A 205,562-nucleotide genomic window follows, 5' to 3' on the forward strand; every position below is an offset into this window, starting at 1 on the left:
GCAGCATTATTTTGGATTAATCCAGATTTTGTGTCAATGCGGCTAACAACACCATTGGTGAAGGTATTCTGTAATTCTACACTTAGGGGAGTCCCAATCGCATAAACTGATTGACCGACTTGCACTGAACTTGGTGCAGCTAAGCGAAGGGTAGGCAGATTTTTGGCAGAGCGGATTTTAAGTGCAGCTAAATCTAAGCCTTGAGGAGCAAAACTTACCACATCAGCTAAGACTTGTCTTCCATCTGCAAGAACTATTGTCACAGTAGGAGTATCTTGGACAACATGAGCATTGGTTAAAACTAGACCATTTGGACTAACGATAAAGCCACTACCATGTCCTGTTACAGTGGCGATCGCTACTACAGCCGGACTAGCTTGTTTATACACCTGAATCCGCGTTTGTTCTTCAGAGTTTTTTGCTAATATGATATTTGATTTTCCCTTAGTCTTCTCACTAACTAATAAATGCTCAGATTCTTGAGTGTTTTGAGCGATCGCACTTAATTGGTATCCAAACAGCGTCCCAACATCAGCAACACTAATTACACTTGCCAAAACTGCTGATGTTCCTATTTTTAATAGTCTACTGTTCATCTTAAGACATTCCTGAATAGCTGAGTAGTCAATTCTGTTTACTAATCAGTATCTTAGTTGTCTTCACCAAACTGACTCATAATTTGAGAATTTATTCTCCAATCTAAGGTGATAACCTATTTAGGTGAAGTTTTTTTCAACAACCACCTACTAGGTGGGCATTGCCCAGCCTATTTTGAACCTGACACTTTTGCTTGTAAGTAGTAAGTCCCGGATTGTTGCGCTTGAGAAGAAATAGCAAGCACTATATAGTTACCATCCTTGGGTAGTGTCGCTACAATTCTGGAGTTGAAATCACCCGGCGATACATCTTCATTACGGGCAAGTTCGCTGCCATCAGCATTTAATAAAATTAAAGCAGGGTCAATTTCTTGGCTTGTCATTTCAATTGACACTTGTTGATTTGCCCGACCCTCAAACATATAAAGTTTGTAATAAGTATTATTTGGTAAAACAGCGTCACTCCCGTCAAGTTTATCATTTACCAGTTGACCATTGAGCGATAAACTTTTAGCTTGCTGGTTGCTAGCACTGGGAGATTGTCGCTGGGGCAACAAGCTGGGGATATTTCCTTGATAGTCTCCTCTATTAGCTTTTTCTCGTACTGTTTTCACTGCTTGTTCGCCAGATGTGTTGGGCTTGTTATAGAAAGCAAAGATCACACCAACTACAATCAAGGCAGCCGCCCCAGCAAGAATTAGCCAAAGTGTTTTTCGTGGCGAACTTGGGGGCGGCTGCGGCTTGTCGATTTTCGTCAAATCTTTGAGGACTTCACTTACGGATTGGTAGCGCTGACGACAGTCAAACAGTACCATTTTATTGATAACGTTTACTAAGTTTGGGCTAACCTGCTGCGCTCTGTGACTCCAGACAACTTCACCTGTGCTGGGATTATTTGGATCTCTTAGTTTTGAGATGTCAATGACAAGTAACCCTGTAAGTGCTTGGATAGCAACCATTCCCAAAGCATAAATATCACTGTTAAATTGGGGGTTGCCATGAAATTGTTCTACACATTGGGGGTTCCCTGGACGCTTGATATCTTCTGCAATATAAGTTTGCCCAAATCCACCAGGGGGTAAGGTTTTAGTTATTCGGTATCGTCCATCCAAAAGTTGACCGATGTTCAAAAGCTGACCTGGCATAACATAGCACCAAACCTTATATTAGTATCAAGCAAGAAGCGGATAGCAGTCAAAAAGTCACCTTCTTACTGAAGTAAAGTGACTGGAATATACGCCTGAAAACTCTCAAAATCCTTATCAGTTGTGAAGATGGTATAGTCACGACGATGAGCAACTGCACAAAGTAAAAAATCAGTGTTTGCTCCTTGGATACCATGTATGCGGCAAGTATTGTAAAATTCTGCTGCTAACTCGTAGTCTTCAGTTGTTAACTCCAGGTCAGGAAATGCACGCAGGTAGTCCCTCAACCGAGTAAACTGTTCAAAATGACGAATCCCTGAAAGCACCTCTTGGCGCACAGCCCCTAGCAAAACAACTCGACTATCCATAATCAGATCGCGCAACTGATTAACAACAGGCATTACTTGCGATCGAGTATTTCGCCGCAGTGCCAATGACCATACAGACGTGTCTACAACAATCATGACTGCCGTCGTTGCTGTTTATAATTGTAATCTTCGTCGTAATCAACTGTCCCAAACAATTCCAGTACTTTAAGCTGCTTGCGACGTTGCACATACTCGCGCAAGGCAACTTCGACTACATCACGTTCAGTTTGTTGATTGCCAAAAGCTAAGGCTTCTTGGATTAAGGCTTCGTCAATTTGAATATTGATAGGCATACAATTCTCTACTACATAACCTGCTGTTACAACATAGTAATTTTGTTTAAGTATTATGATAATTATACTTTACTAAAGGTAGGTAAGTTATACAAATAATTAAGTTACGTCAACTGTGACAGCAAGTCCTTACCAGACTTGAATCAAGCCCAGCAGCTAGGTTAAGCCACGAGGCTAATCGGGCCTTTGTAGCAAAGAATTTTGCTCAAGGAAAGGTATGATAATTATGATGATATAAAAAATAATAATGTGACAAGTCACAATTACCTTGCAAGGTGAGGAAAAAACCTTTAGGTAATAATTGCTACCGTAGTAGTAAAACTTGATATGATTAGCAGGATGTTACCTGAATAAGCAAGTGCCTCGCAGTGATATTAATCGTATCAGAGAGAAGATCAAACTCCGACAATAGGATATGTGAGCTCATGCAATGGAAGAGATGGCTGAAGATATGCTGACAATTCTAGATGTAGAAGAGGCAATTAACATTAATCTTGACGAATTGCTGCCACTGTGCGATCGCCTCAATACAGTTGTTGAATCTCTAAAAGCAAATATACTTACTGCTTTGTTGAATGAATTTATACCATTTATCTGTAAATTTGGTATGATAATTATGATATAGTAAAAAGTAATAATAATGCAATTATCTTGAAAGGCGAAAAAAAATACGTTATGTAAAGCGGCTTGCATTGGGTTGAGGCTGTTGATATTTTTAATGAAAACACAGAATATAGTTAAGTTATGCAAACAATTAAGTTATGTCTTCAGGTAGGCGAAGATGGAATTTTACATCTAGATATTCCTGTAGATGTGAAAAGTTCTGAGTTAGAAGTAACTGTGACGATTGAACCTATAAAAAAACAAATTGACTCTTTTAAAGAGTCAGAATTAAAGCAATTAGAGTGGCATGAATTTATTGATAAAACTTTTGGCTGTTTAGCAGATGACCCAATCGTTAGATATCCTCAAGGTAAATATGAAGAACGAGAGCCTATAGAATAATTTATCTATTAGATACTAATGCTTGTATAGTTTATCTCAATGGGAGAAATCTAAATTGACGCCGCAGGGTAGAATGTCAAATAGATTCAGATATTGTTGTTTGTTCTATTGTTAAGGCTGAATTATTTTATGGGGTAAAGAGAAGTCATCAACCAACCAAAAGTTTAGCTTTGCAAAAAGCGTTTTTAAGCCGTTTTATTTCTTTACCATTTGATGATACAGCGGCAGAAATATTTGGGGATATTCGTGCTAAACTTGCTAATTTGGGAACTCCCATCGGTTCATATGATTTGCAAATTGCGGCGATAGTTCTAGCGAACAATCTTATTTTAGTGAGTCATAATACTGCTGAGTTTAGCCGTGTGGAAGGTTTACAGCTTGAGGATTGGGAATCTCAAGGGTAATTGTATTTTTGGGTGTTTGCCATTAAGCGTAGATTCTTCTCAAGAATGTGAAAGCAGTTTTTGTGCGTCGGCGATTAAGCGTAGACGCGGAGCGGCGCATGTCTTTGACATCGTCCGAAGATTGAAGCGGTTCATTTTTTTAGGTAGATATGGTCTACAATTGTATAAATTGAAATGTACCAGCGTGGATTAAGGTTTCCACGCTTGAAGAAAGTAATTTAATCAACCGCGCTAACTTTTATGGTTGATGAGAACCAGAATTTTCAAATGCTTTCACCTTCTCGTACAAACTGGCAACGGTTTCATTCGCAAAGAGTTGTTCTTTAAGTTTGAGGTAATCGGACTCAGTTTTACTACAAGCTGCCCAAAAACGCAATACTTTTGATGGTTCGCGGAGGTGTCATTAAAACTTGCATGGCTTCAGTTAAAATCTGCTGTTCGTTAAGGACTTTAATTGTCATCTTCTATCTCCAAAATAAAATCGGTTGGGTTCATGACTTTCAATTTTAACCCTTGAGCGCGATTTATTAGTCGCTGAGCACAGGTTATAAAATAATCGCTCTTAGATGCTTCCGCACAAGCAACATGAAGTGCGTCCATTGCTTTAAGACCAAGCTGTTCTAATTGATCGTTGGCGGACATCACCCCGCAAACTATAGCCTAATGCATTGTTAGGCTGGAGTTTAATCCATTGACTATAATCCGTGATCGCTCCCTGATAATCTTTCAACTGATTGCGAACCAAACCCCGCGATAAGTAGGCTACTGCATTGTCAGGCTCGATTATAATCGCTTGATTATAATCGGAGAGTGCTAAGCGATAATCTTCCAACTTATTGCGGATCAAACCTCGCCATAAGTAAGTCATAGCATTCCCAGGAACAAGTTCAATCTCCTTAGAGTAAAGTTCAATTGCTTTTAAGTAATCCGACGAAGCTCCCTCTTGGTCTTTTAACTTAGTACGGATATCACCCCGGAGACTGTAAGCAAATGCCTCGTCAGGTTCGAGTTGAATCATTTTCGTATAATCAGCCAACGCTGCCTGATAATCTTTCAACTTTTCGTGGACTGAACCCCTATACTGGTAGACTGCGGATGAAAATGATCCGGGTGAAATATAGTCGGAGGGAAATTTAATCGCTCGATCTAAATCCGCTATTGCCCCTTTGGGGTCATTGAGAAAAAAGCGGACTAAACCCCTACTGGCGTAAGCTACAGCCCAGTTAGGCTGAAGTTGAATTGCTTGATTATAATCGGAAAGTGCTTCTTTGTAATCTTTCAACTTCTTGTGGAAATCTCCTCGGATTTTGTATGATAATGCTGTGTTAGGTTCGAGTTGAATTGCTTGATTGAAATCAGCTAGTGCCCCCTTCAAATCTCTCAAATCAGAACGAACCAGACCCCTACCGATGTAGCTGGAAACATCGTCAGGGGCGATTTGAATTGCTGGATTGTAATCAGCCAGTGCCCCCTTAAAGTCTCTCAAAAAAATATAACGAACCCGACCTCTATTGTAGTAACCATCAGCATCGTCAGGGGCGAGTTGAATTGCTTGATCGTAGTCGGAGATCGCTCCTTTTAAGTCTTTTAACATAGAGCGGGCGCGACCCCGGTTGCTATATAATCTTGCATAATCAGGCTGGAGTCGAATTGCTTCATTTAAATCTGCAATTCCCCCCTGATAATCTTTCAAGTTAGTGCGTAAAACACCTCGGCTTAAGTAACCTAGAGAATTAGGCTTAAAGTCAATCGCCTTTTTAAATGCTTGCATAGCCGCAGAGTAGCGTTTTAACCAGTAGAGTGTCCAACCTCGCTGTAAATAAAGGTTAACATCGTTGTTGTTGTACTCAATTGCCTTATCAATTGCTGCTAGCGCCTCTGGGTATTTCTCTAACTTTTGAAGCACTTCTCTTTTGAAAATCCCAGCTTCAAAGTAGTCAGGGTTACTTTTTATAGCTTGCTCAACAGCAGCTAACGCTTCTGGATATTTTTTCTGGGAATATAATGCCAAGCCTTGGACATAATAAGCTTGAGGGAAGTCTGGCTTAAGCTTGATAGCTTGAAGCAAAGCTGCAATGGCTTCTGAATTTTTGCCTAATCGCCATAGTTGATTGCCATAATTGAGCCAATCAAACTCGTTGGCATTTTGTTGCAGCTTTTCAACAGCAAATAATCGATGATTCTGGAGCGAATTAATTTCTACTTCTGTAAGTTTTTCTGGTGCAGTATTAACACGTTTCAACAATCCTGGTTTCAATCCCGCTCTTGTGGCTAGACCTAAAAGCGTACTGCTTGGTACTCCAAGACCAAAACCTAGATTTACCTGACTATTTACGCTTTCATCCTCTGAACCTGCGTTAATCCCAATCACTTGCCCCTTTGAATCTAACACTGGTCCTCCACTCATTCCTGCTAGTGTCAGATTAGAGTAAATCAGTTCGTAGCCATAATTAATCAAACGATCAAAATTATCATCGTCTTTCGCACGGGTAAATACTTTCTCTTTACCCTGAAGATAACCTGCGGTAAACTTCCGCTTTCCATTAGCGTTACCAGGAAAACCAGATAGAAATACCCAATTATTTGTGCTCAATTTGAATAGGTTATATTTAGCAATCGTGGCAACTGAGTAGGTTTGATTACTGGTAAACTTTAACAGCGCTACGTCCAATCCTTCCGGTTTGATGATGTTCTGCTGTTGCAGTGCATATCGCTGTCCATCAAGGGTAACAATCTCATAAGAGTCTGGATTCTTTACGACATGAAGAGCAGTGACAACATAGTAAGTTTGTCCAGTATGAGCAATGATGACTCCAGAACCATTACCATTATTTTTCGAGTCAATCCGCACGGTAATTTGTTCGGCAATGCTATTAACTTTATCAAGTATATTATTAGCAACTGGTTGCTGAGAAGCCTGTTGCTGATTTTGTTCTTTTGTTCGACCATTTGCTTGATTGGGAGCAATTTTTGCTAAGGTTTGAATTGGGACAGCAAAGCTGAGTTGTCGCAAATGTTGGAGTTGTTCAGTGCTGGGACGAGAACCATTCTGATAAACATAAGCATCGTTTAAAATAGCCCTGTTGAGTAAACCATTCACCCCGATTAATTTACCTTCAAGATTTAACAGTGGTCCCCCACTCATTCCTTGTTGAATTTCATTGGTGTAACCAATCTGATAACCGCCAACTAAAGGTTGAGAAGACAACAAAGAGATTTTGCCACTGCTGATGACTAATTCTTTACGATCATAAGGGAACCCAGCAGCGAAAACTTCTTGATTTTCTGATAAGTTTGAGTTGGTGGCTAAAGGTACAACGCGATAGTTTTCTTTGGCGTTAAACTGTGATAATGCTAAATCATTACCTTTGAGAGAATCACCACGACTGATAACTACGGCAGGATGGTTTTTGCCATCAGGAGTTTGGATGCGATAGGCTGCTTTAGAGTTAACCACATGGGCATTGGTTAAAATGGTGTATGTTTGCCCCTGTTTTTTAATTAAAATTCCACTTCCGCCCTGGTGAGCACTCAAGACTCTTACAGTAATAGCTTGGGCTAGTTGGCGAATCTCTGCTTCTGACAGCCTACTACTGACAAGTACGGAAGTAGGATGATTTGATTGAATAAATGTTCCAGCTAGGGCGCTAGGGAAGAAGAGGAGACTACTGAGGCTGGCTAGCGCCATTTGATTGAAGCGGTAACGATTCATATAGCAATCCTATTTGATTTACAAACTTTTCATTTGGGCTGTTAACTGTTAACAGTTGACAGTCAACAGTTATCAGTCATCAGTCAAAACAGGACTGTTTGGGAATCATTTAGGAACGCTATATATATTTGTTGTTGATGGAAGTTATGGTTGATTTTTAACTTAAAATATTATGCCTATAATTATTCATAACTTGAGAAAAAATTCTTGAATATACGTAAAAAAGCTATTGATGTGAAGTTTTTTTCAACATCTATACAGTCATTCAGTAAATCATATATGATGTGTATCTTAACAGTAGATAAAATTAAACCCTAGTGATTAAAAATAAATTAAATCCAAATAGAGTTTAAAAAACTATAAGGTAGGACGCACGACGCGAATTAGTTTGCCTTTCAAACCTTCTTCTGCTGTAATTGCATTGTGAATTCGGTTAGCCAAAGCTTCCCAATCACGGTCGTTTGTACATGCGATAATTCCAGCATGATCTGGCTGTATGCGGTGCAACCGAAAAAAATCTTTACGGTTCTCGGTAATGACGGCACGTTCTTCACTAGTTGCGTAAGTTAAAACATCCGCGCTACTGAATTCGTTGATTTGCAATGCGAGCTTCTTGAACGGTTAAAACATCATGCCCCAAAGCTCGCAGAAATTTTACAACAGGTCATTTCTCAAATCAGCGTTGCAGAACGTATCCAACTAGCTGAAGATTTATGGGACAGCATCCTAGAACAGCAAGAAGAACTTCCCTTGAGTGAAGCGCAACAACAAGAACTAGTAAGACGCTTAGAAAGTTACCAGAAAAACCCAGCTGATGGTTCTAGTTGGGAGGAAGTTAAAAAACGGTTAGGCAAAATTGAGAATTAACTTCTCAACTTGTGAATATTCTGTTCCCAATTTGCTCCGTCAAAAGGTACAATCTCAAATCGTGCGATCGCATCCCCATCAAGACAGCGCACATTCACATCAACACAGTCGGGGTGACTGCGCGGAATATAAAAAGAGTGAATTCCACAATGGCGGCAAAATTTGTGCTGGGCAACTCCTGTATTAAATCTGTAGGTTGTCAGCGCATCTTCGCCTTGCTGTAAAGTAAATTTATCTTGGGTGACAATTAGGTGTAAAAAACCCTTCTTTCTACAGATTGAACAGTTACAATCATCAGCTTTGTGCTTGTCAACCACCACCTGAAATCGCACTGCGCCACAGTGACATCCGCCATCGTAAGTTACTGGTTCACTCATAGGAATCTGGATTAGCGTGATTCTAATTTCGATAGCCGTGTTTCTAATTTGTTAACTTGCTGCTTCAGTTCTACCACTAAAGTAGCCAGTCGATCAAACATACGATCGCGTTCCTGGGTTGATAAGTTTCTTCTCGAACGCGGTTCCCCTGTTGGAGTAATATTTGTTCTTGGTGACGGTGAAGTGCGCCCTTGATTCCCCAACTGAGCCTGTAGCTGGTTTACTTGCGACTCCAAACGATTGATATCTGCTTCCAAAGTGCTGATACGAGATTCGATTTGCTGAGATGAGGCGGTGTTTGATAATAAGCCGCCCCAAAGAATAATTACTAAAAATAGGGCTAATCCTACCAGCCCGATACGTTTCATTGTATTGCTCCAGCCATATATATTAATTGTATGTTGCGTTCGTAGAGACGTTACATGTAACGTCTCTACAATATAGGTGGGTTTTAACAGCGAATTTAATCTAACGCACCCTATTTGTTTGGTTCTAAAAGAGAAAATAACCTCTCCCAATCGATAGAATTAGTACTATTTTCTCCCTCTTTCACCTCAAATGTAACGTTACACGCCTTCGATTGTTCTAGCGCTTCTACACATATTTTTGCTACATCCTCACGACTGATTTTTCCCCGGATATTATCGCCTTGCTCAAAGATTAACTCTTTGCTTCCTGGTTCTTCAGTCAAAGCACATGGTCTAATAATTGTGTATGGAATTCCACTTTCTCTTAAACTATCTTCTCCCTTCAACTTCCACGTTAAAATTCCTCCCAATTGGTCATTTAATCTTACCGCTGGCGGTTCTTCATCTAAATTAATTCCGGGGCGTCCGGGACGAGTTACACCTGCTGAACTAACAAGGACAAACTGTGGTAAACTTATCCCACCATAAGCTTTTATTAATTCCACTTGTAAAGTAAAACCACCAGGTGAAAAATTGGGATTTAATCCGCCGTCATATTCAAATTTGCTCAACATCAGTTGAAATGAGCAAACTTTACTGGCGTCTATTTGCTGGTAATCCTTCACAGTTTTTGCCCGAAACACCGCAGTCAAATCTGTAAAGGGAATGCGCACATCTATCCAGGTATTTGCTACAGTGTCGAAAGAATAGCTGTAGGCAACACCATCCCATTGTGCTTCTGTCCGTAGAAGGAATTTATAACGTTTACCGTCGCCTCTTAAGCGCAATTGTACGCCTGCATAACCTGATAAATCGAAAGGAGGAGTGAAATTTTTTGTTCTTACAGAAGCAAATCCTCCAGAGTTAGCTGTTGAAACATTGCCAGCAAATAAAGCTGTGTCATCTACTAATTGGATACTACTTTCACTTACGCCTCCCATCACCACATCATCAACAGCACCCCAGGTATCCTTTAATTCGGTGGTGGGATTTTTGAAATCAAATAATACTTTTTCCCCTTGCTTGGGCAAATATCTACCTGCGGCTGCTACCAAGTTTTTCACACCTTGGTATTCCACGTTTTCGGGAGTGTCACCGACAATCTCTGGTTGGTAAAATTTGATGCCTTGATAGTACTTTTCGCGCTCTGGCGTATCTCCCTCTACTGGTTGCACACGTACAGCAGTGCAACATACCACAGCTTGGATATTTCCCAGAGCTAAGGAAGTCAGAGTTTCTGGTTTGGTGATGTCTCCAACAACTAAGTCAATATTATTACCAAGTATTGACCGTGCTTTGTCAATATCTCGTACAAGACATCTTACTCGATAACCTTGTTCCACCAGTCGCTTCACGACTCGCTTACCAAGACCACCTGTTGCACCTGCTACCAGTATTACACCCACTTGTTTTGCTCCATCAGGTCTATTATTATTATGGGGACGACCCTGAAATAAATCCTGTATCCAATTGAGGAAAGGAATGACTTCAAAATAGGTTAGGGTTTGGAAGAATCTGCCTAAGTCCCATTGAGAGCGATTTTTGTCTGTCATCATCGCAACCTTACTCGGTTTTTTTTATATTGCCACACAATTACAACAAGGTTTTTTCATCAAAGTGGTGGTACAGAATCTTACAAAGCAAGCGAGAATTTGATCAAGAAGAGTTAGAGCTTCATTTATCATGCTCCAGTTTCAACCTCCTGGTTTTGGGCAAAAAGTCGTCAACACCTCCCTTGGGTTAATGGTTTACTATACCCAAACTACTGTACCTTGGTTGATTCCTGAGACGGAAGATTTACCCCCGCTACTATTTCTACATAATTTTGGTGGCGGGGCTTCTGCTTATGAATGGTCTAAAGTTTATCCGGCTTTTGCTACTACTCATCGTGTGTTAGCACCGGATTTAATTGGATGGGGTGAATCGGCTCATCCAGTACGTGATTATCAAGTTAATGATTATTTGCTCACCATCACAGAGTTTATCAGACATACTTGTCGCCCCCCTGTGACAGTAGTTGCATCTTCTTTGACGGCGGCGTTGGTTATTCGCCTTGCCATTCAACAGCCTTTTTTATTCCAAGCTTTATTTTTAGTTTGTCCATCTGGTTTTGATGACTTTGGGCAAGGTGTAGGACGTAGGCTTCCGCTCCAAGTTATTAATATACCCTTGTTGGATAGTTTAATTTATGCTTTTGGTGCAGAAAATGAATTGGCAGTAGGCAACTTTTTGCGCAGTTTTTTGTTTGCTCAACCAGAACGAGTTTCACAAGAAATGGTGCAAGCTTATTTAGCTTCTGCACAGCAACCAAATGCTAGGTTTGCCGCATTAGCATTTTTACGCGGCGATCTTTACTTTGATTTGAGTTTGTACATTCAGCAACTAACTGTACCTACGGTGATATTTTGGGGTGAGAAGGCGCAATTTACTGATGTTAAGTTAGGGCGACGCTTGTCCAAGTTCAATGAAAGTGCTATTCGGGGTTTTGTGGCGATCGCAGATACTGGTGTGCTACCTCATTTAGAAATGCCAGAAGTGGCGATCGGTTTGTTGCAACGTTATTTATCTACTCATAGGTAATCACTTGATAACTCAGATAAGATTGTCATAGTAATTACACTTGAAACCATGCTGTTAATGCCACGGCTAAAGCATCTGCAGCATCGTCCGGTTTTGGAATTGCATCTAATTCTAATTCCCGTGCCACTGCCTGTTGCACTTCATACTTTTCTGCATTACCGTATCCGGTTAAAGCTTGTTTAATTTGGGCAGGAGTAAACTCTACATACGGAAGATTATGTTGTGCTAAAGCTAACATAACCACCCCCCTTGCCTGAGCAACTAGAATAGTACTTGACATGCGGTAAAAGAATAGCTTCTCTACCGCTACTAACTCGGGTTTAAACTCCCCAATCAGGGTGTGCAAATCGTCGTATAAAGTACACAACCTTTTTCCTGTTTCTGTATTGGCTGGTGTACTGACGACACCAAAGTCCAACAAGCTTACCTTATGATCTCGTACCTGGGGTTGATTTTCCGGGCAGACGATCGCCCCAAACCCCAAGATTGCTAGCCCTGGATCTAATCCTAAAATTCGCTTGGACATTAAAGTCTCTTTAAATAAAATAGGCGATGGTTTTACTATCAATATTGATAACTTGAATTATGCTGTTGGAGTAAGAGCGGAATGGAAAAATGTCATTATCCGAAACTTAGCATTAAGCTACGTAGGATACATTTTTTTCACACTTGTAAGTTTGTAGCACTGCTTTAAATCAGGTATGTCAATTGGTTTTCTCAAACAAGCCCTCAACGCCCTGCAACTGCAGTCACGCAGTCGCACCCCTCACAGAGTCAACCAGTGGTTCAAATGGTTATCTCCTGGATTATTTGTCAAACGCTGGCTACTAATTAGTGTCAGTGGTGTTCTGTTAGCAAGTCTGGGGTTTGCGATTTGGATTAGACTGACACCAATTTTTTGGGCAATTGAGTTGCTCAAAGAGCTTCTGACATTAATCACCAAAATTGTACCGTACTACATTAGTGGACCAGTTGTGTTGGTGTGCGGCTTATTGTTGCTTGTTTGGGGGCAAAGCCGTACAGTAAGTTCAATTACTCAGGTGTTTAGATCGGAAGGCGATGAAGAACTCATTGATGTTCTACTAGCCCATCGTCGCTTGTACAGAGGACCAAAAATTGTTGTAATTGGAGGTGGGACAGGACTTTCTACCTTACTGAGAGGTTTAAAAACATACAGCGCTAATATTACCGCTATCGTTACTGTAGCAGATGATGGCGGTTCTTCTGGGCGATTGCGCCGAGAATTTGGCGTATTACCACCAGGAGATATTCGCAATTGTTTGGCGGCACTGGCTGATGAAGAAAAGTTGTTAACAGAACTTTTTCAATACCGTTTTCGTGTTGGGGATGGTTTGACAGGTCACAGCTTTGGTAACTTGTTTTTAACAGCACTGAGTGAAATTACTGGGGATTTAGAACGCGCTGTGGCAGCTAGTTCAAAGGTACTAGCCATTCGCGGACAAGTTTTGCCAGCTACTCTTAGTGATGTTCGGCTGTGGGCAGAGTTAGCAGATGGTAGTCATATTGAAGGTGAGTCGAATATTACCGCCGCCGGAGGTACGATTGTCAAAATTGGTTGTACTCCTGCCCATCCCTCAGCTTTGCCAGCAGCAATCAAGGCAATTAAAGAGGCAGACTACATTATTATGGGTCCAGGTAGTCTCTACACAAGTGTAATTCCTAATTTGTTAGTACCAGAAATTGCTGAGGCGATCGCTGCTACTAGTGCGCCGAAAATTTATGTTTGTAACATCATGACTCAGCCAGGGGAAACTCAAGGATATACTGTTGCCGATCACATTAGAGCGATTGATGCTGCTTGCGGTAAACCCTTATTTAATGCTGTACTTGTACACAAAAAATCCCCCAGCGCTCATGCACTAATCCGCTACGCTCAACAAAAATCTCATCCTGTGTTCATTGATCGTGAAGCCATTACTCAGTTAGGACGACGTATAGTTGTCGCTAACGTTATGCACGAAGATGAGACAGGTTATGTGCGTCACAATCCTCAACAACTAGCACGAGTCTTATTACGTTGGTACAGTGGAGTGAAACATGGAAAAAGTTAGAAGAAATTTTTGAGATCGATAAATTATGAAAATTTCCCTCAGTAATGCAGCTGCAACGCGCGCGCTAGGGATTTCTCTTGCTCAATCTTTAAGTGCTAACAGTGTAATTTTACTAGAGGGTGATTTGGGGGCGGGCAAAACTACCTTAGTGCAAGGTATCGGTGAAGGTTTGGGAATTACAGAATCTATTGTTAGTCCAACTTTCACCTTGATTAATGAGTATACACAAGGACGCCTACCCCTTTACCACCTTGATTTATACCGTTTAGAACCAGAAGAAGTCGCCGCCTTAAACTTAGAAACCTACTGGGAGGGTATCGAAGTTATTCCGGGAATTGTGGCGATCGAGTGGGCCCAAAGAATGCCTTATAAGCCAAATAGTTATCTTAGCTTACGTTTGGTTGCAGTTGATGGAAGTCGTTATGCCGAAATTACACCACACAACTGTGCTATAAAAGTATGACTAGTTTTGACACTAGAATATAATTTTACAGCGCATTAAATCTACCACTACCACGTTCATCAGAACCATTCAATTGAATCGTCATATTAGTTACCAAGTTTCATTTCAAAATTTCACAAATAGCAGGTACTTTCATGATTTGTATCCGCACACATTTATGCAATACCTGCATTTCAATGCAGATAGAACTCACAGGAGAACAACAACAAAGTTGTTTGAGGAGAATTTACGCACTATATCCATGATGATGTTTTTTTATCAACGGAGCAGCCTATTCTAAAACTTAACAAGCTGATAATTTACGCTTGCTCGTCTTTTTTGCTCGACCACCAAGCATCAGCATAGTTTTGACTACAACCGCTTACAAATCATAGAATAGATGTATTTCCAGTTAGTAAATGTTCATCCATGATGATTTTTGAAATTGCTTTAACCAATTATCACTTTTAATTAACAATTTTATTCCCGGACATGATAATAGTACAAGCAAATTAAATTTGGAGTAGAAGCAATATGACTTGAAAAAACTAGATTTTGTGATTGTGTTTGATAGATGCATACCAGCTATTTTTTAGTTAAAAACAAGGTTGATACATAAGTTAGACATGTTGATTTGTCCGGATTTATTTTCTACTCTTCTTTTCTTGAATGAGTAAACAAATCCGGATGGTTGATGACGATTAAGCAAATCGATAAAAGTTATACAACCATCAAGTGATAAGTAACTTGTCTAACTTATGTTCATGAATAGTATTCCCCAAATAAATGCAAGATTTATACATGATGAATAAAAAATTGGTTATTAATGAGTTATGTTAATTAAAAATTAAAAGAAAAAAAGATTTGCTAATAAGCTGATTGCCTCACTCTTGAAACAAGCCTGCTGCTCAACCAGATAGCAGTTAGCAATTATACCTTTTGCTTCTCAGCAGAGGTTTGCCGACTGAAATAAAGCGTGTTTTTTCTTTTCATCAATCAATTGACACGCCATTGGAGGTACAAATATACCAAAGGGGGAATTTGTCCGAAACTCGGAAAAGTACAAAGGCAGTAAAGCAATCAGGCAAGTTATAATTTTTTTGCGGATGAGCGTAACAAAAATTTATGACTAACCCCCTTTTGCAATCATTTTTCGTAGGCAGAGCAGTCGCAGAAGTCCTCACAGAGAAGCTAGAATTCGCTGTAACAGACGCTTTTAGCGAAATTGGCAAACTTGATGCTGAACTAACAGAGCAATTGCGTTCTTTTACAGAAGAAGTCTTAGAACGGGCAGAGCGAGCCAGTGCCGCAGCCAGTGGAGGAACAAGTACCACAGGGTACTCTCAATCTGGTTCAAACGCAGTTGATTTACAAGCAATGATCGATGAACTGCGTGCAGAAATTGCCTTATTGCGAACCGAGTTGCAACCTTATCGTAGTAATTCTCTCTAACTATTTCCCACACTAAGCTCAATTACAGTTTAGGAATCAGAGTGTCTCTTCCTCTTACTGACTCAATGAATAACCAGCGGTACGCAAAACATATGGAAAAGGATTATACAAAGGCATACCGTTGGAGTCGCGAAAAATACTCTCGCAGACGGCGCTTTCTCGACATTTGGTCTTTTGTATTGACCTTAATGTTCAAGCTTTGGTTGTATAACAAATCATGGAGCTACCCGGGTGGTGTTACTGAAGCCAAACAGTCCCTAAGACGTAAGGCACAGGCGATTTGGATTCGCAATACTCTGCTGGATTTAGGACCAACTTTTATTAAAGTTGGACAGCTGTTCTCTACTCGTGCTGATTTATTTCCGAGCGAATATGTAGAAGAACTGGCAAAGCTACAAGATAAAGTACCAGCATTTAGCTATGAACGAGTAGAAGCAATTATTGAGCAAGAACTAGGCAAGAAAATTCCTGAACTTTTCCAAAGTTTTGAACCTATTCCCCTGGCAGCAGCTAGTTTAGGACAAGTACACAAAGCTATGCTGCATTCAGGAGAGGCAGTGGTTGTTAAAGTGCAACGCCCTGGGCTGAAAAAGCTTTTTGAAATAGATTTACAAATTCTTAAGGGTATTACACGCTACTTTCAAAACCATCCTAAGTGGGGACGTGGGCGAGATTGGATTGGGATCTATGAAGAGTGTTGCCGCATTCTTTGGGAAGAAGTTGATTATCTCAATGAAGGACGCAATGCCGATACTTTCCGACGCAATTTCCGCAGCTATGAATGGGTAAAAGTACCCCGGATCTACTGGCGCTATACTTCACAGCGAGTACTGACACTAGAATATCTGCCGGGTATAAAAATTAGCCAGTATGAAGCGATAGAAGCAGCAGGATTGGATCGCAAAACAATTGCTCGTCAAGGCGCACAAGCCTACTTGCATCAACTTCTCAATAATGGCTTTTTTCATGCTGATCCCCATCCAGGAAATATTGCTGTTAGTCCAGAAGGCGCGTTAATTTTTTACGATTTTGGTATGATGGGGCGGATTAAGTCCAATATTCGTGATGGATTGATGGAAACGCTATTTGGCATTGCTTCCAAAGATGGCGATCGCGTTGTCCAATCCCTGATCGATTTGGGAGCAATAGCGCCAGTGGATGACATGGGACCAGTGCGGCGATCGGTTCAGTACATGCTGGATCATTTCATGGATCAGCCCTTTGAAAACCAATCGGTAGCGGCAATTAGTGATGACCTTTACGAAATAGCTTATAATCAACCATTTAGATTCCCAGCAACTTTCACTTTCGTGATGCGAGCCTTCTCAACTCTCGAAGGAGTAGGTAAGGGATTAGACCCAGAGTTTAACTTTATGGAAGTTGCTCAACCATACGCAATGCAGCTTATGACCAATATGAACGGTTCTGAGGGCAATAGCTTTCTCAATGAACTAAGTCGTCAAGCAGTTCAAGTTAGTAGTACAGCACTTGGACTACCCCGTAGACTTGAAGATACACTAGAAAAACTAGAGCGGGGAGACGTGCGCGTGCGGGTAAGATCTCTGGAAACAGAGCGCCTGCTGCGACGGCAAAGCAATATTCAGCTCACTTTGACCTATGCTGTCCTCATCAGTGGTTTTACGCTTTCGGCTACGGTTTTATTGATTAAAGATTATGTATGGTTGGCGATACTTGCCTTTTTAATTGCAGTTGCAGTGTCAGGGTTACTGATTCGGCTGCTCCTACGCCTTGACCGCTCCGAGCGCACGTATTAATAGTTAATGAAAGTCTATGAAACTTAAATTTACCGGAGTTAGCGATCCGGGACTTATTCGTTCTAATAACCAAGATGCTTATTATGTTGACCAAGAAGGGCGATTTTTCATCGTCGCTGATGGTATGGGTGGTCATGCAGGCGGTGAGCAAGCAAGTCGCATTGCGACTGTTGCAATTCAGGAGCATTTAGTCGCTAATTGGAATACTTCGTCGTCAGATGAGCAGTTATTAGAGTCGGCTTTGCAAAAAGCAAATGAAGCAATTTTGCTCGATCAGCAAAATCATCCTGAACGGGCTGACATGGGGACAACTGTTGTAGTAGTGGTGTTCCGCTCACCACAGTCGCCTTGGTGTGCTCACGTTGGTGACTCCAGACTGTACCGCTTCCGTAATTCCTCACTTGAGCAAATCAGTGAAGATCATACTTGGGTAGCACGCGCTCTGAAGATGGGCGAAATTAAACCAGATGAAGCACGGATTCATCCATTTCGTCATGTTTTATCCCGGTGTTTAGGACGTGAGGATCTCAATCAAATTGACGCTCAGCCATTGAATGTCACACCAGGCGATCGCTTACTGTTATGTAGTGATGGTCTTACAGAAGAACTCGACGATTTTCATATTGCTAACTACCTCAAAGACATCCCCTTGGTTGAAAAAGCCGCTCTCACTCTAGTTGAAGCCGCTAAAGAGCAAGGTGGACACGATAACATTACCGTTGTCTTAGTCGCACTCGACTAACTAGGAATGGCTAATTGCTAATTGTTAATTGTTAATTGCCAGTCTTCTATCAGCCATTAGCAATTAGCCATTAGCTATTCTTCCCGGTACATATACTCAAAATTTGTTCAATTTGAGCTTTTTTCTGTGCTGCAACTTGATACAAATAATCTTAAGCCTCTCAATTTATGAGCGGGAGGCTTAATTTAGCATATTTTCAAACCGAAGTTTGCCGGAATTTCTCTGTGTGGACTTGAGGTTTATATCACAAGGCTGACCCGTAAGCAATCAGCTCATCAGAAAAATCTCCATAAAGATATGGGCAATTAGTCAAACAATTGTTATCTTTCTTATTACAGGGGTACAAATGTATGACCGTATATGCCCAGGATCTTCTACCCATTTGGAACTTCTGTGAGCTATAACACTTTTACTAGTTATTTTTCGGAGTAATTATGAATCAACCAATTCAACTCACCCTGGAACAGCAATTTAGCATCCGCTCATTTGCTACTCAAGTGGAAAACATGAGTCACGAGCAAGCTCAGGACTTTTTGGTCAAACTCTACGAGCAAATGGTTGTGCGCGAAGCTACTTACAAAGAACTGCTTAAGCACCAATGGGGCTTAGATTCTGGTTCTTCTTGGGCATAGGCTGCTTGCGTAAAAGTAGGCGACCTCCTTCTCTTGCTCTGTTCCAAGGAGGAAAAGAACTGGGGATGCCGGGGCGTCAACTCGAAGAGATGACTACAAGGAAGAAGTTAAAGACGCAACTACTAAATTGCGCAACACTACTACGTACACTTAAATGTAGTTTTAGCTTGCCATAAGTTATAAGGCTGAAATTATGTGAAAATTTAGCCTAACTTATACTGTTGCTGCTTGCTCAAGTAGTTAATTTATTGTGTTTTTTATCTTTTGGACTAAACCAAATGATAGATTTAGCCCACCCCAAACGTTTTTTTGATTTGAGTTTTTCTATTTATCTTTCTTATAACTTGAATTGAGGGATCATGTAATATTATCTTTACATAATTTAATATTTACAAATTTTTGAGCGCGAGAGTTCTCAGCCAGAGAGATCGAATGGAGAATCTGTGTTGAGAGCATGAAGCTTTGCTAAGATTTGTGGTTTAATCTTTTCATACTCTGTTTTCAGTAAATTTTTACTGAATTGAGGGTCGCCAGAAGAAGCTAGAGTGTTACTCATCTTTATCCACTCTTGCAGTCGTTGGCGTTGAGCAGGGGCGATACTGGAAAGCATGACGTGAATACAGTGACTTGGTGCTTCTCGTGCAAAGAATAACAGGCGATAAAAACCTGATTGTGCCAGTAAACAAGCAATTTCTTGACCCATACTGGTTTTAAGATCGAGATAGTAAGGCAGCCATTTAGCACCACTTTTGCGGTTGTAGATTAGAGTAATCCACAGCAGCATCGGGTGAGGGGCAGTGATGAAGAGAAATTGATTGTATCTAGTGCAAACAGAGCGCTTCTGAATTTCCTGTAGTGGTAGCATGATCCATAAAGCTACTAAAACTTCTCCGTTAGCACGGATTGGCCCTGGAAACACAATATCAGCAATCGGTTTATTTTGCGGCCAACAACAAAGTCGTGCAATTTCATCGTTGGAAACAGATTTGAATGAATCTATGGTTTTTTTCTCCTCAACAGAGCTGCTAGCCGTAACTACATCAGTAGAATGATTACTCTGAAGCTGAATGTTACCTGTACTGTATTGTTGTTCTATAGATGCCAAAACTCGATGAATTTCAGCAATATTTTGAGGACGAGAGCTTGGTGTCTTTGCTAGACAACTCATCACCAAATCTTTCACTTCCTGAGGTATTTTTAATGTAGAGTCAACTTCCGTAAAGGAACGCGGTTGTTGATGATGATGTACTTTATACCATGCTCCAAAAGAGTGAGTGGGTGCGACTAAAGGCATTTTACCTGTGAGCATCTCAAACATCATCACACCCAAACTATAAATATCTGAGCGGTTATCTAGTTCTTTCCCCTCCATCTGTTCAGGAGAAGAATAAGCCATAGTACCTAAATAGTAGTTAGTATAATTGTTGTCAGATAGTAACAACTTAGCGATGCCAAAGTCGAGAATTTTGACTAACTCTCCAAAACTAGGGTCAGCAATCACTAATATATTGCTAGGCTTAATATCGCGATGGATAATCGGACAAATTTTACCCTCAACAGGGATACCATCATGAGCGCATTGTAATCCTAAGCTAATTTGACGTACCATACTGAGGAATCTGGGCAAAGGTAAATGCTGCTTGCGGATGATATTAGTTAAGCTGGTTCCCTGTAAATACTCCATCACGTAGAAAGGAGTGTTGTTCTCATCTACGCCATAGTCCATCACTCTAACTATATGAATACTTCTTTGCCCCAGAACAGCACAAGTTTTTGCTTCTCGCTCAAAACGATCTTGCAACCGCATTTTTTGGTTTTGAATTGATAAAGCTAGAAATTTAACAGCAACGGGGACACCTCCTAATAAAACATCCTTAGCACGGTAAACCCTACCCATCGCTCCAGTACCGATTAACTCCTGAAGTTGGTAACGTTTGCTAAGTAGGCGACCAATATTGTGGTCTGACATAGAAAATTTGCTACTCCCCTTATGTTTGCTGACGTTCTAGACTTGCTTCCATTGTGCTGGTTAAAGAATGACCAGCCATAATACTACTGGTAATGTAGTATGAGTCATTGTCCATGCGATGCAGGGTTTCAAAGCCACTGCGCCGTTGATTATCACCTAAAGCCCAAAAACGCTGTACGATAGTTTCTGGTCCAATCCAACCTTCTCCTTCGACCTGTCCTAAAAGATTGTGTTGGAGTAAAAAAGCATACAGGCGTTCTCCCCGATCCAGACGCCCTTTGTACTGCAAAGCAATCTCTGGGCGATCGCTCTTTGGAAATATCAGTTTTGTCGCCATTGTGAACCACTCTCGGTTCCAAGCGACCAAGGTGATACCTTTAACACTGATTGGCATAGAATTACGTTCCAGCCAACTTCCTTGTAAAATCCAGCGTCCTGGTTCCAGTAGAAAAGTGTGCGCCACCTTATATCATCCATTGTTCGGCGGTAAATAAATCCAGTTTGGCTCACCCTTGGAACCAACGGCAAGCGTAATTTCCGCTACAGTTATGCTGTTGTTGCATCTTAAGAGGCGCTCTTGTCAGCATTCCACCCGATATAACGGTAACTTTTACGAAACCGGGCTGATTGGGATACGGGCGATCGCCGCATTTGATCATGATCCGCGCATCCGGTGTTAAAACCCACAATTCCTGTAGAGACAGTACTGTACGGTCTATACATTGGATGTCGTTTTTAAAGAAGGTTGTAAATACCGGATTTTTTATGACTTTTAGAAAAAATTTGAGACTTGCGTAAAAAAGTCCTCCCCAGTCAGTAATCGTACTAGAAGCTAAGGATTGAGGAGGTTTACGATGAACTTGCTACAGGCATTAATTATAAAGTGGTCAATACAGCATAAAATAATTTCAGAATTTTTACGCAGTAATAATTCAAAAAATGTGATTCAAAACACATTTTTTGGGCAGTTCACTATTTGGAATTGCTCATATGCAAGATTGTATATTTACTTTCAACAAAGAATTTACTAACTAAATGTAAAGTTATGATGAACAAGCGATGCTCACGATTTGGAGCTTTAACACTGTGTAGTATATTTACCTTGATAGGGATGACTACCTTTGAGCAGCTGCTGTCAGATAGCGCACAGAAGGGAGGACACTCTAACCGTGTTTTAGCACAAATGGCTGCGGAAAAAGAAGCTAATCGAGTTTGTCAAAAAGCGAGTCCTGCTGTTGTAACGATTAAAGACGGCAATGGACATGGTAGTGGTTTTCTCGTAAATCAAGATGGATTAATTATCACAAATGCCCATGTTGTCGATGGAAGTCCTAGTGTAGTGACAGTGGTTTTTCAGGATGGGAAGCAAGTTCCTGCAGATGTGATTGGTTTTGCAATGGGAGGCGTAGACTTAGCTGCTTTAAAGATACAAAACCGCAAAAATTTGCCAGCCCTTTCTTTAGCTCCTTCAGGTTCAGCCAAAGTTGGTTATCGCACTTTTGCTATTGGTTCTCCTCTAGATGCAGACAATCGTGATACCTGTACGCAAGGTAATATCAGCCGTATTCGACAAGATGGAACAATTCAACATACTGCGAGTACTAATCAGGGGAATTCTGGAGGACCTTTATTAAATGCTCAAGGAGAAGTTATTGGTGTCAATACTGCGGTTGCGACAGCACGAGTTTTTGACTTCAAAGGCGATGTCGTGGGTGTTACACCCAGTGGAACAGGGATTAACTTTGCTATCCCAGTTGCACGGGTACAGTCTTTCCTTTCAGATGTACGACAAAAGCGAGTCTCTGCCGACTCTACCCTAGCTAAGCAAACAGAACCATCGATTCTTACTATCTCGCTTAATGGTCAAGTGGTGAACGGCAGTTTAGGTGAAGGCGATCGCACTTTAGAAAATGGTAGCTTTACAGATTTATATCAATTTCAGGGTCGAGCAGGTCAACAAGTAGTTATTGAGATGACAAGTCAGAAAATTAACTCGTTCTTAACTTTATATCAGATTATTGAATCGGATGTAGGTCAACAAGTCAAGGCAATAGCTCAAAACGACGATAGAGGAGCGGGTGATTTTAATGCTCAAATTATAACCACATTGCCAAAAGATGGAATCTATCTAATAGTAGCGAGTTCTTCAGAAAGAGGAGAGTCTGGAAATTATAGCTTAAAAGCAACTGCTAAACCTTAAATGACCAATTAAGGTCATATTTTATCGCTCAGTTTTTAATTTCATCATCAATTTCTACTTCAAGAGTCAAACCTATGAAACGTCAATTATTAGCCATTGCTTTAGGAGTAACTACTTTAACATCTGTAGTGACATTGGCTGTTAGTGTGTCTCCGGCTTCCAGTCAAGCCAATTCTTCTAATTCTCAGTCAGATAAAGTTACTTTCTTGTGTAAAGAGATATTTGACCCGGCAAGTGGTGAAAAGATTCCGGCTACAATTGCTTGGATTCCTGAGCGTCGAGGTCATGTGCGTTTGATTGCCTGGAAATCTGAAATTATTCCTAATTTCTCTCCTCAAAAACGCTGTCAGATAGTAACACCAAAGTTTCAAGAATTTTATGCTCAGGGGCTTTTAAATTACCTCACTAACGGAATAAATAAGGGTTATCCCGTGATTTGTAGTATTCCCAATCAAGGAGAAACTTGCAATGACAAAAATCAATTATTTACGATTAAACCTGGTAGCGAACCAAAGATAGTGTTTAAGTAACTTATGGGTATACTTACAGGGCAAAGCGGAGGTCCTGTGTATCAAAGTTCTGGTAAGCAAGTGTATGTCAATGTCAAAGAGTTTTTGAATAAGGCTCCTCTGGAAAAGATTCAATAATATAAGATACCCGACTTATTAAAGAAGTCGGGTATCTTGGGAGCCGCGATTTTAATCTCTTATTCGGAAAAAATGTAGCATTTTTTATAAGTAATATGAACAGAAGTATTGTCATTATTTCCTCATTAATCCTCTTACATTTTCCTACTTTCGCTTTGGGAAATTCCTCTAATTCCTCTCGCCAAGTAGCATCTGATAATTCCTATTGTGTTGACAAAATGGAACCAGAAAAGGGCTTAGATTTATCAGAAAAGCAATTACAAACTATTGCCAGCCAAGTAACAGTCAAAGTTACAGGAGATAACAACGGGGGTTCGGGAACGCTACTTGCCAAACGAGGGAATAGCTACCTAGTTCTCACGAATTCTCATGTAATTAGAGCAGTCAAAACCGTTCGCTTGCAAACGTCTGACGGTAAAACTTACCCTACGAAAATTGTGACAAACACGAAACTTGAAAAACTTGATTTAGCCTTATTAGAATTTCAGACTAATCAAAATTATTGTCTTGCCAAAGTTGCCGAGTTTCTACCCTCTAACGATGTGTCGGTGATTGCTGCGGGATTTTCAGCCGAAAAAGGAGCAATTGTATTTCGCCAAGGTACAGTCCAACAGATTTCCAAGCAACCCTTCAAAGAGGGATATGAAATTGGCTACAACAGCGACATCGAACAGGGAATGAGCGGTGGTGCAATTATTGACAAGGAAGGAATCCTCATCGGCATCAATGGACGGGGCGCTTATCCCATCTTAAATACAGGTTACATTTATGAAGATGGTTCGCGTCCAAGTGTTGAAGAAATCAAGCAAATGCGAAAATTAAGCTGGGGGGTTCCTGTCTCAAAAGCATTGGCACAGGTTAATGAAGACATACTGACAGCTTATTCTCTGCCTTTACCAAAAAATTCCCCTACTGTACCTCAAGCACAATTGACAGGATGGTTAGGGGAATTGGAACAAAAAGCCAAACAAATTACAGTGCGAATTGATAGCACCAGTCGTGCCAACGGTTCCGGGATTATTATTGCAAAAGACGGGAACACTTACACTGTTTTAACAGCAGATCATGTTGTATGTGAGAGAGAAGATGCCACAAAGCCATGTGGTAACAATAGTTATCAAATTCTTGCCCCAGATGGAAAACAATATCCTGTAGACCAAAGCACAATTAAAACAGAATCAGGGGTAGATTTAGCAGTAGTTAAGTTTACTAGCAATGCCACCTATCAAGTAGCGACCCTGGCAGATTATAATCCCAACACTGGTGACTATATCTACACTGCTGGGTATCCCAAATTAGGGAATAACTCACCTTGGCGGTTTACGATAGGGGGAATTTTTGATAAAGAAACAGGATTATTAACAGTTAAAGAATCAGACTTTCAAAGCGGTAGTTCTAGCGGGTCACAAAATGTCAGTTTTTTAACAGGGGGGTATGAGTTAGTTTATACTAGTATCACCTTTGGTGGGATGAGTGGGGGTCCGGTGTTAGACAGTAAGGGGCGAGTTATCGGTATTCATGGACAAGCAGAGGGGGAAGAAGCTTTAGATGAAAAGACTGAGGATTCTGGCAGCAGTGGAGGTAAAGTTCAGATAGGTTTCAGTTTAGGCATTCCTGTAAGTACTTTTTTAGGGCTAGCGACGCGATTAGGTGTAAAACCCCAACACGTAGAAAACAATCCAAGAAGACCTCAACTAAATAAACAACAACTTAATTCTATTAAAGAAGCGGTATTATCTGCCGATGTTTCAAAAGGAAATGCAACCGCAGCGCAATGGCTAGAAAGAGGGAATCAACTGTGGCGGTTGCGTCAGTATACATCAGCAATCACAGCCTTTGATCAAGCGATTAAGCTCAAACCATCTTTTATTTACTTAGCTTACTATGGCAAAGGTGTGGCTTTAAATTTCCAGGGGAAATATCTTGAGGCTGTTGCTGCATTCGAGCAAGCGGTTCGCTATAAACGTGACTTTGCTGCTGCTTGGCAAGAACAAAGTAGAGTCCATCAAGTGTTAAACCAATTAGATAAAGCATTAGTAGCAATAGACCAAGCAATTCAAATTCAGTTACAAAACCGAAAGCACCCAGAAAACCCAAACTTATATAACAAGAAGTACACTATATTAAACGATTTGAAACGATATCCAGAAGCCGAAGCAGCAATAACAAAGGCGATCGCACTTAGTTCCCGTGCAGCGTATTACAACAATCGGGGGTTTTTTTACAAAGAGCAGAAAAAATGGGAATTAGCGTTGGATGATTACAACCAAGCCCTTCGACTTAATCCGAAGTATATATTAGCTTACAATAATCGGGGGAATCTTTACGTTGACCAGAAAAAATGGGATTTAGCACTGGCTGATTTCAACCAGGCCATTCAATTCAATCCTCAAGATCCTTTAGCTTACGCTTACTACAATCGGGGGCGTCTTTACCATAACCTGGAAAAATGGGAATTAGCGCTGGCTGATTACAACCAAGCCATTCAAATCAATCCGAAGTATGCTGATACTTACAACAATCGGGGTAATCTTTACCATAACCATAAAAAATGGGAATTAGCTTTATCTGATTACAACAAAGCTATTCAATTTAATCCGAAGCTTGCTTTAGCTTACAACAATCGGGGGGTTCTTTACAGATCTCAGAAAAAATGGGAATTAGCTTTATCTGATTACAACAAAGCTATTCAATTTAATCCGAAGCTTGCTTTAGCTTACAACAATCGGGGAATGCTTTACAAAGATAAACAAAAATGGGAATTAGCTTTATCTGATTACAACAAAGCTATTCAATTCAATCCTCAGTATGCTGATGCTTACTACAATCGGGGGATTCTTTACGCAGAGCAGCAAAAATCGGACTTAGCGCTGGCTGATTTCAACCAAGCTATTGATATTAATCCTCAGTATGCTGATGCTTACTACAATCGGGGGATTTTTTACTATAAGCAGCAAAAATGGGAATTAGCTTTATCTGATTTCAACAAAGCCATTCAACTCAATCCTGAGGATGCTGATGCTTACACCAAGCGGGGAAATCTTTACACTAACCAGCAAAAATGGGATTTAGCCCTGGCTGATTTCAACAAAGCCATTCAACTCCATCCTGAGTCTGCTAATGCTTACTACAATCGGGGGGTTTTTTACAGATCTCAGCAAAAATGGGAATTAGCCCTGGCTGATTATAACAAAGCTATTCAACTTAATCCTAACCTTACTGAGGCTTACCTAAATCGAGGGGTTCTTTATTCAAAGCAGACAAAATGGGAATTAGCCCTGGCTGATTACAACAAAGCTATTCAACTTAATCCTACCCTTACTGAGGCTTACGCAAATCGAGGGGTTCTTTATGCTAATATGGGGGATAAACAGAGAGCCATTCAAGATTTACAGCAAGCAGCTAAACTCTTTCAAGCTCAAAATAATTCTGCTGGTTATGAAAAAGTGATGAGTATCTTAAAACAGTTACAACATTAGGGTAAGCTCTCAAGTGGATGTAAAAGCAAGTGATTTTCTCTTTATCAAGGAGCGATCGCTGCTTTTGCCGTGCTTCTGTAAGCGATCAGTAACAATGATCTAAATATACACAAGCTTTTCAAGAGTGTGGAACGCGATATCCTCGCCAATGAAGTAATGCAACAGCCTGAGCTTTACACAGCATAAACTGTTCAGATTCCTTTCTCAAAGCAGTTAACTCTAATTTCTCCTTTTCTGTCAACTTTCCATTTTGATTTTGATCGAGCAACTCGTCATAGCGTACCATTTCTTCTGCGGTTTTATGACTACCAGCAATCCGCCACAGTGTATCGTCATCTAACCGATCCAAAGATGCCAGTTCAGCCTGGAACTCTTCTGGAACATCATCCCATTCGGGAGGACTACCAACCTTTAGCGCATGAAGGATGACTTCTTCTAGCGGACGCTTTGTGGCATCAGCCGTATTAAGCAACCGTTGATAAATTCGGTCTGGGATTTGTAAGGTAACTGTTGCAACCATAGTAGTGAAGCTGCGGTAAGATATGATCGATGTGAGTAATCCTGAAACTGTTTAATACACTTCATCGTGATTTCCAATATCAATAAACTCTATCATTAATCTTCTATTAACTGTTTCAGTTCGTGAATATTGGATGAAAACTTCAGTTTACAATTTTGCTCTTCTACTTTACTTATCATGAAGTTATTGTATATCTCCTCCCGACGCTCTTCCCTCAAATACTGTCTTAGCAGGAATTGAATTTCTTGTTTTTCTTCAATTGATAGACTTTTTATCGTCTCAACCAGTTCGCTAAAACTCATGACATGAAACACCATTAAGTCTTTACCGAATCAATTTAGCACGGTGATTCGCTTATTTGCTCCGTATTATAAGTCTTGACCGAATCAATTTAGTGGGCGCGATCGCTTATCCGCTCGGTATTTATCTTTGAAAACCCATTCGAGATACCATAAAGGTATCCTAGAACGCAGTCCAAATACCCATGTCTCGTTGGTTTAATACCGCAGGTCCTTGTAAAGCAGACATTCATTATATGCTGTCGCCGACCAGTCGGTTGCCAGACTTAGAGCGCTTGATTGCCCAAGAAAGCTATTTTGTGATTCATGCGCCTCGTCAAACAGGTAAAACCACTGCGATGCTAGCGTTAGCATCCGAACTAACTCGGAGTGGACGCTACACAGCAGTTATGGTGTCGGCAGAAGTGGGAGCACCGTTTAGTCACGATCCAGGAGCGGCTGAGAATGCTATTCTAGGGTCTTGGCGATCGCGTGCCCAGTTGCATTTGCCCGAAGACTTGCACCCCCCCGTTTGGGATGAAGCGCAGCCAGGACGAAGAATTCAAGCAGCTTTGCAGGCATGGGCACAAGCTTCGCCGCGACCATTGGTGCTGTTTATTGACGAGATTGATGCTCTACAGGATGAAGCCCTAATATCCATTTTACGACAGCTACGCGATGGCTATCCCACCCGCCCCAAAGGCTTTCCGTTGTCTGTAGGATTAGTTGGTTTACGAGATGTGCGTGATTATAAAGTGGCGAGTGGCGGAAGTGAGCGCTTAAATACGTCAAGTCCGTTTAATATTAAAGTGCGCTCAATAACTTTGAGAAATTTTAATGCCATTGAGGTGCAAGAACTATATCAGCAACATACCGACGATACGGGGCAAGTATTTACAAACTCGGCAATCGAAACGGCATTTGATTTGACTCAGGGACAGCCTTGGTTAGTAAATGCGCTTGCCAAAGAAGTTGTCGAAGAGATAGTAACGGATATAAATGTAGCAATTACACCGGAACATATTTTTACAGCAAAAGAAGTATTAATAGCACGTCAAGACACTCATCTTGATAGTCTAGCGGAACGTCTGCGAGAACCCAGGGTAAAGGCAATTATTGAACCAATGTTAGCAGGACAAACTTTGGGGGACACTCCATCCGATGATCGACAATATTTGATTGATTTGGGGTTGTTACGACGTGATCAAGCCGGAGGACTGATAATTGCCAATCCCATCTACCGCGAGGTGATTGCCCGTGTTTTGGTGCAGGGTACTCAGGATAGTTTACCCCACATTAGTCCTACTTGGTTAACTAAAAGTGGTGAGTTAGATACTGATGCTTTGTTGCAGGCGTTTTTAAAATTCTGGCGTCAGCATGGCGAACCGTTGCTTAGTAGCGCAGCATACCATGAGATTGCACCTCATTTAGTGCTGATGGCGTTTTTACATCGCGTGGTGAATGGTGGTGGCACTTTGGAGCGCGAATATGCGATTGGACGCGATCGCATGGATTTGTGTTTAAGATACGGAAAGATCACATTAGGGATTGAGTTAAAAGCTTGGCGCGATAAAAAGGGAGATCCATTAGAAGCGGGTTTAGAACAGTTAGACTCCTATTTAGCGCGGTTGGGAGAAGATTTTGGTTGGTTAGTTATTTTTGATCGACGTAGCAATGCACTACCCTTAGAGGAACGGTTGGCAACTCAAGTTACAACTACAAAAAATGGACGTTCTGTTACCGTTGTGCGTGCATAGGGGTATTAAGGATATATTAAAAAAAGTGAATAAATCAACAGGCATTTTGACATAAGAAGCGGTGGAAGTAAATTAACGTCTACTATACCCATTACTTTGTCGCTCAAGTCCTGTAATAATTTGTTGTACTTCTTGATATCTTTTATTTTCTTTTCTTTCTTGAAAAATTCGGGCTGCGTGCCTATATTTCTCTTGAGCCGTTTGTAAATCTGCTTTTCTGAGTGCCTGACGAGCTTCATCCATTAATTCTTCTGGTGATTTGCGGTTAGGGGAATCAGTCGAAGAACCTATTGGATTATCAGATTTTTTCTTTTCTGCTAATGATACTCTAGTCAATGATTCTCGTTCAGCGTGTAGTTTATCAACATTTTCCAAAAGTTTTGCAGCTTCTTGATAGTTATTTTGATTCAAATCAACTAAACTTTTCTGTAAATAAAGGTCTATTGCTACCTGAAAATCTTGTAATTTTTTCTGCTGGTTTTCTTGAATTAATCCCCTTTGATGATAAGCTGCTGCATATTTTGGGTTAATTTGAATTGCCTGAGTAAAATCTGCAATTGCTTTTTCTCTTGTTTCTTGTTTTTTATTGGATGTCATTTCCACTGAACAAACAATAAAAATGTCATTATTTCTCTGGCATCCGGGTAATGTTCCATCAGGATTTAATGGTTTTCCTGTAACGTATTTTTTATAAATTAAACCCCGTTGATAATAAGCTTCAGCATATTGGGGATTAAGTTGAATTGCTTGTGTAAAGTCTGATATAGCCCCTTGATAATCTTGTTGGTTAACTTTTATTAACCCTTGAAAAAACCAGTCGCTTGCTTTTGTGGATATTTGTTGGGTTTGAGTTGGAGATGCTTCAACCCTTGGAACTATTACACCAAAGGGAGTTAGGGTTGTAATTGCAAGGCTTAGACAGGTGATAGATAGTTTTTGGTGGAACATAATTAATTAGTATAAAAATAGTTATACGAAATCCAGTTTGTATAGCCTGCGTAGGCGGGCTTTGTTCTTGTAGCTTTATCAAATGGCTCGTGGTATGGGTTCTCTCGTTTGTATAGCCCGCGTAGGCGGGCTTTGTTCTTGTAGCCCTACCCTTCTAGGGTGAGGGAAAAAAATTATCACAGAAATGGCGCTCCCTCGCATTTAGATTTGGATTAGTTGTCAAATAGTCATGCAACCAATCACAACCACGCTGTTGTAAATCATTGATATCCATATTCCACAAAATCACATTATTTTTAATATCTACAGAGGCAAGTATTCTTCCATCTTGACTAAAATTAACTTCTTTAATATCACTTTGATGCCCTGGAAGTGTATAGATGAGCTTGCCATCCAAAGTCCAAAAATTTAGTGTCTTATCCTTACTAGCTGAAACTAAGTATTGACCATCTGGGCTAAAGCTGATACTATATACATTATCTTTATGGGTTAAATGCAACAATTTTCCAGTATCGCGCTGCCAAAGTTTGACTGTTTTATCCGCACTTGCTGTAGCGATATATTTTCCATCTTGACTGAAACTAACGGCGGCAATATTATCTTGATGACCTTGGATTTGTAATAATTTACCTTCAAGATTCCACAGCTTTACTGTTTTGTCGCCAGCCGTAGCCAGGGTTTTTCCATCTGGACTAAAGTTAATACTTGTAATCCAGTAATCATTAGTCTGCCAGCTTTTTAATAAATTACCCTCAATACTCCAAAGTTTAACTTGTTTATCAATTCCTCCAATAGTTGCTAGGGTTTTGCCATCTGGACTAAAGCTAATATCTTTAATCGGATCAAGGGGAATTACACTATTATTGACACTCTCGTGAGCCTGCCAACTTTTTAGGAGTTTACCCTCAAGATTCCAAAGTTTAATTTGATTATCTATGCCAATAGTCACAAAATTTGTACCAGTGGGATTAAAAAGAACCTTGACAATTTCCTTTTCATGTGCATTAAAACTTCGCAGCAACGCCCCATCCCATTGTCGCAAGGTGACGGTTCCTTGTTGATTTCCTACTGCAATGGTTTTGCCGTCAGGACTGATACTAACACTATTACCAGGAAAAGTAGGTAAAATACCCTTCTTACGCCAAAGCTTGATTGTTTTATCAGCACTTGCACTTGCTAGAATTTTACCATCGGGGCTAAAACTAACTTCGGATGCTTTACCCCCATGTCCTTTAAAAGTATAAAGTTCTTTCTGTTGCTGAATACTCCAGACTTTTACTGTATCATCAGCACTTGCAGAAGCAAGCATTCCGTCAGCGCTAAAATGCACGTCTAAAACTTCGTCTGTATGACCTGCAAATGTATGCAATAATTGACCTGTAAAATCCCAAAACCTAACAGTTTTATCTTTACTTCCAGAAGCAAGAGCTTTACCATCTGGGCTAAAATTCACACTTAACACTTCATCACTATGCCCTGATAAGGTTTTTATAGCTTTTCCTTCAAGATTCCAGAGTTTGACTGTTTTATCAGCACTGGCGGTGGTAATCAACCCCCCAGGGGGGTTTGGGCTAAAACTCAAACTCCAGATTTTTTGGCTATGTGCCGGAATGGTTTTCATCAATTTACCATCCAGCGTCCAGAGTTTAACTTTACCATTGTTGGTTGCGATCGCCGCCATTGTCCCATCTGAACTGAGAGCAGTTGCCGATAATCCATCCGGTTCTGATATCTTTAAAAAAGGACGACTTTCAAATAAACCAGTTGTTGAATTATATTGCCATAAACTGACAGTATTATCAAAACTGCCAGCTATGAGAAGTTGACTGTCAGGACTAAAACTAACGCTAAAAACACCATTTTTATGTCCAGTTAGCGTTTGCAGCAACTTTCCATTGCGCTGCCAAATTTTAATTGTTGTATCTTGACTTGCTGAAGCTAAAAGTTGACCATTAGGACTGAATCTCACACTGGTAATGGCAGCTTCATGCCCCGCTAAACGATTATACTCGCGAATGCGATTAAAATTATCTAGCACAGATCCTAACAATCCCATCTTAGTCTCTGCATCTAAGTCTTTTAGTTGCCCTAGTTTTTTAACTGTCTGTATACTGGGGATAAGTGCTTCAATTTCCTTACCTGAATTCAAATATGATTTTGCAGAACGTGTGGTAGATTTCAGTTCATCAATTTGGATTTTTTGCCCTTGAGATATAATCAAGCTAACTAATACGCTCGCTCCAAGCAGAGCTACACTTAACCCTATAAAAACCCGTTTTATTGCAGCTTTTTTTGCTTTTTGCTCCCTATACCGTAATTCTAAACTTAAATTAATAAAGTTTTGTTCAGTGGAACTAATTTGATGTGAACGTTGCAGCAACCATTCCTCTGCGTCTACTAAAGGCTTTCCTCGCAACAAAGCCCCAGCATCATTATCGCTATTTTCCCATTGTCGCATTACTGCCCTGAGTTGCTCTTGCCAACGGCGAAATTCTCCATCGACTCGCATCCATTGTCCCATCCGTCGCCAGTTTTTAATTAATGTCTCGTGGATAATTTCAACTGTTTCGACTTGAGTGATTTGATTGCAGTTTGTCACCACCAACCGCACCGAAGCTAACCTGGTGACTAACTCCCAGTTTTCTCCCACTTCCTCACGAGTTGCTAGACGGCGAATATCTACGCTTCTTTCTCCGGGTTGCACTAACTGAATAAATATCTGTTGCACCTTGTGTTGATCTGCTAAACTCAGTTGAGCATAAGTTGCTTCTGCATTCCAAGCTAATGCGGTTTCAACACCGCCAATTTCTTCATAAGCTTGATGGGTTAACCATCCCTGCTGTTGTTTTTGCCACAACTGAGTTAAAGTAAATTCGAGTAAGGGTAAGTGACTGGGAGAGTCTAACACTGCATCAATCAGGCGTTGGGTTAACCCTGACTCTAACTGCACGTTGAGGGTGGCGGCTGGTTTTTCAATGGCTGATTGTAATTCTTGGGCATCCATCGCACCCAAGTTTAACTGCGCATCTTGCAACGCATCGGCAAAGGGACGGTAGGATAACGCATCCCCGTAAAAGTCTGCCCGGAGGGTTAAAACAAGAGTAAAGCCAGGTACAGTTTGAACTGCGTTAAGTAGATTATTTAAAAAGAGTTTGCGTTCTTCTACATCATGACAAAGGGTGTAGAGTTCTTCAAATTGGTCGGCTATGATAATTAAGTGAGACTTGGGAGATGCAAGAGTAATCGGTTCAATGAAGTTTTGTAAAGCGCGATCGCTCGTTTTTAACTCAACTTCTAGTTCTAATTCTGCCAAACGTTGCTGGTTGGAATTACCCCTCCCCAACCCTCCCCTTGGTAAGGGGAGGGTGCCGTTAGGCGGGTGGGGTAATACCGGAGTGAGTGCGATCGCTAAAGATTCAAAGGGGTTATTTTCCGGACGAAACGAAACAATGTGCCAATCTCTCTGTTTATCTTGCTTTAATTGCGGAATCAAACCTGCAAAAACAACCGAAGATTTACCGCTTCCAGAAGCCCCAACAACTGCAACAAGCGGCTTTTTCTTCACTGCAGCAACTAATTGATGTGTAACTATTTCTCTCCCATGAAAATAAGGTGCATCTTCTTCGCGGAAAGCAGCTAACCCTCGATAGGGACAGTGAGAAATTGCTCCCAAACTCTGCCAGGTGGGAGGCTTTTCTAACAAACTCTGAACAATAACAGGCAACCAACTCGCGCAGGGATAATCTTTCTCCCAACCCTGTAATTTTTTGCGAGCAATATTAACTGATTGATAGAGAGATTTTCCCCCAGTAAACTCTTGAAAGAAGTATTTCAAAAACTGATGTGCTACCCTATCCGGTACAGGTTCGCGCATGACAATAATTTGGGGAATATGTAGAGCTTCCAACTCTGCGGCAATTCCTAAGCCATCACAGGAGTTGAAAAAAGCTAACTGTAACCCACGCCTGACTGCTGTTTTCAATCCTTCCCTCAAGTTCTGCATTGTTAAACTATCGGTGCGGTTGAGAAAAATTCTTCCTTGCGCTGATTCTGTTCGACTATGCCCAGAAAAAAAGAGGATATCCCACCCTTTCTCATCCCAAAGATGTTCGTTAAATTCTGCTTGTGAAGGTTCAAGTAAAACTACTATTTCTGCTACTTTGCAATATTGTTTCAAAAGTTTCTCATCTTCTGCAACATTAATTCCTTCACTGTTACCTAAAATAATCAAAATTCTAGCAATAGGGCGATATTCTCTTTGAAAACGTTGAGATGAATGAGAACTTAATGCCACTTCTGCATTCGGATAATACTCAAATAAATCCCACAGATGCCAAGGAAGTTTCCGCAGTTGGGGTTCAGTAGTGCGAATAATAAAGCGCACTTCATCTGTTGGAGATAAGTGGATTAAACATTGCTCTTTGATGATCCGAAACGAGTCAGCTTGCAACCAAGTAATAAAATTATGCTTGATGTTGTCTGCTAATTCGTGACATTCGTCTTTGAGAGATTTTAATCTGACATTAGAAATCTGCTCTTTTTTCGGTTTAATGCGGTGTCCATCTAAACTGCGATAGCTTTTGTACCACTGTTGATAAAGATCGGGTAGGATGGAGATAGGAGGTAATCTTAATTGGTTGTCACTAATTTCAATGGAAGGGCGATCGCCATCCTCCCCAATTTCTAAACTAACGCGAAACCCCTGACAGAAGTCACCATCCAGCGTGAGGACAACTAACTTTTTCATCGTTACCACTCCTACCCCGGAAAATTTAATATACTACTCCTTTCCCACCCAAATAGTATCTAATTAATGAACCGCAAAGACGCCCAGAACGCAGAGGAGACAGACACAGAAGATATAGGTAATCTTATAGTGGCAAGGGAGTAGCCGTTTTCATGAGAGAAATTTCTCATAAACCGCGATCGTTCCATTTGTCTCTATTTGTCTTACTGTCTTGGTGATGTGATTTTACGCAGTCGGGGAAGATTATTATAAAAGTTTACTGTTTCTCTGGACTAATATCAAGTGCGCCAAATGGGCGCATCTCAGACCAATAGGTTGAGGCAATCCAGATTTTGTTAAAGACCTCTCCTTGTGCGGCAGCAAGACTGGGAGGCATTAAAAATTCTCCCACAACAGCAATAACTTCAGGCAATGAAACGTGTGCTGTCTTCAGTTGTCCCTTATCTACAAAGGATTTCCATTGTTTCTGTTTATCTTTGTCAAAAGCGAATTCTGCTGTTAGGGCAAAGGGCAGCGCTATGGGCAAGGGTGTCCTGCGTCGATGGAAGGTATTTTTCAAGGCTTCACTAAGAATAGTTCCCTGAAATTCAAATTTTTGGCACAGAAACCAGATGTCGTAAAAATCTTTGAGGCGGCTGTTCATAATGCCAAGAGCAACCATCGCCTGAAACTTTTCCGCAATGACTGTTTCACGCGGGTAGATCAGTAAACAAGGGGCGGGCAGATTCAGAATAGGAGGAAATTCAACTTCCTGGGCTTTGGGCGTAACGGCATCGCCAAACCCAATATCTATCTGAACCTGGATAGTCGTAGTCTCCAGTTGACTTCTTAGTTTAATTCTTACCCCCTCATATTCCTGGTCTTCCTTTATCTTTTCTCCCTTAACTGTCTCTGACCCAAAGGTGATGCCATCATCCTCACATGAAATCTCGCAGATTTCCTGAAAGATTTTTGTCAAAGAGGAGATTTCGCTATTGCCATGCCCCAGCAGATCCACATCTTTGGTTGCCCGATGAGGTTCACCACTCCACACCCTAAAAAGTGTTGCTCCTTTGAGAATAAACTGATGCTTGTGAACAGATTGACTAAGCCTGTACAAAAGACGATCTGCAGCATACCGTGTTAACAGGTAATTAAAGTCTTCTCCTTGTTCTTTTGAAAGGTGAAGCAATCGCCTTCTAACAGAGGCTGGGATGTTACGAGGCTGCTGTTGGCTCATCCGAGGGATTCAAGATAGGGACGCATGACATTCTGCATTCGGCAAATCTTAGCATAATGCCAAATCTCATCCACCGTGCAGCGTCTTTCCCGTAAACACTCGCGCAGGGCTTCCAGCGCAACATCAAGACCGATTTTGTTGCGAAACTTGAAGCAATCGACCACCGTTTTGGCAGGTGAATAAACGGGTAGGCGCACCCCTTCGATCTCATGCTCTTCGATTCCGGACAAGAGTGCTTCGCCAGAGACATGCACAATCCGCAGCGGCAGCAGATCCTCTTTCGGCGTCCGCGTTTTTGGCGGGATGGCTAGCCAAACCTCGAAGGGTACTTGTGTTGTCAGTTCATGGAAGCTGAGGGCAGAAAGCAGGCAAACTATCCCATGAGGCACTCGTTTAATCGCTTCAACCAGCGTATGGCTCTCTGTAATGTCAGCATCTGCGAAAGTGTAAATACCACGCGCAGAACGGACGAGCAGTCCCTGTTGCTCCAGCCGTTTGAGGTACTCTCGGTGAATCCCTTTTGCTTCTACGTCCTTAGCCCGGATGACACCCATTTCATGAGCGAGATCCAGTACCTGCTGTATCTTGGTCATACTTCCCTCGGTCGCTTAGAGGTAGCTTCGATCTTTTCTGCTATGTGATAAAACGTTTACAGTTACATATATTTATCAACACTTTATCAATAGTAGCGGATTAAGTTTGGTATTGTATGACGAAATGTTTATTATTATTGGAAATATATAACGTTTCGTCACAAGCTTTCAATTTCTTCCGTAGCGCAGTGACAACATCTTCCAATAGGGAAGGGGACAAATTTGCCGTCCTTGTTCAGAGCGCGTCACTATCTGCGTCAAACAATCCCTTGAACCACTTGGCTGCTTTGCCATTGGAAGTCTAGCCTCGTCTTTTTCCAATTGTTACAAAACTTTACAGGGAAAAATATTATTCGGTGTAGACAGCGATCGCATTGCCATTATCCAATTCACCTACACATCCGATTCCTTCTGTACGACTGAAACCACATCGCATAGTTGTATCCCATTGCCGAACAATGGAATTACCTCTTTGCCAAGCCAGTCTGTTGACTCGGAAATTTTGTTGATTAGCAACGCGATCAACTTGGCTAGCGTCAACTACGAGGATTAAGCAATACTGCTTGGAGCAGAATTTCATATTCATACTAGCATTATTGAAAGCTCCGAAAACTAGATAATCACAGCTATATTTTTCTCCCTCAATAGCAATTGAACAAGTTGATGGATAATAGGTTTTGTGATAGTTAAAATCAACGGCTGGTTTTGCTAATGTAGTATTAGCATTCAGGCTCAATAGACCAACGGATGCTAGCACAGTTGCTACCATTCTTTTCAACATAACTATTCCCCTTGTAAAATCTTTTTTGTAGGTACAACCGTTTTGATTGCTCTTACTTCTATATCTGTACCCCTGATGTGATTTTATGCAGGAGGAGAAAATGTTTACAAAACTTTATTTTTTAAGGGACTGGGGAATGAGAAGGAATTTTCGTTCTTTGCCCGCTCCCTAATCCCCAGTCTGCGGTTCCCAATCCCTAATCCCTTAAAATCCTTATAACTCTTTTAACATATTCATAACTACTTCATAAAGAGTAGTATTCTTTTGAACTTTCAACAGTTGTGCTGCTTGCTGTAAATTTTGAATGGCTCTCTGTTTGTCTCCAATCAGAGTGTAAACTGTTCCTCGACCTATATAAGCATCAGCAGATTGAGGATTGATATCAATGGCTTTGTTAAAATCAGCCAAAGCTAGATCCCATTTTTGCTGGAGCCAGTAATGACTGCCCCGTTGGAAGTAAGCATCAGTAAACTGAGAATTAAGTTCAATGGCTTTGTTGAAATCAGCCAAAGCTAAGTCCAATTTTTGTTGGTTTTGGTAAAGAATACCCCGATGGTGATAAGCTTTAGCAAACTCAGGATTGATATCAATGGCTTTATTGAAATCAGCCAAAGCTAGATCCCATTTTTGCAGGACAAAGTAAAGTCCTCCCCGACTATTGTAAGCATCAGTAAACTGAGAATTGAGTGTAATGGCTTTGTTGTAATCAGCAAGAGCTAAGTCCAATTTTTGTTGATTTTTGTAAAGCTCCCCTCGATTGAAGTAAGCAACAGCATACTGAGGATAGAGTGTAATGGCTTTGTTGTAATCAGCAAGAGCTAAGTCCCATCTTTGCTGCTTATGGTAAACAATTCCCCGATTGTTGTAAGTACTAGCAAACTGAGGATTGAGTATAATGACTTTGTTGAAATCAGCAAGAGCTAAGTCCCATTTTTGCCGATCAATGTAAAGCATCCCCCGATTGTGGTAGGCTTTAGTAAGCTGAGGATTAAGTGTAATGGCTTTGTTATAATCAACAAGAGCTTGGTCTAATTTTTGCTGCTTATGGTAAGTAACCCCCCGATTATAGTAAAATGCAGCACGGGGACTGAATTCAATCGCTTTGCTTATTGCTGATAAAGCAAGTGCATACTGTTTTGAACCCTCTAATATCGCCCACTTATTGTTATACAGGTTTGGGTTATCTTGCTGAAGTTTAATTGCTTTGTCTATTGCTACTAATGCTTTATTTAGTTGGTTTAACTCTCGATAGACTATACTTTGGTAGTACCAAGCAGCAGCGTACTCAAGTTTAAGCTTCCCTGCTTGCTCGAATGCAGCAACAGCCTCTTGATATTTACCGCTATATCCTAACGCCAAACCTTTACCATAGTAAGCTAAGTACATGAAAGATGGTTTGAGCTTAATCGCTTCATCAAAGGCTTGGACTGCTTCTTCCAAACGATTCAACCGCCACAGTTGATTTCCTCTTTCTAACCATTGGGTAGCCGTTGCATTTCCTTTGGAAATATCTGCTGATAATACCGCTTGTTGAATAGAGTTGACTTGTTGTTTATCCAGTTGAGGAGGTGGAGTGTTTTCTAGCCTTTGCGGCTTCACACCCAGCCGTGTCGCCAATCCTAAAAAGGTACTCACAGGAATGCCTAAACTATACCCTATTTGTACTTGACCTTCACTACTGCCAGAATCCCCTGTCTTGTTATCTAGCGCGTCTTCCCCCTCAGCTCGTCCATGAATGCCGATGACTCGCCCTACAGAGTCTAACACTGGTCCGCCACTCATCCCACCATAGGTAATACTGGTATAAACTAGCTCATATCCTCCCGTTAAGGAACTGGCACTTTGTAATCTATCAGAACTATTGCTTTGAAAGTCAGAATCTTTAACTTGTAATAATCCTGTTTCCTTATCAAAAATCCGCCCGATTGTAAACCGCCAAGGTGACTGCTCTCCTAACTTGGGATACCCGGCAGTGAACATATAGTTATAGCCTCCACCAGAGTCACTACTGTTAGGGTTATAATCTACTAGAGTCGCCACTTGATAGGTGGCGTTGCTAGTAAACTTGACAACTGCTAAATCTACCCCTTCTTCTCTTTTGATGGTGCTTTTGTCTACGGGATATTGTTTTCCATCTGGGGCGAGAATTTGATAGTTATCGTCTTCACACGGCTTAGTGGCATCTTCTCCTCTTTTTTTTCGTTCACACACAACGTGAGATGCTGTTAAGACAGTGTAGGTGTCCCCATCTTTGGCAATAATAATTCCGGAACCATTGCTATGACTTTTACTATCAATTTTAACCGTAATTTGTTTGGCTTTTTGTTCTAATTCCCCTAACCATCCTATCAATGGCGTTTCTGGTACGATGGAGGAAGTAGCAGGTATTGGCAGAGAATAGGCGGTGAGAATCTCTGGGTTTACCTGTGCTAAAAAAGTAGATGTAGGAATTCCCCAACTCAAACTCCTCATTTCTTTGATTTCTTCAGAGGTTGGGCGAGAACCGTTGGGATAGACATAACCCGTGTTTAAAATGGGATAAGCACTCCTACCATTGATGCCGAGCAGGGTTCCCTGAGTATTTAGAATTGGTCCACCACTCATTCCCTGTTCTATATTGCTGGTATAACCGATTTCATATCCTTCTTTTGTGCGTGTAGTTTTTTTAATTTTTCCTGACCAAAATACTACATGTCCCTTCTCCGCCGAAAAGCCCGCCGCGACGACGGGCATATCTATATTGGGTGTAAAATTTGCGATTTCTCTTGGCAGACAATAATTTTGATTTGTCTGAAATTTTAATAAGGCTAAATCGAATTTTTCAAAGTTAGTTTGGGGGACGATTTGTGCTGGATAAGTTTTACCGTCAGCAGTTTGTAGGCTCACAGAATTAACCCCTCGAATAACATGGGAATTAGTGACAACTAGATAAGTATTTCCTTGTTTTGCCAGTATTGTTCCTGAACCGCCGTTGTGATCACCGATAACTCTGACAGTAATTCGGCTGGCGAGGGTTTGCAGTTGCTTTTCTGAATATTCTGCGCTTTCCCCATTTTCTGGTTCTATTTCACAATTGGAATTTCCCCTTGCTACTTGGGAAAAAGAATGAGAGCCAATTTCCCAAGCTAAAACAGGAAATGGTAAGAGTAACAAGGAGGAAATAAGGGCGATGATTTTGTTCATTCAAATGTTATGGTAAGGAATCTCCACTCTGGTATCCTCCCATACCTTGAATTTTTACGCGAAAAGTGGTTTTTGTTACAATAGTTTACATTAGAGACGCAAAATTTCGCGTCTCTACTTTTGATGGGCTGCTGAAGAATTAGAAGAAATGTTGAGAGAGTGGGGAGTTTTTATCAAAATCGCCGTTGATATAGAACGTGAAATATTAGCAGGTGGAAGCGAAAGACATTACGAGTGTGAACAAGAATTACTCAAAGATGGGAGCAAACAGCGTGATATCTGGGGAGCAGATTGGAACCCATATACGCAGAAAATCTTTTTTGAGTCTATAATAAATATTCGCCCAAGTCAGAATAACCGCAACATGGAGATACAGTCTCCGGAGATAAGAGAACGAGTTACCCAAATTACCATACGATTATTGGGAGGACTATAATGCCTAACTGGAGTTCTATCGAAGCAGGATTTTTGAAGCAAACTCGCTCAATGCAGTTAGGGGAACTTGCATCGTGCCTAGCACGTATCAAAGCCTGGTGTTTTGATACTGAGTCAGCTCGCCAAGGTGTTCCAGTCATACTTAGTGAAAGTTTATTTTATTTGTCACTATTGATAGAACATGAAGAATTTAATACTCCAGAATTTATTCAGTTACGTCAATTATTACTTTCTTGGCAACAACGTTGGTCAATAATTGTCTCTCAGCCTGCCGAAATTGCATTTGTTAGCGCCACCTCAGCTTCTTGGAGCGATCGCATCTTAAATATGTCTGGTTTACTTACAGAGGAGACTGAGAGTGTTTAGATGCCAAAAACGTACAACTTACACCTCAAATTCTTTTGTCACCTTCGACTCGCCAAAAGCAACCGTTATCCTAAACTTTTCTCCTAACTCAGCACTAAACTCTTGTTGAATCCAATTATCTTCCTCCCTCGATACCGCTTCTAAAACCGTTGCTCCCGATTCATCACTAATAATTAATTTGACTCCTTCAGGTAAAGCGATTTCCCCGAACGGATGCACTTGTGTTAAAATATCAACTTCCGTCTCACTTTCTGATGTAATTTTCACCACTAACGCCAAGGTTATTTTGTCGAGTTGCATCCCCAAATCAATTTTTTGACCCCGTGTCATACTAACTTCATTCTTAAAAGCTAGTCCCAACTGCTGAGGTTTTAAAAGCTCATCAATTGTCTGCCAACCTGCATCAATAACTCCCTCTAACCAATGCCCAATTTTCACAATGGTTAATGACTCTTCTTTTTGGTGATTAGCTTCTTCAAGCTCTGTTAGATAGAGCAAAAAGTCTTCTAAAGATTGCAACCTATCTAAAGAAACTTCCACCGCTGCTTGATGGGTAAATCCTAAAATATTTGCTGATTGCACAGAAGAATTTAATTGCACTGCTACATAACCAATTCTATCCTCCCAAACTTCTAACGGAACCTCAAATGCCTGTGCTTCTGGTAAAACAGGACGGCATTCTAATTTACCAATATTTTTGACTTCTAAATCAGCGACATCCATCAACTTAATCGCTAAAGGATTGCGGCTGTCACTTTTATCCCAATCCGTTTGAAATCCCATACAACGTAAATAATTATCCACTGCATACACAGCCAAAGTATTCAGATAAACTTGTTTAGCCTTGTCGGGATTAGAGATTCCTTGGCGACATTGTTGAGCGATGGAATGAGCTTCAAAAGATAAAGAAATGGTAAAACTGACTTTATTAGTGATACTATTCATAACCAAGCTTTCCCGAATTGTATTGTAGATTAATCTATATATATTTCTTGACGTAAGCAATAATTTTACGCACTCTTCGCTGGTAAAAACTTGCAGCGGTTGACATTGGCACGTCTAATTCTTGAGAAATTTCCTTCCATCTTTTTCTTTCTAAGATGCAAAGAAGAATTACTTGTAAATTTGCTTGAGGATATCCCTGAATTTTCTCATTCTTAAAAAAACCTTCTGGATCGTTCTCAATGATTTCCTTAATCTGTTCTAACTCAGATATCTCATCTTCTATGAGCGGTTCTTTATTGAGTTCCTCCAGAGATAGTACTTGAGGAGTTTCTTGATTTTTCGGAAGCTGAGTCAAACCTCTTTTTTGGTCTTTTTTTACTAGATCATTAAATCGCCAAGTGAAAATTTTATTTACCCATGCCATAACTGGATATTGTGGGTTATATTCATCTATTTTTTGACATATTTCTATACAGGTTTGCTGTAAAGCCTCACGATAGTATTCTAGATAATTAGGCAATCCCAACCACTTTGTTTGCTTGCTCAGGCTCTCGGAAACTTGAATAGTACTGATAAGATTATTTAACGCTATCCGTCGCCTCACTCGCTCAGTTGAACTGCCGTTGGCTGGATATTTTCTCACCTCCTCGACTAGCTGCTGTAGTCGCTGGTTGAGAGCGTTATCTCTCTGGTGGAAATCGTTGCTCATCAATGCTTCTGGTTGCTCCAGTAGGGAAGGACTATTCTGGTATCTTCCCCTACCTTAGGATTTTACGCAAAAGCCGTTAATCTTTACAAAGTTTTACATAATTAATAAGCTGTAGCGGCTCCAGCGGGCACTGCGCTCCCAAGCATTCGCCTAATTGCCTGCTCCCAAAACTTGTGCTTAAAGTTACTAGATTTATAATACTGCGTCCAGATCATCAAAAGCCTATGTTTATGAGAAGAATTTCTCATAATTGTCATGCCTACCAATCCAAAATCATGTAACTGTATCACCCTCAAAAATGCCAACGGCTCGGTAACCACGGGTTATCCTCACAGACCAAATATTTTCCTCATCATTAACACATTTGAAATGCAAAGATGGGTGAAAAGGTTTTTCTTTCCATAGTTGATAGGCTTTTCTCGCATTCCGTTTGATCTGTGAGTTCAGGGGCTGGTATGCTTCCCAAAAAGAGGGAAGGGTTGCGGACTTCATAACTTGTCGTAGTCCATTGGTTGAGCAAGTCCCTCCCTCATCTCTTGCTTAGCACGTTGGGCTGCTGCTTTGAGTTGTTGTTGAGTTTTCTTAAATGACTCGTCCCATTGAAGTTCGGAGAGCTTATCGTCAAGATACTCTCTGAGATGCTCTACAACTTTGTCTTGTACGACTTCAGGCAAAGACTCCATCATCTTGATTACAGTAGTAATTGCCTCAGATGACATAACACTATTTCCCTTCACAACTTTACTAGTCTTCAACTTTTCACACTCTAGCATTGATTTTTTCACCTCGTCTTTTTGCGATGATTAGCAACTGCACCGAATCGGGTAGACATATCAGTGGAACAACTTGAATCAGAACTAACTAAAAGATTTCAACAAAGCGAAAAACTGGCTAGTCTTGAAAACCACCAGTTTTTAAATCTACTTATGAAATGTCTATACTATTCGGTGTAGACGGTGATCGCATTACCATTATCCAATTCACCTACACATCCGATGCCATCTGTACGACTGAATCCACATTGCATAGATGTATCCCATCGACGAACAATAGAACTGCCTCTCTGCCAAGCTAGGTTGTAGACAGAGAAATTTTGTCCATTAGAAATACGAGACAGTTGGCTAGGAGTAAGCATGAGGACAAAACAATCAGATGAGGAGCAGAGTTTAATATTGGCAGTTGCATCATTGAAAGCTCCAAACACAACATAATCACAGGTAGATCTTTTCCCCTCAATCGCAATGGAACAAGTTGATGGATAAACTTTTCGGTAAGTACTATAATTTACGGCTCTTTCTGCTAATGTAGGATTAGCATTTAAGCTCAATAGACCAACTGATGCTAGCACGGTTGCTACCATTTTCTTTAACATAACTATTCCCCTGGTAAATTTTTTTAAGGTAAAGCAACCATTGCGATCGCTCTTACTTCTATATCTCTACCCCTGATGTGATTTTATGCAAAAGGAAAAGTCGTTTACAAAACTTTACTTTTTTCAAGTACTGGGGAATGAATAGTTATAAAACTAGCCAAACTTGCTAAATTATCGAAAAAAGGTTAAATAACTATGCAATGGTACAACGAACCAGCACAATGGTCAGTTTCGCCAAACCAGATTATTGAGACAACTGAGCCAAAAACAGATTTCTGATTTCTGACTTGTCACACATTATGTTCGCGAGAGCGAACAAATTTTTCATTCTTAAGACCGTTGTTCCTGCCCAGCGCAACTTCTATTTTACCAGCATCTGGTGTAGTGAGAGTACACAAAGTACGCAGAGTTGTTGTTTTGCCTGCTCCGTTAGAACCGAGTAAACCAAAGATTGTTCCTGGTTCTACTTAAAAGGAAACATCCTTAACGGCTTCAACCGTGCCGTAACGCTTCTTTAGATTTTCTCTTAAAATGGCGGGAGCCGTGAGAGGTTATCCCTTACTATACAAATCTCAACAAAGTTTATCTCTATTTTAGGGACTACTTAAATACGCTTACCGTTCAAAATTCCTGGGCAAAAGATGCACCTTAGCACTACCAAATAAACGGCTATGGTAAGGATTGCCATCAGGCTATGCTGTTTGGTTCTTTTCACTCTAGGTTTTTAATGTCAAGTATAGTTTATACAAAATTAGATGTTTTTACCCTAAATTCAATTCAGCTTTAAGTAAAAAATAATTTTTATTTAAATTTAGTTTACACTTAATTATGTAAGATTACTTAAGTAATGTTCTGCTAATAGCATGAATCAAATATGACAAGAAAAATTCTTCCTTCTAATCACAACTTTGCCTTTGTGTTATTGATAGCCTTGCTCATAGTAGTAGGTTGTGTGAGAGTCTGTTCAACTTATAGTGTCTTTTGGCAAACTTGGGATGAGCCATTTCATATTGCAGCAGGTATGGAATGGCTTGATAAGGGACGGTACACTTATGAACGTTTTCATCCTCCCCTAGCGCGGGTAATGAGTGCTCTAGGTCCTTATCTACATGGCATTAAGGGCTGGGACAATCTGAATCAATCTTGGTATAAGGTTTGGGATGAGGGAAATGCCATTCTCCAGTTTGGGGGAACATATGAATATAATTTAACCTTAGCCAGAATAGGAATATTGCCGTTTTTTATTATTGCATCTTTAGTTGTAGCTTTATGGGCAAAAAACTGTGGTGGAATAATTACATCTTTGTCAGCAACATTACTATTTACAACTTTGCCTCCTATCCTTGCCCACACGGGTTTTGCTACGCTAGATATGGCTTGTGCTGCCTTGGTTACTGCTGCACTATTTGCTTTGACTTTATGGTTAAATAGACCAACTTTATTACGTAGTTGTATTTTGGGAATTAGTATAGGTTTAGCTATCCTATCAAAATTACCTGCCATAGGTTTTTTGGTTATAGCTGGAAGTTTGATTATAGCAGTATATAGTATTCCCTTCTTCAGAAAAAGTTTTACTGAAAAGCCAGTGTTGCCAAAATTTAAGCAGTGGATGACTGCATCAGTAGTTGCCCTGCTACTATGTTCGCTAACAATTTGGGCTGGATATCGCTTTTCCCTCAGCCCACTATTAAGACCAGAAACTAGCAATTATAAGGTAGTTAACCGAGTTTTTGGTGTTGATGGACCAATCCACAATATTGCATATTTTGTTCTTGAAAATACTCCTGTACCTGCTATAGAGCTTTTAGGTGGAATAAGTGATTTTTTGAGAAATAGGAACAAACCAAAGGTTGTCTATTTGCTTGGAGATATCCGAACAGAGGGTCAGTGGTACTATTATCCTATTCTTCTCTTAGTCAAAACTCCCTTACCTTTTATCGTGCTAGGTGCGCTCGGCTTCTTCTTCGTCTTCAAATATGCACTAATCCAACGGCGAGAAGAAGTTCGCTTCCTAACACCTGTAGTTTCAGTTATAGGAGTTCTAGTAGTAGGTATGCTTGGCACCATAAATAATGGAGTTCGTCAAATACTTGCTGTATACCCTTTACTTGCAATTGTGGCAGGTTATGGCGTATCAAAACTACTGTCTTTTCATAAAAAGTTTCAATTTGTTGCACTAGGACTTGTAACAATACTTTTCTCATGGCAACTAATATCATCATTTGCTGCTCATCCAGATTATTTACCCTATTTCAATGAATTAGCAAAAAATCATCCTGAAGAAATCGTAGTGGATAGTGATTTGGATTGGGGTCAGGATCTCAAGCGGCTTGCACTAACACTTAAAAACCGTGGAATTAACCAATTAGCAATTAAGTACAATGGTAGTACAGGAATTGATTTAAATCGATTCCATCTTCCTGCAATACAAGAATTAAAACCTTATCAGAGAGAAACTGGTTGGATTGCCATCAGCATTTATTGCCTAAAATTAGGGACAGATAAACCACCCTACGATCAATTTTCTTGGCTCCGAGACTATCAACCTGTAGAGAAAGTTGGAAAGTCGATATGGCTCTATTATATACCTAAGAATTAGTAAAATTTTTTTGAGACCTTAATTTGGTGATACTCTTATGATGTATGAAGATAATATAAAAAAATATAATTTAATTATGAAGTTGACAAAAAGTGTTCAAAATTATATCAAAACAGAGTAAGTTGTTATACGGTAATTAAGTATAAATTATACTTTTAAGTATTAACTCTAGCTTATACTAGCTGTTAAAAAAGCAAGGTCTGTTCAGCTCATAAATTTTCAAGGGTAATTTGACGCCAGCAAGAGCGAGGACTTTCTAGTGCTGTGATTCGCGGTTGGCAGGCAGCTAGAGGAAGTGTTTTAGGAGTGATTGATGTGGATTTGCCGCATCCACCTCATGTACTGTTGCAACTATTACAGGTGATTCAACAAGGATCAGATGTAGCAGTTGCTAGTCGTCATAAGGAAGGCGGTGGGGTGAGTAGTTGGAGTTTCGTCCAGCGTTTTTTGTCCCAGAGAGATTAGATAGGGGTGAGAGCGAAGCAATTGTTCTGGCAATTGAGTTAGAAGCTGACTTACTATTAATGCGTATTTTCCAGTTATTATGGGAGAAGTTCAGGTGGGAATCAAGTGTGCATCGCCAGAAGGGGATGGATATGATGTTATTTTTGAGGATTATAGACTAGTACAAGTCGGCGGAAGTAAAGCAACCATTTTAAACAGCAAAAGCTTTGATATATAATAATTTTGACTTTTGAATGCGTGACTTTCGCGCAGCGGTGCTAGGCAACATGGGCTAGCGTAATTTTTAGAGCGGCAAAATTTTCAGTCTTATGATAGATTTACATATATAAATTTGTCGTTATGAGAGAAATTCGTTATAGTTTACACATGATCGGCTGCTAGAGAAGAATAGAGTTGGCGATCGCTCATCTACGAATATACACGAAGGCGAGAAAAGCGCGAGCGCAAAGTTAAGCAAGCGGTAGCACCAGACATAAAGTATAAATTTAAACTCCACCAATCATGCCCACCGAACAGTTAACCAGAGAAAGCGACAACTTAGATTTAACACAACTACTAAAAACGCTCTTCGCAGTCAAGAAAGGAGACTTTTCTGCCCGAATGCCAATAGATCGTACAGGCATGGCGGGAAAAATTGCTGACACGCTTAATGATATCATTGAACAAAACGAGCGGCTGACAGCAGAATTACAGCGAATTAGTAACGTAGTTGGCAAAGAAGGTAACATAACCGAACGGGCAACTTTGGGAAATGTTCGCGGCTCCTGGGCAGATTGTGTAAAATCTGTCAATACTCTAATTACAGATTTAGTCCAACCTACAGCAGAAACAGCGCGTGTGATTAGAGCTGTAGCAAATGGTGACTTATCTCAAACCATAGCACCAGAAATCGAAGGCAGACCCCTCAAAGGAGAGTTTCTCCAAACTGCCGAAATGGTGAATACTATGGTAGGTCAACTTAACTCCTTTGCTGGTGAAGTCACAAGAGTGGCGCGGGAAGTGGGAACAGAAGGTAAGCTCGGTGTACAAGCAGAAGTGCCTGGAGTTGCAGGTACTTGGAAGGATTTGACTGACAGTTTTAACTTAATGGCGGGTTCTTTGACGGCTCAGGTACGTAACATTGCTGAAGTTACCACAGCAGTAGCAAATGGAGACTTGTCGAAGAAAATTACCGTTGATGTGAAAGGGGAAATTTTGGAGTTGAAGAACACTATTAATACAATGGTGGATCAACTTAACTCCTTTGCCTCGGAAGTAACACGGGTAGCCCGTGAAGTGGGAACAGAAGGTAAGTTGGGTGTACAAGCAGAAGTGCGGGGTGTTGCTGGTACTTGGCGAGACTTAACAGAATCTGTCAATATGATGGCAGGAAATTTGACGGCACAACTGCGTAATATCGCTGAAGTAACCACAGCAGTAGCAACAGGTGATTTGTCGAAGAAAATTACTGTTGATGTCAATGGCGAAATTCAAGAGTTGAAAAACACCGTGAATATCATGGTAGATCAACTCAACTCCTTTGCCTCGGAAGTAACGCGGGTAGCTCGTGAAGTGGGCGCAGAAGGAAAACTGGGTGGGCAAGCAGAAGTGCAAGGCGTTGCAGGTACTTGGAAGGATTTGACTGACAGTGTGAATTTCATGGCAGGTTCGTTAACTGCTCAGGTACGCAACATTGCTGAAGTGACAACGGCAGTAGCAACAGGTGATTTGTCGAAGAAAATCACTGTGGATGTGAAAGGGGAAATTTTAGAGTTGAAGAACACTATTAATACAATGGTGGATCAACTTAACTCCTTTGCATCGGAAGTAACACGGGTAGCCCGTGAAGTAGGAACAGAAGGTAAGCTCGGTGTACAAGCAGAAGTGCGGGGTGTTGCTGGTACTTGGAAAGATTTAACTGACAACGTTAATTTGATGGCAGGAAATTTGACTGCCCAACTGCGTAATATTGCTGAAGTAACCACAGCGGTGGCGAATGGTGATTTGTCGAAGAAAATCACTGTGGATGTGAAGGGGGAAATTTTAGAGTTGAAAAACACTGTGAATATTATGGTGGATCAACTCAACTCCTTTGCATCGGAAGTAACGCGGGTAGCTCGTGAAGTGGGCGCAGAAGGAAAACTGGGTGGGCAAGCAGAAGTACAAGGTGTTGCAGGTACTTGGAAGGATTTGACTGACAGTGTGAACTTCATGGCGGGTTCTTTGACTGCCCAGGTACGTAACATTGCCGAAGTAACCACGGCGGTGGCAACAGGTGATTTGTCGAAGAAAATCACTGTGAATGTGAAAGGTGAAATTCTAGAGTTGAAGAACACTATTAATACAATGGTAGATCAACTCAACTCTTTTGCATCGGAAGTAACAAGGGTAGCCCGTGAGGTGGGGGCAGAAGGTAAGCTTGGTGTACAAGCAGAAGTTCCTGGTGTTGCCGGTACTTGGAAGGATTTGACAGATAATGTGAATTTCATGGCGGGTTCGTTAACTGCCCAAGTTCGTAATATTGCGGCAGTGACGACGGCGGTGGCAAATGGTGATTTGTCGAAGAAAATTACTGTTGATGTCAAAGGTGAAATTTTGGAGTTGAAAAACACTATTAATACAATGGTGGTTCAACTTAATTCCTTTGCGAATGAAGTCACAAGGGTAGCGCGTGAAGTGGGTTCTGAAGGTAAGCTGGGTGTACAAGCAGATGTGAAAGGAGTTGCGGGTACTTGGAAAGATTTGACGGATAATGTGAATTTCATGGCGGGTTCTTTAACTACCCAAGTACGTAATATTGCTACAGTTACCACAGCGGTGGCAAATGGTGATTTGTCGAAGAAGATTACTGTGGATGTGAAAGGCGAAATTTTAGAGTTGAAGAACACTGTTAATACAATGGTAGATCAACTCAACTCCTTTGCATCGGAAGTAACACGAGTAGCCCGTGAGGTGGGAACTGAAGGTAAACTGGGTGTACAAGCAGAAGTTCCTGGAGTTGCGGGTACTTGGAAGGATTTGACTGATAGTGTGAATTTCATGGCGGGTTCTTTAACTGCCCAAGTACGCAACATTGCTGAAGTTACCACGGCGGTGGCAACGGGTGATTTGTCAAAGAAGATTACTGTGGATGTGAAGGGCGAAATTTTGGAGTTGAAGAATACTATTAATACAATGGTAGATCAACTCAATTCCTTTGCTTCTGAAGTAACTAGGGTAGCCCGTGAGGTGGGAACTGAAGGTAAACTGGGTGTACAAGCTTATGTTCGAGGTGTGGGTGGTACTTGGAAGGATTTAACTGATAATGTGAATTTGATGGCAGGTAACCTAACGGCACAGGTACGCAATATTGCGGAAGTGACAAAGGCTGTGGCGAATGGTGATTTGTCGAAGAAGATTACTGTGGATGTGAAGGGCGAAATTCTTGATGTGAAGAATACCATTAATACAATGGTGGATCAGTTAAGTTCTTTTGCATCGGAAGTAACTAGGGTAGCGCGGGAGGTGGGAACTGAGGGTAAACTAGGTGGACAAGCACAAGTTCAGGGTGTGGCTGGTACTTGGAAAGATTTGACTGATAATGTGAATTCGATGGCAGGTAACTTGACGGCACAAGTGCGCGGGATTGCGAAGGTAGTGACGGCAGTTGCGAATGGTGATTTGAAGCGGAAGTTGATGTTGGATGCCAAGGGGGAAATTGAAACTTTGGCAGAAACGATTAATGAAATGATTGATACGTTAGCCACCTTCGCTAATCAGGTAACGACGGTGGCGCGTGAGGTGGGGATTGAAGGGAAGTTGGGCGGGCAAGCGAAAGTTCCTGGGGCGGCTGGTACTTGGAAGGATTTGACTGATAATGTGAATGAACTTGCTGCTACACTTACTACTCAGTTACGTGCGATCGCAGAAGTAGCAACTGCTGTTACTAAGGGTGACTTAACACGCTCAATTGCGGTTGAAGCTTTGGGTGAGGTGGCTATCCTGAAGGATAACATCAACCAAATGATTGCCAATCTGCGGGAAACAACCCAGAAAAATAATGAGCAAGACTGGTTAAAAACTAACTTGGCTAAATTTACCCGGATGCTTCAAGGTCAACGTGACTTAGAAACTGTGTCTAAACTAATTCTCTCAGAGTTAGCACCGTTGGTGGGAGCTTCACAAGGTGTTTTCTACATTATGGAAAGTGCGGAGGCACAGTATCTCAAGTTAATTAGTAGCTATGCTTACCGTGAGCGCAAACATTTAGCCAACCGCTTCTACTTGGGTGAAGGTTTAGTAGGGCAATGCGCTTTGGAAAAAGAACGGATTTTGCTGTCGGAAGTACCGTCAGATTATATTAAAATTAATTCTGGCTTGGGTGAAGCTAGCCCACTCAACGCTGTGGTTTTACCTGTTCTGTTTGAAGGACAAGTAACGGCAGTGATTGAACTAGCTTCATTTAGACGTTTTAACGATATTCATTTGACATTCTTCGATCAACTTACTGAAAGTATCGCGATTGTCTTGAATACCATCGCTGCTAGTATGCGTACAGAAGAGTTACTCAAGCAGTCGCAGTCTTTGGCGGAAGAGTTACAAAGTCAGCAAAATGAACTCAGGGAAAGTAATAAGCGTCTGGAGCAACAAGCGCAAACTCTCAAATCATCAGAAGATTTATTGAAGAAGCAGCAAGAAGAGTTACAACAAACCAACGTTGAATTAGAAGAAAAAGCTGAGTTGTTGGCGGTACAAAACCAAGAAGTCGAACGCAAAAATCAGGAAATAGAACAAGCAAGGCGATCGCTAGAAGAAAAAGCCGCCCAATTAGCTTTATCATCTAAGTATAAGTCTGAGTTTCTTGCCAACATGTCTCATGAGTTGCGCACTCCACTCAACAGCTTATTGATTTTGGCAAAGTTACTTACAGATAATGTAGATGGAAATCTGACACTAAAACAAGTTGAATACAGCAGAACAATTTACTCGGCTGGCAATGACTTATTGGCATTAATTAATGACATTTTGGATTTGGCAAAAATTGAATCTGGTACCATGACAATTGACATGGAGCAGATGCTGTTTTCTGAATTGAGCGAACACCTTGAGTCTACTTTTAGACAAATTGCCTATGAAAAAGGGCTTTCTTTCACAATTGAATTAACTTCTCAGTTACCAAGATCAATTTACACTGATAGCAAACGCTTAAAGCAAGTCTTGAAAAACTTGCTCTCTAATGCATTTAAATTTACAGAGCGTGGAGAGATACGCCTGCGCATTGAGTTAGTAACTTCTGGATGGAGTCTTGACAATGAAACTTTAAATAGTGCCTCTACTGTAATCGCTTTCACAGTCATTGATACAGGTATTGGCATTGCCCCCGATAAGCAAAAGATTATTTTTGAGGCTTTTCAACAGGCAGATGGTACTACCAGCCGCAGATATGGTGGTACAGGTTTAGGTTTGTCAATTAGTCGTGAAATTAGCCGTTTGCTGGGTGGCGAAATTCAACTGATGAGCAAAATTGGTGAAGGTAGTACGTTTACTTTATATTTACCTACAGTGATAGGGGTAACAAATTTACATCCTAATTCTGTATCTCAATCATCTCCATCGTTGACAATACCTAACGGGGAGTACAGACGCTCCAGCGGAGCGTCTCTACCGGAAATTGATGACAGGGGTGATATTCAACCGTCCGATCGTGTACTTTTAATTGTGGAAGATGACACTAAGTTTGCGCGTATTCTTTTAGATATGGCGCGGCAGCATGGATTTAAGGGGATTATTGCTCAAAGTGGTAGTGTAGGTTTGGCAATGGCACGGGAATTTCAGCCTTCTGCTATTATATTGGATATCGGCTTACCTGGATTGGATGGTTGGACAGTACTCGATCGCCTCAAGCATCACCCCAATACCCGTCATATTCCAGTGCATATCATGACTGTTGAAGAAGGAAAACAACGGGGATTACGCCAAGGAGCAATCGCTTATTTACAAAAACCTGTGAGCAGTGAAGCTTTGCATCAAGCATTGACGAAAATTAAAGGTTTTGTTGAGCGCAGGGTGAAAAGTTTGTTGATAGTGGAAGACGATACTACTCAACGACAAAGCATTGTGGAATTGATTGGTAATAGTGATGTTGCCACTACTGCTGTGGGTACTGGTACTCAGGCGCTAGAAGCCATTCGTCAGCAGTCGTATGATTGTATGGTAATCGATTTAGGTCTACCCGATATGAACGGGTTGGAACTAATCGAACAAATTAAGCAGTTACCTAATGGTGAAGCACTACCCATTATTGTCTACACAGGTAGGGAAATTAGCAAGGGACAAGAAGTTGAATTGCGACGCATGGCAGAGACAGTTATAGTTAAAGATGTGCGATCGCCTGAACGTCTCCTGGATGAAACAGCTTTATTCTTGCATCGTGTTCAAGATAATTTACCTACACCCCAACGTGAAATACTTGAACAAATACAATCAAATGATCCTATACTAGTGGGCAAAAAAGTGCTGATTGTAGATGACGATGTGCGCAACATCTTTGCTCTTACTAGTATGCTTGAGCGCTATCAGATGCAAGTTGTTTATGCCGAAAATGGTAGAGATGGCATTGAAGTTTTGCATTCCACACCAGATATTAACGTAGTGCTGATGGATGTAATGATGCCAGAAATGGATGGCTACGAAACCACACGCCGCATCCGCCAACACCCTGAATATAAATCTCTGCCCGTAATTGCACTCACCGCTAAGGCAATGCAAGGCGACAGAGAAAAGTGCATTGATGCTGGTGCTTCTGACTACATTACTAAACCCGTGGATACTGAACAGTTACTTTCACTGTTGCGTGTCTGGCTCTACCGATAAGGTTGATATTAATGTTCAACAATTTAAAATTAAGCACTAAAATAGGCACAAGCTTTATACTGGGGTTATCGATTATTACTGCTCTGGGAATAATTTCATACCGCACCACAAACAACTTAATCGCCAATTCTCGTTGGCAAGCTCATACCTATGAAGTGCTTAATGAGTTGGATAATTTAACATCTGATTTACAAGAAATAGAAATCGGACAACGTGGATATATAGTTACAGGAGAACAATTTTCTTTAGAACCTTACAACCAAGCACTTCCTAATATTAAAAACCGCCTAGAAAACCTGCGAAAATTAACCTTAGATAACCCTAATCAACAGCAGAGAATCTCTAATTTAGAACCAATAATTTATCAAAGATTAGATTTAATTAAACAAAGAATTTCCGTGCGGCAGAGTCAAGGATTTGCAGCGGCAAGGCAACTTGTGCTGACGGATGAAGGTAGAAAATTGATGAATGAAATTCGTCGCATAACTACCGAAATGGAAACCAATGAAGTAAACCTATTAACATTACGTTCCCAGCAAAGTCAAGTAGCAACTGAACAAGCTATTAATACTATTATTTATGGTGTTAGCATAGCTTTTTTATTCTTAACTTTGATTGGGATTTATCTAAGTAAAAATATCTCTCAACCTCTCCGAGAAATTTCTGAAGCAACTGAAAAGCTGGCAAAAGGTAATTTATCTGTAAATGTGTCGGAGCGCAACCGCCGCGACGAAATTGGGATGTTAGCGCGAACTTTTAATGAATTGATTGCTAATTTGCGTGAGACAACTGTGAGAAATGATGAACAAAGTTGGCTAAAATCAAACTTAGCTCATTTTAGCCAACTCTTGCAAAATCAGAGAAGTCTAGAAACTGTTGCTAGCCTAATTCTCAGTGAAATTGCTCCTTTAGTTGGCGCACAACAAGGCACTTTCTACATAATGGATGTTGATGAGCAGCCAATTTTAAAACTTTTAGGTAGCTACGCTTATCAAGAACGCAAGCACTTGTCTAATAGATTCCGTTTAGGTGAAGGATTGGTAGGGCAATGTGCTTTAGAAAAACAAAAAATTTTATTGACAGATGTACCAAGTGATTATATCAAGATTAGTTCTGGTTTAGGCGAAGCCACGCCTCTGAATATTATCGTGTTACCTGTAATGTTTGAAAATCAGGTAATCGCAGTAATTGAGTTAGCTTCTTTTCAACGCTTTAAAGAGATTCATCTGACTTTTCTAGAGCAAGTAACTGACACTTTTGGCGCAATTTTAAGTGCGATAGCTTCTGATATTCGCACTCAAAAATTACTTGAACAGTCTCAAGAATTAACGCAACAGCTACAAGTTCAACAAGAAGAACTCAAGCAAAGTAATGAATTATTAGCACAACAAGCGCAAGAATTACAAGCATCTGAAGAAGTTTTGAAACAGCAGCAGCAGGAATTGCAACAGTCGAACGAAGAATTACAGCAATTAAACGCCGAATTAGAAGAAAAGGCAGAGTTATTATCTTTACAAAATAAAGAAGTTGAGCTAAAAAATCAGCAAGTGGAACAAGCAAGAAAATCTTTGCAAGAGAAAGCAGAGCAACTAGAATTGTCGTCAAAATACAAGTCTGAGTTTCTTGCTAACATGTCTCATGAGTTACGAACTCCACTCAACAGCTTGTTGATTTTAGCTAGGTTACTATCAGATAATCACGATAAAAATCTGACAGATAAACAAGTCGAGTATAGCCGCACTATTTTCGCAGCAGGTAACGATTTGTTGACATTAATTAATGACATTTTGGATTTGGCAAAAATTGAATCTGGAACCATGTCTGTAGACATAAATAAAATAATTTTGCAAGAATTTTGTGAAAATTTAGAGCGGATATTTCAACAAGTTGCCTACGAGAAAGGGCTGGCTTTCAAAATTGAATTGGCTCCAAATTTACCTACTTATATTTACACCGATACTAAACGTCTACAACAAGTGTTAAAAAATCTCCTCTCCAATGCGTTTAAGTTTACAGAGCGCGGAGAGGTAAGACTACGTGTCGAGGTGGCAACCTCTGGATGGAGTGCTAATAACGAAACTTTGCATCGCGCTCCAACTGTAATCAGCTTCACTGTCAGCGATACAGGTATTGGCATTGCCGTTGAAAAACAAAAGATTATTTTTGAGGCGTTTCAACAAGCAGATGGCAGCACTAGTCGCAAGTACGGTGGCACAGGGCTAGGTTTATCAATTAGCCGTGAAATTACTCGTTTATTAGGTGGTGAAATTCAACTAGTTAGTCAAGTAGGCTCTGGTAGTACGTTTACTCTATATTTACCGCTACAAACAGTCGGGGAGCAGGGGGGTAGAGAAGTCGGGGAGCAGGGGGGTAGAGAAGTCGGGGAGATGATATCAAATTCTCAGACACTCCCTTTCTCCCCCACTCAGACACTCCCTTTCTCCCCCACTCAGATACTTGACGATAGGGGTAATCTTCAACAAGGCGATCGCCTACTTTTAATTGTGGAAGATGACACTAAGTTTGCTAATATCCTTTTGGATATGGTGCGGCAGCAGGGATTTAAAGGTATAGTGGCTCACGATGGCAGTACGGGTTTAGCGCTGGCACAGGAATTTCAGCCTTCAGCCATTTTACTAGACATTCACCTACCAGGAATGAATGGTTGGATGGTTTTGGATCGTCTCAAACATGATTTGAGTACCCGTCATATCCCAGTACATATTATGTCAGTTGAAGAGGGACGACAACGTGGATTGCAGCAAGGAGCAATCGCTTATTTGCAAAAACCTGTGAGTAGTGAAGCGTTGCACCAAGCATTAACTAAAATTAAAGGTTTTGTTGAGCGTAGAGTGAAAAACTTGTTGGTGGTAGAAGACGATGCTACTCAACGCCTCAGTATTATAGAATTAATTGGCAACAATGATGTGGCGACAACTGCTGTTGGTACTGGCAAACAGGCGCTAGAAGCTATTAATCACCAACAGTTTGATTGCATGGTACTCGATTTAGGTCTACCTGATATGAACGGGTTTGAACTAATCGAACAAATCAAGCAACTACCACATGGTGAAACACTACCAATTATAGTTTACACTGCGCGAGAACTTACGAGAGTAGAAGACACTCGATTACAGCGCATAGCAGAAACAGTTATAGTTAAGGATGTGCGATCGCCTGAGCGTCTCCTCAACGAAACTGCCCTATTCTTGCACCGCGTGCAAGCTAATTTACCTGCGCCTAAACGACAAATGCTCGAACAATTACATTCCTGTGATCCTACACTAGCAGGCAAAAAGGTGTTAATTGTCGATGATGATGTACGCAATATATTTGCTCTTACCAGTATACTTGAGCGTTATCAAATCCAGGTGATGTATGCTGAAAACGGTAAAGACGGAATTGACGTTTTACATTCCACACCAGATATTAATCTAATTTTAATGGATGTGATGATGCCCGAAATGGACGGCTATGAAACAACACGCCGCATCCGCCAAACTCCACAGTTTAAATCTCTACCCATTATTGCACTTACAGCTAAGGCAATGCAAGGTGACAGAGAAAAGTGTATTGAAGCAGGCGCTTCTGACTATATTACCAAACCTGTAGATAACGATCAGTTACTTTCTTTGTTACGTGTTTGGCTCTACCGTTAGTTTTCTGTCTTAAGATAGGGGTAATCAACGTTTTTTATAGTATTCGGATGGATGCGAGTTTTGACACCTATACCTTATAAAAAATAGTAGGGTGAATTACTAACGCACCATCATCTCTATAGAAACGTTACATGTAACGTTTCTAAATTAACGATATTTTGTCAACAACACTATTGTGGGCTGCTGCCTCAACTATATTATGATACAATCAACAGCAACTTACAAACTTATGGATAGAGAGCAACTTGAAGATATTGAAATTCAATTGCTCCTCGAAGGCATATATCGTTACTATGGTTTTGACTTCAGAAATTATGCCTTGGCTTCACTCAAACGCCGAATTTGGAATATAGTTCGCTTAGAAGGTTTAACTAGTGTATCAGGATTGCAAGAAAAAATTCTCCACGACTCCGAATGTATGGAGAGGTTCTTATATAATCTCTCTGTTAATGTTACTACTATGTTTCGCGATCCTCACTTTTTTTTAACATTTAGAAATAAAGTTATACCTATATTACGCACTTATCCTTTCATTCGGATTTGGCACGCTGGATGTTCTACAGGGGAAGAAGTTTATTCAATGGCTATTATCCTTCAAGAAGAAGGACTTTATCACCGTACCCGTTTATATGCTACTGATATTAACGATCTGGTATTAAGAAAAGCTAAAGCAGGTATTTTTTCCCTAAAACTAATGCAAGAATATACGCACAATTATATCTTAGCAGGTGGGAAAAAATCTTTTTCAGAATACTATACAGCAGCATACGAACACGCAATATTTTCTTCTTCCCTAAAGGAAAATATTATATTTTCGCAGCATAATCTAGCCACAGATAGCTCTTTTAATGAATTTAATATTATTTTATGTCGCAATGTTTTAATTTACTTTAACAAAACTTTACAAAAGCAAGTACATAATTTATTTTATGAAAGTCTGGTGAGGTTTGGCGTTTTAGGTTTGGGGCGTCAAGAAACACTTAGGTTTACGCCTCACGAAAAAGACTTTGAGGAATTAGACAGTAGTCAAAAACTTTATCGCCGAATTCATTAACAGTACAGACGCTCCGGCGGAGCGTCTGTACAGGAGACAGGAGTAAATGACATTCAAACTAATTGTGATCGGTACATCTTTAGGAGGTTTAAACGCTGTTCAAGTCTTGCTTAAGAGTTTACCAGCGTCTTTCCTAACTCCTGTAGCTGTTGTTCTCCACCGTCATAAAAGTTCTGATGAGTCCTTAATAGTCTTGTTACAACTATATAGTAAGTTACACATTAAAGAGGCGCAAGACAAAGAAGATATTTTGCCTGGATACGTGTACATAGCTCCTGCTGATTATCATTTATTGATAGAAAGTGACAATAAAACACAAAACCCTCACTTTGCTTTATCCATAGATGATCCAGTTACTTATGCACGTCCGTCAATTGATGTACTATTTGAAACAGCGGCAGACGCTTATGGCAAAAAAGTGATTGGTGTACTATTGACAGGCGCTAATCATGATGGTGTTCAAGGACTGGCGAAAATCAAAGCCAAAGGTGGTAAAACAGTGGTGGAGGAGCCTTCAACAGCAGCATGTTCAATTATGCCCCAAGCAGCTATCGTAGCTGGTGTCGCTGAGAAAATTCTCCCATTGACGGAAATTGCCCGGTTCTTGGTAAAAATTTGTGATTTTCAGAGTGAATAATTCTTAGCTAAGTCTTCATATAGATAAAGCTAAGAACTATGAAATCTTCGCAGTACGGAAATTTATAACTTAAGATAGTGGGAATATGTCAACTTTAAGCGTCAAAGTCAATCATATAGACGTTAAAACGCCTTAATGTATTCCTGATAGCATAGAGAACAAATGTCATTTCAACCTAAAGTTAATGTTCTACTGGTAGATGACCATTCAGAAAACTTGCTGGCTCTAGAGGCGATTTTAGATAGCCTGGGGCAAAATTTAGTCAGAGCTACATCAGGTGCAGAGGCGCTGCGACGTTTGCTATCTCTTGACTTTGCAGTGATTCTGCTCGATGTGCAGATGCCAGATATGGATGGGTTTGAAACAGCGACGCTAATTCGACAAAGAGAGCGATCGCGTCATACGCCAATTATATTCCTTACGGCCTTTAACACGAGCGATAATATGGTGTATAAAGGTTACTCAATTGGTGCGGTAGATTATTTATTCAAACCACTTGAACCAGAAATATTGAAATCCAAGGTAGCAGCATTTGTTGATTTGTTCCAAAAAACAGCTGAGGTGAAGCGACAAGCAGCACAACTAGCAGCGATGAATACGGAACTCAGAAAACGAGAAGAGATGTTTCGCTCTTTGAGTGCTTGTTCGCCTGTGGGTATTTTTCTGACAGATACAGAAGGTAAATGTACTTATGTTAACCCCCGCCTACTTGCCATCACGGGAATGACGCAAGAGGAAACTTTAGGCGATGGTTGGGTAAGCAGAATTCATCCAGAAGACTCAGAACAAGCGATCGCTCAATGGAAGGTAGCATTAACACAAGCACAGGAGTACAGAAGTGAGTTTCGCATCTTCACCACCGCCGGAATCGAGCGTTGGGTGTACTTTTCTTCATCACCCATGCGCGTAGAAGACAATCAAGTCATCGGCTATGTTGCTACGCTTGAAGATATCACAGAGCGTAAAAAAGCAGAAGAAGAACACATTAAGTTAATTCGTGAGCAAACAGCAAGACAAGAGGCAGAGACAGCCAACCGCCTGAAAGACGAGTTCTTAGCAACCCTTTCTCACGAACTCCGCACACCTTTAACATCAATACTAGGTTGGGCTAGACTATTACGCCAGCGTAAATTAGATGAAGTAGCGATTGCTCGCGCTCTAGAAACCATCGAACGTAACGCCACTTTGCAAGCGCAACTAATCGAAGATATTTTAGATGTCTCGCGGATTATGCGGGGCAAATTACAAATAAATCTCTGCCCAATTAGCTTAGAATCAACAATTTCCACAGTTATCAATTCTATACGTTTAGAAGCAGAAGCGAAAAATCTTCAACTTGAGTATACAGTTACTCCCCCACTCACAAACTCACAAACTCACAAACTCACAAACTCACAAACTCCCTTTCACGTTCTAGCAGATCCCAACCGTCTACAGCAAATTATTTGGAATCTACTTAGTAACGCTGTCAAGTTTACACCAAGTGGGGGCAGAATAGAAGTGCGATTAGAAGCAATAACTGAAGATGAAAAATCAAACAAAGGCAATCAGGAAAAACCACAATTTCCGATTCCCTATGCTCAATTTAAAGTAATTGATACAGGTACTGGCATTAGCCCTGATTTTCTTCCCCATGTATTTGACCGCTTTCGTCAAGCAGATGGTAGTATTACGAGAAACCAAGGTGGGTTAGGTATAGGACTAGCCATTGTACGTTATTTGGTAGAAATGCATCACGGTAGCGTTTATGCCGAAAGTCCGGGTGTTGGAAAAGGAGCAACTTTTACCGTCAATCTACCACTTACACAAGCAGGGGGAAAAGGGTTTTTCAAGAATGGGAGTAAGGGAGTGGGGGAATCTATGAATGTTTCTTATTTATCCTCCCCAGCCTCCGCTTCTTCGTCATTACCTAGTCATTTGATTGATAGTTTGCGTGTGCGAGTGATGGATGACGATACTGATACAGCCAAATAACTTACTACTACGCTAAGTCAGGAAAACACGAAAGCACAGCCGGATGAACTAAGCGATGATTTTGTACATTCACTCCCTTAGCTAATGCTTGGTTCTCTTGAAGTGCTTGAATACCTAAGTTGGATAATTGTAGCACATAGGGTAGTGTACTGTTGTTCAGTGCTTGGGTTGAAGTCCAAGGTACTGCCCCAGGCATATTCGGAACTCCATAATGCAGTACACCTTCTTCAACGTATACTGGATTAGTGTGGGATGTAGTGTGTAAGGTTTCTACACAACCACCTTGGTCAACAGCAACATCGACAATTACAGAACCACGACGCATTTGTTTAACTAAATCCCGTGAGACAAGAATCGGTGCTCTACGCCCCGGTACTAAAACAGCGCCAATGACTAAATCAGCTTCTTTCACAGCGGTTTCAATCTGGGTAGAGTTACTATATAGTAGTTCTACTCTAGAGCCAAATAGGGTTTCTAGATATGATAAACGCTCAACGTTAACATCTAATATTTGTACTGTAGCACCCATTCCTACGGCTATTTTTGCGGCTTCTGTGCCAACCACACCACCACCGACAATCGCTACTCTACCAGGTTTAACCCCAGGAACACCACCTAAGAGTACTCCTCTACCACCTTGTTGACTTTCCAGAAATCTTGCGCCAAATTGAACTGCTAAGCGACCAGCAATTATACTCATGGGGGTGAGTAGGGGTAATTTATTACTGCCCGGTTGCTCTACAGTTTCGTAGGCGATCGCTGTTACACCACAATCTATCAAATTCTCCGTCAATTTTCTATCTGCAGCTAGATGCAGATAAGTAAACAATAACTGACCCTTTTGTAAAAACTTATACTCCTGCTCTAAAGGTTCTTTGACTTTAACAACTAAATCCCTACTCCAAGCCTCCGAAGGTGTAGCGACGATAGAAGCACCAGCATTTACATAGTCATCATCTGTAAATCCCGCACCATTACCTGCAGCATTTTGTACAAATATGGCATGACCATTTTCACTTAGCACCCTGACACTAGAAGGACTTAACCCGACTCGAAACTCCTGATCCTTCGTTTCCTTAGGAACACCTATTTCCATTTACTTCCTCTAATTAATTTTTGTTTAGCTTTAGTTTGTCAGTCTATTCCCGGTTTTTTTGAATCAGAAACTACGAATTTACCCGAATTTTCTCTGATCCGTGTTTCTCTAATTTAACTTTGAGGCTTGACGATTGCCACAGTACTCATACAATATATTAAGAATTATAAAAATCTGTAAAAGGGATTGGGGATTGGGGATGAAAAGAATATTCGCGCCTCAGTACCCAGTACCCAGTTCTAAAAAGAGGTTTTCCTAATGATGACACAACCACAGCCAACTGTTAGCCCTAAACTAGAGGAACCAAAGTTTGGATTTAATGAATATGCTGAGCGTTTAAATGGTCGAGCCGCTATGATAGGCTTTGTCCTGATGGTGATAATTGAATACGTCACCGACAAAGGAGTATTATCCTGGCTCGGTTTAAGATAATTGCCTATTGGTGTGGAAAACCGAAACGCTCTCTATCCAGGATTGGATAGAGTAGGGGGGGTTTTCACTAGTATCCTCCTCTACCCAAGAAAAATTATAATTAAGATAAAATCTCTCACAAAAATAGTCTGCTGGTGAGGTTTGATCTTTAAATTTTATAAACAAGGTGAACTGAAAAACCCTGTGATGAACGTTATACTACCTCGTTTTTTAAAGTCAGCGTACAGGAGAGAACCAATCATCAGTGTACTAATCACGATGGGCATCGTGGACGCATTGATTGGTGGTGTGGGCGATAGCTGGTCGTTGTTTGCTGTAGGCTTAGGGACAGTAGGCATAACACTCGTTTGGCGTTTTTGGCGTAGTAGTCAACAGCGTCGTTCGTTTCCAGAAGAAGCAGTAGTACAACATTACCTACCAGCCCGCTCTTCCAGCACTAGTTTACCAATGCTCAGCGTTGCTAAGAAAAAACCACCCCAGTAGTGTTAAATGAAATTTGTTAAAAGTATTTTTATGCTAGTAAGCTTGGCAGGAGCAATGGCGATCGCTCCTGTCAACCAAGTATCTAATGCTGCACCAAGAATTATAGAAATTACACCTAGTGTTCAAGCTAACAGAAATTTTACTAATCCACAGTTAGCTTACACACTTTTAGAACATACTGGAACAATCAAGTCTCTAGCCATCAGCCCAAATGGCAGAGTCCTTTTTAGTGGCGGAGCAGAAAATGAAGGTATAATTCGCTTGTGGGATTTGCAAACTGGTAAAAAGGTAGGAACCATCAACAGAGCGCAGAAAACAGCGGTGGAATCAATGGTGATTTCGCCTAATGGTTTAAACCTAGCTAGTTGTAGTAACGATAACACAATTAATCTTTGGAATCTAACAAATAATAAATTTACTCGTTCTTTTGTTGACCATACAAGTAATGTTTTGTCTTTAGCTGTAACCCCTGATAGTAAAGTACTTGTCAGCGGTGCTCTAGATGGGATAAAATTATGGGATTTACTCCAGCAACGTCCACTGGGGACTTTAGTTAGGTTTGATAATCCAGTGAATACTCTGGCAATTAGTCCTGATGGTCAGACTTTGGTAAGTGGTGATAATCAAGGTGTAATTAAGCTATGGAGTTTGAATACCGGCAGATTAATTCGTACTATTAAGGCACATTCTAATCGAGTTAGTCAAATAGCCTTTACACCCAATGGACAAGTCTTTGTTAGTGCCAGTCGCGATCGCACAATTAAACTTTGGAATCTCAACTCTGGAACACTAGTCCGCACTCTCACAGGACATAATAATTGGGTAAATACTATTACCATTAACCCCAATGGACAAACTTTGGCTAGTGGAGGTAGAGATGGGATTAAGTTATGGAATTTAACTACAGGTGAATTAACCAGAACACTTTACGGACACTCCGATTGGGTAAGTGTGCTGGCTTTTAGCCCAACTGGACAAACTCTTGTTAGTGGTGGATTTGATAAAAGAATTAATATTTGGCAAAGCCTTTAACAAGTAAAAAGGCAAAAGCAAAAAGAAAGATGGAGACACAGAAACCCGGTTTCTTAAAGAAACCGGGTTTCTAGAAGAGATTAAAGTATGTACAGCAAGCCGAAAAGGATAATCCAAATTACATCAACAAAGTGCCAATAAATCTCGGCAGCTTCTATACCAAAGTGATGTTCGTTGCTGTAGTGTCCTTTAATGCGCGATCGCCACAACACTGCTAAAATTGCCACTACACCAATAGTAACGTGTAAACCGTGAAAGCCAGTTAAGACGTAAAATGCACTGGCAAATAAGTTGGTAGTCAGTCCAAATTCTAGATGAGTATATTCATAAACTTGACCTATTAAGAAAATTATACCCATTGCGGCGGTGATGGCGAACCACAATTGCATTCCCTTGACATCATTCTTTTTGATTGCAGTATCAGCATTGTGGATGACAAAACTGCTAGCAATCAGATTGATGGTGTTGACTCCGGGTAGCAATAGTTCTAATTCTGGCGTGCCTTCAGGAGGCCAAGATGGCACAATAGAACGAATAGCTAAATATGCTCCGAACAAACCGATGAAAATCATCCCTTCAGCAACTAAGAACATAATTAGCCCAAACAAACGATGGTCTGGATGTTCTTCGTGATGTGCTTCTGCTACAGTGGCAGCATGATGATGATTTAGAGCAGTTTTACCTGGGTCAATTGTTTGACTTTGCATGAATCTTTAATGTCTAAAGGACTTAGGAGTCAGGAGTTAAGAGTCAGGAGGAATTTTATTTTTCACTCCTCACTCCTAACTTTTATTAACGTTCGTCAGTTTTGGATGCGAGCGCAGGTTCATCAGGCTCGGCTCGTAAAACTGAGTTTGGACCAGCAGACAAAGTAGGATCGGGATCGGACAATGGTACACCTTTGCTAACATTCTCCAAACCATAATCATATGGTCCAGTGGCTAGTACAGGTGGTTTGTCAAAATTCTCAATCGCTGGGGGTGAAGTTGTCATCCACTCTAAGGTAAGTGCCTGCCAAGGATTATTACCTGCCTTCGGTCCATACATCCAACTCCAAATGGCATTAATAATGAAGGGCAATGTTGAAACTGCCAGGATATAAGAACCATAAGTGCAGATTTCGTTGAGGGTAGTAAATTTGGGATCGTACTGAGCGATTCGACGGTTCATGCCCAACAAACCCAGCTTGTGCATGGGTAAGAAGGTCATGTTTAGACCGACAATTGTTAAGGCAAAGTGAACCCTACCCCAAAATTCATTGAGCATCCGCCCCGTCATTTTCGGGAACCAGTGGTAAATTGCCGCATAAATACCCAGTACACTACCGCCAAATAGTACGTAGTGGAGGTGCGCTACGACAAAATAGGTATCGTGTACGTGAATATCGAAGGGAACTGCCGCCAACATGACACCACTGATCCCACCAATTACAAATGTGCCAACAAAGCCCATTGCAAATAACATGGCGCTGTTGAGACGGATTTTGCCACCCCACATGGTTGCTAGCCAACTGAAAATTTTGATCCCCGTGGGTACAGCGATGATCATTGTGGTGATCATGAAGAACATCCGCAACCAACCAGGGATACCACTAGTGAACATGTGGTGCGCCCAAACGATTAAGCCAAGAAAGCTGATTGCCAAACTAGAGTAGGCGATCGCTTTATATCCAAAAATTGGTTTGCGTGAATGAGTCGGGATAATCTCTGAAATTGCGCCAAAGAAGGGCAAAATCATGATGTAAACCGCTGGGTGGGAGTAGAACCAGAACATGTGCTGGTATAAAACAGGATCGCCACCACCAGTCGGGTTAAAAAATGCCGTTCCAGCAATTAAGTCAAAAGCAAGCAGAAGCAAACCTGCTGCTAGCACTGGTGTTGATACCAGAGTTAGTGCCGAAGTAGCAAACATTGCCCAGCAGAACAAAGGCAATTGATTGAAGCCTAAACCTGGTGTGCGCATCTTCAGCATGGTGACGAGGAAATTAATCGCCCCCAAAATCGAAGACGTACCTAACAGGAGGACGCTCATAATCCAGATGCCTTCACCTACTTGCCCTGTTACCAAGCTTAGGGGAGGGTAGGAAGTCCAACCTGCATCTGGTGCATCGCCGACAACTAGGCTGCTGATTAGTAACAACCCACCAGGCGGAATCATCCAAAAGGCAACAGCATTCAAGCGTGGGAATGCCATATCTTTTGCCCCAATCATCAAGGGGATCAAGAAGTTAGCAAATCCCGCCCCAGCCGGCACAATCCATAAAAAGATCATGATTGTGGCGTGCAGTGTAAACAAACTGTTATACACTTCTGGGGTAACAAAATCTACTTCTGGTGTACGCAGTTCTGTGCGCACTAAATCAGCAAGAACGCCACCTATACAGTAGAAAATGAACGTAGTGACCAAGTATTGAATGCCAATTACTTTGTGGTCGGTGTTGAAGGTAAAATAGTCTCGCCAATTTCTGATCCCCGGCTCTTCATCTAGAGCCGGGATATTGGCTGTTTCTTGCACTTGTGCTTGTGTCATAAGAATTTGTTGTCAGTTAACAGTTAACAGTTAACAGTTAACTAGTGGTGGATTTGATGTAGCATTTCTGGCTTAATTCCCATCTCGCTGGTGTAAGGAGCGAGAAATTCTGCAGTTGATTTTTGAGCCGGATTAACAGCTATTGCTTGTTTGAGAGTTTCAGCATTAGCAACTAGCTGTTCTTGCATCCACTGGTCAAAATCTTCTTGTGTATCTACGTAAACTTGCGTATTCATTGCGCCGTGGTAAGGACCACATAGTTCTGCACAAATGAGGGGATAATTACCCTCTTTGTTAGCTGTAAAGCGAATTTCGCTTTGTCTACCTGGCATGATATCTTGTTTCAAGCGAAACGCTGGCACCCAAAAGGCGTGAATGACATCGTTTGCTGTCATGCTTAGTTGTACTTCACGTCCTTTGGGAACGTGTAGTTCACCAGAAGTTACGCCTGTTTCCGGGTAGGTAAAAATAAAGGCGTACTGCAATGCTGTAACATTTACGACAAAGGCAGGTGGTGTACCTTCTTTGTCTGGAGTAGGTCCTATAGTGGGAGCAACAATTCCTACGCCTGGAGCATTTTGCTTTTGCGGAATTTGGTCAGCATTACGGACTGCTGCTGTAGCGGGATCTTGCATAGCCTCATCAGATTTTTCCTGATTGAGGTTAGGTTCAGTCGTGGGTGGAGTATCGTTGAGCGTAGCCGCGATCGCAGCCCCAGGCATCACGCTTGCTTGGGGTGTTACTGGCGCTTCATGAAGAGCATGGGGATTGAAACCTCCCATGTCATTATACACCTCAAAGCTGTATACAGAAATACCGAGAACGATGATAGCTGGAATTGCTGTCCAAAGAATTTCTAGTGGGACGTTACCATGAACTGGCGGACCATCCGCATTGTCACCTGCTCGCCTACGGTATCTAAACGCTGAGTAAATTAACACACCTTCCACAATCAGAAATATACCTGTGGAGACGATCATCATTGTGTTAAACAAATCGTCCACCAAGAAGGCTTCATCAGAGGCTGGTGTTGGTAATAAACCATGATTCTGACCGTACCAGAGGCTGACTAGGGTCAGCAGGATGCCAATGAGTAATGTCCAGATAGAATTTGGAATTTTCACGGTGTTAAGAAGTTAATGACTTTACTACGTTGGACAATAGAGCTGCCTACTCACTTACTACAGTAGTTCACCATAGAATACATGGGGGAGTTCAGCAGAAAATTTTTATTAATTTTTTGGCTAAATAAGTCAGAAGTAGATAAGGCACACCCGACTTGTGCCGACAACTTAAGAATCCCTAAAGCTTCAGGGCTATATTAGCAAAGATACCTCACAGTATAAGAGAGTCAATCTCTATCTTTGTTTTATACGCTAGGGTGGAAGTGATCAGTCCAAAAAAATCTTAGAACATTTATAGCTCACCATAAGCTGGCAAAAGGTATCATTCATGAGCGAATTTGTCCTAGAACAACAAAATGTAGAAGCGGCTGGTGAACAGCAACCACATGTTCGAATTCGTCGCTTGGTGTGGAAAATCTGTTTCGCCACATTAATACTGATGGCGATTGGTAGTGCCACCCGCGTGATGAATGCTGGACTTGCTTGCCCAGACTGGCCTTTGTGCTATGGGGAACTAGTGCCTGCCAAGCAAATGAATTTTCAAGTGTTCCTGGAGTGGTTTCACAGATTAGATGCAGCGTTGATAGGTATAAGCACCATAGTACTTGTGGGAATGTCTTGGTGGTATCGTCGCGTTTTACCGAAATGGCTTCCTTGGGCATCGGCATTTGCCTTATTTCTAATTGTCTTCCAAGGTGTTTTGGGTGGGTTGACTGTTACGGAACTTTTGCGGTTTGATATTGTTACTGCCCATTTAGGAACGGCATTACTATTTTTTGTTACCCTATTAGCGATCGGCACAGCACTCACTACATATCAAGGAACCGGAACGGTTGGTAATTTGCCTTGGTTAGGTGTAACAGCCTCTATTTTGGTTTATCTACAAAGTTTACTTGGCGCTTTGGTAGGATCGCGTTGGGCATTGCATCAATGTTTCGGTATATCTCAGCTTTGTACTGTGATGTATAGCCATATTGGTGGCGTAGTACCACCAACGGTAGCCACCTTGGCATTAGTTTTTGTATCTTGGCGCACGCCAGCACTCCATCCAGCTTTGCGACGATTAGCTAATATGGCAGGAGGATTGTTGGTTTTACAAATTCTATTGGGAGTTGCCACTTTCCGCTTACATCTCCAAGTTGAGCCACTCACCGTTTCTCATCAAGCTATAGGAGCTGCTTTGCTTGGTACTTTAGTAGTGTTTACAGTGCTAGCACTACGCGATTGGGCTTCTAGCCGCGAAATTAATGCTGCCTACTATGAACAAGCAGCCCGATGAATTGTTGTTGAAAAATAAGGAACTAGTGCCACAATGATTGAGACTAACGTCTCGAAGCACCACGAATCAATTCTTGAAGTTATTCAGAGTTACTACCAGCTAACTAAACCTCGGATTATTCCGTTGCTCTTGATTACTACTGCTGGCAGTATGTGGATTGCTGCAAAAGGACAAGTAGATCCAATACTGTTGCTAGTAACTCTTACTGGTGGTACTTTGGCTGCTGCTAGCGCTCAGACAATTAATTGTGTCTACGATCGCGACATTGATTATGACATGGAGCGCACCCGCCATCGTCCTTTGCCTTCGGGCAAGGTACAGCCTCGTGACGCGCTAGTTTTTGCTCTAGCTCTCGCTGTCGCTTCTTTTTCTCTACTCACTGTATTTGCTAACCTGCTTGCCGCCGGACTAGCAATGTCAGGTATTGTTTTTTATGTGTTAGTTTACACTCACTTGCTTAAACGCCATAGCACCCAAAATATCGTTATTGGTGGAGCTGCTGGAGCAATTCCCGCATTGGTAGGTTGGGCGGCTGTTACTGGTACTTTAAGTTGGGCAGCATGGATCATCTTTGCGATCGTCTTTTTGTGGACACCACCCCATTTCTGGGCTTTAGCTTTAATGATTCGGGATGATTACGCAAAAGTAGGGATACCAATGCTACCAGTGATAGTAGGTGAAAAGCCAACAGTGCAGCAAATTTGGATCTACACTTTGGTAACAGTAGTAACAACACAGTTACTAGTGTACCCCCTACATGTAAGTGGAATATTCTATGCGGCGATCGCACTAATGCTAGGTGGATTATTCATTTACAAAGCTTGGCAATTATTGCAAAATCCAGAAGACCGCTCTTTAGCAAAAGGGTTGTTTCTCTATTCCATTTCCTACATGATGCTGTTGTGTTTAGCGATGGTGGTTGATAGTCTCCCTCTTACCCACTACGCAATTAATGCTGTAGCAAATCAGTTGCACTCACTTGTTAGCTAAAAATACCCCTCCCAACCCTCCCCTTGCTAAGGGGAGGGCTAGGGTGGGGTTTACTACATTTAAATGTAAAGCGTTGTATATTAAATACTAAAACTTAGAAATGCTGATAAATTACATCCATTTAGCAATGCAAAAAGCAACTTACGAGTTGCTAGAAGATGGAACTTTCTATGGTGAAATTACTGAGTGTCAGGGCGTGTGGGCAAATGCACAAACATTAGAAGCTTGCCGAGAAGACTTGCAAGACGCTTTAGAAGGATGGATTATTTTAGGGTTGCGCTTGAGTCATACTTTACCGATACTTGATGGTGTTGACCTGAATTTCACCGCATTGGTTGCCTAATACCACCGTTTGGATCAAATTGATGCAAATGAATAATTTTAGGACGGGTTTGATTTTCAGGAAAATGACAATGAACCGCATCACGAACCATTTCCCGCAGACTTTTTAAATCATCAGCTTGAGTAAAAATCGATTCGCCTCCTAGCGCTCTAGCAGTATAACCACCGTCTGGATCATCTTCAACCAAAAATACAATTTCAGTCATCACTAATCTTTTTTGAGTTTAACTATAATTTCACTAAATTTAGGACAGTTTCAACTTCTCTTGCCGTCATACGAAGGATGCGATCGCTCATAAGAGAATTATCTCCCTTGTAATCGCGCTTGGAGCAAGCTGAATTGAATCTGGCTGTAAATATAGTTGAATTGCTTCTTTAATATTTTCCAAAGCTTCTTCTTCGGTTTCTCCGGATGTAGTGCAGCCAGGTAGCTCTGGACACCATGCAGCCCAATCACCTGTTTCTATATCTGGTTCAAGAATCACACGCCATTTCATAGCTAATCTTTTTTACTTATAATTTAAACTATATCAATTTATCCCTTGCAATAGCACCAATAGTTAACTTAATTGCTGCTCACTCATCTTCTTCTTTGACTCATCCCAAACTTGATGGCTAAAAGTTGATAAATCAATATCTTGCCTCAGTACGTAAATTTTGTAAAATTTCTACACTGCTCGTTTTAGCTAGTGGTTGAGAAGCCCGCAACTGAGCGTGATTCGAGAGGCAACGTTTTGTTTGTTCCATTGGAGATAAACGAGCGATCATTCGCCCCTCACGAGTAATGATAATTTCTTCCCCTTGCTCAACCTGATTCAGCAGTTGACTCAATCTCATTTGTACTTCACTAACACTGACGAACATTGCTCTATGTCCTCTTGAATCTTTTTGTGAAAATTTTTCGTGTTTTCAATCCCATTACTTGAGCAAAAACGTAGGTAGTAGTTTCTGGCAGGGTAAGAGAGCGTGGATTGACGTATCCTTCTTCACCAACTAATATTATTGAAACAGCAGACACCTCTGCCCTTCCCAAAAATTAATACCCAGGGGGTGAGACTTAATGATAACTCTAAACAAACAAATCACTGCCAACAAATTGCTAAAACAGGAGTTTCATTATGTTGATTCGCCCCATTCAAAGGGAAGAACTTAAAGTATTTGCCGCCTTTAGTAACCAACCTGAGAGAAACGAGAGATTTTTAACTTATCTAACCTCGATGTGGGACGAAGGATACATCCGTCCTGAGTGGTGCTTTGTTGCTGAACAAGCGGGAGCATTTATTGGTCGTATTGTATACTGGACGCTGCCATCTCTAGACAATTTTTTTGAAGTTGATGTTTTAGAAGTACCTTGGAATGCTAATTACTTAGAAGTTGGTACAAAGCTTTTGCTTGACAGCTTGGCGCAGATGCCGCTTCCGCCGGAAGCCATCATACAGTATACACTTGATACGCCTTACCCAATGTCTACATCAGGGATTTCTACATATACGGAGCAACGAATTGAAGTTATGGAAAAGTTTGGGTTTTCGCTCTTAAGAGAAACGCACCGATTTGAATGGCAAGAGACTCAAACTCAGATAGCGTTATCACAGAGGCTTGTTTTCCGTACTCTGGAGGATGTAGGTGAGGATGTGTTCATCAACACTCTTATGCGAGTGTCGGAGAACAGCTTAGATCGGATATTACAGCAAGAAACGGAGAAGCTTGGCTTAGAGCGGTATGCCGTTGAAAAATTTAAGACGTTGAAAGCTTTCAAATACAAACCAACTTGGTGGCAACTAGCTTACACTCAAGATGGTTCTGTTGTTGGTCTAATTATGACCGCAGAGAATGATGGTGGACCAATCATTGGATACATCGGCGTGATACCAGAGTATCGGGGACAAGGCTACGTTAACGATTTGCTAGCGCAAGGAACTCTCTCTCTCAAAGCTGATGGCGCTTTGCGGGTTCGCGCTGATACTGATATTAATAATACACCAATGATATTGGCTTTTCAACGTGCTGGATACAAGCAATTTGCCCTAAGACGTGAGTATCGTTTAGTACAGATTTGTGTAAATTCGTAGCGTTTTTTGTGTAATTAACCATAAAATCGGTAAAATACCCCTCTGCCTTGGGTAACTAAGCAATTTATGTCTATCTCGCTGGCAAATTTAGACCTTTCTGGACTTGATCTCGACTTGGCAACACTTAAGGTGATTGAGCGAGTACTCGATCAAATTGAGTTGCTCATCAACGACAAACCTGAAAGTGCGATCGCTTTCCTATACAAGCTCAAAAATGAGATTGTGCAACTCAAAGGTCAAAAAAGCAAGCCGGATACTAACATGATTCATGTTGGAATTAGTGAATTAAGGCAGTCTTTTCATGCTCATATTCGTGTTATTGTGGCTCAAATTAATAAAAGCCCTTCATCGTTAGAAAATCTCTGCAATTGGATTAAGGAGAATATCAACCGATGATTCCTTCAGATATCCGCCTTTACACTTGGGTTGACGTTGAAGAAGTTTTACTTCGCATATCTGAACAAGGTAGTTTGCCAGAATGGATAATTTGGGTGCGAGCCTACTGGGATGGTTTAATTGATGATATTTATGTTTTACCTTCATTTCGTTCAACAGCTAGATTCTCCTCTTTAGAAATCAGACCAGAACATCTCATACTAGGTGCTAAAAACCCGTTTATACTAACACAAATACTAGCTGCTCTTGGAAAAACTTTAGGTGTAGATGTTGTATTAGTAGATCTGCGTGCTGGACTTTCCGAACTTTCTACAGGTCTTCTTTTAGATCCACGGGTTTACCGCATTTTTGTTACAACTTTAAGTGGACAATCTATTTCAGGAACAGCCAGACTTTTAGAGCTTTTAGGAGAGCGAGCACCTTCCATACGAGATACAGATCCATTACCTGCAATCATTATTAGTCAGGTTCCTGAGGAATTCCAAAAAACAGATTTATTATCGAATCCAGAAGAAAAGCTTCTTGAATCTGCTAAATCATTTTTAGGAGAAGACCTACAACTTTTAAGGGTGATTACAGGATTTGTAGATAATTTGCTGGTTTTACCATCAATGTGGGAAGATGTAATCAATCGGCTTAATCGCTCAGGTATTGTAGATGCTGTACGTCCATTGCTGGATTTATTACCCACAAAGCCGAGTCAAACTGTTAAGGAAAGCCTTCCCACTTTAAAATCTCAAAGAGAAACTCTCAGAGATGTTACTAAAAAACTGGTGTTTGCAGAAACGGCAGAAGCAGAAGATTTTTTAGCTACTATTCCTTTACGTCACTTGGCTTCAGATCACAGACGTCAAGTCCCAATTACAGTTGTGGTTGGAGCTAAAGGTTCAGGAAAAACTTACACTTTTTTACAAATAATTCGTAGAGAAAACTGGCAAACTTTTGCTGAAGATGCTTGTGCAACTCAAGTCCAAGTTAACGCTCTAATTTGCCCTGTTTTGGCATCGAAAAATCTTAACCTTCCTGCCTTGCAATTGGTAGGAGAAGTACAGAAAAAGACAGCACAAGCATTGGGTTTTGCTCATCCCCACAACATCCAAAGTATTCGTGATCATATTGGAGATTTTTGTCAGTTGAATCTTCACGAAGGTCAGTGGCGAGAACGTTGGTTAGATATGATTGCCTGGGGTGTTGGATTTCAACCTCAAAAGGAGGGTGCTGGTCGAGCATTGACTGAATATCTAGTTGAGAAGCAAAAGCGATTGCTTGTCATTATTGATGGTTTGGAAGACCTTTTCCAAAACTTTGCTAGTGACGAAACTCAACAGACATCTTTACGGGCTTTACTTCAAGAAGTTCCTGAATGGCTTGGGCAGCAGCCTGGTCGTCCTCTAGGTATTCTCATTTTTGTTAGACGTGATATGGTGCTGGCGGCTATACGTCAAAATGCTGCGCAAATGATCGCACGCTACGAGCCTTATGCTCTAAAGTGGAATAGAGAAGAGGCTTTAAGACTTGTCGCATCGGTAACTAATCTGTCAAAAATTCAGATCAGTACTAGTATCGAAAAACTTCAGGATCTGAGGGAAGAGGAACTGACTCAGGTTTTAGTAACTTTATGGGGTAAAAAATTAGGTTCTGATAGCTCAAAAGAAGCTGCTTCTGCCAGATTTGTAATTGCAGCGCTTTCCGACTTCAGGGGACAAATTCAATCACGCGATTTAGTACGTCTTCTCCATTTAGCGGCTAAAGAATCAGTTAATGACGATCGCTGGCTTGATCGCATTCTTGTTCCCAAAGCCATTAAGGCTGCTTTACCTGAATGCAGTACTGAAAAAATTGCGGAAATAGAACTAGAAAACACTGCTTTAAAAGATATTTTCACAAAATTACGTGGACTTGGTGAAGAAGAACGAAAAATCCCTTTCACACGCGAGCAACTACAATTATCTGTAGGAGAAATGAAGATATTGGAAGATAACGGTGTCGTCATTCGCGAAAAAGATGATTATTATATGCCAGAAATCTTCCGTTTGGGATTAGGCTTTTCACTTAAGGCTACAGGACACCCTGCCGTTATGTCTCTGGCACGCCGCGCTGCTAAGCAGGGAACTTAAAAACGCTTGTTTTCAATCCCATTACTTAAGCAAAAACATGGTGACTGCTTTTCAACACGCAGGATACAGGCAATTTGCCACAAGATATGAGTACCGTTTAGCACGGCTTCGGCTTAATTTGTAGCTTTCCGGCTGATAAAACTTTAAAAATATTTACTTTTCGTAAAGGACTAGTGTATACTCTATTACGGAAATATACCAAACTAGGTGAAACTCGTGGCTGATATTGTTGATACTGCTGTTAATGCTGGTTCTTTTAGCACCCTAGTTGCTGCAGTTAAGGCGGCAAATCTCGTAGATACACTTAAAGGTGCTGGTCCGTTCACCGTGTTTGCGCCTACTGATGAAGCTTTTGCTAAGCTTCCTGCAGGCACCGTAGACTCACTCCTGAATGATATTCCACAACTCACGAAAATCCTGACATATCACGTTGTTTCCGGTAAGGTAACGGCGGCAGATGTAGTTAAGCTGAACTCAGCTAAAACAGTTGAAGGATCAGAAGTGAAAATTGACGCTTCCAATGGCGTTAAAGTAAATGATGCTACAGTGGTAACACCAGATGTTGCTGCTGATAACGGTGTCATCCACGTCATTGACACAGTATTGATACCTGCATAAGCATTCATCGTAGATGGATGATTAATAGTGGGGCAACGACTACTGATAGTCGTTGCCCCACACTTGTCATTAGTATAAAAGATTCATTCGAGAGTGCTTAGTCACCTATTTTAAGATATCAACATTCGATGCCAATAATTGCTAACGTAGTCATAGAGGGTTCAGCACTCACCTAATCGCTTGCTGGGTGAAAAATGTTAATATGGCTCATTTAAATCTGCGTCGCCCCGAAAATGTTAGCGGCGATTTTTATGTCGATACTTCCTGCATTGATTGTGACACCTGTCGCTGGATGGCTCCACAGGTATTTGTTGAAGCTGGTGAACAATCGGCAGTTTATCACCAACCAACTAACGAAGCGGAAAGATTACTAGCACTTCAAGCTTTGTTAGCTTGCCCGACTAGTTCGATTGGTACAGTTGAAAAACCCCAAGATATCAAAGTCGCTCAGTCGAGTTTTCCGATCGCTGTAGAAGATAATGTTTACTATTGTGGCTACCACTCAGAAAACTCCTACGGTTCTGCTAGCTACTTTATTGCCCTACCATCCGGTAACATTTTGGTTGATTCTCCCCGGTTTACGCCGCCCTTAGTAAAGCAGTTGGAAAACCTGGGGGGAATCCGTTATATGTACCTGACTCACAGAGATGATGTCGCAGACCATCAAAAATTTGCCACCCATTTTGGTTGTCAGCGCATCCTCCATAAGGACGATATTACCGCAGATACTCGCAATGTAGAAATGCAGCTGACTGGTACAGAACCATTTTCGCTAGGTTCCGACTTATTAATTATCCCAGTTCCCGGTCACAGCAAAGGACACACTGTTCTGTTATACAAAAAGTTTCTCTTTACAGGCGACCATCTGGCATGGTCTGATCAACTCAAGCATCTCTATGCCTTTCGTGATTACTGTTGGTATTCCTACTCACAACAGATACAATCAATGCGAAAGCTGGCTAATTACTCGTTTGAGTGGGTATTACCAGGTCATGGAAGAAGGTATCATGCTGATACTGAGATTATGCGTCAGCAGATGCACAAGTGTATCGAGTGGATGGAACATGAGTTAAACTAACTCTACTGGCGTGTCGAGTCTGCTCCACTCTTCCCAAGAACCATCGTAATTGCGTACATTATGGTAGCCTAACAAGTACTTTAAGACAAACCAAGTATGGGATGAGCGTGCCCCAATTGCACAGTAGGTTATGACTTCTTTGTTAGGGGTAATACCCTTGCTGCTATATAAGGTGTAAAGTTCTTCGGCTGATTTGAAAGTTTCATCTTCATTTTGGGCTAATTCATAAAAAATGTGAACTGCACCAGGAATATGCCCTGCACGCTCATCCTTGAGTGGTGGTTTCATGGCGAACCATTCACCAGTGTACTCTTGGGGTGTACGTACATCTACCAAAACAGTTTCTGGCTTAGCGATCGCCGCTTGTACCTGTTCTTGTAGCGCACGTATGCTGGAATCAGGTTCGGGTACTATGTATGTAGTTGGCGTGATAGTGGGAATTTCGCTTGTCATGGGGCGTGATAAAGTGATCCATTTTTTACGCCCACCATTCATTACTCGCACATCGTTATGTCCGAAGACTTTGAGGAACCAAAAGACGCAAGCGGCGATCGCACTATGACTGCCATAAACAATAATAGTCGTGTCGTTAGTAATACCTGATTGCGTAAGCAATTCTTCTAAAGCCTTGGCATCAAAGTTGAAACGGTAATTGGGCTGTAAAATTGTCGTGAATGCATTCCAGAAGACTGCGCCTTGAATATGTCCAGATTCATAAGCTGTTGCATTCATGTCCACTTCGATAAGTCGCACTTTGGGATCGCGTAAATGCTCGGCAACCCATTGGGTGTCTACAATAACTTCAGGATGAGCGTAGTTTAAAATCATCGTCTATACTCCTTGCTCTAAAACTGTGATGAAGCTAGAGTAAAACTCATGGACAAACTACGCCTAGTCCTCGAAAGAGTACACTTAACTTTTGTGTTTCTAGTTAAATTCCCGCACCATCTAGAAAATCTTCAATTACTCCGTCATTCTTGCATTTACCATTGCTATTATGCGCAAAAGACAAAGGTTTAGCTTGTAACTGTTCAATTTGTGTCTGTAGCGCCTTGATTCGTTCAAATAAGGCGCGAATTACTTCTGCTTCCACATCGCGCAAGTTGTTATGAGCAAGAATATCAGCTAAGTCGTCTTCTTTACGAGTCAAACGCCCTGGTATACCTACTACAGTGGTGTTACTTGGCACGTCTCGCAGCACTACTGAACCCGCGCCAATGCGCACATTGTCGCCAATTTGAATATTTCCCAATACCTTTGCACCAGCGCCCACAACTACGCAAGAGCCTACAGTCGGATGGCGTTTACCTGTTTGTTTTCCTGTACCACCCAACGTCACTCCTTGATAAATCAGGGTATAGTCGCCTACTACTGCTGTCTCACCAATGACAACTCCCATGCCATGATCGATAAACACTCCCTTACCAATTTTTGCTCCTGGATGAATTTCAATCCCAGTTAAAAATCTACTTATCTGAGAAATAAATCGAGGGATAAAGGGAATTCCAGTTTTGTAAAGCCGATGTGCTAGTCGATGCAAAACTAGAGCATGGAGTCCTGGATAGCATAGTATCACTTCCAACCAATTACGGGCTGCAGGATCGCTCTCATAAATTGTGCGCAAATCAGTTAATAGCATAATTTGCTCAAAAAAGCTTGTTTTGTATGGGTTTGAACAATTCCCACTCTTCAGGTATGAAGGCATTTTACAAATTTCTGTTCAATAAACCACTGTTATTTGGTAATAATATAGTATTTTTATAAGTTGTAAGCAGTATTTGATGACACAAATATCAGTTTAGCAGCTTATTCTATATAAAATACGTCTAATTAATCAATAAATAGTAGTATTTATGCATACGGATTTGATTAGTAAAAATTATGCTCTCCTTGACTTGTCATCTAAAGTTGAATATGCATTGCTAGCACTCTTAGAACTAGCAAGTCATAAGCAGAAGAAAATCGCCATCCCTTTAACCATGAGCGAGATTACGGCTCAGCAAGCTATCCCAGAACGTTATTTAGAACAAATTCTCGCTAGTTTGCGACGTGCTGGGTTAGTGCAGAGTCAACGTGGCTCGAAAGGAGGCTTTGTTTTGGCGCGTGAACCACATCAAATTACTCTACTGGAAATTGTGATGTTGGTAGAAGGAGAGAAGAAAGAGAGAAATTCTGAGCCTTGTACGTTGGAACGAAGTTTGGTTAATGAAATATGGGAACAAGCTAATGCGGTTTCTGTACAGGTTTTGCAAAAGTTAACACTCCAAGATTTGTATCAGCAACGAGAAGCTCGAATGCAGCATAGTCCAATGTATTATATTTAGCTATCATACCCCGTAAATTCTGGGGTATGGATTGAGGAGTGTCTTGGCTTGATAGACATAAATGACGTTGACTTCCACCCCACCGCGTCGAATTGGTATTGTTTCAATCTCAGTGAGGCTACTAAAGTGAGTTCGATAGTTATCCATCAAGTCTTTTCTCAGGTTAAAGGGGGCAGTAGTGATGTAAAGCGCGTCTTTTCCCAGCCATTGAGTAGCTGTTGACCAAAAAGCAAAGCCACGCAAATCCTTACCAATATCAAAGCAAGTAATTGGGATGTGGGCTAGGGGTTCAAGGGACATGGCGATCGGTCCACCAAGATAATAGCGATTGGTAAAGATAAAGTCAGATTTTTGTAGTGCCGCACTCAGCACAGGAGAATCAGCAAAGCCACGCCGCAGTTGGTAAATATCAATTAACTCTGTAGAAGGATCATCTTTGGGAGGTAAGAATCCTCCCATGAAGGCATATTGGCTTGGTTTTTGCAGTATTCCTGTTGTCGTTTGCAGTAAGGCAATTAGTAAGATGGTAGCAACCACAATTCCCGAACCTAAGAGCCAACGTCGTAGCCAAAGTCGCGATCGCGAATCCCAAATCGTTGCCTGTTGTCCTAACAGCAATGTTATGCCCCAAAATCCTGGCATCGACCAAGCTGGCAAAATTTGTCGATATCCGCCTAAAAGAGTAAAGCCGAAAATTACAGGTAGGGAAACCCATAAAATCAAGAGCGTGAAAGCGGAAAAATTTTCCGGACTCTTTAGTGATTTGCGCGAAAGAATTGGTTTCAATGATAAAGAGCGCAAACTTACCCACCAAAGAGGTAATCCGATTGTTGGGAACAGGTAAGCTACAGAAGCTAAACCAGTGACTCCTACCGAGATCAGGCTGTAGCCGCTTTTTGGCACTGCTCGCTCTGATTGAAAGCGAAAGGATACCCAATCATGTTGGATATTCCAAAATATAATTGGCGAGATGGTGATAAAAAATAAGCCTAACCCCAGCCATGCCCAAGGAGAACGAATAACACAGCGATAACGTGGACTAGTCAAGCAAAAACCAATTAGCCCCAGTCCCAAAATAAAACCGTGATATTTACTATCGCATGCTAATCCAACTAAGATACCAAGGTAACACAAGCGGTAACTGGGGACGTAGGAATGAAATGAGTCGGCTCGTTGTTGATCCCCGCTTTGCCGAAAAAATTCGTTAACTGCAACATATAAACTGGCAGACCAAAAAAACATGAGTGGGCTGTCAGGTAAACTTAAAATGCCAAAACCAATGAGAAAAATGGGACTGATGGTGGCGATCGCCAAAGTCAGACTAGCAGCTTTGGGTGAGAATAATTTTAAGCCAACCAGATACAGTAGCAGCAAACTGCCTGTATGCCCAATCAACGCTCCCATGCGAATCGTAAATTGAGACACAACTCCAGTCAACCAAGGACCAAAACCAGTTGTCAGCGCCACCATAACTGGATGGTCGAAATAACTCCAGTCTAAATGTAAGCTGTAAAGATAGTAGTAAGCTTCATCAAAGGTAGGATAAAGCCAGCAAGCAAGGAAAGCTCGAAACAGCAGTCCCCCAACCAGCAAAAAAAGCACCAACTGATTAGTTTTTTGAGCCAACCATTTCAGAGCTATTTGCATTTACTCAACTATAACTGAATTCAACAAATCTAAGGGTACTGTAAAAACATAATAAATAACCCCTATACCTAAAAGTATTACGGCAAGAGCAGAGAGAATTACCCAACGATCCGCTGGTTCATAGTTATCGTTGTCAATATCACGCCGCACAACAAGGTAGTGCTGAGTTGAAAATATTACTGTCAACAAACCAACTAATGCAAAGGCTAAACCCAACTTCCAACCGGTTCCTGGGGGTTGCGGTGCTAAAGGAGGGCGGAGAATACGCAGGCGAACAATTAGAACACCAAATCCCATCAAAGCGATCCCACTACGCATCCAAGCTAGATAAGTACGTTCATTGGCTAGGTGTTCTCGTACTCGATCTGCACTACGTTTCTTGATATTTTCTAAATTATGTGTATTTTCTGTTTCTATTTTCATAAATTGTCTCACGCTAAGACGCTAAGACGCGCTTGAAGAACGCGAAAAAATGTGGTTGAAATTAGATAAGATAAAGTAGGGTGCGCCATTCGCAGTGTAACGCACCTTAATCAAAGGTATTAATAACTGATTCTAGAGATATTTAATCATTTTACTGTTTGCCAGATGTGACTGTTCTGAGCTAGTAGACAAAAACAGCTTAACACGATAGAAAGTACAGCTAAAACAGGATTTTCTAAAGTATGACTTTTGAGCATAATCACAACGCCCAACCCAATCAGAACAAAGGGAACAAGTTGATTACCATAGGTAGTGAGGATGTTGGCGATCGCACTAGTACGAGTTAACTGATAGGCAGCATAACACCAAACACCTACTAAACTGAAGAATACAGCAAGAATCACAACAAGGCTGAACCAAGTACTGGTAGCAAATAATGGTGCATAAATAGCAACATTATCACCTCCATTAGCAATTGTGATTGCTGCTACACTGTAACTTTGAGGAGAGAGAAAGCTAGTAAACCAATTAATCGAATGTTCTTCTGTATTCACTTGAGCTTCTTCAGCATCTTGATTCAACCAGCGATTAATTCCAATCACAATTGGCAAAATTCCTAACAATCCAATCCAAGCAGGAGGTATCAAAAGGCTCCCAAAGAAACTAGGTAAGCTGAGAACAATTAGGGAAGCAAAACCAAGATATTGCCCCATAACAATGTGATGGCGACGAAACAATGCATTCACCTGAGAGAACAAAAGCGACAAAATCACAATATCGTCAAGGTTAGTAACAGCAAAAGCAGTTATCCCTGTGGGAATGGCGGTATATAATTCACTCATTTTCATATCTGTTAGAGGCGTAGTTTCAATTTATTGCCCTCCTTCAAATGATGCAAATACTATTTCTTTTCAAATCCATAGACTAAATTTATTAATTTTTTCATTAGTATGAAATATAACAGTTTAAAAAACACTCCTTAGCGATATATACTGAGTTTTGAGGAAAAATAAACTAAATCAATATCTACTAAAATTAGGTCAATTTACCGTATAATACCAACAGATCGTAAGCACCAGAGTGATCATACCAACTGCACGGGAAGGTTCAAAAGCCAAAATGACGTTTGAGCAATTACGAATTTTTCTAGCTGTTGCAGAATTTCTGCACTTTACCCGTGCTGCAGAAGCACTTTATATTACCCAGCCAGCAGTGAGTGCAGCCATTCAAAGCTTAGAAGTAGAATACGGCATAAAACTATTTCATCGGATTGGGCGTCACATTGAAATTACCGATGCTGGTAAGTTACTACAGGCGGAAGCGCAGAAAATTGTTGAGCAAGTTACTTTAACAGAGCAGGGTTTGCGAGAATTGAACGATTTGCAACGAGGCGAGTTAAAGTTGGGATCTAGTTTAACGATTGGTAACTACTGGTTACCAGAAAAAATTAGCAAGTTCAAGCGTCAGTATCCTGGGATTATTTTTAACTGTACACTAGGTAATGCAGAAGAAATCTGCCAAGGCACAGCAGCAGGATTGTTTGATTTTGGTTTCGTGACAGGAGAAGTAAAACTTTCACTTAAAAGCCAAATAGAACAAGAAGTTTTAGGAAGTGAACGTTTACAAATTGTCGTTGGGAAATCTCACCCTTGGTATGAGCGTACAGAGATTTGCCCAGAGGAAATTCTTACCACTTCTTGGGTAATGCGAGAAGCGGGTTCTGGAGTACAGCAAATGTTTGAGCATGCTTTGCAAAATTGGGAAATTGATTTAACAAAATTAGATGTCGTTCTCGTTTTTAACAGTAGCGAGATGGTGAAAGCAGTGGTAGAAGGCGGTATTGGTGCTGCGGCAATTCCTGAATTGATGGTAAAAAAAGAATTACAGTTATCTACACTTCATGCTGTCAGGATAATAGATCAAGAAACTGGCAGCAAGCTGGAAATTGTTCAACCTATTTGGAAGCTGAAGAATAAACAGCGTTTTCAAACTCGACTTGCTAGCGCGTTTGAGCAGATATTAACGTAGAGACGCTCCGCCTGAGCGTCTTTACAAGATGTCCGATGAACTGGTATTGTCTTTGACTAAAATAGTCAAACATGCACAACTAGCAATTAGTTTTACCAAACTCAAAGCGTTGCTTTTAAGTACAATGAAAGCACCCAACGCAATCAAAACAAAAGGTACGAGAGAATTACCGTACTCAGTTAAGATATTGGCGATCGCTCTTTGATGGCTGAATTTATATGCTGCATAGCACCAGACAGCTATGAGCAGCAAGAATACTACTATAATTGTGAAAAAACTACCTACGTCACTGCTGGCAAACAACGGCACATATACACTAATGTTATCACTACCATTAGCTACAGTAACAACTGCTACACTGTAGGCTTGAGGAGACAAGATTGCTAGAGTGGATTCTGATTGCTCTATTTCAACGTCAGTAGATGAATCTTCTTCTGGATTAACTAAACTGTTAATACCTATAGTAATAGGTATCAAACCCAGCAGTCCAATCAAGTTTGGTGGTAAGATTAAACCGCCTAATAAACCAGGAAGACTAGCAAACACTAATATTGTGAAACCTAAATACTGACCGACAACGATATGTCTAGGAGTGAATGTAGAATTCACTTGAGAGAAAAACAGCAATAAGATCACAATATCATCAATGTTGGTGGCACTAAAAGCTACTGCCCCGGTGCTAATTGCCGTAAATAATTGGTACATTATGGTAGTTAAGTCTGTCAAGTATTTAAATTACAGAATTTAAAATTGTCCCATTTTATGAGTAGCCTCCAAACAGCCATTATTGAAAGTATAATCAGCTTCATTGCTACCAATATTGATGATATTCTGATTTTGCTACTATTTTTTTCACAAGTAGATGTGTTTCGTTGGCGATATATAGTTATTGGGCAGTACCTTGGTTTTTTAGCAATCGTGCTTGCTAGCTTACCAGGGTTTTTTGGTGGCTTAGTAGTACGACAAGAACTAATTGGATTACTGGGAATATTACCTATAGTAATTGGAATTAAACAACTAGTGGATAAGGAAGACGAAGCTACAGAAGTTCAGATAGTAACTAGTAATTTTACACAATCCTCACCTAGTAACCCCATAGTTTCTTTTCTCTTGAGTATTTTGCATCCTCAAGTTTACAAAGTAGCAGCGGTAACTTTAGCTAATGGCGGTGACAATATTGGTATCTACATCCCACTATTTGCTGGTAATAATCTTGCTCGTTTAACCGTAATTATTGGTGTATTTTTTTTGATGGTAGGGATTTGGTGTTTGATTGCTTACTTTTTAGCCCGTCAAGCTTCTATTGCTTCAGTGTTAACCCGTTACGGTTCGTCTGCTGTACCTTTTGTACTGATTGCTTTGGGTGTGTTTATTCTCTACGAAAGAGGAACATTTAACTTACTACCCTGGGGAAAGTCTTAATACACTAATTTGCAACTTGTCATCAGCATGATTGTGTAAATCACAAACCTGAGTGGGCGTTGGGGAGCAATTTGACAAAGTTTAGCACCTACTATCACTCCAGGAACAGAGCCTAACCAAATTGGTAATACCAAACTCCAATCTACTGTTCCCAAGCTCAGATGTCCAAGGGAGGTAAACAATAATAAGATTGCTGCTTGGGAAATATCTGTACCAACTAACTTAGAAGTATCCAGGCAAAAGAAGGTAATTAGCACTAGTGCAAACATTGAGCCAGAAGCTATGCTAGTTAGTCCTACCAAACAACCTAAAACTGCTCCCATACTCATAGCCAAAATTTTCCCCACAACTGTAGACAGGTTTAACTTGGGCATTTCGGGTAACTTTAACTTTGGGAAAAAAGTCAACAGTAGCATTTGTGTGAGTGCTAGCAACGTGACTAATAGAATCATTACCCCGATGAGGTGAAGCATTATATAGTCTACGTTCTGTCCGGTATGCTTGAGATAGTGCAACATCCCTATACCGAATAGCGATCCGGGTACACTCCCCATTGCTAACCACTGAACTGCTTGTATGTCAAGAGTCTTTTGTTGCCAATGTTTGTAGCCGCCAACAAACTTCATTAACGTGGCTGATACCACATCAGAACTGACGGCGATAGCTGGGGGAACTTGGAATACAAAAATTAACATGGGCGTAATCAAAGATGCGCCACCAATTCCCGTTAAACCAACGATGACGCCAACAAAGAAGCTGAGTAATGGTAGTAATGAATGGTCCATGTTGCTGTCCTATCACAAGCTTTGAGCGTAGGTTTAATATCTATTGTAAATACATAATGTCGATTAGGTTACCGTATTTATACAATTAAGTTTGTAAAGCATCTGCTTTTTATCCCCCGAGAAATAAATTTATAGGCTCACAGCTCAAGTAAGCTAAAGCTTACTAGATATATTCAGTCCGTTTTAACGGACTTCGGCTATAAGCCTTGAACTTCAGTTCAAGGCATACTGAGTTATAGAGGCTTTTGGCAATGCTTCAGACTAATCTCCATAAACAGATCGAATCCTTTGTCAACTTCTTTAGGCAGTTGCTTGTTGCTCGTTGGCGCTCTCTGTTATTACTGTTGATCGGAATTTATTTACCTTTGCAAATCTTTGGGCTGCTGGCAGTGCATGTTTGGCAGAATCAAGGCGGATTTCCGTGGGATGATCCCATCTTGCTAGCAGTTCACAAAACTTCACAAGCACAATTAGATTTTTTTGCCACAAGACTAACTCAACTGGGAAGTCCACGAGCTACACTACCTTTTGTTGGTGTGGTTGGACTAGTGTTATTATCCCTAAGAAGGTGGCGATCGCTTACCTATCTACTCACCACCACAGTAGGAAGTGCGATTATTAACCGTACAGCAAAAGTATTTATGCATCGAGTGCGCCCCCATCTGTGGGATTCAATTACCCCTGAGTCAAGTTTTGCATTTCCTAGTGGTCATTCAATGGCTAGTATGACATTAGTAGCAGCTTTAGTAATTTTGACTTGGGGTAGCGCTTGGTGCTGGTTGATTCTCATTGTTGGCAGCACCTTTGTCGTGGCGATAGCTTGGACAAGAATATACCTGGGGGTTCACTTTCCCAGTGACATTTTAGCAGGCTGGATGGTTTCTATCGCTTGGGCAATTGGCGTGAGTCTAATTATCAAACCCCATTTAACTACTTCATCTGGTGCTATTCCCAAAGCTCCACCTCTAGATGAAACCACATTAACACCTGAAGAAAAACGGGTTTAAACAGCAAACATTGTTAGAGACTGGAAACGAGGGGAATATGCTGGTTTTTAGTAGTCACAATGCAGTAATTCTTGATAGTATTCCTCAGTATCGTCGGGTAAATATGTAGTCATTTCCAAGGTGTGTTGACGCGGATTGAGCTTAAAAGCTTGAGTGATGTTAATCCGACTCAAGAAATCCAAATCGTGGGAAATAATCCACAGCGCACCTTGGTACTCATTGATACCTTCTACCATTTGAGCGACGGTTTCAATATCTAAGTTATTGGTAGGTTCATCGAGAATTAGCAAATCAATGGATGATATGCTAATGATGGCGATCGCTAATCTTGCCAACTCACCTCCACTCAAAACAGATGCAGGTTTGTTCACCTCATCATTTTTAAACAAGAAGTGTCCTAACTGCTGCCGCAATAGTTGATAGCTAAGATTGGGATTGGCAGCTTGCATATTTTCCAGAATCGTTTGTTCTCGATTTACAAGTTCGTAAGTTTGATCCAGGTACAAAGCTTTCAATCCAGCCGTCAGTAAAACTTCTCCCGACTCTAAAAATGCTGAATTCTCAATGCCCAAGATTGCTTTTACCAAACTAGATTTGCCAGAACCATTAGCACCTGCGATCGCAACTCTATCACCAACAGACACATGAAGATTAATGTTCTTAATCAGCAAGCGATTTGACACTCTAAGATTTGCACCCTGAATATCAATTAAATTTCTGCGTTTTTGATTTCGTTCCTCCAAATGAATATTCGTCGCCTTCGTCGTTTTCACCTTTGTTTGGGCGACTTTTTCAGTAGCCTTTGCTACCATTTCCTCATGTTTCTTTTTCGCAGTACCTGCTGTCACCTCAGCTTTTCTTTTCATTACTCCTGCGGCTGCTCTATCTACACTACCATTGAGAAACTTTTCACGACCGTTTCGACGAGATTGGGCTGCCCGTTGTTGCTCTTGCAATGCCGATGCTTTGGTACGTTTTAGTTCTTTTCTCGCAACTTCGTGAGTTCTTAAAGCCACAGCCATTTCTATTTCTTTTTGCTCTCGATACAGAGAAAAATTACCTCCATACACATTAACTCGATCTGGCGTGAGTTCCCAGGTAATATCTACTACTCGATCCAGGAAAAAAGGTTTGTGAGAGACAATGACAAATGCCCCCTCGAAATCATTGAGAAAATGCCTCAAGTTTTCTAGCGCCACCAAATCCATGTGGTTCGTTGGCTCATCGAGTAATAGTAAGTTAGGGTTTTTAGTTGCGCCAATCGCCAGAAATAGCTTTGTCAGTTCCCCACCGCTTAAAGTTGTAGGCGGTAAAGATAAGTCAAGCTTAGTGTTGAATTTCGCCGCTAAAATTTCCTCAATCTTCCACCATTCTTCAGTCAGAGAACTTAAAAAAGTCAGTATCGTGTCTGCTTTGATTTCCTGCCTGATGTTGCTAATCTGGGGCAAGTAGTAGACAAAGCCATTTCGGGAAATAGAACCTGTAGTGGGGCTAAGTTGACCTGCTATAATTTTTAGCAAAGTTGATTTACCAACGCCATTGCGCCCGACTAAGGCAATGCGCGAGTTCTCCCCAATGTTTACCTGAACACCTTCAAACAAAGTCCTAGTTTTGCTGAGTTTATAAGTTAAATTTGTAAGCTTTAGTATTGATTTCTGCATTATCAAACCTTCCGCTCAAGCGGTTATCTTTATATCCAGCACATCTCGTGTGGCTGCGGGTGCAGGGAGCATCTTTGTTTTTAGCTAACACCCACCAAGGGTGCAGCTACACTTACAAAGCCTGCGCAGGCAGGCTTGGCTCTACTAGCCCCACCCTTCTAGGGTGTGGGCGGGCGTATTGCTTTGGCAAAGGTTTTCTGCTACTACTTCATGTCCGCTATTTGAGTTGAGGCGTGTTTAGGTTTGATATTGACTACAGCATAGCACTATCAGATTCCGGATGGGTAGGATAACTTGACATTTTGCTGTCATAGTTATCGACCAAGCTAGAAGTAAGGTTAAAACCATTCTCAAGAGTACATTTTGCTTACAATGTCTCACATTTCTCTTCACAAGTCAGCAACTGCTTGTTCTTTACTTTTAGCTGGTATTTTAGGTGGTGCATTAGCGATTCCGGCTACTATGCAGCTAGTTGAGCAACCAACAGTTATACTTGCAGATTCTACTACCAATATTCCACAGTCTACAGAAGAAGTCAACAAAACCGCGCTGACACTGGCTGTAGTTACAGCAGGTGGGGTTGCTGTTGGCTTGACTTTAAGGGCAAGAAATGGAAGTAATAAATTCCCCACTGGCGTTTCCTCTATCATTACCATTGACTCGGCTAGCTATAAGCTCCAAAAGCAACTTCTTTTGCTATTACACGAGGATAAAAAGACAGCCAATCGGCTCATAACTCAAGCCAAGCAGAAATATCCAAACAAAACCGCGAACTGGTATGTAGAAAAAGTGATCTATGATTTGAAGCGCGATCGCGGTGCGTAAGCTATTGAGTTTTATTCAACACCTGATATCAAATTCTTGTAAGTGGGAATACTAAGATTAAGTCATTGGATGATTTAATATATGAAACTTATAAGCATTTGGGCAACAGTGTTTTTTTTTACCAGCTTAACACCCGCTTTTGCTGGTTTCAGCCAGTGTCAGCGATGGAAGTGGGATACTAGGAATATCAAAATATCTGACGTTAGATTTGAACCTGAATTTCTGATTGCGTCGGTTCCGACAGAAGATAAAAAAGGTAAAAAATTTAACATGAACATACAATGCGGCAATAATCCCAATTTTTACTACAAGCGCTTAGCGGCACAAACCACAACTGAAATGATGGAAACAGACGAAGAGTTTGTAACTAAGGTATGTAGTCAAGCTTTTGAGATGAGAGATGTCTATATCCGTCAGTTACTTTCTACAGAAACCTGTAAACGGATCAATTGGCAATACGGTATCAGCAGTATCCCGGTTAGCTTGTATGGGGAGCTTGCTAAGAAAAAGGACAAGGGTGGTAATGGATTTGCTTGCGATTTGTACTATACTGAGTCACCAATGATTCCTGATAAGTGATCCCCCCAACCCCCCTTAAAAAAGGGGGTATTAAACCCCCCTTTTGCGGTAGCGATACTGCCAGATTTTCTTGAGGCGGAGCCGCAAGAAATGCATTCCCAGTCTCTGATTGGGAACGAGGTATCGAGACTAGATGTTGGCTGCTTGATCGATATTGTTGAGGGCGGAACGTGCGTTCAAAGAGAACATTACGCGAGAAACGCCAGTGGTGAGAATGCTAGCGCCGACTAGTGTACCAATTAGCCAAGGTGCATTGAAGGGCCATTGGAACCAAATTAACGCACCTAGTAGTAGGGTAATGATACCGTCGCCTAGTACCCATGTCCAATTTTGTTGTGGACGCAACCGGAACGCGAGGATTAAATTGAATACGCCTTCAGCCAGTAAAAAGCCACCCAGTAAAAGAGTCAGGGTGAGAATACCTCTGAAAGGATTAGCAATCAGCATCAAAGCTGTGCCAATGTAGAGAATACCCAGCACAAGTTGCCAAATAAAGCCTTGGTTATTTCCGTTCTTGCGGAGTTGAAATGCGTAGCTAATCTTAGCACCGCCTGCAGTGCCGAGAATCACAGCAAACCATGTTTCAGCGAAAATAGTCGATACAGCAGGTTGTGCGATCGCCACAATTCCCAAGATAATCAAAAGTACACCTACTATAATCGACCCATTAATACTATTTTTAACGTCAGTCGAAATATTGGATGTGTTTTTATTTTCGTTAGAAATGTTGGATGTCATAAAAATCTTTTCCCTATGTTTTCCGTCAACTCTACGATCAAGGCTAGGGAATTTTTTCCAACCTTACTATCACCCTAAGATAGACCCTACTTTAACACGCTCTAAGTATCTGTTTTACTGAATCTAAGCCTACTTCACTTATCAATTCTGGCTTTTCATCTAAATTGCTTAGGTAAAAAGTAGTACGTCCAAAGATTGATAAGCGTGAAATTTATTTTATATACAGTCTTATGTAACAAATTTTGTAGAGACGCGCCATGGCGCGTCTCTACATTGTGAAAATATTGGGATAAATAGATTGATAGAATCGTCTGTTTTTAACTTTCTAAATTTTGCGGTTTCTGGCGACGATATGTAAAAATACCGTGATGAGGACTAAATAGCAAGGCAAGTATAAATAATCCTGAGACTACTAAAACAATAGCAGGACCGGAGGGAAAATTGTAGAAGTAGCTGAGATACATACCGCTAATACTAGAAATTACGCCGATAAGCGCACCTAAAATCATGACTTGATGTAGGCGTTTAACTAATAAGTAGGCGGTTGCTCCTGGTGTAATTAGTAGTGATAAAACTAAGACTACGCCAACAGCTTTCATACTAGCAACAATTGTTAAAGCTATTAGCAACATCAGTCCGAAATTCAGACGATTAACTGGTAGTCCGGCAGCTTGAGCGCCTAGTGGATCAAAAGTATAAAAGAGTAGTTCTTTGTAGACAAAAAATACGGTGAGCAAAACTATGGCTGCGATGATGGCAGTGTCTCGTACTTCGCTTTGTGTAACGCCGAGAATGTTACCAAAGAGAAAGTGATTCAGGTCGATTTTGTTGTCTTTTTGGATGACGGTAATTAAAGTTATACCAAGGGCAAAGAATGCTGAAAATACTATACCCATAGCGGCGTCTTCTTTAATAGGCGATCGCGTTCTAATCCAGGCGATCGCCATTGTACTGAGAACACCAGCAATAAATGCGCCAATATAAATATTTCCCCCTAGTATAAAAGCGATCGCCAGTCCTGGTAAAACTGAGTGACTAATAGCATCGCCAAGCAAAGCCAACCGCTGTACCATTAAGTAGCTACCGACAACCGCGCACAACAAACCTACTAAAATGGCAATCACGAGCGATCGCTGCATAAATCCATAATGCAAAGGCTCAATCAAAGCTTGCAACATAACAGTATATTTACTTTTTACTTTTTACTTTTTACTTTTTACTTGTCAAGCTGCTTGTTGCCAAAACATGACTTTACCGCCGTAAGCGCGAGATAAATTTTCTTCAGTAAGTACCTCGTGGCGAGAACCTGTAGCAATTAACTCGCGATTTAATAAAATTAAGTCATCAAAGTGGCTGATAGATTCGCCTAAGTCGTGGTTGACAACTAGAACAATTTTTCCGGCGGCGGCAAGTTCATGGAAGACTTGAAAAATTACTACTTGGGTTTTTTGATCGATCCCGACAAACGGTTCATCAAAACAGAAAATTTCTGCTTCTTGCGCCAAAGCACGCGCTAAGAATACCCGCTGCTGTTGTCCCCCAGAAAGTTGTCCGATGGGACGATTGCTCAATTCTAGCATACCTACGCGCTCTATAGCACTTTTTGCTACCTGGCGACTAACAGTAGAAAACTGACGTAACCATCCTGTTTTCTTCACTCTCCCCATCATCACTACATCCCAGACGGTAGCAGGGTAAGTCCAGTCTATTTGGCTTCTTTGTGGTACATATGCAACTTTTTCTAGTTGAGAAACTAAAGGTTTGCCTTTGTACTGTACTATTCCATGACTCGGAACTAATCCCAGCATCGCTTTCAATAAGGTACTTTTACCAGCACCATTGGGACCAAAAATTCCTGTGAGTCTTCCTGGTTTGACAATACAGTTAACATCTCTAAGGGCTTCGTGTGTCCGGTAGTTTACCCACAAATTGGCGATGCTAATTGCTTGGGTAGCAGTGCTGTCGCTTTCATAGACTATTGAATAGGGCATCTCTTGTGTCTTAAGACTGAAATGGGCAAATTTTGGGTGTAATGAGGGGGTTTTCATATTTTTGGCTTGAATACTCCTTTGCTTGAGCTTACTATAAAAATGAAAAGAATATGAAAACATCTATAACTAGAAGTAATAAATAACATAAATGAAAGTAATACTTCAGAAGGAAGTCAGCCGTTATTACAGTCAAAGGCTCAAAGCACAAGATAGAAGGCGCTTCTGCCTTCTGCCAGCCCTCTGCCTTCTATTTACTTTATTTAGTTGTACCCAAAATAATCCTACGACTGGTAATAATAAGCCGAAAGTAGTATCAACTAGCACTATTATTACTGATTTAACTCAAAAGGTAGGGGGAGACGAAATTCAGTTAACGGGAATTCTCAAACCGGGTGTAGATCCTCATGTTTACGAACCAGCACCCGCAGATACTAGGGCGATGGAGGAAGCGAATTTAATTTTGTATAACGGCTACAACTTGGAACCAGGGCTAATTAAGTTGATGAATGCTGCGGGTGAAAAGGCGCAGAAGATAGCAGTGGGGGAAGTTGTTAAGCCTTTGCAATTAGATGAAGGTAACAAGGGCAGAGTTCCCGATCCCCATGTTTGGGGTGATGTCAAGAATGCGATCGCAATGGTAAACGCGATTCGGGATGCTTTGATTAAGTTATCACCAGAAGATCGAGCGGAATTTACCAGCCAAGCCCAGCAACTAACTGAAGAGTTAAAGCAGTTGGATAGTTGGATAAGTGCGCAAATTCAAACGATTCCACCGGATAAACGCAAACTTGTCACCACCCATGATGCATTTCAATATTATGGACGTGCTTACAAAATACCTATTGCAGGTACTTTAATTGGTATTAGCACAGAAGAACAACCCAGCGCTCAAACACTAAAGCGACTGGTAGAGTCGATTAAAAAGACAGGCGTTGCGGCAATTTTTGCAGAAACTACGATTAACCCAGCTTTAATTAATACAGTTGCGCAAGAATCCGGGGTGAAATTAGCATCACGTCAACTGTATTCTGATTCTATTGGTGCTGCTGGCAGTGAAGGAGAAAGTTATATCAAAATGATGGAGGCTAATACACGGACAATTGTTGAAGCTTTAGGAGGAAAGTATACACCCTTTAAACGAGGTTCGGTTTCCAAAAAATAATGTAGAGACGTTCCATGGAACGTCTCTACAATTGGATTAACTGATACCATTTGCTCATGGTGATAGTGATTATAAATAACTTTTAAATTAGGAATTTAGCTATTTAGTTATTAGCTGATGCTTGTTTTTATTAATGTTTTAATCCTCAAGACAATTAATTACGTGGTCGAATAATAAAAATTTGTTATATGATCCCCAAGATAGAAGTAATTGCAAAAAGTGTGCTAAGATAATAATCAATAGCTGCACTATAGCTGGTAGGGTGCATGTAAATTTGGAGGGGTGAAGATAAAGAAACAAATTAACCGAAAAAGCTTGCTATAGAGCAATTTTGGTTAGTTTAAGCTTCAAAAACGGAGGTAAGAATATTCGCGAAGTAAAGTATGAAAACCCTAGTCCAACAACTAATTTACCTGCTGAACCAAAACAATTTATGAAGATCGCTCAAATAGCCCCCTTATGGGAACGAGTTCCACCGCCAACATACGGAGGAATCGAACTGGTAGTGAGTCGTTTGACTGATGAACTGGTGCGTCGAGGACATGATGTTACCTTGTTTGCTTCAGGCGATTCGCAAACATTGGCAAGGTTAGAAGCGGTTTATCCTCGCGCATTGCGTTTAGATCCAGACATCAAAGAATTTTTGATGTACGAAATTCTAGAATCTAGCCTAGTTTACCAAAAAGCAGCGGAATTTGACATAATTCATTCTCATGTAGGAGTTTGGGCATTACCTTTTGCCAGTTTGGTATCAACACCTACAGTACATACTCTACACGGCAGATTTACGAGAGATAACAGCGCAGTATTTAGTCACCATCGAACGCAACCATATATCAGCATCAGCAATGCGCAACGTCAACTAGACTTGAACTACATCAGCACTGTTTACAACGGTATTTGCATCGAAGAATATACGTTTGTACCTCAACCGCAAGAACCACCGTATCTAGCATTTTTGGGACGCTTTTCACCAGAAAAAGGACCACAATTAGCGATTGCCATCGCACTCGCTACGGGTTGGCGTTTGAAGATGGCAGGAAAAGTAGATGTCGTAGACAAAAAGTTTTTTGAACAAGAAATCGCTCCTCACATAGATGGAAATCAGATCGAATTCCTGGGTGAAGTGAACCACGCTCAAAAAGCCGAACTTCTAGGCAACGCAGCTATCACCCTTTTTCCCATTACCTGGCAAGAGCCATTTGGCTTGGTAATGATCGAATCAATGGCGGCTGGTACACCAGTAATTGGCATAAATTTAGGTTCCGTACCAGAAGTAATTGCTCACGGTGTGACGGGTTTCGTCTGCAAGAGCGCTGAAGAGATAGCAGCAATGATTCCTGCTACTTTGGAGCTAGATCGTCGAAAAGTCCGCGAGTACGTGGAAAACAATTTTACCGTTACCCAAATGGTGAATGGGTACGAGGCAGTCTATGAAAAAATTATCATGGGCAGCAGTCAGAATAACGGGCGCATTCATACCAAGAAAACTGCATTAACAAACGCTTTTGCAAAGCTGTAGTCACAAGCTTTGCGTGCAAAGGAGATTAAGTATGAGTGCGAAAACCAATTGTCTGTGTTGTAGTGGTTCCCTATTACGTCATGTGCGGCGCAATCAAGTTCACTGGTTTTGTAAATCCTGCTGGCAAGAAGTACCACGTTTATCTATTAGCCAGTCGCAAGGCTTAGTAGTAAGCAACCATCAAACCAAGTTCAGTTCTTTGATGTACTGATTGGTTTAAAGTAGTTCACCCCCCCCAGTTTTGAACCCCCCAACCCCCCTTATAAAGGGGGGCAGTAAATTCTAAGTATGGGCGATCGCTAAGCTTGAATACCCTAGAGTAAGGACACAATAGTATTGTCTGCCTACTGTTCACTCTGTTAGACTAGAACAGCTATACTAAGGCAACTACGGCATAGTCGAATGAGTAGCAAGCAAAGACCGATTGGTGTAGATTTATTTGCAGGTGCTGGTGGCATGAGCCTTGGCTTTGAACAAGCTGGATTTGATGTGCTTGCTGCTGTGGAGATAGATCCCATTCATTGTGCCACCCATAAGTTCAACTTTCCGTTTTCGTCTGTCTTGTGCCAAAGTGTTGTGGAGACAACAGGAGAAGAAATTAGAAAACGTTCTGCTATTGGCAATCAAGAAATTGACGTTGTATTTGGCGGCTCTCCTTGCCAAGGTTTTTCAATGATGGGCAAACGCATTTTAGAAGATCCGCGCAATAGGCTTGTGTTTCACTATTTACGAATAGTTTTAGAGCTTCAACCGAAATATTTTGTGTTTGAGAATGTAGCAGGACTGACTGTTGGTAAACATCGGCAGTTTCTCTTAGAAATTATAGAAGAGTTTAATGCTAACGGCTATGAAGTAGAAGCAGATTATCGCGTACTAAATGCTGCTAATTATGGAGTACCTCAAGATAGAGCCAGATTATTTCTTTTGGGATGTCGTCAAGGTTTGTCTCTACCTAAATATCCCCAACCTCTGACTAAACCAAACTCTGTGAAAAAATCAAAATATTTTGTAGTACGTACCGATTTACCAGCAAGTCCGACAGTTTGGGATGCCATTGGCGACTTACCACCAATAGAATTAATCCCAGAATTGTTACACAGAGATTGGGCTTACGCACAGTACGGCAAACCCAGTTACTATAGCAGCCTTCTTCGAGGGCTGGCTACAACAGAGGATAATTATGCATGCGATCGCTTATTTGATTCCAGAATTATCACCTCTAGCATCCGCACAAATCACAGTTTAGAATCCATTGCTAGATTTAAAGAAACAAAACCTGGTGAAACCGAGCCGATTAGCCGCTTTTATAAACTTGCGTCTAGTGATATATGTAACACCTTAAGAGCGGGAACTGCTAGTAACAGAGGTGCTTTCACCTCTCCTCGACCAATACATCCTATCATGCCGCGATGTATTACCGTGCGAGAGGCGGCACGACTGCACTCTTACCCCGACTGGTTTCGGTTTCATGCCACAAAGTGGCACGGTTTTCGGCAAATCGGTAATTCAGTACCACCCCTGTTGGCAAAGGCAGTTGCCGCAGAAATTATCCGCGCTCTTGGAGTGGTTCCAGTTAAGCCTCAAGATAAGATTGAGTTAGGTTTAGAGAGTTTGCTTCAACTAAACATGTCCCAAGCCGCTCAACTTTACGGTGTATCTGCTCACGTGATTGAGCCAAGAATAAGACAAACCACAAAACTGGGTAATCATGGCTAAGGCTAAAAAACAGCCGGGAAGATACGACGTCATTATTGTTGAGATTTTTCATCGGCACTATCAGCAAGGAATTGAAAGTTTTGAGTTTAGCCGTTCAGAAATTGCCTCCGTGGCAAGTCATCTTAGTATTGCTGTGCCCAAAAACTTTGGTGACGTTTTTTATAAATACCGCTTTCGCACAGAATTGCCCAAGGAAATATTAGACACTGCACCTGATGGTTTAGAATGGCTGATCGAACTTGCCGGACATGCCAATTATCGGTTTCGACTTAGCCGAAAAAATCGTATAATTCCAAATTATAATCTAATACAAATTAAAATCCCTGACTCTACACCAGAAATTATTGCTAAATACGCATTGAGTGATGAACAAGCTCTTTTGGCAAAGGTACGCTACAATCGGCTAATAGATATATTTTTGGCGATCGCAACATATTCATTGCAAAACCATCTTCGGACTACTGTCAAAGGTATTGGGCAAATTGAAATTGACGAAATTTATGTTGGTGTCAATCGTAATGGAACACAATTCGTTATCCCAGTTCAAGCAAAGTCCGGAGATGATCAATTAGGAATTGTTCAAACCAAGCAAGATATTGCCTGTTGTCAGGCAAAATTTCCTGAGTTGATTTGCCGCCCAGTAGCTGCCCAATTTATAGCTAACAATATCATTGCCATGTTTGAATTGGCTTTGGAAGAAGATGAGATCAAAATAGTTGATGAAAAGCACTACAAGTTAGTTCCAGCAAATGAAATTTCTAGGCAAGAGTTACATAATTATAGAATACGTGAGCAATAAACATCTCCAATTAAATTCAAGAAGTAAACCACATGCGCAGTTTATAAGCGGCAGGAGAAAGAGGTAAACCTAAATAGATAGGCATCCAAAAAACGAAGGAAACTAAAATCACAAAGGTAACAGTAACACCGATCGCACGCAACTCCAGACGATAACTGCGCACACACCTCTCCACCAGCCAAGCGATCGCCAGAAATGCAAACACCACACCCGTCATATAGTGGTAGATAAAAATGCATCGCAATACCTTCACACAAGGTAATAAATTTATGGTATAATTAATCACTATATACAATTCAATTCAAGTATTACTTCCAGATCTACTATTGAGATGACGGCTGCTGCCAAATTCATTAATGCTACTGATAAAGGGAGCAGTGCTGCTTTTGGTGTCAATCAATTAAAAACTGGAAAAATTATCAAAATCATGAGTCGTTCATCTATTGGACGAGAAGTCTTAGCAAGGGTTCAAGCAGATGATATTAACCTTGTATTAAGTATTCGTAACGATGTTCCAAAAAATTTAATGGGCGGATCAAGTAGTAGTTTGGCAACTGCATATGTAAAAAATACTCAAGGCTATGAAGAAACAGTATTAACTCTTATTCATGAAGGGGTTCATGCTTTAGGTATCGGAGGTTCCCGTCGGGCAGAAGCCCTTGCAAGGCTTGCAGAAGTATCACACAAAGGGGGAGCAATTAACAGAGCCGCTATGAGACAAGTACTGCAAGATATACGTTCTACAGGAGCCTACGATCACTTACAGTGGAAAATGTATGCTCAATCTATTTACTTCAAAGATAGTGTTACATTTTAACTAATTACTTCAAGGATAATGTTACATTCTAACTCAAGTATCATATGCAAAAATCAATTCAAGACAAAGCACGTGAGCAAGCTTATACGGATTGGAAGAATAAGAGTTCTGTGTTTTGGGTAAGTGGACGTTTAGACCCCAATAAGCCTGTTCTCTCCGAAACTCAGATCTTCTATCCACGCTTTTGCTTCATTAATACGAGTGAAGATGAAGAATTTTATCAGACTTACAACCAAATGATTAATAAGTTGATTGACGAAAAAGGAATACCGGATTGGGCACCAATTAAACGTATTCCAGAAAGAGCAATTGTTCTGGAATACCTGACTAAAAATGGTCATAATCTATCGACTTTTGTTCATTCTTCTATAGCTGAGAGAAATTTGGTAAGAAGTGTATTAAATAAATGGACATTTGGTAAACCTATGATTTGGAGTCGCATTCCACAGCAATTTATTCTATTATTTGGGGGCAATACTACTGAAAAAGCAGGACGAGTTGATGTCTTAGATACTGAACAGATGAAGTGGTTAGCTACATTTGAATTTCTTCGTAAACACTACCCTAATCTGCCTTGGGATCATCAAACTAACATGGACGAATCATGCATTAAATCCAAGAAGTAAACCACATGCGCAGTTTATAAGCTGCAGGAGAAAGGGGTAAACCTAAATAGATGGGCAGCCAAAAAACGAAGGAAACTAAAATCACAAAGGTAACAGTAACACCGATCGCACGCAACTCCAGACGATAACTGCGCACACACCTCTCCACCAGCCAAGCGATCGCAACAAAAGCAAATACAACACCCGTCATATAGTGGTAGATAAAAACGCAACGAGTTACCTTCACCCAGGGTAATAAATTTATTATATAATTAATTACTATATATAATCCAATCCATGTATCCATAGAAAGCGTTACATTAGAAAAACGCTTTTGCCTTAACCAAGGAACAAGCATTTGCCTTACCAACATTCCTACCAAAAAAAGCAGCGCTGCAACACCAAACCACCACAAGAACGGATTACCCATTGCATGAACATCATAAATTACTTTGCCAGTACTACCAGGTAAAGGAGGTCCTAATACGGGTAGCCCATCGTTCACACTTTGAGTTGTTCCGTAAAAATACGCCATTGGGCGTGTCATCAATGGCCATTTATACCATGCAGCACAGTAAGGATGTACCGTGCGAGTGTTTCCACCAAGCCGTTCATGAAACCCCAAAATTTGCTTGTGTACTTCGACAAAATTATACCTTGTATCTAGTTGTAGGTGGGGAATCCAAATGATACTGTAGACTACAACTGGAATAATTCCTAAATAAAATAAGATTTGCTTAATATTAATTTGAGTTAAGTTTTGTAAAGGAGATTTCGTCTCCTCATTTCTTACTCCAATCCATGAAAATATCCAAGCAACGCTCCAAATTATATAAACACCGAGAAGATACCACAAACCATTCCACTTGCTAGCAGCAGATGCACCAAAAGCAATGCCAGAAAGAATTAACCAAATACGTCGTTGCCTTTGTGCCAATGCTAATAAGAAAAACCACTGTCCCAACAAACCAAAAAAGACAATATATTGGTTAATTAAAGCATAGCGAGACTCGACGAGAAATATGCCATCAACAGCTGTGAACAAACCAGCAAATATTGCCAAGCTACGGCGATAGCTTATTTGATAAGCAATTCCAGCAACAATTAAAGGAATAAATGAGCCAAACAAAGCGTTGATCCATCTATAACTCCAAGGTGAGAGTACCTTACCTGTCAGCCCATTTACCTGATCTTGCCAAAAGGGAATATGGCTACCAATCCATATTCCCATCGCAATAATTAATTTACCTAGTGGTGGATGACCATCAAAAAACGGGACATTGTTGAGATAGTTATTACCAAATTTAGCATAATAAACTTCATCAAATACCAATGTGTTAAACCGTCCTAGTTCCCAAAATCTCAGGGTAAATGACAGTAAAAATACTCCCGTGATGGCAATCCAAAACCACTTTTTAGTCATTGTTAATTGTTAATTGCTAATTGTTAATTGCTAATTGCCAGTCTTCCATTAGCTATTAGCAATTAGCCATTAGCTAGGGACTTGTGGGATTAGCACTTTCTACTTTAGCGACTTCTAACATAGTCTTCAAAACAGAATCTGGATTGAGACTAATGGAGTCAATGCCCTGTTCAACCAAAAACTGGGCGAACTCTGGGTAATCGCTGGGAGCTTGTCCACAAATACCGATTTTGCGGTTATGCTTTTTAGCAGCAGCGATCGCCATTTTCACCATCTGCTTCACTCCTTCATTACGTTCATCAAACAAACGCGCCACCAAAGCTGAATCTCGATCCAGCCCTAATGTTAGCTGAGTTAGGTCATTAGAACCAATCGAAAACCCATCAAACACTTGTGCAAATTCAGAAGCCAAAATCACATTACTTGGTAACTCGCACATCACATAGACTTGCAAACCGTTAGTCCCCTGCTGCAAACCATTTTTTGCCATTTCTGCCAACACCAAACGCCCTTCATCAGGAGTGCGACAGAAAGGAATCATGGGGATCACATTCGTCAAACCCATGGAATCTCTAACTCGCTTGAGGGCATGGCACTCTAAAGCAAAAGCATCCCTATAACGCTCATCATAATAACGTGCTGCTCCCCGCCAGCCTAGCATTGGGTTTTCTTCTTCGGGTTCAAACTGTCTGCCCCCCAACAAGTTAGCATATTCATTGCTCTTAAAATCCGACATCCGCACCACTACAGGCTTGGGATAAAACGCAGCTGCAATCCTACCGACGCCTTGGGCTAACTTATCGACAAAATACTGAGGTTTATCATCATAGAGTGCGGTTATTTCGGCAATTTTCGCTTTGACAAATTCATCTTCTAACTTGTCAAAGTGAATCAATGCCATGGGATGAGTTTGGATGTGGTTGGCAATGATAAATTCCGTCCGCGCTAAACCTACTCCATCGTTAGGAATCGCAGACAAACTTAATGCTTCTTGGGGATTGCCTACATTCATTAAAATTTGTGTACGGGTACGAGGCAAGTTTTCTAAGGGAACTTCTTGAACTTCAAAAGGTAATAATCCCTCGTAAACACGTCCTTCTTCTCCCTCAGCACAGGAAACTGTGACTTCTTGACCATTTTTCAAAACTTGTGTAGCATTGCCGCATCCGACGATCGCCGGTACACCTAATTCCCGTGCAATAATTGCGGCATGGCATGTTCGGCCCCCAGTGTTGGTAATAATTGCACTGGCTTTTTTCATAATTGGTTCCCAATCGGGATCGGTTCTATCTGTAACTAGTACTTCCCCTGCTTTAAACCGATCTAGTTTTTGCACATCCATAATTAGGTGTGCTTTACCTTGACTAATGGCTTCCCCTACAGCACGCCCTGTTACCAAGGGGAGAGGACATTGGGGAGTTGTCATAGTTTTTTCTCCATTCCCGATTCCCCATGCCCCATTCCCCAAGACAAGATGATAACTGCGCAATACATTACCCACTTTCTGAGATTGTACTGTCTCGGGGCGGGCTTGGACGACAAACAATTCGTTGGTAATACCGTCTTTTGCCCATTCGATGTCCATCGGGGTGTAGACGCCGTGGACTTGAGAATAATGCTCTTCAATTAGACACGCCCACCGTGCTAGTTGTAAAATTTCGTCATCGCTGAGGGCAAATTTACTTTTTTCACTGACAGAGACTGGCACGTTTTTGGTAAATTTAGAGCCGTCGTCATACACCATTTTAAATTCTTTGCTACCCAATTTTTTATCGATAATTGGGCGGAAGCCTTCGAGTAGAGTAGGTTTAAATACATAGTACTCGTCTGGGTTGACTGTGCCTTGAACAACGTTTTCTCCTAAACCGTAGGCAGCTGTAATTAGGGCAGCGTTTTCAAAGCCTGTTTCTGTTTCGATGGAGAACATTACCCCTGAGGTGGCTAAGTCGGAGCGTACCATTTTTTGTACCCCGACGGCTAGGGCAACGCTAAAGTGGTCAAATCCTTTTGTGTGACGGTAGGAAATGGCACGATCTGTAAATATAGAGGCAAAGCAGCGGTGACAGGCTGCTAATACTCCTTGGATACCAGTGACGTTGAGGTAAGTTTCTTGTTGTCCGGCAAAACTGGCGTCTGGGAGATCTTCGGCGGTAGCACTGGAGCGCACTGCTACATCTGTGTCAGTGTTATATTTATCACATAATATTTTGTATGCGGCGGCGATCGCATCTCGTAAATCTACTGGGAATGGTGTATGCAACAGTAGCGCTCGTGCCTTTTTCCCACGTTCTCGTAAATTTTTGACATCATCAACATCTAAGTCTGAAAAGAGTTCGCGTAGCTGGTCTTCTAGTCCAGCAGATTTGATAAAATACCGATAAGCATAAGCCGTAGTGGCAAATCCATTAGGAACATTGACCCCTTTGGAGGTGAGTTGTTGAATCATTTCCCCCAAGGAGGCGTTTTTACCACCTACTATGGGTACGTCGGCAATCCCCACTTGGTCGTACCAAAGGACGAGCGATCGCTCTAGTGTTTCTTGTGCTAAAGTATTTTCTGATACTGAAACCATCAGGATTTTCCTCCAGGGTAGATGTGATTGTCAAATGATTGAGCGGCGATCGCGCTGTCTCTAAGTAGGATATATCACAAATACTAGTGAATCATTTTATAGTTTCTTTAGATTTAGGATAATAAATTTTAGATCTTTAAGCCTCTTACATCAATTCATAACATATTTAAAATTTCCGGAATGATCTATATCCTTGTTGAATCAAAATTTATAATATTCCCGTCCTAGCAGTGGACACAATTTTAATCGTATTCAACAGATAAATATATGCAGAACAATATCAATCATAGCTTTCCTAAAGGTCGTACAGCATTTTTAGTCATCCACGGGATTGGGGAACAAAACCCTTTTGAAACAATGGACTATTTTGCGCGAAATTTGACTAAATACTTTGAGAACCAGAATTTAGATCTCAAGCTAGAACACTTAATAGCTAAGCGTAGATTATCAACAGGTAGTATTTGGACAGAAAGCTTTGTCAGACTGAATTCAAATGATGAAAACTCGCTAATTGACATTCATGAGTATTACTGGGCATATCAGACAGAAAATCAGATTAGTGTTCCTGAGATATTGCGATGGGCGGAACAAACACTAGATGGCACAATTAAATTTTATAACCGTACAGAGAACAAACCTTTATTAGCAGAATTACTGAAAACAAAGAAAGGAAAAAGCTTCTTTGTCTTTCGCTTACGCTGGGTGACTATATTACTGCGTCTATTTAACTTGATTTACCCAGTGTTACGACTGTTGTTATGGGTTGTGTTGTCTTTGGCAAGTCCATTTCTTAGGGGTAGTTTTCTACAACCAACTTGGCAACTGAGTAAAAAACTAGTGACTCCGCTATTGGTTGACTACATCGGTGATATTGCCATATACACCACAACTGATGTAAAATCGCCAAGACAAAAAATCCGAGAACTGATATTAGCCGAATCTTCAACGTTACTTAAAGCAATTCTGAGGGATCAGCAAGCAAATTATGACCAAGTAATATTGGTAGGACATTCTCTTGGTAGCTGTATTACTTATGACACATTAAATCATTTGTGTATAGAAGCAAGCTTGCGTGGAGACAAGGGAAAAAATTTGCATCTTGATAAGATTACAGGGCTAGTAACCTTCGGTTCACCTTTAGACAAAATCGCCTTTTTCTTTCGTGAAGTAGCGCAGCAGGGACAGTACATTAGACAGCGGATATTGGAACACCTCAACTCATTTCGTGTGAAACCTGTAGCAAATGAGAGTTCATTTTTTACCACTCATCCAGTAAATTGTCACCTAGATCAAGTAAAGTGGGTGAATTACTACCATCTCCAAGATCCAATCAGTGGTCATCTGGATTACTACGAGAACCTAGAAAATGTACGGTTGGAATTTCCAGCTACTTGGGGAGAACAAGGACACTTGGGTTACTGGACAGATCCTAATTTTTACGAAGAGATTGCTAAACGCTTCCTGCATACCGTAAAACAAAATGGGGAGATTGAAAAGAGCGCAAGTGCAAGAAATTAGTCATGAATTACTTCAGACTCAGGACTAATGACGGCAACGCACGCTACACTACCCAATGGCAGAAGTCTCTCGTTTCACACAAAGCCATTCCCGGAGACAAAAATCATGGCAAAGTACGACAAGGTTTTTAATTCAGATAAGAAATTAGAAGAACCACTCTCAACTGAAGAAGCGTTAGCGGCGGTTGCCGTTGTCACAGCAGTTGCTGATTCTTCCTTAGAAGATGTGGACGTAGATCTTTTAGTTGATGTACTTTGGGGATTCGAGGTTTTTGAAGACTACTCAGATGACGATTTGTTTGAAATAGTCGATAGACTAGTCGCGATCGCCGAAGATAACTCAGTGGGTGCGCTGTTTAACACTGCGAAACAATCTCTCAGTAACGATTTATTGGAGGACGCTTTTGCAGGCGGAGTCAGCGTACTCATAGACGAAGATGAACTACGTATTCCCAAAGGGAAAACGACTTTGCTTAAAAAGCTACAGGAAGCTTTGAATTTAAACGATGAACAAGCGAAAGAAATTATCGAAGAGGTAATTGCTGCGTTTGAAGAAGCAGAAGAAGAGTTCCTTGAAGACGACGACGAGGAAGAAACACTACCACAGGAAGAAGATCATCAGTTCTATGAATCGCCTAATGGTAATTTTACAGTACCGATTCCTGTAGACGTTCAGCAAGGTGGCAGAGTACAAACTAAAGAAGGGCTTGTCAGCTTTTCCGATGACTTTGGCACAATGCTCCAAATAGATTACCATGCTATTCCTGAACAAGAAGCAAAGCAAAGGTCGGCGGCGGCACAGGAAAAATATCTCAAGTCAATTCTACTAGATAAGTATGTGCCTGAGGCGATCGCTGCCAATTTACCTGGTGCAACAGTAGAGCATACCGAATATCTGAACGATATATTTACCGGAGCTTACTTTGCCTTAGTTAATATGCCGGAAGGTTCAACAATTTCTAAGACAGGAAACAATGGCACTGCTACCAGGTTGAATGCTAAACGTGGGCTACTCACTTTTTCCGAAGGCGATTTCATCTACATAGTCAGCAGTCAGCGCAGCTTTTCTCAAGGCGAAACTCCTGGTTCTGTTGAAGAAGAAGCGGAGGAAATTAAGCAGAGTGTTTTAAATTTTGTTGACACCATCGAGTTCACATAGTCAATATAGGGTTAATACGGTGGTACGTGTGTAGAGGCGAACAACTGTTCGCCTTTACTATCAACCATCACTAATAACTCAATATTCCAGTTTATGACCACGAACATTAGTACCAGCATAAATCCTAGCGTCGAACAAGTTAGGAAAACTCAAGAAGCTATTGATGCGTATATTCGCAGCATAGATGCTAACCCAAATCATCGAGCTGGTGCTTACCCCTACTACCGTTTCCACGAACCAGGACAACCGATTCGTGGAACTGTGGTCATTTTTCACGGCTTTAGTGCTACTCCTCACCAAATGTGGCGATTAGCAGATTACCTATTTTCTGGTGGATTTAATTTCTATCAGCCCTCCATTGCCGGTCATACCTTTATTCCACCAGATAAATGTTGGCCTCAAGTCGATCTCAAACCAGAAATTGCCATCCCTTTGCGCCAAAAGATACAGCAAGATCCAGTTTTACAAAACTTTCTTGCTAATTTGGCTTCTTCAAACTTAGAGCAAATTCGTCGTCCTAGCTCTCAAGAACAGGCGGCGTTGGTTGCCCGTTTGTTAGCGATCGAGCCAAGGTTACTCGATATTATTCAAGCGATTCAGCAAGAGAACGATCCCGACTTTGACAAGTACTTTATCTCGTCCCACATGAATTATGTTACCGAGGTGCGTGCGCAAATTGCACAACTAGATGCAATGCCAGGACCAATTTATACAGTGGGGTTATCAGTTGGCGGAACAGTAGCGTTGTGTGCTGCAGCACAACGACCAGATCGGGTGAAGAAAGTTGTCGCTTATGCACCACTTTTGAAAGTTTATGACGATCAGCGACGCCAATACATTATTTTAACAGGACCACTTGATATCCAAGAGATGGGCTGGAACCCACAATTGCGATTTCCAGTTGGGGCGTTGACTGCTTGCGATCGTTTTGGGAGCTTTGTCCGCAATAGCAAGAATGTGGCTACCTTAAAGAATATTCCTACATTTATGGTGCTGACGGAAAATGAGGATGCCGCTGACATCAATACTAACAAAGATTTCTTTACGAAAATCGGCGGTAAGCAAAAAGGGCATCATTTTTACATGTATCCTGCCTCTGACTTAGTACCGCACCCAATGGTAGATCCCACAGAAGTTAGTCAAAACATGAGTAATCGCTTTTGGCAAAGCCTTTATCAAGAAACTTTTCGCTTCTTGACAAAAGGTGAGGTTAATGCTATCAACATGAGTAGCATTGAGCAAGACTCTGATTTACCTGCTGTTCCACCAGTTGTGTGATCCCCACCCCCCCAACCCCCCTTATGAAGGGGGGGCATACAACTGTTATAAGGCGCTACTACAACGCACTTTCTCAACCACTTGACGAATTGCATCAATGACTAATTCTGGATCGTCGAGTTGGATTACATGTCCACTTCTATGAGCAATAATGTGAACGCCTTGAGGTGACTCATTAGCTAAATCGGCATGTAATTCTTGCAGTCTCTGAAGCACCTCTTGTGTTATGTCGAAGTCTGGCTTTCCAGACGACAAGACAATGAGGGGAATCTCAGGAAATGGCTTTGTCTTGCGTGCCTGTTCAACCTGGTTCATGCTCACTGATACCGCAGCCGATTCTTGAGCAAAGGCTTTCCCAAACTGAGTTTGGGAATAGAGTGCTTTAGCAACAGGCTGCATTGAAGGTGGAAATTTTTGGAATAAACCAGCCGCAAAAGGCAAAGAATCAAACGTGACAAGCAAACGAAGTAGACCGATGCGCCCTATAATTGGCACTACATGAACTAACAACCCTTCAAGTCGTTTGTTCAATTCAACCCATTCGGCTGGTGACTCCTCGTACATCTTCTCATGAGCTACATCTACTAGAACCATCCCAGCCACTTCTTCTGGATAGTGATAGGCAAATAGGCGACTGAATAAGCCACCTAAAGACATTCCCACTAAAACATAAGGTGGCTCAATTTCAGCCTTTCTCAAAAGTTGACGCAACTCACTGACAACTTGTTCAGCCGTGCGTGGTTCTGAGCTTAAATCACTCCAGCCATATCCTGCGCGATCGTAGGTCAAGATTCTCGTAAATTTGGCGACTTCGGGCTGCACGCACTGCCAATCTAGGTGAGTACCTCCGCTTCCACTATCTACAATAACTGTCGGATGACCTTTACCCATAATTTGATAGTGCCAATTATTACCATCAATCTCAATTAATTTTCCAGGTGGCAGAAACCTACGCCGATCGCGACTTGTGGCAAATGCTTGATAAATTGCTCCAAACCCGACTACTCCAATCACTACCCCAAGGAGCGCAACAAGCCATAGCATTTCAGTTAATTCCTATTTGAATACGTTTGCAATTGTCTCACAGAAGGCTAAACTCCAAAGTGGACGAACAATAGTTTGCATTAAAATATGATTGATGGGAGAGTAGAGTATGTGGGAAGACGAGATTTTGGAAGAACTGCACCGAATCCGTGAGGAACACGCAAAGTCTTTTAACTATGACTTCAAAGCAATATTTGCTGATTGGCAGAACAGACAAGCTGCAAGCGGAAGAGAGTTAGTCTCATTGCAACCCAAGCAGCATTCTAACAACGTAGTGCAGCGGACTGAATAGTTTAAGATTTGGCTTTGATGGACATAAGTTTTGATAGTGGTTGTTGATGCGTGGTAATTTCCAATTGTTCTTTTGCCCACTCATGAGCCACTTTCATAACTGAAGTTTGGCTTAGTTTGGATCGTGCCTCTTTCCAGTTATTTACATAAAGTAAATCTTGAGCAAAATCGGTTTCTTTTATCTCCAGCCTTGTGGAATATAAATTATCTTCTTCCGACTGTAAATAAGCAGATTGAAATTTCACCAATGCATCTTCAAATGCTGGTAATGATTTCAATTCTGGCGTTAACATACTAATTACCAAAGAAGGATCGTAATAACTTTCATCATCGACCTTTGCTTTTGGCGGTGCGACGCGACCAATTTGCGATAACACCAGATTTATACCTCTAAGAGATTGATCGTTGATTGTTGTCACAATAATTCGCTGAATTCTTGGGTCAAAAATGATGGGACTGGATATTTTACTTAAACCAGAACTCAAATCAATTAATACATAGTCAGCACCAACTGCTTTACCTAAACTATGAATAGCATTGCCGCATTCCCAAACTCCCTCTGGACTTGTGACCAACTGCTCAGGTAGAATGGGAGTATCTAATAGCTGATTATCATCAAGACACGCAGGTAAAAAATATACAGTTGACTTTCCTTCATATTTAGGGGATTTGTTAACTTCCCTGGCAAATAATGAAAGTGTTTGTTCTCTTTCAATCGGAGAGTAGTGGTAAGCTTCAAGAAAATCAATAAAAGAAACTACTGGTTGTGGCTTTTCACTCATGTTCCAGTAAGTAAGACCAGGAGCTTCTAAATCAGCATCAATAACTAATACAGTTATAGACCTATCTATTTCTTTAGCTCTATCTAACAAAGCAAAAAGATGTGCGGCTAAATTTAATGTTCTGCCCACACCACCTTTGAAAGAATAGAAAGCTATTAAACTTGGCTTCTCAATATATGGTTCTGGAAGCTTAACTATTGCTTGTACTTTTGACCTTTCCTCTTCATTAATATAAGCAATTTCTTCCCAAAACGGACGCACAGAAATATCAGTTGTACTTTTTTCCTCTCCTGGAATAAATTATACTGGCAATGTAGCATCACCAAGGTCAAGTTGGATGACAGACTGATCTTCCTGATACCAGTCTTTGAACCAATTTTTTAAAGCCTGCGCGGCATTCTCTCTGTTTTCTTTGCTAATAAGACCTATTTCCAAAGCATCGGAGAAACAACGAATCCTGACTACTCCTTCTGGTAGCTTGCTGCCATAGCTAGTTTCGCGGCAAATAGTTCTTCTCACATCAAGCCATGTTAGTAATCTGAGAAATTTCATGGTCTTTAACGATTTTTCACTGAGTTATACCTCGCTAAGATTATGCTCACTCATGTGCGTGCTTCTGTTTGATCAAGTTCTAAAAAAAGTTCTTCTGCACTCAGAGTAAGTTCTTCATCAGTTAATGCTGGAAAATTGTTAAAGTGTATAGTGCGTTTGAGTAACTCTAATGCCGTTTCCCACTTTTCAGATTCGCTTAAATTCTCAAAAGAATTAAGAAGATTTTGCACAGCTATGTTCATATCATACACAGTGGTAGAATAGAGGAGAGGCTTTTAATTAGATACTAGCAGGTCTAATGGCATCTTAGCGTGGAATTCAGTTGTGCCAAAATAAACACTTTCTCAAGAAACACCGCTCATGAAGTGACTAGCGTAGCAACCCCACGGTTGGCGACAGCAAGTGAAAGCCAAGCTTGGACTGCTCAAGGGCGAAAGTAAGTTAATTTCAACTCAAGTAGGTAAAAAGTCTGTAGCTCATTATTGTTTCTAAACTCCAATTAAAAGGGTGGGTAATCACTACTTGCTGTTGATTTATAATTTATACGAAAACAGAATAAATAATATTACTGATGTTTTTGAAAACATAAATGAATATAGATTTACTGAGTTATCGTCAGAAAGTAGGCATGGGTCAAGTACAGGTTGCTAATATACTGGGTATCTCCCATGAGAAGTTTGTCTTTATGAGCAGGCTCCTGAAACAGTTCCAATGGGGCTTTTAGTGAAATGGCTGCAAATATTTGGGCAGGACATTGCTCGTGCCATATCTGAGTCAGCACCAACACCACCATTAAAAGCAATTGATCCAGGGATTCCATACGCTGAACTATATCGCCGACTGAATTTGCTCAATCAGTACGTTGATGCGGTTCCTCCTATAGACACATTGGATCTACCAACACTACCAGCCACCCCAAATGATTTTAAAAAGCAACTCAAGCTTTACAAGCAAAAGCCTAATTTAGTACTAACTGGAGGCTTTGACGCTGGCAAATCACATATGGCGAATGCTCTGTTGGGCAGCAAAAACTTGCCTGTCGGCTATCAGCCAGCAACACGAGTCATTACATTTATTCGTCACGTCGAAGATCGTCCAGAATGGTTCAAAGACGATGTATTGATTTTTGATGAGGACTTTTGGCTAAAAGATGAGAAAGGTAAGCAAATAATTGACTTGCTACTCCTAGATGACAAGGAACGTTGTCAGCAGTATTGTTTACAAGCAGGAAGCTTCAATATTTTGCAAAAATATGGGGTACATGGTAGTAATGAGGATATAGCAGCCCATGCTGCCGTAGTCTATATGGACTCCCCTGTACTCAAAGCTTGCAATCTGATCGACCTCCCAGGTTACTCAGATCAACCTGATGAAGTATCAAAAGATGTGGAGAAGGCGAATAGCGCCGCACAGGTAGCCGATGTATTATTGTATGCTTCGCCTGCCAAGGGTCACATTAATGGTCAAGATATGATCCGCCTCGGTAGCTTACTGCGTTTACTTCCTGCTCCTGAGAATGAATACAGTAATTTCCCAACACTGGGCAATCTTTTCATTGTGGCGACCCATGCTGATCCTAGTATTTCTGACCATCAACTGACAGAAATCTCAGATAAAGCCACAAAAAGACTCTATAAAAATATAAGCGAAACCGTTTTAGAGCGTCGTAGAGAACAGACAAATCGTACTATTACTGAAGCAGATTTACGAAAAAGATTCTTTACGTTTTGGTCAGAAAGACCCGATAGATGTCAAAGTTTATTTAATGAGTTGACACAAATACTAAGTGAATTTCTGCCTCAAGCACGTATGTGTCGTGTTGAGCGGGAAATTAAAGCAATAAAGGAGGACAACATAAAAAAGTACGTAAGCCTGATTGAGGCATACCAAACAACTATTGCTGAAATAGATTTACAGCGAGATCAACTACAAGCACTCTCAGAAAATGAACCTACTCGCCAACAACAAACTCAGCATAAACGTAACAAGGTACGCCAACGTATCAATGACTTAAAAAAAGACACTAAAGCAACATTTCAGAGGTATGTAGAAAAACTGTTAAATGTCGATGCTGTAGAACAGATAATCCGAAATAAGTACAGCGATAAAAAAGAGGCGAAGGAATATGTTGCTGGCTATCTTGTAGAAAAACTTCAAAACGAGGCAGAAAACCTGATTAAAGTTAATTCTGAGAAATTAAACGTAGAGATTGACGCTTTGCTTGAAGGGTACACAGAAGCACGAGCTAAAATTCCAAATCCCGACAAAATACCTGTAGATATTCCCTTCGATGCTAAAGGTGCTTTTCTCGGTGGGCTTGTAGGTTTAACTAGCATCGGAGCCTTGTCTGCTTGGGCGGCAGCACTTGGAAATCTTGGCGGTTACATCTTAGTTGCTAAATTGGTTAGTCTTTTGTCAGCACTCGGCATTGGTTTTGGTTTCAGCGGCGGCACGGCTGGAGTAATTGCTTTCGTAGCGGCTATTGGTGGTCCTATCGTGCTTGGCATAGGTTTAGCTGCTGCATTCGCTTTCGCAGTCTGGGGTTTATTTGGAGAGTCTTGGCAAAAGCGTTTAGCAAAGCAAATTGTTAATTATTTTACCGAACAGCGAGTGCGTGAGAAGTTCACAGAAGGAATCGATCAATACTGGCAAGACACAACTAACGGTTTTGAGAAAGGCGCTGATGCAGTAGAAGCTGACTGGAACAAATATCTTAAACACTTGCGTGAGATAACTTCTCCTAAAACAGAATCAAAGGAACACATTGAAAAGATTATCAACAAACTTGAGGTACTCAGGGATTTTTTCGCCGAAATCCCTTGGTTGAATATTAACCTTGCTAAGCAAAGCTGATTCCAAGGGATAGTCTCGCACTAAGAAACCCCCCAAACTGGAAGATGTGCATACTGCTACATGCCATCCGCCAGTTTCAGGGTTTCAGGCTTAGGCAATGGCGCTCATCATCTCAAAAATCTACTACTAAATATCTTGCTCTGGAAAATTACCCCACATCTCTTTTCGGGCTTGGGCAATATCTTCTTCTGTAATATCAATGTCTAAGCCAGCCCACAATCCCTTGACACTACGAAGGGGAGGTTTAGAAGCCATTTTTTGGTGGAGAAATTCAGCAAAATCTAATACTTCTTGCTGTTTGTCAACAGGTAACTGGCGAAGTTTTTCTAATACAGCTTGCTCGATTTTCATATATTTTTCTCCTTATTTAGCAATTCTATGTACTAAATCCCAGCGCGAAAAATTTGTTGAGCAGTTAAGTTTAACTCTGGAAAGGTTGGGGATACAATACGTTCATCACCCCGAAACTGCATAACCTGGTACTCACCCTCAACCAATGAGTAAATCGAGATAGTTGGTTGTTTGGGATTGCCAAGAAAAGAGCGCCCGCCAAGAGCTAAGTAGTCTACAATCCAGTATTCAGCAATACCAATCTCTTCATAGACACCACGTTTGGTGTAATAGTCAATCACGTCAAAATTGCTCCGCCCATTAACTTCTCGTACCTAGACTTCAACTCTTCTTTCATCAGATACCAGCGTTCCAAAGTAGCATCTATCTCTATTACTTTCTCGGCTGCTTGCCTTGCCAAAAGTAAAACTTCCTCATCTTCTACTAAAGAAGCTAAGGTAAAATCTGCTACTCCTGATTGACGAGTTCCCAGCACTTCCCCAGGACCACGAAAACGCATATCCATTTCTGAGATAAAAAAGCCGTCCTGGGATTGTTCCAACACCTTCAAACGTTGCTGAGCATCGGGACTTCTGGTACTACTCATTAATAAACAGTAGGACTGAGCCGCACCACGACCAACACGTCCCCGTAATTGGTGCAACTGAGATAAGCCAAAACGCTCCGCATTTTCTATGAGCATAACTGTTGCATTGGGCACGTCTACGCCTACTTCTACCACAGTAGTAGAAACCAAGATTTGAGTTTGGCGATCGCGAAACTTCCCAATCGCCTCATCCTTTTCCGCCGAAGTCATCCGCCCATGCAGTAGCCCCACCTGAAACTCAGGAAAAACACTTTCCTGTAACTTTTGATGCTCCTCCACCGCCGATCGCAAATCCAACTTTTCCGACTCTTCCACTAAAGGTAAAACCACATAAACTTGTCGTCCTTGGGCAACTTCCCGACGAATCAAATCATAAGCATGGTTGCGTTGCTGACTAGTTAACGCCGTTGTTTGAATCTTTTGCCTTCCTGGAGGTAACTCATCAATCTGACTCACATCCAAATCCCCGTGTACAGTCAGCGCCAAGGTGCGGGGAATCGGAGTCGCAGTCATAGTTAACACATGGGGCTGCTCACCTTTTTGCTGCAACCGCGCTCGTTGTTCCACCCCAAAACGGTGCTGCTCATCAATCACCACCAAACCCAAGCGATGAAAAATTACCGGATCTTGAATTAAAGCATGAGTCCCCACCAAAAGCGGCAACTCACCAGTTTCTAACTGAGCATGTATCTGTCTTCTTTTTACAACTTTTGTCGAACCAGTCAGTAATTCCACTGGTAAATGCAAAAGATTAAACCAATTAACTAACTTGCGGTAATGCTGTTCTGCCAAAACTTCTGTCGGAGCCATCAACGCCGCTTGATAGCCAGATTGAATCGCTGCCAGAATAGCAACCACCGCTACAACAGTTTTACCAGAACCAACATCTCCTTGGACAAGACGATTCATTGGTACTGATTTTTGCAAATCATTAAGAATATCGTTGATGACTCTTTGTTGTGCGCCAGTCAACTTAAACGGCAATATTTCGTAGAAAGTTTCCACTAACTTACCTCTAGGGGCAAGAACAGCACTTGTTTGAATTTGCCGTGCTTTATGTTGCCGCTGAAGTAACCCAAGTTGAAGGTAGAAAAATTCATCAAAAACGAGGCGACGACGAGCAACTTGAAGAGTAGCAGTATCATCCGGGAAGTGAATGTTACTAAGTGCATCCTTCAACTCCATCAACCCATACTTATCTCGCAAACCACTGGGCAGAGGATCTTTAAGATGCACAGTGGAAGGCAAAACAGTAGTTACCGCTTGGCGCATCAAATCCGCGCCTATGCCTTCAGTCAGCGCATAAATTGGTACAATCCTGCCAATAGTCAGTGACTCAATCTTATCTCCTGGAGTTGCCAAAACTTCTAGTTCCGGATCTTCCAAAGTCAACCCATATTTACTTTCTTTCACTAAACCACAAGCAGCGACAACACTACCCTCTGGGTAGCGACGCTTTAAACTCTCCTGCCAAGCGCGACTAGTATAACGTGTACCAGCAAAAAAGCGATTAACTTTAATGCGACCAGTATTATCCCGCAACTCCATCTGCAAAACCATTAATTTTTGATTGCGAGGGCTAACATAGCAGTTACAGTTTTTCACCTTTGCCACTATCGTCACCGTCTCACCTGCATCTAACTCGCCGATATTTACTTGACGAGCATAATCAATGTGATCGCGGGGATAATAAAATAGCAAGTCACGTACAGTGTGTAAACCTAACCGCGCTAACTTATCTGCTTTTCTAGCTCCTATTTCTGGTAACTCAAAGAGTTTTTGGTCAATATTAGCAGCCAGCCTACGACTTACCTCCGCAACAATTGGCGACTGACGTAATTTAGGAATTGAGGAGTTAGAATAATTTCCCCCCTGCTCCCCGACTCCCCGACTTCCCTGCTCTCCTACTTCTTCACTCCCCTGCTCCATTGCTAATTGCAATTTACTTAAATAAGAGCGAGTTTGAGCTACTAAATTTTGTCTTTCTTCCAGTTCTAAATTGGGATAGGCAGCAAATTTACCCGCCAGTTCTTGCCAACGGCGGCGCTCCGAGCTTGGCAGTGTCCAAGGGAATTTGCCAAAAGTTAGACAAAGAAACTCACTGAAGCGGTATTGGTTACCAACTAAATCAGTGAAACCCTTGGATGCCTCTATTGCCAAGGCTTTTTGCAATCTTAACCAATCAGGTTTGTCGTTCGTCATTCTTCAAACCAACTTGCACGCCACGCTGCTTCTGCTTCAGCAATTGACAGTTCTCTGTGTTTTTTTAGATACTCTTGTCCTATTTTATTTAACTGAGCTAAGATTTGACGAATTTGTTTGCGCTCAGACGAGAGTTTTGCATTGGCAAATTCAATTTCTCCCAAACGCAAATTAATAGCCATAATCTGTGTCAAGCCAGTATTAGACGCAGGCTGCTCTCGATCCACTTCAATTACCAAGCTTAATATATTAGGTGGTCCAGATACCACATCTGCCGATGCTTCTGATGCTGCTATCGCCGCTTCTAAAATTTGCTCTGGTAGTTTTTTGGGTAAAATTCCTGCTTTTTGTAACGTCTGGTTAGCTTCGTGAGATAACTTTTTTAACGTTTGTTGCGTTACTCTCTCTATACTTTGTTGCCATTTTGCTACTTCTTTAGGGTTAGAGGAGACACCCAAAGTAGGCACCGAAGTAGATTCTTCGGCTTCTCCAAGTTGTAGAAACCCAATAGGTAGCTTCCCGTTTGCCGTAAATGTTACTGTTGGCGCTGCGTCTTGAGCAGAAGACAAAGTAGGTGTCACTAACTCCGCAATTTGATCTGCAATGTCGTTGACGCTAATGGGTGATGGTAGGGTTGTAGATACGCCCAGGTGGGGCGTCTCCACAGAGGGGATGCTAGATGGGGTAGGAATAGTAGAAGGAGTAGAAGAGGTTTCTTCCTCTTGTTCTTCCACTTCGTTTTCTTCTCCCTCGGAAGTAGGAGCAAGTAACTGAAACGCAGCATTTTGAGCTAATTGACGGATGGCTTGCTGCAATTGTTGTCTTTGATTTAAGGACAACTTCAAAAATTTATCAGGGTATCCTTGAGTACACAGGTGATAAGTTGCTAAAATTAACTGCTGACGCACAGCTTGCCCTAAGATAGTGAGATAACTAGTGTAAGCGCTCTGCAGTTCTAAGGCGATCGCCTCTGTTTTCTCGCTAATTACCACTATATCTTGCTCTATTCGCTCAATTGGTCTGGTCATATCTTCTTTTTATTGCCCATTTTAACAAGAAAGACCCAGATCCCCTCAGATCCCCGACTTCTTTAAGAAGTCGGGGATCTAGTCTATTCCAAAAAAGCGTTGAACTTGAACGCGAAAACCTGGCAATAGGGGTGAGGTGATTTCGTCATTTGATAGCAAGGTTGCTACTAGTTTCAATTGGGTAGCTTCTCTACGGTAAACTTCTACTTGCTGTGAGCGCCAATCAGCAATCCAATACTCTTGTACTCCTTTTAAAGAGTAAAGCTTTAATTTAGCTTCTCTGTCTCGACGTTCATTATTTACCCCTGGGGAAAGCACTTCCACAATCAGCTCTGGCGCTCCTCTCAAATGTCCCTCTTCATCTAGTAACTGAGGTAACCTCTCATAAGTAATCCACACAACATCGGGAATGACATTATCTGCATCTGTAAAAATTATTCCGGGAGTTGGAATTGCTTCGCCTAAACCACTGCTTCGTGACCAGTATTGTAACTCTAAGTGAATATTACCAATAGCCCGTTGATGACCCCAATGAGGTGCTCTAGTCACAAATAGTTCTCCGTCAATGATTTCATAGCGCTTCCACTCATCAGTTGCGAGTAACTCTAGATCAGAGGTAGTCCAGCGTACTCTTTCAGATATTATTTGACTCATAGCACCTGCTCCTTACCTAAGATTCTTCATCCTTATACAAATCTTGCAATTCCTGCAACTGTGTTTTCCGAGATTGACGGCGATATTTTTTACTTTCTAGCTTTGGTTCGTACTGAGTTTGTCCTTTACCTTTGGTTTTTACCTTGAGTGTAGATTCGGCGTCAGCTTGTTGGTTAAGTTGAGTTTGACGTGCTGTCACCTCTGGCAAAAAGTCTAAGTAATGTTGATAACGTTCCCAATCTCCTCGTACTGCACAGTCTGGCTCATCGCGATGCAGACAATCACTAAATCTACACCTTGCCACCTCTAATCTTTCTCGCGCTTCTGGGAAATAATGTACTAATTCTTCTGGTGTACAATCTAGGTCTGGCTGATTAAAGCCGGGAGTATCTGCTAGTAATCCACCACTAGGTAACTCAAATAATTCTACGTGCCTGGTAGTATGACGACCTTTTAAAAGTTTGCCAGAAACTTCTCCTACTCTTAAATTAGCATTAGGAATTAACCTATTAATTAAACTAGATTTGCCAACTCCGGAAGCTCCTGCTACCACTGTAATTTTATCTTGAAGGTGACTTGTTAATTGCTCAATATTTATACCTTTGTTGACACTAATAAATATTGGTTGATAGCCCCATTTGTTTAAGCGATCGCCAACTTCTTCTTGCTGTTTTTGAGAAATTAAATCACTTTTATTTAAACATAAAACTACATCTAAACCTGTAGACTCAGCTTTAACTAAAAAGCGACTAAGTTGATAAGGTTCTAGGGGTGGATCGGCAACAGCAAATACCAGTAGAATTTGGTTAACATTGGCAATTGCTGGACGATCTAACTGACTTTGACGGGCTAGGACGTTGGCGATCGCACCTCCACCGGAACCATCTGGTTGTACAACTACGCGATCACCCACCATTACTTGTTGGCCAATTTTTTTCAACCGTGTTCTGCGGGTACAGAGGAGAGACGTTGCCTGCAACGTCTCTACAACATCCATTTGCACCCGATAATAATTAGCTTGCACGGCTGATACCGTACCTAATAACTGCCCAGTAGTGATAACTTCCCCTTCCATTAAGCAGTTACAGGACGACGAACCAAAAGAGAAAAATAACCAGAGCGATCGCTAATTTGTTCGACCCGAAATCCTGCCATTGTCAAGCTATCGGGTACTTGCTCAATCGGTTCTCCCGGATCTAGCCAGACTTCGAGCAAACTACCGGGGTTCATTTGTTCCAAGCGTAATTTTGTCCGCACAAAATTAATCGGGCAAGGGGTGCCGCGCAAGTCAAGTTGAGCATTAGGAGTTTCCATCAAGGATTCACTCATCGTGGGTGAAACAAATTACCGATAAATCCTTCTATCCCGCCTTTACCAATACGTTCTCCTTTAATTTTAGCTAGCTTTTCTAAAAGTTCTCGTTCCTCCGTCGTCAACTTTGCCGGAATATCAATTTGTACCGTAATCATGTGATCTCCTCGACTAACGGGATTCCCCAAGCGTGGTACGCCATGATTTTCCAACTTCATCACCGTATTCGGTTGAGTTCCTGGTGGAATTACCATCTCCACTGGTCCATCTACCGTATTTACCTCAAACCGGGAACCTAAAATTGCTTGAAGGTAGCTAATTTTGACTTCTGAGAGAATGTTAATGCCATCGCGATGGAATTCTTCGTCCTCATTCACAAACAAGTACACGTATAAATCACCAGATGGACCACCGCGTTGACCAGCATCTCCTTCCGAAGAAATCCTTAAGCGTGTACCGTTGTCAACTCCCGCAGGGATGGTAATTTTTAATTTCTTGGTAACTTGATTTGCACCCTTGCCATCACAGGAATCGCATTTATCTTCGATCACCATTCCTGAACCGTTACAGGTGGGACAAGTCGAAACTTGAGTAAAACTACCGAAGGGGGTTCTCGTAACTCGGCGTACTTGACCTGTTCCAGTACAAGTTGAGCAAGTGCGGGGGCGAGTTCCTGGTTTAGCACCAGAGCCAGTACAAACTTCGCATGTTTCTAGATGGGAAATACGAATTTCTTTTTCCCCGCCAAATACAGCTTCGCGAAAGTCTAACTTTAGGTCTAATCTGAGGTCATCACCTCGCACCGGGCCATTGCGCCGTCTTTGTGTTTGACCACCCATCCCGCCAGCAAAACCGCTGAAGATGCTTTCAAAGATATCGGCAAAGCCGCCCATATCACCCATGTCTTGAAAGCCAGATCCAGGACCCACAGCAGCTTCACCAAAGCGGTCGTAGCGAGCGCGAGTTTCTGGTTCACTTAGCACTTCATAAGCGCGGTTGATTTCCTTAAAGCGTTCCTCCGCTCCCGGTTCTTTATTCACGTCTGGGTGATACTTCCGGGCTAAGCGGCGGTAGGCATGTTTGATTTCTTCTTTGTCGGCGTCACGAGCGACACCCAGAGTTTCGTAATAATCGCGGGCCATATAGCAAAGGTAAAAGTTAAAGGTTTATTGCGCGTAAGACGGAAAGCAGTTCTGTAGGCAACAGTTAAGTTTTATTAATATTTGATTTTACCTTAGTAACAAGTACTTTCCTGTTGGCAGAAGACAAAACTAGTGCCAACTAGGCTGTCTCTATTACAATTGTGCTACGGACTACGGGAAAACTTCGCCAATAAACCTTATAGTGCTAGCCGCACCATTAGGTGTGGAAAACCCACCAATTGTTTTTAGGGGCAATGGGCATGGTCAAAGGGATAGTACCCAGTCCCCAGTCCCCAGTACCCAATACCCAGTACCCCTAACCTAATCTATCGCTTCGTAATCAGCTTGTACTGTATTTTCTTCCTCAAAATCAAAATTAAATTGTGATGTCAGCACTCCCGTGACTGAATCTGTCGCGGCGGCAACGTCGGCAAACTCATCATTCGGGCTGTTTGCTCGGTTATAAACGTCAGCGCCAATAGCAAACAGTGTTTGCTGGAAATCATCTAAGCTTTGTTGAAATTCTGTGATGGGAATCTGCTCATCTACCATAGCGGCTTTAAGTTTTGTGGCTTTTTCCACAGCCAAGATTTTCCATTGCTCTCCAATCAGAGTACCATTATCCCTGAGAGTCGATTCGTAATTGAACAGTAGATTGTCTGCTTGGTTTTTCAGTTCAACTAGTTGTTTACGTCTCGTGTCCTCTTCGGCATACACTTCCGCTTCTTGCCGCATTCTTTCTACTTCATTGCTACTCAAACCACCTGTATTCGTAATGCGAATACTCTGCTCTCTACCAGTACCTTTATCTTGTGCCAAAACATTCAAAATACCGTTAACATCAATTTCAAATGACACTTCAATTTGTGGTACGCCCCGGGCGGCTGGAGGAATTCCTGTGAGCAAAAATTTGCCAAGACTCTTGTTGTCTCTTGCCATTGCTCTTTCACCTTGAAGGACGTGAATTTCTACTGAGGTTTGTCCATCAACTGCGGTGGAAAATATTTGAGACTTACTGGTAGGAATTGTGGTATTGCGTTCGATGATTTTAGTAAAAACTTCTCCTAAAGTTTCGATCCCTAGCGACAAGGGTGTGACATCTAGTAATAAGAGATTATCGACTTCGCCGCCCAGTACTCCAGCTTGGATGGCAGCTCCGAGTGCTACTGCTTCATCAGGGTTAACCGAGCGATCTGGTGCTTTACCATGAAAAAATTTGCTGAGTGCGTTTTGAACTGCTCTAATCCGAGTAGAACCACCAACTAAAATAATTCTATCTATGTCTTTTGGTTTGAGTTCTGCATCTTTAAGTGCCTGCACCATTGGTTCAATAGTAGCTTCAATTAGATGACTAGTTAGCTCGTCAAATTTTGCACGGCTAAGTTCCATTTCTAAATGAACAGGTCCTTTTTCATCAGCGGTGATAAACGGTAAATTAATCGAGGTACTTACCATGCTCGAAAGTTCAATCTTGGCTTTTTCTGCAGCTTCCCGCAAGCGTTGCAGAGCCATTTTGTCTTGGTAGAGGTCGATTTTCTCTTCTTGTTGAAAACGTTCTACCATCCAACGGACAATACAAATGTCGAAGTCGTCTCCACCTAATTGATTATTGCCACAAGTGGCTTTAACTTCAAATACTCCATCTCCTAGTTGAAGGATGGAGACGTCAAAGGTTCCACCGCCCAAGTCAAAGACTAGAATAATTTGCTCTTGATCTTGTTTATCTAAGCCAAAGGCTAGGGCGGCAGCGGTAGGTTCGTTGATGATCCGCAGTACTTCTAGTCCGGCTATAGTGCCAGCGTCTTTTGTGGCTTGTCTTTGGGCATCGGTAAAATAGGCGGGTACGGTAATGACTGCTTGTTGAACGGATTCACCAAGAAAGTTTTCCGCATCCTGTTTGAGTTTTTGCAGGATCATGGCGGAAATTTCTTGTGGGGTATAATTACGTCCGCGAATTTGGACATCAACAGTATCGTCTCTACCTTTGACACAGCTATAGGGTACGCGATCGCGTTCTTGAGTCGTATCATCCCAACGACGACCGATGAATCGTTTAATACTGTAAATTGTGTTTTCGGCATTGGTGACAGCTTGCCGCTTTGCTAGTTGCCCAATCAAGCGATCGCCACCTTTGCCAAATCCGACAATACTGGGCGTGGTTCTGCCTCCTTCTGTATTAGCAATTACAATTGGTTGACCACCCTCTAATACCGCGACACAACTATTGGTAGTGCCTAAGTCGATCCCAATAACTTTGACCATAAAAATTCAGTATTTTTACACAGATTGCTGCGAGTTAATTATGACTCAAAACTACAAACTAGATGTTTCGCGGATGATTGGGAAGGTGCGATGCTCGCCCTAGTAACCCAGGGTTTGGTCAATGAGGCGAGCGATTACAGTTTAAATACTGGCTGGACTCGACTGATTTTCCTCCTCTGGTGGGGTATCTTCCTTGGCGGCAGCTACCTTCACCATTGCATGACGTAGCACGCGATCGCCCAAGTAATATCCGCGTACTAACTCTTCTAACACTGTTCCTTCCGGAACTTCATCCGTAGGTTCCCGCATTACTGCTTCATGAAGATTAGGATCAAATTCTTGACCTTCAGGACGCATTGGTGATACACCCAAACGCTTCAAGCTATCTACCAATTGCTTGTAAACGCTCTGGTAACTCTTATGAATTGTCAACTCACCCTCAGTTTGAGTTTTAATGTGCGCTCTTGCCCGCTCAAAATTATCAACTATTGGCAATAATTCATTAATTGTATTACGCTTCACTTGCTGTTCTAAATCTTCTTTCTCTTTGATTGTCCGTTTACGGTAATTTTCAAAATCTGCCGCAATCCTGATCGATTGATTATTGCGATCTTCTAACTGGGCTTTGAGGGACTCGATTTGTTGAGCCATTTGTGCTTGTGTTTGGTTGTCCAATACAGGATTTTCAGTTGCAGTCACATTATTTTCTGGATTGGGCGAAGCTGCATCCTGTAAGTTTGTTTGTGCCACTTGTTCTGTCACGGAGTTGCCATCATTAGAGTTGATTTGAACTGGATCGCTGTTCATTGCTTAAATTACCTCGCCTTGGTTCACCTGAAAGTGCTTGTATTGTTAATCTGTCGTCCTCTATTTTGACAAATGCTGAGCATGATAGCGCAGAGGCTTTAAGGTCGGCTTTCCGTAAGATTAAGGTAGGACATCACGATATGGAATTGCTTTTTTGTCAGAACAAACACTGAATTTTAAAATCACTACGTGTATTTAAGTATATTTATTTAGATGAGAAGTAAATTCCTTGATATGGTAATTTTCTCACTGAGTTTGGGAACACTCTAATCAGAGGTTTCTGCTACTCACTGCTAATTTATGAACTCGTCACAACAAAGGCGCAGTACTGCTCTCACTACCAGAACGGAGTTTTCCCCTTTTGGCAATAAGCTAATTCAATCTGGCTATGTCAACAACGAACAAATGAAGCAGGCGCTGATTGAAAGCCGCAAGTCTGGCAGACCCCTGACTGAAGTGCTTCAATCAATTACCGGGCAACAACTAACACCAGAGTTACTCAGGCAATACAAAAAGCAGCAGCTATTTGAACTCAAAATACTTTATGGTGTTGAATCTTTAGATCCAGAAGTTAGCCAAGTTGGCACGACAACGGTAGGGCAGTTAATTGATAGCCTTATTCCTGTGGATATCTGTCGTCGCCATCGCTTGGTTCCACTGGCTAAACATGAAGACCAAAACCCGCCTTCAGTTTTAGTGGCGATGGTCGATCCCGATAATCTCGAGGCTTGCGATGATCTTAACCGCATCTTGCGTCCTCAGAACATAGCATTGCTGCGCATGGTAATTACCCAAGAGGACTACCAACAGATCATCAACCAATACTTGGATGAATTGGCTGTTCGGCAAAAGCATCTGGAAAAAGAAAAGTTTACAGATATTAATCAGGATTTAGAAAATCTCGAAAATCTCAACCTCAATATAGAGGATGCTCCTGATGATGCTGAAGCTGACTTGGGTGCGGCAATGAAAGGTGCTGAGGATGCGCCAGTAATTAGTTTAGTCAATCGAATCCTCGCAAAGGCACTACATGAGAAAGTTTCTGATATTCACATAGAACCCCAAGAAGAAAACTTACGCATTCGCTTCCGTAAAGATGGTGTGCTACGTGAGGCATTTGACCCCTTACCCAAAAAAATTATCCCTGCTGTTACAGCTCGATTCAAAATTATCGCCAACCTAGATATTGCTGAACGACGCCTACCTCAAGACGGACGTATTCGACGGATGTTTGAAGGACGCAAAGTTGACTTCCGTGTGAATACTTTGCCCAGTCGTTATGGGGAAAAGGTAGTACTGCGAATTTTGGATAACTCCGCCACACAACTAGGATTAAATAAATTAATTACCGATCCTGAGACTTTACAAATTGTCCAAGACATGGTAGCACGTCCCTTCGGTCTAATCCTAGTTACAGGTCCAACTGGTTCTGGTAAAACAACTTCTTTGTACTCAGCGTTGGCAGAGCGAAATTCTCCAGGAATTAATATCAGTACTGTAGAAGACCCTATTGAGTATAGTTTACCAGGAATTACTCAAGTACAGGTGATTCGGGAAAAAGGGCTAGATTTTGCTACTGCTTTGCGGGCTTTTCTACGACAAGATCCTGATGTGCTGTTAGTAGGTGAGACACGAGACAAGGAAACAGCAAAAACAGCAATTGAAGCTGCTTTGACCGGTCACTTGGTATTAACTACTTTACATACTAATGATGCACCAGGTGCGATCGCACGTTTAGGAGAAATGGGCATAGAGTCTTTCATGATTTCCAGTTCCCTCATTGGTGTTTTGGCTCAACGTCTTGTTAGACGTGTTTGTTCCACATGTCGCATTCCCTACACTCCAACTCCAGAAGAACTAGCTCGTTTTGGTTTATCAGCTTCATCTGATGCCGGAATCACCTTATACAAAGCCAACACCCTCACATCAGAACAAATTCAAGAAGCCAAAGCCAAAAATCAGCTTTGCCCAGATTGCAATGGTGTTGGTTACAAAGGACGTTGTGGTGTCTATGAAGTGATGCGAATTACCGAAAACCTGCAAACTCTCATCACCGAAGAAGCACCCACAGAACGAATTAAGGAAGTAGCAGTAGAAGAGGGTATGAAAACTCTGCTGGCTTACAGTTTGGACTTAGTACGTCAAGGCGCTACCACTTTAGAAGAAGTAGAAAGGGTAACTTTCACAGATACAGGTTTAGAAGCAGAGTTAAAAGCAAAACGTAAAAGTGGTCTTACCTGCCGATCTTGTAATGCTCAATTACAACCAGAATGGCTTGATTGTCCCTACTGTATGACACCAAGATTTCAAGATTGAAGGAGACAGGAGTCAGGAGTCAGGAGTCAGGAGACAGTTAACAGTTAACAGTTAACAGTCAACAGTTAACAATCAACAAAGGACAAATAACTATGGAAATGATGATTGAAGACTTAATGGAAAAAATGATAGAAATGGGCGGTTCAGATTTACATTTATCTGCCGGACTGCCTCCTTATTTCCGTATTAGTGGTAAACTTACACCCATTGGAGAAGAGCTTTTAACAGCAGATCAATGTCAAAGATTGATCTTTAGTATGCTCAACAACTCTCAACGTAAAGCGTTGGAGCAGAATTGGGAGTTAGATTGTTCCTATGGTGTCAAAGGATTAGCTCGGTTTCGGGTGAATGTTTATAAAGAACGTGGTTCCTACGCCGCTTGCTTACGAGCATTAAGTTCTAAAATTCCTAATTTTGAAAAATTAGGTCTGCCTGATGTTGTAAGAGAAATGGCAGATAAACCGAGAGGACTAATTTTAGTCACAGGACCAACAGGTTCTGGTAAAACAACTACTTTAGCAGCAATTATTGACTTAATCAACCGCACCAAAGCCGAACATATTTTAACTGTAGAAGATCCGATAGAATTTGTTTACGAACCAATTAAAAGCCTTGTTCACCAACGGCAGCTAGGAGAGGATACCAAGAGTTTTGCTAATGCTTTGAAAGCAGCTTTGCGGGAAGATCCAGACATAATTTTAGTAGGAGAAATGCGCGATTTAGAAACAATTTCTCTAGCTATTTCTGCGGCAGAAACAGGACACTTAGTATTTGGTACTCTCCATACTAGTTCAGCATCCCAAACTGTTGATAGGATTATCGACGTTTTCCCATCGGAAAGACAAACTCAGGTGCGCGTACAGTTATCTAACTCCCTCGTAGCCGTGTTTAGCCAAACTTTAGTTCCTAAGAAAAATCCCAAACCAGGTGAATATGGTCGAGTAATGGCTCAAGAGATTATGATTATTACTCCTGCTATTTCTAACTTAATTAGAGAAGGTAAAACAGCTCAAATTTACTCAGCTATTCAAACTGGTGGCAAATTGGGTATGCAAACTTTGGAGAAAGTATTAGCCGATTTATACAAAGCAGGCACAATTTCTTTTGAAGCGGCAATTTCCAAAACTTCCAAACCCGACGAAATACAACGTCTCATTGGTGGTGTACCCCCTGCTGCTACCACTGCTGCTGTTAAAAAATAACAGTTTGCTGATGGCTAATTGTTAATTGTTCATTGCAATTAGCCATTAACAATTAATAATTAACAATTTTAATATCTATGCCAACATTTGTTGCCCGCATTAGGGACTCACAAGGAAAATCTCGAAAAGAAAAAGTTAACGCAGAATCTTTAGCGCAAGCCCGTACAACTCTCAGAAAACAGGGTTTTGTCATTCAAGATATCAAACAACATCAAAGTTTTGATTTGAAAAAACTTGAGAATTATTTGACTTCTGTTTCTATTAAGGATAAAGCCGTCTTTTCCCGTCAATTTGCTGCGTTGGTAAATGCAGGAGTAGCGATTGTGAGAAGTTTGGGGGTACTATCTGAACAGTGTTCCAATCCTAAACTGAAACAAGCGCTTTTAGCTATTAGTGCTGATGTGCAAAGCGGAGTTAATCTTTCTGAGGCGATGCGCAAACATCCTGATTGCTTTGATGGTTTATATGTTAGCATGGTTCAAGCTGGTGAAGTTGGTGGTGTCTTAGATGAAGTACTTAATCGCTTAGCCAAATTGTTAGAAGATGTTGCCCGATTACAAAACCAAATTAAATCAGCGCTGTCTTATCCAGTTGTAGTATGTTTTTTGGCACTTGCTATTTTTGTCGGTATGACTGTCTTTCTGATTCCAATCTTTGCTACTATTTTCAAAGAATTGGGAACAGAATTACCTCCTCTTACACAGTTTTTGATGACTTGTAGTGAAATTTTACGAAGTTTTTGGATTTTTGTGATAGTTGCTATTGTAATAGGATTGGGATTTGCTTATAAACAATACTACAAAACTCGTGTAGGACGTGAGACAATCGACCGTTTTTCCTTAAAAATGCCTTTGTTCGGTGATTTGATTCAAAAATCAGCAGTTGCCCGCTTTAGCCGTACTTTTGGCTCTTTGACTCGTTCAGGAGTACCAATATTAACTTCTTTAGAAATTGTTCGAGATACATCAGGTAACCAGGTAATTGCTAACGCGATAGATGCGGCACGTGCAGAAATTCAACAAGGAGGCATGATTAGTATTGCTTTGCAAAAAGAGAAAGTTTTTCCTCCTATGGCAATTCAAATGATTAGTATTGGGGAGGAAACTGGGGAATTAGATGGTATGTTGATGAAGGTAGCTGATTTCTATGAAGATGAGGTTGAGCAGGCAGTAAAAGCACTAACTAGCGTAATAGAACCGTTGATGATTGTGGTTCTAGGGGGAATGGTTGGCACGATTTTGATGGCTATGTATCTGCCTCTGTTTAAGGTATTTGAAAAGCTAGGCTAGGTGAAGTATTAAGTATGCCTGTACAACAATCTCATTATGAAGCAAGTTTAGCATCGTGTTGTAATCATCTATCAGCGATCGCCTTGCTCAAGCAGTACCGCCCCTACCTGGAAATGATGCCCAGTCTACGCCGCCCAGATGAAAGCATCATCATCATTCCACTACCCATTGTCTATCTTCGCGATGGCGTAACATCAAAAGCCCAAGCAACTAGCTTACCATGTGATGTAACGATTTTGATGTGCGATCCAGAATGGAAAATTAAAACCGAGTCGGAAATTATGATCTTCATTCATCGTCCTCATGAAGATTTTTCTGACTTATTAGGGCGTTGGCGACAAACACAAGTTTGGCTGGATAAAGACTATGAATGGCTCATGCCCCCCCGCTATAAACATATTTTAAGTGAGGGAACAAAAACTACTTATCCTTTATTTGTGGTTTTTCCAGAAACAGCAGAACGGATTAAATCTGGACTCAATTGCGCTGAACTACCATTCATAATTCACACCCCAGAATTAATGCTTGAGGACAACTTTAAAGAAAGTTCCTCAGAAAGTTCTTCCATATAAGAACAAACAAATCAACAAATCAACAATAGTCGGCTCAGATCCCCGACTTCTTAAAGAAGTCGGGGATCTTGTTGTTTACTATAGGACAAACAAATCAACAATTATCCAATTACTTCTTGTGGAGACAGGCATCCCTGCCTGCCCTAGTCTAAGGCGGGCAAGGATGCCCACCCCACAAGAGGGATGCCCATCCCACAAGATAGATAATTTATTTTTTGGTAATCACACAAAAACCTTGGTAAATAGCCAAAAGCTCCCGTTAAACATGATTTAAAGGGAGCTTTTTTTGGCATAAAACTGCATAAGTCAATTTTGGCGTTATCTATTAACTAAATAAGTGACATCAAAGCTCATGGCTTGGATGTACTCATTGATTGTAGCCAATTTTTTGAATACTAATTTTGGTTAAGGAGAATTTTCATGACTCTAAATCGGCTGGTTGATTCTGGACAGCCACTCCCACCACCCTCTGACATACAGAGAACTACCTTTTCTTTGGATGGGGTAGCACGTTTTGTTTGCAACACATGGGATGAGGTGTTGGCAGCACAAGCAGGTGGTCAGTTTGATGCGATCGTCATTGGTTCGGGTATGTATGGCGCGTATTGTGCGTCTAAGCTGTTTGAATTTGGCGAACAATTACCGAATTCACAAGATCGTCCACGCATTCTGGTATTGGAATCAGGACCTTTCTTAATCAGCGAACATTTCCAAAATCTCACTCGTGTTGGTCCTTTGTTCGACGTCGTTAACGAAACACTGGTTGAAGATGGGCAGAAAAACATCGTTGAACCAGATAGTTATTCCAATCACCATAACTTTAATATGCATCACCGTTGTGTGGGTGGTAAGTCCTTGTTTTGGGGCGGTTGGACGCCACGTTTGACTCAAGAAGATTTGCAGCAGTGGCCGAACGAAGTGGTGGAGTATCTGCAACTCAAGGATCAAACTGACGGCTATGAATTTGTAGAGCGTGAAATTGGTACTTGGCCTCCGGCAGACTTTATTAACGGCGAACTGTTTAATATCCTCAAGGGTCGTGCTAAAGATACACTCCAACAGCAGCGCGATCGCCTAGCTTCCCTCCAAGAAGTGCAAGATCCGCCCATTGCTGTTATGGGCAGTGCGCCTGGTTCTGGCTTGTTCAGTATGGATAAGTTCAGCAGTCTGCCTCTACTGCTTGATGCTATTCGTCGAGACAATGATAACAACGGTGCTAACAATGATCGGCGACGACTGTTCTTAGTCCCCAATGTTGAGGTTCTCAAGTTAGAAACTATCAACGGTGTTGTTCGCCAAATAGTAGTAGCCCTTAAAGACCCGTTTGATCGCGACAATAAAAGTAAAGCCCGTGTAGTGCGTCTGAATGTTAGTCCTAGTGCTGCAGTAGTAATTGCAGGCAATACTATCAACTCTACACGACTAGCATTAAACTCATTCCCACGTCCTCAACAGCTAGCACCAAATGGTGAGTTAATGGGACGCAATCTCATGGTTCACGTCCGAGGCAACTTCATTTGGAAAGTTTCTCGCTCTGCCTTGGGTGTTCCCAACCAACTGTCCAATGAGTTACAAACTGCTGCCCTCCACGTGAGAGGCGCAATACAAACTCAGAAGGGTCCAGGACAGTTCCACTTCCAGTTTTATGCGGCACCAAGCTTGAATGATCCAGCTTTTCCTGGCGCTCAAGGAAATCCAGAAGAGTTTCTCTACCGCATGATCCCTAACTACGATGAATACTATCGAATTCTGTCTGCCCAAACTAAAGGCACAATGGAGGGCAAAGTTGTCCTTAGCATTCGTACCTGCGGCGAAGCTTTTGGTGACAGAACTACCCCGATTGGAACTAACAAAAACGTTAGTTGGATGAGTGTTAATCCTTTCGGTGGCGAGGGTGATGATGTTTACACTAACGGTGAAAACCTGCGTGTTCCCAAAGCTTATGTGAATTTAGTGGAAATACCAGCAGATAAAGAGGTGCGTGTTGCTCAAGCTCAGGCTGCTTTTAGCTTCATTGAGGCATTAACTAATCAGCCACCAGGATCTGCCACGCAGCAAACTAATCCTAATGCGCCGATTCAGTTTATGAGCGGCGGTGAAGACGGTGTAGGTACGACATATCACGAATCAGGCACTCTATGGATGGGTACTGATTATACCCAGTCGGTTACTGATGTGAATGGTCGTTTTCACCACGTATCTAATGCTTACTGCATTGATCAGTCTATTTTCCCCACCGTTGGTTCAGCCAATCCAGTCCCCACTGGACTAGCTTTATCTCGCAAGGTTGCTCGTGCGATTATTGATCGCTACCGCGACTCTGAGGTTAAGGATGAATCAGGCTTTGAAACTCTTTATCGCGGTAACTTCAAGGCAGATGGCTGGGAAATTGTTGCTAATGGTAGCCAGAACTTCTTTGATGTCCTAAATCAAAGTACTCCAGTGTTGGGTGCTGGTGTTGGTGATAAGAATGTCGGATTGGGTGTTCTTTGGTTTACGCGCAAAAAATTCAAGAATTTCATTCTGAAGTTGGATTGGAAAGCTTTTGATGTCGAAGCTAACGCTGGAATTTTCTTGAGAATGCCAGAACCTAAGGAGCTTAACGATTCTTTCTATCACTCCACCACCGAAATCCAAATCGACGAACGTGGTTATGACTTTGCTAACAATATCTACGGTAGTCCTTTACATAAGACTGGTGCAGTATACGAGGTTTTCCCTGCACAAAAATGGGCAGCAAAGGCGATAGGCGATCGCAACTCAGGTAATCCTAGCTACTGGAACAGCTATGAAATCAGGGTGCAAGGCAATGAGATAGAAGTCAAACTCAATGGTCAATTAGTCAGTGCTGGAACCTTCCCACAACTGTTAGACTTTGCCGCCCCTAGTGATGGTAAGAAGAAGCGTTCTGAAGGTTTTATTGGCTTGCAATGCCATACCGAAGTTGTGCAGTTCCGCAACATTCGGATTCGCGAATTGTAATTGCGATTTGTAGAGACGTTACATGTAACGTCTCTACGTTATGAACACATTTACCAATTATCAAGGAATAGAAAATGCCACTAGATCTCAATTCAAACAGAGAACCAATCGACCATACTCAACAACAATATCAAGATGTGCTTCAAGACTTACAAGGCAACATTCTTAAAGGACATGGAAGAAAACACTCTGTACACATTTTCTTCACTTTTCCCCAAAATAATCCAAGCGCAATTAAAGCACTCAAACAATCAATTTCTCAAGTTGCCAATGATATTACATCAGCTAAAAAGCAATTGGATGATGCTGATGCATGGAGAAATCAAAAACGTGATGGTGGTGTATTAGTACACTTTTCTTTATCTTCTTCAGGTTACAGAAAACTAGGTTTACCTAATTCTAGACAACCAAAAGGTGTCAATCTTCAAGGAAGAAAAGAAGCTAACGAAAAACAACTTCAAGATGACTACGCTAATGTCTTTCAAACAGGAATGAAGGCACGACAATATGCACTTCTAGATCCTGCAGTTAGCAAATGGGAGCCAGGATTTCAGCGAGAAATTGATGCATTGGTCATCATTGCAGCAAATAATTTAGAAGATGTCAAGAAAAAACAAGCAGAAATTACTGACAAGCTCAAGAACAATGCTACGGTATCTGCTGTTGAACCAGGAATCGTACAACGTCGCAAATTTAATAATACTGGTGTTGAGCAAGTTGTTGAACATTTTGGCTTTACAGATGGTATTGGTCAACCACTTTTTCTCAAAAAAGATGTAGAAACAGAACAAGGTGATATCGCCAAAAATCTTTTCCGTGCGCCACTTAATCTTGTTCTTGTTCAAGATCCCTTTGGCACACCCAATGTTAGCTTTGGTAGTTTTCTCGTCTTTCGTAAACTTGAGCAAAATGTTCAAGGATTCAAAAAAGCTGAACTTGCCCTGGCTAACGCATTAGGTATCTCTCCTCAACTAGCAGGTGCAATGGCAGTGGGACGTTTTGAAGATGGCACCCCACTGGTTGTTTCTGGCAAAGACGGAAGTAATAACCTAAATAACTTTGACTATTCTCAGGATGCTTTTGGACTAAAATGCCCATTCCAAGCGCATCTTCGCACGACCAATCCCCGACTGGAATCGGTTAGAAAAGGTGGACCTTTTGCGCAAAGCAATGAACAGGAGCTTGGACATCGGATTGCACGACGTGGAGTCGGCTATGGTGGAGAAGTTAGTGACTTTTCCAACCTCGATAAATTGCCAACAGGTGGTGTTGGGTTGTTATTCATGTGCTTCCAGTCTGATATTTGGGAACAGTTTGAGTTTATTCAACGGTTTTGGAGCAACCATCCCAGATTCTTGGAACAAGCTATGTCCGAGTCGCGCAATGTAAAAAATAAGAATTACGACAGGACTGGGCTGGATGCTGTCAGTGGTCAAAGCCAACCAGATCAGAGCGACCCGGCGATTCAAGAAGTGCCACTGCCACCCCAAAACTGGTTAAAACAACGCGATCAACCAACCACGAAACCCGGTGTGACTTTTGCACAGTTTGTCACACTCAAGGGAGGTGAGTACTTCTTCTCACCAAGTATCAGTTTCTTGAAGAACTTGCCTAACATACCGGAAGATTTCACCCCGTCGCCAATTCAAGCACCCACACCTGCCAAAACATACGTTATACAACAAGGTGACGATCTAGCAAGGATATCTCAGAGAGCTTACGGAACTGACAGTTACTTTAATCTAATTTACAACGCTAACAAAAATGTAATTGGATCTGACCCTGGCTTGATCTTTCCTGGACAGATAGTTTACATTCCCATCCTGCCACAAAATACTACCCCCACACCAGGGCAAACGTATACTGTGCAACAAGGTGACTACCTATTCTTGATTGCTCAAAGAGCTTACGGAGATGGCAATTTGTCCAACCTAATCTACGAGGCTAATCGAAATGTGATTGGACCTGACCCCACTATACTCTTACCCGGTCAGCAACTTTTCATTCCTTTACGACCATAAAACAGTTCTTCGGGTGGGCAATGCCCACCCTGCAACTAAAGTAGAGAGGGCAAGATGCCTATCCCACTCTCAAAGATTATTGATAGATTCACATTTTTACAATTGAACAGTGAGCTTCATTGCTCTAGAATTTCTTTGAATTGCGCTGGGGTAATAATTGAAATACCCCTAAGGAGAACTAAGTAAGCTACTAATAAACACGTTAGTGTTAAAGACGACTTTCAACGGAAGAATCCTTGTCAGTAAATTCATCATTCAAGGCCAATATCTGAAGACAGAATTTCATCAGTTAAGCCATTGTCTCTGGCTTCTTTATTAATGTCTTTCACAAGTGTCTTTAGTTTTTGCGCACGCCACTGCCTATACTCGTTGAATTCGTTGTCTGTAAATTACAATACATTTATATTTAGTGAAAACACTAATAATTTTCTTTTCGGAACGTCAACTAAAATGTTACCTAAATATCAAAATTAATAACATCTTAATAATTAATTAATAGCAGGTTGATAGGTTAGTCTTGTTACATTTAGCTGGGTTTCATACCAAATTAGTTGACTATGATCCGGCTTTAATCGGTGAATATTTCCAAAATTTTTCAAAAATGATATATATGGAGCCTTTTCATTTCGACCGCTTGCTATCCACCAAAGCCAAACGTAGGCGATTTCTCATTGGTGCTGGAACAGTAACCGCCGCTACGATCGCCAGTCAATGGACAACAAGAGTTGTTGCACAGCCTAGTTTTTCTGCTTATCCCTTTAGTCTAGGGATCGCTTCCGGCGACCCCTTACAAGATGCTGTGGTGCTGTGGACACGGTTGGCTCCAGACCCGTTAAATGGGGGTGGGATGCCACCTGTTAATGTACCAGTGCAGTGGCAAATTGCCCTTGATGAAAACATGAGACAAGTCGTACTCAAGGGTACGGCGATGGCAACCCCTGAATTTGCACACTCTGTCCATGTGGATGTAAGTGGGTTGCAGCCTGGGCGTTGGTATTGGTATCAGTTCAAGGCAGGTAATGAAGTTAGCCCCATTGGACGCACCCGCACGGCTCCGGCTTACGGTACTCGCCTCGATCAACTGAAATTTGCTTTTGCTTCGTGTCAACATTGGGAACAAGGTTATTTCAGTGCCTACCAACACATGGCAAAAGAAGACTTAGATGTTGTCTTCCACCTTGGGGACTATATATATGAAGGCTCTCCAAGCAACAACAGACCACGACGGCACGCCAACCCAGAGCCTGTGGATCTCCAAGGCTACCGAATTCGCCATGCTCAGTACAAGACAGATCCTGACTTGCAAGCAGCTCACGCAGCTTTCCCATTTATCTGTACTTGGGACGACCACGAGGTAGACAACGACTACGCTAACGAAAATTCTCAGGACTTTGACGACCCGCAGGCTTTCCTGGTTCGTCGGGCTGCCGCTTACCAAGCTTACTACGAACACATACCGCTGCGCCCCACTTCAATACCTAGAGGAGCTAATATGCGGTTGTATCGACGCTTCACCTTTGGTAACCTAGCCGAGTTCAGCGTACTCGATACTAGACAATACCGTGATGATCAAGCGTGCGACGATAATGGTCGTGGTGGTGGACAAGCGGTTGGCAGTGACTGTAGTGAACTATTCGACCCTGCTCGCACTATGCTTGGAGTACAGCAGCGGCGGTGGCTACTTGACGGTTTGGCTCGTTCCCGCGCTCAATGGAATGTCATTGCTCAGCAGTACCTAATGGCTTATCTTGATGAGCAACCAGGTTCTGGTGAGGCATTCTGGACTGATGGCTGGGATGGATACTTTCCTGAACGAGAACGCATTCTTAAGTTCTTACAGAATGCTCGAACATCAAATCCGGTTGTCATTGGCGGCGACATTCACTCATTCTGGGTAACCGATCTCAAGGTGGACGGACGCAATCCAGCATCGCCTGTTGTGGCATCGGAGTTTGTTGGCACTTCAATTAGCTCCACTGGAGTACCTTATGATACTTTCGCTTCTTATTTACCGGAAAATCCACACATTAAGTTCTTCGAGAGTCGATTGCGCGGTTATGTCAGCTGCACAGTTAATCGGCAACTTTGGACAAGCAACCTGCGTGTAGTAGATACAGTGGAGAAGCCTGATGCTCCAGTTCGTACCTTAGCAACCTACGTAGTTGAAGACGGAAAGCCTGGTCCTCAGCCTGCTTAAAATTTCATAAATTCTTCACTGAACTTTAGACCGAAGTTTCCCTTAACGTTCGGAAACTTCGGTAAACTCAAATCCACACTCATGCTCAATCAGCGTCGTTCCTTCTTCTCAAAGTATTGACCCATGTCATCACTGAACTGCGTTCAGACTCGTACTTGTCAATGTTTTGACAAACATACAGTAAAAGTTCGTGGAGTGGTTCATCACAAATATCTTGATAAATATCTGCTGGAAATTGGCTCCCTTGTGGATAGCAAAGCTCCCTATTATGTACAATGCTGTTCATTAGCTTTGTTAGAGCAATCTGCCGTTTCAGAGAACGCGGTGGGTGATGTTGGGCTTCTTTGGCTAGCTGTTTAAGTTGTTCATCTAATTCTTCTTTTTCTAAGGACAGTTGAATGTTACTCTTAGAAGATGCGATCGCTTTGGATAAAACGTATCTTTGTGAAGAGTGTTCTTGCTTTGCAACTTGGAGCAAGTGCGCTTCTAATTCGCAAACCAATGCCTCTTGATGTTTGTTGTAAGCTTGATAGTTTTGGTTCATAGTTCTAATTCTCCTTCTCATCATTTAGATGCGAGCCAGATAGTTCAGATCCTGTTATATTGTTGAGAATAGCTAAGTCAATTAGTAGGTCACCAGAGCGAATTAATGCAGTTAAATGCTACTGTTAAAAACAGTTATATACACCATTACCACAGTTAAAAACAGTTATATGCACCATTAATAGTTTCCTAGCTTTTCGGCTACCCTAATTTGGCTCTTGACAAACTGAAAAAACCCTTAACTTGTCACACATCGTTATTTACGCTAAGAAATAATTCGGGGATTTATTATGATAGAGATAGTTTTCGGTAACTTTACTTACTACCAATGGATGCATCGCGAAGACCAAGGGATAAACAGCCAAGGCGACGTGGCTATCTAGCAAGCTGGGACGGAGTTAGAAAACTTGAAGAAAAAAAATTTTCTAAGAACTACTCTTATGAGACTATAGCAAAAGAAGCAGGTTTAGCTTCTGACGATCAGGTGAAGCGGCTGTTTCACCCGCAGTGGGGGCGTAGAGTGCAATTAGAGACGATTGAAAAGATTGCTAGAGTCTTAGATTTAACCCCAACTGATATCATTAATCGAAACGAGTGGAGTCCACTAGATAAGGAACCGAATGTAGATAAAGCTAAGATTTTACTTAGCGATCACAGCCAAGACACGTCTTTTGCTCAACAGTTACGACGAGCTTTGGAAGCGGCTGAACTGGCAGTGTTCATAACTGAGGCACAATTCAGTGACGAAGAACTAGATGGGTATGATTGCTTCCTGCTGCTGGTGTCTAGTCACTCGGCAGACATCAGTAACATCGTTATGGAAGAAATAGGACGGGTTCGGCAGTTGCGTGATGCTCCACCTGACGGGAAGCCAGTGATTATGCTAATCCACGTCGGTTCTCTAATGTCCTTACCACTCAACCATGCTTTACACAAGGAGCTTCAAGGCATTCCGCAGCGGGAGTGGCCGCAGACCGATATCTCAACTCTTGTACAAGAAGTACTAGAATTGCTGGAAGCGGGACCACCAGTGCTAATAATAAATTCAGATGACTGGGGACAATTTTTACAGAATGTATCCAGCCTTAATCTTTCCAGAAACTGGTTGCTTACCTATATAGGTGAAGACCAACTGCTAAAACTGGGCGCTTTAGTGAATGATTTGATCAACAAAGGGGATCGTCGAATTCAATCTGGATACTCCTACTGGGGTGTAGGCCCAGTTCAAATGTGGGATAGGGCTTGTAATGACCCAACTTACCATATGCGTAAAAATATTTCCGAGTTTCCTCACTATGCTAAACAGCTCGCTCACCTTGTTGATAAGGAGCGTTACAACTTCGTTAGTCTCGGTGTAGGTGAGGGTAGGAAAGACAGGAGTATCATTTCAGATTTCTTTAATAGAAATCACAGTGCCAAGCCCCGAGAAGATTTTCTATATATACCTGTTGACATGAGTCTTGACATGTTGAGAATAGCTGTTGAAAAAATTCAAGAAACAAACCCATTACCCCTGCACCGTTGTGTTGCAATTCAAAAAGATATTGAATCCCTTAAGGGTATGCAAGAAATTGCTTACATTGCCCAAAGTCTTGGAGCACAAAAGCCAATACTTTATGGGTTTATTGGCAATACAATTGCCAACGTTGAGAGTCCGAAGCAAGTTCTTAACAACATTGTTAACGCAATGAGATCTGACGATCTGCTGCTTTTCGAGGCTCAAATAATTAACACTTCTGCACTAGAGTCCCAAGAACTGCTTCAGGAAACTATGGAAAGTGTTAGAAGAGAGTACCTAAGTGATTCCTTTCGTCGTTTTGCAGTAAGTGCGCTTCTACAAAACACAGATCTGACTATAGATCCTACTGAGAAGGATAATTCCTACATAGTTGATGTATATTTGCAGCAGTGGAAGTATGGGCAGGTGCTACATATTGATTGTTTTTTTGAAAATAACACTGACAGGTCGCTCTACATGACGCTAGTGAATGAGCAAACCGTAAAATTAAATGAAAAAGAACGAATCCGTCTTTATCGTTCAAGAAAGTTTACTCAACCCTCCTTGCAAAAATTCGTCCAAGCCAACGACCTTAGTATACTTGGGGAAAAGCACTATTTGAGTGAAAAAGCCACTGGGTTCATGGTAATGATGCTTAAACGGCAAAATGGAGGCGAAACCAGCGGAAGTTTTTAGATAAGATTGATCTCACATTGAGTAGAACATATTTAAAAAAACTCAACTACGAAGCTCTAAAATTTCTTTGAATTGCACTGGGGTAATAATTGGGATACCCCTAAACGGACTGAGAACGAGCAAATCGTTGTCGCCTGTCACTAGATAATCAGCACTACCACCTAAAGCGACTTCTAAAAACTTATTATCTTTAGGATCTCTACAAATTGAGATATCTTCTATTACCTCAACCCAATTAGCCAAAAGAGCAAGTTCTTGAGGGAAAGTAGTTAATTTTCTAGAGCGTCGGTCAAGTAATCAAGATTGACAAAAAAGATGTAATATGTACATGTATTCACCCAAATCAGTTGGGCATCCTAATCTTGGTATAATTTATGCGTCCGAACGTATGGCATCCTCTGATCGAATTATCCCAGGCAGAACAAGCAATCATCTCTCGGATCAAGAGAGCCAAACTATTTATATTTCTACGCCAAAATCGTCACCACCTATTTGATCAGGAATTTCAAGCAGAACTTGCCACTATGTTCAAAGACAGTACGGTAGGTCATTGCCCAGTTCCCCCAGCACAGCTGGCACTGGCATTAATTTTACAGGCATACACTGGGGTTAGTGATGATGAAGTGATCGAGGCATTGGTGATGGATAGACGTTGGCAGTTGGTATTGGACTGCCACGATTGCCAGAAACCACCATTCAGTAAAGGTACTTTGGTAAATTTTCGACAAGGGATGATCGATTTTGGCGTTGACAATCATGTTAATTGAAAGGACTGTAGAAATAGCCAAAAACAAGGGTGGGTTTGCTTCTAGTAATTTGAGAGCCGCCTTGGACTCTTCTCCATTGTGGGGGGCGGCGAAAGTAGAAGATACTTATAATTTACTGGGTCATGCTCTGCGTAAAGCCGTGAATTTAATCGCAACCGAAAAGGGACAATCCGCTCTTGAGGTAGCGAAACAGACACAAGTAGATGATGTAGTGACCGAAACTTCACTTCTTCGCAGCTTTAGACTTAAACTGGGATGATCCAACTGAGCGCTCATATGCCTTAGAACTAATTCTCAATGCCCTAGATAAAATAGAATTTCTTGTGGAAAAAAATATTGAGGATGACCACCACCAGCCAACACCTGCGTGGCGAAGCGCTGCTAGTGGCACGGCAGATTCAAAACCAAGATGTAACTATTGATTCTCAAGGTCAACCACAACTGAGGAAAGGTGTAGCTAAAGATCGTCGCATTTCGATTGAAGATCCAGATATGCGTCATGGACGTAGCGCGGTACTAACGTTTTGATGGCGAAAAACGTCATGTACTGCGGGATTTGGATCTTGGAGTAGTGCGCTGCGTTGGTTTGACGAATGAAGACCGTTCCAGAAGCTCAAGTTACCTTGGCAATGGATGCAGATTTGAAAAATCAGCTCGTGAACATGGTAGAGTTGCATATTGATCGAGCCTACCTGACGAGTGATTGGGTGAAACAACGTTCCCAAGATTTAGCTATTTTCTGTAAAGCTTGGCCTGTTCGTAATGGCGCTCGTTACACTAAACAGGACTTTGTACTCGACTGGGAACAAGGTCTGATTCACTGTCCCAATCATGTGAGTATTCATGCGTGAGTCGGGGAAAACTGTTCACTTTCCCACCTCTGAGTGTCGTGTTTGTCCTGTACGTGAACGTTGTACTACAAGTGATCGAGGGCGCAGTGTCTCAATTCATCCGGATGAAGCTTTTATGCAGGTTGTACGTAGTCGTCAGGAGACTGAATCACCGAAGAGCTAAACTCCGAGAACGTTCCCAAGTAGAGCATACCTTGGCTCATATCGGTCAATGGCAAGGCGACCGTGCCCGTACTTGCGGTAGCGCAAGAACTTATTTGACCTACGTCGTGTAGCAGTTGTTCATAATCTTCATGTAATTGCACGGATGCCAGATGTTGCTGACCATCTCCAAACCGCTTAAATCAATCTGATTAACAATCACCTCCTATAGACCCTAATTTTTCATAATACATTTAAGGTCTTTTTTGTCAATTACGATTACTTGACCGACGCTCTAGGTGCTATATATCTTTTAAGTCTGTCCCTAGTTAAAACCTCACACAATTCTTGAAATGTCTCTTCTGATAAAAGTGGTGTGACTAAACCATCAAGCATCAATAGCAAAATACAATGCGGTGGAGACTGCGGAGAACCAAGTAAGCCACTAACAAAAACGTTAGTGTCAAAGACGACTTTCAACTGAAGACTCCTTGTCAGTAAATTCATCGTCCGATGCCAATATCTGCTCTAGAATTTCATCAGTTAAGCCATTGTCTCTGGCTTCTTTATTAATTTCTTTCACAAGTGTCTTAAGTTTTTGCGCACGCCATTGCCTATACTCGTTGAATTCGTTTACCGAAATCACAACTGCCGAATCTCTCCCGTATCTGCGAATGACAACAGGAGAGCGCTGCGCTTTATCAAGTAATTCACCAAAATTATTTTGGGCTTCCCTGGAAGAAAGATATTCCATCGAACACTCCTAAGATTGTAGCTATGCTAGCTACAATTGTATTCGTTTTGAGTTCTTTTGCCAAATCCAGAGTTTGTTGATACTTGGTGTTCAGTAAGCACAATTACCCAAAAGTTCGTCTGGTAGTCTTGATCTTGAATGTTATCAGCCAGTCGAAGGACGACTTACAGACAAAATGGTGGCTTAAGCAGTCTTTATTTACTCCTTGATCACACAAACGTAATTTATGCCTCCAACTAAGGGCTATTTTTTGGCAGACTCTAGAACTTTTGCGATCGCGCCAAAGGTCAATTGGTTCGGTTGATTAATGTTGACCTATCTTGAGGCGTACTTTACATGCTGTTTGTAGTGAAGGCTACAGTCCATTAATACGATAATTGAGGACTAAAGTCCTCACTACGAGCAATGTGCTTATTTTCTGGGGTAAAAATGATGGTGTTGATAAAATTTATCATTTATTTACAGCTATTTATCTCTTTTACTGCGCTCTTTCCCGTTACTGCTACTTATTTCTATGCCTTTTGTTACGATGCTTGTTTGTTCACTATTGACCTTGACTTATTGAAATAGTTAAGGGAAACTAACACTAGACGAAGGTAAACACTTATAAAATCAATAATTTTTGTAAATTTTATGAGATATATATTTTGAGAGATGGAACAGTAGTTAACAAATGGAAAACTTGTAGCTAAGAGAAAATTCTGTTCACTATGGCTACATCCGTAGCTTCTGCATTGGAAGTAATTATCCAAGCATACTGTTGTGGTTGGCTAAAAGCATGGAAACATTAGAGTTCATAATCTATCCAGATGGTCGGGTACAAGAAAAAGTCACTGGCATTGTTGGTGCTTCCTGCGCTGAAGTGACAGCTGCTATTGAGGCACAGCTAGGACACGTACTTAGTCAAGAGCCAACCTCAGAATTCTTCACTACCAAGGTGCAGCTTAGTGCGGCAAATACTCAATCCGCTTTCAGCGACTGGTAAACTTTCAAACCGTTTAGTTTCATCGAATTACAACCACCATGTCACACTTCAGCCAAATTAAGACCCAAATTCGTAACCTCGAATCTTTACAAGATGCTCTTTCTGACTTGGGTATAGACTGGAAACAAGGTCCACGACAAGTACGTGGTTACCGTGGTCAAACTCATGATGCCGAAATCACTGTAGAGCAAAACAATGGCTATGATATCGGCTTTAAATGGAATGGAGCCGAGTACGAATTGGTTGCTGACTTGCAATATTGGCAACAAAATTCTTCAGTGGAAGGGTTTTTACGTCAAGTAACACAGCGCTATGCATACCGCACAGTATTGAAAGAAACTACTCGTGCAGGTTTTCAAGTCTCAGAACAAAAACAAAATCAAGATGGTTCCATTAGCTTAGTTGTACAACGCTGGAGTGCGTAATGTCTGATTTTTTGCCGTCGCCGGAAGAAGCGGAACGTTCCGGCTTAGAGCCAGAATTGGGCGGCTTTTTACGAGATGCGCCCATGCGATCTGGTTTAGAGCCGGAATTGGGCGGAGTGCTGCGACAAAAGGGTGTTTATGTAGATGAAATTACCTGTATCGGCTGCAAACACTGCGCTCATGTTGCTCGTAATACATTTTATATTGAACCAGATTACGGGCGATCGCGTGTAATGAGTCAAGAGGGAGACGCAGAGGAAGTAATTCAAGAAGCGATCGACACTTGCCCCGTCGATTGCATTCACTGGGTAGATTACACTGAACTGAAAAAGTTAGAAGAAGAGCGTAAATACCAGGTAATTCCTGTAGTTGGATACCCTTTAGATCAAGCAGTTGTCTCTACCCAAAAGCGACGCAAAAAACAAAAACTCAAAAAGTCGCGCTATTAAAATATAGCAATCAGGAATTAGAAGCTCGGTTTATTCAAGAAACCGGGCTTCTTGTTCTAGTGTTAAGAGAAATTTGTTATAATTGCGAAAAAAATAGTGAATCAGTTATCAGATGAGGAGATTTACCGGGAAAGTTTAAAACTGCTTTGAGAGAATTAGGGGTTGAAGCAACTAAGGAAGAAATGGATTTTTATCGGGAGTTTCAGCCTTGGATACAAAAGAAATATCATGTGTCAACTTCTAATTCTTGGGCGAAGATAATTATGCTTCATTGTGGAAGCGAACAAGAGGGTTTTAATACTTTCTACAGGTTATTAGATGAATTTCAAAATAGAAATAAAAGTTTAAACGTAAATGAGTTGAGTAAAATAGCTTCTTCGGAGAACACACAAATTCCAGCTTAATTGTTTTTAACGGGAAATCAGTTACCTAAACTTTGCTCTGTTAAGAATGCTCTAGTTCTCAGCATCTGAGGTATTCTGTAGGTTTTTCTCAATTTCAAGAATCACTGTTTTTAAAGGTGGCAACCCTTCCTGAACTGTTGCCCAAAGCACCTTTACATCAATTCCCCAATATTCATGTAATAACACATCTCGCATTCCAGCCACGGCTTTCCAAGGAATTTGAGTGTGTTGGCGGCGAATGTCGTCAGGAATCCGCTTAACTGCTTCTCCTATAATCTCGATTGACTTTACAACAGCCAAAATCTTCTCTCGGTTGACTCGAAAAGTTTCAAAATCAATCCCGTCTGTAAATGCTTCAATATCAGCAATAGTTTCTAATATATCTTGGAGAAATTCCGATAGTTGTCGTTTAGTCATACATAAACGATTTCCGATAACACTCGGTTCAGGATTCTTGGCTTCAAACCGTTTTGCGTTACTACATCAACCTTCATACCAATTGCACTGCTGAGATAGTCACGTAGCTCTATTAACTTAAACAAAGTCGGTGCTTGGTCATAGTCAATGAGTAGATCAACATCACTCTCCTCAGTTTGTTCACCACGAGCGTAAGAACCAAAGATGCCCAATTGAGTGATCCGATAGTGTTCCTCCAACAACGGTTTACTTTGTCTGAGAATTTGCTTAATTTCTTCTAACGTTTTCATTTTGAAAAGTTTTACTTCTAACTTGTCAAATATTATATCATCAATAGTTGTTTTCTTCGGCTGGTTTTTGAGAGGCATGCATGGAAGATTGATGACTTGGTAGCCGGAAAAATGAAATTGTGAAGGCTGGGGAGAGTGAGCTTCATCCGGATTTCCCTCCGGTGGCGACTGGCACAGAAAAGATATGGATAGCACACACGGGCCAAATTTTGGCAGTTGACGATGGATACCTTGCTCATTTTTAATTCTAAAATTAAGATGGTAGGGATAGTTGTGCATGAAATTTGAGTGGAACCCAGACAAAGCGGTGCTAAATTTTGACAAACATGGTGTTTCTTTTCGGGAAGCCTCAACCGTGTTTAATGACCCACTATCTGTGACCTTTCCTGATCCTGACCATTCCATCGGATGAAGGTGCTATATTATTGGCATATCTAGGTTTGGAAAACTCTTAGTTGTCGCACACACTAATCGAGGAGAAAAGATACGAATTATTAGTGCCCGAAAAGCTACCCGTCAGGAAAAGAGGTTTTATGAAGAAGGAAGTTGAGAACGAAATGGAAGACGAGTTACGTTCTGAGTATGACTTTGCTCAGATGGAAGGGGGTTTGAGAGGAAAGTATGTTGAGCAATATCGTGCAGGGACAAACTTAGTGCTTTTAGATCCAGATGTTGCCCAAGCTTTTCCGAATGATACAGCAGTGAATGAGGCACTGAGAATGTTAATTCAGGTTGCACAGCGCCAGCAGCTTAACTTAGAGTGATCCAGAATGGACATTTCGCGATCGCCCTTCTGAAACTCCAGTAGTGCAAAACTAAACAACAAGATCCCCGACTTCTTAAAGAAGTCGGGGATCTGAGTTTCCTAGTGTTTGTAAATCAAATAGGATTGCTTTAGAGAGAATATACAACTCTTTTTTCAGTATTGAATTACTGCTAGCATTTGTATATTCTGCTCCACATCTTTTGATGAAATGATTTGATTGAAAGCTTGATAATTGATGCTACCAAGACGCAGTGAAAACTTATTTGTTATAGCTATATTCAAAGAATGTTTAGACAAGTAAAAGTGGATACTAATTGGCTTGTGCAAATTGCATAACAGGAGTTTCCTTGCCCATGCCCGTATTAATTAATTTGTGGAAATCGAGGGAAGAGCCGTATCCCGAATAAGAGAGAGTAATTACCGAACCTATTTTGGGTACGATCGGATTTGCGTACCAATCATACCAAACGAAATATTGTTCGCCATTTCTGAATTGAATCAAAATTTTATCAGCTGCATAGGTAGGGTCCCAATCAAATTGTTGAACGACTGTTACTAGAGTTGTTTCAGACATTTTAAATGCTCCTTTTGTCTCAGAGTAAGCTAAACTTTATTGCTTTGATATTTGTATCTGGATGAGATTTGGCAAATATGCTAATGATGTTGAAAAAAAATGGAAACTACTGGCAAATTCTCAGAGCCTAATATTTAACTAATCCTATTGCTCGGAATCTATACCCAGAAAAGCGAAAACTGTAGCAGCAACAGCAGTACTCAATCCTTTTAAAAAGCCTTTCCAAATTTCGCGTAAAATATCTGGTCTATTTTCACTAAGTTCTATCCAGAGTGTCATACTTTTGGATATTACGAGTTGCACGGCTTGCTGTATTCTTTCTCCAAACAAGTCTTCTAGAGTCTCGAAAGAGATATTGCCAGCAATTGAAGCAACAAACCATTTATTTTCACAATAGTCGCTATCTTCTAGGACTAATAAAGCCCCTTCTTGATAACGATCCTTTATGCCATTGTAGAGAAGGCTTGCCAGTGTAGGCCAAGTATCTGCGATCGTTTCTGATGTCTGCTCATCGATATTGCTGACTAACTCGTCGAAAACATGCTCGAAACTAGTGACTAACCAAGCAGAATTTTCGTTACGAGGAATGATATATACGACAAAAACAGTGTCTTCATCTATAGGATATTCGCATTCAATATAGGACTTGCTGGTTTCAACACCAACTTCTTCTCCAATAGCAGTTTTCCGTCGATCAATAAAGGGTCTCATATTAGGATAATGAAATAGCCCTAATAAAATTTAAGGTCAGTAGAATGTCTTTAAATTTTGTTTATGTCACTATAGTGACACTAATTTGGACAATTGTCAACTAAGTTTATGAGTAAATTTGGTAGATGATCAAATAATCCTAAATCATTTGTAAACAAAAAGATCCCCGACTTCTTCAAGAAGTCGGGGATCTGAACCTAAGAGCGTGTTTGTAAATCAAACAGGATTGCTATGAGTCACACATGTGGCTTGAAAAACATTCGATTTTTATGCTGGTTTTTGAGAGGCGATCGCCGACTCCGGATCAATACCGCGATGCCGCAGATTAAGAAAGCAGAACTAATCGAAGGAATTGTGTATGTTGCATACCAGGTGCGATCGCGCAGTCATGGCAAACCGCATGGAAGATTGATGACTTGGTTAGGAGTTTACGAAGCGGCTACTAGTGGTGTCGGTCTTAACGACAATACAACGGTTCGGTTAGATGGAAAAAACGAACTGCAGCCAGATGCTTTACTACGCTATGAGTATGGCGGAAGTTCGTCTATAAGTGAAGATGATTATATTGAAGGCGCACCAGAATTAGTCGTAGAAGTTGCAGCTAGCAGTGCAGAGAATGATTTACATGATAAAAATGAAACATACTGTCGCAATGGTGTTCAAGAATATATTGTCTGGCAGGTGTTAGATGAGAAACTTGACTGGTTCACCTTGGAAAACGGTGAGTATGTATCAATGGAAGCTGATGCAGATGGTGTGATCAAAAGTCGTGTTTTTCCAGGTTTATGGTTAGATATTTGTGCATTATTAGCAGGTGACATAGTAACAGTTTTAGCTGTACTGGAAAAAGGTTTGAATTCACAAGAACACGCAGATTTTTTGCAACGGTTGTCACAGCTTAAGCCGGAAAATGAAATTCTGTAGGTTGAGGAGCAGATGCCAACCAACTTTTACATATGATGAAATAGAAACAGTTTATATCCTAGCTGTCCGTCACACAGCACAAAAACCTCTGGAAGGTGATAATTTAGAAGAAACCCTACAAAATTTTTCCCTAAGAGCTTAAAGAACCCACATTTCTGGAACCCATAGTTTTTGCTTGCTCTATTTAAGCTTTATCTTTCTCTAATCCAAACATTTGCTTTTTACGACGGATTCTCTTTTTTTCATCTTCTATTCGTTCCCGTTCATATTGTTTTCTTTCTTCTTCTTCACGTTCAATTTCACGTCTTCGTTCTTCTTTACTTGCAGCTTTGGCAGCTCTGATTAAGAGGAATAAAACAATGGGAAAAATGACATACGCAAGAAACTCAGTCATACATCAATCAATCCTTTTGCCATCAATTATTTATTATTCGTAATCCTAAAAAACTTTACTATAGGATTTTTTGCTCTTTCTTCTTCTGCTTTATTTTTCTTCTCCATTTCTTCATTTTCAATTTCAAGTTCTGCAATTTTTTTAATCATCTCTTCTTCATAATCTTCTATCGCGTCTTCCATTTCCCTTCGTTCTTTTTCTTTCTCTTGGGATCTGGCTTCTTCTCTTTCCAAAAAGAGTACGAACCAAGCAAAAGCAACAGATGGCAGACAAAAATACGCAAGAATTTCCTTCATATTTAATTCTCAAGATAAGAGATGTATTATGTTCGATATTACGTTTCTGCTTAGATTAAAAATATACCCACCCATATTGCGGGTCAAACCCATATCCGTGTGCAACAGGTTGTGTAGAAAAATTTCCTATGTTGTTTATGTAAATATTGTGGGTACGTACAACAGTCCTTGATGGATATGTAATTTCTTCCCATTCTCCCTGTTGCGAATTAAAAATTCGCCAGCCTGTAGCTTCACTCCAATAATATTTACACCCACGCGAACATTGGAAGAAGCTGCCAACGTAGGATAACTGATGTGGGCGTCTTGTGAGTAGGTTTGTTGGCTTAGTCGCTGCACTTTTTGGAGAAAGAACACTTTCTACACCAACCTTTAAAGTTTCCTGGACAATCTGCACACCCAGAAATTTCAAAGCGTTCTTTGTTATTTGCCCCCATTGTGGACGCGCATACGCTGATTCCTCTGCTTTAAACTTCACACTTAATTCTTGAGTAGAAAATTTTAAAGTATATCCGACAGAAAAACTACTAAGGAATAATAGGGGTAGGAATAGATTTGGTAGATTAGCTTTAGGAAATGTCTTCATAGGAGTAACAGGTACGTAGAAACTACATGACTGAAATTAGTTTTTAGATCCAATTTTACTGAACAAATATTTTTTGATTTCTTCAGCAGACAGCGTAGATAGACTCAACCGTGATGAATTTGAACGTCGATATACCATAATGCCGCATATTAATAAAGCAAAACTTATAGAAGGAATTGTATATTTGGCATCTCCAATGAGATCGGGTTCGTCATGGCAAACCATGTGGAAGATTAATGACTTGGTTAGGAACTTAAAACGCCTTCCTTATCTATGAGTTAAGTACAATTTAGTCCTTGATGGCGCCAAGCAAAACTTCAGTAAGCGTTTGGTTCTCCATTTGCTCAAAGGTAATCGTGTCGCAGATATCAAACTTTGCCCCAGCAAGATCTGTGTTACCTACTGGCTCGTTTTCTTCAAATATTTGGGCTACTTTCCCTGATGTCACATTGTCATACCGTCTAAATCGACCTGCAAATACATAGACAGTAATGCCATCTGAGTCAAGCTGTTCACACTTTCTTGCCAATCCTAAAGTAGACTCTTGCACTTCCTCCCATCTAGTCCTACCATTCCGTTGATCTGGAGTGGACATACTGGAACTTTTATCAATTATTAAAGTGTAATCACGGTTTTTCAATGTTTCTGGCACAGTCAGAGTTTTCATTTAGGGTTCCTATCCTCATTAAACGTTTAATCTTTTTATAACCAGTAAGCGCTAGTTCCGAGAATGAAATAGCCCTCCTAAAATTAAAAATCACTAGAATGTCTTGAAATTTTCTTTTGTCACCAGTGTGACAAAAGAAAGGACATTTGTCAACTCATTTGTTAACTTATGTAAAGTAATACATGTGGTTTAGCAAAAGTAATGATCTAGGAGCGTTACTTAACCAGTTAGGCAATGGTCAACCAAAGTGATGAGTGATAGATCATCAAATTTTGTTAACTTAGTCTTTAAGTACTAAATGTGGCTTTGGATGGTCGCGAATTGAAATCAAGGATGAACCAGCAAGAGTTTGAAAAAATATTTGAACACCTCTCACCTCGACGTAAAGAAGTGTTAAGAGGGGTTTTGGCAGGTGAGACGGATGCTGTAATTGCCGAAAAAATGGGAATTTTAGAACCTAGCGTGAGAAAATTCATTGAAAGAATTTGTCAGGAATTTGGGTTAGAAAATGAACATTCTGATGGGCGTCGCTACAAACGCTCTGATTTAGTTGCTTTATTGGCTAGATACAAACCAGAGCTACTATCCCCAGAAAAAACCGAAAAAGTTGCGAATTTACCAGAAAATTTATTGTTACAGTCGCTACCAGAAATTATACTTATTCAACACCTGGAAAACCAGTTACAACTATCGGATGATGAAGAAAAGATTCAAATCGCTAAATCTTTGAATAAAATTGGTGACAAGGAGTACCGAAATGGGGATTTTCAAAGAGCAGTATTTTTTTTGAAATGGGCAATCACTTTTAATCCTGATTTTGCAGAGGCTCACTACAATCTGGGATCGGCTTATGAAAAACTGCAGGATTTATCTAGTGCTTGCCATCACTACGAAATTGCTATGAAATATACCAATCGGGCTGCTGATGCTGCAATTAATAACCTAGCTCGTTTATCTATTCTTGAAGGAGATATTGCTACAGCCGTCGAGATGATAAAGCCAATTTTGTCACGGGTTCAGGACAGCATGGTGAAAGCTTCATTATATAAGAACCTTGGTTGGGCGTATTTTGAGCAAAAGTTATACAAACAGGCTCAAGAACATCTGCTCATGTCACTTAAATTGGATCGCGATCGCGCTCTTACTCACTGTTTATTAGCAAAAGTCCAAGAAGCTCAAGGAGAAAAGCATCTGGCTTTAAAATCATGGAAAAACTGTTTGAAACATGACCCAGATCAGCAACAACCAAAAGGACAAGACCAGAAACTACCAGAATTATATATCTGGAAGCTAGAAGCGCGTCGAGCGTTGGATGATAAAAGTGAATAAATTGTAGCAGAGCCTAAAATAGATAAACTCACAATTAAACTGAGGATCAATTTATGCAAGAAGTATCTGAATACACTCAAGAATTTGCAAGCCGCATCTCTCCAATTTTGGAGAATTTATTTAAAGGTAGTAGCTTTTACATGGTGAGATTAAAAAAACAAGAAAGGATTGAACATTTAGTCAATCTTTTTAGTAAATTTTCACCTGAAGAATTTAGAGCTATCCCTGATGATGAATTAACACGTAGAATTGACAAGCTTTTAGTTTTAGAAGCAGTTTCTGGAACGCTCAACGATTTGACTCCAGAGCAAATCAAAATTTTTGATGAGGCTTTGGTTGGAAGATAAATAGAGTGGCACATTTACTGGATACAAATATTGTTAGTTATATTTTGAAAAAAAATGCTACAGCAATTACACTGGGTATAATTTTAGTTTCTAATGATTCTGATTTGCAGAGAGTAGAAGGATTAAGTTTAGAGAATTAGTTACAAACTGATGCCTAAATAACCCAGACGTAAAGAAGTGTTAAGAAGGATTTTGGCAGGTGAGACGGAGTTTATGATCCAAAATTAATTGGGTGGAACAATTGGGTCATCATCATCCCCAAGCTTAGAGATTTTTGTAAATTCATCTGCGCCACTACTTCTAAAGAAAATTAAGTTTCTCAACATGATCATTCAAAAAGTAAAAGAATATGGAGGGTGTTTTCTAAACCTTAAAAATCGAGGTTTTAAATTCCCACAGACTACTGTTTGCCATAAAAAGTCTCATTAGACCAACCTGTACTGGTAGTAAAATAAGTGCTGCATATGATTTGTTGTGATTTATTCAAAAAGGCTGTTAAGCCCCAATGACACAGAGCGCCCGCTGTTGGCGATCACCTTTGAATGTGAAACTTATAGTACAAATCTCTCTACTAATTAATTGGTTTGCGCTTGTCTTTTTATTCACCCGAAGAATGAATCGGAGAAAATATCGGTGTGTCAAAACAAAAACCCCAGTTTCCTTAATAAACCGGGGTTTTACATAATGCTAATCGAAAGTGAATAAATTAATTTTGCTGATCCAATAAATAGAAGAAGATTGAGTCAAACTGAGCTTTTATTCAATCAGTTGATGTGAATAAACAGAACATGTAAAGAAATGTAAAGTTCATGAGTTCGTTTGTAGTCAGTGCTTCAGCGCTGAAGCGCTGACTACGAACCTAATTGAGTGTTATCTTAAAGAATCGTGTTGTGAGAGTAACTTTTCAACTTTTGCCTCGTCGATTCTGGCGTTAAGCCTTCTCGCTTCGTGTAAGTCTCTGGTAGTTTTTGCTAAAGAAAAAGTTGAACCTACGGAGAAGGCTAGCCCCATACCCATGAAGCCTTTTACCCAGTTATCTAAGGGTAAGTTAATAATTCCTACCGTCGTCATAGAAATAGATAGGATAAAAGCAGCCCATGTTTGAAAAATCCAAGCGGCGCTGTCTTTTTGAGAACCGAATTGTTGCATATGTTTGGTGAGGAGAGCGATTTATATATCATTGTATGAATTAGTACGCTCTCTCTCTTAGTGCGATCGTACCAGTTTTACAACTGGACTTAATCTTTTTCTGGAAAGGTTTGTACCGCACCATCAGGGCTAAACACAGCTCGTATTTTTACCGCTTGTCCATTACGATTGGGTGAAACAAAGCGTTCACCAATCAATGGCATTCCGGTACGATCAATGTAATCTCTTGCTGATTTTCCGATGGGGAAAATTCGTTCAATTGAGCCGTCAACACCTACCACTAAACTGTATTCTATTGCTTGTTTTAATTGATTCGGTGGTTGCCAGCGTTTTTTTAAGAAATCTCTGGCTTCCGCAACTTGGGCTGTATCAAACAATGTGCCTGTGGCAACTTCTGTGGGGGTTTTGCGTGTCTCACGCAATTTGGCGATTAATTCTGTTCCGGTGACAGAACTACTACTGTCTTTATTTGGCTCTGGTAGAGTGTTAAGAGACGGAGTGGTGGGTAGAGTAGAGGTGACACTACTTGTGGTGCTTAGGGAGTTTGGTGATTTTATACTAGTAGTCTCTGGCACAGAACCAGAACTATTTTTAGCGATGAATCCAGTAGTGTTTTGTCTGAGATTCGGTTGAAGGTTAATTTGTGGACTTGGTATTTTTAGTGCTGTACTTGGTGTAGTTGGAATACCTGTAGGTATTTTTGTGGACAACTCCGGTACAGTTAGTGTGGTTTGTGAAGATGGCAGGGGAGTTGTGTTCTTTAAGCTAGGAGATTTTGAATCAAGGGAAGGAATCTGGGTAGATTGAGGAGTTTTTTGCAGTGTTGGTAATGAGATGGCTGATTGAGGGGAAGAACGAATTATCGGGGAAACTGAGGATTTAGGTAAAGTAGCCAACGTTGGGGGTGGAGAGGAAATATTGGCAGTAGGAGTCGGAGTCGGGGTGGGAAGGTTTGTAGTGCTTAGGGGTAGTTGTGGAATTGATGGTAATGTATCTGGAGGAGTGAGAGCGGGGATTGGTGTTGATTGGAGGTTTGGTGAGGGGGATGGTTTTAAGGCTATTTGTTCTGAACGAGTGGTTGATTTCTTGGCTACTTGTTGCCTGGTGCGGTTGGCATATTGCCAAGTAACTGGTGCTAAAGCTACACCTAAGACTAATACTGCGGCAACTGATGTCCAAGTCGATAATTTTGGTGCTGTGGAAGTTTCTAAGTTTGGTAGCGCCAAGACATCGGCTGAGTACTCATCTAGGGCAGTGGCAAGATCAAATAATTGTAGTAGAGTTAGCTGAATGACAGGTCCGGATACGTGATTTGCCAAGTTACCCAGAAATAGTTTATGTTTTAAGCTGTCGCTTGGTTGTAGACTAATATCTGAGCCTAATTTTTGGTTGTTATAGGGTTTTAATGGGTTTGACACTGTTGTTGTGTCAGCATCTCTGGTTGCTTCATCTATGGTAATGGTTTGCTGTTGGGTTTCAGCAAACATCGCCCCGAAGTTGTCTGGAGGTTTTTGGAGCAATTCTTGGACGTAGTTTGTGACTACTGTACACAAGGCTTCAAGTTGATCGCGATCGCCTCGAATTGCTACTCTTTGTTCTGGTTGTGTTTGTGGAGCGTCAAAGCGTAGCTCAAAGCGTAGCTGCTTCAGGACAGATTTCCCCATCCAACGAGACAAAGCTGAGCTTTGCGCCAAGATTTCTAGTGTGCAAGTAGGCGGTGTATACCGACGGATTACATAATTTGATACAGGCATGGCAAGAACTGCAAGCTGGATATTTTGGATGTTGGCTCGTTTCCTGGCTCCTACGGCTGGAAATTTGGAGTGGAATCTCAAATTGAAAATTTGGTTGATTTGTCTATGAGTGCTAGCCAAAGACGGCGGTGTCCACCTGATCCACCATAAAAAAGTAAATCAATTAGCAGTTTTAGTGCTAGGTGGGTAAGTTCCGCAGTGGAAATAGTCGCGTCTTCCTCCATTCGCTCCTGATATGTGTTGCAGAAAGCATCAATGTAATCTCCGAGTAACGCAGCCTGATGAGGTTCGCGATTGTTTTGAGCCATTTGTTCTAACAAACCAACAGCACGACGAATAATTTCTTGATGTTGTTTAGCAAGATAACAAATGATCAATACAAGCGCTCGCGCTTCTTCCACATCTAGTTTTTTTCGCCCTCCTTGACCTTTTCTCATCGGGTTTGACTGACGCAAACGCCACAGTGCAACCCTATCTGGTACCCTTGACTCTAAATTCAGGTTAGTCGCCGCTTGAAGCATTGCCTCAGATCCAATCCCCGTCAAAGTTTCTAGCGCCAAAAGCACCAAGTCCAATTGGGCTTTGATGTTGTCCCATTGAACTGCGTTTGGGGCATTAATTTTGATTAAATCCTCCCACTGGGAAGTTGGAGTGGGTGAATCGGCGGCAGAGTACATAACTTTTAGCATAGGTGATCGGGCTGGTAGGGGCTGTTGCTGTTACCCATTTTGAAACCAGACTCTTGCAGGTTCAGAATGGTTTCCTTCATGCTATTGACTAAAAGCTTGCTGTGCAGCTAGCTCAGATTGCGTCTATAGCTTACATCAGTTTGGTTAACAGCTGCCATTGTTTGTCTTACTTTATGATGAAAATCTCTAGGAAAAAAGTAGGAAATGGAAAATTACTATTTGTTAATTGTTGTTTAATTTTTCCTTGATTTTCCGGTTCCCTAATTATTCCCTCAACCTTAATCTATGTAAGCAATGGTAACTCCCGTACCACCGTCAGATGGTTCTGCTGCTTCGTAGCGCTGTACTCTGGGATGCTGCTTTAAGAAAGCATGAACACCTTGCCGCAGTTTACCAGTACCATGTCCGTGAATAATCCAGATTGGTCCTGTGGCTTCTGAGACTGCCTTATCGATAATTAGTTCCGAATCAGCTACTTTACGTCCACGTAAATCAATCGTATTCTTTGATGTCCTAATTGCTGGGGCATTTTGGTTCGCAGTAACGGTGATTTTCTCCACTTCTGTTCTTCTGGCCTTCTCCCCAACATTTTTCGGTTCTGGTTTTTGACCATCAAGTGATTCGATGTCAGATAGCTTCACCGTCATTTTCATGATGCCAAAGCGAACGCTTAACTCTCCATCTTCTGTTGGGGCGGATAACACGAATGCTGTCTGCCCTAACTTTGGAATACGGATACGATCGCCCACTTTGGGGACAAATCCTACTTTCGGCTTTTGTGGGGTCTTTGGTAGAAATTTTTCGGTGATTTCATTCAAAGCATTAGTTGCTTGCTGGGCATCTTGCGCAGTGGGCGTACCTTGCTGCAAGCGGCGAATTACTGCGGCAATTTCACCTTTTGCCTCGGTAATTGCCTTTTGCACTGCTACTTCTTGTGAGGCACGCAAAGTACTTTCTCTTTGCTCTAATGCTGTCGCTTTTTCGGATACTTCTTTGTATAATTTCTCCGCCTGCTGTAATAAATTTTGTGCTTGAGCTGCTTTACTTTCCTGACGACGACGCTGTGCTTCTAATCCTGCAATCACTTGGTTTACATCATCTGTTGCTCCACCCAATTTAGATTTCGCCTGTTCGACAACTTCAAGTTTTAATCCCAAACGACTAGCAATAGATAAAGCGTTAGAACGTCCGGGAATGCCCCACAGCAAACGATAAGTTGGTGAAAGAGTACTTTCATCAAATTCTACCGAAGCATTTTCAAACCGTTCATCTTGGTATTTGAGGGCTTTTAATTCGCCAAAGTGAGTTGTGGCGATCGTCAAATTAGCATGATCTGCTAAATATTGTAATAATGCAATTGCTAACGCACTTCCTTCCACCGGATCTGTTCCTGCTCCTACTTCGTCGAGAAGTACCAAGGAATCATTTTCGTCTATTGCTTCTAAAATTCGACTAATTCGGCGGATATGTCCGGAGAAGGTAGATAAACTTTGTTGTAGGGACTGTTCATCCCCAATATCTGCCAATACTTGGGCAAACCATGGTATTTCTACTGGTTCACGGGCAGGAACAAACAAGCCTACCTTCGCCATTAATGCTGCTAATGCCAAGGTTTTGAGTGTAACTGTTTTACCTCCAGTGTTTGGTCCAGTAATAGTTACTACCTTAAGACTTGGTTGAATCAGCAAATCCACTGGTACAACTGGTTGTCCTTGTTCGTGCTGATGCTGCCATTCCAAAAGTGGATGTCGCAATTGACGCAGGGTAATGCTTTCCACTTCCCGATTTATAAATCTGGGAGGATTCGCTTTTAACCATAAGCTATATCGTGCTTTTGCTGTTGCCAAATCTAGAGTTGTCGCCACGTAGAGCAAATTTTCTAAATCGGCTTTTACGGATGCTATTGCTTGTGTTAACTTGCGGCGAACAGCTTCTTCTTCTATTTGCTCTTGCCTAACTAGCTGCCGTAGTTGGTTTCCTAGTGGAACTATGGAATTAGGTTCTACATACAATGTTGCACCACTAGTAGAGGTATCGTGAACGATACCGGGAATCGCATCTTTTTGTGGCGCTTTCACAGGAATTACATAGCGATCGCCTCTTTGTGTAATAATTTGTTCTTGAACTGCGTTTGATTTTACTTGTATAATATTTTGTAGTTTTTGGGTAATTTGATTACGTAATTGCCGCAAGGAATTGCGAATCTCACCCAACTTGGCACTGGCGCGATCTGCTACTTGTCCTCGTTCATCTATACAACGATGGATTTCTTGCTCTAGTTCTGGATAAGTACGTAAATCGGCAACCAACGCATTCAATACATTTAAATCTTCTTGGTCATCAATTATACGTCGTATATTTCTGACTCCAGCAAGAGTAGTGGCGATCGCCAACAGTTCGTCTCCTGCCAAAATACTACCTTTTTCTGCTCTTTCTATATAATCGCCAATATCTTGGATACCCTCAAAAGATAATCCTGTAGTCAGGCGACTTTCCAGTTCGTAAACTTCCTTCGTTTGCGCTAATAGCTGTTCACTTTGAGCAATGGAGTCAGGAACTTGCAGCCTGCGTGCGGCAATTACACCCAACTTTGTTGCGGCAAAGGTAGATAAATGTTGGCATAGACGATGCCATTCTAATAGTTCTAAGGTTTCGGATTGAAGCAAAGCTGAATTCGTGTCTGAATTTAACAAAGTTCTGACGTAGTTGATTAAAGCTCTCAAATTCAAGATTTATCAAGAGGCTTGATCTTTATTGTATGAAAATTACAAGAGAACTACAACGAACTTGAGGAAGACTTTAAACATCCCCCCACTCCCCCACTTCCAATCTAAATGCTCCAAGTCACCTCACAATTTGATACCCTATCTTAAACAGATTAGGGGACATCAACAGCGTGGACATTCAAATTGGGCGGGGAAAAACAGCCAGGAGAGCCTACGGCATCGATGAAATTGCTTTAGTTCCTGGTAATCGGACATTAGATCCAACATTGGCGGAGACGAAGTGGCGGATTGGCAATATTGAGCGCGAAATTCCGATTATTGCCAGTGCAATGGATGGCGTAGTGGATGTCCGTATGGCTGTGCAATTGTCACAGTTAGGGGCATTGGGTGTTTTGAACTTAGAGGGCATACAAACTCGCTACGCCGATCCAGAGCCTATTTTAGACCGGATTGCGTCAGTTGGGAAGGACGAATTTGTTCCCCTGATGCAACAACTGTATTCTGAACCAATCAAACCGGAGTTAATTGAACAGCGAATTCAGGAAATTAAACAGCTTGGAGGCATTGCAGCGGTAAGTGCTACCCCAGTGGCGGCAAGTAAATATGGAGAAGTTGTAGTTTCAGCTGGGGCAGATATATTGTTTGTGCAAGGGACGGTAGTTTCTACTGCTCATCTTTCGCCTGCATCTGTAGTGCCACTGGATTTAGCACAATTTTGCCGCTCCATGCCTATACCCGTGGTTTTGGGCAACTGCGTAACTTACGAAGTCGCTTTAAATTTAATGACATCAGGAGCAGCAGCGGTATTGGTAGGAATTGGGCCCGGAGCCGCTTGTACCTCTCGTGGTGTATTGGGTGTGGGTGTACCTCAAGCAACAGCGATCGCTGATTGTGCTGCTGCACGCGACGATTATTACCAAGATACTGGTAACTATGTACCAGTAATTGCCGATGGTGGTTTAATTACTGGTGGGGACATTTGTAAATGTATTGCTTGCGGCGCTGATGGTGTGATGATTGGTTCTCCCTTTGCTAAAGCACAAGAAGCTCCAGGACGGGGTTATCATTGGGGTATGGCGACGCCTAGCCCAGTTTTACCTAGAGGTACACGCATTCGTGTGGCGACTACAGGTAGTTTAGAGCAAATTTTGATTGGACCAGCACAACTTGATGATGGTACTCACAATCTTTTGGGTGCGCTCAAAACGAGTATGGGTACAATAGGAGCCAAAAATCTTAAAGAAATGCAACAGGTAGAAGTTGTCATTGCCCCTTCTTTATTAACTGAAGGCAAAGTCTATCAAAAAGCTCAACAAATCGGAATGGGTAAATGAGGAAATAGCTAATGGCTAATGGCTAAGAACAATCAGCAATCAGCAATTCTTCTATTCTTCTATTCTTCTATTCCCAGTCCTTCCTTGTTAAAGAAATTTTCCCAACTATTGCACAATTACTGGAAAAATCTCATCTGTCGCCTACAATAGAAATAGCGGAGACGCATGTTTCCGTTCACTCCTCACACCACACTCCGCCCGGACTGCTGTTCGGGCGGTTCCTTAATATATATATAAATAAATACTAAAGCTATATATAAATGTATATGTCCGGCTCCAAAGCTGTGGTTTTTGCTATGGTAGAATTTTGAGCAAACTCGAAAACATTCTAGGCAAAGGTTTGTAGGCATGTCAGCAGCGGCACAAGTTACGGACTCTACCTTTAAGCAGGAAGTACTGGATAGCGCGGTTCCTGTTTTAGTTGATTTTTGGGCGCCTTGGTGCGGTCCTTGCCGGATGGTTGCACCTGTTGTAGATGAAATTTCTGCTCAATATGAAGGTCAACTAAAGGTAGTTAAAGTTAATACAGATGAAAATCCCAATGTTGCGAGTCAGTATGGCATCCGTAGCATTCCTACCTTAATGATTTTTAAAGGTGGGCAAAAAGTTGATATGGTAGTCGGTGCTGTGCCGAAAACCACATTAGCCAACACTTTAGAAAAGTATCTTTAAAGGTTAACAAGAACTCAGAACGCCTTGAACTGAAGTTCAAGAACGCCAGTCGCCTACGGATGGAAACCCGGATGCAGCGCTGGCTCGCTAATAGCTCAAGTCAGAAGACAGCTGACTAAGAGAGTTAGTCAGTCAGAAGCTCAAATTTATAAACTTCTACAGTCATTGGCGACGGTAGGCGTCACCAGCGCCTTGGTTGACTTTTAACCACAGGTGCTTTTTATTTTCCGCGAACTACTGCGTCTCCACATAGAAATGCGCTAGATATATTAAACATCAAATTAATTAGATAATGCCATACAGGCGGCAGTTCTCATGACATCTAAAGCTTTATTTGATACATCTGACTCTTTTCAAGCGGATCTTGCTGAGTTAATTGAGCATTTACCAAACTTAAAGCATCAAAAGTACGTCCTACAAGCACTAAAGACTATCATACGTCTGGCTGATACAGAAATTGACCGTCTGGACTGGAAGATCTTGTCGGCGGCTTTGACTGATATGGAAAAAGGTTTCCAATTATTTTATACTTACAGACATGTTCGTAAAGTCACCATCTTCGGTTCGGCGCGTTTATCGTCGGAAACTCCTGATTATCTTATGGCAGTAGAGTTTGCCCGCCGTGTCACTCAATTGGGTTTTATGGTGATGACTGGCGGAGGTGGTGGTATTATGCAAGCAGGTCATGAAGGTGCAGGACGAGAAAATTCCTTTGGCTTAAACATTCAGTTGCCTTTTGAGCAGGAGGCTAACCCTTTTATTGTTGGTGATCCCAAGTTAATTCACTTTAAGTATTTCTTTACCCGCAAGCTATTTCTGCTCAAAGAAAGTGATGCTATTGCTCTGTTTCCTGGTGGTTTTGGTACTCAAGACGAAGCTTTTGAATGTATGACTTTAAGCCAGACAGGTAAGTTTGGTCCTGTACCTCTAATTTTAATCGATCATCCTGGTGGGGATTATTGGCGCTCATGGAGTGAATATATCGATCGCCAACTAGTGCAAAAAGGTTTGGTAAGTCCCGAAGATCCCAGTTTGTATACGGTTACAGACAATCTTGATGTGGCTTGCAATGCTATTACCTATTTTTACCAAGTTTATCACTCCTGTCGCTATGTGGGCGATCGCCTAGTGATTCGGCTCAAAACTGACATTTCAGATGCCGAGTTAGATCAACTCAATACCTCTTTCAGTGATATTCTCGTTAAGGGATCGATAGAAAAGAGTTTGGCTTTAACACAAGAGGCGCAAGATGAGACAGTTGAACTACCACGTCTGGTTTTGTACTTTAATCAAAGGGATTTAGGGCGTTTGTATCAGTTGATTGCCACAATTAATCAAATGGGTACTCCAACATTGGAGGAAAAAGCACACCCTGAGCGTAAGTAGTACTCCATCAACTTTGTTGTTCGTAGTACCGTGACGCTCTCCTCTCGTTCCCAGTCTGAGACTGGGAATGCATTTTCCGAGGCTAGTGGCTACTCTCTTATATATTTAAAATTTTTAAGCTTTATTTAGATTTGTATCTAATTGATGATTATTTGTAAAATTTAAGATTTTCTTTAGTTTTATAATTTAAGATTTTCTTTAGATTTAAAAAAATGCTAATATGCTTTTAGCAGCAAGATTGAGCAGTCTCATGAGGGATATTTTATGAACTCTTTGACCTTACGTCATTTTTGGTCTGTAGTAGAGGAAACTCAAACAAGCACCTTGTTGAAGGTAAACGATGCAGATCTAGTTCAGCAGTTACTGAAGCAACTGCAGAACCGGAGTGTATATACTAGAGAAGAAATGAGTACTATTAGTGATTATATCAGTGCTAGAATACCGCTAATTCGCGATTTGGCTCAGGCTCGGATGGCATAGAAATGTTCAGAGCAGACGATGGAGTGGCGTGATTACTAGCGTGAATTTGCAAACTTTCACAAAAAATCCGCTCACTGAGCAGAGCAGTTGCCATCATACCTGTATAAATTTCCATTTCCCCTTGACATGGGGCTTCAAATAGAAGCCGTTGCCCAGGAAAAATAACACGCTCAAAAAACCAACCGGTAATATTTGAGATGCGAGCGACTTGGATTTGGTTGGTAAAATTAACGTAGTGACAAAGAATTAATTCGGAACTAGCAACAGGTAGATTTAACATTTTGATTAAATTAATGTTTCCTTGGGGGCATTCTAGCTCAAGGTTGATGAAGAATTGAAGGAAGAGAATATAAAGATATCATAACATCAAGCTAGGGATCGCGGCGATCGCATCTCTTGGCTAAGTATTGTCTCCACAAGATGCGCTGATGTTAGCGATAGAAAGACTTGATTTGTAAAACTATACTCTTTTTTAAGAATTTCTTTATAATAGAATTGAATTAGATGGGTATCTAATTCATGTCGCCTCTTTTGAATCTCAACCAAAGGTGGAGGCAATTATCCGCCCATAGGCTAGAAACCTCACAAAAACCATATTTGTAAAGTTTTACTTTACAACTTGCTATGATGCGTTTATCTTCAGTCAATTACCGAAGGAAGCAAAGCGCCATCAGGCGTGGCATTCCCACTACCGAAGCGGCTAGAGTATTAAATATTAGTCAAAGTAAATTATGCCAGATACTGCAAGAAGGACAAATTCCCTCACGCAGTATCAATGGGCAGAGGGTGATTAGTCGAGGAGCGTTGATGGAGTATCAAGTCAGAAAAAGATTATCTTCTTTTGACGATTATTAAACTGGGGATTGGGGATTGGGTACTGGGGATTGGGTACAAGGCGCGAAAATTCTTTTAATCCCCAATCGCCAATCCCTTTTTACGCTTCATTCAAAACCCAATGGACGAGGGTACGAACACCAAAGCCGGTAGCGCCAGCATTATTGTAGCCGTTCTCCTTATCCGCCCAAACTGGACCGGCTACATCAAGGTGCGCCCAAGTAGTTTCTTTGAGAAACTGCTTGAGGAATAAAGCAGCAGTAATTGAGCCACCAGGACGAGGACCGGTATTCTTCATATCAGCAATACCTGATTTTAGCCCTTCAAAGTATCTTTCTTCCATTGGTAAGCGCCAGATTTTTTCCCCAGCGATTTGGGCGGCTTTCTCTAACTCAGTAGCCAAAGTATCAGAGGGAGTGAATAAACCAGCAATGTCATCTCCTAGAGCAATCACACAAGCACCAGTAAGGGTAGCTAAATCAACGATCGCATCTACGCCTAGTTTTTCAGTAAACACCAAAGCATCTGCCAGAGTCAAACGTCCTTCAGCGTCAGTATTATTAACTTCAATAGTCTTACCATTAGAAGCTTTAATCACATCTCCGGGGTGCATAGCCCGCCCACTGATCATATTCTCGGTAACTGCGGAGATAAAATGAACTTCAACATCTGGTTTAATCTGACCAATAACTTTAGCAGCTCCTAAGGTAGCAGCAGCTCCACCCATATCCATTTTCATGCTTTCAATGCCACTACCAGCGCCTTTGATATTAAGTCCGCCAGAATCAAAAGTCAAACCTTTACCGATAATTGCTAACTTCCGCTTAGGCGTACCTTCTGGCTTGTAAGTGAGGTGAATGAATTTAGGCGGCAAATCAGAAGCTTGTGCTACTGCCAAAAAAGCCCCCATACCTAACTTCTCACAATCTTCTCGCTCTAATATTTCTATCTGCAAACCATGTTCAGAGGCAATTTGTGTTGCAGTTTCTGCCATCGTAACTGGTGTCACCGAGTTAGCGGGAGCTGCTACCAACTGCCGTGCTAAAATTACGCCAGAGCAGATTTGATTGGCAAGGCTAACTGCTGCTTCTTGTCCACCTAATCCCAGTAAATCTACTTGTTCTACTTGTATTGAATTTTCTTCAGGTTCTGACTTAAAGCGATTATCTTGATACAGTGCCAATTGTACACCTTCAGCTAAAGCTTGCGCTGTTTGTGCTGGGTCGTTATTCCAAATTGGCAAACTTAATGCCAAAGTTTTGCTCTTTTGCTTTTTGGCAGTTCTTGCAGCATTAGCTGCGGCTCTGCGTAGAGTATCTAGTTTTAAAGCTTCTTTTTTGCCCAAACCCACCAGAATTACTTTGCGAACCGTAGCAGTACCACCTACTCGCGTACCAACGCTGCTAGCTAGTTTACCTTTAAATTCCTCTTCGGCAATCAATTCTGTTAACAAACCGGCAAACTTTTGATCTAAAGTTGCCAAATCGCCGGTTAACTCGACTGCATCTTCAAATAATCCAATCGCTAGGCTATCCCCCGCCCAATCTAAAAGTTGGGTATCAGTAACACGAATTTCCATTGCTGTCATCTGTGTATAAGTTATTGTATCAGTATTACACCAGATCCCCGACGAATTAAATAAGTCGGGGATCTGGATTTAATAAATTAGCGATCGCTTGAACAAGTTCATCAGGAATTACTGGCTTAGAAAGGTGAAGCGTGAAGCCTGCAGCGAGTGCCTCAAAGCTGTTTTTATCTCCAGCGTAAGCTGTTAGTGCCACTGCTGGAATTCCTCCGAATGTAGGTGATAGCGCTCTAACTTGGCGGATGAGAGCATAACCGTCTGCCTCAGGCATACCAATATCACTAATTAACACATCTGGTTGAAAAGATGCTAAAGCGGATAATGCTTCGCGGGCGGAAGAAACCGCAGTAGTAAGTGCGCCATAATTTTCTAAAGCAAACACTAAAAATTCCAGTGAATCAGCATCGTCATCGACTACTAAAATCCGCACTCCCTGAAGAGGAGTTAAGGGAGTAGGAGGAGCAACGGGTGCAGAAGTAACTTCTGCTTTTGTTGTCAGTGCTGCTTTCAGAGGTATTGTTACAGTAAAAGTTGCTCCCAATCCAATTCCAGGACTTTGAGCTGTGACGTTTCCACCATGTAGTTCGACTAGATGACGCACAATTGCTAATCCTAGCCCTAAGCCGCCATGTTTACGAGTAGTAGTACCATCTGCTTGACGAAACGAGTCAAATACATATGGGAGAAAGTCTGGGTTGATACCAATGCCTGTGTCTTTAACTGTGAGTTGGGCAGAGGAAGGGGAGTGGGGGAGAGACGGAGTGGGGGAGAGTAGTACTTCTACTTTTCCTCCTTGGGGTGTGAACTTGATGGCGTTGGAAAGTAGGTTCCAGATGACTTGCTGTAATCGATTGGCGTCGCCTAAAACTTGGAATTGGGAATTTTCGATTGTCGATTGGGAATTGGTATCCCCATTGCCCAATGCCTCATGCCCCAAAATCCTAAATTCTAAATCGACAGATTTGGCTATTGCTGCTAGACGCATTGTCTCAATTGCCGCTTCAATCACTGGGATGAGATTTGTTGGTTGAGGAGTTAAGGACAATTTTCCGCGAATAATTCGGGATATATCGAGTAAATCTTCGATTAATTGAGTTTGTTGCTTGGCGTTGCGCTCAATAGTTTCGAGGGCGCGGTTGAGGGTAACACTATCTAGTTGACGGGTACGAATTAATTTTGACCAACCCAAGATAGCATTGAGAGGCGATCGCAATTCATGGGAAAGTACTGCAAGAAATTCATCTTTTACTCTGTTTGCCTGTTCTAATTCTTGTTTTTGTCGCCGTATCTCTGCCTCTGCAAGCTTTCGAGCGCGTCTTTCTTCTGCTTCTCTTAGCGCTCTGTGCACCGAAGATGGCAGACGCTCCATCCTTTGTTTCAATACGTAATCTGTGGCTCCACTTTTCAATGTTTCAATTGCCACCTCTTCCCCCATTGTTGCTGTCACAAAAATGAAGGGTATTTCTGGACACATTTGCCGCGCCATTGCTAGGGCAGTGATGCCATTAAAACTTGGTAGGGAGTAATCGGAAAGAATCAGGTCAAAGTTACATTGCTCTAATTCCGCTTGAAACTCTTGCTCAGTTTTCACATGCACTATTATACACGAAATACCCCCTTCTGTCAACTGGGCGTGAATCAATTCAGCATCTAGCGGACTATCTTCAAGCAAGAGGAACCTTAGACCTGACATTACTATACTCCTGCAATTCCTTGACTACTGCGTGCCGGAGGGATAGAACCTGGGGGCGGTTCATTAATTATTGCCCAAAATAACCCCAGCCCCTTGATTACATCGACAAATTCATGAAAATCGATGGGTTTAACTACGTATGCATTTGTGCCAAGTTCATAACAGCGAGCTAAATCCTTCTCTTCACGGGAAGATGTTAACACCACTACTGGCACTATGCGTAAATCTGGATCTGCCTTCAGTTGTGTGAGAACTTCTATTCCGTCCACTTTAGGTAGTTTAAGATCCAGTAATACCACCACAGGATTTCCTTCTCGGCGTAATCGATACACTCCTCGACGATACAGATAATCTAAAGCTTCTTCGCCATCACGGACGACGACGACTTCATTACCTAAATGATTTTCTGCCAGAGAAGTCAGGATTAACTCCACATCGTTAATGCTGTCTTCTACTAGGAGAATGCGTTTGAGTTCCATTCCTTGCACTCTACTCTCCACTCTCCAATCCTGTCCCCCTTGGTAGCGCAAAATAAAATGTCGCCCCTATTTCTATCTGTGCCTCTGCCCAGACGCGCCCACCATGACGGTGTATGATGCGTTGGACGTTAGCTAATCCAACGCCTGTGCCTTCAAATTGGGAATCGGTATGCAAACGTTGAAAAACTCCAAAAAGTTTATGAACGTAGCGCATATCAAAACCAATTCCATTATCCCGCACGAAGAACACAACTTCTTCATTACTACTGGTACTACCTACGGTAATTTCTGCTGTAGGACAATTCCTAGTGTATTTGATGGCATTGTCCAGCAGATTGCGCAAAGCTAGCCTTAACATAGCCACATCACCCTGCACAGTAGGTAACTGAGTAATGTGCCAATTCACCAGACGTTTTTTGGTTTCTGGCTCTAAATCGTGTTTTATCTCCTGCACCAATTGATTCATATTAATAGTGGTGTAGCGCATGGAGGTGCGCCCCATCCGGGAGAAGGCTAATAGATCATCAATCAATTTACCTGCTTGTTTGCTGGTGTCAGTGATAATGTTGAGGTAACGCCTACTAGTTTCATCTAGTACTTTTGAACTAAGGCGTTTTTGTAACAAATCGACAAATCCGGCAATGTGACGCAGGGGTGCGCGCAAGTCATGAGAAACTGAATAAGAAAACGATTCCAGTTCTTTGTTCGCTGCTTCTAGTTCAGCAGTGCGTTGTTTTACTCGTTCCTCTAGGGTTTCATTAAGTTGGCGAATTTGCTCTTCAGCGCGTTTGCGCTCGGTAATATCAATTGTGATCCCATCAAAACGGGTTGGTTTGCCTGATGCATCATAAAATGCTTTGCCAATAGCTCGAATCCAACGCCCCATCTGACCATCAGAGCCAATCACTCGGTAGTCAACGTCATAGCTTACACCATTGGCTATAGAGTATTCAACAGCTCGCAAAGTCGGTTCTCGGTCATCGGGATGTAGCATTTGATAAAATAGATTAATATCGACTTCAGCATCAGGTGGTAAACCAAAATGCGCTTTACATTGGTCGTTCCACATTAACTTGTCAAATGGTAAATTGACAAACCAGACACCGAGTTCGGCGCCCTGAATCACAAAATCCATCCTTTCTTGACTAATTCGCAAAGCTTCTGTCTGTTGTCGCAGAGTCTGCTCTACTTGTTGAAGCTTTTGTTCGGCGCATTGGCGATCTCTGTCTACTTTATTGGCATATCTTGCACTCTGCCAAATCAATATCATAAAAATGACACATAAGCAAACCACTAGCAGCGATATCCCAAATGCTGCTTCGTAGTAATTCGCCTGGAGTCCCTTCAGAATTAACCAACCCAAAATCAAAGGTAGCACGATCGCACTTGGCATTAAACGACGGGCGATCGTACTCCCTCTCAAATCACTCGTAATTGTTTGCATCCACCTACCTTCTGGGCTGCTAATCAAAACCCCCAAACAAATTCCTATGTACTGCTATTGACGTAGTATAGTGGCTCAGATGTCCAAAAATTTTCACCCCATAGGCATAGCTGCTCAGCAAATTGGTACTCGCAACAGTAGTTGATCAATTCCTAAATTCCATCCCCAGAGGTATTGACATAACACTATTAGCTTAATAGTTATGCGGCTAACGAAGTTATTCAAGTTGATGAGTGGTATTTGGGTAATACAGTTAGCTATTAACAGTTGATTTGATATAATTTAAGTCAATATTAAATTTAGATGCGATCGCCTCCAGAATTTGTTGTTCAGTAGAGCTAACTTCATGATTTAATTGAGCAATGCGATAACACTGAGCTAACAAGGGTACAGCAAAATCACGGTTAAGTTGGTTTATCAGTGTATCTAAAGGCTGGGGTGAATGGATATTTGCTGCGATCGCATCCATTGAAGAAGAACTAAGATTGAGTGGTTGTATATCTGGTAAAATCTCTGCCCAAGTCTTGTTTGGGTTGCTAGCCACAATCAGATGAACTAAAATTTGATCCATCACCGCTGCTTGAGCGATCGCACTTTCAAGATAATTCTCACTTTGTGCCTTTAACTGAGAAATTGTTTCTTGAGAAGTCAACGACTTTGATGCATCTAGCTTGGTTTCATAAAATCGACAAGCTGCATAACCTAAAGAATAAATCATTGTCGCATTAGAGCTAGCACCAATTACCGCACCAGCAAAAGGAATATTGCGCAACAAACCCAAACCTGCGGCTTTTAATAGACGCCCACCACCCAACGCCAAACCAAAAATTGCCAAAACCTCACCTTTACGAGCAGGATCGTTTAAATCTAAACCATAGAGAGCGGCAATTTGATAAACCATTTGTGATTGTAATTCTGTCGTCGCTGCTAAATCAACTGCCAATAGAGCAACTGCTGCTCCTGGGAGAATACTTGTTGCCAACCCAATCCCACCAGCTTTGACAGCTTTTTCCATCATGATGCGGTGAGCCATCTGGTTGGGTGATTCATTGGGATGCTCTTGCTTGAGCTTGGTTACTGCTGCTTGAGCTTGTTCTAAATTTACATTACTAGCAGCACCAACCAACCATTTGAGATTCAGCACGCCTGCTAACTTGCGAATTAGCCAGTTATTACCAAGGCGATTTGCTAAAATTCCTGCACTGCGAGTAGCTTGCTCAATCAAATTGTGTGTGTTTTTTACCGCTGCAATTCTGGCTTCATCGGCTGAAATTACTACGTTCTTCCCAGTTTCCCAAGCGGATGTGAAAAAAGATGGTTGTGCAGCTTTCGATGGTTTCTTGGTTGAATCAACAGGTTTTTCGGTTGTTTTATTCATTTTTTGCACCACTACGACAAGTCAATAATTTGGTTGTAGCGTGAGTGCGATCGCATTTACCTCTCCCGATAAGCACAATTCTCTGTGTTGTAAGGACAAATAGCTGTCTTTCTGCAAAGCTGGTATGTTCTATATCTGTTGAGGAAACTGTTAATGGTAGTGGATTCCACTATAATTTATCTCATACTAATAAATTTGGGATAATGACTTTTGAAGAGCAGTATTTAGACGTTCTACAAAATATCAAATTTGCGAGAGGTATCAGATGAAGTCGAGCAATTACCGAATATGGATATGACACCAAAAACCTTGTCGGAAATGGTGCATTGCCTAAAACGGATTCAGTCTTCAGTCAAGCTGTGGACGAAAAAAGGCGGGCGGCAAGGATATCTAAATTTTGTCGCTCAGTTTTTTAAATCCTAACGGTGCTGCTGACTACAAACACAATTTACCAGGAGAAGCTGAGTTAGCGTCTCCTTTATCTTAACTTCTGACTCCTGTCTACTGACTCCTATTCCTTAAGCAACATTAGCAAATAACTCTCCAAAGCTTTTAGCGGGTGCGTCTGCGTTGGCAACAATTTCGACAATTTTATTACGTGATGCTGGTTCAAACAAAGCTTCTACACAAACTTGAGCAACTTTTTGCCGAGGAATGCTGCCCTCAGATAATCTATCTGCACCTTGCATGACGATCTTATCGGTGTTGTCTTCATTCTTTAAACCACCAGGGCGTACAATCGTGTAAGTAAGACCGCTTTTCATTATGTACTCTTCAGCTTGCTTTTTCCACACCAGAATCAGCCAAAACAAATTCAGGGGATGGAAAAACTGGGAAGTACACAAGGAACTAACAAAGACAAAATGCTCTATTCCTTTAGCCTTGGCAGCATCAACCAAGTTTTTCGTACCTTCATAATCTACTTTATAAGGTCCTGTGGGGTCAAAGCTCGGCTTTGCTCCTGTAGCACACAGTAGTACCGTGCAATCTGTGATAAAATTTAGGGTTTGTGGGTTTAAAACATCACCCTCTACCAACTCCACGCCATTGGGTAAAATACCTCTAGCCTTTTCCACATCCCGCACTAAGGCACGAACGGGAATATTTCTCACTGTAAGTTCTTGGACGATTCGACGCCCTGTTTCGCCTGTTGCCCCTGCTACAAATGCTTTCATGTTATACGCTATCCTGGGAAACTAGTATCTTTGTTTTTTATTCTCTATTGTATAGATTAGATGAATTTTATGACAGATTATTGAGGTTTCAGTCAAAATGGTTCAAGAGTGCGCAATGTCGCACCAATGATGGGAATCATTAATTTAGGTAAACGCTCAAAGAATCACGTTTGAACGCATTTATGCTTTCCAAAAACCACGAGTACCAATCCTTGGAAACAAAAGCTGTTTTTTCCTCTGCGTCTAATCCGGAAGAGATAGCCATAGAAACATTGACAGCAACCAAGTTTCACGGCTGTTATAGCGACTTTATGGAAATGTACGCCTCTTCTAGCACTGTTGCTGAGTATCTCAATAGTCACTCTTCATGGTTTTCCCGTTGTGCTGAACCAATGAAGGTTGAACAGTTGGGGGAAAATGGCTATGCTTTAACCATCGGTCGCTTTGGTTCTTTTGGTTATGAGGTAGAGCCAAAAGTGGGTTTGGAACTTTTACCTCCACAAGAAAACGTTTACCGCATTCGTACTATCCCTGTTCCGGGTTATCAACCCCCCGGTTATGATGTAGACTATCACTCGTCTTTACGGTTAGTAGAACAGTCTGATGTTACTCGTGTAGAATGGGAATTGGATCTGACTGTTTATGTTCATTTTCCTAAGTTTATTCAGCGGTTATCCAAATCTTTGATTCAATCTACTGGCGATCGCTTACTCAATCAAATTGTGCGTCAAGTGTCTCGTCGTTTAACTCGCAAAGTTCAAGAAGATTTTCATCAGTCTCAAGGTATAGATTTTAATCATTATCAGAAAAAATAAATACTTACCAATCCTCGTTTATATTTGTGAATCTCTAATTGCCCACAAATCCGGTTTTTGGGATCATAACCTTCACCAAAATCCGACACCCTTCTAGGGTGTCGCTATAGGAACAAAGGCTGCCGTAGCTGTGCCTATGAAAGTTTCTTCAGCCCACGTAGGTGTAGTTCCTGGCTTATAGCCTTTGTTCCGTGGGCGTTTTAGAAAATTGACTACCTATGCTTGGCTAAGAATTCTTTGGACAATTTCCACACCAGTGAGTGCTTGCCAAAGGAAAAGTCCCAAAAGAACGAAGTTTAATAAGATATGAGAAAGTCTTGCCCAGTTTGCCCCTTTTTGCATAAAAGGAGATAGGGAAGCAGAAATTGCTACTAAACCTGTCATACTCAATCCTGCAAGCAGGTGAGAGCCGACGAATAATTTACCGTTGTTGATGTAGGTGACAGCCATCGCCCCAATGGAGCCAAGCACCATCAAGGCTAAGATGATCGAACCAATTTGGTAATGTTTGACGTTATACTTACCTTTGATTAGTTCTTTCTTTTCTTCGCCTTGAGCATTTCTAGTTCGTTGTACCTGTAGTCCTAAATAAGCAGCATAAAAGGAAAGTAGCAATAATGCCCACATCAAGACGGGGTGGAAAAAGTTTAACCAATATTTAACTTCTGGTGATAGTGGCAAATTCATAAGCTCTCCTCTAGTCTTAAATCTTTATAAAAATTAGCATAACCTTAATTGGGATCGGGAGATGAGAAGATGGGGAATAAGGAGTAGGGGAGTGGGGGAGTAGGGGAGTGGGGGAGAAAATGAATAAAAATAACGATATATTACTGTTGAAGGCAGCTAAAAGTGGCGATATCAAGCGGGTACAAACACTACTGGCATCTGGTGCTAAAGTAGACGTGGTTGACAGTGATGGTACAACAGCGTTAATGTTGGCGGCAAGTTTCGGCTATACCGAAATTGTGCGAAGTCTCCTAGCAAGTGGTGCAAATATTAACCTGAAGAGAAAACGTTATGGTTTGACGGCTTTGATGTTAGCGGCTAGTGCCAATGAAGTTGATACAGTTAAATTTTTACTACAAAGTGGTGCGGATGTCAATGCAACAAATGAAGATGGCAGCACTGCTTTGATGGCAGCAGCTTTAAAAGGTTACGTTGACGTAGTGCGAGTTTTACTAGCGGCGGGTGCGAATGTAAATATTAAAGATCAAGATGATGACACTGCTTTAAAATTGGCAGTACGCTCCGGACATACCCCTGTAGTGGAAGCATTACTACAAGCTGGTACAGATGTCAATGTCCAAGATGAAGAAGGCGAAACCATATTGATGGTGGCGGCAGATTTAGGAAATAAAGATGTTGTACAAGCATTGTTGGCAGCGGGGGTGAAAGTAAGAGCACAAAACCACGATGGGGGAACAGCACTTTCAGCGGCAGCAGCAGCAGGACACAGTGATATAGTAGCTTTACTGGCTGATAGTATAGATGTAAATACTCAAGATAAAGATGGTGAAACGGCTCTACATCTGGCAGTTGTGGAAGGTTACACCGATGTAGTGTTCGTATTGCTTAGTCGAGGTGCGGATGTCAACAAAAGAAACAATTTAGGCGATACACCTTTACTAATAGCAGCATTACAAGGACACAGCCAAATAGTTGAAGCACTTTTGCGTAGTGGGGCAAAAGTTAATGAGAAAAATTTGGGTGAGACACCGTTAACACTAGCAGCTACACAAGGACACATTGAAATAGTAAAGTTGTTGTTAGATGCAGGTGCGCATGTCAATACTCAAGGTGATGATGGTAAAACTGCCTTGATTAAAGCAGCAGAACGCAACCACATCAATATAATACAGTTGCTTGTCGCCAAGGGAGCAGATGTGAATTGGCAAGATGGGGCAGGAGCAACAGCGTTAATGTGGGCGGCGGCGCGGAGTTACGGTGAAGCGGTGCAATTGTTGGTGAAAGCAGGGGCAGATGCGAAATTGAAAAACCACGGTGGTTATACAGCTTTGATGTTAGCCGAGTTTAATGGGTATGGGCGGATAGTGCGGATGTTGAAAGCTGTAGGTGCGCAGGAATGAGCGCAATATCTCCACAGTTGTGGGTGGGAATTGGTTGTGTGAGGGGAACTTCACAACAGATAATTGAAATGGCAATTGGGCAAGTGTTTAGAGACAATCAACTGCTAGGAAGTGCGATTGCAGGTTTTGCTACCATAGACACCAAGAGGAATGAAGTTGGTTTGGTGCAATTTTGCCAAAGTCGCAATTTGCCTTTAAAGTTTTTTTCGGCTGATGTTTTGTGCACGGTTTCTGTCCCCAATCCGAACCTAGTTGTGGGAGAATCTGTGGGAACTCCTAGTGTTGCTGAGGCTGCGGCTTTATGTGCCGTTTCTTTTAGAAACCCGGTTTCTCAGAGAAACCGGGTTTCTGTTGAGGTGAGGTTATTAGTTCCCAAACAAGTTTTTCGTTTCTCGGCGCAGGGGATGGTAACGGTAGCGGTTGCGCAGTCTTTATTCAATTGCTCTGAGGAAATAGTTAACTATGCTAGAAACAATTGATAGTACAATGGAACCTAGCAAAGCAGCAGCAAAACCGTTGATTTCAAAACCATAGCCAGGAGTGAGGGCGCTTGCTAGCCAAAGACTCAAAGCGTTGACAACAAATAAAAATAAACCGAAGGTAAAAAGGGTGATGGGAAATGTTAGAATTGCTAAGATTGGTCGCACTAAGGCGTTGACTAGCCCAATGATAATTGAGGCTAAAAGGGCGACACCTAAGTTTTTGACGACGAAGCCAGGAACTATGTATCCAGTAATTAGCAATGCGATCGCACTTCCCAACCAAGTTATGATAAAGTGAAGCATAGAGTTTTTTATAAAATTTTGTGGTAATGTAAATTCAACCACAGATTAACACAGATGCACACAGATAATTTATCTAAGTGCATCGGCGATGGTAAATAATTATTAACCAGCGACGCGGCTAATAATTCCTAATTGGCGATCGACAATATTTTCATCTTCTTCGCCAAAAGACTGGGGGATTGGCACATCAACGTTATCTTCATCATGGCTAGAATCATTCAAATCTTCGGCGGTATCTGAATAATTGCCACCTACAGAGTTAGTGGCTGCTTCTTCTCCAGGATAACCCATACCAGGGATTGCGGCTGCTGGGTTATTGATGTTATTCTTATTTTCAGAAGTCATTTTTTTCCTTGAAATTAAATTACAATCGTTAGTTACATAACGATTGTGTAAATTAACCAGGAGTGAGTACATCAGTCGCAGGTGATAGAGTTATTTATTTACTGGCAAAATCTGCTCTGGGTTAGATTCAATTCACCCTACCTCGCCGCGAGAGAATATCCCAAGTAGCCCCACCAACTACACCATCAGCTTCCAAACCATAGCGCCGTTGTAAAGACTTAACTGCCGCCTCAGTTTCTGCACCAAAATCACCGTCGATATCATCTATATAACCAAGTCTTTGTAGACGTTGTTGCAACCTGACAACTTCAGAGCCACTCATTCCCACACGCAAAATTGGCAATCCTGCGGAAGTATATTGAACACCAGAGGAAGTAGTTGTTCTGGTAGTTGACTGAGTGCGAGCATATGACTGATTGCGATTGGGGTTAGATTGCCGAATCGTTGACTGAGTGCGAGTAACTTGCGTTCTTGTAGGCGATGATTGTTGTAAGGAAGTTCTTTGTTCCCTAGTTGTATTTGGTTTTGCCGGTCTTGGTTCGTTTCTGGGATTAACTCTAGTAGTATTAGTGGTAGTTCGTGTTGTCGTTTTTGGCTGGTTGTTAGAGTTAGTAACTCTAGTAGTGGTTCGTGTTGTTGGTCTTGGTTCGTTGGAATTAGTAACTCTAGTAGTATTAGTGGTAGTTTGTGTTGCTGTTGATTCGTTGTCGGAATCAACTACTCTAGTAGTGGTAGTTTGTGTTGCTGTTGACTCGTCGTCGGAATTATTAACCTGGGTGGTAGTGTTAGTTTCTGTTGGCACAGGAAAATTTCTGGCTCTCGTAGATGATTCTGTTGATGCTACGATGGGATCATTCGGGAAAAGTCCTTGCCAAGTACTAGCATCAACGATGCCATCTGGTTTCAAGCCAATTGATTGTTTAAACTGGGAAACAGCGCTAGCAGTTGCATTATTATAGAAACCATCCACTGTACCTTTGTAAAAGCCTAAGAGTTTCAAAGCTGCTTGAAGTTCCGATACTGATTCTCCCTTACTACCTGCTTTGAGGTTTGGGCGGTTGATGTTTCCCATCGTCGTTACTTGGGCTGTGGCTTGTGGTGCTAGCATTGATACTACGCCAAAACCAAGAACTAGAGGCGCACAAAAGCCAACGAAGGCAGAGGGCAGGAGGCAGAAGGCAGAAGCAATTTTGCTTTGCCCTTTATTCCTTGCTCCATCTGGGTTTAATACCCCCACCAAATTTTTGAAATTAATTAGTCGAAGTTCTAAACTCCTCCTATTTGTCTCTTCTGCCATCTGCCATCTGCCTTCTGCCTTTGTTGTGCCTTTCATGGATTTAGCTCCCCCCGGTATCATGCTAATACTACAGCCACTGTTGTCCAGTAAACAAAGTAAAAATTTCTGAAAACTCGGCTACTTTTCACGCATTGTTAATTGCTTCTTCTTGACCGACTAAGGACACATAAGGTTCCCGTAAATACCGACAAGCTACGTCTATTGTATCACTAGCACTGACAGCCGCGATCGCCTGTTGAAATTGGCTATCAAAATCAATTCCCAATCCCAAAATTTCATACCACCCATAAACTTGAGCAATTTGCGCGTTGGTTTGTTTACCTAGTGCATATTGTCCGAGTATTTTGTTCTTAGCAGCAGTAAGGGCGCTTTCTTCTAATTGAGTAGTAGATAACAAATCTACTTCGGCTTTTAATCCCGAAAGTGCTACTTTGGTGTTTTCTGGTGCTGTACCCATGTAAACTACAAATGATGCTGGGTACAATCTTGTGGGGTAAAATGCAGATACTTCGTATGCTAAGCCACGTTTTTCGCGCAATTCCACAAACAAGCGGCTGGAAAGTCCATTTCCCAAGTATGTAGACAGCAATTTCAGTGCAGCGTAGTCAGGAGAATCTACTGATGTGCCGAGATAACCCAACATCAAGATTGATTGTTGTGTTTGTTGCGGGGTAAGACTACGCTGCGGTTCTACTTTGATTGCTGGTAAATTTAATGTGGGCAATGGTTGGTTATTAGGAGCAAGCCAATCACCAAAAACTTTTTCTATCCATACGATTGCCTCTGCTGGTGTTACTCTGCCTGCAATACTAATCACCATATTATCTGGACGAAAATAGGTTTGATGATAATTTACCAAATCTGCTTGAGTAATGCGGCTCATCGTTGTTTCATCTCCCAAAGCCGATAGCCCATAGGGATGGTTTTGGTACATCATCTGTCGCAGTTGCTCGAAAGCGACGGAGAAGGGCTGCTCTTTTTGTGAGCGAATGTCTTGGAGGGCGATTTTGCGCTCTAATTCTACTTCTGTTTCTGGGAAAGTTGGCGAGCGCAAAATTTGTCCTGCCAATGTTAAAATTTCCGCAAAATCTGCCGTTACCGTTTTCAAAGACAATAAAAAGTAGTCAGCTGCAGTATCTGCACTCAAAGAAGCACCTTGTGACTCGATGCGCTCGGCTATTTCAAAACTGGAGAGGTTAGCGCATCCTTTGGCGATGGTTGTTGATAGTAAATGCGCTAACCCTGCTTGCTCATATGTTTCATAACAACTTCCCGCCCTGAGAAAAATTCTTGCTGCAATAATATCTGCCGCCGGATTTTCTGCCACCAGCACCACAATGCCATTATTTAACACAGTGCGATGGATTGTTGATTTAGCGAGCGAAGTTGTCATGTTTTGGTTATTGGTTGTTGGTTGGGGAATTGTCAACTGTTAACTGTCAACTGTCAACTGTTGGAGGGTTTGAGTACAGTAATTGCGTAACGCTCAGGAGAAAGATACTCTTGTGCTAATTCTTGCAGTTCTTGGGTAGTAAATGATTGAATTTGTTTTGGGTAATTCACTGCTAACTCAGCCGAGGCAATTGTGTTGTAGTAACCATAAAGCCCAGCAATTTGATTTGGTGTTTCTGTAGAAAAAGCATAATCATTAGATAGTAGCCTTTGGCATCGTGCTAATTCCGACTCGCTTATTCCATATTCAAGTAAATCATTTAAAAGAAGGCGAATGAGAAACTCAACACGCTCTATTTGTTCTACATCTACCCAAGCTGTAATTGTAAATAAACTAGAGTCTCTTTGTAAAGAGAAATTACTACATATACCTTGAACTAGTTGTAATTCTTCTCGTAATTTGCGCACTAGACGAGAGGTTCGTCCTTCTGCTAATAATACTGATAGTAAATCTAAACCGTAGGATACCCGCAGTTTTTCCACGCCTGGTGTTGCCCACGCCATCAATAATCGTGCCTGCTCTAGTCGAGGTAAGCAAAGTTCTTTGCGCCTAATTCCAGCTATGATTGGTTCTGCCACTTCTTCCCTTTTGGGAAAATCACTACAACGAGGCGCGAAGTTAGCAAAAGTATCGTTGACTAATTCCAACGCTTGTGCTTCAGCGATGCCCCCGACTATCACTACTGTCATATTTTCTGGTTGATAATGAGTGCGATGAAAACAACGCATTGCTTGCGGTGAATGCTGCATCAATACTTGCTCAGTTCCCAGTACCGAACGTCCATAAGGATGATTTTGGTATATACTGGAAATTAGAGACTGAAATCCTATCCAATCTGGATCGTCATGTACTTGACGAATTTCCTCTAGTACAACATCCCGTTCACGGATAAATTCATCTTCTGGAATCGCTGCATTTAAAAGTAATTCCGATAAGTAGGGTAGAGTATCACACAGGTAAATGTTCGCTGTGGTAAGAGTGTAATGGGCGTAATCATGACTTGTTGCCGCATTTGTTACCCCGCCCCGATTTTCGATTTCCCGATCAAATTCTCCTGGGGGTAACATGGCAGTACCCTTAAAAATCATATGTTCTAAAAAGTGCGCCATGCCCATCCATTGCTCTGGCTCATTATTTGCACCGGCACGTACCCAAATATCTGCTACAACCACAGGTGTGGTGGGGATTTCTTGATGAATAAATGTTAAACCATTGTTTAGTTTCAAGACTGAAGCTGGAAACACAATATTTTTTTCTTGTAACAACTTTTTAGGCTTTAACCACAATTTAAACCTATTGATGAAGATTTTAACTCTAATTGAGAGCTAAATTAGCAGCAAGTTAGACTTATTTTTCTACATAAGATGAGGACTCCATTTATTGAATGAGCGTCTATGTTCTTAGTATATTTAATTCAACTAAAATACTGGTTTAGTATCAGTATTAAATTGTTGACTAGCAATTTTTAATTACTTATTATACATATAAATAATTCTAATAATTTGAAAGCTCCCAAGTCTTAACCGACTCTGGGAGCTAATTTTTAAGTTCACCGCAACGCCGTTTTACCTAAGTTTATGACCTGGTTAAACCAGGTGGGTACCAATAATCTCGTTTAAAGTTTCCGGGTACATGCCCGGTCTACTGCCACGAGCGTTCTATGGTTCCCTTATCATTAAAGGCATAGATCAAAAAACTTGATGGCAGTCACCAACGTCGCAGTGCAACTACCCCATTATAGCCTTCAATTCGATTTTGTGTGTTCTAAATGGAAATTTTTTTGGCAAATCTACCAGACGCCCCACCGGGGCGTATCTACGGGTGGGGATACCAGATGGATTCTATGGTTTGAGCGATCGCACTTGCCCAATCGTAGTCAAGATGAGATAGTAAAACGGTAACGTGTCCTAATTTACGTCCTGGGCGTGACTCTTTACCATACCAGTGGATGTGAGAGCGAGGAATCTGCGCGATTAGGGAACGTTTTGTTGTGTAGTCGCTGTGGGCATTTTCGTAACCTAATAGGTTCACCATTACAGCACTCTGACAAATCAAATCTGTTTCGCCCAAAGGTAAACCACAAACTGCACGGAGGTGCTGCTCAAATTGAGAAGTTTTACAGGCGTCTAGGGAGAAATGCCCAGAGTTATGAGTGCGAGGAGCTATTTCGTTGACTAAAAGGCGATCGCCAATTAAGAATAGTTCAATGCCAAAAACTCCCACTGCTGCTAAACTACTCAGTATAGTGTGAGCTATCTGTTCTATTTCCTCAACCTGTTTTGGCTGCAAATTAGCTGGTGCAATCACCCGCCGACACACCTGCTGCTCTTGTTGAGTTTCTACCACTGGGTATATGGTAACTTCTCCTGTGAGCGATCGCGCCGCAATTACTGCTATTTCCCGCTCAAAAGGTATAAATTCTTCCCATAAAAAATTATCTTGACCTAAGCCCTGTAATTTTTCCCTCAGACTATCGTCATCTTCAATTATAAACGTACCCTGTCCATCATAACCGTGACGACGAGCTTTCAAAACTAGGGGAAAACCTAGCTGACAGAGGGAGTGGGGGACAGAGGGAGTGGGGGCAAAAAATTTTGGTACTGGTAAACCCAATTCTTGTAAATAGCAACGTTGATGATATTTATCTAAAAGGGGAGATAATGCTTCTAAACTGGGACGAAAGCAAATCCCAAGACGAGCTAAGAGTGATAAAGCTTCTAGATTAACAAACTCATTCTCAAAGGTGATGACATCGCATTTTTTGGCTAACTCACTTGTAGCTCTTGCATCATCTACTGGGGCGAAAACGGTGTCAACAGCAATGCTGACTGCAGGATCTTGAACACTTGGAGTTTGTACTACCAATTCTACTCCTAATTTCTTAGCAGCATCCCCCATCATCCATGCCAATTGTCCGCCACCAATTACACCAACACGCTTCATTTGCACCCTAGAGAATCACGAGTTTCCACGCCTGTTTGAGAATTCATGCCACTTGCTTTAAGACACAGTTCCTTAATTTGCGCCCCATCCAAAATTGCATCAGTAAAATCTGCTCCAGCAATATTTACATCTGTAAATATGCTCCTAAGTAAAAGAGCTTCTGTGAAAATGGCATCGCTTAAATCAGCCCCTGTTAAGTTTACCTGATCTAGCAGTGCATTGGTTAAATCCGCACTGTGTAAATTTGCCTTCGTCATTACAGAAGCACTCATAACTGCTCCCCGCAAGTCAGCCCCAGCAAAGTTTGCCAATTCCATATTAGCGTTAGAAAATTCAGACGCTTGCAAAGTTTGACCAGAGAAGTCGCGTCTTGTCAACTCCGCGTTACTAAATGATAGCGGATGAGTCCAATCTGCTAGTGCTGGTGTAGCCCAACAAAATATACTAATCGCTACAAGAATCGCTGTTAGTTGCCGCCAGAACATATGGGGTAGCCAATTGTATGTAAAGGTCGCTACACGTTAGTTTACCAGAAAAAAGGCAGAGGGCAGCTATTTAGGCGTTTTGGATAAGTTAGAAACCCAACTTCGTAAAAGTTGTCGGGTTTCTGGATTCACTTTATTATTGAGAAATATTACGTTACCACGCTCCAGGTAAAGTTTATTTTCTTTTAAAGCAAGTTGGCGTTATATCCTGTTAGCCTTGGATTAAGTAAAGCATTATTTGATAACTATTACAGATGTTTAATGTGCTTAACAAAGCTTAAAAATAATTCAATTATCTAGATTTATATAGCAATAGCCAAATCTATCAGCGATCGCCTATTTATGACTATTTTTCCGAACAACATGCAGATACCAATTGTCATCTCCCCTATGAAACATTACTCAGATGAATGGATTGAAGAATGGTGCCAAGAAAATGGCTGGACAGATTTATTTATTGAGCGGTGTAACAACTTCTGGGCTTTTCCACCAGGAGCAGTAATGCCAGAACCAATTCCCACACACGTTTTGAGATTGATTAAACAGCAAAAGGGACAAACAAAAGAGGAAATATTTTGGTCAATATCAGCAGCGATCGGTACTATCGTCGCTATCATATCTACCTACGTGCTGAAATGTCCCATGCCCCTAGTTTTAGCTTTCGCTTTTGATGCAGTTACAGCAGCGCAACTTGAGGTAGAAGAAGCGTGAAGCAAAACCATCGTAATTGTAGAGACTTTCCGGGGGAACGTCTCTACAGGAGACAGGTTGGTTTACCTTGTACCTTGGGCGGATTGTTGATAGGTGCCATCATATATTGGTGCTAACATTTCTGCTGAAAATGACTGTACCAGGCTCAGGTTTAATGGTGATTTACTGATAAACTGGGCGTAGGATGCGCTAAGATAGGGGCGGTATTCCTGTCGATTCAACAGATGAGTTTGGAAGAAAGCTAAGCTGAGGGCATTGACATATGGACGAGCGATCGCCGGATCTGGTCCAATTAAACTAGGTGGAACAGGTAATACGTTCTCACCAGTATCTAGTTTATCTAAAGTAGAGAAATGGGTTCCATTCTCCATGAGAACAAGGTACTTATTACGAGTAGAAAGCCAGGTAAAAGGGCGAATCTGTTCTGGTACTGCAGGGGTAACAATGTCTTGACTACCACCAACCAACATCACTGGAACTTGTATTTGGCTGATTCCCTTTTGTCCTAAAATAGTACTATTCAAAGGATTAATTGCCATCACAGCTTTGATTCTTGGGTCTTGAATGGGATAACTACCAGGGGGTAACTCACCAGCGCGACACTGCAAGAAAACTGATAGATTCAAAGAGCGGTTAGGATAACAATCTTTGCGCACTTGCTGAAAATCTATACTTGCTCCTGCTAAAGCAAGAGCTGTATAACCTCCTAAAGAATGACCGAGCGCTCCTACTTGTTGCAGATTTAGTTGCCCTTTAATGGTAGGATCTTCTGAGGAAAGACGCTGAAGTTCATCTAGTACAAACTTCACATCTAGAGGACGGTTGATTAGTTCGTTTGCTTCTGGAGGACCTGCTAATCCTGAAAAGTATTGCTGAAATCGCTTAGCATCACTTCCTGGATGTTCAAGGACTGCAGCGGCAAAGCCATAGGATGTAAGATGTTGAGCTACATAGGCAAAAGTTTCGCGGTTTTCTGCTACGCCGTGGGAAATGACAATGAGAGGAAAACCAGAAGAAGGAGTTTGTGTTTGAGGTAAATACAAATCTACAGCGAAACGGCGCTCTCTTGCCCTATCATCCATCTCAATATTTTTCTTCTGCCAGCGAAAAGAACCTGCTCGTCGCAAATCTGGCTGTTGGGAGAAATCAATTTTTGGACTGTTTGCTGCTTCTGCTTCTGCTGTTTGCTTGACTATGAAGACAACGGCATCTCTTCGCTTAAGCAAATCTGCCAAGTTACCAATAATTTCTTGAGTGCCACCCAAGTTTAGCCGAATACTGCGACTGGGATAGCGACGGATAACGTTGACAAGAGTTAAACCTTCAGGAGTTGCTGCCGATAAAATCAACGCTCCGCGCAATGCATAGAAACCATTTTGACTTTTCTCAGTTTTGAGTAATTCTCCCATACGTTGGAGCAAATTTTCACCAATACGTGAGTAGGTGAATTGAGACACCAGAGTAGGGGTAACCTCAAATCGCTTCCCAAGCAGCTCTCGTAGTTGAGCTAATTGCTCTGGTTTAATCCGTTTAGCATAAAAACCGAACTCACTGGTAATCTTACCTTCTTTAGCAAATATTTCTAAAGAACGTGTAGAGAGGGTAAATTCACCAAATGGAGGGTAGTAAAAGGCAATCTGCTCTGCGCCCAATCCTGGAGTTGTGATGACTAGATTAGAAAGGACTCCGAAGGTGAAAGCACCTAACACTGTTTGTAGTTTATGCTGTTTTCGAGTGCGCGAGCCTTTGAGTAAATTGCTCGTTGAGCGATCGCACGGCTGATGCTGTGTCACTCCTGGCAACACTTTTGAGTCAAAACCCGTCTGGTTTTTATGTCTAGCCATTGGTAATATTCTACTCACCCACTATTGTAGAGATTACCGCAATCTTGGACTTTGTGGGTGATTCAAAGACTAGGGTTGTTTCATTCTACCATGCACTCAAGTGACCCGGCTTATAGCTGAAGTCGGTTAAAACCGACGCTTATTGCTGGGTTTCAGTCCGTTTTAATCGACTTATGCTACGGTACTGGATTTGCATAAGTCACCGAGCGCAGTTATATTTGTTCATAGGCGACTCTAATAGCTTGGCGAATTGTGCCGACAATGATGACACAATTTGCTCATTGGGGAATTCTGCAAAACTGATAGTTTTAAAAAGATTTCGGCAGATGATTGCTTAATATTGAGCTATCCATAGCAGAGTGCAGGTTCAAGTATCAGTATTCCTGGGAATCATTGGCTTCTGTTGGACTATGCTGTTGGTTATCAGTTTCCAGATCCAATGTAAATGAAATAGCTTGCTTGATTTTGAGCATAACTTCATCTGGCAGTTTGCCTAGTTTACGGCAGGACTACTGTTGGTACAGAACCCAACCCTTGTACATTTGCTACAGAATCCCGCTCTAGGAACTGAAGTTTGGGTACTGCAACTTCATATGGACTCCCTCTGTTCTGAGTTGTTAGTGGAACATAAACAACCAACGCTCGCGGTGGATTTGAATCATAACGAGACACGATGACAACGGGTCGCATCTTCGCCGCCAATCCCAAATCAACAAGCCAGACTTCACCTGGTTTCGGGTTCATCTAGTAAATCTAAGACCTCCTGCTCAACAACTCGTGAACGTACAATATCCAGCACATCCCGATCTGCCATTTCAATGATCTCTGCTACATATTGCCGTACTTGCAAAGGCTTCATCAGGTCGCCATTCACGCAATTTTGTGTCTAACGTCTTGCTCAAAGCATCCATTGATACTTCCATTGTCAGCAGTGAAGTTTTTCGAGTTCAATACAATCATAGAATATTTTCTTTAATGGTCGCTGCACACAGTAGTGGTTTAAGGTTTGGTTAAAACCACTCCTGTGTTTGATAAACAGCAGCGTCAAATAATTTAGCTTTGTGTTGGATAACTATCTTTTACTGGTTGATTGGTTGTGCTTGACTGATTAACTGGACTTGTTAACCAATAACCTGCGATCGCAATTAGGATAGTGATTACACTAAGCGCAACATTTGGATAAATTGTAATTCCACCCAATTGAGGTTCAGGAAAATCGCCGAGAACCGGATCTCCAATAAACCCATAGGAAGTTCCAGGCCAAAATCCAGCAGCTATTAATCCAATATAAAATGCAGAACCGAGAAATGCAGCAAGACCCATTGAAAAGCGATCGCTCACCGGACGAGCCTTCAAAATAGCTAACGCACTGCCTCCCAAGGAGATAGCAGCAAAAAACGACATCGCACAGTGTAGCTTGGCATGAGGTAGCCACGCCGGATTGTTCATATGCCCATCGCCTAAAATTACAGCATCAACAGCGATAGGAACGATCAGAGTTGAGAGCGCAGCCGTAGCGAGTAACCATTTGGCAAGTTGTTCTCGTTGCATGTCGATTTCTCAATTATGAAAAACGGTTCGGTCTGTAATTAATATAGTATGGAAGTTAACATGAGAAAATTTACCTTGCTTATTCTAGCTCTATTTGAGCAAAATGTTCTAGCAGCAGGCGGTGGATGAAGATGTAACCGCCACCAACCTTTTGCAAAAAAATACGTTCAGTGGCGTAGTCTAAGAAGCGGGCATAGTTCCAAGGGATATAATTGTTGCGGTAAAGTATGAGTCGCAAGATCAAGTGTTGGATGCAGGCTTGCCCCCCCAAATTAAATGGAATAGCGAGTATCAATAATAGCACTTGAACTACCCCACTACTTTGCCCATTACTCAGCTTTGCAAGCAGCCCAAAAATTAGACTAGCAATCAATACAAATATCCCAAAATATATGGCTGATTTATGAATGCCTTGATTTGGGTATGCTTTTGTTTCAATTTCTGAACCAGTCAGTCCGAAAATCAGCCAAGCAATTACCCCTGCAATTACCCCTGCAATTAGTGCAACCGTTGGACTCGCATTTGCTCCCACAGTCAACGCAATAAGTAGTCCGATGCTGAGCGCTGAGTATAAGCCCTAAAATTTCGCCACTCCCATTTCAGTGTTTCTACAGGCTTTATTTCTTGCTGCGATGGCTTGAAAAAACTCCATAATAATAGCCCAATAAAAATTATAAGAATGTACTGCGGAGTAACTGAACGCATCAGCGAAAAAATAAGTGAAGGCATCAGCGCAAAAATAGGTAATAAAAGTAGACAAATAAATAAGTTAAACCCCAGGTTGTAAATTCTTTTTGCTAACTTAGTTTGCAACCAAGTTGGCTGTATTTGTTCAATTAAAAATATTGTTTGTGAATGTTGTAACATTCGCTGTGCTAGCCAAGTCAGCCATCGAATTGTTCGACTTGTTGAGTAGTGTCGAACAGTTATCCGACGATTTAGCATTCGTTCAATATACGCATTAAACAGGTGCTTTCGGCGTTCTTCTGTTGAATTTGTATTGGGCAAATCTTCAATTGAAACGCCCTCATATGCCAGAGTCATGATGCCCAGAGTCAGGGGAGATTTGGCTAGTTCTTGCAGTGCAGTATCTTGCTCAAGCAGAGTTTTCAAAGCTTTCAGTTGCTCATCAGCCCTGTCCAAATATTGATTAATCTGCTCAGGCGTCAAGGATTGAATACAGATTGCTTTTTGCAGTGTTAAAGAGGCACGGAGGGCTGTATAATCTCCAATGCGGCTTGTCACCACCATCTCTGTCAGCCCATGATCTCGAATAAATTGATTTAATGCTTGAACGCAAGCTTCTCGACGCTCAGCCTTTACTTCATCCAAACCATCTAACAACAGTAGCAGTTGTTCGTTTTCCACCCAAGCTTTGCCCTTGGCTTTAGGAACATGATATTCCTCGTAGAGTTGCTGAACTAGCCATTCGGCAATTTTTTGTTGTTTATTTGCCCAAGAAGATAAGTTAAATACAACTGGAATCTGTCGGCTTAAGTCCTGTTCAGTACTAATAATCAAATGCTTTGTCAGTGTGAGGAGGGTTGTGGTTTTACCAGATCCCGGTTCTCCTAATATCAGAAGAGTTCGTCCCTCTCCCATCTGACTAAAGATATCTGTTACCCCTGTTCCTTTGGGTAGTGCTTGTCTAGATGGCTCGAGTTCCTCAATCCCAAGATGTTCTACTGCGTCTAATCGCTCTTCCATACCCAGTTCAATCATCACCCTGGTATGCAATGACTTTTCTAAAACGCCTTCAATCCAATAGTTTTTGACTTTATTGAGCAAAACCTTGCGCTGTTTATAATCTTCCTGAGTAGCGGGTGTTGCTGTATTAGATGTAGGCTGATCAAGTAAATTAGATGGCTGATTATTTGTTTGGTTGTGAAAAGATAAAGTTTTATAGTTCGGTCGGTTGTGAAATTTTGGATAAAATTCTGAGCTATTATGAAGGTCAATATTATTGCTGCCAAATTTAAAAGCATCTTCATAGTTCCTCCCAGCAAAAATTGCTTGATAAAATGCCGTAGAGAAGTTAATAGCCGTTCTATCTGGGATAGACTGTGTCATGCCGATGACACAATCAATATGCTGGTGAATTGCTTTGGCTTGAGTTTCAGAGTAGCAGGCGTTAAGCAACACACACTCAACTTTGTCTTTAAATAACTCAAATAAGTCTGTTAGTGCTTCTGTACTTACTAGTTGCATTCGCCCAAAGTCATCTTCCAAAGCTATGCCACTAGGTTGTGAATTTAATCGAACAGCTTCACGTAATGGAAGCGTATCCCGGTTGTTATCTAAACCTACACCACCAGTTCTCATCCCATGCCCAGAAAAATGCACAATCTGTGGTTCTTTATCCAACAAAGCTTGGCGCAAGTCGTCAATACGAACTGCCCATTTAGTAAATACTTCAAACTGCGAACGATATTTGGAACGTTCCCACGACTCCTCGATTTCGCGCACTTCTTCATCCAAGCGAAGTCTATCTGTATTGATGGGATTAGCTGATAAAATTAAAATTTTTTTCATATTCTTTTATTAATGACGCAGCGATGCCTGAAGGGCATGCCGCTTTGCGGCATCGCGCCCTTCAAAACCAGGTAGGAATTTGATTAAATCCTGTGCGATCGCAAGCAATATATCAATGATTGTGGGCGTGTTCAAACTTATAAACGTAGAAGAGCCGACTCAACTTTTTGAGCAAGTATCCTACAGTTGCAAATAGGATTGTGCCTCCAAGCGCCCACCAGAATCCCGCAGGGGGAATTAAAACAGATGTAGCAGTTTGTCCCGCACTCGCTAGCGCAGCCCTCATCGCTACAGCCCGTGCATCTACAATCACACCTACACACAAGCATACAACAGCCGCCACATAAGCCAACACAGCCAGCCGATTAATGTTTTTTAGGGCATTCTGGCAAACTCGGCAATTTTGAGTATGGGTTGTCCATACATCAAAGAGCTTCTGCTTGTCTTCCTCCGCAGGGGGGAGATTCTGACTACATCCTTGCCAAGGGATACCACCCCCGGCTCTGTTCTCCAGCCATTTGCGAAACGCGATCGTCATCTTGTCTTGGGGATTGGGTGTATAGACTGCATCCAGCCATTTGCCTTTTCCCCGTTTGGCTAGATTCTTCTGTTGGTAATGAAGGAAGACTAAATCTTGGTGCAGGAACAAAGACCCCAACACATGACCTAACCAAGTTGGCATCGGTAGTGCAAAGAATGCCAAACCTTTCGGCGGTTTGCCCGCCTCATTCTTCACTAACACTTGGCATCCGATATGACGACACCATCCAGGACGGGTGGGGGTAGCATATAAAACAAGGATGAGTTTCCCGCCATCTTTGAAGGTTGAAACAATTCTCATGTGACAGGGCGGCTGAAAGTCATGAACCGCTTGCTCAATTGTTGGAGCAGTTGGGGTAATTTCAAAGGAGAACCCTTCCTGGGTAGACATCTCCCGAACTCGAATCATGTCGTAGTACTTGGCATCCTTATACCGACTTCCAACAATTCCGTGGTGGGAGACAGGTACATGGGCTGGATCTGCCACATTCTCCATGAAAAAGTCCCATCCATAAGCAAGATCGCGTACATTCCAAAAAAGCTGCACTACCTTGTCCGAGTCATGCTCAAGTTCTGGAACAATTCGCGGTGTCTTCAATTGACTTTCAACAAAGGCGTGTGTACCAGACTCTGACCATACCCACAATAAACCTTGACGCTCTTGTGTTGGAAAGGCAACGGCACATGACTTAGGATCTGAGCAGTGCTTTGCCTCAGTCTGCTCGTCTTTTGACTGAGGAATGCTGACGCAGTTACCAAAAGAATCAAAGCGCCAAGCGTGGTAGGCACATAAAAGTGTGCCATCAGCCTCAACACGACCTTCAGAAAGAGGGGCTAGTCGATGGGGACAAAAATCTTCAAAGCAACGCCATTTGCCTGTGCCATCCCGCCACAAGACAATATCCTTTCCCAGTAACTGCATTGCATGGGGGCAAGATGGATCGAGGAATTCTACAACGGCTACTGGATACCACTGCTTTGTCCATTGGAATGTGAGTTCCTCTCCCTGTTTCAATTGTGCTGTCGCTTCACGCATATCCCCTTGCAGACAAGTCTCAGTAGCCATCGTTACTCCTTTGCTCTTTTTGATTATATAAGCTTTAATAAATTTTAATAAAAGCTTCTTCTTTTTGGAATTGACAGATAGTAAATATGCATAATAACCAAGCACTCTACCTCCCAAGCATGGGCTGCGGAACTTGGGCGTGGGGCAACCGACTGCTCTGGGGATACGATCAAAGCATGGATAATCAGTTGCAAGCCGTTTTTGACCTTTGTGTCAGCAACGGTGTAACTTTATTTGATACGGGTGATTCTTACGGAACTGGGAGATTGAAGGGGCGCAGTGAGCAACTGCTGGGACAATTTACTAGGGAATATACAGGGGAAGGCAAAGAAAATATTTGTATTGCTACCAAGCTTGCCGCTTATCCTTGGAGATGGACTCGCTCCTCAATGGTATCTGCTTGCAAGTCATCTGCCCAACGTTTGGGAAGAAATGTAGATTTAGTACAGATGCACTGGTCAACTGCAAATTATGCTCCCTGGCAGGAGGAGGGGCTTTTGGATGGGCTTGCCGATTTGTACGAGCAAGGGCAGGTTTTGGGAGTAGGCTTATCCAATTATGGACCGAAACGGCTCAAACATGTGCAGCAAAAGTTTGCCGAGCGCGGAGTGGCGATCGCCACCTTACAAGTTCAGTACTCTCTGCTGTCTACGTATCCAGTTACCCAACTGGGGGTAAAAGACGTTTGTGATGAACTGGGGATCAAAATGATTGCTTATAGTCCTCTTGCTTTGGGGCTGTTGACAGGAAAGTTTTCTGAGCAAGGTCCTTTTCCCAAAGGTATTCGAGGTTTGCTTTTTAGGCAGTTATTGCCAGGAATACGTCCATTGTTAGCATCTTTACGAGAGGTAGCGCAATCAAGAAACAAAACCATGTCCCAGGTAGCCATCAACTGGTGCATTTGTAAAGGAACCATTCCCATCCCAGGAGCAAAGTCTGTGGAACAGGCAAGGGAGAATATTGGTGCTTTGGGTTGGCAGTTAGACGCAGGCGAAGTTGCCGAGTTGGATAAAGCGGCTGCGAGTACAGATAAAAAAATGGTACAAAATATCTTTCAAACCAAGTAAAATACTTTGCTAATTGTTGATTGTTAATTGTGAGATTGCTATTAACAACAATTAACAACCCTAGCGATTAACAAAGAGTTACTCGGCAAACATTTGAGCTAAATTATTGAGGACTGCCTTCTGCTCATCCTGATTGATTTGTCCCAGTCGTTGAACTAATCGAGTCTTGTCAACAGTGCGGAGCTGATCGAGAACAATTTGTCCATTTTTACCTTGAAACTGGCAAGCCACTCGTGTGGGATAGTTTTGACCTTTGGTTGTCATAGGCGCAACGATCACAGTTGCAATATGACTATTCATCTCATCTGGTGAAATAACTACACAAGGTCTTGTCTTGCGAATTTCACTACCCACTGTTGGATCAAGATTAATCAGGAAAACATCGAAACGCTGAACTACCATTCCCATTCCGTTTGATCCCAAAGAGTCATGCTCCCATCATCAAGCAGAACATCATCATACCTTTGTGCCATTGCCGCAAAGGCTTCATCCCATCCACGGCGGGGTTGTGGTGCTGCACGCACAATTAAGTTATTGTCGCACACTTCAATTTCCACCTCTACATCAATACCGCTTTGCTCCAGTAGAGGTTTAGGAATCCGAATGCCCTGAGAGTTACCAATTTTCACAAGTCGCGTCCTAATGACTGCGCCCATAGCAAAGTACCATTGCCAATTTATAGTAATTACATTGTAATTACCACAGCAAAGATTGTCAAGTCGCTTAACTGAGGGAGTGGAAAAAGTATGAGGTGCTTGAACAGTAAAACCACGATGCTAATTGCTAATTGTTGATTGGGGAATTGCTAATTGCTAATTGCTAATTGTTGATTGTGAGATTGCTATTAACAATTAACCATTAGCAATTAACGGAACTAAAGGGCAGCCTAACCCAAAAACAGTTTGTATGCAGTATTGTGACTTTCATCCCAATAACGATAGCCCAAGGTATCGAGAAATGCTTGCCATTGTTCCATCTCGTGGGGGGGTACTTGCATCCCCACGACAATTCGTCCGTAGTCTGAGCCATTGTTGCGGTAGTGGAAGAGGCTAATGTTCCAGTCGGGACTCATGGAAGAGACGAATTTCATCAATGCACCAGGACGTTCGGGAAACTCGAAACGGTAAAGTAATTCATTGTGGGCGAGGGGTGAGTGTCCACCTACCATATGCCGCAAATGCAATTTTGTCAGTTCGTCATCGGTTAAGTCAATGGTTTTGAAACCACAGCCTTCAAAGGTTTCTACCATCTTTGCGGCGTCGGCACGGTTTTGAATTTGTACACCGACAAAAATGTGTGCTTCTTTTTTATCAGCGATGCGATAGTTAAATTCAGTAATATTACGGTTGCCAAGACAGGCACAAAATTTGCGCAGACTGCCTCGCTGTTCGGGGATGGCAACGGCAAAGATGGCTTCGCGTCTTTCACCTAACTCGGCTCGTTCGGCAACAAAGCGGAGGCGATCAAAGTTCATGTTCGCACCGCAGGCAACGGCAATTAATGTTTGTCCTTGGATTTGTTCCCTTTCTACGTAAGCTTTGGCAGCGGCGATCGCCAATGCTCCCGCAGGTTCCAAAATGGAGCGTGTATCTTCAAACACATCTTTAATCGCGGCACAAGTATCATCGGTATCAACTAGAATAATATCATCTACATACTCTTGGCACAGACGGAAGGTTTCTTCACCCACTTGGCGCACCGCCACCCCGTCGGCAAACAATCCCACCTGGGGCAAACGCACCCGATGTCCGGCTTTGAGCGATTGATACATGGCATCGGCATCCACTGGCTCAACGCCAATAATCTTGATTTCCGGACGTATCCGTTTTACATATGCCGCAATCCCAGAAATTAATCCACCTCCACCTATTGCGACAAAAATTGCATGGATGGGTTGCTGGTATTGGCGTAGAATTTCCATGCCGATGGTTCCTTGTCCGGCAATTACATAGGGATCGTCAAAGGGGTGAACAAAAGTTAACCCTTTTTCTGCTTCTAATTGACGGGCATGGGCGTAGGCATCATCGTAAGTATCCCCATACAACACTACTTCTCCCCCCCTAGCTCTGACTGCATCCACTTTAACTTGGGGTGTAGTCACGGGCATGACGATAATTGCTCGTGTTCCTAACCGACGAGCGGCAAGGGCAACTCCTTGGGCATGGTTTCCTGCGGATGCGGCGATCGCACCTTGTGCCAGCACATCCGGTGGCAGTTGTGCCATTTTGTTGTAAGCACCACGCAGTTTAAAAGAAAACACTGACTGCATATCCTCCCGCTTAAGCAGGAGCTTGTTATTTAGCCTATTCGACAAATTCGGGGCGTAATCCAGTGGAGTTTCTTGGGCAACATCGTACACACGGGCAGTCAGGATTTGTACCAGGTAGTCGCAAAGCATGGGCGTTGGTAAGGTGATGCGGGATGGGAAACTATTTTACCGCTACTTGTGTACCTATGCAGTCAACATTGTAATTACCAGAGCAAAGATTATCAAGTCGCTTGACTGAGCGAGTCGAAAAAGTATCATGCTTATGTATGAGGTGCTTGAACCCGTTGATTGGATACCAATGAAAGCTGGCAGGCATAGGATACAAAGAAACTTTTAGGAAACTGCTATTTGGTCATTCGCATCTCGAACAAGTAAAAGTTCACCTGTTAACGTTAGTCGATGTACTGGCAAAGACGGATATATACTATTGTGCAGTGCAGGAACCTAGTTGTGTACCTGTTTTGTGGGGGTTGTTTGCAATGCTCTACTAATATCCTCTAAATTAATTAATTAATAAGATATTTCAGCAAAGCTACTCAATCACATGTTGACAATATTTCTCATAATAGTGATATGCGTCCTCACTGGTGCATTAATGCAAGTACAACTTCAGCAGAATCGAGTGAAACAGCGTTTACGCAGGTATGACCAAAAGTTTTCTTAAGTTAGTGCTGACAACTTTTAATACAGAGTGTGAAGATATAATCCTTAAGGTTAAGCATAGTAATATCAACTCGTCTGAGGATAAAATTAAAAACTCTTTGAAAAAACTCAATAGGTTGTCAGAAGTAACTGACTGTGAGATTACGCAAGAATATCTGAATATGAAGTTTCAAGAGTTACGTCTCAAATATGAATTAGAATGCAAGAAGCAAGAGGAGCGCGATCGGGAACAAGCACTTCGTCAGGAGAAGAAGGAACGCGATGCAAGTGAAAAGGCAATACAAGAAGTCGAAGAAGCTGCGGAAAGAGAAAAGCAGCATCAACAAGAGCTTGAAAAGGTTATACAAGAAATAAAACTATCTGAAGGTGAACAACGAAACGAAACCTGCTAAAGCTAAAAATTAGTGAGTTAGAACAAGAAGTTGCCAGAGCTAGAAGCGATAAAGAACAAGCTATTTCGCGTTCAAAAATGATCAAATCAGGAGTTATTTTTGTAATTTCCAATATTGGTTCTATTGGAAGAGATATATACAGAATATCTATGACAAAAAGTAGTAAACCAGATGAATATGTTAGTGTCATGACACCTGTGGTTCCATTTCCATTTGATATTCACCTAAAAATATTTTCAGAAGACGCCATAGATACTTTAAGGCTATTACATCAGCGTTTCTATGATAAAAGAGTTAATATAGTTAATGAAAGAAGAGAATTCTTTAGACTCTCACTTGATGAAATATATCGAACTGTAGAAGAAATATCTCAACAGACAGGAGCTTTAACGATTCTTAAAAATGAAAGAGTACCTCAAGCATATGAGTATCGTAGAATAGCTGCACAAAAAAAGCAGCACTCAACCTCAAAAGATACAGATTTAGAAGAGAATCAAATAGCTTAAGGTTAGGCATGAGATAGTCAAGATTTCGACTCTAAATTAAGCTGGAGGGTGCAAACAACTCTGAAACCAACGTTGTAGAGCATCTGATTTGCGTTGCCGAGTCGGCGGTAAGCCGAGCGACATAATAAAGGCTCATTGCGCCATGAGCCACCACGTATTACACGTTCTTGATTGTCACTGCTATTCAACCAAGCATTTCCATCTGTAGGCGCATTTTCATAACTTTCATGCCAATGATCTAAGCACCACTCCCAAACTAACCCGTGCATATCGAACAGTCCGAAGGCATTAGCAACTTGAAAGCTTCCCACTATAGTCGTTTCTTTACAATTAATACCTTTGGGACCTGAGCGATAAATGTATTCACCGTCGTAATTGGCTAGATCTGGAGTGATAGTTTCGCCAAAGTGAAAAGGGGTTTTGCTTCGAGCACGGCAGGCATATTCCCACTCTGCTTCCGTAGGAAGACGAAACTCATGACCCGTTTTTTCAGATAAACGAGCACAAAACTCAACAGCATCATGCCAAGAAACTTGCTCAACAGGTCGATTTTTTTCTTGGAAGCGTGATGGGCAAGGTTCAAGCTTTTGGTAGACTATTGGTAGATATGCAACTGCCTCCCACTGCGCTTGGGTGATAGGGTACTTACTGATCAGAAATGGTTTTACTGAGACTAAGTGTTGAGGTCCCTCATTGGGATATTGCCTTACCTCAGGTTCGTGGGAACCCATCCAAAATGTTCCCCCTGGAATAGCAACCATCTCTAATATCACACCATTGCTAAGGTCTTTGGTAAAGCAATGAGCTTGCTTTTGACAACGATTTATCTCCTTGCCTTGAGCATCTACTGTTACGACTTCAAACTCAAAGGTAGAAGTGATGAAATTTAATTGTGCCGTTATTGCTTGAGATGAAACATCATTGTTTTGTTGGATTAAAGTCAAAAGTCCTTGCATTTGTGCATCTAATATTTGTTGGTTCAGTTCAAATTTAACCTCGTTGTTGAGACTACTATTGACTTCAATCGATTTATCGGCAATTTGATTCCTCAATTCTTCTCCGCTTCTATTAAAAGCAGATGTTGTAGATGGACGATCAAGCTTGTTGGTAGATTCTGCTTGAGTCGTAAGATTTAATTTCTCTTTTAAAGTGCTTTTCTTCAAGAGAATTGGGGTAAGATTCTCTGGAATACCTGCGAGCAGGATTGCATTGCAACCCATTTCATATGCAAATTCATAAGTTCTTCCAGCACCTAAAGCAGCGTAAAATCCTACTGCAAATTCAATAGCAGCTTCATCTCCAATTGATTGGCTCATACCAATCACATAATTAATATATTGGCTAATAGCTTGAGCTTGTACTTCTGAAGAGCAGGCATTAAGGATTACACATTCAACTCGATCCGCGAATAGTCTAAAAAGTCCCGCTAGTGCTTCCGACCTAACAAGCTTCTCCTGACCAGTTATATCCTCAAAAACTAATCCCACTTGCCCTGTTCCATGTCCACAAAAGTGAACAACCTGCGGGTTAAAGTCAAGCATAGCTTGCTGAATATCTCTAGTTCGAGTTGCGCCTGTGGAATAGATTGGAATTTTCCCATAACCAGCTAGACGGAGGCGTTCTCTAATTTCCCTCTCTTCCTCCTGCAAACGTAAACTGGCAGTACCCTTAGGATTAGCAGCTAGAAGCAAAATGATTTTATTTCTTGCCAATTGCCTAACTCCATCATACCCTTTAATGCATTTATACCAACACAGCAAAGTTATTTGTGCTTTTCAAGCCTATCGAAAGCTTTCAACGGTTGATTAAGATATTTCCCGTCCTCCTCTTAGTTGTTTTCTTTTTTTGAAGCCATATGATAATCTCATTGTAAATATTAGCACAACAGCATAATAAAAGCATTGCACCGGACACTGAACGGAGGGCGATCGCACTTGTGTATGGTATTGGATGATAGCGATCGCACTTGTGCATGGTGCATGGTAGTAGCTTTTCGCTACGAGGTTACTTGAACTGAAACTAACTCACGAGCCTTCATCTCATTAAGAGTCCCTAAAAATGTCTAAAAATGGTTTATAAGCAAAGGCTCGGTTACGTTTCTGTCCAGTGATTTCCTGTAGAAGACCTACATCACAGAGGTCTTTAACTAGTGTGTTTGCATTAGGGTATGATAGTTGAGTGATTTCTTGAACATGTTCGATAGTAACAATTGGTCGCAAATAAAGAGTTTCGAGCAGAGCTATAGCATTTCCGGCTCTACGCCCCATTTGATTAAGTATTTTTTGGCGATGTTCCTCTTTCATATTGACTATCTTGCGGGCAGTAGCAGACGCTTCCTGAGCAACTTCGTAGACACCACGCAGAAAAAACTTAAGCCAGCTTTCCCAGTTTCCACTATCTCTAATGGCTTGAAGGCGGTCGTAGTATTCAGCACGATATTTCTTGAAATAGTGAGAGATATACAATAGTGGTCGTTTCAGTATATTTTGCTCACACAGTAGAAACGTAATTAGTAGACGCCCTGTTCTTCCATTGCCGTCTAGAAAGGGGTGAATTGTCTCGAACTGAGCATGAGCCAAGCCAATTTTGATTAAAGCGGGGATTGGCGTTAAATCATGCAAAAACTTCTCGAAATTGTCTAAAGCTTGTTTCATTTCATACGGTGGAGGAGGAACATAAGTAGCCTTTGCCAGAGAACATCCCCCAGGACCAATCCAATTTTGGGTATGGCGAAATTCTCCTGGTTCCCGCTCAGAGCCTCGCACTCCTTGTATTAACTCTTTGTGAATTTCCCGAATTAATCGCAGCGATACGGGTAAATCCTTTAAGCGCTCAAGACCATAGTTGACCGCAGCAATATAATTCACCACTTCAGCCACGTCTTGAGGATTATCCGGTTCCAAAGTTTGAGTTTCAAACTCCAGAACATCTATCAGAGAAGCCTGTGTTCCCTCTATTTGGCTAGACAAAACAGCTTCTTTGCGAACATACATAAACACGAATAGGTCGGGGTTGGGCAGAGCATCTGTTGACCCATCTAGCCGACCTAGCGCACGATCTGCTTGAGACAGAAGCAGCCACATCTCCTGATCCATAATCACTTCAGGCACAGGTGGTAGTGGATTAGGTATAAAGGCTTTATATCCTCCAGACTGCTCCACATACCGACCCGCTCTGGCATCATCAATCATTATTATTGGTTTCGTTAACACTACATAGTTTCTCTCGCTATATTATCAAAATTACACGTTTATCGTTAATAAAGATAATTTTATTAAATTATGTAATATAATTTATGCTCAGAAAAGTTCTATCTGATCTAGATGTAATCGACTTGCCCAAGCAAGACATCCATAGAAGCGAGTACCCAAGATGGGCATCCCAAGTAAGCGAGCGAATCAGCAGCATGAACCCTAAGCTGATGGGTGTACCCTTATTTGTATCCCTTTATTGCGTCCAAACCCACTACTCTAAAGCCGAAGCGCGAGTTAACGTTCAACTCAGCAGGCAGTAGAAGAGGCAATTGCCTCCGGCAGGCTACGCGAACGCAATACCAATAAACAGAGCTTAGACGTGGAGCGCTAAAAATTAATGGTTGAAACAATTATTATTTTTATTATCATAGCGCTGATTGTCACTGGGATTTTAGTTAGTCCCGTTCTCATTAAACAGCGAAGAAATCGTCTTAAACATCGTCCTTTCCCCCCACTTTGGAATGCCATTATTGAGAATAATCTTCCCATTTATCCCCATCTTTCTCCCACTGAACGCAGACGGCTTCAGGGACATATTCAAGTGTTCTTAGCGGAAAAACAATTCATTGGCTGTGGAGGACTACAGGTGACGGAGGAAATGAAGCTTACCATTGGTGCTGTTGCCTGTTTACTTCTGCTTAATGAGCGAGGAGAATACTTTCCTAAACTTCGTTCAATTCTGATTTATCCCGGCACTTATGTTGTTAATGAAACCGTTGCTAACGGGAATTATGTTGTCGAGGAAAGGCGTGTGGCAAGATTGGGGGAATCGTGGAGTAAGGATCAAGTAGTACTTTCCTGGGAACAGGTGAAACAAGACACTAGCAACTGGAGCGATGGACATAATGTTGTTCTTCATGAATTCGCCCACCAGTTGGATCAAGAAGATGGTAAAGCACAAGGCGTTCCAATTTTGCAACGAAACTCAGACTATCCCATCTGGGCTGGGGTGATGACAGAAGAATATCAACAACTCTGTCATAATGTTCAACAAGGTATAAAGACCGTAATGGATAGCTATGGCGCAACTAATCCCGCAGAATTTTTTGCCGTAGCGACTGAAACATTTTTTGAAAAACCGCAGCCATTACTGAAGAAGCATCCAGCACTCTATGAGCTACTACAACGCTACTATCGACTAGATCCTATTCAATGGGCTTAGACATAAGATATAGTCACGAACCAAAAAGGGGCTATTTCAAAAACTGAGCCATTTGATAAGCCATAACAGCTTCATCAGCAGTCAAGATTGTGACTATCTAACAACAGATTCATATTCGTTAGAAATTACCCTCAAAGTCACGAAGAATATCTTCAGGCAATGGATCATTAAAGTTGGGGGGAACGCTAAACTCTCCTGCACAGAGAGCAAATGGACGAAGTTCTTTCTTGGTTTCTAAAAGTGCTTGCTGACTTCTTCGGGCTTTTGCAAACAGCATAAAATCTAAAACCTCCTCAACCAAAAAATCTGGAGCTTGAGCAATTTCTTGAATAAGTTGTTCTCTTGTAGTCATCGTCCTATATCTCCACAGATTGACTAGAACGTACTTTGGGCAAGTTGCTTAAATTAGAAGCTTTATTTGTAACTAGTTCCGAAAATAGAGCTTCATAAGTCGCGATCGCCTGCTCAAAACTATAATGTTCTACAGCGTATTGTCTGCCCTTTTGACTGAGTACAGCCACTTGCTCTGGATTCTTATATAGTTCTAGCACCCCTGCTGCCAAAGCATCGGGTGACTCTGGATTCACAACTATACCACCGCCACTTTGTTTAACTGCTTTCCCTGCTGTACCACTAGCTGGTACTGAAGCGACAATTGGACTACCACTAGCCAATAGTAGAGGTATTTTTGAGGGCATGTTGAAAGAAATCACATTGCGCTTTTGCACAATCAAGCCTACATCAGCTGCTGCTAACATTTCGGGTAGTTTTTCTCGTGGCTGTAACGGTAACAACAACACATTATTAACCCCACAAGTCAGACAATATTCCTTCAATCTTTGTAAAGCTTGAGATTCGCCGACAATGACAAAAACTATCTCAGGGATATGACGTAACAAAGCCGCAGCTTCTATTACTGTCTCTAAACCTTGCGTCAGAGCAATATTGCCTGAGTACATTACCACAAATTTGTTCTCTAATTGATGAGAGATGCGAAAAGAATTATTTTGTTTTGGTAAAGGATGGATGAAATTAATATTTACCCAGTTGGGAATGCAAACAATTTTATCTGGCGATACTCCTTTGTTGAGCAAATTTTCTGTAAATCCATCACTGATGACACTGATGGTGTGCGCAGCGCGATAAGCAAATCGCTCTAAAGCTTCCAAGGCTCTAATCATCTTTTTGTTGGTGAGTAACCCCAGTCGCACTGCTGCTTCTGGTAAGATATCTTGTACATTCAGTACTACCGGACAGTTATATAACCGACCAAGTAAAGTTGCTGGCAGAGATACTAATAATGGGGGAACTGTCAGAAGAATTATATCTGGTCGCCAACCGTTGAGAGCGTATGGTAAACTTGTCATCACAAAACTCAACTCCAACAGCAGGCGATCGACAACATTGGGTTTTGACTTGATGCGCAAGTAACTACGCTGGATAGTCACACCATTTTTTTGTTCTGTAATGTACCACTTACCTTGATACTCTTTGTAAATTTGACGTTGAGGATAGTTCGGCATACCCGTAATTACCCGCACTTCATGATTTCGCTCTACTAATCCTTCTGCCAATTCTGTCATGAGCGGAGCAATTCCGATTGGCTCCGGATGATAGTTGTAAGAATAAATCAGAATGCGCATAATTGACGCTGGTATATTTGGTAAGGTCGCTTTCAAGGTACGAGTTTTATGACTTTTTATACTTAATTGTATAAAGTATAGTACTCGTATGCGTACAAGCAACTGTGTCCTAACCAATATAGTACATTTACCAAATCTTCGTTCTTGCCTACTGCGTATGTACATAAAGTCACAGTAAAGACATGATGAAGATTAAGGTTCTTCTACCGCTTACTTAAGGGTATGAGTATATGTTATTTTGTCCTTCCAAATACTGTCTCACAGTCGGACGACGTGAAGACAAGGGATTCAAAACAGGATTTTGACTAGCTTGCTGCAAGCTTAAATTATTGTTGGGGACAACAGAAGTGGTAGGAGTACTAACGCCTTGATTCAATGTTTGATTGGGGTAGGGCGTATTATTGTAAGGTAGAGCTTGTGTTGGTTGCACTACGTTAGGCAATACCTGACTATTGTTGAAGTTCCTGTAGGTATTTTGGGGCAGGTTTGTTACCTGAGGTTGAGTGTAGCCGCCAGCTACCTGACCACTATTATAGTTAGTGTAGGTGTTTTGTGGCAGATTCGTCAGTTGTGGTTGAGTGTAACTTCCAGATACCTGACCACTATTGTAGTTATTGTAGGTATTTTGGGGCAGATTGGTGAGTTGCCGTTGAGTGTATCCTGTTCCAATAGCGGGATTGACTAAGTTAGAATTTAACCCTGTAGGTAAGGAAATCTGGTTGGGTAAATTGTTGTTAGGTAATAATTGACCAGAAGGGTTAATTTGATTAGTAGTAGTGTAAGCGCTGGGTAAAGGATTCTGTGCCGATTGATTAAGTGCTGATTGTAAGGGGTTAACTGAGGCAACATTTTGAGTGTTGCTAATATTTCGCACTTCTGGTAGTTGTACAGAAGATACAGTTGGTGTACTAACTAAAGAGCTACCTTTCTGAAAATTATTAAACTGCAATAAATTTTCTGCTTGTGCCAAAAAGGGATTTTCCATTTTTGGGGTTGGTGCGGGGTTAGTTGCACTCAAGCCCGGATTTAATTTAGCCGAACCTGACGTTTGGATTGTTTTGTTTAACTCATCTAATAACGTTTTACTTTTATTATTTTGAGTGTTTTCACCAGAAGTGCTGGCACTTACAGTGTTTTGATCAGATTCATTATACAAAACTGGTAAGTTGTCAATATCTGCGACGATCGCTCTTTCTTCTGTGGAAAGAGAGGAGTCAGCCGAATTCTGTGCCGCTACTGGTTGATTTTGCTGTGTGAGAAAATCTGGGCGAGTCCAATATTCCTTAATTACTAGCCCGACTACAGACAGAAAAATTGCTGTTCCCCAAAAGCCTGGTCTTGCCAAATTCCATAACCTGGCTTTAAGATAACGAAGGTAAGCGGGGGGATAACGGTGTTCTGACATGGTACTATGATCTTAACCGTAGAGAGGTTTTGTTTTTATCCTAGCTACTTAATTGTAATTAGTCATTACCAGTAGACTGATTTTAGTTAAAAATTTACCTTCTGCCTTTGTCCTTGGTAAAGACGGGAGCATGTCAGTTTTACAATACGCCCGCCCACAGGCTATAAGCAGGCGGGCTAATCGAACAAAGCCTGCTTTGGCAGGCTTTGTAGAGTGCATGATATCCGACGAGGATGTAGGGCAATAAAGATGACATGCTCCTGGTAAAGAATGACAGCGCAATCTAGCAGCGACTTCCAATGAGGTGAGAGAGTGGCGTAAACGCCAAGCTGCTGTGCATCTTAGGAGTGTAAAACTTCTAATTCATGAGGATGAGTGATGACTTTGCGTAGTTGCTCACTGAAATAAAGAACTTCATATTTAGGCGCAAGTTCTTTTTGCAGTTGCTTCCACAGTCTAATTCCTTCTTTTTCAAAAGCATCTTTTGCTTGATTAGTTGGAAAACCAGATGAGGCAGGATCATCCCAATTCAACTTTGCATCGTAAACTTCTGCCCATTTTTCCAAACGACTAATAGTTTCTTGACTGAGCGGTAGTGATGCTGGATCGATATCGCCAACGTTCGCGGAAATCCACCAAAGAGGGTAGCATCCATAATCAGCCATAAGTTTGATTTTTTCTGCCATAGTTGCTTTACCACATTAAGGGGAAGTTCTAGGATTTGCACCAACTATATAACCACTATTACTAACAGTCACTGCTATGTAATGAATTCTGCCTTTAAAGCTCACTTCATAAATAACACGAGTTCTCTTTCTACCTTAATAGCCAACAATTCTACCTTGTGTTATCGCCGCAATTACAGCATCAGGTATCTGGTTTAGTTCAATTCCTAAATCAGTAAACTGCTCGGAATGGTTTTCAAGTATGTGTTGGAGTCCGGCTTCAGTATTTCCCTCTTCCAAAAATACTATTTTACCATCTGCTTGCTTTGCAATCCGAACAATTTTTTCAGGAGTATGCTTGATACCAAGTTGACTTAGTTCCTTCATTAAAGCTGTTTTCTCAGCTTCATCATCTGGCTGTTGATTCAATAATTTAGCCCTTAGTCTATACATCCAATATAAGAGATAAGTATATAGGCGGGAAAAAACAGATGTATGTGAACAAACGTAAAGTTCATGTAGGGTGCGTGCGTTACGGGTGACGCCTAACGCGCCAAAATTAATAGCAATGGCGCCGTACTCTCGGTTAACGCACCCTATACTTAAAATTTATTTACTGCGAGAACAGTTGAGTAGCAGGGCAAAGCGCTTTCCCTGGGGCAAGGAGTAATCTTGGTTAGACAATGGCTTGGCTGTGATTGTGTAACCCTCAGGCAGGTTGACTTGATGCGATCTAGTTTAGAGGTGAAATTAATGGTTGAGGTAGTGATTAACGCTCTTGTTAGGTAACCTTTCACTCCCCCCCATGCTTGTGGCATGAAAATTAGCCAGTTAGCACTTAGGTAAACAATTCCAGGCTGAAAAGATGGTAATATAAAGCAATACAGGCACTTGAGACTTGATGAATCGACTGAGTAAAGATGACCTATCACAAATGAACCGAGACTACTTCCAATCTCTGGACAAGGAGAAGTTGGTGGAAGTAGCAGGTAATCTGCACGCTTTTGCAGTCGAACAATTAGAGCGATTAGAGCAGAATTCAAGCAATAGTTCCAGACCTCCATCATCAAACAGTCCCTTCAAGAACGAAACAGTGGAGTTGGAATATGAAAAGCCACTCAAAGGCAATCAAGATAAAAATTTAACTTCCGCTGTTGATCTTGAGACAGAGAAAGTTGAGGAAAAGCAAACACAGAAGTCGAAAGCGCAAGGATTTGGGAAGCGTTCGCCGGGAAAGCAGCCCGGAGCTAGGGGGATGTGGCGGTCAACGCCCTTAGTTCCAACGATCACGATTCCTCATTACCCAGAAATTTGTGCCGCCTGCAATGCTCAACTGACAGTAACATCAGATCACAAACCTTATATGGGGTATTACGTCCTAGAACTAGAGAAACAGGAATCTGGGATTGAGGTGATTTGCCAACTTCATCATTACTATCAAGTCACCTGCGAATGTGGACACCATACCAAAGCAATTCCAGGTTTTGGGTATGTGTCTGTGGTGGAAGGAAGGAGCAAAGATTTGCAATTGCAGGAGTATGGGCTAGTTGGACCGATGCTCGCTACCTTTATCGCCAGCCTTGCGGTGCGCTACCGGATGTCCCGACCGAAGATTCAAGAATTCTTAAAAGACTGGGTGGGTGTAGAACTAAGTATCGGCACCCTAGACAGATGCATCCGAGAAGTAGGTATTGCTTGCGTTCCGGTGGTTGAGAAGTTAATTGAAGAACTGCAAGCGGCAGAGGTGATTCATCTCGATGAAACCCCCTGGTACGAGAAAGGGAAATTGTGTTGGTTGTGGGTGGCAATTACCAGCACGGTAGCGGTGTACCATATCGGTAGTCGTAAAAAGGAAGAACTGCTGCACTTGATCACTAGCGCCTTCATCGGTTGGTTAGTCACTGATGGCTATGGAGCCTATAGCAGTTATGAGCAACGCCAACACTGTCTAGCACATTTAATACGTAAAGCGATTGCCCTGACACAAGTCGTAGACTTTGAGGCGAGGGACTTAGGGCAGTGGCTCCTAGAAGAGTTGAGGGAACTAATACAAACCCTCGATTCTGGCGACGGGGACAACAACCATGACCCAGTCCCCGGTCGCCTCTACCGGGTCTGTCTTCTGGGGAGCGCCGCAGAACATCCCAAATTGAAAGCTCTGGCACTAGAGATTTTAAGGGACTGGGATGCTGTAGTCGCGTTTGTCTCTCATCCGGGATTACCACCCACCAATAATGAAGCGGAACGTGCTCTTAGACACGCAGTTATTGCACGGCGTATCAGTTATGGTACTCGTACAACCGAAGGCAGTTTGGCTTATTGTTCACTATTAAGCGTGATTGAAACTTGTCGATTGCGAAAAGTCGATCCTTGGTCTTACATTGCCTCTGTGATTGCTCAAGGTCGCAAGGGGATATTACCTCCTCTCATGGACGTTGCTGTTCCTGCTGCTGCTTAAGGGGGGGAGTGAAAAGTTACCTTGTTAGGAGTGGGGGAATGAATTACAAATGAGAAAGTAGATTTTGAAAGTTTTGTAAACTTTTGTAAAAAAATTACTTAGTTAGGCGTAAAATACCAACACGTAACAGAAGTTATAGAGGGCTGATCAAATTACGCTACTAGTTGTAGTTTACGCGAAGGCGGTTGTACTACGAGCAAATGTAGGAAGTGCATTGGAAAGCTAGCGGTGGAAATGAATACAGATAGTTGATCTCATGAGGAAGCCGAAGCAAGTGTCTCAACAGTTGTTAAAACCGAAACCCTTCGCAGCTAATACTAATTGGGTGTTATTGTCAATGGCGATCGCCCTTAGTATGGGTGTGGTGGTGAGCATTCCAAGGTCAGTCATCGGGCAAGTTCAACCACAACTCTGGGCAGAACAACAAGCATCTCTAAAGGAAGCTGAGCGGCTCACTCAACAAGTCGTACAATTTTACAAAGAAGGTAAATATGATGCGGCTATACCTTTTGCACAGCGCTTGCTGGTAATAACAGAGAAAGTAGGTCAGTTACATCCGGATGTCGCCAGGTTTCTTGACAAATTGGCTCGATTGTACCAATACCAGAGTAACTATCAACTTGCGGAACAGTTTTTAAAACGCGCTCTAGCAATTAGAGAGAAAGCACTAGGTCAGGAACATTCTTCGGTTGCCACTTCTGTGGACAATTTAGTTCGACTATACAAAGACCAGAAGAATTATCAACTTGCCGAACAGTTTTTAAAACGCGATTTAGCGATTAAAGAGAAAGCACTCGGTTCAGAACATCCGGATGTTGCCAGTTCTCTTGACAAATTAGCTCAACTGTACCAAGACCAGAGGAACTATCAACTTGCCGAACAGTTTTTAAAACGCGCTCTGGCAATTAGAGAGAAAGCACTCGGTCAAGAACATCGGGATGTCGCCAGGTCTGTTGACAAATTAGCTCAACTGTACCAATACCATTTGAAGAATTATCAACTTGCTGAACCGTTGTTTCAACGCGATTTAGCGATTAAAGAGAAAGCACTCGGTTTAGAACATCCGGATGTTGCCAGTTCTCTTGACAAATTAGCTCAACTGTACCAAGACCAGAGGAACTATCAACTGGTGGAGCCGTTGTATAAACGCGCTTTGGTAATTAGAGAGAAAGCACTGGGTCAGGAACATTCCTTGGTCGCCACATCTGTTGACAAGTTGGCTCAACTGTACCACGACCAGAAGAACTATCAACTGGCGGAACAGTGGTATAAACGCGCTCTTGCAATTCGAGAGAAGGGTCAGTCAGATCTTTGGGTCGCCACATCTGTTGAGAATTTGGCACGACTGTACCACGACCAGAAGAATTATCAACTAGCAGAACAGATGTATAAACGCGCTCTTGCAATTAGAGAGAAAGCACTAGGTCAGGTACATCTGGTTGTTGCCCGGTCTGTTGAGAATTTGGCACGACTGTACCACGACCAGAAGAACTATCAACTAGCCGAACAGTGGTATAAACGCGCTCTAGCAATTCGAGAGAAAGGTCAATCAGATCTTTGGGTCGCCACATCTGTTGAGAATTTGGCACGACTGTACCACGACCAGAAAAACTATCAACTGGCGGAACCTTTGTATAAACGCGCCCTAGAAATTAGAGAGAAAGCACTGGATCAGTCAGATCTTTGGGTTGCCACGTCTGTTGACAATTTGGTAAGACTGTACAAAGATCAGAAGAACTATCAACTTGCCGAACAGTGGTATAA

185 protein-coding genes, 1 other RNA gene and 12 pseudogenes (1 of these 198 cut by a window edge) are annotated in these 205,562 nt (G+C 41.6%); 87 read left to right on the plus strand and 111 right to left on the minus strand.

Annotated elements, in window-relative coordinates; all coding sequences use genetic code 11:
- From ICL16_RS36615 to ICL16_RS36630, 4 genes are all read right to left on the minus strand, one after another.
- Nucleotides 1–596, minus strand: the 5' portion of a protein-coding gene (locus ICL16_RS36615) for a trypsin-like peptidase domain-containing protein (protein WP_190836496.1). The gene continues 553 nt to the left of window position 1, outside the view; the window shows 596 of its 1,149 coding nt (coding positions 1–596); its start codon is at nt 594–596; its stop codon lies off the left edge, out of view.
- A gap of 170 nt (nt 597–766) precedes the next feature.
- Complete coding sequence (locus tag ICL16_RS36620; protein ID WP_190836497.1) at nt 767–1,741, minus strand: pre-peptidase C-terminal domain-containing protein; 975 nt, start codon at nt 1,739–1,741, stop codon at nt 767–769.
- Nucleotides 1,742–1,806: 65 nt separating this feature from the next.
- On the minus strand, nt 1,807–2,205 hold the full coding sequence (vapC, locus tag ICL16_RS36625) for a type II toxin-antitoxin system VapC family toxin (RefSeq protein ID WP_190836498.1): 399 nt from the start codon (nt 2,203–2,205) through the stop codon (nt 1,807–1,809).
- The gene (locus ICL16_RS36630; protein ID WP_190836499.1) at nt 2,202–2,402 is read right to left on the minus strand and encodes a type II toxin-antitoxin system VapB family antitoxin; all 201 of its coding nucleotides are present in this window, start codon (nt 2,400–2,402) and stop codon (nt 2,202–2,204) included. Before ICL16_RS36630 ends, vapC begins: the two co-directional genes overlap by 4 nt.
- Nucleotides 2,403–2,841: 439 nt before the next feature.
- On the opposite strand from ICL16_RS36630, the gene ICL16_RS36635 reads away from it, so the two are divergent.
- The 3 genes from ICL16_RS36635 (at nt 2,842) to ICL16_RS36645 (ending at nt 3,811) form a co-directional block, all read left to right on the plus strand.
- Nucleotides 2,842–3,027 carry a hypothetical protein gene (locus tag ICL16_RS36635; RefSeq protein ID WP_190836500.1) on the plus strand — a complete coding sequence of 62 codons (186 nt, stop codon included), beginning with the start codon at nt 2,842–2,844 and terminating at the stop codon, nt 3,025–3,027.
- A 119-nt stretch (nt 3,028–3,146) separates the two neighbouring features.
- Nucleotides 3,147–3,407 carry a hypothetical protein gene (locus ICL16_RS36640; RefSeq protein ID WP_190836501.1) on the plus strand — a complete coding sequence of 87 codons (261 nt, stop codon included), beginning with the start codon at nt 3,147–3,149 and terminating at the stop codon, nt 3,405–3,407.
- Between the two features lie 92 nt (nt 3,408–3,499).
- Nucleotides 3,500–3,811: a PIN domain-containing protein gene (locus tag ICL16_RS36645; protein WP_337907198.1), complete on the plus strand. Its 312-nt coding sequence runs from the start codon at nt 3,500–3,502 to the stop codon at nt 3,809–3,811.
- A 604-nt stretch (nt 3,812–4,415) separates the two neighbouring features.
- On the opposite strand, the gene ICL16_RS36655 is transcribed toward ICL16_RS36645, so the two are convergent.
- Entirely contained in the window at nt 4,416–7,523 is a 3,108-nt protein-coding gene (locus ICL16_RS36655) for a serine protease (protein ID WP_190836502.1), read from the minus strand.
- Nucleotides 7,524–7,880: 357 nt separating this feature from the next.
- Complete coding sequence (locus ICL16_RS36660; protein ID WP_337907195.1) at nt 7,881–8,126, minus strand: DUF5615 family PIN-like protein; 246 nt, start codon at nt 8,124–8,126, stop codon at nt 7,881–7,883.
- A gap of 48 nt (nt 8,127–8,174) precedes the next feature.
- On the opposite strand from ICL16_RS36660, the gene ICL16_RS36665 reads away from it, so the two are divergent.
- On the plus strand, nt 8,175–8,390 hold the full coding sequence (locus ICL16_RS36665; RefSeq protein WP_190836664.1) for an addiction module protein: 216 nt from the start codon (nt 8,175–8,177) through the stop codon (nt 8,388–8,390).
- Here the strand turns inward: ICL16_RS36665 and ICL16_RS36670 are convergent.
- The 3 genes from ICL16_RS36670 to ICL16_RS36680 all read right to left on the minus strand — a co-directional run bounded on the left by ICL16_RS36670 (nt 8,387) and on the right by ICL16_RS36680 (nt 10,727).
- Nucleotides 8,387–8,767, minus strand: coding sequence for a GFA family protein (locus ICL16_RS36670; protein ID WP_190836503.1), 381 nt, complete (start codon nt 8,765–8,767; stop codon nt 8,387–8,389). The two genes, ICL16_RS36665 and ICL16_RS36670, sit on opposite strands and share 4 nt — an antisense overlap.
- Before the next feature lie 11 nt (nt 8,768–8,778).
- Complete coding sequence (locus tag ICL16_RS36675) at nt 8,779–9,135, minus strand: hypothetical protein (RefSeq protein ID WP_190836504.1); 357 nt, start codon at nt 9,133–9,135, stop codon at nt 8,779–8,781.
- Nucleotides 9,136–9,245: 110 nt separating this feature from the next.
- On the minus strand, nt 9,246–10,727 hold the full coding sequence (locus ICL16_RS36680) for a CIA30 family protein (RefSeq protein ID WP_190836665.1): 1,482 nt from the start codon (nt 10,725–10,727) through the stop codon (nt 9,246–9,248).
- Between the two features lie 130 nt (nt 10,728–10,857).
- Here ICL16_RS36680 and ICL16_RS36685 point away from each other — a divergent pair, with 130 nt between their 5' ends.
- Nucleotides 10,858–11,754 (plus strand): alpha/beta fold hydrolase, encoded by an 897-nt coding sequence (locus ICL16_RS36685; RefSeq protein WP_190836505.1) that lies wholly within the window; start codon nt 10,858–10,860, stop codon nt 11,752–11,754.
- A 34-nt stretch (nt 11,755–11,788) separates the two neighbouring features.
- Here the strand turns inward: ICL16_RS36685 and ruvC are convergent, their stop codons facing one another.
- Nucleotides 11,789–12,280 (minus strand): crossover junction endodeoxyribonuclease RuvC, encoded by a 492-nt coding sequence (gene ruvC, locus ICL16_RS36690; protein WP_190836506.1) that lies wholly within the window; start codon nt 12,278–12,280, stop codon nt 11,789–11,791.
- A gap of 175 nt (nt 12,281–12,455) precedes the next feature.
- Here ruvC and ICL16_RS36695 point away from each other — a divergent pair, with 175 nt between their 5' ends.
- The 6 genes from ICL16_RS36695 (at nt 12,456) to ICL16_RS36720 (ending at nt 18,869) form a co-directional block, all read left to right on the plus strand.
- Entirely contained in the window at nt 12,456–13,826 is a 1,371-nt protein-coding gene (locus tag ICL16_RS36695; protein WP_190836507.1) for a gluconeogenesis factor YvcK family protein, read from the plus strand.
- Between the two features lie 25 nt (nt 13,827–13,851).
- Nucleotides 13,852–14,289 (plus strand): tRNA (adenosine(37)-N6)-threonylcarbamoyltransferase complex ATPase subunit type 1 TsaE, encoded by a 438-nt coding sequence (gene tsaE / locus ICL16_RS36700; protein WP_190836508.1) that lies wholly within the window; start codon nt 13,852–13,854, stop codon nt 14,287–14,289.
- 1,104 nt (nt 14,290–15,393) lie between these two features.
- Nucleotides 15,394–15,720 carry a DUF6825 family protein gene (locus tag ICL16_RS36705; protein WP_190836509.1) on the plus strand — a complete coding sequence of 109 codons (327 nt, stop codon included), beginning with the start codon at nt 15,394–15,396 and terminating at the stop codon, nt 15,718–15,720.
- Between the two features lie 92 nt (nt 15,721–15,812).
- On the plus strand, nt 15,813–17,495 hold the full coding sequence (locus ICL16_RS36710; protein WP_190836510.1) for an ABC1 kinase family protein: 1,683 nt from the start codon (nt 15,813–15,815) through the stop codon (nt 17,493–17,495).
- 16 nt (nt 17,496–17,511) lie between these two features.
- A complete protein-coding gene (locus ICL16_RS36715; protein WP_190836511.1) occupies nt 17,512–18,237 on the plus strand; it encodes a Stp1/IreP family PP2C-type Ser/Thr phosphatase in 726 nt (241 codons plus the stop codon).
- A gap of 434 nt (nt 18,238–18,671) precedes the next feature.
- Complete coding sequence (locus tag ICL16_RS36720; RefSeq protein WP_190836512.1) at nt 18,672–18,869, plus strand: NblA/ycf18 family protein; 198 nt, start codon at nt 18,672–18,674, stop codon at nt 18,867–18,869.
- A 415-nt stretch (nt 18,870–19,284) separates the two neighbouring features.
- On the opposite strand, the gene ICL16_RS36725 is transcribed toward ICL16_RS36720, so the two are convergent.
- The 3 genes from ICL16_RS36725 to ICL16_RS36735 form a co-directional block, all read right to left on the minus strand.
- On the minus strand, nt 19,285–20,838 hold the full coding sequence (locus tag ICL16_RS36725) for a serine/threonine-protein kinase (protein ID WP_190836513.1): 1,554 nt from the start codon (nt 20,836–20,838) through the stop codon (nt 19,285–19,287).
- Between the two features lie 19 nt (nt 20,839–20,857).
- Nucleotides 20,858–21,301, minus strand: coding sequence for a hypothetical protein (locus ICL16_RS36730; RefSeq protein ID WP_190836514.1), 444 nt, complete (start codon nt 21,299–21,301; stop codon nt 20,858–20,860).
- 101 nt (nt 21,302–21,402) lie between these two features.
- Complete coding sequence (locus ICL16_RS36735; protein ID WP_190836515.1) at nt 21,403–21,561, minus strand: hypothetical protein; 159 nt, start codon at nt 21,559–21,561, stop codon at nt 21,403–21,405.
- A 322-nt stretch (nt 21,562–21,883) separates the two neighbouring features.
- Here ICL16_RS36735 and ICL16_RS36740 point away from each other — a divergent pair, with 322 nt between their 5' ends.
- The 3 genes from ICL16_RS36740 to ICL16_RS36750 all read left to right on the plus strand — a co-directional run bounded on the left by ICL16_RS36740 (nt 21,884) and on the right by ICL16_RS36750 (nt 27,164).
- Nucleotides 21,884–23,038 (plus strand): S1C family serine protease, encoded by a 1,155-nt coding sequence (locus tag ICL16_RS36740; protein WP_190836516.1) that lies wholly within the window; start codon nt 21,884–21,886, stop codon nt 23,036–23,038.
- 74 nt (nt 23,039–23,112) lie between these two features.
- On the plus strand, nt 23,113–23,568 hold the full coding sequence (locus ICL16_RS36745) for a COP23 domain-containing protein (RefSeq protein ID WP_202895904.1): 456 nt from the start codon (nt 23,113–23,115) through the stop codon (nt 23,566–23,568).
- Between the two features lie 212 nt (nt 23,569–23,780).
- The gene (locus ICL16_RS36750) at nt 23,781–27,164 is read left to right on the plus strand and encodes a serine protease (RefSeq protein WP_190836517.1); all 3,384 of its coding nucleotides are present in this window, start codon (nt 23,781–23,783) and stop codon (nt 27,162–27,164) included.
- Between the two features lie 118 nt (nt 27,165–27,282).
- On the opposite strand, the gene ICL16_RS36755 is transcribed toward ICL16_RS36750, so the two are convergent.
- Both ICL16_RS36755 and ICL16_RS36760 read right to left on the minus strand, forming a co-directional pair.
- Nucleotides 27,283–27,684, minus strand: coding sequence for a hypothetical protein (locus ICL16_RS36755; RefSeq protein ID WP_190836518.1), 402 nt, complete (start codon nt 27,682–27,684; stop codon nt 27,283–27,285).
- A 95-nt stretch (nt 27,685–27,779) separates the two neighbouring features.
- Entirely contained in the window at nt 27,780–27,986 is a 207-nt protein-coding gene (locus tag ICL16_RS36760; RefSeq protein ID WP_190836519.1) for a hypothetical protein, read from the minus strand.
- Between the two features lie 182 nt (nt 27,987–28,168).
- Here ICL16_RS36760 and ICL16_RS36765 point away from each other — a divergent pair, with 182 nt between their 5' ends.
- On the plus strand, nt 28,169–29,719 hold the full coding sequence (locus tag ICL16_RS36765) for an AAA family ATPase (protein ID WP_190836520.1): 1,551 nt from the start codon (nt 28,169–28,171) through the stop codon (nt 29,717–29,719).
- Nucleotides 29,720–29,791: 72 nt separating this feature from the next.
- Here ICL16_RS36765 and ICL16_RS36770 read toward each other — a convergent pair whose 3' ends face one another.
- The 6 genes from ICL16_RS36770 to ICL16_RS36795 all read right to left on the minus strand — a co-directional run bounded on the left by ICL16_RS36770 (nt 29,792) and on the right by ICL16_RS36795 (nt 41,190).
- The gene (locus ICL16_RS36770; RefSeq protein ID WP_190836521.1) at nt 29,792–30,667 is read right to left on the minus strand and encodes a tetratricopeptide repeat protein; all 876 of its coding nucleotides are present in this window, start codon (nt 30,665–30,667) and stop codon (nt 29,792–29,794) included.
- A 154-nt stretch (nt 30,668–30,821) separates the two neighbouring features.
- Nucleotides 30,822–35,414, minus strand: coding sequence for an nSTAND1 domain-containing NTPase (locus tag ICL16_RS36775; RefSeq protein WP_190836522.1), 4,593 nt, complete (start codon nt 35,412–35,414; stop codon nt 30,822–30,824).
- A 256-nt stretch (nt 35,415–35,670) separates the two neighbouring features.
- On the minus strand, nt 35,671–36,633 hold the full coding sequence (locus tag ICL16_RS36780; RefSeq protein ID WP_190836523.1) for a nucleotidyl transferase AbiEii/AbiGii toxin family protein: 963 nt from the start codon (nt 36,631–36,633) through the stop codon (nt 35,671–35,673).
- Nucleotides 36,630–37,226 (minus strand): type IV toxin-antitoxin system AbiEi family antitoxin domain-containing protein, encoded by a 597-nt coding sequence (locus ICL16_RS36785; protein WP_190836524.1) that lies wholly within the window; start codon nt 37,224–37,226, stop codon nt 36,630–36,632. Before ICL16_RS36785 ends, ICL16_RS36780 begins: the two co-directional genes overlap by 4 nt.
- A 349-nt stretch (nt 37,227–37,575) precedes the next feature.
- On the minus strand, nt 37,576–38,007 hold the full coding sequence (locus tag ICL16_RS36790) for a hypothetical protein (protein WP_190836525.1): 432 nt from the start codon (nt 38,005–38,007) through the stop codon (nt 37,576–37,578).
- 213 nt (nt 38,008–38,220) lie between these two features.
- A complete protein-coding gene (locus ICL16_RS36795; RefSeq protein WP_190836526.1) occupies nt 38,221–41,190 on the minus strand; it encodes a tetratricopeptide repeat protein in 2,970 nt (989 codons plus the stop codon).
- A 133-nt stretch (nt 41,191–41,323) separates the two neighbouring features.
- Between ICL16_RS36795 and ICL16_RS36800 the strand changes: the two are divergent.
- Both ICL16_RS36800 and ICL16_RS36805 read left to right on the plus strand, forming a co-directional pair.
- A pseudogene (locus ICL16_RS36800) lies at nt 41,324–41,626 on the plus strand (DUF5674 family protein); the annotation flags it as partial.
- Complete coding sequence (locus tag ICL16_RS36805; RefSeq protein WP_190836528.1) at nt 41,626–41,991, plus strand: hypothetical protein; 366 nt, start codon at nt 41,626–41,628, stop codon at nt 41,989–41,991. The pseudogene ICL16_RS36800 and the gene ICL16_RS36805, both read left to right, overlap by 1 nt.
- Before the next feature lie 18 nt (nt 41,992–42,009).
- Here ICL16_RS36805 and ICL16_RS36810 read toward each other — a convergent pair whose 3' ends face one another.
- The 6 genes and pseudogenes from ICL16_RS36810 to ICL16_RS36835 form a co-directional block, all read right to left on the minus strand.
- Nucleotides 42,010–42,936: a DUF1822 family protein gene (locus tag ICL16_RS36810; protein ID WP_190836529.1), complete on the minus strand. Its 927-nt coding sequence runs from the start codon at nt 42,934–42,936 to the stop codon at nt 42,010–42,012.
- Nucleotides 42,937–42,970: 34 nt separating this feature from the next.
- Nucleotides 42,971–43,645 (minus strand): sigma-70 RNA polymerase sigma factor region 4 domain-containing protein, encoded by a 675-nt coding sequence (locus ICL16_RS36815; RefSeq protein ID WP_190836530.1) that lies wholly within the window; start codon nt 43,643–43,645, stop codon nt 42,971–42,973.
- Nucleotides 43,646–43,918: 273 nt separating this feature from the next.
- Complete coding sequence (locus ICL16_RS36820) at nt 43,919–44,137, minus strand: ParE family toxin-like protein (RefSeq protein ID WP_190836531.1); 219 nt, start codon at nt 44,135–44,137, stop codon at nt 43,919–43,921.
- Nucleotides 44,134–44,364 carry a hypothetical protein gene (locus ICL16_RS36825; RefSeq protein WP_190836666.1) on the minus strand — a complete coding sequence of 77 codons (231 nt, stop codon included), beginning with the start codon at nt 44,362–44,364 and terminating at the stop codon, nt 44,134–44,136. The genes ICL16_RS36820 and ICL16_RS36825 overlap by 4 nt, the downstream gene beginning before the upstream one ends.
- Before the next feature lie 221 nt (nt 44,365–44,585).
- Nucleotides 44,586–45,017, minus strand: a complete 432-nt coding sequence (locus ICL16_RS36830) for a hypothetical protein (RefSeq protein ID WP_190836532.1) — start codon at nt 45,015–45,017, stop codon at nt 44,586–44,588.
- A gap of 353 nt (nt 45,018–45,370) precedes the next feature.
- Nucleotides 45,371–45,550: pseudogene (locus ICL16_RS36835) on the minus strand (ATP-binding cassette domain-containing protein); the annotation flags it as partial.
- A gap of 341 nt (nt 45,551–45,891) precedes the next feature.
- Between ICL16_RS36835 and ICL16_RS36840 the strand changes: the two are divergent.
- The 7 genes and pseudogenes from ICL16_RS36840 (at nt 45,892) to ICL16_RS36870 (ending at nt 62,236) form a co-directional block, all read left to right on the plus strand.
- Entirely contained in the window at nt 45,892–47,616 is a 1,725-nt protein-coding gene (locus ICL16_RS36840) for an ArnT family glycosyltransferase (RefSeq protein WP_190836533.1), read from the plus strand.
- A gap of 234 nt (nt 47,617–47,850) precedes the next feature.
- Nucleotides 47,851–48,072, plus strand: a pseudogene (locus ICL16_RS36845) (glycosyltransferase); the annotation flags it as partial.
- Between the two features lie 510 nt (nt 48,073–48,582).
- The gene (locus ICL16_RS36850) at nt 48,583–54,912 is read left to right on the plus strand and encodes a HAMP domain-containing protein (protein WP_190836534.1); all 6,330 of its coding nucleotides are present in this window, start codon (nt 48,583–48,585) and stop codon (nt 54,910–54,912) included.
- 11 nt (nt 54,913–54,923) lie between these two features.
- Entirely contained in the window at nt 54,924–58,571 is a 3,648-nt protein-coding gene (locus tag ICL16_RS36855) for a response regulator (protein WP_190836535.1), read from the plus strand.
- A gap of 229 nt (nt 58,572–58,800) precedes the next feature.
- The gene (locus ICL16_RS36860; RefSeq protein ID WP_190836536.1) at nt 58,801–59,625 is read left to right on the plus strand and encodes a CheR family methyltransferase; all 825 of its coding nucleotides are present in this window, start codon (nt 58,801–58,803) and stop codon (nt 59,623–59,625) included.
- Nucleotides 59,626–59,671: 46 nt separating this feature from the next.
- Nucleotides 59,672–60,262, plus strand: a complete 591-nt coding sequence (locus ICL16_RS36865; protein ID WP_190836537.1) for a chemotaxis protein CheB — start codon at nt 59,672–59,674, stop codon at nt 60,260–60,262.
- 162 nt (nt 60,263–60,424) lie between these two features.
- Complete coding sequence (locus ICL16_RS36870) at nt 60,425–62,236, plus strand: hybrid sensor histidine kinase/response regulator (RefSeq protein ID WP_190836538.1); 1,812 nt, start codon at nt 60,425–60,427, stop codon at nt 62,234–62,236.
- Between the two features lie 7 nt (nt 62,237–62,243).
- Here the strand turns inward: ICL16_RS36870 and ald are convergent, their stop codons facing one another.
- Entirely contained in the window at nt 62,244–63,332 is a 1,089-nt protein-coding gene (gene ald, locus ICL16_RS36875) for an alanine dehydrogenase (protein ID WP_190836539.1), read from the minus strand.
- 261 nt (nt 63,333–63,593) lie between these two features.
- On the opposite strand from ald, the gene ICL16_RS36880 reads away from it, so the two are divergent.
- From ICL16_RS36880 to ICL16_RS36890, 3 genes are all read left to right on the plus strand, one after another.
- The gene (locus ICL16_RS36880) at nt 63,594–63,764 is read left to right on the plus strand and encodes a chlorophyll a/b-binding protein (RefSeq protein WP_190836667.1); all 171 of its coding nucleotides are present in this window, start codon (nt 63,594–63,596) and stop codon (nt 63,762–63,764) included.
- A gap of 186 nt (nt 63,765–63,950) precedes the next feature.
- Nucleotides 63,951–64,247, plus strand: coding sequence for a hypothetical protein (locus ICL16_RS36885; protein ID WP_190836540.1), 297 nt, complete (start codon nt 63,951–63,953; stop codon nt 64,245–64,247).
- A 54-nt stretch (nt 64,248–64,301) separates the two neighbouring features.
- The gene (locus ICL16_RS36890; RefSeq protein WP_420485325.1) at nt 64,302–65,279 is read left to right on the plus strand and encodes a WD40 repeat domain-containing protein; all 978 of its coding nucleotides are present in this window, start codon (nt 64,302–64,304) and stop codon (nt 65,277–65,279) included.
- 80 nt (nt 65,280–65,359) lie between these two features.
- Here ICL16_RS36890 and ICL16_RS36895 read toward each other — a convergent pair whose 3' ends face one another.
- The 3 genes from ICL16_RS36895 to ICL16_RS36905 all read right to left on the minus strand — a co-directional run bounded on the left by ICL16_RS36895 (nt 65,360) and on the right by ICL16_RS36905 (nt 68,932).
- Nucleotides 65,360–65,986, minus strand: coding sequence for a cytochrome c oxidase subunit 3 (locus ICL16_RS36895; protein ID WP_190836542.1), 627 nt, complete (start codon nt 65,984–65,986; stop codon nt 65,360–65,362).
- Nucleotides 65,987–66,071: 85 nt separating this feature from the next.
- Entirely contained in the window at nt 66,072–67,808 is a 1,737-nt protein-coding gene (gene ctaD, locus ICL16_RS36900) for a cytochrome c oxidase subunit I (protein WP_190836543.1), read from the minus strand.
- 41 nt (nt 67,809–67,849) lie between these two features.
- Nucleotides 67,850–68,932, minus strand: coding sequence for a cytochrome c oxidase subunit II transmembrane domain-containing protein (locus ICL16_RS36905; protein WP_190836544.1), 1,083 nt, complete (start codon nt 68,930–68,932; stop codon nt 67,850–67,852).
- 328 nt (nt 68,933–69,260) lie between these two features.
- Between ICL16_RS36905 and ICL16_RS36910 the strand changes: the two genes are divergently transcribed.
- From ICL16_RS36910 to ICL16_RS36920, 3 genes are all read left to right on the plus strand, one after another.
- The gene (locus tag ICL16_RS36910) at nt 69,261–70,211 is read left to right on the plus strand and encodes a COX15/CtaA family protein (protein WP_190836545.1); all 951 of its coding nucleotides are present in this window, start codon (nt 69,261–69,263) and stop codon (nt 70,209–70,211) included.
- 33 nt (nt 70,212–70,244) lie between these two features.
- Complete coding sequence (locus tag ICL16_RS36915) at nt 70,245–71,201, plus strand: heme o synthase (RefSeq protein ID WP_190836546.1); 957 nt, start codon at nt 70,245–70,247, stop codon at nt 71,199–71,201.
- A gap of 100 nt (nt 71,202–71,301) precedes the next feature.
- The gene (locus ICL16_RS36920; protein WP_190836547.1) at nt 71,302–71,544 is read left to right on the plus strand and encodes a type II toxin-antitoxin system HicB family antitoxin; all 243 of its coding nucleotides are present in this window, start codon (nt 71,302–71,304) and stop codon (nt 71,542–71,544) included.
- On the opposite strand, the gene ICL16_RS36925 is transcribed toward ICL16_RS36920, so the two are convergent.
- The 3 genes from ICL16_RS36925 to ICL16_RS36935 form a co-directional block, all read right to left on the minus strand.
- Nucleotides 71,525–71,749: a type II toxin-antitoxin system HicB family antitoxin gene (locus ICL16_RS36925; RefSeq protein ID WP_190836548.1), complete on the minus strand. Its 225-nt coding sequence runs from the start codon at nt 71,747–71,749 to the stop codon at nt 71,525–71,527. The two genes, ICL16_RS36920 and ICL16_RS36925, sit on opposite strands and share 20 nt — an antisense overlap.
- A gap of 87 nt (nt 71,750–71,836) precedes the next feature.
- The gene (locus tag ICL16_RS36930) at nt 71,837–72,040 is read right to left on the minus strand and encodes a type II toxin-antitoxin system HicB family antitoxin (protein WP_190836549.1); all 204 of its coding nucleotides are present in this window, start codon (nt 72,038–72,040) and stop codon (nt 71,837–71,839) included.
- A 133-nt stretch (nt 72,041–72,173) separates the two neighbouring features.
- On the minus strand, nt 72,174–72,407 hold the full coding sequence (locus ICL16_RS36935) for a type II toxin-antitoxin system Phd/YefM family antitoxin (RefSeq protein WP_190836550.1): 234 nt from the start codon (nt 72,405–72,407) through the stop codon (nt 72,174–72,176).
- A gap of 254 nt (nt 72,408–72,661) precedes the next feature.
- Here ICL16_RS36935 and ICL16_RS36940 point away from each other — a divergent pair, with 254 nt between their 5' ends.
- The 5 genes from ICL16_RS36940 to ICL16_RS36960 all read left to right on the plus strand — a co-directional run bounded on the left by ICL16_RS36940 (nt 72,662) and on the right by ICL16_RS36960 (nt 77,824).
- A complete protein-coding gene (locus ICL16_RS36940) occupies nt 72,662–73,615 on the plus strand; it encodes a GNAT family N-acetyltransferase (protein WP_190836551.1) in 954 nt (317 codons plus the stop codon).
- Nucleotides 73,616–73,681: 66 nt separating this feature from the next.
- Nucleotides 73,682–74,011 (plus strand): hypothetical protein, encoded by a 330-nt coding sequence (locus tag ICL16_RS36945; protein WP_190836552.1) that lies wholly within the window; start codon nt 73,682–73,684, stop codon nt 74,009–74,011.
- On the plus strand, nt 74,008–76,128 hold the full coding sequence (locus ICL16_RS36950; protein WP_190836553.1) for a MinD/ParA family ATP-binding protein: 2,121 nt from the start codon (nt 74,008–74,010) through the stop codon (nt 76,126–76,128). The genes ICL16_RS36945 and ICL16_RS36950 overlap by 4 nt, the downstream gene beginning before the upstream one ends.
- 216 nt (nt 76,129–76,344) lie before the next feature.
- A complete protein-coding gene (locus ICL16_RS36955) occupies nt 76,345–76,746 on the plus strand; it encodes a fasciclin domain-containing protein (protein ID WP_190836554.1) in 402 nt (133 codons plus the stop codon).
- A gap of 202 nt (nt 76,747–76,948) precedes the next feature.
- Nucleotides 76,949–77,824, plus strand: coding sequence for an MBL fold metallo-hydrolase (locus ICL16_RS36960; RefSeq protein WP_190836555.1), 876 nt, complete (start codon nt 76,949–76,951; stop codon nt 77,822–77,824).
- On the opposite strand, the gene ICL16_RS36965 is transcribed toward ICL16_RS36960, so the two are convergent.
- A complete protein-coding gene (locus ICL16_RS36965; RefSeq protein WP_190836556.1) occupies nt 77,816–78,652 on the minus strand; it encodes a sulfurtransferase in 837 nt (278 codons plus the stop codon). The genes ICL16_RS36960 and ICL16_RS36965 overlap by 9 nt on opposite strands.
- Before the next feature lie 103 nt (nt 78,653–78,755).
- The gene (gene cysE / locus ICL16_RS36970) at nt 78,756–79,463 is read right to left on the minus strand and encodes a serine O-acetyltransferase (RefSeq protein WP_190836557.1); all 708 of its coding nucleotides are present in this window, start codon (nt 79,461–79,463) and stop codon (nt 78,756–78,758) included.
- Between the two features lie 214 nt (nt 79,464–79,677).
- Between cysE and ICL16_RS36975 the strand changes: the two genes are divergently transcribed.
- Nucleotides 79,678–80,148, plus strand: a complete 471-nt coding sequence (locus tag ICL16_RS36975) for an RrF2 family transcriptional regulator (protein WP_190836558.1) — start codon at nt 79,678–79,680, stop codon at nt 80,146–80,148.
- A gap of 3 nt (nt 80,149–80,151) precedes the next feature.
- On the opposite strand, the gene ICL16_RS36980 is transcribed toward ICL16_RS36975, so the two are convergent.
- The 3 genes from ICL16_RS36980 to ICL16_RS36990 all read right to left on the minus strand — a co-directional run bounded on the left by ICL16_RS36980 (nt 80,152) and on the right by ICL16_RS36990 (nt 83,060).
- Nucleotides 80,152–81,795, minus strand: a complete 1,644-nt coding sequence (locus ICL16_RS36980) for an ArnT family glycosyltransferase (RefSeq protein ID WP_190836559.1) — start codon at nt 81,793–81,795, stop codon at nt 80,152–80,154.
- Entirely contained in the window at nt 81,796–82,218 is a 423-nt protein-coding gene (locus ICL16_RS36985) for a YidH family protein (protein ID WP_190836560.1), read from the minus strand. It abuts the gene before it with no gap.
- A 146-nt stretch (nt 82,219–82,364) separates the two neighbouring features.
- Nucleotides 82,365–83,060, minus strand: coding sequence for a cadmium resistance transporter (locus ICL16_RS36990; protein WP_190836561.1), 696 nt, complete (start codon nt 83,058–83,060; stop codon nt 82,365–82,367).
- A 277-nt stretch (nt 83,061–83,337) separates the two neighbouring features.
- On the opposite strand from ICL16_RS36990, the gene ICL16_RS36995 reads away from it, so the two are divergent.
- Nucleotides 83,338–84,246 (plus strand): LysR substrate-binding domain-containing protein, encoded by a 909-nt coding sequence (locus tag ICL16_RS36995; RefSeq protein ID WP_190836668.1) that lies wholly within the window; start codon nt 83,338–83,340, stop codon nt 84,244–84,246.
- A gap of 21 nt (nt 84,247–84,267) precedes the next feature.
- Here the strand turns inward: ICL16_RS36995 and ICL16_RS37000 are convergent, their stop codons facing one another.
- Nucleotides 84,268–84,951, minus strand: coding sequence for a cadmium resistance transporter (locus ICL16_RS37000; RefSeq protein WP_190836562.1), 684 nt, complete (start codon nt 84,949–84,951; stop codon nt 84,268–84,270).
- 57 nt (nt 84,952–85,008) lie between these two features.
- Here ICL16_RS37000 and ICL16_RS37005 point away from each other — a divergent pair, with 57 nt between their 5' ends.
- Complete coding sequence (locus tag ICL16_RS37005; RefSeq protein WP_190836563.1) at nt 85,009–85,668, plus strand: cadmium resistance transporter; 660 nt, start codon at nt 85,009–85,011, stop codon at nt 85,666–85,668.
- Here ICL16_RS37005 and ICL16_RS37010 read toward each other — a convergent pair.
- Nucleotides 85,665–86,453, minus strand: coding sequence for a sulfite exporter TauE/SafE family protein (locus ICL16_RS37010; protein WP_190836564.1), 789 nt, complete (start codon nt 86,451–86,453; stop codon nt 85,665–85,667). The two genes, ICL16_RS37005 and ICL16_RS37010, sit on opposite strands and share 4 nt — an antisense overlap.
- A 251-nt stretch (nt 86,454–86,704) precedes the next feature.
- On the opposite strand from ICL16_RS37010, the gene ICL16_RS37015 reads away from it, so the two are divergent.
- Entirely contained in the window at nt 86,705–87,460 is a 756-nt protein-coding gene (locus tag ICL16_RS37015) for a phosphatase PAP2 family protein (RefSeq protein WP_190836565.1), read from the plus strand.
- A 47-nt stretch (nt 87,461–87,507) separates the two neighbouring features.
- Here ICL16_RS37015 and abc-f read toward each other — a convergent pair whose 3' ends face one another.
- A complete protein-coding gene (gene abc-f / locus ICL16_RS37020) occupies nt 87,508–89,121 on the minus strand; it encodes a ribosomal protection-like ABC-F family protein (RefSeq protein ID WP_190836566.1) in 1,614 nt (537 codons plus the stop codon).
- Between the two features lie 372 nt (nt 89,122–89,493).
- Here abc-f and ICL16_RS37025 point away from each other — a divergent pair, with 372 nt between their 5' ends.
- Nucleotides 89,494–89,946: a hypothetical protein gene (locus ICL16_RS37025; RefSeq protein ID WP_190836567.1), complete on the plus strand. Its 453-nt coding sequence runs from the start codon at nt 89,494–89,496 to the stop codon at nt 89,944–89,946.
- 81 nt (nt 89,947–90,027) lie between these two features.
- Complete coding sequence (locus ICL16_RS37030; protein ID WP_190836568.1) at nt 90,028–90,525, plus strand: hypothetical protein; 498 nt, start codon at nt 90,028–90,030, stop codon at nt 90,523–90,525.
- Between the two features lie 129 nt (nt 90,526–90,654).
- On the opposite strand, the gene ICL16_RS37035 is transcribed toward ICL16_RS37030, so the two are convergent.
- The 3 genes from ICL16_RS37035 to ICL16_RS37045 all read right to left on the minus strand — a co-directional run bounded on the left by ICL16_RS37035 (nt 90,655) and on the right by ICL16_RS37045 (nt 93,254).
- Nucleotides 90,655–91,263 (minus strand): HdeD family acid-resistance protein, encoded by a 609-nt coding sequence (locus tag ICL16_RS37035; protein ID WP_190836569.1) that lies wholly within the window; start codon nt 91,261–91,263, stop codon nt 90,655–90,657.
- Between the two features lie 317 nt (nt 91,264–91,580).
- Nucleotides 91,581–92,441, minus strand: coding sequence for a metal ABC transporter permease (locus tag ICL16_RS37040; RefSeq protein WP_190836570.1), 861 nt, complete (start codon nt 92,439–92,441; stop codon nt 91,581–91,583).
- Nucleotides 92,442–92,486: 45 nt separating this feature from the next.
- Entirely contained in the window at nt 92,487–93,254 is a 768-nt protein-coding gene (locus ICL16_RS37045) for a metal ABC transporter ATP-binding protein (protein WP_238361114.1), read from the minus strand.
- A 148-nt stretch (nt 93,255–93,402) separates the two neighbouring features.
- Here ICL16_RS37045 and ICL16_RS37050 point away from each other — a divergent pair, with 148 nt between their 5' ends.
- The 5 genes from ICL16_RS37050 to ICL16_RS37070 all read left to right on the plus strand — a co-directional run bounded on the left by ICL16_RS37050 (nt 93,403) and on the right by ICL16_RS37070 (nt 98,453).
- Nucleotides 93,403–94,416 carry a metal ABC transporter substrate-binding protein gene (locus ICL16_RS37050; RefSeq protein ID WP_190836572.1) on the plus strand — a complete coding sequence of 338 codons (1,014 nt, stop codon included), beginning with the start codon at nt 93,403–93,405 and terminating at the stop codon, nt 94,414–94,416.
- Nucleotides 94,417–94,849: 433 nt separating this feature from the next.
- The gene (locus tag ICL16_RS37055) at nt 94,850–95,938 is read left to right on the plus strand and encodes a glycosyltransferase family 4 protein (RefSeq protein WP_190836669.1); all 1,089 of its coding nucleotides are present in this window, start codon (nt 94,850–94,852) and stop codon (nt 95,936–95,938) included.
- Between the two features lie 31 nt (nt 95,939–95,969).
- The gene (locus ICL16_RS37060; protein ID WP_190836573.1) at nt 95,970–96,149 is read left to right on the plus strand and encodes a hypothetical protein; all 180 of its coding nucleotides are present in this window, start codon (nt 95,970–95,972) and stop codon (nt 96,147–96,149) included.
- Nucleotides 96,150–96,340: 191 nt separating this feature from the next.
- The gene (locus ICL16_RS37065) at nt 96,341–97,654 is read left to right on the plus strand and encodes a DNA cytosine methyltransferase (RefSeq protein ID WP_190836574.1); all 1,314 of its coding nucleotides are present in this window, start codon (nt 96,341–96,343) and stop codon (nt 97,652–97,654) included.
- Nucleotides 97,647–98,453 (plus strand): endonuclease, encoded by an 807-nt coding sequence (locus tag ICL16_RS37070; protein ID WP_190836575.1) that lies wholly within the window; start codon nt 97,647–97,649, stop codon nt 98,451–98,453. The genes ICL16_RS37065 and ICL16_RS37070 overlap by 8 nt, the downstream gene beginning before the upstream one ends.
- A gap of 16 nt (nt 98,454–98,469) precedes the next feature.
- Here the strand turns inward: ICL16_RS37070 and ICL16_RS37075 are convergent.
- A pseudogene (locus ICL16_RS37075) lies at nt 98,470–98,754 on the minus strand (dolichyl-phosphate-mannose--protein O-mannosyl transferase); the annotation flags it as partial.
- Between the two features lie 30 nt (nt 98,755–98,784).
- Here ICL16_RS37075 and ICL16_RS37080 point away from each other — a divergent pair.
- Together ICL16_RS37080 and ICL16_RS37085 are read left to right on the plus strand one after the other, a co-directional pair.
- Nucleotides 98,785–99,270 (plus strand): hypothetical protein, encoded by a 486-nt coding sequence (locus ICL16_RS37080; protein WP_190836678.1) that lies wholly within the window; start codon nt 98,785–98,787, stop codon nt 99,268–99,270.
- 44 nt (nt 99,271–99,314) lie between these two features.
- A complete protein-coding gene (locus ICL16_RS37085; protein ID WP_190836576.1) occupies nt 99,315–99,896 on the plus strand; it encodes a hypothetical protein in 582 nt (193 codons plus the stop codon).
- Here ICL16_RS37085 and ICL16_RS37090 read toward each other — a convergent pair.
- The gene (locus ICL16_RS37090) at nt 99,880–101,298 is read right to left on the minus strand and encodes a dolichyl-phosphate-mannose--protein mannosyltransferase (protein ID WP_190836577.1); all 1,419 of its coding nucleotides are present in this window, start codon (nt 101,296–101,298) and stop codon (nt 99,880–99,882) included. The genes ICL16_RS37085 and ICL16_RS37090 overlap by 17 nt on opposite strands.
- A 73-nt stretch (nt 101,299–101,371) precedes the next feature.
- The gene (gene ppsA / locus ICL16_RS37095; protein ID WP_190836578.1) at nt 101,372–103,870 is read right to left on the minus strand and encodes a phosphoenolpyruvate synthase; all 2,499 of its coding nucleotides are present in this window, start codon (nt 103,868–103,870) and stop codon (nt 101,372–101,374) included.
- Between the two features lie 267 nt (nt 103,871–104,137).
- On the opposite strand from ppsA, the gene ICL16_RS37100 reads away from it, so the two are divergent.
- The 4 genes from ICL16_RS37100 (at nt 104,138) to ICL16_RS37110 (ending at nt 107,824) form a co-directional block, all read left to right on the plus strand.
- The gene (locus ICL16_RS37100) at nt 104,138–105,388 is read left to right on the plus strand and encodes a hypothetical protein (RefSeq protein WP_190836579.1); all 1,251 of its coding nucleotides are present in this window, start codon (nt 104,138–104,140) and stop codon (nt 105,386–105,388) included.
- Nucleotides 105,389–105,390: 2 nt separating this feature from the next.
- Nucleotides 105,391–105,519: a hypothetical protein gene (locus ICL16_RS47045; protein ID WP_273039904.1), complete on the plus strand. Its 129-nt coding sequence runs from the start codon at nt 105,391–105,393 to the stop codon at nt 105,517–105,519.
- Nucleotides 105,494–106,546 carry a hypothetical protein gene (locus tag ICL16_RS37105; protein WP_190836670.1) on the plus strand — a complete coding sequence of 351 codons (1,053 nt, stop codon included), beginning with the start codon at nt 105,494–105,496 and terminating at the stop codon, nt 106,544–106,546. Before ICL16_RS47045 ends, ICL16_RS37105 begins: the two co-directional genes overlap by 26 nt.
- 93 nt (nt 106,547–106,639) lie before the next feature.
- Entirely contained in the window at nt 106,640–107,824 is a 1,185-nt protein-coding gene (locus ICL16_RS37110; RefSeq protein WP_190836580.1) for an alpha/beta fold hydrolase, read from the plus strand.
- Between the two features lie 45 nt (nt 107,825–107,869).
- Here ICL16_RS37110 and ICL16_RS37115 read toward each other — a convergent pair whose 3' ends face one another.
- On the minus strand, nt 107,870–108,868 hold the full coding sequence (locus ICL16_RS37115; RefSeq protein WP_190836581.1) for an alpha/beta fold hydrolase: 999 nt from the start codon (nt 108,866–108,868) through the stop codon (nt 107,870–107,872).
- 109 nt (nt 108,869–108,977) lie between these two features.
- Between ICL16_RS37115 and ICL16_RS37120 the strand changes: the two genes are divergently transcribed.
- Nucleotides 108,978–109,160 carry a hypothetical protein gene (locus ICL16_RS37120; protein WP_190836582.1) on the plus strand — a complete coding sequence of 61 codons (183 nt, stop codon included), beginning with the start codon at nt 108,978–108,980 and terminating at the stop codon, nt 109,158–109,160.
- 1 nt (nt 109,161) lies between these two features.
- Here ICL16_RS37120 and ICL16_RS37125 read toward each other — a convergent pair whose 3' ends face one another.
- The 3 genes from ICL16_RS37125 to ICL16_RS37130 are packed head-to-tail and all read right to left on the minus strand — an operon-like array spanning nt 109,162 to nt 110,735.
- Nucleotides 109,162–110,202 carry a KGGVGR-motif variant AAA ATPase gene (locus ICL16_RS37125; RefSeq protein WP_238361115.1) on the minus strand — a complete coding sequence of 347 codons (1,041 nt, stop codon included), beginning with the start codon at nt 110,200–110,202 and terminating at the stop codon, nt 109,162–109,164.
- Between the two features lie 39 nt (nt 110,203–110,241).
- A complete protein-coding gene (locus ICL16_RS46410; protein WP_238361116.1) occupies nt 110,242–110,493 on the minus strand; it encodes a DUF1835 domain-containing protein in 252 nt (83 codons plus the stop codon).
- Between the two features lie 50 nt (nt 110,494–110,543).
- On the minus strand, nt 110,544–110,735 hold the full coding sequence (locus ICL16_RS37130; RefSeq protein WP_190836583.1) for a hypothetical protein: 192 nt from the start codon (nt 110,733–110,735) through the stop codon (nt 110,544–110,546).
- A 469-nt stretch (nt 110,736–111,204) separates the two neighbouring features.
- Here ICL16_RS37130 and ICL16_RS37135 point away from each other — a divergent pair, with 469 nt between their 5' ends.
- Complete coding sequence (locus tag ICL16_RS37135; RefSeq protein ID WP_238361117.1) at nt 111,205–113,346, plus strand: dynamin family protein; 2,142 nt, start codon at nt 111,205–111,207, stop codon at nt 113,344–113,346.
- A gap of 126 nt (nt 113,347–113,472) precedes the next feature.
- Here the strand turns inward: ICL16_RS37135 and ICL16_RS37140 are convergent, their stop codons facing one another.
- The 10 genes and pseudogenes from ICL16_RS37140 to grpE all read right to left on the minus strand — a co-directional run.
- A complete protein-coding gene (locus ICL16_RS37140) occupies nt 113,473–113,697 on the minus strand; it encodes a DUF2281 domain-containing protein (protein WP_190836584.1) in 225 nt (74 codons plus the stop codon).
- A 32-nt stretch (nt 113,698–113,729) separates the two neighbouring features.
- Nucleotides 113,730–113,972: pseudogene (locus ICL16_RS37145) on the minus strand (Uma2 family endonuclease); the annotation flags it as partial.
- Nucleotides 113,973–113,974: 2 nt separating this feature from the next.
- Nucleotides 113,975–116,485 (minus strand): ATP-dependent DNA helicase RecG, encoded by a 2,511-nt coding sequence (gene recG, locus ICL16_RS37150; RefSeq protein ID WP_190836585.1) that lies wholly within the window; start codon nt 116,483–116,485, stop codon nt 113,975–113,977.
- Nucleotides 116,482–117,513: a hypothetical protein gene (locus ICL16_RS37155; protein ID WP_190836586.1), complete on the minus strand. Its 1,032-nt coding sequence runs from the start codon at nt 117,511–117,513 to the stop codon at nt 116,482–116,484. The genes recG and ICL16_RS37155 overlap by 4 nt, the downstream gene beginning before the upstream one ends.
- 78 nt (nt 117,514–117,591) lie before the next feature.
- On the minus strand, nt 117,592–118,167 hold the full coding sequence (locus ICL16_RS37160; protein ID WP_190836587.1) for a Uma2 family endonuclease: 576 nt from the start codon (nt 118,165–118,167) through the stop codon (nt 117,592–117,594).
- Between the two features lie 16 nt (nt 118,168–118,183).
- Nucleotides 118,184–119,242 carry a small ribosomal subunit biogenesis GTPase RsgA gene (gene rsgA / locus ICL16_RS37165; RefSeq protein WP_190836588.1) on the minus strand — a complete coding sequence of 353 codons (1,059 nt, stop codon included), beginning with the start codon at nt 119,240–119,242 and terminating at the stop codon, nt 118,184–118,186.
- Nucleotides 119,242–119,496 carry a sulfurtransferase TusA family protein gene (locus ICL16_RS37170; protein ID WP_190836589.1) on the minus strand — a complete coding sequence of 85 codons (255 nt, stop codon included), beginning with the start codon at nt 119,494–119,496 and terminating at the stop codon, nt 119,242–119,244. Before ICL16_RS37170 ends, rsgA begins: the two co-directional genes overlap by 1 nt.
- Complete coding sequence (gene dnaJ / locus ICL16_RS37175; protein WP_190836590.1) at nt 119,493–120,620, minus strand: molecular chaperone DnaJ; 1,128 nt, start codon at nt 120,618–120,620, stop codon at nt 119,493–119,495. The genes ICL16_RS37170 and dnaJ overlap by 4 nt, the downstream gene beginning before the upstream one ends.
- Nucleotides 120,621–120,941: 321 nt before the next feature.
- The gene (gene dnaK / locus ICL16_RS37180; protein ID WP_190836591.1) at nt 120,942–122,882 is read right to left on the minus strand and encodes a molecular chaperone DnaK; all 1,941 of its coding nucleotides are present in this window, start codon (nt 122,880–122,882) and stop codon (nt 120,942–120,944) included.
- Nucleotides 122,883–123,023: 141 nt separating this feature from the next.
- A pseudogene (gene grpE / locus ICL16_RS37185) lies at nt 123,024–123,692 on the minus strand (nucleotide exchange factor GrpE); the annotation flags it as partial.
- A gap of 297 nt (nt 123,693–123,989) precedes the next feature.
- On the opposite strand from grpE, the gene ICL16_RS37190 reads away from it, so the two are divergent.
- From ICL16_RS37190 to ICL16_RS37220, 7 genes are all read left to right on the plus strand, one after another.
- The gene (locus ICL16_RS37190) at nt 123,990–126,005 is read left to right on the plus strand and encodes a GspE/PulE family protein (RefSeq protein WP_190836593.1); all 2,016 of its coding nucleotides are present in this window, start codon (nt 123,990–123,992) and stop codon (nt 126,003–126,005) included.
- A 92-nt stretch (nt 126,006–126,097) separates the two neighbouring features.
- Nucleotides 126,098–127,207: a type IV pilus twitching motility protein PilT gene (locus tag ICL16_RS37195; RefSeq protein WP_190836594.1), complete on the plus strand. Its 1,110-nt coding sequence runs from the start codon at nt 126,098–126,100 to the stop codon at nt 127,205–127,207.
- A 77-nt stretch (nt 127,208–127,284) separates the two neighbouring features.
- Complete coding sequence (locus ICL16_RS37200) at nt 127,285–128,496, plus strand: type II secretion system F family protein (protein WP_190836595.1); 1,212 nt, start codon at nt 127,285–127,287, stop codon at nt 128,494–128,496.
- Nucleotides 128,497–128,510: 14 nt separating this feature from the next.
- Nucleotides 128,511–129,068: a hypothetical protein gene (locus ICL16_RS37205; protein ID WP_190836596.1), complete on the plus strand. Its 558-nt coding sequence runs from the start codon at nt 128,511–128,513 to the stop codon at nt 129,066–129,068.
- A gap of 420 nt (nt 129,069–129,488) precedes the next feature.
- A complete protein-coding gene (locus ICL16_RS37210; protein WP_190836597.1) occupies nt 129,489–132,050 on the plus strand; it encodes a 3-keto-alpha-glucoside-1,2-lyase-like domain-containing protein in 2,562 nt (853 codons plus the stop codon).
- Nucleotides 132,051–132,124: 74 nt separating this feature from the next.
- Entirely contained in the window at nt 132,125–134,071 is a 1,947-nt protein-coding gene (locus tag ICL16_RS37215; RefSeq protein WP_190836598.1) for a LysM peptidoglycan-binding domain-containing protein, read from the plus strand.
- A 610-nt stretch (nt 134,072–134,681) separates the two neighbouring features.
- Nucleotides 134,682–136,268 (plus strand): alkaline phosphatase D family protein, encoded by a 1,587-nt coding sequence (locus ICL16_RS37220; RefSeq protein WP_190836599.1) that lies wholly within the window; start codon nt 134,682–134,684, stop codon nt 136,266–136,268.
- Between the two features lie 85 nt (nt 136,269–136,353).
- Here ICL16_RS37220 and ICL16_RS37225 read toward each other — a convergent pair whose 3' ends face one another.
- Nucleotides 136,354–136,812: a hypothetical protein gene (locus ICL16_RS37225; RefSeq protein WP_190836600.1), complete on the minus strand. Its 459-nt coding sequence runs from the start codon at nt 136,810–136,812 to the stop codon at nt 136,354–136,356.
- Between the two features lie 327 nt (nt 136,813–137,139).
- Here ICL16_RS37225 and ICL16_RS37230 point away from each other — a divergent pair, with 327 nt between their 5' ends.
- The gene (locus ICL16_RS37230) at nt 137,140–139,005 is read left to right on the plus strand and encodes an L-histidine N(alpha)-methyltransferase (protein WP_190836601.1); all 1,866 of its coding nucleotides are present in this window, start codon (nt 137,140–137,142) and stop codon (nt 139,003–139,005) included.
- Between the two features lie 42 nt (nt 139,006–139,047).
- Here ICL16_RS37230 and ICL16_RS37235 read toward each other — a convergent pair.
- Nucleotides 139,048–139,269, minus strand: a pseudogene (locus ICL16_RS37235) (putative toxin-antitoxin system toxin component, PIN family); the annotation flags it as partial.
- Nucleotides 139,270–139,379: 110 nt separating this feature from the next.
- Between ICL16_RS37235 and ICL16_RS37240 the strand changes: the two are divergent.
- Nucleotides 139,380–140,966, plus strand: a pseudogene (locus ICL16_RS37240) (transposase).
- 77 nt (nt 140,967–141,043) lie between these two features.
- Here the strand turns inward: ICL16_RS37240 and ICL16_RS47905 are convergent.
- Both ICL16_RS47905 and ICL16_RS37250 read right to left on the minus strand, forming a co-directional pair.
- Nucleotides 141,044–141,271, minus strand: coding sequence for a putative toxin-antitoxin system toxin component, PIN family (locus ICL16_RS47905; RefSeq protein WP_190836603.1), 228 nt, complete (start codon nt 141,269–141,271; stop codon nt 141,044–141,046).
- Nucleotides 141,228–141,518 (minus strand): type II toxin-antitoxin system Phd/YefM family antitoxin, encoded by a 291-nt coding sequence (locus ICL16_RS37250; protein ID WP_190836604.1) that lies wholly within the window; start codon nt 141,516–141,518, stop codon nt 141,228–141,230. The genes ICL16_RS47905 and ICL16_RS37250 overlap by 44 nt, the downstream gene beginning before the upstream one ends.
- 778 nt (nt 141,519–142,296) lie before the next feature.
- Here ICL16_RS37250 and ICL16_RS37255 point away from each other — a divergent pair.
- The 4 genes from ICL16_RS37255 to ICL16_RS37270 all read left to right on the plus strand — a co-directional run bounded on the left by ICL16_RS37255 (nt 142,297) and on the right by ICL16_RS37270 (nt 143,781).
- Complete coding sequence (locus ICL16_RS37255; RefSeq protein ID WP_190836605.1) at nt 142,297–142,503, plus strand: DUF2997 domain-containing protein; 207 nt, start codon at nt 142,297–142,299, stop codon at nt 142,501–142,503.
- 38 nt (nt 142,504–142,541) lie between these two features.
- Nucleotides 142,542–142,928 (plus strand): DUF1257 domain-containing protein, encoded by a 387-nt coding sequence (locus ICL16_RS37260; RefSeq protein ID WP_190836606.1) that lies wholly within the window; start codon nt 142,542–142,544, stop codon nt 142,926–142,928.
- Nucleotides 142,928–143,377, plus strand: a complete 450-nt coding sequence (locus ICL16_RS37265) for a ferredoxin (RefSeq protein WP_190836607.1) — start codon at nt 142,928–142,930, stop codon at nt 143,375–143,377. The genes ICL16_RS37260 and ICL16_RS37265 overlap by 1 nt, the downstream gene beginning before the upstream one ends.
- Nucleotides 143,378–143,523: 146 nt before the next feature.
- The gene (locus ICL16_RS37270; RefSeq protein WP_238361118.1) at nt 143,524–143,781 is read left to right on the plus strand and encodes a hypothetical protein; all 258 of its coding nucleotides are present in this window, start codon (nt 143,524–143,526) and stop codon (nt 143,779–143,781) included.
- Between the two features lie 51 nt (nt 143,782–143,832).
- On the opposite strand, the gene ICL16_RS37275 is transcribed toward ICL16_RS37270, so the two are convergent.
- Complete coding sequence (locus ICL16_RS37275; RefSeq protein ID WP_190836608.1) at nt 143,833–144,198, minus strand: HepT-like ribonuclease domain-containing protein; 366 nt, start codon at nt 144,196–144,198, stop codon at nt 143,833–143,835.
- The gene (locus ICL16_RS37280; RefSeq protein ID WP_238361119.1) at nt 144,195–144,566 is read right to left on the minus strand and encodes a nucleotidyltransferase family protein; all 372 of its coding nucleotides are present in this window, start codon (nt 144,564–144,566) and stop codon (nt 144,195–144,197) included. Before ICL16_RS37280 ends, ICL16_RS37275 begins: the two co-directional genes overlap by 4 nt.
- Before the next feature lie 199 nt (nt 144,567–144,765).
- Here ICL16_RS37280 and ICL16_RS37285 point away from each other — a divergent pair.
- Both ICL16_RS37285 and ICL16_RS37290 read left to right on the plus strand, forming a co-directional pair.
- Nucleotides 144,766–145,038, plus strand: a pseudogene (locus ICL16_RS37285) (BrnT family toxin).
- Entirely contained in the window at nt 145,022–145,252 is a 231-nt protein-coding gene (locus ICL16_RS37290) for a hypothetical protein (RefSeq protein ID WP_190836609.1), read from the plus strand. The pseudogene ICL16_RS37285 and the gene ICL16_RS37290 overlap by 17 nt, the downstream one beginning before the upstream one ends.
- A 312-nt stretch (nt 145,253–145,564) precedes the next feature.
- Here ICL16_RS37290 and ICL16_RS37295 read toward each other — a convergent pair whose 3' ends face one another.
- Both ICL16_RS37295 and ICL16_RS37300 read right to left on the minus strand, forming a co-directional pair.
- The gene (locus tag ICL16_RS37295; protein WP_190836610.1) at nt 145,565–145,828 is read right to left on the minus strand and encodes a hypothetical protein; all 264 of its coding nucleotides are present in this window, start codon (nt 145,826–145,828) and stop codon (nt 145,565–145,567) included.
- Nucleotides 145,829–145,972: 144 nt separating this feature from the next.
- A complete protein-coding gene (locus tag ICL16_RS37300; RefSeq protein WP_190836611.1) occupies nt 145,973–146,539 on the minus strand; it encodes a hypothetical protein in 567 nt (188 codons plus the stop codon).
- Nucleotides 146,540–146,770: 231 nt separating this feature from the next.
- Here ICL16_RS37300 and ICL16_RS37305 point away from each other — a divergent pair, with 231 nt between their 5' ends.
- The gene (locus tag ICL16_RS37305) at nt 146,771–147,463 is read left to right on the plus strand and encodes a Uma2 family endonuclease (RefSeq protein ID WP_190836612.1); all 693 of its coding nucleotides are present in this window, start codon (nt 146,771–146,773) and stop codon (nt 147,461–147,463) included.
- Between the two features lie 184 nt (nt 147,464–147,647).
- Here ICL16_RS37305 and ICL16_RS37310 read toward each other — a convergent pair whose 3' ends face one another.
- The 4 genes from ICL16_RS37310 to ICL16_RS37325 form a co-directional block, all read right to left on the minus strand.
- Entirely contained in the window at nt 147,648–147,857 is a 210-nt protein-coding gene (locus tag ICL16_RS37310; RefSeq protein ID WP_190836613.1) for a hypothetical protein, read from the minus strand.
- Nucleotides 147,858–147,883: 26 nt separating this feature from the next.
- Nucleotides 147,884–148,153 carry a hypothetical protein gene (locus tag ICL16_RS37315; protein WP_190836614.1) on the minus strand — a complete coding sequence of 90 codons (270 nt, stop codon included), beginning with the start codon at nt 148,151–148,153 and terminating at the stop codon, nt 147,884–147,886.
- A 55-nt stretch (nt 148,154–148,208) separates the two neighbouring features.
- Entirely contained in the window at nt 148,209–148,739 is a 531-nt protein-coding gene (locus ICL16_RS37320) for a hypothetical protein (RefSeq protein ID WP_190836615.1), read from the minus strand.
- A 289-nt stretch (nt 148,740–149,028) separates the two neighbouring features.
- A complete protein-coding gene (locus tag ICL16_RS37325; protein WP_190836616.1) occupies nt 149,029–149,406 on the minus strand; it encodes a vWA domain-containing protein in 378 nt (125 codons plus the stop codon).
- A gap of 300 nt (nt 149,407–149,706) precedes the next feature.
- Between ICL16_RS37325 and ICL16_RS37330 the strand changes: the two genes are divergently transcribed.
- The 3 genes and pseudogenes from ICL16_RS37330 to ICL16_RS46420 form a co-directional block, all read left to right on the plus strand.
- Entirely contained in the window at nt 149,707–150,735 is a 1,029-nt protein-coding gene (locus tag ICL16_RS37330; protein WP_337907196.1) for a tetratricopeptide repeat protein, read from the plus strand.
- Between the two features lie 53 nt (nt 150,736–150,788).
- Nucleotides 150,789–151,082 (plus strand): hypothetical protein, encoded by a 294-nt coding sequence (locus tag ICL16_RS37335; protein WP_190836617.1) that lies wholly within the window; start codon nt 150,789–150,791, stop codon nt 151,080–151,082.
- A 56-nt stretch (nt 151,083–151,138) separates the two neighbouring features.
- A pseudogene (locus tag ICL16_RS46420) lies at nt 151,139–151,222 on the plus strand (VapC toxin family PIN domain ribonuclease); the annotation flags it as partial.
- A gap of 730 nt (nt 151,223–151,952) precedes the next feature.
- Here the strand turns inward: ICL16_RS46420 and ICL16_RS37340 are convergent.
- The 4 genes from ICL16_RS37340 to ICL16_RS37355 form a co-directional block, all read right to left on the minus strand.
- Nucleotides 151,953–152,231, minus strand: coding sequence for a YiaA/YiaB family inner membrane protein (locus ICL16_RS37340; protein ID WP_190836618.1), 279 nt, complete (start codon nt 152,229–152,231; stop codon nt 151,953–151,955).
- Between the two features lie 89 nt (nt 152,232–152,320).
- On the minus strand, nt 152,321–153,985 hold the full coding sequence (locus ICL16_RS37345) for a DUF4335 domain-containing protein (protein ID WP_190836619.1): 1,665 nt from the start codon (nt 153,983–153,985) through the stop codon (nt 152,321–152,323).
- 77 nt (nt 153,986–154,062) lie between these two features.
- On the minus strand, nt 154,063–154,674 hold the full coding sequence (locus ICL16_RS37350; protein ID WP_190836620.1) for a DUF3038 domain-containing protein: 612 nt from the start codon (nt 154,672–154,674) through the stop codon (nt 154,063–154,065).
- A 278-nt stretch (nt 154,675–154,952) separates the two neighbouring features.
- On the minus strand, nt 154,953–157,340 hold the full coding sequence (locus tag ICL16_RS37355; protein WP_190836621.1) for an endonuclease MutS2: 2,388 nt from the start codon (nt 157,338–157,340) through the stop codon (nt 154,953–154,955).
- A gap of 230 nt (nt 157,341–157,570) precedes the next feature.
- On the opposite strand from ICL16_RS37355, the gene ICL16_RS37360 reads away from it, so the two are divergent.
- The 3 genes and pseudogenes from ICL16_RS37360 to ICL16_RS37370 all read left to right on the plus strand — a co-directional run bounded on the left by ICL16_RS37360 (nt 157,571) and on the right by ICL16_RS37370 (nt 160,792).
- The gene (locus ICL16_RS37360) at nt 157,571–158,734 is read left to right on the plus strand and encodes a GuaB3 family IMP dehydrogenase-related protein (RefSeq protein WP_190836622.1); all 1,164 of its coding nucleotides are present in this window, start codon (nt 157,571–157,573) and stop codon (nt 158,732–158,734) included.
- 330 nt (nt 158,735–159,064) lie between these two features.
- Nucleotides 159,065–159,406 (plus strand): annotated as a pseudogene (gene trxA, locus ICL16_RS37365) (thioredoxin); the annotation flags it as partial.
- A 315-nt stretch (nt 159,407–159,721) separates the two neighbouring features.
- Nucleotides 159,722–160,792, plus strand: coding sequence for an LOG family protein (locus ICL16_RS37370; RefSeq protein ID WP_190836624.1), 1,071 nt, complete (start codon nt 159,722–159,724; stop codon nt 160,790–160,792).
- 433 nt (nt 160,793–161,225) lie between these two features.
- On the opposite strand, the gene ICL16_RS37375 is transcribed toward ICL16_RS37370, so the two are convergent.
- Nucleotides 161,226–161,552: a DUF1830 domain-containing protein gene (locus ICL16_RS37375; RefSeq protein ID WP_190836625.1), complete on the minus strand. Its 327-nt coding sequence runs from the start codon at nt 161,550–161,552 to the stop codon at nt 161,226–161,228.
- Between the two features lie 344 nt (nt 161,553–161,896).
- Here ICL16_RS37375 and ICL16_RS37380 point away from each other — a divergent pair, with 344 nt between their 5' ends.
- On the plus strand, nt 161,897–162,127 hold the full coding sequence (locus tag ICL16_RS37380) for a helix-turn-helix domain-containing protein (protein ID WP_238361121.1): 231 nt from the start codon (nt 161,897–161,899) through the stop codon (nt 162,125–162,127).
- A gap of 79 nt (nt 162,128–162,206) precedes the next feature.
- Here ICL16_RS37380 and ICL16_RS37385 read toward each other — a convergent pair whose 3' ends face one another.
- From ICL16_RS37385 to ICL16_RS37410, 6 genes are all read right to left on the minus strand, one after another.
- Entirely contained in the window at nt 162,207–163,685 is a 1,479-nt protein-coding gene (locus ICL16_RS37385) for a leucyl aminopeptidase (protein WP_190836674.1), read from the minus strand.
- A 55-nt stretch (nt 163,686–163,740) separates the two neighbouring features.
- On the minus strand, nt 163,741–165,384 hold the full coding sequence (locus ICL16_RS37390) for an ATP-binding response regulator (protein WP_190836626.1): 1,644 nt from the start codon (nt 165,382–165,384) through the stop codon (nt 163,741–163,743).
- Between the two features lie 2 nt (nt 165,385–165,386).
- Nucleotides 165,387–165,863, minus strand: a complete 477-nt coding sequence (locus ICL16_RS37395; protein ID WP_190836627.1) for a response regulator — start codon at nt 165,861–165,863, stop codon at nt 165,387–165,389.
- Between the two features lie 10 nt (nt 165,864–165,873).
- Nucleotides 165,874–167,307: a sensor histidine kinase gene (locus ICL16_RS37400; protein ID WP_190836628.1), complete on the minus strand. Its 1,434-nt coding sequence runs from the start codon at nt 167,305–167,307 to the stop codon at nt 165,874–165,876.
- A gap of 253 nt (nt 167,308–167,560) precedes the next feature.
- Nucleotides 167,561–168,685 carry a YcjF family protein gene (locus ICL16_RS37405; protein WP_190836629.1) on the minus strand — a complete coding sequence of 375 codons (1,125 nt, stop codon included), beginning with the start codon at nt 168,683–168,685 and terminating at the stop codon, nt 167,561–167,563.
- Nucleotides 168,686–169,203: 518 nt separating this feature from the next.
- The gene (locus ICL16_RS37410) at nt 169,204–169,860 is read right to left on the minus strand and encodes an SDR family oxidoreductase (RefSeq protein WP_190836630.1); all 657 of its coding nucleotides are present in this window, start codon (nt 169,858–169,860) and stop codon (nt 169,204–169,206) included.
- 182 nt (nt 169,861–170,042) lie between these two features.
- On the opposite strand from ICL16_RS37410, the gene ICL16_RS37415 reads away from it, so the two are divergent.
- Nucleotides 170,043–170,675 carry a DUF1997 domain-containing protein gene (locus ICL16_RS37415; RefSeq protein ID WP_190836631.1) on the plus strand — a complete coding sequence of 211 codons (633 nt, stop codon included), beginning with the start codon at nt 170,043–170,045 and terminating at the stop codon, nt 170,673–170,675.
- 216 nt (nt 170,676–170,891) lie between these two features.
- Here ICL16_RS37415 and ICL16_RS37420 read toward each other — a convergent pair whose 3' ends face one another.
- A complete protein-coding gene (locus tag ICL16_RS37420; protein WP_190836632.1) occupies nt 170,892–171,362 on the minus strand; it encodes a DUF4079 domain-containing protein in 471 nt (156 codons plus the stop codon).
- Between the two features lie 119 nt (nt 171,363–171,481).
- Here ICL16_RS37420 and ICL16_RS37425 point away from each other — a divergent pair, with 119 nt between their 5' ends.
- Together ICL16_RS37425 and ICL16_RS37430 are read left to right on the plus strand one after the other, a co-directional pair.
- Entirely contained in the window at nt 171,482–172,762 is a 1,281-nt protein-coding gene (locus ICL16_RS37425) for an ankyrin repeat domain-containing protein (protein ID WP_190836633.1), read from the plus strand.
- On the plus strand, nt 172,759–173,241 hold the full coding sequence (locus ICL16_RS37430; RefSeq protein WP_190836634.1) for a cobalamin biosynthesis protein: 483 nt from the start codon (nt 172,759–172,761) through the stop codon (nt 173,239–173,241). The genes ICL16_RS37425 and ICL16_RS37430 overlap by 4 nt, the downstream gene beginning before the upstream one ends.
- Here ICL16_RS37430 and ICL16_RS37435 read toward each other — a convergent pair.
- The 8 genes from ICL16_RS37435 to ICL16_RS37470 form a co-directional block, all read right to left on the minus strand.
- The gene (locus tag ICL16_RS37435; protein WP_190836635.1) at nt 173,194–173,547 is read right to left on the minus strand and encodes a phage holin family protein; all 354 of its coding nucleotides are present in this window, start codon (nt 173,545–173,547) and stop codon (nt 173,194–173,196) included. The two genes, ICL16_RS37430 and ICL16_RS37435, sit on opposite strands and share 48 nt — an antisense overlap.
- Nucleotides 173,548–173,649: 102 nt before the next feature.
- A complete protein-coding gene (locus tag ICL16_RS37440; protein ID WP_190836679.1) occupies nt 173,650–173,892 on the minus strand; it encodes a hypothetical protein in 243 nt (80 codons plus the stop codon).
- Nucleotides 173,893–174,019: 127 nt separating this feature from the next.
- A complete protein-coding gene (locus ICL16_RS37445; RefSeq protein ID WP_238361122.1) occupies nt 174,020–175,225 on the minus strand; it encodes a peptidoglycan-binding domain-containing protein in 1,206 nt (401 codons plus the stop codon).
- Nucleotides 175,226–175,313: 88 nt separating this feature from the next.
- A complete protein-coding gene (locus tag ICL16_RS37450) occupies nt 175,314–176,582 on the minus strand; it encodes a M16 family metallopeptidase (protein ID WP_190836636.1) in 1,269 nt (422 codons plus the stop codon).
- A 53-nt stretch (nt 176,583–176,635) separates the two neighbouring features.
- Entirely contained in the window at nt 176,636–177,886 is a 1,251-nt protein-coding gene (locus ICL16_RS37455; RefSeq protein WP_190836637.1) for an insulinase family protein, read from the minus strand.
- Nucleotides 177,887–178,187: 301 nt separating this feature from the next.
- Nucleotides 178,188–178,370: non-coding RNA, 6S RNA (gene ssrS / locus ICL16_RS37460), on the minus strand.
- 87 nt (nt 178,371–178,457) lie between these two features.
- Nucleotides 178,458–179,585 (minus strand): 5-(carboxyamino)imidazole ribonucleotide synthase, encoded by a 1,128-nt coding sequence (locus ICL16_RS37465; protein WP_190836638.1) that lies wholly within the window; start codon nt 179,583–179,585, stop codon nt 178,458–178,460.
- Nucleotides 179,582–180,070, minus strand: a complete 489-nt coding sequence (locus tag ICL16_RS37470) for a pentapeptide repeat-containing protein (RefSeq protein ID WP_190836639.1) — start codon at nt 180,068–180,070, stop codon at nt 179,582–179,584. The genes ICL16_RS37465 and ICL16_RS37470 overlap by 4 nt, the downstream gene beginning before the upstream one ends.
- A gap of 390 nt (nt 180,071–180,460) precedes the next feature.
- On the opposite strand from ICL16_RS37470, the gene ICL16_RS37475 reads away from it, so the two are divergent.
- Entirely contained in the window at nt 180,461–180,781 is a 321-nt protein-coding gene (locus tag ICL16_RS37475; RefSeq protein ID WP_190836676.1) for a slr1957 family protein, read from the plus strand.
- A gap of 62 nt (nt 180,782–180,843) precedes the next feature.
- Here the strand turns inward: ICL16_RS37475 and ICL16_RS37480 are convergent, their stop codons facing one another.
- The 7 genes and pseudogenes from ICL16_RS37480 to ICL16_RS37510 all read right to left on the minus strand — a co-directional run bounded on the left by ICL16_RS37480 (nt 180,844) and on the right by ICL16_RS37510 (nt 188,314).
- Entirely contained in the window at nt 180,844–182,625 is a 1,782-nt protein-coding gene (locus ICL16_RS37480) for an alpha/beta hydrolase (RefSeq protein ID WP_190836640.1), read from the minus strand.
- 498 nt (nt 182,626–183,123) lie between these two features.
- A complete protein-coding gene (locus ICL16_RS37485) occupies nt 183,124–183,369 on the minus strand; it encodes a type II toxin-antitoxin system PemK/MazF family toxin (RefSeq protein ID WP_238361124.1) in 246 nt (81 codons plus the stop codon).
- Nucleotides 183,350–183,536: pseudogene (locus ICL16_RS37490) on the minus strand (hypothetical protein). Before ICL16_RS37490 ends, ICL16_RS37485 begins: the two are co-directional and overlap by 20 nt.
- 142 nt (nt 183,537–183,678) lie before the next feature.
- Nucleotides 183,679–184,176, minus strand: a complete 498-nt coding sequence (locus ICL16_RS37495; protein WP_190836641.1) for a hypothetical protein — start codon at nt 184,174–184,176, stop codon at nt 183,679–183,681.
- Between the two features lie 79 nt (nt 184,177–184,255).
- Nucleotides 184,256–184,708: a hypothetical protein gene (locus ICL16_RS37500; protein ID WP_190836642.1), complete on the minus strand. Its 453-nt coding sequence runs from the start codon at nt 184,706–184,708 to the stop codon at nt 184,256–184,258.
- Nucleotides 184,709–184,710: 2 nt separating this feature from the next.
- A complete protein-coding gene (locus ICL16_RS37505) occupies nt 184,711–186,708 on the minus strand; it encodes an NACHT domain-containing protein (protein WP_190836643.1) in 1,998 nt (665 codons plus the stop codon).
- A gap of 112 nt (nt 186,709–186,820) precedes the next feature.
- Nucleotides 186,821–188,314, minus strand: coding sequence for an aromatic ring-hydroxylating dioxygenase subunit alpha (locus tag ICL16_RS37510; protein ID WP_190836644.1), 1,494 nt, complete (start codon nt 188,312–188,314; stop codon nt 186,821–186,823).
- 86 nt (nt 188,315–188,400) lie between these two features.
- On the opposite strand from ICL16_RS37510, the gene ICL16_RS37515 reads away from it, so the two are divergent.
- The gene (locus tag ICL16_RS37515; protein WP_190836645.1) at nt 188,401–189,381 is read left to right on the plus strand and encodes an aldo/keto reductase; all 981 of its coding nucleotides are present in this window, start codon (nt 188,401–188,403) and stop codon (nt 189,379–189,381) included.
- A gap of 78 nt (nt 189,382–189,459) precedes the next feature.
- On the opposite strand, the gene ICL16_RS37520 is transcribed toward ICL16_RS37515, so the two are convergent.
- The 3 genes from ICL16_RS37520 to ilvA all read right to left on the minus strand — a co-directional run bounded on the left by ICL16_RS37520 (nt 189,460) and on the right by ilvA (nt 191,779).
- Nucleotides 189,460–189,783 carry a type II toxin-antitoxin system PemK/MazF family toxin gene (locus ICL16_RS37520; protein WP_202895907.1) on the minus strand — a complete coding sequence of 108 codons (324 nt, stop codon included), beginning with the start codon at nt 189,781–189,783 and terminating at the stop codon, nt 189,460–189,462.
- Entirely contained in the window at nt 189,777–190,010 is a 234-nt protein-coding gene (locus ICL16_RS37525) for an AbrB/MazE/SpoVT family DNA-binding domain-containing protein (RefSeq protein ID WP_337907197.1), read from the minus strand. Before ICL16_RS37525 ends, ICL16_RS37520 begins: the two co-directional genes overlap by 7 nt.
- Nucleotides 190,011–190,267: 257 nt before the next feature.
- Entirely contained in the window at nt 190,268–191,779 is a 1,512-nt protein-coding gene (gene ilvA / locus ICL16_RS37530; protein ID WP_190836648.1) for a threonine ammonia-lyase, biosynthetic, read from the minus strand.
- Nucleotides 191,780–192,294: 515 nt separating this feature from the next.
- Between ilvA and ICL16_RS37535 the strand changes: the two genes are divergently transcribed.
- Both ICL16_RS37535 and ICL16_RS37540 read left to right on the plus strand, forming a co-directional pair.
- The gene (locus tag ICL16_RS37535; RefSeq protein ID WP_190836649.1) at nt 192,295–192,705 is read left to right on the plus strand and encodes an SNIPE associated domain-containing protein; all 411 of its coding nucleotides are present in this window, start codon (nt 192,295–192,297) and stop codon (nt 192,703–192,705) included.
- A 77-nt stretch (nt 192,706–192,782) separates the two neighbouring features.
- A complete protein-coding gene (locus ICL16_RS37540) occupies nt 192,783–193,211 on the plus strand; it encodes a GIY-YIG nuclease family protein (RefSeq protein WP_190836650.1) in 429 nt (142 codons plus the stop codon).
- Nucleotides 193,212–193,228: 17 nt separating this feature from the next.
- Here ICL16_RS37540 and ICL16_RS37545 read toward each other — a convergent pair whose 3' ends face one another.
- The gene (locus ICL16_RS37545) at nt 193,229–194,923 is read right to left on the minus strand and encodes an SUMF1/EgtB/PvdO family nonheme iron enzyme (RefSeq protein WP_238361125.1); all 1,695 of its coding nucleotides are present in this window, start codon (nt 194,921–194,923) and stop codon (nt 193,229–193,231) included.
- A 330-nt stretch (nt 194,924–195,253) separates the two neighbouring features.
- Nucleotides 195,254–196,402: a Fic family protein gene (locus tag ICL16_RS37550; RefSeq protein ID WP_190836651.1), complete on the minus strand. Its 1,149-nt coding sequence runs from the start codon at nt 196,400–196,402 to the stop codon at nt 195,254–195,256.
- Between the two features lie 400 nt (nt 196,403–196,802).
- On the opposite strand from ICL16_RS37550, the gene ICL16_RS37555 reads away from it, so the two are divergent.
- Nucleotides 196,803–197,627: a M90 family metallopeptidase gene (locus ICL16_RS37555; protein ID WP_190836652.1), complete on the plus strand. Its 825-nt coding sequence runs from the start codon at nt 196,803–196,805 to the stop codon at nt 197,625–197,627.
- Between the two features lie 118 nt (nt 197,628–197,745).
- Here ICL16_RS37555 and ICL16_RS37560 read toward each other — a convergent pair whose 3' ends face one another.
- The 5 genes from ICL16_RS37560 to ICL16_RS37580 all read right to left on the minus strand — a co-directional run bounded on the left by ICL16_RS37560 (nt 197,746) and on the right by ICL16_RS37580 (nt 201,793).
- Nucleotides 197,746–197,979, minus strand: coding sequence for a DUF2281 domain-containing protein (locus ICL16_RS37560; RefSeq protein ID WP_190836653.1), 234 nt, complete (start codon nt 197,977–197,979; stop codon nt 197,746–197,748).
- A 4-nt stretch (nt 197,980–197,983) separates the two neighbouring features.
- The gene (locus ICL16_RS37565; RefSeq protein ID WP_190836654.1) at nt 197,984–199,270 is read right to left on the minus strand and encodes a glycosyltransferase family 4 protein; all 1,287 of its coding nucleotides are present in this window, start codon (nt 199,268–199,270) and stop codon (nt 197,984–197,986) included.
- Nucleotides 199,271–199,484: 214 nt separating this feature from the next.
- On the minus strand, nt 199,485–200,675 hold the full coding sequence (locus ICL16_RS37570; RefSeq protein ID WP_190836655.1) for a hypothetical protein: 1,191 nt from the start codon (nt 200,673–200,675) through the stop codon (nt 199,485–199,487).
- Between the two features lie 341 nt (nt 200,676–201,016).
- Nucleotides 201,017–201,361, minus strand: a complete 345-nt coding sequence (locus tag ICL16_RS37575; protein ID WP_190836656.1) for a hypothetical protein — start codon at nt 201,359–201,361, stop codon at nt 201,017–201,019.
- A gap of 135 nt (nt 201,362–201,496) precedes the next feature.
- Nucleotides 201,497–201,793 carry a hypothetical protein gene (locus tag ICL16_RS37580; RefSeq protein ID WP_238361126.1) on the minus strand — a complete coding sequence of 99 codons (297 nt, stop codon included), beginning with the start codon at nt 201,791–201,793 and terminating at the stop codon, nt 201,497–201,499.
- 448 nt (nt 201,794–202,241) lie between these two features.
- On the opposite strand from ICL16_RS37580, the gene tnpC reads away from it, so the two are divergent.
- Nucleotides 202,242–203,798, plus strand: a complete 1,557-nt coding sequence (tnpC, locus tag ICL16_RS37585) for an IS66 family transposase (protein WP_190836657.1) — start codon at nt 202,242–202,244, stop codon at nt 203,796–203,798.
- Between the two features lie 256 nt (nt 203,799–204,054).
- Nucleotides 204,055–205,562 (plus strand): tetratricopeptide repeat protein (locus ICL16_RS37590; protein WP_190836658.1); only part of this gene is annotated, 1,508 nt, incomplete at its 3' end.

Source organism: Iningainema tapete BLCC-T55, from assembly GCF_014698965.1.
In the GTDB taxonomy this organism is placed as follows: Bacteria; Cyanobacteriota; Cyanobacteriia; order Cyanobacteriales; family Nostocaceae; genus Iningainema; species Iningainema tapete.

What these genes read in the sequence shown, in the direction of transcription:
- ICL16_RS36620 (WP_190836497.1), bottom strand. Translation starts at nt 1,741, where the DNA reads ATGCCAGGTCAGCTTTTGAACATCGGTCAACTTTTGGATGGACGATAC.
- vapC (WP_190836498.1), bottom strand. Translation starts at nt 2,205, where the DNA reads ATGATTGTTGTAGACACGTCTGTATGGTCATTGGCACTGCGGCGAAAT.
- ICL16_RS36630 (WP_190836499.1), bottom strand. Translation starts at nt 2,402, where the DNA reads ATGCCTATCAATATTCAAATTGACGAAGCCTTAATCCAAGAAGCCTTA.
- ICL16_RS36635 (WP_190836500.1), top strand. Translation starts at nt 2,842, where the DNA reads ATGGCTGAAGATATGCTGACAATTCTAGATGTAGAAGAGGCAATTAAC.
- ICL16_RS36640 (WP_190836501.1), top strand. Translation starts at nt 3,147, where the DNA reads ATGCAAACAATTAAGTTATGTCTTCAGGTAGGCGAAGATGGAATTTTA.
- ICL16_RS36655 (WP_190836502.1), bottom strand. Translation starts at nt 7,523, where the DNA reads ATGAATCGTTACCGCTTCAATCAAATGGCGCTAGCCAGCCTCAGTAGT.
- ICL16_RS36670 (WP_190836503.1), bottom strand. Translation starts at nt 8,767, where the DNA reads ATGAGTGAACCAGTAACTTACGATGGCGGATGTCACTGTGGCGCAGTG.
- ICL16_RS36675 (WP_190836504.1), bottom strand. Translation starts at nt 9,135, where the DNA reads ATGAAACGTATCGGGCTGGTAGGATTAGCCCTATTTTTAGTAATTATT.
- ICL16_RS36680 (WP_190836665.1), bottom strand. Translation starts at nt 10,727, where the DNA reads ATGACAGACAAAAATCGCTCTCAATGGGACTTAGGCAGATTCTTCCAA.
- ICL16_RS36685 (WP_190836505.1), top strand. Translation starts at nt 10,858, where the DNA reads ATGCTCCAGTTTCAACCTCCTGGTTTTGGGCAAAAAGTCGTCAACACC.
- ruvC (WP_190836506.1), bottom strand. Translation starts at nt 12,280, where the DNA reads ATGTCCAAGCGAATTTTAGGATTAGATCCAGGGCTAGCAATCTTGGGG.
- ICL16_RS36695 (WP_190836507.1), top strand. Translation starts at nt 12,456, where the DNA reads ATGTCAATTGGTTTTCTCAAACAAGCCCTCAACGCCCTGCAACTGCAG.
- tsaE (WP_190836508.1), top strand. Translation starts at nt 13,852, where the DNA reads ATGAAAATTTCCCTCAGTAATGCAGCTGCAACGCGCGCGCTAGGGATT.
- ICL16_RS36705 (WP_190836509.1), top strand. Translation starts at nt 15,394, where the DNA reads ATGACTAACCCCCTTTTGCAATCATTTTTCGTAGGCAGAGCAGTCGCA.
- ICL16_RS36710 (WP_190836510.1), top strand. Translation starts at nt 15,813, where the DNA reads ATGGAAAAGGATTATACAAAGGCATACCGTTGGAGTCGCGAAAAATAC.
- ICL16_RS36715 (WP_190836511.1), top strand. Translation starts at nt 17,512, where the DNA reads ATGAAACTTAAATTTACCGGAGTTAGCGATCCGGGACTTATTCGTTCT.
- ICL16_RS36720 (WP_190836512.1), top strand. Translation starts at nt 18,672, where the DNA reads ATGAATCAACCAATTCAACTCACCCTGGAACAGCAATTTAGCATCCGC.
- ICL16_RS36725 (WP_190836513.1), bottom strand. Translation starts at nt 20,838, where the DNA reads ATGTCAGACCACAATATTGGTCGCCTACTTAGCAAACGTTACCAACTT.
- ICL16_RS36735 (WP_190836515.1), bottom strand. Translation starts at nt 21,561, where the DNA reads ATGTATAGACCGTACAGTACTGTCTCTACAGGAATTGTGGGTTTTAAC.
- ICL16_RS36740 (WP_190836516.1), top strand. Translation starts at nt 21,884, where the DNA reads ATGATGAACAAGCGATGCTCACGATTTGGAGCTTTAACACTGTGTAGT.
- ICL16_RS36745 (WP_202895904.1), top strand. Translation starts at nt 23,113, where the DNA reads ATGAAACGTCAATTATTAGCCATTGCTTTAGGAGTAACTACTTTAACA.
- ICL16_RS36750 (WP_190836517.1), top strand. Translation starts at nt 23,781, where the DNA reads ATGAACAGAAGTATTGTCATTATTTCCTCATTAATCCTCTTACATTTT.
- ICL16_RS36755 (WP_190836518.1), bottom strand. Translation starts at nt 27,684, where the DNA reads ATGGTTGCAACAGTTACCTTACAAATCCCAGACCGAATTTATCAACGG.
- ICL16_RS36760 (WP_190836519.1), bottom strand. Translation starts at nt 27,986, where the DNA reads ATGAGTTTTAGCGAACTGGTTGAGACGATAAAAAGTCTATCAATTGAA.
- ICL16_RS36765 (WP_190836520.1), top strand. Translation starts at nt 28,169, where the DNA reads ATGTCTCGTTGGTTTAATACCGCAGGTCCTTGTAAAGCAGACATTCAT.
- ICL16_RS36770 (WP_190836521.1), bottom strand. Translation starts at nt 30,667, where the DNA reads ATGTTCCACCAAAAACTATCTATCACCTGTCTAAGCCTTGCAATTACA.
- ICL16_RS36775 (WP_190836522.1), bottom strand. Translation starts at nt 35,414, where the DNA reads ATGAAAAAGTTAGTTGTCCTCACGCTGGATGGTGACTTCTGTCAGGGG.
- ICL16_RS36780 (WP_190836523.1), bottom strand. Translation starts at nt 36,633, where the DNA reads ATGAGCCAACAGCAGCCTCGTAACATCCCAGCCTCTGTTAGAAGGCGA.
- ICL16_RS36785 (WP_190836524.1), bottom strand. Translation starts at nt 37,226, where the DNA reads ATGACCAAGATACAGCAGGTACTGGATCTCGCTCATGAAATGGGTGTC.
- ICL16_RS36790 (WP_190836525.1), bottom strand. Translation starts at nt 38,007, where the DNA reads ATGTTGAAAAGAATGGTAGCAACTGTGCTAGCATCCGTTGGTCTATTG.
- ICL16_RS36795 (WP_190836526.1), bottom strand. Translation starts at nt 41,190, where the DNA reads ATGAACAAAATCATCGCCCTTATTTCCTCCTTGTTACTCTTACCATTT.
- ICL16_RS36805 (WP_190836528.1), top strand. Translation starts at nt 41,626, where the DNA reads ATGCCTAACTGGAGTTCTATCGAAGCAGGATTTTTGAAGCAAACTCGC.
- ICL16_RS36810 (WP_190836529.1), bottom strand. Translation starts at nt 42,936, where the DNA reads ATGAATAGTATCACTAATAAAGTCAGTTTTACCATTTCTTTATCTTTT.
- ICL16_RS36815 (WP_190836530.1), bottom strand. Translation starts at nt 43,645, where the DNA reads ATGAGCAACGATTTCCACCAGAGAGATAACGCTCTCAACCAGCGACTA.
- ICL16_RS36820 (WP_190836531.1), bottom strand. Translation starts at nt 44,137, where the DNA reads ATGAAGTCCGCAACCCTTCCCTCTTTTTGGGAAGCATACCAGCCCCTG.
- ICL16_RS36825 (WP_190836666.1), bottom strand. Translation starts at nt 44,364, where the DNA reads ATGTCATCTGAGGCAATTACTACTGTAATCAAGATGATGGAGTCTTTG.
- ICL16_RS36830 (WP_190836532.1), bottom strand. Translation starts at nt 45,017, where the DNA reads ATGTTAAAGAAAATGGTAGCAACCGTGCTAGCATCAGTTGGTCTATTG.
- ICL16_RS36840 (WP_190836533.1), top strand. Translation starts at nt 45,892, where the DNA reads ATGACAAGAAAAATTCTTCCTTCTAATCACAACTTTGCCTTTGTGTTA.
- ICL16_RS36850 (WP_190836534.1), top strand. Translation starts at nt 48,583, where the DNA reads ATGCCCACCGAACAGTTAACCAGAGAAAGCGACAACTTAGATTTAACA.
- ICL16_RS36855 (WP_190836535.1), top strand. Translation starts at nt 54,924, where the DNA reads ATGTTCAACAATTTAAAATTAAGCACTAAAATAGGCACAAGCTTTATA.
- ICL16_RS36860 (WP_190836536.1), top strand. Translation starts at nt 58,801, where the DNA reads ATGGATAGAGAGCAACTTGAAGATATTGAAATTCAATTGCTCCTCGAA.
- ICL16_RS36865 (WP_190836537.1), top strand. Translation starts at nt 59,672, where the DNA reads ATGACATTCAAACTAATTGTGATCGGTACATCTTTAGGAGGTTTAAAC.
- ICL16_RS36870 (WP_190836538.1), top strand. Translation starts at nt 60,425, where the DNA reads ATGTCATTTCAACCTAAAGTTAATGTTCTACTGGTAGATGACCATTCA.
- ald (WP_190836539.1), bottom strand. Translation starts at nt 63,332, where the DNA reads ATGGAAATAGGTGTTCCTAAGGAAACGAAGGATCAGGAGTTTCGAGTC.
- ICL16_RS36880 (WP_190836667.1), top strand. Translation starts at nt 63,594, where the DNA reads ATGACACAACCACAGCCAACTGTTAGCCCTAAACTAGAGGAACCAAAG.
- ICL16_RS36885 (WP_190836540.1), top strand. Translation starts at nt 63,951, where the DNA reads ATGAACGTTATACTACCTCGTTTTTTAAAGTCAGCGTACAGGAGAGAA.
- ICL16_RS36890 (WP_420485325.1), top strand. Translation starts at nt 64,302, where the DNA reads ATGGCGATCGCTCCTGTCAACCAAGTATCTAATGCTGCACCAAGAATT.
- ICL16_RS36895 (WP_190836542.1), bottom strand. Translation starts at nt 65,986, where the DNA reads ATGCAAAGTCAAACAATTGACCCAGGTAAAACTGCTCTAAATCATCAT.
- ctaD (WP_190836543.1), bottom strand. Translation starts at nt 67,808, where the DNA reads ATGACACAAGCACAAGTGCAAGAAACAGCCAATATCCCGGCTCTAGAT.
- ICL16_RS36910 (WP_190836545.1), top strand. Translation starts at nt 69,261, where the DNA reads ATGAGCGAATTTGTCCTAGAACAACAAAATGTAGAAGCGGCTGGTGAA.
- ICL16_RS36915 (WP_190836546.1), top strand. Translation starts at nt 70,245, where the DNA reads ATGATTGAGACTAACGTCTCGAAGCACCACGAATCAATTCTTGAAGTT.
- ICL16_RS36920 (WP_190836547.1), top strand. Translation starts at nt 71,302, where the DNA reads ATGCTGATAAATTACATCCATTTAGCAATGCAAAAAGCAACTTACGAG.
- ICL16_RS36925 (WP_190836548.1), bottom strand. Translation starts at nt 71,749, where the DNA reads ATGACTGAAATTGTATTTTTGGTTGAAGATGATCCAGACGGTGGTTAT.
- ICL16_RS36930 (WP_190836549.1), bottom strand. Translation starts at nt 72,040, where the DNA reads ATGAAATGGCGTGTGATTCTTGAACCAGATATAGAAACAGGTGATTGG.
- ICL16_RS36935 (WP_190836550.1), bottom strand. Translation starts at nt 72,407, where the DNA reads ATGTTCGTCAGTGTTAGTGAAGTACAAATGAGATTGAGTCAACTGCTG.
- ICL16_RS36940 (WP_190836551.1), top strand. Translation starts at nt 72,662, where the DNA reads ATGTTGATTCGCCCCATTCAAAGGGAAGAACTTAAAGTATTTGCCGCC.
- ICL16_RS36945 (WP_190836552.1), top strand. Translation starts at nt 73,682, where the DNA reads ATGTCTATCTCGCTGGCAAATTTAGACCTTTCTGGACTTGATCTCGAC.
- ICL16_RS36950 (WP_190836553.1), top strand. Translation starts at nt 74,008, where the DNA reads ATGATTCCTTCAGATATCCGCCTTTACACTTGGGTTGACGTTGAAGAA.
- ICL16_RS36960 (WP_190836555.1), top strand. Translation starts at nt 76,949, where the DNA reads ATGGCTCATTTAAATCTGCGTCGCCCCGAAAATGTTAGCGGCGATTTT.
- ICL16_RS36965 (WP_190836556.1), bottom strand. Translation starts at nt 78,652, where the DNA reads ATGATTTTAAACTACGCTCATCCTGAAGTTATTGTAGACACCCAATGG.
- cysE (WP_190836557.1), bottom strand. Translation starts at nt 79,463, where the DNA reads ATGCTATTAACTGATTTGCGCACAATTTATGAGAGCGATCCTGCAGCC.
- ICL16_RS36975 (WP_190836558.1), top strand. Translation starts at nt 79,678, where the DNA reads ATGCATACGGATTTGATTAGTAAAAATTATGCTCTCCTTGACTTGTCA.
- ICL16_RS36980 (WP_190836559.1), bottom strand. Translation starts at nt 81,795, where the DNA reads ATGCAAATAGCTCTGAAATGGTTGGCTCAAAAAACTAATCAGTTGGTG.
- ICL16_RS36985 (WP_190836560.1), bottom strand. Translation starts at nt 82,218, where the DNA reads ATGAAAATAGAAACAGAAAATACACATAATTTAGAAAATATCAAGAAA.
- ICL16_RS36990 (WP_190836561.1), bottom strand. Translation starts at nt 83,060, where the DNA reads ATGAGTGAATTATATACCGCCATTCCCACAGGGATAACTGCTTTTGCT.
- ICL16_RS36995 (WP_190836668.1), top strand. Translation starts at nt 83,338, where the DNA reads ATGACGTTTGAGCAATTACGAATTTTTCTAGCTGTTGCAGAATTTCTG.
- ICL16_RS37000 (WP_190836562.1), bottom strand. Translation starts at nt 84,951, where the DNA reads ATGTACCAATTATTTACGGCAATTAGCACCGGGGCAGTAGCTTTTAGT.
- ICL16_RS37005 (WP_190836563.1), top strand. Translation starts at nt 85,009, where the DNA reads ATGAGTAGCCTCCAAACAGCCATTATTGAAAGTATAATCAGCTTCATT.
- ICL16_RS37010 (WP_190836564.1), bottom strand. Translation starts at nt 86,453, where the DNA reads ATGGACCATTCATTACTACCATTACTCAGCTTCTTTGTTGGCGTCATC.
- ICL16_RS37015 (WP_190836565.1), top strand. Translation starts at nt 86,705, where the DNA reads ATGCTTCAGACTAATCTCCATAAACAGATCGAATCCTTTGTCAACTTC.
- abc-f (WP_190836566.1), bottom strand. Translation starts at nt 89,121, where the DNA reads ATGCAGAAATCAATACTAAAGCTTACAAATTTAACTTATAAACTCAGC.
- ICL16_RS37025 (WP_190836567.1), top strand. Translation starts at nt 89,494, where the DNA reads ATGTCTCACATTTCTCTTCACAAGTCAGCAACTGCTTGTTCTTTACTT.
- ICL16_RS37030 (WP_190836568.1), top strand. Translation starts at nt 90,028, where the DNA reads ATGAAACTTATAAGCATTTGGGCAACAGTGTTTTTTTTTACCAGCTTA.
- ICL16_RS37035 (WP_190836569.1), bottom strand. Translation starts at nt 91,263, where the DNA reads ATGACATCCAACATTTCTAACGAAAATAAAAACACATCCAATATTTCG.
- ICL16_RS37040 (WP_190836570.1), bottom strand. Translation starts at nt 92,441, where the DNA reads ATGTTGCAAGCTTTGATTGAGCCTTTGCATTATGGATTTATGCAGCGA.
- ICL16_RS37045 (WP_238361114.1), bottom strand. Translation starts at nt 93,254, where the DNA reads ATGCCCTATTCAATAGTCTATGAAAGCGACAGCACTGCTACCCAAGCA.
- ICL16_RS37050 (WP_190836572.1), top strand. Translation starts at nt 93,403, where the DNA reads ATGAAAGTAATACTTCAGAAGGAAGTCAGCCGTTATTACAGTCAAAGG.
- ICL16_RS37055 (WP_190836669.1), top strand. Translation starts at nt 94,850, where the DNA reads ATGAAGATCGCTCAAATAGCCCCCTTATGGGAACGAGTTCCACCGCCA.
- ICL16_RS37060 (WP_190836573.1), top strand. Translation starts at nt 95,970, where the DNA reads ATGAGTGCGAAAACCAATTGTCTGTGTTGTAGTGGTTCCCTATTACGT.
- ICL16_RS37065 (WP_190836574.1), top strand. Translation starts at nt 96,341, where the DNA reads ATGAGTAGCAAGCAAAGACCGATTGGTGTAGATTTATTTGCAGGTGCT.
- ICL16_RS37070 (WP_190836575.1), top strand. Translation starts at nt 97,647, where the DNA reads ATGGCTAAGGCTAAAAAACAGCCGGGAAGATACGACGTCATTATTGTT.
- ICL16_RS37080 (WP_190836678.1), top strand. Translation starts at nt 98,785, where the DNA reads ATGACGGCTGCTGCCAAATTCATTAATGCTACTGATAAAGGGAGCAGT.
- ICL16_RS37085 (WP_190836576.1), top strand. Translation starts at nt 99,315, where the DNA reads ATGCAAAAATCAATTCAAGACAAAGCACGTGAGCAAGCTTATACGGAT.
- ICL16_RS37090 (WP_190836577.1), bottom strand. Translation starts at nt 101,298, where the DNA reads ATGACTAAAAAGTGGTTTTGGATTGCCATCACGGGAGTATTTTTACTG.
- ppsA (WP_190836578.1), bottom strand. Translation starts at nt 103,870, where the DNA reads ATGGTTTCAGTATCAGAAAATACTTTAGCACAAGAAACACTAGAGCGA.
- ICL16_RS37100 (WP_190836579.1), top strand. Translation starts at nt 104,138, where the DNA reads ATGCAGAACAATATCAATCATAGCTTTCCTAAAGGTCGTACAGCATTT.
- ICL16_RS47045 (WP_273039904.1), top strand. Translation starts at nt 105,391, where the DNA reads ATGAATTACTTCAGACTCAGGACTAATGACGGCAACGCACGCTACACT.
- ICL16_RS37105 (WP_190836670.1), top strand. Translation starts at nt 105,494, where the DNA reads ATGGCAAAGTACGACAAGGTTTTTAATTCAGATAAGAAATTAGAAGAA.
- ICL16_RS37110 (WP_190836580.1), top strand. Translation starts at nt 106,640, where the DNA reads ATGACCACGAACATTAGTACCAGCATAAATCCTAGCGTCGAACAAGTT.
- ICL16_RS37115 (WP_190836581.1), bottom strand. Translation starts at nt 108,868, where the DNA reads ATGCTATGGCTTGTTGCGCTCCTTGGGGTAGTGATTGGAGTAGTCGGG.
- ICL16_RS37120 (WP_190836582.1), top strand. Translation starts at nt 108,978, where the DNA reads ATGTGGGAAGACGAGATTTTGGAAGAACTGCACCGAATCCGTGAGGAA.
- ICL16_RS46410 (WP_238361116.1), bottom strand. Translation starts at nt 110,493, where the DNA reads ATGAAATTTCTCAGATTACTAACATGGCTTGATGTGAGAAGAACTATT.
- ICL16_RS37130 (WP_190836583.1), bottom strand. Translation starts at nt 110,735, where the DNA reads ATGAACATAGCTGTGCAAAATCTTCTTAATTCTTTTGAGAATTTAAGC.
- ICL16_RS37135 (WP_238361117.1), top strand. Translation starts at nt 111,205, where the DNA reads ATGGGGCTTTTAGTGAAATGGCTGCAAATATTTGGGCAGGACATTGCT.
- ICL16_RS37140 (WP_190836584.1), bottom strand. Translation starts at nt 113,697, where the DNA reads ATGAAAATCGAGCAAGCTGTATTAGAAAAACTTCGCCAGTTACCTGTT.
- recG (WP_190836585.1), bottom strand. Translation starts at nt 116,485, where the DNA reads ATGACGAACGACAAACCTGATTGGTTAAGATTGCAAAAAGCCTTGGCA.
- ICL16_RS37155 (WP_190836586.1), bottom strand. Translation starts at nt 117,513, where the DNA reads ATGACCAGACCAATTGAGCGAATAGAGCAAGATATAGTGGTAATTAGC.
- ICL16_RS37160 (WP_190836587.1), bottom strand. Translation starts at nt 118,167, where the DNA reads ATGAGTCAAATAATATCTGAAAGAGTACGCTGGACTACCTCTGATCTA.
- rsgA (WP_190836588.1), bottom strand. Translation starts at nt 119,242, where the DNA reads ATGGAAGGGGAAGTTATCACTACTGGGCAGTTATTAGGTACGGTATCA.
- ICL16_RS37170 (WP_190836589.1), bottom strand. Translation starts at nt 119,496, where the DNA reads ATGAGTGAATCCTTGATGGAAACTCCTAATGCTCAACTTGACTTGCGC.
- dnaJ (WP_190836590.1), bottom strand. Translation starts at nt 120,620, where the DNA reads ATGGCCCGCGATTATTACGAAACTCTGGGTGTCGCTCGTGACGCCGAC.
- dnaK (WP_190836591.1), bottom strand. Translation starts at nt 122,882, where the DNA reads ATGGTCAAAGTTATTGGGATCGACTTAGGCACTACCAATAGTTGTGTC.
- ICL16_RS37190 (WP_190836593.1), top strand. Translation starts at nt 123,990, where the DNA reads ATGAACTCGTCACAACAAAGGCGCAGTACTGCTCTCACTACCAGAACG.
- ICL16_RS37195 (WP_190836594.1), top strand. Translation starts at nt 126,098, where the DNA reads ATGGAAATGATGATTGAAGACTTAATGGAAAAAATGATAGAAATGGGC.
- ICL16_RS37200 (WP_190836595.1), top strand. Translation starts at nt 127,285, where the DNA reads ATGCCAACATTTGTTGCCCGCATTAGGGACTCACAAGGAAAATCTCGA.
- ICL16_RS37205 (WP_190836596.1), top strand. Translation starts at nt 128,511, where the DNA reads ATGCCTGTACAACAATCTCATTATGAAGCAAGTTTAGCATCGTGTTGT.
- ICL16_RS37210 (WP_190836597.1), top strand. Translation starts at nt 129,489, where the DNA reads ATGACTCTAAATCGGCTGGTTGATTCTGGACAGCCACTCCCACCACCC.
- ICL16_RS37215 (WP_190836598.1), top strand. Translation starts at nt 132,125, where the DNA reads ATGCCACTAGATCTCAATTCAAACAGAGAACCAATCGACCATACTCAA.
- ICL16_RS37220 (WP_190836599.1), top strand. Translation starts at nt 134,682, where the DNA reads ATGGAGCCTTTTCATTTCGACCGCTTGCTATCCACCAAAGCCAAACGT.
- ICL16_RS37225 (WP_190836600.1), bottom strand. Translation starts at nt 136,812, where the DNA reads ATGAACCAAAACTATCAAGCTTACAACAAACATCAAGAGGCATTGGTT.
- ICL16_RS37230 (WP_190836601.1), top strand. Translation starts at nt 137,140, where the DNA reads ATGGATGCATCGCGAAGACCAAGGGATAAACAGCCAAGGCGACGTGGC.
- ICL16_RS47905 (WP_190836603.1), bottom strand. Translation starts at nt 141,271, where the DNA reads ATGAATTTACTGACAAGGAGTCTTCAGTTGAAAGTCGTCTTTGACACT.
- ICL16_RS37250 (WP_190836604.1), bottom strand. Translation starts at nt 141,518, where the DNA reads ATGGAATATCTTTCTTCCAGGGAAGCCCAAAATAATTTTGGTGAATTA.
- ICL16_RS37255 (WP_190836605.1), top strand. Translation starts at nt 142,297, where the DNA reads ATGGAAACATTAGAGTTCATAATCTATCCAGATGGTCGGGTACAAGAA.
- ICL16_RS37260 (WP_190836606.1), top strand. Translation starts at nt 142,542, where the DNA reads ATGTCACACTTCAGCCAAATTAAGACCCAAATTCGTAACCTCGAATCT.
- ICL16_RS37265 (WP_190836607.1), top strand. Translation starts at nt 142,928, where the DNA reads ATGTCTGATTTTTTGCCGTCGCCGGAAGAAGCGGAACGTTCCGGCTTA.
- ICL16_RS37275 (WP_190836608.1), bottom strand. Translation starts at nt 144,198, where the DNA reads ATGACTAAACGACAACTATCGGAATTTCTCCAAGATATATTAGAAACT.
- ICL16_RS37280 (WP_238361119.1), bottom strand. Translation starts at nt 144,566, where the DNA reads ATGCCTCTCAAAAACCAGCCGAAGAAAACAACTATTGATGATATAATA.
- ICL16_RS37290 (WP_190836609.1), top strand. Translation starts at nt 145,022, where the DNA reads ATGAAGAAGGAAGTTGAGAACGAAATGGAAGACGAGTTACGTTCTGAG.
- ICL16_RS37295 (WP_190836610.1), bottom strand. Translation starts at nt 145,828, where the DNA reads ATGTCTGAAACAACTCTAGTAACAGTCGTTCAACAATTTGATTGGGAC.
- ICL16_RS37300 (WP_190836611.1), bottom strand. Translation starts at nt 146,539, where the DNA reads ATGAGACCCTTTATTGATCGACGGAAAACTGCTATTGGAGAAGAAGTT.
- ICL16_RS37305 (WP_190836612.1), top strand. Translation starts at nt 146,771, where the DNA reads ATGAGTCACACATGTGGCTTGAAAAACATTCGATTTTTATGCTGGTTT.
- ICL16_RS37310 (WP_190836613.1), bottom strand. Translation starts at nt 147,857, where the DNA reads ATGACTGAGTTTCTTGCGTATGTCATTTTTCCCATTGTTTTATTCCTC.
- ICL16_RS37315 (WP_190836614.1), bottom strand. Translation starts at nt 148,153, where the DNA reads ATGAAGGAAATTCTTGCGTATTTTTGTCTGCCATCTGTTGCTTTTGCT.
- ICL16_RS37320 (WP_190836615.1), bottom strand. Translation starts at nt 148,739, where the DNA reads ATGAAGACATTTCCTAAAGCTAATCTACCAAATCTATTCCTACCCCTA.
- ICL16_RS37325 (WP_190836616.1), bottom strand. Translation starts at nt 149,406, where the DNA reads ATGAAAACTCTGACTGTGCCAGAAACATTGAAAAACCGTGATTACACT.
- ICL16_RS37335 (WP_190836617.1), top strand. Translation starts at nt 150,789, where the DNA reads ATGCAAGAAGTATCTGAATACACTCAAGAATTTGCAAGCCGCATCTCT.
- ICL16_RS37340 (WP_190836618.1), bottom strand. Translation starts at nt 152,231, where the DNA reads ATGCAACAATTCGGTTCTCAAAAAGACAGCGCCGCTTGGATTTTTCAA.
- ICL16_RS37345 (WP_190836619.1), bottom strand. Translation starts at nt 153,985, where the DNA reads ATGCCTGTATCAAATTATGTAATCCGTCGGTATACACCGCCTACTTGC.
- ICL16_RS37350 (WP_190836620.1), bottom strand. Translation starts at nt 154,674, where the DNA reads ATGCTAAAAGTTATGTACTCTGCCGCCGATTCACCCACTCCAACTTCC.
- ICL16_RS37370 (WP_190836624.1), top strand. Translation starts at nt 159,722, where the DNA reads ATGACATCTAAAGCTTTATTTGATACATCTGACTCTTTTCAAGCGGAT.
- ICL16_RS37375 (WP_190836625.1), bottom strand. Translation starts at nt 161,552, where the DNA reads ATGTTAAATCTACCTGTTGCTAGTTCCGAATTAATTCTTTGTCACTAC.
- ICL16_RS37380 (WP_238361121.1), top strand. Translation starts at nt 161,897, where the DNA reads ATGATGCGTTTATCTTCAGTCAATTACCGAAGGAAGCAAAGCGCCATC.
- ICL16_RS37385 (WP_190836674.1), bottom strand. Translation starts at nt 163,685, where the DNA reads ATGGAAATTCGTGTTACTGATACCCAACTTTTAGATTGGGCGGGGGAT.
- ICL16_RS37390 (WP_190836626.1), bottom strand. Translation starts at nt 165,384, where the DNA reads ATGTCAGGTCTAAGGTTCCTCTTGCTTGAAGATAGTCCGCTAGATGCT.
- ICL16_RS37395 (WP_190836627.1), bottom strand. Translation starts at nt 165,863, where the DNA reads ATGGAACTCAAACGCATTCTCCTAGTAGAAGACAGCATTAACGATGTG.
- ICL16_RS37400 (WP_190836628.1), bottom strand. Translation starts at nt 167,307, where the DNA reads ATGCAAACAATTACGAGTGATTTGAGAGGGAGTACGATCGCCCGTCGT.
- ICL16_RS37405 (WP_190836629.1), bottom strand. Translation starts at nt 168,685, where the DNA reads ATGAATAAAACAACCGAAAAACCTGTTGATTCAACCAAGAAACCATCG.
- ICL16_RS37410 (WP_190836630.1), bottom strand. Translation starts at nt 169,860, where the DNA reads ATGAAAGCATTTGTAGCAGGGGCAACAGGCGAAACAGGGCGTCGAATC.
- ICL16_RS37415 (WP_190836631.1), top strand. Translation starts at nt 170,043, where the DNA reads ATGCTTTCCAAAAACCACGAGTACCAATCCTTGGAAACAAAAGCTGTT.
- ICL16_RS37420 (WP_190836632.1), bottom strand. Translation starts at nt 171,362, where the DNA reads ATGAATTTGCCACTATCACCAGAAGTTAAATATTGGTTAAACTTTTTC.
- ICL16_RS37425 (WP_190836633.1), top strand. Translation starts at nt 171,482, where the DNA reads ATGAATAAAAATAACGATATATTACTGTTGAAGGCAGCTAAAAGTGGC.
- ICL16_RS37430 (WP_190836634.1), top strand. Translation starts at nt 172,759, where the DNA reads ATGAGCGCAATATCTCCACAGTTGTGGGTGGGAATTGGTTGTGTGAGG.
- ICL16_RS37435 (WP_190836635.1), bottom strand. Translation starts at nt 173,547, where the DNA reads ATGCTTCACTTTATCATAACTTGGTTGGGAAGTGCGATCGCATTGCTA.
- ICL16_RS37440 (WP_190836679.1), bottom strand. Translation starts at nt 173,892, where the DNA reads ATGACTTCTGAAAATAAGAATAACATCAATAACCCAGCAGCCGCAATC.
- ICL16_RS37445 (WP_238361122.1), bottom strand. Translation starts at nt 175,225, where the DNA reads ATGAAAGGCACAACAAAGGCAGAAGGCAGATGGCAGATGGCAGAAGAG.
- ICL16_RS37450 (WP_190836636.1), bottom strand. Translation starts at nt 176,582, where the DNA reads ATGACAACTTCGCTCGCTAAATCAACAATCCATCGCACTGTGTTAAAT.
- ICL16_RS37465 (WP_190836638.1), bottom strand. Translation starts at nt 179,585, where the DNA reads ATGAAGCGTGTTGGTGTAATTGGTGGCGGACAATTGGCATGGATGATG.
- ICL16_RS37470 (WP_190836639.1), bottom strand. Translation starts at nt 180,070, where the DNA reads ATGTTCTGGCGGCAACTAACAGCGATTCTTGTAGCGATTAGTATATTT.
- ICL16_RS37475 (WP_190836676.1), top strand. Translation starts at nt 180,461, where the DNA reads ATGAAACATTACTCAGATGAATGGATTGAAGAATGGTGCCAAGAAAAT.
- ICL16_RS37480 (WP_190836640.1), bottom strand. Translation starts at nt 182,625, where the DNA reads ATGGCTAGACATAAAAACCAGACGGGTTTTGACTCAAAAGTGTTGCCA.
- ICL16_RS37485 (WP_238361124.1), bottom strand. Translation starts at nt 183,369, where the DNA reads ATGAACCCGAAACCAGGTGAAGTCTGGCTTGTTGATTTGGGATTGGCG.
- ICL16_RS37495 (WP_190836641.1), bottom strand. Translation starts at nt 184,176, where the DNA reads ATGCAACGAGAACAACTTGCCAAATGGTTACTCGCTACGGCTGCGCTC.
- ICL16_RS37505 (WP_190836643.1), bottom strand. Translation starts at nt 186,708, where the DNA reads ATGAAAAAAATTTTAATTTTATCAGCTAATCCCATCAATACAGATAGA.
- ICL16_RS37510 (WP_190836644.1), bottom strand. Translation starts at nt 188,314, where the DNA reads ATGGCTACTGAGACTTGTCTGCAAGGGGATATGCGTGAAGCGACAGCA.
- ICL16_RS37515 (WP_190836645.1), top strand. Translation starts at nt 188,401, where the DNA reads ATGCATAATAACCAAGCACTCTACCTCCCAAGCATGGGCTGCGGAACT.
- ICL16_RS37520 (WP_202895907.1), bottom strand. Translation starts at nt 189,783, where the DNA reads ATGGTAGTTCAGCGTTTCGATGTTTTCCTGATTAATCTTGATCCAACA.
- ilvA (WP_190836648.1), bottom strand. Translation starts at nt 191,779, where the DNA reads ATGCTTTGCGACTACCTGGTACAAATCCTGACTGCCCGTGTGTACGAT.
- ICL16_RS37535 (WP_190836649.1), top strand. Translation starts at nt 192,295, where the DNA reads ATGACCAAAAGTTTTCTTAAGTTAGTGCTGACAACTTTTAATACAGAG.
- ICL16_RS37540 (WP_190836650.1), top strand. Translation starts at nt 192,783, where the DNA reads ATGATCAAATCAGGAGTTATTTTTGTAATTTCCAATATTGGTTCTATT.
- ICL16_RS37550 (WP_190836651.1), bottom strand. Translation starts at nt 196,402, where the DNA reads ATGATTGATGATGCCAGAGCGGGTCGGTATGTGGAGCAGTCTGGAGGA.
- ICL16_RS37555 (WP_190836652.1), top strand. Translation starts at nt 196,803, where the DNA reads ATGGTTGAAACAATTATTATTTTTATTATCATAGCGCTGATTGTCACT.
- ICL16_RS37560 (WP_190836653.1), bottom strand. Translation starts at nt 197,979, where the DNA reads ATGACTACAAGAGAACAACTTATTCAAGAAATTGCTCAAGCTCCAGAT.
- ICL16_RS37565 (WP_190836654.1), bottom strand. Translation starts at nt 199,270, where the DNA reads ATGCGCATTCTGATTTATTCTTACAACTATCATCCGGAGCCAATCGGA.
- ICL16_RS37570 (WP_190836655.1), bottom strand. Translation starts at nt 200,675, where the DNA reads ATGTCAGAACACCGTTATCCCCCCGCTTACCTTCGTTATCTTAAAGCC.
- ICL16_RS37575 (WP_190836656.1), bottom strand. Translation starts at nt 201,361, where the DNA reads ATGGCAGAAAAAATCAAACTTATGGCTGATTATGGATGCTACCCTCTT.
- ICL16_RS37580 (WP_238361126.1), bottom strand. Translation starts at nt 201,793, where the DNA reads ATGTATAGACTAAGGGCTAAATTATTGAATCAACAGCCAGATGATGAA.
- tnpC (WP_190836657.1), top strand. Translation starts at nt 202,242, where the DNA reads ATGAATCGACTGAGTAAAGATGACCTATCACAAATGAACCGAGACTAC.